Source organism: Legionella adelaidensis, assembly GCF_900637865.1.
GTDB lineage: Bacteria > Pseudomonadota > Gammaproteobacteria > Legionellales > Legionellaceae > Legionella_A > Legionella_A adelaidensis.
On sequence record NZ_LR134433.1, the window covers coordinates 57,672 to 288,357 of the forward strand.

Here is a 230,686-nt window from a genome sequence, read left to right on the forward strand (position 1 = left end):
AATGCTATCCAAATTTTGTAAAACCCGTGAACCCATTTGCAAGCCAGCACTAATTGTCGCAGTTTGGGATAAATCAATGAGAACCGAACGAATAATTCCATTTTGATCATCTAAATCAGCTAAATTTACCCCGCCTAGTTCAGAATAGTTTTCCTTTTCTGCGAGCCAGCGGGCAGCTTCACTTGTCGCTCCTCGTTGAGATAGGGCGAAAACTGAAGCACCATGTGAGTTTTTATTTATAAATGCATCAGCATGAATAGATATAAAAACATCCGCATTATATTTCCTCGCAATATTTAACCGTTCACGTAGCTCTATGTAATAATCCCCATCCCGGGTTAATACCGCCTTCATGCCTGGCTGTCTATCAATAATTTGTTTTAATTTTTTGGCAATAGCTAAAACTACTTCTTTTTCTGCTTTTTTTGTAGGTCCAATAGCTCCTGGGTCTTTTCCACCATGACCGGGGTCAAGAACAATAATAACGTCACGTAAATTACTTTTCGGTGTATGGGTGGCAACAAGTGGCTTGGTATTTTTTCTATTTTTATTAATATTGCGTTTTGTAACCTGGACTGGATTTATGGTTGGGACATTGGGTGGATATTTTGCTTTGGTAACTGTCAATTTTGAATTAAATACAATGCGTAACCCCTGCGGTATTTCATAGGTATTATAACGTGTTGCATTTTGTAATTCGAAAACCAATCTTATTGTCTGGGCATTGGGTTGTCCCCTTCGGATAGAGCGGATACTTTGCTGGCTATGGTTTACTTTCGTAATATTAAAAGCACTATTTGTTTTCCCCAAGTCAATCACAACTCTTTCAGGATTAGGTAAAAAAAAGGTCTTGTGGGTGTATTCTCCTTTTATATACAGTAGAACTTCTGTCTGCCCTCTTTTCTCTATAACTTTTAAAGATTCAAGCGTTGCGCTGAAACTTTTAGTTGTAAATAAAAGAACACAGAGTAACTTTAGTATACTAATTGCCATTCTCATATGAATTCCTGAAGACCGCTATATGTTCCACTTTTCCTTAAAGCAACTTAAAATTTTCTCTCCATTAGAAGTATATGAAGTTGCTATTAACTCTCTACCATTTCCTTTGAGTGCCAAAGTAAACCCAAGATCTACATTTTCTAAATAAATCCCGGCTTTTTCAGGCCATTCTATACAGCAAATAGCATTTTCTTCGAAATAGTCTCTAAAGCCAATATAATTTAGTTCGTCTATACTGGATATTCGATATAAGTCGAAGTGATTAATCTGTGCATTAGTAGTACTGTAATTTTCCACTATAGAAAATGTGGGGCTTTTAATAGCCGAATCGACTCCCAATTCCCGCAACATCGCACGGATAAACGTTGTTTTTCCTGCACCAATTTGACCGCTGAAGGTTACTATTAAAGGTGCATGCAAGCAAGACGCAAATACTACCGCAATTGCTTTGGTTGCCTCTTCATCCGCTAAGTAGCATTGAAATTGAGAATTCATAGTAAATTAATTCTTTTTCTTAAAAATGGGATTAAATCACTAGCAAGCATACCCCGTTCACCACAATCTTGCGCCGCATCGTCACCGGCCTGGGCATGCAAAAGCACTCCTAATTTAGCAGCTTCCACTAAAGAAAGACCTTGGGCAATCAACCCACCAATGATTCCGCTTAAAGTATCCCCCATACCCGCTGTGGCCATTCCTGGATTTCCCGCCGCACACACAAAAGTTCCCTTTCCGGTATTTATTACCGTCCCCATGCCTTTTAAAACAATGCATCCACCGTATTCTTGTTGCAGGGCGCTTGCTGCAGCGAAGCGATCTTCTTGTATAGCCTTTGTATTGCTATCTAATAAAACCGCAGCCTCACCAGGATGTGGGGTTAAAATCCAATTATCATCTTTTTGTTTATACCTGGCTAGTAAGTGTAATGCAGAAGCATCAATAACAAGTGGTAATTGTGAAGTAATAGTAGTTTTGAAGAGAGTCTCAGCCCACTCTCCCATTCCTAAGCCAGGTCCTAATATACAAACCGTTGCCTTCTCTAAAAGCGGTAGCAATTCATTTTCAGTTTTTATTCCATACACCATTGCTTCAAACAGCTGTGGCAACACACCATTTGTATGTTCCGGGTTGGTAGCAATAGTAACCACTCCGGCCCCTATTCTTAATGCGGCCTGTGCCGCTAGACATACAGAACCAGGCATACCTATACCACCCCCGACAATAAGCACGTGACCATACATACCTTTATGGGAGTTTTTTACCCTGGGCTTTAAGGAATCTTTTACTTCAGAATAATTCAATAAATTTGCAGCAGGAGGAATGAAGTTATTCTGATTGAGTGAATTAACAATAACTTCACCGCAAAAATCAGGACCATCTAAGGTATAAAATCCTAATTTATCTCCCAAAAAAGTTACCGTCATGGTAGCTTTAATACAAGTCCCTAAAACCTGACCCGTATCCACATCCAAACCTGAAGGAACATCTAAAGAAAGAATGGGCAATGAAGTATCATTGATATTATTAATTACATGAGACAATGATTCTTTTACTTTTCCCTTAATACCAATTCCTAAAATAGCGTCAATAATTAATTCCGTGTCACTTTCCAACGGTTCGTCAAAAGCATGAATGGGCACACCAGCGCTTATTGCTTCCAGTGCGGCATGGCATGCAGCAGAAGGTAATTCTGCAACTGCTTTATATTGATAAATAGTAACCATGTATCCTTGCTGAAAAGCAAGACGTGCTACTACATAACCATCACCGCCATTGTTTCCTCCCCCGCAATAGACAGCGATATTGCGAACTGTAGGAAAATATTTTTGCACAACTTTGAAAGCAGCTTGACCAGCGCTTAGCATTAATTCGTCTTCGCTAAAATCACGGGCAAAAGCCTGCTGCTCCAAAAGTTTAATCTGCTCGACACTATAAAGAGGGAATTTGCTCTCCATTCAATCTCCTTATCTGATTAGGATTCCATTCTTCAATCATTCTGTTAATCGCAACAAGGTTAGCTCAAGAACGCTATAATAGAGAGGTTTTTTCACTCTCCCTGCTTTGAGAAATACCAGTTATTTTACAAGCTTCAGTGAAGGTTTGCCGCGGTTTATTTTATCCGGATCAGTAGAAGGGGGAGGTGGTGGCGGAGGTGCTTCTTCCTCATATGGAAATTCCATGCCGCGACCGTTTTCTTTGGCGTAAATTGCTATAACCGAATAGGGGGTTAAAAATATTTGTGTAGCTATACCTGAAAAACGCGCTGTAAAAAGAATCCGATCATTTTCCAAATGAAGACCACGACAAGCTTGAGGGGAAATATTAAGCACAATTTTCCCCCCATTTACATATTCCTGCGGAACTTGGACCCCAGGAGCCTCAGCATTAACTAAGAGATAGGGAGTCAATGCATTATCAACTATCCAATCATAGATTGCTCTTATTAGATACGGCTTATTCGAGGTCATCGTACTCATTAGGCAGCCCTTAGTTGTCTTTCAACATCCGATAAGCTAGCTTGGAAAGAATCACGCTTAAATACACGTTGCATGTAGGCATGGATGCCTTTGTTATTTGCGGGTATTTCAATTCCCAAACAAGGTAAACGCCATAATAACGGGGCTAAAGCGCAATCTAATAATGAAAACTCATCACTTAAGAAATAAGGTTTGTCGGCAAATACTGGCTCCAAGCTTAATAAGCTATCGAGTAATAATTGTCTTGCATTCTCTACATCATGGCCAACTTGAATATGTTGCATTAATGAATACCAATCTTGCTCAATGCGGAACATCATTTTTCTTGTTTCGGCGCGTGCCACGGGGTAAACAGGTAATAAGGGAGGATGAGGAAAACGCTCATCTAAATACTCCATGATGATACGCGCTTCATATAAGACTAAATCGCGATCAATCAAAGTAGGCACAGTTCCGTATGGGTTAACATTTAATAAGTCTTTGGAGGCTTCACCTTGTTTTGCATGAATTATTTCAACATTTACCCCTTTTTCTGCTAAAACGATACGTACTTGATGACTGTAAGCATTATCATTATCTGAAAATAAAGACATAATTGTACGTTTAGCAATAATAGCCATTCACAGCTCCTCTTTATAATATTTTGTGCAAAGGCCAGTATTTTACCATATTTTAATCCATCTTGCTGAAATTTAGATAAAAATGTTATAAAGCAAGGCGCGCATCGTAAAATATTAATTAACCCCCTTCTCCAGCTTGTTAGCAGCAAGCGACTAAAATACGAAAGATAACCGGCAGAAAGAAACTAATGAATTTTCCGCCAATATATTTTTTTAAGTCGATAAGCTAAAAAAGATAATATCAACAAAAAAACTATCACCCCTACACCAATTCGGTAACGAACCATTTGCGCAGGCTCACTAACGTAGACTAAAAAAGTCACTAAATCTTGAATTGTGCTATCAAATTGTTGCTGGGTCATGGAACCTTTTTGAATTAACAACAACCGCGTATTCTCTAGCAGAGCTAACTGGTTTTCAGGATGTACCGCAATAACCTCCCCTTGCAAAGGAGATAATACATTAGGCATAGCCACATCAGGTATTAAAAGGTTATTGGTGCCAAATGGACGTTTTGGATCCAGGTAAAAACTTTTTAAATAAGTATAAAGCCAAGATGCTCCTCTCGCTCTTGCTTCCAAAGATAAATCTGGAGGTAACTTACCAAACCATTCTCTTGCATCTACTTCAGGCATACTAATCCGAATAGGGTCATGCACTTTGGCTCGGGTAAAAATTAAATTATTTATTAATAAATCATTGTCTACGCTTCCATCAAAAGTCGTAAGTCCTAAATCCCTTGCCATCGCGTTATAGCGCATATATTTAAGTGAATGGCATCCTGAGCAGTAATTCATGTAAATTTTAGCGCCTCTTTGCAAACGCGCCTGATTATTTACATCAATATCAACATGGGCCAATGGGGGGTTATTCTCATCCGCAAAAAGCGGCAGGCTACAAAGAAAAGCGAAAATAAAAAATATATTTAAAATCTTTTTTTTCACACTGGTATCCTTTCCGGAACAGGCCTGGTTTGTTCAAAACGCGTATACAACGGCATCAATATAAAAAATGCAAAATATATTACTGTACAAATACGGGCCAAATTTTGTTTCATTGGCGTAATAATGACTGTTCCCAAATATCCTAAAAGAATAAAACATATTACAAAAATAATAAGAGCTGTTTTCGATAAATAACCCTTATAACGAATAGAACGAACGGGGCTGCGATCGAGCCAAGGTACAAAAAATAAAATAATTATTCCACTTAGCATGACAATAACCCCAAATAATTTATCAGGTATTGCTCGCAACATGGCATAGTAGGGCGTCATATACCAAACAGGCGCGATATGTTCAGGTGTGGTTAAAGGGTCGGCAGGAACAAAATTTGCATGTTCCAAGAAATACCCCCCTACTTCAGGAAAGAAAAATACCACACTAAAAAACAGTATTAAAAATACTGTTACTCCAAAAAAATCTTTCACTGTGTAATAAGGATGAAACGGTATTCCATCCATGGGATGTCCTTGTTCGTTCACCACCTTTTTGATGTCTATTCCTTCGGGATTATTCGATCCCACTTTATGTAAGGCAACAATGTGTAAAAACACTAATAATAAAAATAAAAGAGGTACACCAATAACGTGTAAAGCAAAAAATCGTTGTAAGGTAGCGTTAGCAATAGTGAAATCACCTCGTAACCATGTCATCAGGCTTTTCCCTACAAATGGTATAGCGCCAAAGAGGGAAGTTATCACTTGCGCACCCCAATACGACATTTGTCCCCATGGGAGTAAATACCCAAAAAAAGCTTCTGCTAACAGTAGCACAAATAAAAAGACGCCTATTATCCAAACGAGCTCTCGCGGCTTCTGATAAGAGCCATATAAGAGCCCGCGGAACATGTGTATATATACGACAATAAAAAAGGCGGAAGCGCCAGTAGAATGCAGATAGCGTAATAGCCAGCCATAATTTACATCTCGCATAATATATTCAACAGAGTTAAATGCCTCTGCAGAGGAGGGGGTATAAAACATAGTGAGCCAGAGGCCAGTAATAATTTGATTAAACAAAACTAAAATCGCTAGCGAACCAAAAAAATAATAAATATTAAAGTTTTTTGGCGCATAATATTCGCTAATATGGCTTTTCCAAGTACTAACTAAGGGAAAGCGATCATCTATCCATTTAACAAATGTATTCATCAGGCTTCCTTTTCATCTTCTCCAATAATGATTTCATGATCACTAATGAATCGATAAGGCGGTACTTCTAAATTTATAGGAGCAGGCACACTTTTATAAACCCTCCCGGCTAGGTCAAACATGGAGCCATGACACGGGCAATAAAATCCACCTGGCCAATCAGGGCCAAGCTCTTTTTCAAAAGGTTTATATTTGGGAGAACATCCTAAATGCGTACATATTCCGATAAGGACTAAATATTCTGGCTTTAAAGAGCGGTATTTATTTTTAGCGTACTCCGGTTGCTGTTCGACCAGCGAATCAGGGTCACGAAGCTGGTCATTATGACCTGCTAAATTTTTAAGCATTTCTTCCGTGCGTCGTACAATCCAAACCGGTCTGCCACGCCACTCCACAGTGATTTGTTGGCCAGGTTCAAGTTTACTAAGATCTACTTGTACCGGAGCTCCCGCCGCTTGCGCTTTCGCGCTGGGGGACCAAGAAGAAACAAAAGGCGTCAATGCGCAGAGTGCGCCTACACCACCCACAACAGAAGTAGTTTTCAACAAGAACCGCCGGCGTTCCTCGTCAATAATTTCTTCGGTATTTTCGGGTGGGGAGTTTAGCGGTTCCTTCACTATCCAATCTTCCTGACACAAAATGAAATTTATTTATATCAGAGATTTAGAGGTTTGGGAATGGGAATATGGGTTGGCGCCAAAGGCCACTATTCGTTATTTTTTTAAGATCGTTCATTGAGCCTGCGGCGCCAATCTACATAATTTGTCGATTACAAAAGAAAAAACCACCCGAAGGTGGTTTTTTATAGTGATTAATTTTAACGTTTTGAGTATTGGGTTGCCCGGCGTGCTTTGTGTAAACCCACTTTCTTTCTTTCTACTCGACGAGAATCACGAGTAAGTAAGTTACGAGCGCGTAATTTTCTTCGGTAAGAAGTAGGGCTTGGCTCTTCACCTTCCGGAAGGTCGCACTCATCGTATGAAACTAACGCTCTTGCAATACCTAGACGAATCGCACCAGCTTGACCGGAAATACCGCCACCAGTTACTGTTGCATAAATATCAAATTTATTTAAAACGTCTACAGTTTCAAGAGGCTGTCTAATAATCATACCAGCAGTTTCACGACCAAAATAATCTTCTAATGCACGATTATTAATTTTGATTTCACCCTTACCAGGACGTAAAAATACTCTTGCGGTTGAACTTTTTCTTCGGCCAGTGCCATAGTATTGCTGCATTTCAGCCATTTAGTTAATCCTCAATCTCAAGTTGCTTAGGTTGTTGCGCAGCATGTGGATGTTCTGTACCAGTGTAAATTTTAAGCTTACGGTACATTTCACGGCCTAAAGGATTCTTAGGAAGCATACCTTTCACTGCACGTTCAATAATTTGGGCAGGATTCTTCTTTTGTAATTTATCAAAAGAAATTTCCTTAATACCACCAGGGAAGCCGGTATGATGATAATACATTTTTTCTTTAAACTTGCGGCCGGTAACGGTTACTTTCTCCGCATTCGTTATAATAATGTAATCACCTGTATCAACATGTGGTGTATATTCTGCTTTATGTTTGCCACGCAAACGACGGGCAACTTCTGTAGCAAGGCGACCTAATGTTTTGTCGCTGGCATCTATCAAATACCAGTCTCTTTTGACTTCATGTGCCTTGGCGCTAAATGTTTTCATTAAACTAACTCCGTACCGCCTTTAATTGGTAATCTTTTCTTGGACGGGCGATTTTAAACTAAAAGTGGGTATATCTACAAGTGTTAATGGTAAAAAATGTTGGTTAAAAATCTTTTAACCAGAAATTACTAAATGCTCCACCATTTTGCCATTTAATAAATAGTTTTCAATAATTTCGTCAATATCAGAAAAGAACTATAAGTATACCAAAGGCCTTCAGGGTAAATAACAATACAGGGTCCTTCTGCGCAACGACCTAAACAACCAGACTTACTCACCCTTATTTTACCTGGACCATGTAAGCCGAGCTCTACCAATCTGCTTTTTATGTAACTAAAAAATGGTTCTCCGCCACTATTTGCACAGCATTTCTTACCAGGCGCTTTTTGGTTGGTACAAATAAACAGATGTTTTTCGTAGTGTGTAATAACTTATTTACTCCTACTCTCTATTTTGGTTTTTAATTTTAAACCTGGCTTAAAGGTTACAACCCTTCTTGCGGCAACAGGAATTTCCTGACCTGTTTTCGGATTTCTCCCCGGCCTGGTAGGCTTATCACGTAAAGTAAAATTCCCAAAGCCAGAGAGCTTTACATGCTTTCCATTTTCAAGCGCGTTTCTAATTTCTTCGAAAAATTCTTCAACTAATATTTTTGCATCGGGTTTACTTAGCGCGACATTAGAACATAAGGTATCAGCTATTAGTGCTTTACTCAGAGCATTCACGATTAATCCCTCAATATTATGCCAAACTCATCTTCCAGTTTTTTTATTATAGCACTGATTATGGGATTGATCTCAGTGTCCACTAAAGTTCGATTCTCGCTTTGTAATATTAATGCAAGTGCGATACTTTTTTTATCTTCAGGAATAGATGCGCCTTTATAAACATCAAAAACATGAATATCCTTTAACCAATCATTGCTCACTACGGAATAAATAGCTTTTTCAATAGCAGCCACACTCACTGTATTATCCAAAATAAAGGACAAATCTCTTCTTATGAGTGGATATTTAGAAATAGTTTTATAACGCCCTCGCTTCTTGCTCAATAACGATTCGACTTTTAATTCAAATAAGATGACTTCACCGCTAATATCCAAAGCATCTGCCAGTCGGGGATGGATAACGCCCAACAGACCAACGCTCTCCCCATTGATTATAACTTTTGCCGTTTGTCCTGGGTGAAGAGCAGGATGAGTGCCTTCCTCGAAACCTACATCTTCAAGATGGATGCTTTTAAATAAAGCTTCCATATCCCCTTTTAAATCATAAAAATCAAATTTACGACTGATTTCATTCCAACTAAATTGGCCATATTCACCCATAATAAGTCCAGCAACACTCGCTTCTTCAATCAGATTTTTGTCTTTTATGGTAAATGTAACACCTGACTCAAATAGCTTAATTGAAGTTTGTTGCCTATGGATATTGTGCATCAATGACGCAATGAGTCCCGGCCATAAACCCAAACGCATTTGGGATAGCTCTTGCGATATTGGATTTAATAAGGGTAAAGCGTGTTGCTCAGGGTAAATTTCTTCTTGCAATTGCGGGTCAACAAAACTGTAGCTAATCGTTTCCAAGTAGCCACGATTTTTAAAAAACTGACCTATTTTAAGAAGTACATTTTCTAATGGATTAATTTTACCAACTTTTGCTGCAGTAATCATAGGCTGCGGCATAATTTGATCATAACCGTACAAACGAATTATTTCCTCTACCAAATCAACTTCTTGCGCAACATCAAAACGATGAGTCGGCACAGAAACTAGCCAAACAGAGTCACGTTGAGCTATTTCAAAACCCAGTTTCTCTAAATAATTCCTCATTAAGGTTTCAGTAACTTCTACGCCAGTTAATTGTTGAACTCTTTGTGGATTAAAATGGATCGATTTATTTCCTGGTAAATACTGGCTTTCAAAAGTATGGGTAACGGGTCCCACATCTCCTCCCACAATTTCTACTAACAACTGCGTGGCTCTTTCTAAAGCTATCATTTGAATTGCAGGGTCCACACCTCTTTCAAAACGCTGGGAAGAATCAGTTGATAATCCATATTTTCTGGCAACGCCAGCAATCGCGGTGGGGATGAAAAAAGCACTTTCTAAAAATATATCCTTGGTATTTTCACTTACGGCACTCTGCAACCCACCCATTACTCCCGCTATAGCCAATGGTTTAATTTCATCAGCGATGATCGCTGTATTCTCTATTAAGTCAACTTGTTGCCCATCTAATAACTCCAGAGATTCTTGTTGTTTGCAAAGCCGAACTTTTATATCTCCCTCAATAGCCGCCAAATCAAATGCGTGCATAGGCTGGCCCAGCTCTAACATTACGTAATTGGTGACGTCAACCACTGGATGTATGCTGCGAATCCCGCCTCTACGCAAACGCTCACGCAACCACAAAGGGGTCTCTGCCCCTGCATTAATTCCACTGATAATACGGCCACAATATTGGGGACATAGTTGGTAATCTAATTGCACATTTTTATAGTTGTCATGCGTCGGTTGATTTTTACTTTGTGGCAATTCTTTTAATAACGTATTATTTAAAGCGGCCACTTCTCTAGCAATTCCCCGGATGCTAAAACAATCCGCACGGTTTGGTGTTAAATCGATTTCAAATACATGATCATCTAAAGAGAGATAATCCCGTAAATCTTTTCCTATAGGAGCATCTTGCGCAAGCTCCATAATACCTTCAGAACTTTCTTCTAATCCAAGCTCAGTTACGGAACAAAGCATCCCTTGTGAAAGTTGGCCTCGCAGCATAGTTTCTTTTATATGCATATCGCCAGGTAAATGGGCTCCTGGTAGTGCCAAAGCCACGACTAAATTACTCCGTACATTCGAAGCCCCACAAACCACTTTATAAATTTGGCCATTACCGGCATCTACTTCACATAGGGTTAACTTATTAGCTTCAGGATGCGGAACCGTTTTTAACACTTTGGCCACAACTACATTGGTAAAAGGACCAGCAACAGGATTGAAACTATCAACTTCCAACCCCGCCATGGTTAGCTGCTCAGCAAGTTTTTGTCCTTTAACGGGTGAATCTACCCATTCGTATAACCATGATTCACTGACTTTCATTGAAATACCTCAAAAAGATCTTGTTTTTAAAATTGCTTCAAAAATGTAATATCATTTTCAAAAAGCATTCTTAAATCATCTATACCAAAATAAAGCATGGCTAAGCGATCAATCCCCATACCAAAAGCCCACCCTTGATATTCCTGAGGAGAAATATTTACCGCCGAAAGAACATTAGGATGAACCATGCCACAACCAAGAACCTCTAGCCAGCCAGTATATTTGCAAGACCGGCATCCCTTTCCAGAACATTGCGTACACTCAATATCTACTTCTGCAGACGGCTCGGTAAATGGAAAATAGGAAGGTCTAAAACGAATAGCTAATGAACGGCCAAAAAACTCAGCAAAAAAATCTTGCAACAATCCTTTTAACCCGGCAAGTGTGGCTTGCTTATCAATAAAGAGACCTTCCACTTGATGAAACATAGGAGTATGGGTTAAATCAGAATCGCAGCGATAAACCCGACCCGGTGCAATCAGTCGTAACGGCGGTTCGCAATCTTCCATTACTCTAATTTGTACAGGAGACGTATGCGTGCGGAGCAAACGCCCATCGCCGAAGTAAAAGGTATCATGCATAGCCCGGGCAGGATGGTGCGAGGGAATATTAAGCGCTTCAAAATTATAAAAATCCGTTTCCACTTCGGGCCCTTCTACAATATCAAAACCAAGGCGAGTGAAAAATGAATTAATTTGATTTTTTACTTGGGTAACAGGATGAAGAGCCCCTGCATAATTGTTACGTCCTGCCAAAGTGACATCAATTTTTTCTTCAGCCAATTTTTTCTGCAATTGAAGTTCTTTTAACTCCAACATTTTTTTATCAATACGTTCGCTGACTTCTCTTTTGGCTTGATTAACTAATTGACCCGCTTTCGGTTTCTCCGCAGCGGGAAGTGATGCTAAACCTTTTAAAATTTCAGTCAATTTTCCCTTTTTACCGAGAAAATCCACGCGTATATTTTCTAAGGTATTGATTTCTTGCGCTTTATCAATTTCGGCAAAAGCTAATTTTTGTAATTCGTTAATATCTTGCATGATAGAACCTGGGGCTAGCAAATAAATTTAATTAAAAAAGGAGGCATATAGCCTCCCTTATAATGCTTGTCTATAAATTATGATGCAAGTGCTGATTTAGCCAACTCAGCTACAGCAGCGAAACCAACCTTATCGTGTACGGCCATATCAGCTAATACTTTACGATCCAGTTCTATTTGTGCTTTTTTCAAACCATCTATTAAACGGCTATAGGAGAGACCACACTCACGCGCTTGCGCATTAATACGAGTGATCCATAAAGCACGGAATTGACGCTTTTTCTGTCTACGGTCACGGTAAGCATATTGGCCTGCTTTGATGACCGCTTGTTTGGCTACGCGATAAACACGACTGCGTGCACCGTAATAACCTTTGGCTTGTTTTAAAACTTTTTTATGACGTGCTTTTGCCGTCACACCACGTTTAACTCTTGGCATTTCTCATTCTCCCCTTAACTACCGTGCAACATACGTTCTGCTAAGCGCGCATCACATGCTTTTAATGTGTTGCACTCAACTCGCAAAGAACGTTTCTGCTTTGTGGATTTTTTGGTGAGAATATGATTTCTATAAGCACCACGACGCTTAATAGCACCACTCGCCGTTTTACGGAAGCGCTTGTGGGCACCCCGATGGGATTTTAATTTTGGCATAACAATATACTCCGCATTTGCTATATCATCTGATAATAAAAATCAGACTACAATTGGCTACTTCGTTTTCTTCGGCGATAAAACCATCATGAGTTGGCGTCCTTCGCGTTTCGCTTGTTGCTCTATTACTGCAAATTCTGCAGTATCTGCTTGCAAACGCTCCAGGATCTTCATCCCCAACTCTTGGTGAGCCACTTCACGACCGCGAAATCGCAATGTGATTTTAACTTTATCCCCATGATTTAGGAAACGTACCAGGTTGCGTAGCTTGACCTGATAATCCCCATCTTCCGTCGTTGGACGGAATTTTAACTCTTTGACTTGGATTTGCTTCTGCTTTTTTCGAGCTTCAGCTTGCTTCTTGCTAATTTCAAAGAGATACTTACCATAATCCATTATACGACATACTGGTGGTTTGGCAGTTGGAGAAATTTCCACTAGATCAAGACCACTTTCTTCGGCAGCACGTAATGCTTCTCGGGTTGACATTATCCCAGCCTGATTGCCATCTACATCAATTAAACGTACTTCTGGTACATTAATTTGTTCGTTAATTCGCGCTCGATCACTCTCACGCTTTGTTGATGCACTAATGGTAAATCCTCCAGCTAGTTATATACGTTTTTTTGCTGCCACTTCTTTTAATAGGAAGTCACAAACAGTATCAATTGTCATTACACCCAAGTCAGTACCTTCGCGAGAACGCACAGTTACCTGGTTATTCTCAACTTCTTTATCTCCAATAATTAGCAGATAAGGTACTTTTTGCAAAGTGTGCTCGCGGATTTTAAAGCCTATCTTCTCATTTCTCAAGTCAAAATTCGCTCTAATGCCATTATTTTGTAAAAAAGTGAGGATTTTTTGACCAAATTCGTTTTGCTTCTCACTAATAGTGAGCACAGAAACTTGCATAGGGGCTAGCCATAAAGGGAAATTACCCGCAAAATGCTCAATCAAAATCCCCATGAATCTTTCAAAAGTTCCAATAATTGCTCTGTGTAACATAACCGGAACTTGTCGGCTTCCATCTTCCGCCACATATTGGGCACCCAGTAAATCGGGCATAGAAAAATCCACCTGGATAGTACCGCATTGCCAGATTCTACCGATGCTATCTGACAAAGAGCATTCAATCTTGGGACCATAGAAAGCACCTTCGCCTGGCGCGTCAATCCAAGTAATATTTTTATCGCTCATTGCCTGTCTTAAAGCGTTTTCAGCCTTGTTCCAGACCTCTTCAGAGCCCACTCTTTTTTCTGGGCGCAGGGCTAAACGATATATAATATCGGTAAAGCCAAAGTCCGAATACACGGATTGAACTAACTGCAACAAACTGGCTACTTCACTTTGAATTTGGTCTTCTGTACAAAAAATGTGAGCATCGTCTTGTACGAAATTCCTAACCCGCATTAATCCGTGTAAGGAGCCAGAAGGTTCACAACGGTGGCAATTGCCAAACTCTGCAAAACGTAGGGGCAAATCTCTATAACTCTTTAATCCTTGATTAAAAATTTGCACATGACAGGGGCAGTTCATGGGCTTTACAGCATAAAAGCGATTCTCGGTTTCTGTAAAAAACATATTATCGCGGAAATTTTCCCAATGCCCTGACTTTTCCCACAAAACACGATCCACTAATTGAGGAGTTTTAATTTCCTGGTAACCAAAATCTTTTAAGCGATTACGTATATATTGTTCCAATATCTGATAAATGGTCCAGCCTTTAGGATGCCAAAAAACCATGCCCGGAGCGATTTCCTGGAAATGAAATAATTCCAAGGCTTTCCCAATTTTACGGTGATCCCGTTTCTCAGCCTCTTCTAGACGTTGCAAATAGTCAGTTAAAGATTTTTTATCCGCCCAGGCAGTTCCATATATACGTTGTAACATTTCATTTTTGGAATCCCCTTTCCAGTAAGCACCAGCTAACTTGGTTAATTTAAAGGCTTTTAAAAATCCGGTAGAAGGGACATGGGGCCCACGGCATAAATCTTCAAAATCACCTTGTTTATAAAGTGATAAGGTTTCATTAGCAGGAATTTCTTCAATAATCCTGGCTTTATAATTTTCGCCCAAGCTTTTAAAATATGCTATCGCTTCATCACGAGGCAACGTGCGTCTTGACACAGGTAAATCCGCTTTTGCCAATTCTTTCATTTTTTCTTCAATCCGTTCCAAATCTTCTGGAGTGAATGATCGTTCAAATGAAAAATCGTAGTAAAAGCCATCTTCAATAACAGGGCCGATAGTAACTTGCGCGCTAGGGAACAATAGCTTGACAGCTTGCGCTAACAAATGCGCAGTAGAATGGCGAATCACCTCTAAACTTTCATTGTTTTTCTCAGTGAGAATGATCAATGAGCTATCTTTGGTAATTTCATAACCCACATCCACTAATTTGTCATCAACGCGAGCAGCAATGGCTGCTTTAGCTAAACTGGGGCTGATAGAGTAAGCAACTTCCCTCACTGTTAAGGGATTTTCAAAATGTTTACTGCTTCCATCAGGCAATTTAATATTTGGCATCTTGTTCTCTCTTCAATTCCCAAGTGAGATGAATTTAAAACCTGTCTTCCGAGTAAAAAAAAACCCTGATAGCAGGGTTAACTGGTAGGCACGAGTGGGATCGAACCACCGACCACCACCATGTCAAGGTGGTGCTCTACCACTGAGCTACGTGCCTATTATTCGTTCTAAAATAATAGCCGGTTATTATATACTCAAGATACTTCAAAATGCTAGGTTTTAAAGTATCTTGAGTATACAAGTCTTAATTAAAATTCAAAGGGGTTGCATAAGCGGTTCTTTACAAGCCATCTTTACGTCAAGTTAATTACACTTTGTATAGATGCTTTAGCTTTATTTATTTCTGTTAAGAAATTTTGCAAATGGCTTTTTTGACTGTTAGCTGATAAATCGGTGGCTTCAGCCAGTTTTTGGAGTTTACCTTGAATTTCTATATGTAAGCCTTCTAATTTCTGATTTAAAGCATGAATACTAGTAAAAAAATCTTCCTCTTCAATTTCAAGAAAAGAAGATAAGTCATTAGAATACATAACCCACCTTGATTATTGAAAAAATTTCATTTTACGCAGGATATAGTAAAAAAACCATTCATTTATTATAAAGCACATACACAGGGAACGACTAAAAGATTTTAATGAATGGTTGCCACGACAAAGCTGCTCTACCATTTAATTACTTTATCTTTATAATAACTGCCTTATAATTAGTGTACACTAATTATAATTAAAACAAGATGGCTATTAAAACAAATAATGTCGGCAGACCGAAGGGGTTAAATGCATATGGAGAGTCAACTAAACCAATGCGTATCCCTCTATCAAAAATACCTCAAGTTCTCGCACTAATTAAAAATAGCGCTGGTTATAAGCTTCCACTTTATTCAAGTAAAGTCAGCGCGGGTTTTCCCTCCCCTGCCGACGATTACATTGAAACGAAGTTAGATTTAAATGAGTTTCTCATACAACATCCTTCTTCTACTTTTATAGTAAAAGCCTCCGGCGATTCTATGATTGGAGCCTCCATACAATCAGGAGATCTGCTAATAGTAGATAAAAGCATCGAACCAACCCATGGGAAAATTGTTATTGCCTCCTTAAATGGTGAACTCACGGTTAAAAGATTGCAAAAACAAGGCGGCAAAACACAGTTAGTAGCTGAAAACACAAGTTACTCTCCTATTGATATAACGGAAAATATGGACATGGTTATTTGGGGTGTCGTCACACATATTATTCACGAGGCCAGATAATGTTCGCACTTATTGATTGCAATAACTTCTATGCTAACTGCGAACGTCTTTTTCGACCGGACTTGCGTGAGTCTCCTATTATTGTTTTATCCAATAATGACGGGTGCGTAGTTGCCCGCTCAAATGAAGCTAAAGCTTTAGGTATTAAAATGGGAGTCCCTTATTTTGAGGTAAAAGGGGTATGTAAAGAAAATAATGTGCATGTCTTTTCGTCTAATTACACACTATATGGAGATTTATCTGAACGAGTAATGTCTGTTATTCAAGATAATTGGAACGAAACAGAAATTTATTCTATCGACGAAGCTTTTTTAAATCTAAGTACCCTACCCTCTTTGGACCGTGAGTCCTTTTGTTGGGATCTTCAGAAAACGATTTTAAGATATACCGGAATTCCGACATCAATTGGGATTGGAAGCACAAAAACACTGGCAAAAGTCGCCAACCATCTGGCTAAGAAAAAATTTAAAATTCCTGTATTTCATTTACAAGAAAGCGTCCAATCAAAATGGTTATCACAGGTAAAAGTGGGTGACATTTGGGGCGTTGGTAGGAAATGGGAAAATAAACTTAATAATTTAGGTTTCTATACAGCCGAAGACTTACGAAACGCAAACCCTCATTTAATAAGAAAAATTTTTAATGTCCAGCTACTGCGAACCCTAATAGAATTAAAAGGTATCGTATGTTTTGAACGGGAGGAGCCTGATCCCAAAAAATCCATTATGTCATCTTGCTCCTTTGGTACTTTGCCCTCTGAATATAAAGAAATAAAAGAAGCAATTAGCCATCATTGCGCTACGGCTTGGAATAAAATGAGAAAGCAACACCTTGTTGCCCAACACTTATCAATTTTCATTCGCTCCAACCCTTTTCGTAAAGATTTAAGACAATATTCCAATGGAATAGGTTTTAGATTGGTGAATGCAACAGACGATATCAGAGCACTCACTAAAGCAGCTCTCTTTTGTTTAGATAAAATCTATAGAGCAGGTATTCGCTATTATAAGTCCGGCGTTCTTCTGTCTGATTTGATTGACAAACGCTTCGAGCAAAAAGATTTATTTCAGCAACCCTCAAATTCCCATTTACAACATGGTGATAAGCTTATGGCCTTGATAGATGGGATAAATAAAAAATATGGCCCACGTACTCTCCGCCTTGCTGCGGAAGGGCTTAATAAAGAATGGAGTATGAAGAGACAATTAAAGTCGCCTAATTACACTACCCAGTGGACTGAATTACCTATTGTCTATGCTCATTAATTTATGATCAAAACGTGGGGTTACCTGCTTTTTAAACTTTAACTTAGAATTCTAACTTCAGCAGATGGGCTACAACTCCGGCTTAACTCTTGGGAAGATTTTTGTCCCTTTGACATACCGAAGCCCCCATCTCACCATCTCCGTTAGTATCGATTCAAGAGACTTACCTTTTTCTGTTAGAAAATACTCAAATCGCACCGGGTTATTCTGATAAGGATTTTTTTTCAGCAAACCTAATTTTTCCATTCGTTTTAACCGTGCAGCAAGAATGTTTGTAGGTATTTTCTCCTCGGACTCTGCAAATTCAGCGAAACGTTTCTTACCAAGAAATAAGTCTCTAATAATTAGCAGCGTCCACTTGTCTCCAACGACATCCAAAAGGTTTGCTATAGGACAAACCGAGCGATTTTCTTTATCAGTGTTCATTTATACTCCAATTAACCTTGCATAACTCAAACCACTTTGATATAAGTTTAGTTACTTGCAAAATAAAAGTCACTTACATAAAGAGGTTTCCTATGAAGAAAAATGGCAATAATTTCTCATTTGTTGATTTTGGCCCGTTTGAACAGTTGGACCAATATTTCTTTAAACACCCGATGCTGACAGATAATGTAGCTGGAAAACAGTTCCTTAAAGAAGAACTCGGTTTAACTAGTATGGAAGTATCATTGAATAAGTTTCCCGCGGGAACTGCCATGCCATTTAGTCATAAACACCGCGAAAATGAGGAGCTTTATATTTTTCTGAAAGGGAAAGGTGAGTTCTGTGTCGATGGCGAGTGGTTTGAAGTTAAAGAAGGAACTACAATCAGGGTAGCCCCTAATGGAATACGTACTTGGCGCAGTTCTTCTTCTGAAGAGCTTTTATTTATTGTAATCCAAGCAAAAGCGGGAACTCTCGAGGGGTACTCTATTCAGGATGGAGTTCCAGTAAATACATAGTTGAAAAGAGAATATCCCTCCTCGATACCATGGAATTCCTGGAAAATACCGGCTATTATTAAATTAACTTCTTAATAAATAAGGAAATTGTCATGCCTAGAAAGAAAGTGGAAGCTTTACCTATTGTTAGTAGAAATTGGGCCTGGTTGCTTACTTTGGGAATTTTATTTGTCGTCCTGGGTGCTATTGGACTAGGCATGGTAATTGGTTTAACGTTGGCCAGCATGATGTTCTTAGGGGTTTTATTATTGATTGCCGGGATAATACAAATTGTAGACGTGTTTAAAAGTCGGGGTTGGGAAGGGGTATTATGGCATGCTTTTGTCGCCGTTCTTTATCTTATTGCCGGCGGCTTGGTAATTTATGAGCCCTTCCTTGCCTCCAGTATTATTACTGCCATGCTTGCGGGGGTCCTCATAATAATTGGTATTACTCGCTTTTTTATGGCCATTGCATTACGCCACACGCGAGGATGGGTTTGGCTATTACTTGCGGGTCTTATTGCCTTTATTTTAGGTATTTTAATTTTAAGTCAATGGCCTTGGAGCGGGTTATGGTTTATTGGATTATTTATAGCAATTGAATTAATGATGGCGGGGTGGACCTATATTTTCTTAGCCCTGTCGTTACGTTAATATTCTCCCCATTTAAACCAGTTTTCTTTATTGCGCGCGGAGATAACCTCCGCGCCTTATAGCTCCGCTAAAAATATAAGCATATTAGTCATTAATGCACAATCTGGTCTTTATACAAATTATCCCCCTTATCGTCTGGGAAAAATTTTGTCAAAATTTTGGCAATATCTTGTATAGTTTCAGTACAAGCTAAAGCCAGTTTTTTATTTTTTAGCTTGTCAGCTAAATCATTAACAATTTTATCCCATAAAGAGTCATTAATTTTTGCTTTAATAATGGGATTTGGAAATAGATGGATGTAATGCTCAGCTTGGGAAACAAATAATAACAGCACAGGTGTTTCAGGAGGTACTTGTTGCATAACAGACAATAGTTCCTCTGCTCCTAAATGGGCTGCCCGGTGAAATAATAATTTTTTTGGTAAAAAATAAACAAATAAACGAGTCACTCCTATATAGGGAAAAACCAGACAAAAGAATAACTGGATTAAAAATAATTGGGGGAAATAAACAATCCAGCTCAATTTCCAAAGGATAAAAGCAATAATACTTCCCATCAGAAAACCAAAAAACATCATCTCAGGAACATACCTATCACTAATGGGGAGTACAACAGTAACTAGCTCAGCGCAGGTCTCTTTTTCTGCGGAGATAACGGCTGATTCAATTTGTTTTGCCTCAAACTCTGTAAATACTTTTACCATGATCCTGATGAACCTCCTCCACCAAAGCTTCCACCACCGCCGCTAAACCCTCCTCGGCTAGAACCGCCGAATCGCTGCCCGGAACCTGAAAATATTAGAAATGCAAGCCCGGGATTACGTACAAATAACAGGATGATCACTAAAATAAACAACCACTCCAACCAATTAATCGATTTATTTTTTGATTTAAATGCCTGTGGATTTTTTATTTTTCCACCTAAAACATCGAGAATTGCCTTAGTACCTTCGACAATCCCTTTCTGATAATCACCTTTTTTAAAAGGTGGTATAATAACGTCTTGAATAATAGTGCTGGATAATGCATCCGTTAGAATAGGTTCTAAACCATACCCTACCTCAATACGAACTTTTTTCTCTTTTGGGGCCACAATAAGCAGCACCCCGTTATTTTTATCCTTTTGTCCGATTTGCCAATACCTACCTAGCTGATAGCCGTATTCTTCTATGGGATAACCATCGAGACCAGGCAGGGTTACCACAACGACTTGATTCGTAGTAGAGGCCTCATAGTCCTGTAATTCTTTTTCCAAATTTGCAATGGTTTGCGGCGTTAAAAGATGGGCATCATCAACCACTCGGCCGGTTAATAAGGGGAAAGAAGGGGCGGCTGCCATTAAATGGCAGCAAAATAATGATAGTAAGATCCCTAGAGTAAAACGAGTATAAAAACGCATTAATTAAAAACTCACCTGAGGTGCTTGTTGAGCAGCCTCAGGAGCTGTAAAGGAGGGTTTAATTTGAGCGCCATAAATTTTTGCCCATATAATTCCTGGGAAAGTTCGAATATTCGTATTGTACTCTTGAACAGTATCAATATAGTCTTTTCTAGCTATTGCAATGCGATTTTCTGTTCCCTCCAGCTGCGATTGTAACGCTAAAAAGTTTTGATTAGCTTTCAAATCGGGATACCTTTCTACGACTACCATCAGGCGAGCAAGGCTTGAAGAAAGTTCTGATTGTGCTTGTTCGTATTTTTGTAAGGCTGCAGGGTCACTAAGCATGTCTGGAGTTATATTCACCTGTGTTGCTTTTGCCCTTGCATTAATCACATCCGTTAAAGTCGATTTTTCAAAATTAGCATATCCTTTCACGGTATTTACTAAGTTTGGTACTAAATCCATCCGGCGCTGATATTGGTTTTGAACTTGCATCCAGGAAGCTTTTACTTTCTCATCCATGCGCGGGATTTTATTAATGCCGGTTATAGCGAAAGCTGCAATTAAAATAAGAATTACAATAATTATTAAGCCAAGACGTCTCATAAAAATCCATTTAAGAATGAAAGAAATTTTTATTGTAATAGAGGCAGATTTGCAATGCTAGTGGATTGAGGCCAACCAGGATATTGGTGAATGGTAGCCTTTACGCTTCGCTGCATAAAAGGCTACAAATTACTATAGTTCCATCGCCCGAATCAATTACGCACTTTGATACCGTTCGACGCTGCTAAGGATTTCTTGCTGTGCAGCTTCTGGCCCTTCCCAGCCATCTACTTTTACCCATTTACCTTCTTCAAGATCTTTGTAATGTCTGAAAAAGTGTTCAATAGATAATAACAACGGTTGAGGGAGGTCCTTATAGGTTTCTATGGAGGCATACATCTTGCTTGTTTTATTAATAGGAACCGCTAATAGTTTTGCGTCTATACCCGATTCGTCTGTCATTTTTAAAAGTCCAACAACACGACAACGAATTACTGCGCCACTAATTAATGGCATAGGGGTAACTACCAGAACATCCACCGGGTCGCCATCTTCCGATAAGGTGTGAGGAATGTATCCATAGTTGGTGGGATAATACATCGCTGTGGTCATAAAGCGATCAACAAACAATGCTCCGGTCTCCTTATCAACCTCATACTTTACTGGCTCACCATGCATTGGGATTTCAATAATGACGTTAATTTCATTAGGCACATCGCGCCCACTGTTTATTTCCATTAGACCCATATGAATTACCTGCTACTAATTTATAAGACCGCGTATTATCCTCAATTTAAAGTTAAAACGCAAAGTGAGTAAGTAGAACAGTAATGAATACATGCTATACTTCTTTCCTGGAATATTTTAGGAAAAATAGTATGGATTGCTTATTTTGCAAAATTGGTAATGGGGGTATCCCAGCCACTATTGTGTTTGAAGATTCAGAAATTGTGGCTTTTAGGGATATAAAACCCCAAGCACCTAAGCATATTCTTGTGGTTCCTAAAAAACATATTACAACAATAAATGAGACGGACACTACAGATGAATTGCTACTGGGAAGAATGATCTTAGTAGCAAAGAAGATAGCTTTACAAGAAGGCTTAGAAAAAGGTTATCGTTTAGTATTTAATGTTGAATCGCAGGGGGGGCAAGAAGTCCCTCATATTCATCTCCATATTCTCGGTGGACGCCAAATGACCTGGCCCCCCGGTTAAGGGAAAAAAATGCAACAGCTATATAGAGAACTACTTATACAATTAGGTGAAGATATTAATAGGGAAGGCCTTAAAGGTACTCCCGAGAGAGCAGCGACCGCCATGCAGTATTTAACTAAGGGGTATAATGAAAACATAGAAGATATTATTAACAATGCCCTCTTTGAATCTGACATGAGTGAAATGGTTATCGTTAAAGATATTGAAATGTACTCTTTATGCGAGCACCATCTTCTCCCTTTCTTAGGTAAGTGCCATGTGGGCTATTTGCCTAATGGTAAAGTTTTAGGTTTGTCTAAAATTGCACGAATTGTCGATTTTTATGCAAGGCGTCTACAAATTCAAGAACGCTTAACCACCGAAATCGCTAACTGCATTGCAGAAATTACAAACGCTCGCGGAGTTGGGGTTATTATAGAAGCGCAACATTTATGTATGATGATGCGAGGCGTAGAAAAACAGAACTCTGTTTTAACTACCTCAGTAATGCTTGGGGACATGCGTACCAACCCAAGTAGCCGCTCTGAGCTTTTGAATTTGGTTAAAAAATAGAGAAAATAAAAAATACTTTTATTAGAGGCCTTTAATCTCCCCTTTTGTCATTCCCGCGCCTTCGCGGGGGATGACAGTTTTGCATATTTTTAAAAATTGTCTTGTTTTTATAATTTTTAAAGCATTTTGTAGAAGTTTTTCTAGTACATTGACATAAATTGGGGTGTCATTCCCGCGAAAGTGTTTAGACCGAGGACATAGGTAACACCTGTCCGAGAACATAGGTAACACTTATTATCTTTAAATATTTTAAGGTAATAAGGTTAATTTTATGTCTTGGCAGGAGAAAAATACGTTGGATTTAAGAAAAGAGTTTGTGCTTCTTGCCTCTCAAGAAGGAGCTAATATTGCTGAGTTATGTCGTCGTTACGAAGTAAGCCGTAAAACTGGTTATAAGTGGCTTAAACGCTACAATGAGCAAGGATTTTCGGCATTAAACGACCATTCTAAAAGGCCAAAGAGAAGTCCTTTACGTACTGGTAACCAATTTGTAAACGAGATAATAAAAGTCCGAAATGAACACCCATATTGGGGGGCTAGAAAGATAAAAGTAATATTAGAACGAGAAAAAAATATATCGATAGCATCTAGCACAATTCATAGTGTGCTTGAGAAATATGGTTTTATCCATAAAGAGAAATCTGCTAATAACCATTTTCATCGTTTTGAACATGAAGCACCTAATCATTTATGGCAAATGGATTTTAAAGGCCATTTCGCCTACGAACGAGGACGTTGTTTTCCGTTAACTGTTTTAGATGACCATTCTCGTTATTCTATTGTATTAGAAGCGTGTACGAATGAACGCGGAGAAACGGTCAAGCCTATATTAATTGAAGCCTTTAGACGATATGGCTTACCGGAACGCATTAATGTTGATAATGGTAATCCTTGGGGCTCATTATATGATTCCGCACGTTATACTACATTTAGCTTATGGTTAATTCGTATTGGCGTTAAGGTAAGTTATTCTCGTCCAGCTCATCCACAAACCAACGGAAAAGATGAACGTTTTCATAGAACATTAAAAGTAGAATTACTTAATTCGAAATATTTTAAAAATTTAACGCATATTCAAGACGAGTTTAGACAATGGCGAGAAGTATATAATTTAAAGCGACCCCATGAAGGGATTGGGATGAAAGTACCTGCTCAACGTTATCATCCAAGCTATAGGAAATATCCGGAAATACTTCCTCAAATTGAATACTCCCCAGATTACGATATTAAAAAAACTGATTGCAGAGGACGATTACATTTTCAAGGAAGACAAGTTTTTATTGGCATGCCCTTCAGTAACCAGCCTATAGGAATTAGACAAAACGCACACTCAGACATTTTAGAGGTTTATTTCTCCCATCAAAAGCTTGGAGAGGTAAATTTAAATCAATTAAGAAAAAACTCAATTGTTAATTTATATAGTGGACGGGTAACATATTTTAGTTAAAATGTGTTACCCATGTGTTCGGACATGTGTAACCTATCTGTCCGGGCTAAACACGAAAGCGGGAATGACAGAGCTTATTCTTCTTCTGCAGAAGTATCTCGATCTTCCGATATTTCTAATGCTTCTTCACTTTCTTGTGCTTGCTCATTCTTTTCAGGCACAGGCTTATCTTTCCACTCCAGCTTTACTCTTCCTTGTTTATCCACACCGGCAACAAATACCTCAATTTCTTGTCCTTCCTGCAAAACATCCTCTACTTTTTGCGAGCGATCGGCGGTGATTTGAGAAATATGTAGTAAACCATCTTTTCCGGGTAATAAATTAATAAAGGCACCAAAGTCAACGATCTTACTTACTTTTCCACGGTAAGTCTGTCCCACTTCAACTTCCGCAACGAGCGCTTTAATTTGTTTTTGTGCTTCTTCCAGGGCATCAGAATTGGGTGAAAAGAGTTGCACAACACCCGTGTCGTCAATGTCAATTGACACACCTGTACTTTCAATAAGACCTTTGATAGTAGCTCCACCCTTACCAATAACCGTGCGAATTTTATCTTCGGCCACTTTCATAGTAACAATACGTGGTGCATGTTTAGATAACTCATCTCTATGTTCAGAAAGCGCATTATTCATAACACCCAGGATATGACGCCGACCCTCTAAAGCTTGCTCTAAAGCCTGCTCCATAATTTCTTTAGTGATACCGGTAATTTTGATATCCATTTGTAATGCAGTTACTCCTTTTTCAGTTCCTGCCACTTTAAAATCCATATCACCGAGATGATCTTCATCGCCTAAAATATCAGTTAAAACCGCAAAACGATCGCCTTCTTTAATGAGTCCCATAGCAACCCCGGCAACTGGAGCTTTTAAGGGCACGCCTGCATCCATTAATGCCAAGCTTGTGCCACACACAGTAGCCATGGAGCTTGAACCATTGGATTCGGTAATTTCGGATACAACGCGTAAAACATAAGGAAATTCATTTGATTTCGGTAACACAGCCATTAAACTGCGTCTTGCCAAACGGCCATGCCCAATTTCGCGTCTTTTAGGACTACCTACCATTCCAGTCTCCCCAACAGAATAAGGAGGGAAATTGTAATGCAGCATGAAGCGATCTCTCACTTCACCTTCTAATTTATCAAGAATTTGAGCATCTCTATCATTACCCAATGTAGCAGCAACAATCGCTTGAGTTTCCCCTCGAGTAAAGAGGGCAGAACCATGCGCTCTATCTAAAAGACCAGTACGAATAACAATTGGACGTACAGTTCTTAAATCACGTCCATCAATTCGAGGTTCACCATCTAAGATTTTGTTTCTTACAATATCCTTTTCTAATGAGCCTAACATCGCAGTTATCAGCTCTGGCTTGATAGTGTCGTCTTCCATCACTAAAGCGTCAGTTATTTTTTGTCTAATTTCCGCCAACAAGGCTCTTCTTTGTTGCTTATCTTTCAGTAAATAAGCCTGGGTAATTTCTTGTCTTCCCAATGAATCAATTTTCGCTTCCAATTCAGCGTCAACTTCTGCTCGCTTCCATTCAAACTTGGATTTACCTGCTTCCTGAGCTAATTCATTTATACCCTTAATAACTCCTTTCATCATTTCATGACCGTAGAGTACAGCACCCAACATAATTTCTTCGTTGAGCTCATTTGCTTCTGACTCTACCATTAAGATGGCGTCTTGTGTTCCAGCAACAATTAAATCCAAGTCCGATTCACCCAAGGCTTTATACCCAGGATTGAGTAAATAAACTCCGTCTTTATATCCAACACGTGCAGCACCTATTGGTCCATTAAATGGCAGCCCGGAAATCGCCAATGCAGCAGAAGCTCCTATCATGGAAATGATATCGGCAGATACTTCTGGGTTTAATGACATTACTGTGGCAATAATTTGCACTTCATAGGTAAATTCATCAGGGAATAAAGGTCGTAGAGGCCGATCAATTAATCGTGAGGTAAGTGTCTCATGTTCGCTAGGACGGCCTTCACGTTTATTAAATCCGCCTGGAATTTTCCCAGCAGCATAGCTTTTTTCTTGATAGTTCACGGTTAAGGGAAAGAAATTATTTTTTTCAGCACCTTCCCGGTTAAAAACGACAGTTACCAACACTTGCGTACCGTTCATGCTTGCAAATACCGCACCATCTGCTTGCCTTGCTATCTCCCCTGTTTCTAATACCAGAGTATGTTCACCGAATTGTATTTCTTTAGTTATTTTAGCCACGTGAGCCACCTCATTATAAATGTAATTTTTGCGGTTTTTATTAACCGCTTAATATATGCTTTAATTTCAATGCATAAGAATAAACTATCTTTCACTTGAATAAAAATGCTGATTAAATTTTTGTAAAACAAAAATATGAAAAAAAAGCGCATGATAGCGCTTTTTTCATTATATTTCTTTTTTCTGAGACACTTAGTAAGAATCTCTTAACCCAAGACTTTTAATTAAAGAAGAATAACGCTCTGCATTCGTTTTCTTTAAATATCTTAAGAGTTTACGACGCTTGTTAACTAATTCTTGTAGACCACGACGAGAATGGAAATCTTTATTGTGTTTTTTAAAGTGATCTGTAAGATAATTAATACGGCTGGTCATTAAAGAAACTTGTACTTCTGGGGAACCAGTATCTTTGTCAGCACGTCTAAATTCACTAATAATTTCTGTTTTTTGTGCGCTAGTAAGCGACATTCTAAACTCCCAAATAACTGAGTAAACTTTTTTAAAGGGGTGAATTCTAACAAGAGTACGCTTTTGACACAAGGGATATTTCAATTTTTTATTAATGTTCTCTTAAGAATCAATTTATATACTTTGGCTTCATCTTGATTTTTGAGGTTCACTCATGACTCTTAGGATAATTTCAGGTAATTATATTCAAGTAGCAGATGCAATCGGTTTGCATCGAAATAATTATAAGGCGCAAACGAAACAAGAATATTTAGGTAGTATTATTGAATTACAAAACCTGCATTATTTTTCCGAACACACCACAGTTCCTACCATTCAATACCGCCTTACTGAGTTGTCTTCCTATCGAGATGATTATTATTTTTCTCATTCCGAGGGAGATTTTGATGGTTCTATTTTCCCTGCAGCATTTTTAGCTGCAATAAAAGATAAAGCCACTTTTAATAGTATCCAACTAACCTACGTTAACGATCAAGGTGAGTTATGCGGCTTTACCCTTATTTGTTCCGAGGGTAAATCGGGTTTACAAGTAGAAGCGGCGGCTTTAATAAGAAATATTGATAAATCTCCTGAAGAAAGAAAAGTAACCTTCATTGCCAATAATGCGCATTTTGATAAAACGTTTACAAAAGGGCGATTAAGCAGCAATAGATACTTACTTGATGAGTTAAGTATCGTTTTAAATTCAAAAACTTTAGAAGAGCAATTGGTAAAATTTATACAGCCAGAAGGAATTAACAAAGAAGCATTTACTGCCTTCCAAAAACGATTACAACCCAATCAAAATATTGATGATCGCGATGTAAAAATTGATCTCTTATTAAGAATTCAACTAACTACAGGCTTTATTCAATCCCGTAATAAAGACACGTTAGAAAAAATATGCTTATTTAAAGAATTCTTTCAGAGTGCAGCCACCGATTTCAATTTGTTGCAAGAGATATCGGTCTCTCAGTTAGCATCCCTACTTGATGAATTTAAGCAATTAGCTGGAAATGACCACGAAGCGCATTCTTATTTTAATACTCTGTTTTCTCAATTAAGAAATGCTTTCTTTACTAAACAAATAAAGCTAACTGAGGCGCAGCGCGAATTAACCGAAGAAAAAAGTAAGTTTCGTAATACTGAGCAGGAAGTGAGTTTAACACTTCTAAACCAAACCTTAAGAGGCTTTTTCTCCTGGGGTGGGGTTGCTGTAGGTGTTTTATTAGTTGGAGCCAGCATTACTAGCCCATTTTTAATTCCTGCGTTAGCCTATGTGGCGGCTATTACAGTGGGATCTTTTATATTAGGCTCCACACTGTTATTTGCCTCCTCCAAAGCAGTTAATAAACATTTTGAGCTAAGAGCTTATGTTGACAGGGTAGCCGCACTAGATGAAGGACAAGAAAGTGTTTTTGCTGAAAAAGTAAACGCAATAAATACACAATATGATAGCGTACTTAACGAAGTAATAAGAACGCTGACACCAATTTCATCTCCCTCTTATACTGTTACGCCTGAACAGAGTTTATCTGCTTATTATTCATTTCTAGCTGCTCCCCGAAGAGTTCAGCCATCAGCACCTCCCTATAATCCAGAGGCCATAAAACTGGGAGAAAATCGTAATACAATATTTGGGGCGGGCGATAAATATGAATTTGAGGTTGAACCAGCGAATAGATTGGGTTATCGCTAGGAGAGTTCTGGCGAGGTAGACAAGAGTCTTTTGGATACTAATTTACCAGTATCGCCTACTTCGCCAATACCAATAAACTCAAGGGAAGTAGCATTATACAACCTTACCAAGCCTTTCAATTGCACCTCTTTGAGTTGAACGGGGACTCCTTTTTGCAAGGTAATGACTTGCTCAGGAGATATCTTGATTTCAGGCAAATGGCGCACAGCTCTATCAATAGGTAATAGATAGGTGTTTAACTTTTCAAAAGCTTGGGTGGAGAGCTCTTCCACAGTATACATTTTTTCATCTTCGAACCCTGCCGTATACACCCGATGTAATTGCGAAACATGCGCACCGACCCCGAGATTATTTCCTATGTCTTCTATTAGGTTACGTACATATGTGCCTTTGCTGCAACGGATTAACACCCGAAATTCTTTTCCATGAAACTCTATTAATTCCAGCTTGTGGATAATAATTTTACGTGCTTCTCGCTCTATCTCTATTCCTTGTCGAGCATAGGTATACAAAGGTTTTCCTTTGTGTTTTAAGGCAGAAAACATCGAAGGAGTTTGCCTGGTTTCTCCTTTAAACTGATTAAGGGCGTTTAATAAATCTTCTTTAGTCACTTGAAAGTCCGTGACTTCGTTTACTAACTCACCCATCGCATCGCCAGTATTGGTTGTTTTACCTAGTACGCCTGTGGCTTCATAGCATTTATCAGCGTCTAACAAAAATTGGGAAAACTTAGTAGCTTCACCGAAGCAGATAGGCAACATTCCTGTAGCCATAGGGTCCAAGCTACCAGTATGGCCTGCTTTTTTAGCGTGGTAGAGCCACTTAACTTGTTGAAGAATTGCGTTGGAAGATTTTCCATAAGACTTATTAACAAGCAGGATGCCATTTATTGCTAACTTCTCATTCTTGCTCATCGTCTTTTTTTTCTGGATTGGCTTCTTCAATTAATTTACTTAATCGTTTTCCATATTCGATGGATTCATCGTAAATGAAGTGCAATTGGGGTACCGTGCGCAAAGTAATACTTTTTGCCAATTGCGAGCGTAGATAACTTGCCGCGGTATTTAAAATAGTAGCCGTTTGCTCAGGATCATCATTTAAAACCGTAAAATAAACTTTGGCATGGCTTAAGTCTTTAGCCACATTTACCGCCGAGAGTGTGACGAATTTGGATAATCGGGGGTCAGTTATTTCTTGCTGAATTAATAGTGCTAGTTTACGCAATATCGTTTCTGCAATTCTATCCGTGCGTTTGAAATTATTGCTCATGGTATTCTCAGAGTGAAATTTGTTGGGCCTTTCGGCCCAAATTACATGGCTTCCCGTTTTATTTCTACGGTTTCATAGACTTCGATTAAGTCGCCTGCTTTTACATCATTGTAGTTTTTAACGCCAATACCACACTCAAATCCTTGTCGAACCTCTACCACATCGTCTTTAAATCGACGCAATGACTCCAAAGTTCCTTCATAAATAACCACATTGTCGCGTAAAACACGAATGGGGTTATTACGCTTGATGGTTCCTTCCACCACCATACATCCTGCAATTGAGCCCAATTTGGGTGAGCGGAATACATCTCGTACTTCTGCAACTCCGACGATTTCTTCTTTAAATTTAGGCTCAAGCATACCCGTAAGAGCACCTTTTACTTGATCGACTATATCGTAAATAACGCTATAGTAATGAATAGGGATGTTTTCTACTTCTGCAAGACGCTTAGCACCGCCATCCGCACGCACGTTAAATCCAATTATCAGCGCATTTGAAGCAATACCTAAGTGAACATCTGACTCAGTTATACCTCCCACTCCACTAGCAATAACTTTTACAGCTACTTCTTCAGTAGATAACTTCTCTAAAGCATCGGCAATGGCTTCTACCGAACCTTGTACGTCCGCTTTGAGTACAATGTTTAATACTTTCACTTCCGCTGCGGTCATATTATCAAGAATACCTTCCAGCGAAGTTTTCTGCCGTCTTGCTAATTTAACATCGCGATACTTTCCTTGACGGAAAAGAGCAACTTCTCTTGCCCTTTTTTCGTCAGGTACAACGATAGCTTCGTCACCTGCGTGAGGAATGGCAGATAAGCCCAATATCTCCACGGGAATGGAAGGACCTGCGTGGTCTACTAAAGAACCATTATCACTTACAAGGGCACGGACCTTACCATATTGTAACCCGGCTAGTAGTACGTCTCCTTTGTGTAAGGTGCCGTTTTGGACGAGCACAGTAGCCACCGGGCCTCTGCCTTTATCAAGACGTGACTCAATAACGACCCCTTTTGCTGCACCATCAGTATGTGCTGTTAGCTCCAACACCTCAGACTGCAATAAAATAGCATCCAGTAATTCGTCTATACCCAATCCAGTTTTAGCGGAGATATTAACAAACATGGTATCCCCACCCCAAGGTTCAGGAATAACTTCATAGTTAGATAATTCATTCATAACTCTTTCAGGATCAACACCCGGTTTATCCATCTTATTAACCGCCACAATAATAGGCACTTTAGCGGCTTTCGCATGTTGTACGGCTTCTATTGTTTGCGGCTTTACACCATCATCCGCTGCCACTATCAATACCACAATATCGGTTACTTGAGCGCCGCGAGCACGCATTGCAGTAAATGCAGCGTGACCGGGAGTGTCTAAAAAGGTAATGCTCCCTTTCGGAGTATGTACGTGATACGCACCAATATGCTGCGTAATACCGCCTGCTTCACCTGCTGCTACCTTAGCTCGGCGTATATAATCAAGCAACGATGTTTTACCATGATCAACGTGGCCCATTATGGTAACCACCGGAGCGCGAGATTCCGTAAGGCTTCCTTTTGATACGACATTCTCTAAGATATCTTCAATAGCATCTTCACTAATGGGCTTGGGGGTATGTCCCATTTCTTCCACAACAATTATCGCGGTTTCTTGGTCAATTACCTGGTTAATAGTAGCCATAGCACCGAGACTAATCATAGTCTTAATTACTTCTGCAGCTTTCACCGACATTCTTTTGGCGAGATCCGCTACGGTAATAGTTTCCGGAATAGCAACTTCGTGCTTTACAGGAGCTGTAGGCATAGCAAAACCATGTGTTAACGCTTCCTCAGCTTCTTTATATTTTTCTGACTTTTCATTTTTACGCTTTTTCCCTTTCACGCGACGATGCATTGCCCCTTCATTTTCATCATTAATGCTGGGTTGATATTTCGTGCGTTGTGCCTTTTTACCACGTCTGAAATCTTCATCTGACTCGGAGCGGGTAGCGGGTTTTTTCTTGCTTTTTTCATGCTTGTGCTTATCAGCAGGCGTTTGTTCTGACACGGCTTTCTTAGCGACTGGCTCAGCAGTAACATTATCCGCTTGCTCGGGAGTTGCTTCGATAGGAAGCGCTTCTTGTGACTCTTTTATTTCTTCAGTAGCTTCAGAAACAGTTTGTGTTTCTTCTGTTGTTTTTGCTTCTTCTGTTTCCACCTCTTCTACGATAGATTCTTCATGTAATTCAGGCTCAGGAAGCGTTTCTACTTCTTGTTCAGGAGCTTCTACCAATGATCTTTTTACATAGGTGCGTTTTTTACGAACTTCGATATTTACAGTTTTTCCACTATGTACATCACTACCTAAAGTTACTTGTGAAACACTTTTACGGCGCAAAGTAATACGTTCAGGCGTATTACGGGTAAGGCCGCTACCACCTTTCAAATGATTTAGTAAAATTCGTTTCTGTTCTTCATTTACAGACTGTTGCTCGTCAGTAAATTCTAAACCAGCTTCCTGCAACTGGTTCAATAAACGCTCGACCGGAATACCGACAACTTGAGCTAATTGTTTAACCGTCACATCCGCCATAGTATTAATCCTCATTCAGCGTTAAACTGAAAATGCTTATTAAATATATAAAATATTTTGCAAATTATGCTTTATCTGACTGAAACCAAGGTTCACGTGCTTTCATAATAAGAGCACCCGCTTTATCCGCAGTCATTCCTTCAATCTCTAATAACTCGTCAATTGATTGTTCAGCCAAATCGTCTAATGTTACGATACCTTTTGCACCTAACTTTCTAGCCAGTTCTGGAGTCATGCCTTCCATGTTCATTAACTCTTCGGTAGGGGTTCCACCTTGTTCCGAAGTAAGTGCCTGTGTCAATAAAGTATCATTTGCTCGATTTCGTAATTCTTCGACTATATCTTCATCAAACTCTTCTATCGCCATTAACTCATCTTTAGGCACATAGGCAATTTCCTCCAGAGAAGAAAAACCGTTTGCTACTAATAATTGGGCAATCTCCTCATCAATTTCTAATGCAGAAGTAAATAACTTTATGGTTTTAGTTGATTCTTCCTGGCTTTTGCCCTCAAAATCTTCAATAGTCATTACATTGAGAGTCCATCCAGTAAGCTGGCTGGCTAAACGAACGTTTTGGCCGTTTCTTCCAATAGCTTGCGACAATTGCTCTTTTTGCACTGCCAAATCCATAGTATGTGAATCTTCATCAACCACGATAGATGAAATTTCTGCAGGAGCCATGGCATTAATTACTAATTGCGCTGGATTGTCATCCCAAAGAATAATGTCTACGCGTTCGCCGCCCAACTCGTTAGAGACTGCTTGTACGCGAGCACCACGCATTCCCACGCAAGCGCCAATAGGATCAATGCGGCCGTCATTCGTTTTAACAGCAATTTTTGCACGGTTTCCAGGTTCGCGCGCAGCTGCCTTTATTTCAATAACGTTTTCACCAATTTCAGGCACCTCTATGCGAAATAGCTCAATTAGCATTTCTTTTCGCACACGACTTACTAACATTTGTGGACCACGCGGTTGTTCAGAAATTTCATATAGATAAGCTTTAACTCTATCATTCGGTCGAAACATCTCTTGTGGGAGCATTTCCGTACGCGGTAAAAATGCTTCTGCCTTTCCACCCAAATCAATAATGATATTATCTTTCGTTACTTTCTTTACCGTACCATAAATAATTTGACCAAATTTATTCTTGTATTGATCAATAACTTGTCTGCGCTCCGCTTCACGGACTTTTTGCATTATCACCTGGCGTGCAGTTTGGGCAGCAATACGGCCAAATCCGATAGAAGGCATTGGCTCTTCAACGCGATCGCCGACTTCAACATCTGCCTTTTTAGTTTTTGCATCTTCTAATCGTATTTGCCGATCTGGAAACTCCAACTCTTCGTCATCGCCAATAACATCCCAATAGCGAAAAGTTTCATATTCTCCAGTACGGTGACTTAATTTAACTCGTACTCCTAAATCTATACCGGATAATTTACGTGTAGCTGACTCCAATGCTGCTTGAATTGCATCTAATACTACTTCTTTGCTTACACCTTTTTCGTTTGATAATGCCTCAGCAACTAATAACAATTCTTTGCTCATCGTTCGCCTCACTAGCCAGTCAAATTAGCTTTTACAATATTAGAAAATAAAAATTCTTGCTGCTCATTGTTTACTTTCAAGGTTAGTTTATCCTCATCAGCTGCAGCAATGAGCCCGGTTATCTTTCTTTTACCGCCTACAGGTTTATACAATTTAATATTAACTTCTTGCCCCAGGTACTCACGAAATTGCCAATTATAAAATAAAGGTTTAGGGATCCCTGGTGAAGATACTTCAAGACTATAATTCCCTGGAATAGGATCTTCTACATCCAATATCGCACTTACTTGTTTACTAACCTTTTCACAATCTTCTAACTGGATACCTTCAGGTTTATCAATATAAATTCTTAGCAGAGAATGCTTACCCTGAGCAAGATATTCACAACCCCAAAGGGTATATCCCATATTTTCAATGGTAGGTTCTATAAGTGCTTCAATTTCGTCTTGTATCATTGCCTACTCACCACAATCTAAAATTTTGGGAAAAAGTCAGACTTGAGTGCGCCAAATATGGCTCTTCCGCATATTTTACATAATAAAAAACCCCATAAATGGGGTTTTAAATAAATAATTGGTAGCGGGGGCAGGATTTGAACCTACGACCTTCGGGTTATGAGCCCGACGAGCTACCAGGCTGCTCCACCCCGCATCAACTGAGGGCAATTATACGCATGCGCTTTCTATATAGCAAGCTATTTACAAAATTTAGTATATGACAGCTTTTTATCTAAAAGCATTCATACAGGCAGCAATTAATGCCCCTGGAAATATCCCTAATAATAATAGTGAAAGCGAGTTAAGTGAGAAAATAACTTTAGCAGGACCTGTTAAATTAACAGCAGTATTATCCACGGGCTCCTCAAAATACATCACTTTGATTATACGAATATAATAAAAAGCCCCTATAACTGCAAAGAACAGGCCTAAAACAGCGACCCAAGTCATTTGTACATCCACGAGTGCTTTTAAAACTAATAATTTAGTGAAAAACCCTACTGTAGGAGGAACACCGGCCATTGAAAATAATACAATCATCATTAAAAATGCTAGCCAAGGACTACGCTTATTTAATCCTCTTAAATCTTCTATAAATTCAACTTCATATCCGGATTTTGACATCAATACGATGAGACCAAAAGCACAAGTAGTCATTACTGCATATACCAGCACATAATATAATGCAGCGCCGTACCCTGCGGCATTAGCAGCCAAAATACCAAAGAGTGCGTATCCCATGTGCGAGATGGCTGAGTATGCGAATAAGCGCTTGAGGTTAGTCTGTACTATAGCTAATAAATTACCAATAGCTGTGGACAATAGCGCCATAACTAATAGTAATTGCTGCCATTGCGCAGTAACATCGACCAAGCCCAAAGTCAGTAATCGAAACGCCATTCCTACAGCCGCAATTTTTGGTGCGGTACTTAACAAAAGCGTTACGGAAGTAGGCGCCCCTTCGTATACGTCGGGTGCCCACATATGAAAAGGTATAGTGGCCATTTTAAAACCGATTCCAGCCACAACAAAAACCAAGGCAAAAGACAGCATGCCTTTGTTAGAGTTTGTACTGTTTATCGCCGTTGCAACTGCTTGGAGATCTAACTTGCCCGTAGCACCATAAACTAATGAAAGACCATATAACAATAAACCAGATGCGATAGCTCCCATAACAAAGTATTTGAGTGCAGCTTCTGTAGAGTCACTGTTGGTCCGCCGAATTGCAGCCATTGCATATAGTGGTAAGGAAAGTAATTCCAAGCCTAAATAAATAGTTAACAAGGAGTGCGCAGAAACTAGAACCATCATCCCTAACGTAGAAAATAACCCTAAAACGTAATAATCCCCGGTGGCCATTTGTCTTTCTTCAATATAGTCTCGGGAATAATAAAAGCTGAGTAACACTGAGATATAAATAAAAATTTTCATTAAATGGCCCATATCATCACTAATAAATAAGCCATTAAAAAGTAAAACATTAAATTGGTTTAAATATAAAAAGCTGACTGAACCAGCTAGAATCAATCCTATTGCCGCACAATAAAAAGTAATCGAATTAATGCGATGTCGCAGAAATAGCTCCGCCAGGAGCGCAACGCAGGCAGTCACCAAAATAATTATTTCAGGCAGCGCGAGGTGTATATTTTCAATTAATCCAGTCATAGTAGTTAACCTAAAGAAGATGTTCTAATTTACAATTTGGACTTATCAGCCTGAGTTAATGTGTAACTCACTGTATGATGCACATAATCGAGCATGGGCTTAGGATAAACTCCCATTGCAATTACCATAATAGCCAGCAATGCATACGCGCTAATTTCAAAACCCGTAATATCTCTTAGTTTGGCAACTTTTTCATTTGCAACAGGCCCGAAGATAACCCTTTTATACATCCACAACGTATAAGCGGCGCCAATAATTAAAGTGGTTGCAGCCCAAAAGGCTATCCAAAAGCCAGCTTTTATACTTCCTAAAATTACCATAAACTCCCCAACAAATCCGGAAGTACCAGGAAGTCCAGCATTTGCCATAGCGAAAAGCATGAAGAATGAGGCAAATATAGGCATCGTATTTACCAAGCCCCCAAAGTCCTTAATTTGTCTGGTATGCATACGATCATAAATAAAACCCACCCCCGCAAACATAGCGCTTGAGACAAAGGCATGTGAAATCATTACTACAATAGCGCCTTCCAGTACCAATCCAGCACTGCGAAGATTGGAGTAATCAGCAATTGCAAAAATGGCAAAACAGCCCAGGGTGACAAAGCCCATGTGTGAAATAGAAGAATAGGCAATTAATTTTTTCATGTCCTGCTGAATGATTGCAATAAGACCTATATATACAACTGCAATTAATGAAAGAGCTATCATGAGGGGAGCATAGTGATTACAAGCATCGGGAACGATAGGCAAAGCAAACCGGATAAAACCATAAGCACCTAACTTTAACAAAATAGCAGCTAGTACAATAGACCCACCTGCTGGTGCTTCAGTATGCGCGTCGGGCAACCAGGTATGGACAGGAAACATAGGAATTTTAATTGCAAATCCCAGGAAGAATGCAACAAAAATCAAGGATTGTGCCGTCATGCCCAATTTTACCGCATATAAATTTTCAATATTAAATGAGCCTGCGTGATACCCAAGGTACAGAAAAGAGGCAAGCATTAATACGGATCCTAAAAAGGTATACAAGAAAAATTTAATTGCAGCATATATACGATTATCAGACCCCCAAATCCCTATGATTAAATACATAGGAATAAGTGTGGCCTCCCAGAATATATAAAAAACAATGGCATCTAATGAAGAGAAGACCCCAACCAGCAAGCCTTGCATGATTAAAAAAGCGGACATATATTGTCCCACTCTTTTAGTAATGCTATTCCAAGTCGCCAGAATCACAATTAAATTGGTAAATACAGATAGCACAATTAGCAATAATGCCAAGCCATCAACTCCCAACGTATAGTGAATGCCCAAACTTGGCAACCAGGAGGCGTCTTCGATAAACTGCATGCTCACCGTGTTAAGATCAAAGTTTGCCAACAGAGGAATACAAAGTAAAAGGGTTAATATAACCGTAAATAACGAAAGGTAGCGTGAGATATTTGGATTGCTATCATCGCCTGTTAGAAAAACAAATATGCCACTGATGATTGGCAACCAAATCAATATATTAAGTAAATGATACATACCTTCACCCTACCATCAATGGTCTACTAGGATTCATCATCCAATCAACCTAACAATAACCAGAAGAGAAACGCTAACAAGCCAAAAACCATAACTGTTATGTAATGGTACAAATATCCGCTTTGGAGATAGCGTCCTTTTTGCGCAAACCACCTAACGGTGTGCGCAGATCCATTAACAATTAGACCATCTATCAACTTGCGATCGCCTACATTATAGAAGAGTCGACCCAAGGCTTTAGAACCTCTAACGAAAACCCGATCATAAAAGCCGTCAAATCCGAATTTATCTCTTAAAATCCGATAAATGAGAGAAAAGCGGGCAGCCAGTTTTCCTGGAAGCGTGGGAACTGCTAAATAGGCTACCCATGCGAGCAAAATACCGCCTAAAGATATCCAAAAAACTGGTGAAACGAAAGCTTCAACGATGCTATGTAATGGCGAAGATATCTCTCTCCCTAATTCAGCCAAAACATTATGCTGTGGCAATACAAATACTGATTGGTTCAGCAAAGTAGGCTGATTAAATAACATAGGCATATAAAGAATATAACCAATGATTACTGATGGGATGGCCAATAGAACTAATGGTAACCAAACCACCCAGGGTGATTCATGCACATGGTCCCAGGTATGCTCGTCCATACGTGGAGTACCATGAAATGTCATAAAGAATGCCCGGAATGTATATAGTGCGGTAACGAATGCTCCAGCAGCCACACAAAAATACGCATATGCGCTACCAGGAATTTGTGACAAGCTCGCTGCCTCAATAATAGTGTCTTTTGAGAAGAATCCGGCAAAAGGAGGGATTGCACACAAAGCCAAGGAGCCAATTAAAAAAGTAATATAGGTAATTGGCATTTTTCTCCATAAACCGCCCATTTGACGCATGTCTTGTTCGTGATGCATACCGATTATTACTGAACCAGCAGCTAAAAATAACAATGCCTTAAAGCAAGCGTGAGTGAGTAGATGGAAAATTCCCGCATCATATGCGGAGGCTCCCATCGCAACCATCATATAACCTAATTGCGATAACGTGGAGTATGCAACTACCCGTTTAATGTCATTCATGACAATTGCTAATATTCCGGTAAACAAGGCACCTGTTGCCCCAATGACTAACACCACACTCAATGCAGTGGTAGAAAACTCAATGAGCGGAGAAATTCGGGCCACCATAAATACCCCTGCGGTCACCATGGTCGCCGCATGAATAAGTGCGGAAATGGGCGTTGGGCCTTCCATGGACTCTGGCAACCAAACGTGTAAAGGTACTTGTGCTGATTTACCCATTGCGCCAATGAATAGCAAAATGCAAGTGACAGTTACAACGGACCAACTGTGACCGCGAAATAATTCTATTGTGGAATTACTAAAGTTATCTACGTTATTAAATACTGTAGAGTAATCTAACGTGCCGGCGTATGCTAAAACTAAACCAATCCCTAAAACAAAGCCAAAGTCACCTACACGATTCACAAGAAATGCTTTAAGGCTCCCTTGCAAAGCCGATTCTTTTTGATACCAAAAACCGATAAGTAGATATGAAACCAGGCCAACTCCTTCCCAGCCAAAGAATAGTTGCAAAAAGTTGTTAGCTGTTACCAACATTAACATCATGAATGTGAATAAAGAAATATAGCTAAAGAACCTTTGGTAGCCATCATCATCAGCCATATAACCAATACTATAGATATGCACTAATAACGATACAAAAGTAACTATCACCATCATGACAACAGTTAACTGATCAATCATAAACCCAATATGAAAAGCAAAGGGAAAAATCTCATTACCGCTAGCCCAGGTATATAAATTGGTATTCAGTATGGGGGCTGATCCTGAGAGAATTTGATAGGCAACCAGAAGCGCTAAAATGAATGAAATACCAACGCCAATAATAGTAACCGAGTGTGCTCCAACCCTACCAATTTGTTTTCGGAAAAAACCAGCAATCACTGAACCTACGAGTGGTGCAAGGACTATTATTAAGCAACTAATTAAGACGCTCACCATGTTACCCTTTTAAATGATTCATTTTATTAACGTCAATGTTACCTCTATTTCGATAAAGCAACATAACGATAGCCAATCCAATAGCAGCTTCAGCCGCAGCTACCGTGAGGATGAAAAATACAAAAACTTGACCGGCATTGTCTCCATAGTAATGAGAGAATGCTACAAAATTGGTATTTACTGCCAGAAGCATTAATTCAACGCAGATTAATAATAAAATAACATTTCTGCGGTTAATAATAATGCCGACAAGGCTTAAGCCAAATAATATGGCACTTAATACCATATAATGTGTTACTGGTACCATTTGTAACCTCAAAAGAGTAAGAGTTATTTATCCGATTCCATTTTTACTAATGTAATTCTTTCATCGCGCCTGGTCATTATTTGCTGCACAATATTCTGACGTTTAGAGCGTATTGGTGCTCTATGCACGAGTGTAATCGCTGCAATAATAGCAACTAATAACACCACTGCTGCAATTTCAAAAGCAAAAACATAATTCGTATAAAGAACCAAACCTAAGTTTTCTGTATTGGAGACAGGTCTATATAATTTGCCAGAAATATCCGCTTCCACTGTAGTCCCAGCAATCTGGTTAGCTTCAACAATAGTTTCCACATCCGTTTGGAAAGATTCTTTCGGAATAACATATACCAGTAAACCTACTAATAGTGCGACTATAACCAAGCCCAAAGGCAAATGTCGAATAAAATGTTTTTTCATGGATTCAATGTCAATATTGAGCATCATAACTACGAATAAGAACAATGTCATAACCGCGCCGACATATACTAAAACGAGTATTAACGCTAAAAATTCTGCTCCCACCAAGATCCACAGTACGGAACTTGCGAAAAATGTGACTACTAAAAATAAAACGCAACGTACCGGATTATTTTGAGTAATAACCAAGATAGCGGATAATGTTGCTAACGCTGCGAAAACATAAAAAATTATTTGTGGTATCGACTCACTCATCTTAAACCCCGTTAGCGATATTTAGCATCTTTGGTACGATCAGCAGCCAAGCGTTTTTCCATTAGATCGCCCACAGCTAATAGTTTTTGCTTGGTCATAATATTCTGGCCACGCTCACTGATATGATAGTGATGAATAGGTGTTACAACGATTGAGTCAACCGGGCAAGATTCTTCACATAATCCACAATTGATGCATTTAAACATATCAATATCATAACGCGTCGTGCGTCTTGTTCCATCTGCGCGCTCATCCGATTCAATCGTTATTGCCAATGCCGGGCAAACGGCTTCACAAAGTTTACAAGCAATACAACGCTCTTCACCATTTGGATAACGACGTAGAGCGAGTAACCCTCTGAAACGGGGAGAGAGCGGTGTTTTTTCTTCAGGAAATTGCACAGTAAATTTCTTTTTGAAAAAGTACTTTAAAGTAACACTTAAACCCTGAAACAATTCTATTAGCAAGAAGCTACGAAGGTAATGTCTAAAATAACTATATGCTTTCTTCATTAATGGCTCTTTAATTAATTAAACCATGGTTTCACATGACCTAGCACCATTATTCCGGTAACTATAATCCACACTATGGTTACAGGGATAAGGACCTTCCAACCTAATCGCATCAATTGATCATAACGGTATCTTGGAAACGTAGCGCGAATCCACAAATAAACAAATAGAAAGAAGGAAACTTTTATAAATAACCACACAAATCCTGGGACGAAAAAGAAAATATCATTTAAAAAGGGAATCCCTTCAAAAGGTGATAGCCAGCCGCCTAAAAATAGTAAGGTAATAATCGTAGAAATTAATACCATACTTGCGTATTCAGCAAGGAAAAATAAGGCAAAACCTATGGCAGAGTACTCCACATGAAAACCAGCGACAATTTCTGATTCTCCTTCAGCCAAGTCAAAAGGAGCACGATTAGTCTCGGCAATACCTGCAATCCAAAATACAAAAAACAAAGGTAGTAATGGAAGGAACCACCAGTGTGTTACTCCACCATGTTGTGAATTAACAATTTCAGTTAAATTCATGGTTCCGGCTGCCAGAAGCACGCCTACTAAAGAAAAACCCATGGCAATTTCATAGGAAACTGTTTGGGCGGCACTTCGTAAAGCGCCCAACATTGCGTATTTTGAGTTGGAAGCCCAACCAGCAATAAGAACCCCATATACTGCCAGCGAACTCATCGCAAATAAAAATAATACCCCAGCATTAATATTGGAAAGCACTATCCATTGGTCAAAAGGAATTACTGCCCAACTGGCTAAAGCAGGGGCTAATGCAAACAGTGGCGCAATAATAAATAAATATCGGTTAGAACGAGTAGGGATAATAATTTCTTTATGAATTAATTTAATTAAGTCGGCAAAAGGTTGCAACAAACCCTTAAAGCCCACGCGATTGGGACCAATTCGAACCTGAATATATCCAATCACTTTACGCTCTGCATAAGTAAGGTATGCCACCACCAAAAGTAGTGGAATTACAATGACAACAATTTTTATTACAATCCATAACAAAATAGCAATATCTTGCAGCATGGTTTTTACCTTAACGCTTTATAGTGATTGCAGCAAACGAATGACCCAAGTCGGCTGTTTCAGGCATAGCATTAGCTACCCATACCACATCGGGGGCGATACGCTCATCTCTTTTAAGGGGCAATGTTATCTCAATATCTCCTTGAGATACAGTAGCATTCTCTCCTAATTGCAAACGATCTGCAGTGCTTGGGTGTATACGAATACAAGCTGACTCCGCAGCAGCACTTTCCTGTAGGGGAATTGCATGCCGTACAATAGAATCAATACGATATAAAGGCCATTCACCTACACGAACTAACTGTTGGTTGGACACAGGCAATGCTTCGGGATAAAAAGGTGAATATTTTCTTGAAGCAGCTACTTCCGCTTGGGTCTGAATTTCCCTAACGATTTCTTCTGTAGAAGTATATTCAAAACCAGGCCGTTGTAAAAGATTGGCTAATACACGCAAAATTTTCCATGCGGGTCTAGCCTCACCAAAAGGTTGCAAAGCCCCTTTTGCCATCTGCCAAGTTCCATCCACATTAATATAAGTACCTGATGTTTCTCCAAAAGGCCCAATAGGCAAAATGACATCCGCATAGTCTTGGATCGATTCATTTTGAAAAGCAGAGAGTACAACTACAAATTCTGCAGCTAACATGGATTGTCTAGCTAAATACGGGTTGGCAAAATCATATCCAGGTTCAGCCGCTAATAATAAATACCCTTTCAGTTTAGCTTCAATAGCCTCTTGTACGTTTAACCCTTTTGCTTCTATAGATTTTCCGGCAACTGTTCGGTGAGGGATCATGCCGGCCATCCAGGCCCCTGCACTATTTGCACCCACAGTTAAATGTAACCACTTAGCTCCGCTATTCTTTGTGACCAGATGAAGCAAAGTACGAATCAGTGACGCATCCGGGTGATTTTCGCAAATCGCACCGGTAACAATCACGGCATTGGTTTTTTGTAACTCACGAGCCATCGTCTTTAAGTGCTTATCAACTTTTAGCCCTACTAATAATTTCTGCACTTCTTGGGGTAGGTTCGTTATATCTTTTGTAAGTGCTAACACCAAACTTGCTAATTGATGAGTCAATTCCTGGGGGTTAACAATTAATTTTTCGGTAACATCAAAATGATAGTTATAATCAACAGGATTAATAGCAAAAATTTTCGCACCATTACGGAAAGCTTTACGTACACGAATTCCTGCTAAAGGCACTTCTCTGTGAATATTACATCCTAGCAATAAAATAGTTTCTTTACCTTCGATTTGCGCAAAAGGAAGAGAGTTCTCGGGAGTAGTTGGCAAGCCTTCCTGATCCCTAAAATCAACTTGCTGCAACCGGTGATCGAGGCTGTGAACACCTAATTCCCTCATTAGCTTTTGTAACAAATAAAACTCTTCAAGTGTAGAAGAAGGTGAAGCAAAAGCTGCGAATTGTTCGGGCCCATGGTGTTTCAGGATGCGGCTTAAACCTTCGGCAGTAAATTTTAAGGCCGTTTCCCAATCTACCACTTCCCACTGACCATCACGCTTAATCATTGGTTGACTGGCACGTTCGGGGCTATTTAAGCCTAAATAGCTAAACCGATCGCGGTCGGATAGCCAAGTTTCATTAATCGCTTCATTCTCTTTGGGCACTGCACGCATTAACATATTGCGACGCACGTGCAAATGAACATTCGAACCTAAACAGTCATGAGGTGCGACACTATCGTGTTGAGAGAGCTCCCAGGGTCTTGCAGTAAAGCGATAGGGTTTAGAGGTCAATGCACCCACAGGGCAAAGATCAATAATATTACCTGATACTTCCGAACTTAGGCTTTTTTCTACGTAAGTCTCAATTTCCATATTTTCGCCGCGGTAAGTAGCACCTAACTCACGAACTCCCGCTACTTCCTCGCCAAACCGCACACAACGTGTACAGTGAATACATCGCGTCATTTCCGTAGAGATCAACGAGCCCAAATTTTCATTACGAACTGAACGTTTATCATCCTCATAAATTGAGGCGTCATCGCCAAATCCCATAGAAATATCTTGCAACTCACACTCGCCGCCCTGATCGCATACCGGACAATCCAGCGGATGATTTATTAGCAAAAATTCCATAACGGCTTTTTGTGAGCGTATGGCTTCTTCTGATTTGGTAAAAACTTTCATACCACCTGTGATAGGTGTTGCACAGGCCGGAACGGGTTTTCTTCCATTCTCAATTTGCACTAAACACATGCGGCAGTTAGCCGCTACTGATAATTTTTTATGGTAACAAAAGCGCGGAATATAGATGCCGGCTTCATCGGCCACCTCAATAATCATTTTGCCATTTTCGGCGCTTCCAAGGTTTTTCCATCGATTTCAATCGTAGCCATAAATTAAACCTTCTCAACTATTTTGGATGGGTTAGCAATACTAGACTTTTTGTGCTTAATAAAGTAATCAAATTCGTGATAAAAATGTTTAACAAAGCTTTGTACTGGCCACGCAGCGGCCTCCCCAAGCGCACAAATAGTTCTACCCTCAATTTTATTTGCCACATTTACTAACTTTTCAATATCTCCCGGCTCACCATGGCCGTCTTTAATACGGTGTAGGAGACGAACCATCCAACCCGTACCTTCGCGACAAGGCGTACATTGCCCACAAGACTCATCCATATAAAACTCAGAGATCCGATATAAGGCATCAACCATGCAAGTATTTTCATCCATAATAATAACGGCGCCTGACCCTAACCCGGAGCCCGCTTTTTGAACGCTGTCAAAATCCATATCCAGGGTCATCATTATTTCACCCGGCAACACAGGCATAGAAGTTCCACCAGGAATAACGGCCTTTATTTTTCTTCCATGATGTACGCCACCGGCTAGCTCTAATAGAGTTTTAAACGGTGTACCTAAGGGAATTTCAAAATTTCCAGGCTTATTGACATGCCCACTTACGCTGAAACACTTAGTACCGCCATTGTTTGGTTTCCCTAACTCTAAAAACCATTGTCCGCCTTTTTCAAGAATGACGGGTACAGATGCGAAGGTTTCCGTATTATTAATCGTAGTGGGTTTACCAAATAATCCAAAGTTTGCAGGGAATGGAGGTTTAAAACGTGGCATTCCTCGCTTTCCTTCCAGAGAATTAAGCAGGGCTGTTTCTTCACCACAAATATACGCGCCAGCTCCCAGGTGATTATATAAGTCAAAATCCAACCCGGAATTTAAAATATTTTTACCCAATAGACCGGCTGCATAGGCTTCTTTTAAAGCATTTTCGGTACGCTCAAAAGGTTCCCAAAATTCTCCACGAATATAGTTATAACCTACGGTAGCACCCATTACATAACCAGCAATCGCCATGCCTTCAATTAATTGATGGGGATTGTAACGAAGAATATCGCGATCTTTACAGGTTCCTGGTTCCCCTTCGTCTGAGTTACAGACTACATATTTTTGACCGGGAGTGTTTCGATTCATGAAACTCCACTTAAGGCCAGTTGGGAAGCCTGCACCCCCACGACCTCTCAGTGCTGACGTTTTAATTTCTTCAATGATTTCTTGCGGTGGAGTTTGTTCTTTAAGAATGCGTCGCCATACACTATATCCACCTACGCTTTCATAGGCAGCCATTGACCAAGGCTCTGGCAAATGCAAAGTGCGGTAACATACTTGATTCATTTCAATCATTTTGGCATTTACCTCGGCTATCTATACTGTTCCAGAATAGCATCAACTTTTTCTGGGGTTAAATTTTCATGATAATCTTTATTTATTTGCATCATGGGTGCATTAACACAGGCACCCAGACACTCTACTGAACGTAAGGTAAAACGCCCGTCATCGGTAGTTTCACCCAATTTAACGCCTAATGTTTTCTCTAAATGATGCACAATTTCCGCAGAATCGCGCAGTTTACAAGAAATATTGGTACACACGTTTACTAAATTACGTCCTGCAGGCTTTAACTCATACATAGTATAAAAGGTAGCTACCTCATATACAGCAATAGGGGGCATGTTTAAATATTCAGCCACAGCATTCATATATTCAGTGGTTAAATTTCCATACACTTCTTGAACAATACGAAGTGCGGCCATTACCGCTGATTGTCTTTGTTCTACAGGGTATTTAGCAATCCAGTGATCCACTTCCTCTAGTTTTTCTGGAGGTAAAATGTTTGTTAGCAATTTAACCGTTTTTTCCGACATTTATTTACCTTACTGTATTAATCTTTATCTTTTAGCCTGCTACCGGTCGATTTCACCAAAAACAATATCTTGGCTGGCAAGTATAGCTACCCCATCTGCTAGCATATGACCTTTAACCATCGCGTCAAAACTAGATAAATGAGAGAAACCAGGTGCACGAATTTTTAAGCGATAGGGTTTGTTAGCTCCATCTGAAACCAAGTAGACTCCAAACTCACCTTTAGGAGCTTCTACAGATGCATATACTTCACCTTCTGGTAAACAAAAACCTTCTGTAAATAGCTTGAAGTGGTGGATCATCGCTTCCATATCGTGCTTCATAACTACCCGACGGGGGGGTGTTATTTTATGATCATCAATCCTTACCGGGCCCGGGTTATTTTTTAACCATTCAATACATTGACGGACAATACGATTAGACTGTCGCATCTCTTCTACTCTCACGAGATATCGATCGTAACAGTCGCCGGTTTTGCCTACGGGTATATCGAAATCTACTTGATCATAAACACCATAAGGTTGCTTCTTACGCAAGTCCCAGGCAACCCCTGATCCTCGTAGCATAGGGCCGGTGAATCCCCACTGTATCGCTTCTTCGGGTGAAACAACGCCAATGTCTACTGTCCGTTGTTTCCAAATTCGATTTTCGGTCAGCAGAGCCTCGTATTCATCAACCCGTCCCGGAAAGCGGTCAGTGAAAGCCCAAAGAAAATCAAGAAGGGTGCCCTCACGATCAGCGTTCATCTTTTCCACTTCGCGATCGTTATGCCAACGAGAAGCCTTATACTTCGGCATAGAATCAGGTAAATCGCGGGCCACACCGCCTGGCCGATAATATGTAGCATGCATACGGGCACCCGATACTGCCTCATAAGCATCAAACAAATCTTCACGCTCGCGGAAACAATAGAGAAATACGGTCATGGCACCAATATCTAACGCACTCGCACCTAACCATAAAAGATGATTGAGTATTCGGGTAATTTCATCAAACATTGTGCGAATGTAACGCGCTCGAATAGGCGCCTCTATCCCTAATAGTTTTTCTATAGCTAAAATATAGCCATGTTCATTACACATCATAGAGACATAATCGAGTCTATCCATGTAACCAATATTTTGAATATAAGGCTTCGTTTCTACTAATTTTTCCGTAGCTCTATGCAAAAGACCGATATGCGGATCGGCGCGAACGATTGTTTCGCCTTCCAGTTCGAGAACAAGACGTAACACACCGTGCGCCGCAGGGTGTTGCGGACCAAAATTGAGGGTATAATTTTGCAGTTCAATCATTTTTCACCCTCTTGTAAATCACTATATCGATTATCATGGCGAATCACTTTGGGAACCAAGGTTCTGGGAACAATGTCCACCGGCTCATAAATAACTTGTTGTAAATGCGCATCATATCTCATTTCTACATGACCACTCAGTGGGAAGTCTTTTCTAAAAGGATGCCCAATAAAACCATAGTCAGTTAAAATGCGACGCAGATCAGGATGGCCATCAAATAAGACACCATACAAATCGTAGGCTTCTCTTTCAAACCAATTTGCCGCTTTCCAAATTTCACAGGCAGAAGGAATAATCAGGTTTTTCTCTTCCAAAAATACTTTTACGCGTAATCTTTGATTTTTCTTCAATGAGAGCAAATGATAAACAACAGCAAAACGAGGTTTATCAATGGTATAAGCCAGCGTCTCTTGCGGTTCCACTCCCCGAGAAAACCCGGTTTCCGTTGCGGACTCTGTTTGCCAATCATAATGTCCATAATACAAATAGTCGACCGCACAAATATCAATTAACTGATCAAAACCAAATTCAGCACGATCCCTTAGCTGTAAAAGAATATGTTTAATGTTCGAAACAGGAACTTCAATCGTTATTTCTTCTTGCGCGAGACTTATTGCACTAAGCGACCCAGCAAATGTTTCTTTTATCAATTCAGCTAGCTTATTTAATTTCTTCATAAATTTAGCCTTTAGGTAATTAGGTTGCTGGAAATTAAGCTTCTAAAATTGGCTTTCGCCGAATTTTATTTTGTAATTGGATTATCCCATATAGCAATGCTTCAGCAGTAGGCGGGCAACCGGGTACATATATATCAACAGGAACAATTCGATCACAACCTCGCACTACCGAATAGGAGTAGTGGTAATAACCACCACCATTCGCACAAGAACCCATAGAAATAACCCAACGGGGCTCGGGCATTTGATCATAAACTTTACGTAAAGCCGGGGCCATTTTATTACAGAGAGTACCAGCTACAATCATTACGTCAGATTGGCGAGGGCTGGGGCGAAAAATAATACCGAATCGATCCAAATCATAACGGGCCGCACCCACATGCATCATTTCTACAGCGCAACAAGCAAGGCCGAAAGTCATAGGCCACATAGACCCACTCTGTGCCCAGCCTACTAATTTTTCAATAGTAGTTGTGGTGTAACCATTTTTTTTCAATTCGTTACCAGCCATAACTTGCCTCAATCTTAACCTTTCAAATTGAATGTTGAGCCGAAAGACTCATCAACCCTACCTTAATTTTTCAAACTATTCCCACTCCAAAGCACCACGCTTCCACTCATAGATAAAACCGATTACCAAGAGTGTGAGGAAAATCATCATGGCGGTGAAACCAAACCATCCAATTTTGCGTAATACTACAGCCCATGGAAAGAAAAATGCGGTTTCCAAATCAAAAATAATAAATAGAATAGCGACCAAATAAAATCGTACGTCAAAAGGGATACGAGAACTTTCGAAAGCGGGGAAACCGCATTCATAAGGTGAGTTTTTTTCAGGATCAGGTCGGTGTTTAGAGAGCAGCGACCCAGCACCTAACATAGCCAAGCCTAAGGCTAAGCCAATTATAATAAAAACAAGTACAGGTAAATAGTCCGATAGAATCATTCTAATTGCTCATATGGTGCCGAAGGCCGGACTCGAACCGGCACGGCTTTCGCCACCGCCCCCTCAAGACGGCGTGTCTACCAATTCCACCACTTCGGCAAAACCTTGTTTTTTTAATTTCCAGCAAGTCTCTATGCATAGCGTTAATAGAAATTGCTAGAAATTAAAGCCTATATATTATTGCTTCCCACTATCCACTGGAACCGGAATCTTAGTAACGGGTGATTTAGTTTGTTGTGGAATAGCCTGACTAGAAGCCTTCTGATATTGTGTCGAAACCATATAAGAAAGCGACAGGCTTGTAATGAAAAACGCTAAAGCAAGACCACCGGTTAACTTAAATAAAAAGCTCCCAGTGCCCTGACTTCCAAAAACTGTGTTAGAGGCGCCGGAGCCAAATGCTGCCCCAATATCTGCACCTTTACCATGCTGAATTAATACTAACCCAATGATAGCAATCGCTACCAACACATGAATCATTAAAACTAATTGATACATTTTACTATTTCCACAAATTGGTGTGCATTTAACGATGCACCGCCTACTAAGCCCCCATCTACATCTGGCATGGCAAAAAGTGAAGAGGCATTTTTCTCATTAACACTGCCACCATATAAAATGGGTAAAGTAGTAGCTTCTACTTTATTTGATTCCCCAATAAGTGTTCTTATAAAGACGTGAACTTCTTGCACTTGCTCGGGAGAGGCGGTTTTACCTGTACCTATAGCCCAAACAGGCTCATAAGCAATAATACAATCTTTAAAATCTTCGTCTACTTCTTTAATAGCAAGCAATTGCTTGCTCAACACTTCTTCGGTTAATCCTTTTTCGCGCTGTTCCAGAGTTTCCCCCACGCAAAGAACGGGTATCATATCATGAAGTTTTACGTGGTGGAATTTTTCTGCTACAAATTTTTCATCTTCATGAAATAGATGCCTGCGTTCTGAATGGCCCACTAAAACATAACTACATCGGTAATCGTTTAACATTGGACCCGATAATTCCCCGGTAAATGCCCCCTTTTCCTGTGGGTATACATTTTGCGCACCCCAACAAATAGGAGTATTGGTTAGTTTTTCTGTAACTAGTGGTAAATAAATAGCAGGCGGAAAGATTACACAGTGAGAACCATTCCCGGGAAGTTGGGTAACCAGCTCCTCAAGCAAAGTATGGATACTTTGCAAGCTGCCGTTCATTTTCCAATTTCCCATTATAAAGTTTTTTCTCATTATCAATTCCATATAGGTTGGGCCGCAAGGCCTAACAATTTAAACCGGCTAATAATTCTACTATATTTCATCGCCTATTTTTTTGCGCCCGCAAACGGGGAACCTTGATGTAGCATAGCGCAATCAAGGCTATTTTTGCTTGTTTGGCCTTTTGGCCCACCTACATTCGTTCCTCTATATACTTAATTTCGTCGCTTAATTTTTGCGCCTGCATTTGCACTTTTTGCAAATCTGCGCCTTCGACCATAACACGTAGTACCGGTTCAGTACCTGAAGGCCGTAGTAACACTCTTCCTTCGCCATTCAACTCATTGTTTAAGTGATCAACGGCATTAATAACTGTGCTGTTTTTTGCCAACTCTCTCGCATTTTGCGTTTTTAAATTTACCAGGGCTTGCGGTAATAACTGAATACCCTCAATTAATTCATGCAGCGTTTTTTCTTGTTTTACCATTATCGCTAAAATTTGAAGAGCAGCGACAATGCCATCTCCTGTTGTTGTTTTATCCAGACAAACTACATGGCCGGAAGACTCCCCTCCAATGCGCCAGTCTCTTTCTTTTAAGGTTTCTAATACGTAGCGATCGCCTACATTGGCTCTAACGAAAGGAATACCCATGGACATTATGGCTTTTTCCAAGCCGTAATTGCTCATCAGCGTTCCAACCACTCCGCCGTGTAATAACCCTTTTTGTTGCCTATCTTTGGCAATCATATAAATAATTTGATCGCCATTTATCAAGTTCCCCTTTCCATCGATTAAGATAACGCGATCACCATCACCGTCAAGCGCGACCCCTATATCGGCCCCCGACTCTAATACACATCTTCTCAACAATTCAGGAGAAGTGGACCCACACTTGTCATTAATATTGAACCCATCTGGTTTATTACCAATAGCAATTACCTCAGCTCCCAATTCGAGAAAAACATTCGGCGCAATATGATAAGTGGCACCATTGGCGCAGTCTACTGCGATTTTGAGTCCTGACAAACGAGTAAGTGAAGGGATAGTCGATTTGCAAAACTCAATATAACGGCCCGCCGCATCATTTACTCGCAGTGCTTTCCCTAATTGTTTGGAAGGGACAATCGTTAATTTTTTTTCAATTTCTGCTTCAATTTCCAGCTCAACACTATCAGGCAATTTGCTACCATCAGCAGTAAAAAATTTTATTCCATTATCTTCAAATAGATTATGGGAGGCACTAATAACAATGCCGGCATTAGCACGTAATGTCTGTGTCAGGTACGCAATAGCCGGGGTAGGCATAGGGCCTACTAAACGCACGTCCACTCCTGCAGCCGAAAGGCCCGCCTCCAGGGCGGACTCAAGCATATAACCTGAAACCCGCGTATCTTTACCTATTAAGACTTTCTTACGCTCACCATTTGCCAAAACTTGCCCAACAGCCCAGCCTAGCTTTAACATAAACTCTGGGTTTATATTAGACAAACCAACCTGCCCACGAATTCCGTCAGTTCCAAAGTACTTTCGTTGATTCATCCACTAGTTCCTCGCGTTTTCATGCTTTTTTTACCGCCGTTATCATCTCTATCGTTTCTTTAGTTTCAGCGACATCATGCGTTCTAATTATATTTGCCCCATTCAAAATGGCATACGTAGTAAGCGCTAAACCGCCTACTAATCTATCTTTTACTTCTTTACCTAATACAGTTCCTATCGTACTTTTTCGAGATACACCAATGAGAATAGGTCTATTAAAGCCTGTAAAATCATTTAAATTCTTTATTAATCCTAAATTATGATTAACTGTTTTTCCAAATCCAAATCCTGGATCTAGTATTAGATTAGGCCCTTTTATACCGTTATTAATACAAATTTCAATTCTTTTTTTAAAAAAAGCAGATATTTCCACTTGAATGCTTTCCTCATAGTGAGGGGCATTTTGCATAAACTGTGGAATTCCCTGCATATGCATGAGCACCACAGGACTGTCCCATTGGGCAGCTAGTCTTATTGCTCCTGGACTTTGTAAAGCGTTAATATCATTAATAATAGAAGCCCCGGCTTCTAATGCCTCCTGCATTACTTCCGGTTTAATAGTATCAATGGAAATAGCTATATCACTGAATTTTCTTATGGATTTAATAACCGGAATCACCCGAGCTAGCTCTTCTTCTATTGAAACACTCAGAGCTCCCGGACGAGATGATTCGCCACCAATATCAATAAGATCCGCACCGGCTTCAATCATTTTTTTCGCTTGCTCAACCGCGTTACATGCATTTAAATATCTACCCCCGTCTGAAAAAGAATCCGGAGTGACATTTAAAATACCCATAATTAAGGGTTGAGTGAAAACCTTATTTTCAAATTGAAATAGCCATTGTTTAAATTGGGAAGTGTTCACGGATAATCTTTTTATTTTGCAGGTTAATGTAGCCTGTATTATGGGCTAATACAGGCTATGTCTTGAATTAATTTACTTAACAGGATCATCAGCCGATTTAATTGGTTTCGCCGTTTTTGATTTTTCTTGCTCTTCAACACGACTTCGAGCTACTGTTTTAACGGGTTCCCAATCATCCGGGGGAGAGGGCTCCTTTCCAGACATAATTTCGCTAATCTGTTTTACATCAATAGTTTCGTATTTAATAAGCCCCTCTGCCATAAGGTGGAGTTTGTCCAGATTATTAGTGAGAATCTCTTTTGCCTTTTTGTAGTTTACATCAATAATATTATGAACTTCTTCATCAATTTTTTGCGCCGTTTTGTCTGAAATTTCTTTATTTTGATTTACTGTCCTTCCTAAGAAAACTTCTCCCTCTTCTTGACCAAAGGTTAATGGTCCAAGGGTTGATAATCCCCAACTGGTAACCATTTTTCTTGCAATTTCAGTAGCGCGCATAATGTCATTGGATGCACCGGTAGTAACGCTATCGGTACCAAAAATTAATTCTTCTGCAACTCTACCGCCAAATAAGCTGGCTAATTGGCTTTCGAGCCGGCGTTTACTATGACTGTACCGGTCTTGTTCCGGCAAGAACATCGTTACGCCAAGCGCTCGCCCACGTGGGATAATTGTGACTTTATATACTGGATCGTGTTCAGGAACGGATAAGCCGACAATCGCATGACCCGCTTCATGATAGGCGGTCAATTTTTTCTCGTTTTCATCCATGACCATAGAGCGTCTTTCAGCCCCCATCATAATTTTATCTTTTGCTTTATCTAATTCGAGCATGGTGACTTTCTTTTTATTAGCCCGAGCAGCAAAAAGTGCGGCTTCATTGACCAAGTTGGCGAGGTCGGCTCCTGAAAAGCCTGGGGTTCCTCGCGCTATGGGCAATACTTCAACGCTGGAATCAAGTGGTACTTTACTGAGATGAACACGTAAAATTTGTTCCCTACCTCTAATGTCAGGAAGAGGAACAACGACTTGACGATCAAATCGGCCTGGTCGCAGCAGCGCTGGATCAAGAACATCAGGACGATTGGTTGCCGCTATTACTATTACCCCTTCATTTCCTTCAAACCCATCCATTTCAACCAATAATTGGTTTAAGGTTTGCTCACGTTCATCATGGCCACCGCCTAAACCTGCACCACGATGGCGGCCAACAGCATCAATTTCATCAATAAAAATGATACAAGGAGCCTGTTTTTTTGCTTGCTCAAACATGTCACGGACGCGTGAAGCACCCACCCCCACGAACATTTCTACGAAATCTGAACCAGAAATCGTAAAAAATGGTACTTTTGCTTCGCCAGCGACAGCTCTTGCCAAAAGAGTTTTGCCCGTCCCAGGAGAACCAACCAAAAGCACGCCTCTGGGTATGCGCCCTCCCAAGTTTTGAAATTTTGTGGGATCCCGTAAGAAATCTACTAATTCTTTAACTTCTTCTTTCGCTTCATCTACACCAGCAACATCAGCAAAAGTCACTTTAACTTGATCTTCCCCCAGAAGCCTGGCGCGTGAACGTCCAAATGACATGGCCCCGCGACCACCGCCCCCTTGCATTTGGCGCATAAAGAAAATCCACACACCAATAAGTAGCAACATAGGAAACCAATTAATAAAGAGATGAAGTAAAAAGCTTTCTTGTTGTTTTTCTTGCCCACTCACATCTACATTATTTTTCAGTAACTCGCCTAATAAGGCGTTATCTTGCATAGGCATATACGTAACAAAACGATGATTGTTTTTAGTTATTCCACGAATAACTTTATTATCCTCAACGATAACGGAGTTAATCATCCCTTGATCAATTTCTTTAAGAAACTGGCTATAAGAAACTTTTTCTGTGGCCGATCCTCGTGGACCGAAATTACTAAATACCGAGACCAAAACAATGGCTATTATTAGCCATAAAAAAAGATTTTTTACCATGTCGTTCAAAGCATTAACCTCATTTTTGCGTATTTCTACGTCTTAGAGTGATTACGTTACTATAAATTATAGCCCTTAGCTAGCAAATACGTTTCTCGAGACCGGGAACGTGATGCTTGGGGTTTTTTAATAGTAACATGGGAAAAATGATTACGAATATCCTTTACTAAAGCATCAAACCCTTCGCCATGAAAAATTTTCATCAGTAAAATTCCACCTGGTTTGAGCATTTGCTTACTAAAATCAACAGCTAACTCAGCTAAGTACATCGCTCTTGGTATATCAACCGCATAATTGCCACTCATATTGGGAGCCATATCTGATAATACGATATCCACTGTTTGTGGCGGAATCTTATCAACTAGCTGTTGAAATACGGACTCTTCCTGAAAATCACCTTGTATAAATTCAACGTCTGCTAAAGAGTCCATGGGCAAAATATCCAGCGCTACGATTCTTCCCTGATGTTTCAATTTTTGACTTAAATATTGTGTCCATCCCCCTGGTGCTGCCCCTAAATCAACAATCGTCATTCCAGGTTTTATCAGATTCTCTTTCTGATCAATTTCCTGCAACTTGTAAACTGCACGACTTCGATATCCTTCTTTTTGCGCTTTTTTAACGAAGGGATCGTCAAAATGTTCTTGTAGCCAACGCTTACTACTCTTTGATTGTGCCATTAGAATTAAATTTTTATAATAATCTACTAATAATAACTGAAACTTGCTACCTTTTCCTAGCAAAACGTGCAATAATTTACCATTTTTTATCATTTAGGTAATTCAATGGATAGTTCATTAAAACAAGCATTAAAAGCCAAAGCACATCATCTAAAACCCGTTATATTACTTGGTTCAAAAGGTCTCACTCCCGCAGTTTTAAATGAAACCGACATCGCCCTCAATGCCCACGAATTAATCAAGGTTAAATTAACCGGTGTGGAAAAAGAGGAGCAATTGCAGTTAGCACAAGAAATTTGTACTAATTTACACGCAGAACTGGTTCAGCTTATTGGAAATATTGCTGTTATTTATAGAGAAAATTTGGAAAAATAGTTAACGTTGTAGAAGGAATAACTTTGAAAACCAGGATTTCACTTGACCGGATTACCTTCTTCTTCTCGGAGTCCACAATTAACTGATAAAGCTAATGATGATTTACAACCTGTACTTTTTTTGTTAAGATTGCCCAGTTTGTTTAGACATCGAAAAACCATGCCGTCATTAGAACCCACTCAAGAAGAAGAACTCAAGTCCATAGTTTTTGCTTTCCTAACTGGAAGAGACATCGCAGAAATTAAAGTTCGTTTGACTATCCAGTGTCATGAATCACACATTAATTGCAAAGAGTTATATCAAGCAATTTCATTGCCAGGCCCATCGGATGATACGCTCTTAAAACTCATTATACGCTCTCTAAACTTATCCGCGGACTCCATTCAGACCCAACAAATTCTGAGTCAATCAAAAAATCTCTATGAGTTGTTAAAATATTTTGCATACGATGGTAACCACCAAGTCAAATATTTGTTAAATTTAATTGAAAATGCCAAGGTTGCTAAAGATTGGTCTGAAGTGTTTTTATTTGGGACATTATTTACTGCCCTTTCTGGTATTTTACTTTATTTTAATAAAGAAGCCGTTAAAGCTAATTTCGATAAATTTTGTCAATGGTTAAAAATAGCCTGTCCGACTATCCTTGATTGGCTAAGCAGAACCTTTGCTATCTTGCGCAATTTCCAGTTGCTAGGCATTATCAACACGAGCTTGCGTCTGCTTTGGAATTGGTATTCTACCTTCTCCAATCCAACCAACTCCACCTCGCATAAAGTTAGTTTACTTTTTTTTAAAACGATTACTGCCGGCTTAACTATTGCAGGATATTGTGTATCTTTTTTTGCTGGTGGAGTCATGACATTCCCCGCTGCATCATTATTTGTTCTGAGTGCTAGTATAGAACTCTTTAAAAGCTTATTTATCAAATTAAAAACGCAGCAAATGTTTAACTCTTTACCGGAACCTACTCGTGACGATCCCTGGGAAATTTGGTCACAATACATACGACTAAAAAATCTTTATAATCGCTCTTCTGAAACTTTTTGGATTTGGGGGGCATCAGCATTTTTAACCACTGTGGTGGTCGCGATTTCAAATTTCTTTCCTCCTAACTTAATTATCACCATAACCTCTCTGGTCATTATTCCGTTAATAGCTTGGACAAAAAATTCCTTGGTTAATTCCATTAATGAACGCTATGCACGAGAATTGCAAAGTGATTTACGTCGTATTCCCAAAGAGAAAAGACCGAGTGATTTCATTGAAGAAAAACAGAAACTATTACAACAACGCCGCGACTTAGAATCTGAATTTGGAAAACTTGAAGAAAGTCGTGTGGCTCTTGAAACGGAGCAAACACGTCTTGAGCAAGAAAAACTTTCTTTACAACAAGAACGTGAGCAATTTGAACAAGATAAAGAACGGCAACTACGAGAGATTAAAAGAAAAGAGGAGGATGCTAAAAGAGAAAATGACGATGCTCGTCTTGCTTTGCATATGGTTTCCCAAACTCTAACAGCGCTTACAACCGGAACGCCCCCCAGTAAAGCATTAGAAAACATACAGAAGACACCCCAATCAGCGCATAGACCGAGAAATGCACACTCCACTCCCCCTTCATTTGACTATACCCCTTTGCAACAGTTTTCCCTTTTTAATTCACCTACTCAAGTAGGGGACTCCCCAGACAGCGAAGAAATAATTAGATCTGGTGCAGTGCCTCCTCCTTCGGATAGCCCCATGGGTCTTCCGAACGAACCGGGTCAAACAACTTCAATAAGTCCCCAGTAAGGTGACAGAGGCTTTAGTATTGTATACACTTAATATCTCGCATCTTTCAAATGTAGTATTAGGACTTTAGTTGTTTACGTATGATTATACGCCACTTACCAAACATACTTACCTTTTCGCGCCTAGTGCTTATTGCACCTTTTCTCTATTTTCTTTATCAAAAAGAATATATTTTTTCTTTTTACATTTTTTTAAGTGCGGGGATTACCGATGGCCTTGATGGATGGCTTGCCAGACATTTTCATTGGCAGAGTTGGTTAGGATCTTTTCTTGACCCTCTGGCGGATAAGCTATTAATTGCCTCCAGTTTTATCTCTTTGGCGCTTATAGGGAAATTACCTTGGTGGCTGGTTCTTTTGGTTTTTTTACGCGATTTAACTATATCACTGGGCGTCCTGGCATGGTATTGGTTGGTACAACGTTCCCTGGATTTTGTACCCACGGCATTAAGCAAATTAAATACTTGTTTGCAATTAGTTCTTGTTACCCTCTGTTTATTCGAGTTAGCTTATACTCAATTTCCTAGTTTCATAATTAACACTTTAATACTATTGACTGCGTTTACGACCGCAGGAACATACATTGACTACGTCTGGACCTGGGGGCGGAAAGCATGTTCAAGGCCTCCTGTTAACAAATGAATAAACAATTAGCTTTAGCCATTCAACTTAATGAAGAAGCTCGCCTTGCTGATTTTTGCTGGGGAGATAACACTATTTTGCGTGAACACTTGCTCCAGTCACTAGCTAAACAAGGGGAACGGCTAATTTATATTTGGGGAAGTTCTGGGATGGGGAAGTCCTATTTATTACAATCCTATTGCCAGGCAGTTAGCGCCACCCACTCAGCAATTTATCTACCCCTGCGTATATTGAAAGAATTTGGACCAAGCATTATTGAGGGGATTAGTGACCAAGATTTTATCTGTATAGATGATATTGATTGCATTGTACAAGATAAAGCTTGGGAAGAAGCGCTGTTTCATTTTTTTAATCAAGCAAATGATCAAGAAAAAATCATTCTATTTTCTGCTACTTATTCGCCCAATTACCTTAATTTTTTCTTACCTGATTTGCAATCCCGTTTAAGTTGGGGTTTGGTCTTTCAGCTTTTAGAATTAAGTGATGAAGATAAAATGAAAACCATGAAAATCCAGGCTTTGAAAAGAGGATTTAACTTGCCCACCAGTGTCGCACACTATTTAATAACAAGGACAACACGCAATATGCATGATCTACAAAGTTTAATTAACCGCCTGGATGAAGCCTCGCTACGCGAGCAGCGCAAAATCACCATTCCATTCGCCAAAGAAACGCTCGGTCTATAAACCTAAAATTCTCTCCCTTCTATTTACTAGCAGCATTAAATCGTCAGCCGAACGAGAAGGTCTCAAAAAACAATGCGGGTTTCTTCCTATGGCAAGCGAAGGTGCGGGGTCTCTTTCTAATAAAGGACTGGGGAAATGTATAACATTTGCATTCTTGGTTGACGTTTCCCTTTGTTTTAAATGCTTTATTTCCCTACAGTCCTCTAATCTAGATTCTAATTTTTTTTGTAATAAATTAAGGTAATTTGTCTGCTTTTCTACAACCTCTTCACTCGCCAATTCATCAATCTTGTCTTTATCTAGCCCAAACCATCTGCCTAGTAAATTTTCCAAGCCTGGACGCTCAACAAACCAATACAGGCTAAAAGCACCTACTCCTGTGATTATACTAGTCAAAACAACTGGAAACATCGCAGCTGTGACGGAAGCAGAAAATAAGCCGGCAAAAACAAGGGCCAATGATTGGCCTGAAAAAAAACCGCCTGCGAAAAACAAGATACCCGCAATTAATGCAGTTACTAACTTAGCAATATTTAAATAGGGATTTTGCAATCTATTTTTATAATGCTCACGAGAACTTTCTAATGCATCAAAGCGAAATTTCAGCATAGAAACAATACTTAATAACTCTAGTAAGATTTTTTCATCCTTACAACTTAGCTTGCTATCAATTTCTTTGCGTAAATTTTTAATTTGTTTTGTTTGTTCCAACAGGACATCAATAAGCCTCGGAGATTGTGAAATTTGAATACCCAGGTTGTTAGAGAGCGCTATAAAATCAAAACCATAAAAAACAATAACTGAAAGTAGCGAGAATACGGCCCCTGCCGCCAATATCATACTTGCAGGAATCATCGCAACGGTTGTGAGAACGGACACCACTCCATCAAAACCATTGCAAATAGCTAGTATTGTTCCCGCAAGGGTTAAAAATCCAAATAATAATCGGGTAGTTAACGAGGGCGATTTTTTCTTTCTTGCTTCTTTTTCTTTCTCTGTTAAAAAAGAATAGAAGACATCCTCCAAGAGGGCAGCACGCAAACATTCAATAAGAAAGTAATGCTTTAATTCACTTTCCTCAAGAGCTATATCCTCTTTTAGCCAATCAATTAATGTTGTTCGACTCATAGAATCTTGACCCACCCAATTTCCCAATGGAAGATGAGGAAGTACGCTATATAACTTTTCAATTAATTTTTTTGAAGAAGCGCTTAATTTTACAGCCATAATAATATCGCTCATTGTTTTTGGACTGCACCAGATGATTTTTAGATTTACATATTGTATTTAAAATTTATTAACATAACCTTATGGCAAGTATTTTAAATTTAAAAGGCTTCCCTGAGTAGCAAACGAGTTAAGAAAGGAGATGTAATCCACATTAGCAATGCAATTAATAAAGTAACCCCGCCAATATAAGCAAATACCTGAGTATATACAAATAAGCCTTCAAATCCTCCCGTTAAATCCTTGGGTAATGCCGTAAAAGATGCCACTTGGGCGCCCAAAAACCCGGAAATAGCGGATGAAAGGAACCACATTCCCATTACAAATCCTGTAATTTGAAGAGGCACTAATTCAGCCACCATAGCTACTCCTAAAGCCGAAATGAGAATTTCACTTATACTTTGAAAAAAATAACTAGCTACAAGCCAACCACAGGAAATCATTCCGTGCGCATCATGAAAATAACGGGAAAAATATAAGACCAAAAAGCTTACCGCACAAAAAGTCATGCCTATTGAAAATTTATAAGGCAAAGAAATCACTTTACCCTTACGGTATAGCTTTTGATAAAAACTAGCGATAACCGGGCTCATAATAATAATCCAAATTGGATTTAAGGCCTGAAAGCTTTGGGGGTCTAAAGAAATACCAAAAAAAGAAGAACGCACATTATTTACGGCAAATAAATTTAGCGAAGTAGGCATCTGTTGATACAAAGTAAAAAAAGTTACGCCTTCTATCATTAAAATGATAGCAACCAACATCCGTAGTCGTGCCAATCTATTTTCTTTGCGCATATAAGCCAGATAAATCGTCACTACTACTAACACAATAAACCAGACTAAATTTTTAGCAATCATTACATGTTGTAAAAGATAAGCCGCCCCCATTACCGTGGCTATAATTCCAGCAATAACCATACTCCATTGCCAAAATGAAATAGGACGATTGTCTGCAGGAAGCTGAATATGCGCTATACTACTCCGCTGCCAAAAATAATTGACTATTCCCAACAAAATACCGATAAAGCTAGTAAAAAAAGCATAAGAATAGCCAAATTTACTTGAGAGTGCGGGACCTATAAATAATGCGAATATAGAGCCTAAGTTAATGGCCATATAGTACAGAGTAAACCCTCCATGCAATCGTGGATCCTTTTCTTCATAACACTTGGCAAGAAGACTGGAAGGATTGGCTTTAAATAATCCATTGCCCACACAAACTAAACCTAAAGCCAGAAAGATATATTCCTTACCGACTAAACTTAAAGATAAATAACCTGCGGCCAGGGTAACGAGCCCTAATAAAATAGTTCTTTTAGTTCCCAACACCTTGTCGCCAAGAAAACCACCTACAGAAATTAAGCCATAAACCAAGGCAGAAAAAGCGCCAAAAGTAAAATAAGCAGTTTCTTGATCAAAACCTAATGAACGTATAAAAAAAAGAGTTAAAATACCCTGAACGGTGTAATATCCAAACCGCTCCCATACTTCGAGCAAGAAAATCATGTAAAAAGGACGGGGTTGGTTATGAAAAAGGTTAAGCACTAATTTTCCTAAAGGATTTATTTAATAATACGAGCAAATTTTTAATAACTGCAAGCGTTTATTCAAAGCAAAATAATACGCTTTCATGGTGCTATCTCATTCTCGTCATTCTCGGCATCTGTTTCCGTTTCAGTTTCTACCAGGGAAGAAGCCAAAGTCTCACTGTTTGACAAGCGCGTGGAGGTAGAACTTGGAGAAGGCTCTGGTAAAGGTTCATGTAATTCTTCAACTAAAGTCTCCAACGGTAAATGACGCGGATTTAATTCCTTCAAAACATCAGCGGTTGATTCGTGGACTTCCACCTCAGCTAATTGGTCTTGTTGGCTTAGAGAATCTTTTTTAGTATCGTCTAACCCCTTTATTAAGGTTTCACCAGGCTTTGGCTCGTCTCCTGGTTCTTTCACTGCAGGAGTTTCCTTTGTGCCGCTAATTTTAGAGCCTACCCAATTAAAGAAATTTTTTATTTGTGGTATCACTAATCTACCACCAAGGTAAGCAAGCCCCCCTATAGTTGCGGCAGCGACAAGGGCTAATCCTACGGGTGGGAAAAAGAGACTTAAAGCAACCCCAGCCAAGCCCAAGGAGGATAAACCGACCCCCACTGCTCTATCTACAAGCCGCAGGGAGCCATATTTTTTAACTTTTTCTTCCAGCTTGTTTTTGCGTGCGGTAGTTTCCTGCAATTCTTTACAAATTGTTTGGTAACGTTGTTGTAGTGTCGGAATTTCTTGTTTTAATTGAGTAATAGCCTGTTGATTATTATCGGTTAACGCATTTTGTAGCAGCAACTGTTTGGCTTTAACTTCCTCTTGCAATATCTGTAAAGCATTCTCCTTTTCTATCAATGCTTCAGTTACCTGCTTTAATTCTTTATTATATTTTGCTTTTTGTACAAAATGGCGGCCCAAATGAAAGACACTGGCCGCAAAACCTAACGAAGCGGTTACTATGGCAATTGCAGGGGCTGTGACCGGAGCAGCTAAGGCAGTAATTGCCAGGCCTAACAAAACACTTGCATAGGCGAAGCGCGTATTTTTGGCATGAGAAACGGGTACTTTTTCTCCATTTATCCAGGTAGACAAATAAAGAGCGGGAATTCTAATAAAATCCAGCGCCGAGAAAGCAACCGCTGCAAAATGGAAACCTTGGGAAACAGAGTTTTTTCCAGAAGCCAATGTCCCTAGCGTATCACCCGTATCGCTTGCTCTTCCACCTAAAGCACTGGCCAAAGGCATTTTACCTTTTATAAATGAAGTCATTGCCGAGACTTTTACCTCTTCTTTTTTAAAAGCAAAAGGTTTAAGCAAGTCTTGTAAATCCTGTTCTAATTGCTCGGGCAAAATAACCGTGTCGGTTTTTTGTTGGTCTAGCGACTCGCTCGTTTGTTCCTCTAAAGTTTCTGTTTGTTGAACCAAGTCTTTATCGCCAGTCATCAAAGGATTATCTTTTATATCTTTTTGTTGCTCTTCTTGAGAAAGAGGTTTTATCGTCTCTTCAGTGGCATCCAGAACGAGATTACTATTTTTCATGTTGGAACCTATACATTTCAATTAATTCTTATTTTATCTATTATAGCTTAACGAAAGCTGAATTAAGTTAACAAATCTTGCCATGACCCATAAAGGTCAACTATATTCTCAACATATTGAACCAACTAAAGTAATACCAAAATGGTTAAAAAAGCGTTATATCTAGCAGGTGGGGGTGCCAGAGGTGCCTACCAGGCTGGTGTTTTAAAAGCTATATCACAAATTTTACAAACAAAAACCATTCCTTTTGCCATGATAAGCGGCGTCAGTGTCGGGAGCATTAACGCAGCCATTCTAGCCCAGCATGCCGATGATTTCCCAGCTGGTATTGATAAATTAGAAACATTGTGGCGTGAAATTAGCTGCCAACAAATTTTTAATTCCAGTAATTATGAATTAGGTAAGTCAGTTGTTCGTAACCTCACACACTTCATGATCAAACACCGTCAATCGGGACATTTGTTAGATACCGCTCCATTACACCAATTTATAACCGATCATATAAATTTCGAGCGGATAAAAGAAAATATTGCTAATCATTTTTTGGAGACGATGGAGGTAATTAGCAATTGTTATGAAACGCAACAAACTATTTCTTTTTATCAACACCATTTGCCTGATTTTGAAGATTGGCAGTACCCTCGCCATGTAAGTCAGCGTGTAGATATGGATATGAACCATATCCTGGCTTCTAGTGCGCTGCCTCTATTCTTTCCCACCGTGAAAATAAATGGTTTACACTATGGTGATGGGAGTATGGGATTGGTATCTCCTTTACGTGGTGCGGTACGTTTTGATGTGGAAAAAATTCTCATTGTTGGTACGCGCCAATTGCCAATATTTAGTGACCCAGAGGTCCTAAAAAACGGCGATATTGGCTTTGCGCACATTTTAGGAAATATGCTCAATGGCTTGTTTTTAGATAACTTGGACCGTGATATTGAAATGGTTAACCGCATGAATGATATAGCAGGACTCTTATCAATGTGGAAAAAAAGACGCTCCCCATGGCGACCTATTGAGACTTTACATTTGCGACCTAGCGTTGATATCTCTGAAATGGCGCAAGCAAAATATCAAACCATGCCCGCTTTACTACGCTATATGCTCAATGTCTTAGGGGCTCAAAAACACTCCGGCGACTTATTAAGCTTTTTATTATTTGAAAAAGAGTTCACTTGCGAGGTTTTTGAACTAGGCTATAAAGACACGCTAGCCGAAGAATCGGTTGTTACGACATTCTTTTCGTAGGTGAAACATAGATATAGTGCAGTGCTAGCGCAATCAAGGTTTTTTCTCTTATTCAAAATTACATCCGCATCCCTTGATACGCTTCGCTGCATCACGGCTACTTTCCCTCAGGCAAAAGGCCCGATTTTATTCAGTTCACGCAACACTTTATTTGTATCAGGCCTGATCCCATTCCAAATGAAAAACGATTCCGCAGCTTGCTCAACTAACATCCCTAAACCATCTCTAACCTCACAACCCGAACTTTTTGCTAACGCAACAAAAGGCGTAGGTCTTTCCAGGTTATAAGATAAGTCATAACACAAAGAGGAGTCTTTAAATAAATTTTTAGAAAACAGAGCATGAGAAAAATCAAAGCGCATGGAAATAGCATTTAAAATGAGGTCGTATTCACCCTCTAATTGCTCCATCGGGGAAATATGTATGAAGGGGAATTCCTTTTGTAATTCTTCTGCCTTTGCCCAGGTTCGGTTAGCTACCGTAATAGTTTTAGGTGATTTTAAAAATAAAGGAGTCAATATTCCGCGCGTGGCACCCCCTGCGCCTAGAATTAATATTTTTTTGTTTTCAATGGCAGTATAGCGTTCAAGATCCGTAATCAATCCAACCCCATCCGTGTTATCGGCATAGAGTTTGCTTTCTTTGATCCATAGAGTGTTTGCAGCACCAGCTGTATGGCATCTATCTGTTTTGACTGCACTCATTACAAAGGCGCGCTGTTTAAAAGGTAACGTGATATTCAATCCCTGCCCGCCCTGCAAGAAAAATTGATGAACTGCACTTTCAAACCTTTGCTCTTCAATTAAAAGTTTTTCATAAATAAGCGCAACATTTGTTTGCTTGGCAAATAGGCTATGTATGTGAGGCGACAAACTATGGGCAATTGGATTGCCCATAACTGCAAAGTATTTTTTTTTCATTTTATGCTTCTAAACTTTTAGAAACCAATTCTCGCAAATCTTTGGATAAATCACACCCATATAAATAATTAAGCTCTTTTTTTATTAAAGCTTGTCTTTCCTTATTTAATTTTTGCCACCGGGTAAAAGGTGTTGCTAAACGTGCTGCAATTTGTGGATTTAATGCGTCTATTTTTACTAACATTTGGGTTAAGAAAGCATAACCACTGCCATCTTCAGCATGAAAATTTCGTGGGTTTGCCTGACAAAAACTAGCAATAACAGCTCTTACTTTATTAGGGTTTTTAAACGTAAAATCTTTATGATTTAATAATTCTTTTACCCTTTCTAAAGTATGAGGCAATTCACTGGTTGCTTGAATACCAAACCATTTTTCAATTACCAAATCTTCGTTTTGCCATTGCTGATAAAATTGAGCTAAAGCACTTTTACGTGGTACTTCACTGTGCGAATTAGCTATTAAACCTACGCCTGCAATTTGATCTGTCATCGTTTTTGCTTGAGCAAATTGCGTTTGACAAAGGGAAATGGCTCTTTCTTCGTCTGCTTTCATCATAAACCATAAGCACATATTGCGTAGCTTACGTCGCCCGTATGCTTTATTATTCATCAAGTGATCTTCTGCTTGCCATAATTTTTCATAAAGCTGATGAGCACTCTCAAATAGGGCTGACCCCAATTGCGAACGGAAAAAATCACGCGCCTTTTCCACCTTAATTACATCTACTTCCTCAAGACAAGAAGCAACATCCTCATAGCTAGGTAAGGTAATCAACTCCGCACGTAAGGCGTAATCTAAACCTTCATCACGCAGGACATGGGCGTAAGTATTTATTAAACTTTCCGGCAACTCCCACTCTTCTTCATTAGTATTATAGAAATGCGTCAAACAATTAAGCGTTAGCCGTTGTGCGGCATCCCATTTGGCATAGCCATTGCTTTCGAAACGTAATAAGCGAATTAAATCTTCTTGTGATTGTTTGAAATGCAAGGTAATGGGAGCAGAGAAGTCTCTTAAAAGAGAAATAATTGGTTTTTCAGCAATGTTTTCAAAAGTAAAAATTTGTTTTTTCTCTTTTAATTCAATTAATTCTTGCTTTAGAGTGATAGACTCCCCTTGATTTGTATAAAGAGCTATACGCAGCGGGATATGAAACGGTAATTTTTCTTTAGAATCTGCAGTAGGTCGACAGTGTTGTTCTAGGGTAAGCGTCAATTTGTTATTAGCAAATTCTTCGATTACCGTAACTTCAGGTGTGCCTGCTTGGCTATACCAGCGTTTAAATTGAGTAAAATCCACGTTATTGGCATCTTCCATCGCCGCAACGAAATCATCAATAGTAACCGCCTGGCCATCATGGCGTTCAAAATAGAGATCCATCCCTTTACGAAAGCCCTCTTTTCCTAAAATCGTTTGTTGCATACGAATAACTTCCGCTCCTTTATTATAAATTGTCGCGGTATAGAAATTATTTATTTCTTGATAAGAATCAGGGCGAACGGGGTGTGCCATGGCCCCCGCGTCTTCAGGAAATTGCGAATTTCTTAACACTCTTACATCAGCGATTCGGAATACATCACGCGAATTCATGTCACGAGAAAACTCTTGGTCCCTAAAAACGGTCAGACCTTCCTTAAGGCTTAATTGAAACCAGTCACGGCAAGTAACACGATCGCCTGTCCAATTGTGAAAATATTCATGACCCACTACACCTTCAATATCTATATAGTCTTGATCGGTGGCTGTATCAGGTCTGGCTAAAATATATTTTGAATTAAATATATTTAACCCCTTATTCTCCATTGCCCCCATATTAAAGTTACTTACGGCTACAATCATGAAAATATCCAGGTCATACTCTCGACCAAAGGATTCTTCATCCCAACGCATTGCATTTTTTACAGAAGCCATGGCATGGTCACATTTATCCTCGTTCCCCGGCTCTACATAAATTCGAATATCAACTGTTCTACCTGACATAGTCGTATATTCGTCACGCACACAAGCCAAATCGCCCGCAACTAAAGCAAACAAATAAGAGGGTTTCTTGAAAGGATCTTGCCAGATTACCCAATGACGCCCCTCTTCCAGTTCTCCTGATTCAATTAAATTACCATTAGAGAGCAATACCGGATATTTTTTCTTATCAGCAGTAATACGCGTGGTAAAAGACGTTAACACATCCGGTCTGTCTGGGAAAAAAGTAATGCGGCGAAACCCTTCTGCTTCGCATTGTGTACAAAACATATCATCTGAACGATATAAACCAGAAAGCTTCGTATTTTCTTGCGGTCTTATACGTGTAGTTATTGTTAGGGAAAAATGCTCCGGACATTCTGTAAGTAGAAGGTTATCATTTTCAAGTCGATAAGCCCGTTCATCCAGCTTTTCATTATTCATTTCAATATTTACTAACTCAAGCTCATCACCATATAAACAAAGCGGGCCAGGATGTTGTCGGGTAAAAGAAAGTTCGCTTTTAACTAAAGCATGATCATCAAATAAATCGAAATTAAGATGAATATTATTTACTATAAAATTAGGGGGTTGATAATCATTTCGATATATAGTGACATTTGACATCTTTTAAGCTCCTCGTTATACATGGATACTGCAATCTTTTTGAAAATAATAATAATTTCAGTAAAAAAAATATTTGTAGCTTTAAATTTTAAACTATACTCAAAGTAGTAAAAGGAGTTTCTCGCGTTTATAAGCTAAATGCAAAGGGGATTATCATGAATACGCAAGAATTTTTAGCTGGGTACACTAGGAGGTTTGTAGACAATCAGGAAGAAGAATTATCCTTAGACGAATATCTAGAGCTTTGCCGCAATGATCCCTCAGCTTATGCAAACCCTGCACAACGCTTATTAATGGCTATCGGAGAGCCCGAATTAGTAGACACTCGCCATGATCCTGTTTTATCGCGTATTTTCTCCAATAAAGTTATCCCACGTTATAAAGTTTTTAATGATTTTTATGGGTTGGAAGAACCCATCGAACAAATTGTCGGATTTTTAAAACACGCCGCGCAGGGCTTGGAAGAAACTAAACAGGTGCTTTATTTACTAGGTCCTGTAGGGGGCGGAAAATCCTCCATCGCTGAAAAATTAAAAGAGCTCATGCAAAAAGTCCCTTTTTACGCTATTAAAGGGTCTCCTGTTTTTGATTCACCCTTATCTTTATTTGATCGTGAAGAGGACGGGCAGCTTTTATTCGAAAAATTTGGCATTCCCGATCGTCATCTTCGTTATGTGATGTCACCTTGGGCAATTAAACGGTTGCATGAATTTAATGGCGATATAAACCAATTCCGCGTAGTTAAATTAAAACCTTCCCGTATGCGCCAAATTGCTATAGCCAAAACAGAACCCGGTGATGAAAACAACCAGGATATTTCCTCTTTAGTAGGTAAAGTGGATATTCGAAAACTTGAGGAATTTTCTCAAAATGACCCGGATGCCTATAGTTACTCAGGAGGCTTGTGCCGTGCTAATCGAGGGTTATTAGAATTCGTTGAAATGTTTAAAGCACCGATTAAAGTACTTCATCCTTTATTAACCGCCACCCAGGAAGGCAACTACAATCCCACGGAAGGGCTTTCTGCTATTCCTTTTGAGGGAATTATTCTTGCGCACTCTAATGAAGCGGAATGGCAATCATTTCGAAATAATAAAAACAATGAAGCTTTTATCGATCGCATTAATATAGTTAAAGTACCTTACTGCTTAAGAGTTTCGGAAGAAATAAAAATTTATCGAAAATTGATAGAGCATAGTTCCTTGGTTAATGAACCTTGTGCTCCAGGCACGTTGGATATGTTAGCTCAATTTTCTGTTCTTACCCGCTTAAAAGAACCACAAAACTCCAGCATATATTCCAAATTACGCGTCTATAATGGTGAAAGCCTTAAAGATACAGATCCCAAAGCCAAGTCATACCAGGAATACCGTGATTTTGCAGGTGTTGATGAAGGAATGAGTGGTATCTCTACCCGGTTCGCTTTTAAAATTTTGTCAAAAGTATTTAACTTTGATCATTCGGAAATTGCGGCAAACCCTGTTCATTTATTATATGTTCTGGAGCGCCAAATTGATCAAGAGCAATTACCACAAGAGTTACATGAGAAATATTTAACCTTCATTAAAGAATATTTATCACCAAAATATGTAGAATTCATCGGTAAAGAAATTCAAACGGCCTATTTAGAGTCTTATTCTGAATATGGACAAAATATTTTTGACCGCTATGTGACCTACGCCGATTTTTGGATACAAGACCAAGACTACCGCGATCCCGATACGGGAGAAATTCTCGACCGAGCTGCCTTGAATGTAGACCTTGAAAAAATTGAAAAACCCGCAGGTATTTCTAATCCTAAAGACTTTCGTAACGAAGTAGTAAACTTTGTTTTACGTGCTCGCGCGAATAATGCCGGTAAAAATCCTCGATGGAATACCTATGAAAAATTAAAAACGGTTATTGAAAAGAAAATGTTTACTAACACAGAGGATCTGCTTCCTGTTATTTCTTTTAATGCGAAAGCTTCCGAAGAGGATAAAAAGAAACACGAGGAATTCATTTCTCGAATGGTGGAAAAAGGATATACACCAAAACAAGTGCGACTTTTATGTGAATGGTACTTGCGCGTTCGCAAATCACAATAATGCATTCCCTTTTGGGAGCCTATCAGGCAAAGTTTAGGGGGAATAATGACCCAACTTATTGACCGTCGTCAGAATGCGGGGAAAAAAAGCACTGTCAACCGACAACGATTTTTACGACGGTATAAAAACCAGATTAAAAAAGCAGTTTCTGACGCCGTTGGTAGACGCAGTATTACTGAAATTGATAAAGGCGAACAAGTAACAATTCCCGCTAAAGATATTTCTGAACCGCGTTTCCAACCTGGCCCTGGAGGCATTGTAGAGCGCATCCTACCTGGTAACGATGAGTTTATGGCAGGCGATCGTATAAAACGCCATTCTTCGGGTGGTTCAGGTAGTGGATCACAAGCGAGTAATAATGGCGAAGGCGAAGATGATTTTGTCTTTCAGTTAACGCGGGAAGAATTTCTCGAATTATATTTTGAAGATTTAGAACTCCCCGATCTGGTTAAAAAAGAATTGGCTAGAATTAACACGTATAAAACGGTACGTGCCGGTGTAACCACAAGCGGTACACCTACTAACATCAATATATTACGCTCTATGCGTCAAGCAACGGGCAGAAGGGTTGCGCTAGCTTCCCCTTATAAACGCCGTTTAAAGGAAGCAGAGGAAGAGCTAAAAGCGTTAGAAAACCAAAAAAAACCGGATGAAATAGAAATAGCTCGTCTCAAAAGAGACATTGAATTTTATGGCAAAAAAATTCAGTCTGTTCCTTTTGTTGATACGATTGACTTACGCTATAACAACCGTGTGCGTATACCTTCTCCCTCTACTCAAGCAGTTATGTTTTGTATTATGGACGTTTCAGGCTCCATGGACGAGCCCAAAAAAGATATAGCTAAACGTTTCTTTATTTTGCTGTATCTTTTTTTAACCAAAAACTATGAGAAAATAGAGTTAGTATTTATTCGCCACCATACTTCGGCACGCGAAGTAAGTGAAGAAGATTTCTTCTACTCCCGTGAAACGGGAGGTACTGTTGTTTCCAGTGCTTTAGAATTATTAAGTAATATTATTGAGGCCCGTTATAGCCCGCAGTCCTGGAATATATATGTTGCCCAAGCTTCTGATGGCGACAATTGGAATGCCGACTCACCCTATTGCCTGGAGTTACTGCAAGAAAAAATCATGCCCTTGCTACAATATTTTGCATACATAGAAATTATGCCTCGCCACCACCAAAGCTTATGGGAAGTTTACCAGCAGGTCAGAGAACACTATTCAAATTTTGCCATGGAAAATATTGATAACGTCGCTGATATTTATCCTGTATTTCGCGAATTATTTAAAAGGAAAACGGTATGAAAAAGAAAAAACCGTTATCAACCGGAGCAGAATGGACTTTTGAATTAATACAAGCGTATGAACGCGAGATAGGGCGTTTGGCAAAAGATTTTCGTTTGGATACTTATCCAAATCAAATTGAAGTGATTAATGCCGAACAAATGATGGATTCTTATGCCTCAGTAGGTATGCCTATTGGCTACCATCATTGGTCTTTCGGGAAACATTTCGTTGGCGTAGAAAAAAGTTATCAGCGCGGTGAAATGGGGTTAGCTTACGAATTAGTTATAAATTCCAACCCCTGTATTTCGTATTTAATGGAAGAAAACACAATGGCTATGCAGGCATTGGTAATAGCCCATGCTTGTTATGGTCATAACTCTTTTTTCAAAAGTAACTATTTATTCAAAATGTGGACCTCTGCTGATGCCATTATTGATTATTTAGTATTTGCAAAAAATTACGTGAGTGAATGCGAAGAGAAATATGGGATTGATGAAGTAGAAGCCATCTTGGATGCCTGCCATGCCTTGATGAGTTATGGTGTGGACCGGTATAAACATCCTATGCCTTTATCCATTCAAGAGGAAAAAATTCGTCAATTAAATAGAGAAGTATATTTGCAATCGCAAATAAATGAATTATGGCGGACTATCCCACAAAACAAAGAAAATCTTCATCGTCATGAAAAACAAAAATTTCCCGTAGAACCACAAGAAAACATTCTCTACTTTATTGAAAAAAATGCTCCCTTATTGAAACCTTGGCAACGTGAAATCGTGCGTATTGTTCGTAAAATAGCCCAGTATTTTTACCCGCAAGGGCAAACAAAAGTCATGAATGAAGGCTGGGCGTGTTTTTGGCATTATACGCTTATACATGCATTATATGACGAAGGACTTGTAACAGATGAATTTATGTTGGAGGTGTTACAAAACCACACGAATGTAATTTATCAGCCACCTTATAATAGTCCTTATTATACCGGTATAAATCCTTATACTTTGGGTTACCACATGATGCAGGATATTAAACGCATTTGTGAAAATCCCACAGAGGAAGACAAACATTGGTTTGGAGGTTTGGCGAACAGTGATTGGTTAACTAGCTTAGACAGTGCCATGCGTAACTTTAAAGATGAAAGTTTTATCTCACAATATTTATCTCCGCGTATTATTCGCGAGTTTAGGTTATTCCATGTAATTGATGATGACCGACAGCCTGAACTCTTTGTCAATGCCATCCATAATGATCAAGGTTATCAAGCAATCCGAGAGGCTTTATCCAAGCAATATAACTTAAGCTATCAAGAGCCGGATATACAAATTTATTCAGTAGATTTAGAAGGCGATCGCGCACTGACCTTGCATTATACTCAGCAAAACCGGGTGCCTTTAGACGCTTCAACACAAGACGTGTTAAAGCATTTATATACCTTGTGGAAATTCCCTGTGGCTATAAAAACCATTGATAATACAGGCCAAGTTATTGGCGAAACCCATTGTCCGCCCCTTGCTGCCAAAAATAAAGATGTAAGGAATTAACCCAAAGCTAATTCAAGCGCAAAAGCAATTCCAAGTTTTGAAAAATTGGTCATATGTTCCAAATCTAAAGGGTCTATTTTGTCTGAAGCGGAATGAATATAAGGGTTGTGATCCTCGAACGAGGTTTCACACGGGAAAGCAGCGGGAAATCCCGCTTCATGCCAAGAAAAATGATCACTGCAACCATAGCCGCATTTGGAATAACCTATGGGCACATTAATATAGTTTTTTATCAGTTTACTGACAAAATTACTGAGGCTTAAATCAGTATAATCTCTAAAAATCCAAATGGTTTTATCCATTGAATTTTCATCTTTTTTGTACCCTGTCATATCTAATTGCAAAACAGCATAAACGGGAAGATGATTTTGTTTAAAATGTTGCACGACTCGCTGCGATCCCACTAATCCCATTTCTTCCGCTGCATACCAAACAATATAAATAGGCCTTTTAAATTCTAACTGAGAAGACAGCAAAACCCGCGCCGCTTCCATGCTACTTGCGAGACCGCTGGCATCATCATCTGCCCCTGGCATGCGCACTGAATCTAAACTGCCTAAGGTATCCATATGCGCACCAATAATAACTGCCGGTGCTTTATTGTTTTTACCAATAACAGTAACTAAGGAGGGCTGTATATAGCGCCCAAGCGTTGGCACAAAAAAACTACTGACATCATTACGACCCGACTCTTTGACCATTTTTTCAATTTTTTCTTGTAACCAAAAAGCCGTGTTTTTGCCATTATTTTGCGTTGAAGAACGATTAGTAAACTGCGTCAACTCACTAACCGTTACCCAAATATTATCAGGAACTACGTGGGATAAAGCTTCCCGTACTTCTTTAGGGTGCAATAAAACATAGTTGTTTTCACTAAACTTGGGAGAAATATTATTTTTCAAAAATGCTTGAGCATGCGCTTTTTTTTCTGACAGGGAAACTTCAGGAATTTTTGTGCTTGCATTTACAAAAAGACCGCAATGCTCTTTTTCAGCTAACTCTTTAATTTTTGGAATATCTTCAACAGGTACATCAACAATAGAATAATCACTATCTTTGGCAAGAAGCATATAATTTGATAGTTTATCCGCCAAGCAATTTGGCATTTTTAAAGGCTCAGACAATACAGCAGATGTTGCAACAGAGGAAAATAATAAGAAAAATGCCCCCAAAAGCCTTCTTATTTTTATTCTATTCATTGATTTACCTTGTGATTTTATATTTTATAAAAGAAATCCATTTTTCAAGCGGGCTTCGGCATAATACCTCTTAACGCCAAAGAGAGCACTTTCTCGTCATGTTACTCACCTTATCCCAATCACCGAATAATACAATACCGTAATAAATTAAATTTTCGTCTTTGACCTGGGCTGTTCTTTCAATTTGTTCTTGATAAGTTCCTATAGTCATTGTGTCGGTAAAATCATTAAAAAGTATTCCTTGACTCAGGGCTTCTTGACGTAATTTCCTTATTTTATTTGAATTTTCCGAAAGAATTATAAAAGGTATCTCAGAAATACAAGGATGAGAGCCCCCATCGGCATCGCGATAATCAGTTAAACGTAAATCCTCTTTACCAATTTCCGCCCCCAGGCCAATGCACATATGGGCCAGTGCGTTCATCACTTTACCGGGCTCAATACTTTTATTTAAAACAGCGACTAATTTGTTTTTAAAAGGTATTATTTCTGCCATTATATATTCCTATTTCAAGACGTGCGTTATAACGCATAAAATATCATTATATCTACGTGCGCTAAAACGCACAAGTAGCTTTTAAAAATTATGCAAAGTATTAGTAAACGAATTTCGACTACATTAAAAAATTTAAGGCGTGAGCGCGGCTGGAGTTTAGATAAAGCCGCTCTGGAAACAGGAGTTTCCAAAGCCATGTTGGGGCAAATCGAGCGCGAGGAATCAAGCCCAACCATTGCTACTTTATGGAAGATAGCCACCGGCTTTCGCACCTCTTTTTCTTCTTTTATTGAAGACATTTCTGAAGAAACAAACAACCCTTTATACCGGGCAGGCGATACTAAAGTCCTGCATCCACAAGATAAAAAAATACGGGTACACCCCTTATTTCCCTTTGATAAAGAATTACGCTTCGAGCTATTTATTATTGAATTGTTACCAGGATGCGAGCATTTATCTCCACCGCATAAACATGGGGTTATAGAACATATAGTGGTGGTAGAGGGGAACATGGAGGTATTCATCCATGGCACATGGCAACCCCTAAAAAAAGGGGAAGGACTTCGCTTCAACGCGAATCAACCCCATGGATACCGTAACCTCACCGAAGAGCTAGCTCGGATTCATGACATTATTCATTATGAATAAATCTTTAGAATACCATTTTCAAAAAAACATTGAATCGAAGGTAATCTAAAGTGCAGCCGTAATAATTTTATCCAGATGGTTCGAGAAATTTTGCACTTCTTTTGCGCTTAAGACATCTAAACCGCTACGTATGAGGCGGTTTTCCCTGAGCGATTCATTCAAATTACGCATAGCTAAAATCTGCTTCATATTGTTAGAGGTATACAACATTCCTCGCGGACTTAGAGCAAGCGCTTTTTTAGTAATTATTTCATCGGCCAAAATAATATCAGCGGTAATCACTAAATCGGAAGGTTCAACTTGCGAAGCTATATATTTATCTGCTTTATCAAATCCAGACTCTACTTGTACTCGCTTAATGAAAGCTGACGGGGGGATCGCTGGTAAATGATTGGCAACAATGATTACCATTACCCGGCGCTTTACCGCTGCACGGAATAAAATTTGTTTAATCGCCTTAGGACAGGCGTCACCATCAATCCAAATCTTCATTATTTAATGTGAGAGACATAAAACCTGATTATACCGCTTTAATTACAGGATTATCATTTACCTGTGTAGATAAATGAGCTTTCGTTCAGCATCTAATTTTTCAATAGAATACCGCAACATTGTTCTTGGAATTTGATTGGCATATTTTTCAAGAAATTCAATGAGCAATTTCTCATCCCGTTTTCCCATTTCACGCAACATCCACCCTAAATTGTTAAATATTGATCGGATTAAATTAACTATGCATAAATAATCAGTAATCATTGTGCGCCAGTCAATCCCTATCTTTTCTTTATTGATGGAGGTAGTGAACATTTTTCCCTTTTCCGATTATTTTTAACAACCCAATGATCGGTGATTTTGCAAACAAAATGATCTTTTAATTGACAAAAAATTTGCTTGTTGAGAAAATGCGGCCTAACTATAAATTTTCATCTCGGAAGCAAATATGCCCCTTACAATTGTACTCGGTTATAAAAAGATAAATTTACTTGATATCCAAAATATTGCCCAATTAGATGATCTATCCAAACAAGATCGTGCACTGATTGCACAGAAGATGGTAGAAACCTTCACTTTAAAAGAAATGTTAAAGGTGATTGAGCACTTAGTAAAATTAAATTTTTCCAGTAATAAACAGAATCCTATTGAAAATTTTTTAGCTGACTTGCTTGTAGCATATATCGGCAAATACGATGGCACTAATCTCCTTATAAGATTTTCAAACTTTTTCTCTTATTCTAAATCTACTCTAGAGACAGAGTTTCCCAGCTTTATACCTGATCCTATGCAGAATTTGCAGTTTAGTCTTCAAACTACAGCAGTACTGCACACGCTTAAAGAACTTGCCAAAAAAAGGGCCCAGAATACAGACACTAGATTTGATTGCACATTGGCAGAAAGTATTGCTCAAAAAGTTTTAGTCCCAATCCTTCGAGCTAAGTGTTCGCTGCGTGTAACTGAAGAATCTTTTTCCCGATTTATTGATAACCAAGAATTACATCGTAAATTATTAGAGAATAACTTGAACATTGAACGTGCTGAATATGTATGGGAAATTAATAATGAGATAAGTACCTTGCAAGAATTATTAACAGCTCAAAATGATGAAAAGATTAAAATGAGAGTCCAAGCAGTAATGAATCAAATTATAAAGCTTAGAGAAGAAGGAAAAGAGCATTTAAGTGATTTATTATATGCTATTAAGGATACGACAGCACTTTTAAGCAATAGGATGACTCCAGAAAAATATAAAGAAAGAGCCTTATCATATCAAGGCAAAGGATCCGAAAACTTGCGTTGGGTAGGTAAGCTCATGATGGGATTAGGAGCATATATTATAGCTCTTTCCGCTGTAATTGTTTTTACTGGTGGTGTAGGCGTTACCATGGGCGTAGCGAGTGGTGCACTATTAGCAGCCGGTGGACTTGGTTTTTTTGCAGCCAGTGGCCATAAAGGGCTTGCAAAGGAGATGATTACAGTTGCTAATGCCAAAATAGCGTCTATTGCTCCTTAGACTTGCCAGCAAGTATAACCTGGTTGCCGCTAACCAGGTTTTCTTTCAAAAGAACTGTGCTTTTCTTTCCTGCGGCGGGATGGCAAATTGTTATAACTCTTCGCGTAGACGTTGTAACATTACCTCTCCTTGAGAATATTTCATATACAGCCGGTTTTCGTCCTGTCAAATCAATATCGAGTTGTTTTTAGCATGGCCTGATAAGTACCCGTTTACTCTCTTCCTTCAAATTTAGAATGAGAGTAAATCGCTCACCATAAAATAAAGTACTATGGCTCCCTTAATTTAAAAATAATGTAACACCCCGAGTACCACTTCAAAAAATATCAGCACAATAACTGCTATCTCCATCAACCCTGCACGAGCACTGGCAGCCTCGTCATAGAGAGCTGAGTAGGTATCCCTTATAATTGATAATTTGCGATCTACAGCATTACTTACCGCTTTAACCCGGAATAAATCTAGCGCTGCGGTATAAATACGCGCAAGATAAACATCTTCAGTAACTTGCAAAGCATTGTCGACCTTTTCAGTAAGTTCGGTTGTTTCGGCCACTAATGTATATAAACGACGAGCAAGGTTAGCAAAACGGCGCGATCCTAAGCTGCGATGACGGGTAGCCTCTTCCACCAAATCGTACATTTTTGGTAGTTCCGCATCTAGTAATTCATCGTAATAACGCATTTGTAAGAATTGAGCATTGGCAACTTCAAGCACCTCAGCAACATCTGTTCCGTGATGCGGTTCATAAATGAAAACGCGATCCCAGGTAAGGACAACTAAATCATCAGTAAAATAACTGAAGCGACGACTCAGCAAATCAGCTTTTGCCCCTTCACTCAAGGGACGTGTTTCACCACTAAGTAAAGGAACCAGATCAATTTCTCGACCCAAGGTTGCCGCAGGGACGGGTGTAGAAAAATGATGAACAGTCGCCACTAGATAATCTTCCACAAGCTCCGAGCGATGAGGGCGGGTAAACGCCTCACCAATCTGTTCACGCACCATTTCGAGTAAATTGGACCAGATAATAGCATCCGTTCTTGGACCAATAGCCTGTTCTATCGCATTAACCCGAGTAGTGTAATCATCCCAGGAAAGGTTATCTGCTTGGATTTGCAATGCCAATGTAACAACACCAAAAGCATAGAGCCGCGCGGTGACATTCGCTTCCATTTCAACATAGCCTTGAGGCTTTTCTAAACTGACATGGATCGTTGGTAATGCAAGACTAAGAGGGGCTTCGCCAAAATCAATCGCTTTTTTTGGCGTATTCGCCAATTTAATACGTCCACCCTGGCGAGCTTGGCTAGTCCACAAAGCTTCTGCCTTAACGAGATCGATTGCAAAAGCAAGATCAAATAAACGAAGAACAGTGATATGACCTGAGGTCACCGTAGGACAATTCGCCATATTCTCAGTCATTTTTTGTTAATCCATTAAACTATCAATAAATAGGCACCGTTATCTGTAAAAAACCTTGGGTTCTAGGGCTTATTGGCGCTGATCCTGATAATACACCATTTAAATTAAAATAGGACACTATTCATTTCTTAATCCTTCTCACCTATGCTAATTCTATCGCTAGTAGAATAAGGCGTTCCAATTAAGTCAATGTCCATGGCTCGACGAAACTTATTAAACTGTAAATTCAATAAAAAATTGTTTTCGAAATTGTTATTCAAATGAATATAAAAAGAATGGTTTACCTTCATACCATTTGAAACAATAAAACTATTTTTGTTTGAGGGATCTTGATTGATCTAATTTATGTGCAAAATATATCCAGGCGTTTATATGTCTTTTGGTTGTGGTTTTCCACAACCAAACTTTTAAAAAATCCCCACAGGGACTAGTCGATTGTTTCCTGAGGCCTTGCAAAACTACTAGATTTTTTTGTATCAACAGAAGGGATACCACTTACCTTGCCAATAATTCCTCTTTGAATCGCTTTATAAATAGCAATGGTCAAAGAATCACAACTAAAAATCTCCCGGATATTTTTAAAGTGTTTTTCCACGGTAAAAAAACTAATTTCTAAAGTTTTAGCAATTTCTTTAACGGACTTACCTTGCATGGCAAGCCAAAGACACTCCAATTGACGGGAGGTTAACTGAAGGTCTTCCTCGTACCCTCTTTTAATGACCGCATCGCGCAATGCTTTATCGTTTAATATAAAAGAGAACTGATAGTGCGGATTAAAATTCACAATAATATCCAGGCACCCATCAACAAATTCGGTGCAAAATGTTTCAAATTTGGAAAGGGTCTTTTGATAAAAAGAATGGGGGGTTTCACAAGGCGTATTGCGTATGGCACTAAAAACAAAAGTACATTCGGAATGATGTCTTACGATATTAAAGACAGGGTATAGGGAATAATTATTTTCAAGAATCTTTTTTAGCCGTTCAGAGCCTGAGAAATTCTCAGAACATAAATAATACCCCTGCTCACGAAAATTTAAGAAATGCGGGGTAACAGTATAGTCCTCTTTATAAAGCTCCTCTTGATAGTAGGATTTAAGAAAGGGGAAGACATTTGATAAAGCAAACGTACTTTTGTCATTAAAAATGATATACATCGCAAAATGGGTTAAGTCCATTTTACCCAGGGACTTACAAAGTTCTGTAATCTTTTCCCTGTAAATAAGACTTAAAATATACGGCGATTTTTGAGACATCTTTTTTGCTCCTTGCTGTTAGTAAATCCTTTAAAGTTTTCATAATATGTTAATTTAAAATTAAAGTAAACTTTGAGTTAACTTAATTATGGGATAATTGAAAACGTTGAACTTAAAAGGTATATTTATTGTTCTTGTTAAGGAGATTTAATGAAAAGAGAGTATTTCGTTAATAACTTTTCACATCGGTTGAAAAAATTGATGATCAATAAAGGATTATCTTCTACTAAATCTCTAGCAGGAGTGAAAATTAGCGCTATAGCTAAGGTCTGTGGTTGCTCAATTCAAATGGCTAGAAGATATGTGTTGGGAGAAGCATTACCAGAAATCGACACAATCTATAAAATTGCAAAGTGGCTTAACGTCCCCCCCGGGTGGTTGTTATTTGGGGAGGAGCCAGAAAGCCCAGTAAATTTAGACTACAGTCAACTTATACAGATTGATCCCGAAATCCTAGAATATATCTTATTAAAAAGTGCCCCACTATACAGTTTATCGGGAAATGAAAAAGAGTTAGTAAACTTTATAATGGACATAATCAGCGACGTAACCCACATCAAAGCTGATAATGAATCTATCCTAAAAATTATTAATATTTCGATAAATTCTGCTATTCGTTTTAATGGAATAAAAAATGAAAAAAAGGCAAATGCTTGAGAAAATAAATACTCTGTCTGTTAAGCCGATACTTCATTCAAAGCTATTGGAAATCTTATTTGAAAATAGAAGATTAGTTAAAAATATTTTTTTTGAAATACAGGGACTCTTCGATATAGACTATATAGGGCTTAAAATAATTAATTCAAATAAGGAAATAATCGCTTTTTCAACCATTCCAAGTATTGAATTTAATTTGATTCACCAAAATTTATGGGAGAATGATGTATGTTTCATACCTCCCAATGAAGTTAGAAATGAAATCATTTGGTGGGAATTTGAAAATGAATATAGTTATGAATTAAGAGAAAAAAAACAAATAAAGTTACTAAATAATAAACTCACAAGTGGTTTCACAATATGCAGAGATTTAAATAATTTTTGTTTATTATTTTCATATGCTACTAAATCTAAAAATAAATTATTAAAGGAATATTATACAGCCAACATTTATAAAATAATGGACTTAGGTGATTATTTTTTAAATTCTATAATCCCAATGTACAACTCTTATCACTTTAAAGATAAATTAATTACCTCAAGTAATTTTAAATCTAAAAAATCTACACATTCTAATCAGAGTTCTCTTAAACTGGTAATAAATAATAAATGAGTATATATGAGTAATTATGATATATTACAAATTGGTAATCCAATTTTAAGAAAAATATCTACCCCCATACAAACACATGAGTTTGGCACAGAAGAATTAAAAAAACTTTCTGATCTTTTATTTAAAATATTAATTGAACACAAAGGCGTAGGATTGGCCTCTCCTCAAATTGGCATAAATAAAAGAGCCATTGTATTCGGAATGAAACAGCATCCCATTCATAAGCATTTACCAAGCATACCCTACACAGTTTTATTTAACCCCTCTTATACTCCTATTTCGGACACTATAATTGAGAATTATGAAGGTTGTTTTAGTGTGGGTGAGCTAAGAGGGAAAGTTCCTCGCTTCAAATCAATTTGTTATAGGGGATATGACTTTGAAGGAAATTTTGTTGAAAGAGAAGTTTCCGATTTACATGCACGAGTAGTGCAGCATGAATACGACCACTTAGAAGGTATACTTTTTATAGATAAAATTCAGAATTTTGCTTCTCTAGGCTTCAAAGACGAGCTCCTTAAATCCGGAGAGCTTTTACAAAGGCCGAAGGAATAATGTTTAAAGTTTCCAAAAAAATTCTCGTTAGTGGAGCTATCGGCAATGCTCTAGAAATGTATGAGTTTGGGATTTGGGGCCTTTTTTCAATATACTTATCAAGCGAATTTTTACCCCCAGGCTCCAATCTTTCTGATATTTTTTTCCTCTTTTTTATTAGTTATATTTTAAGACCTATAGGCAGTTTAATTTTTGGAATTTTAGCAGATCAAATTGGAAGAAAAAAAGTTCTAATCGTTGGCATTCTATTAATGGGCTTGTGTACTTCCCTAGTAGGGATTTTGCCTTCCTATACTCACATTGGAGCATTCGCTATATTATTCTTAGTCCTTTTCAGATTAGTACAAATTGTGGCAATAGGAGGAGAATATATAAGTTCAATTTCACTATTAATTGAAAGCTGTGCACCTAATAAAAAAGGATTCTATGGGTCGTGGGCTGCTTTTGGAGTTAATAGTGGGATGCTTTTGGCATCGTTAGTTGGAACAAGCATCGTACATATGATTAATTCAGGTGCTATTCCAGATTACAGCTGGAGATTTGCCTTTTTAGTATCTCTTTTAACCATGTTTTTTGGTCTGTGGGTACGAAGAAGTATCCCCGAGAGTTTTGAATTTATCATGCAAAACTCCCGGTTCCCCAAAAGAAGTTTTCAAGCAATCTTTATAGAGATGAAAACAACCATCCGATCTAGACTATTTGATTCTTTTTTAATTTGTTCCTTAGTTGCATTTGGGGTATCGGTCACTATATTAGTGTTTATTTATGCACCCATTCACATTTTTAATTTTAGTAAAATCTCAACTGGTGATGCATTTTTGATAAACTCCATAGGTTTAGCAGTATTAATTTGCTTTTTGCCATTTTTTGGATATTTGTCAGATATCTATGGCCGCACTAGCATTCTTTTTTTGGGTACGCTCTCCATTATCTTTTTAATTATTCCTTACTTTATATTCTTGTGTACGGGGAGTTTTTATCTAACTTTATTTCTACATATACTTATCGGAATTCCCTGCTCGTGTGTTTTCGCTGTTACTCCGGTACTTATTACAGAAATTTTTCCTCCATCATTAAGATGCTCCGCAACAGGTATATTATATTCACTTGCGGGCAGCATAAGTGGCGGCATCACACCCCTACTTGCATTTAAGCTAGCCAATCTTTCTGGTTTTGGATTTCTACCCAGCATAATTTTAATCTTTTTTGGATCCATCAGCTTGATATCTTTATCATACTTTGTGAAAGGCAACTCGCAAGATCCAAAATTAATTTTAGTTAAGATTTAATAGATCATTTTACTTAATTCCTTAAAAGAAATTATTCCTTTTTAAAGGTATCGCACTCAAATAAATTTTGCTCTTTCATGTATATGGATTGCAAACTAACGTAGATTCTCCTACCTCATTTAATGTGAGCCACCCTATTATTATGAACTTTTTTCTATGTCCAAATTAATTTTTTGACAAATTTATATACAAAATGTATTATGCGAAACAAAAAATATTGTCCACGTAATTCATTATATTTATCAATACGGAGAGTGCATGTTTACTCCTGAAGGTTGTCCTGCAAATAAAATTGAAAAAAATATGCTTTTAGTAATGTGGGCTCAATATTTACGAGAAAACCATCTTGCAAGCTCTAAAAAAAAAATGATCTTTGCTGGTATTGGTAAACCAACTTTGTCCTTGCATAAGTATACGAAAGACTTTCTGGTAAATTATTGGTTAAATCATTCCGGTGAGGCGATTACTTATGATCACCCGCAAGGAAATCTTCAAGCCAGAAAAACTATGGCTGCCGCAATGCAAAGTTGGTATCAAACTGAAATTAATGAACAGAATGTTTTATTTAATATAGGTGGCGCTGGGGCGCTTAAAGCAATTTTTTCCGCAATTATGGACGGCTCCACTGGATGCCGAATAGTTACCCCTTTTCCCTACTATTCTTTGTATGCTGAATCTTCAGCGACTCTTCATCCTGTAGATGTCATGCAAAATCCTAAATGCCGATTAACAGCTGAAAGTTTGCAGGAAGCTATAACCTCGGCTTATGAGCTAGCAAAATTGGACGGCATTTACCCAAAAGCATTTTTATTATGTGACCCCAATAATCCTTTAGGTACTGTCTTAGATAAAATTGAACTTCTTGCGATAGCAGCTGTTTTAAGGAAGTTTCCCGAAATGGTTATTATTTTGGATGAAGCCTACGCAGAAATGGTATTTGTAGGAAAGCATACTTCTTTGCTGTCTGTTGCACCTGACTTAAAAAAAAGAATAATACTCATGCGCTCGGCAACAAAAGGTTTGTCCGCCGCAGGAGAAAGGATGGCTATAACACTGGCTTTTGATTCCTGTATTATGTCAAAACTTGTACAATTTAATATAATTAACTGCGGCCATTCACCTGTCTCACTACAACTTGCTTATGCTGAAACAATGGCCCATTTTAAGAAATCTGATATCCAAACGATTATTAATTTTTATCAACCCAAAGTAGAGTACGTACAAAAACGTCTTGCCAATATTGGCGCAAACGTACCTCACCAAAATAAAATTGAAGGCACTTTTTACAGTTTAGCGGATTTTAGTGATCTTATCGGCGAGCCCATTTCTGAAGCAACTTACCCTGCTATAAAAACTAATGGAATAATTTGCACTGATGAACAAATAGCTTACTCTTTATTATTTGAAGATTTTGTGATGATTTCACCACTTTCCTATTACGGTCTTAATGCAGAACTTGGGCTAATAAGGCTAACATGCAGCGAAAGTTTAAATGATCTAAAAGATTTATTAGATCGTCTCGAAAGTAGATTGCGAACAGCAAGAAAAAATAAAAATAATAAATTACGCCTTCAACTTGAAGAAACCTTAATAACTTTGGCAGAATTGGATGTTGAAAAACACCATACAATTAAAAATAAACTACCTTCGTTTAGTGATTCTTTCTCTTGTTTAGACCTCAAAACCCAGAATGAAATATTAAATAATTTATTAATAGAGGCACGGGCAATACTAATTACTATTCCTACGGAATTACAATCAAAATCAAATAAACTCAATCCCCCAATAACAGGATGCCATCCAAAAGAGTTTTCACTATACAGTGAATAGGATTTTACACATTTTCACAATTTATTATTAAAATAATAGAGAACCCCAAAGGAAAATAAATGGCAAAGGATGGTAAAAAAAAATTATCCCTGGAAGATATAGGAATCTTTTTAGAAAAACTCGCTGACAAGAGTGAAAATGTCTATTGGCTAAGTAGTCCTGATTTTAAAAAAATCGAATACATTAGTCCTGCTTATGAAAAAATATGGGGGCGTTCTCGAAAAGAACTTTATAAAAACCCTGAAACTTGGATAAATTTCCTCCACCCTGATGATGCCTTACAAAAAAATCCTATTCATGAAATGGCAGAAAAAATTGCCATTCAAGGGGAGGAAGCACGTTTTTCTGAAAAATACCGAATAATTAGGCCAGATGGGACTATTCGTTGGATTTTGGATAATGGATTTCCTATATACGACTCGAATGGAAATTGTTGTGGAGTCACTGGGGTGGCCGTAGATGTTACAAAAGAGAAGGAATATGAGACACAACTGAAAAAAGCTATAGAAAACGCAGAAGCGGCCAGTAAGGCCAAAACGGCATTTTTGGAAAATATGCGACATGATATCCGTACACCCTTGACTGGAATTGTGGGTTTCTCAGAAATACTTAAAAATGAATCCACAGAGAAGAAAATTAAAGAGTATGCAGATAATCTAATCGTCTCGAGCCATGCGTTGCTTGAGTTACTTGATGAAGTCCTAGAGTCTATTAGGGTCAGTTCTGGTGAGATACCCAAGTTAAAAAGAAAATTTAACCTAAAAAAGAGCTTAGAAAATATTATTAACCTTAATCTTTCTAAAGCGGCTGAAAAGAACCTTACCTTATCCCTTGATTTTGATTCAAAAATCCCACTTTACTTCCTCGGAGATAAAATCAGGCTACATCGTATATTTCTTGAATTAGTAGGAAATGCACTTAATTTCACCGATTACGGTTTTGTAAAATTAACTGCTAATTTCGTACAACCCAAGAATAACAAAGTAATTTTAAGATTCTGTGTGGAAGATTCAGGTGTAGGCATACCAAAAGAAAAACAACAAGATATTTATCTTCAATTTAGACGTCTCACCCCCTCCTACCAAGGCATATATAAAGGTGCTGGTCTAGGTCTTTCAGTTGTAAAACAGTTTGTTGATGAATTGGAAGGAGAAATTTACGTTGAAAGTGAGCAACGTAAGGGTACAAAATTTACTATTATTTTGCCATTGCAAGAATCTTTATTAGACGATGATTTTGGGATTGATGAAAATGCTGATCATCAATTAGAACAACAGTACCAAGCTACTTATGCTCAACAAATAAAAAAAGATGAACCGTCCAAGAACCAACATATACAATTTAATATTTTGGTAGTGGAAGACAATTTAATTGCCCAAAAAGTAGCGAAATCCATGCTAGAGTCCTTTGAATGCAAAGTTGACATAGCCGAAAGTGGAGAGAAGGCTCTTGAGCTTTGGAAAGAGAAATCCTATGACTTAATTTTTATGGACATCGGATTACCCGATATGGATGGTAACGAAGTAGCGCGAAAAATTCGACTGGAAGAAGCTTCTAAAAATACTCACATCCCCATCATCGCGCTAACTGCGCACGCAGGTGATGAGAATAAGAAAAGATGCATTGATGCTGGCATGAATGCTGTACTCACCAAGCCTTTAACTGCTAAAAACTGTTCGGATATTCTTAATACTTTTGCTGTTAAATCACTAAATGCCGATGTTTCGAATTCTGGCCAATATGCAAAAGATCTTCCTCAATTGGAGGAAGAGTTTTTTAATCTAGAGCCCTTTCCAATTTTAGATGTTGAAGAAGGAATAAAAACTACCGGTGATAAAGCAATGCTCGCTTCCATGCTCAGGTTATTGATTAATGAGTCGCTTACACAAGATGTAGAAAAAATGATAGCTTTTCACGAGCAAGGCGACTGGGAGAAAGTGCAACAAATTGCACATAAGATTAAAGGAGGAGCAGTCTACGTAGGTACCATGAAGATCAAAATGGCTTGTCAATATTTAGAACGCTATTGGAAAGTGGGGGGGCGGGATTTATTGGAGAGATTATATGAACAGGCTATTACTACTTTGAAAGAGAGTACGATAGAAATTCAAAAATGGGTAAACGAAAACTCGTAATAATCTTTATGATTAGAGTTATGCGTTAAACCCGGATGGGCGCAAAAGGAAGTTACAACATAATTTTTAGCAAATAAATTACAACATTATTATTTTATGAAGATCTAGGCAAAGTGCGGTTATTGAATTGAGCTGTTTAACAAATTCTTTTTGTGCATATTTTCTGAAGGAGCGATATTACTTAAGATAATAATAGCCGACTTATTGATACTTTATTAATTTCAGATAATCGTGATAGTTCGCTAATTTTTATTTGAGATGTTTCCATAGTCAACTCCGCAAATGAAACAAATTATGATTCGATAATAAATGTTTCACTCAATGCAAATTATTTCAGCAACAATTTTTATGGTTTAAATTACTATCATTTAAAGAAGTTTTTTATAAAAGGGGTTTATGAATAGGTTTATAGTAAGGACAAAGGGTAAATTTTAAATTACTTAAGCCTCTTTATTGCTGCCTCATAGGCTTTGCTTTTATCTCTTTGGCCAACTGCTACAACCATAACGGTTACGGAGTTTTCATTTACTTGATATACTAGGCGGTAGCCATCTTTTAATAATTTAATTTTATAGCAATGACTTAGATCGCCATGGAGTTTTGATTTTGGTACATGAGGATTATCTAGTCTTTCGGCCAGCTTTTTTTTAAAGCGCTTTTTAATGCGATTATCAAGATTGTTCCACTCCTCTAATGCTTTTGGATGAAATGATAACTTATAGGTCATCTAAGCTAACTTCAATTGGGGTAAATTTCTTAGATAATCTATTTTTAACAATTGATGCAAGCAATAAATCATCACCTTGCTCTTCTAGTAAAGCCATTATTTTCTTGAATGTTTCAGCAGGAACCAAATAGGCTGCGGGTGAGTTATGATTTAAAATAGCAACAGGATGCCCATGAGCACCATTTATAAGCTTTGTTGGATTCTTTTTTAATTCGCTTATGCTCGCTACAGAAGAAACCAGTACGCGTTCCATAGTATTTACACCTCTCTCTTTAATTTGACCTAAATATAGGTCTCATTATTGGTCTTATTATAGGTCGTGACAATATTTTAATCAATACTGTCATATGTCTTTTCCCTCTAATATGTCAAAAGAGGATATAAAGCGCCTAAGTAATTGCCCTAGCCTAAAACAGGAACAAATACTCAAGACTTAAGACATTCCATACCGACATGTTACTATTCATTTCATTACTGCAAATAAAGAGGACATTAAAATGACAAAACGTATCTTCATCGTTGGTCATATGGGCGCGGGTAAATTTATATTTACTGAAGCATTGGCTAAAAAATTGGGGTGGCAAATCGTCGATGCCAATCCAAGTATTGAGCGTTATATTGGTCGACTAACACATGAAATTTTAGGTGTAGAAGGTGAAGCGGCGTTTAATCGGTGTCAAGCTGAGATCATTTCTCATTCTATTGAAAAAGAAAATGTGGTGGTTTTACTGGAAGAATGTGTTGTGTTAAGTGAAGCGTGCCGGAAGTTATTGTCTTCCGAATTTGTTGTTTATTTGAAAGTATCTATCCCTACGCAACTTGATCGTATGAAAAACGCACAGGCTCCCTCGCTTCCGGTAGCTGATATGAAAATTTTTTTGGAAAAACAACATGCCGAACGCGATGGTTTTTATGAAGAAGTAGCTACTTTGATTGTTGAATCCACCGGCTATTCTGACGAAATTGCGGAAATCAACAAGATTGTTGAGCAAGATGTTAACAAAGTTATGCAAGCTTTGGAAAAGCAAAGGTAGTATTCTCTTAAGTTGATAGCAGCTCTTGTATTCCTGAGCGGCTATCTGCCCCACCTACTTTCAAGGCGCATTATTTTGTGCGAGGCAATCCATGATAATTTTCACTGACTCGTTGATAGAACATTTTGATGTATCAATCGTCAATGACTTGGTTTCCCAAGGCTCATAGTCTCGATGTAAAACATCTTGCCATGTAGGTAAGTTATGGCCCTCTATATCCGCAACTCTCTCTTCTACCCGACGTTGGTGCTCTTTTTGGTTTGAACAAATTAGTTCAATCTCAAAAAATGGAGTATTTGTATATTTCGCCACCTCAATCCAATCCTGTCTTGTAATGGTAATGGGATTCACAGAGTCAGCTACGACATCCAAACCCAAAGCTAAGTTTTCTTTCGCAATAGCATAACTGATTTCATAACCCTCAGGCCCTATCATTGAGAAAGCAGGGTACTTATTCAAATTCTTTAGCGTTTGCTCGATAGTATCCACTCTTAAGTATACAGCCTTTAACTGCTTGGCGACTTCTTTTGCAATCGTTGTTTTACCTGTTCCCGGTAATCCACCAAAAATAATCAACATAATAACCGACCCTACTTTATTTTTTGCTTAAACTATATTTGAAAATACGAGCGACACCCCTAATTCGCTAAAATTTTTCGCTGAATTCCTGGTATTTAAAATGCCTGCCAGCTTGTAAAAGATTTGCCAAAAATTCATATTAATGAAATATTCAACCAATAGAAATTAAAAAATTCAAACATGACTATTTCCTATGACGATTTTGAAAAAGTTGATTTACGGTCGGGGATTATTGTGAGGGCGGAGCCCTTTGAGCGAGCTAAAAAACCAGCTTATAAGGTTTGGGTTGATTTTGGCCCCGCGATCGGAATTTTACAAACTTCTGCCCAGATTACTATCCATTACACACCAGAATCTTTGATTGGCCGACGAGTTATCGGTTGCGTTAATTTGGGAGAAAAAAATATTGCAGGTTTTACTTCGCAATTTTTATTAGTAGGTTTTTCTGATAATTCCGGGGCTATTTGTTTAGCATCGGTAGATGCGCGTGTGCCCAATGGACAGAAATTGCATTAACTTTTGAATTTATTATTTCTTAAGAGGGGCACTAAAGTCTGTTCATTTGAATCTGATAGATTTTTAACAAAAGAAAATCTTTCTTAATAATGAGAGAAGACTGTGGCATCTTTTCGTTGGGCCTTTGGACCTAGCATTTAATATCTAACTATCTCGCTTATATTGAGAGTTAAGACAAGGACTATTTAAATGCATCATTCGCTTCCCTTAATTACTACTATTGCTATGGGCTTTGCTTTGGCATTAACCCTTGGCTTAATTGCTACTCGTTTTAAGATTCCAGCATTGGTCGGTTATTTATTAGCGGGTGTGGCTATTGGGCCATTTACCCCTGGGTTGATGGCGAATGTAGAAATTGCCCAAGAACTTGCTGAAATCGGGGTTATGCTGCTGATATTTGGCGTTGGGTTACATTTTTCATTATCCGATTTGATGCGGGTCCGCAAGATTGCTATTCCTGGTGCGATTGTTCAAATTGTTGTAGCAACCCTGCTTGGAGGATGTACTGCAATCATGTGGGGTTGGAATTATGGGAGCGCACTAATTTTCGGACTTTCGCTGTCTGTAGCAAGCACGGTTGTTCTATTGCGAGCCTTGGAGGAGCGAGGCGCCCTCGATTCGATTAATGGCCATATTGCCGTGGGTTGGCTTCTAGTCGAAGACTTGGTTATGATTGTTGTGCTTGTTTTACTCCCTCCACTATCACACCGCCTTGGTAGTTCATCTGTCGGTATGGTCCAACCTTTATGGCTTGTCCTGAGCCTAACCCTTGTTAAAGTATCCGCTTTCATTGCATTCATGCTTTTGGTCGGTCGACGGTTTTTTCCGAAGTTGCTCTGGCATGTTGCCCGAACTGGTTCACGTGAATTATTTACTTTATGTGTTATTACTGCTGCAATTAGTGTTGCCTATGTAGCTTCTAAGTTATTTGGAGTTTCATTTGCCTTAGGCGCTTTTTTTGCGGGGATGATTATGCGTGAGTCTTCACTAAGCCATCGTGCTGCCGAAGAATCCTTACCCCTTAGAGAAGCATTTGCAGTATTATTCTTTGTCGCAGTGGGTATGCTGTTTGATCCTGCGGTTTTGGTTCAACAACCCTTACAAGTGTTAGCTGTAATAGGTATTATCGTTATTGGAAAATCCATTGCAGCTTTTGCACTCGTTCTTGCTTTTCGCTATCCATTGCGAGCAGCACTAACCGTATCAGCAAGCCTGGCACAAATTGGTGAATTCTCATTTATCCTGGCAGAACTCGGGATACGCTTAGGCATGTTACCCAAGGAAGGACAAAACTTTATTCTTGCCGGTGCACTGATATCCATAGCCATTAACCCTCTTATATTTAAAGCTATAAACCCCATTCAAGCATGGATAAAATCCTACCCCAAAATGCTCAGTTTTTTTGAGCGTTCAAGCGATCCATTGGCTGAATTGCCAATGACTACTAAAGAAGAATATCTAGCAGGGCAAGTAGTATTAGTGGGTTATGGTCGTGTGGGGAAGCGTGTGGCTCATTTACTTTCTGAAAAGGCGATACCTTTTGTTGTTGTTGATGAGAACCGCGAAATAATTGAAAACCTCCGCGCCACTAATTTTCCTGCAGTGTATGGAGATGCCTCTGATCCTTCCGTGTTAATTCAAGGCCATATTGCCCGAGCCAGTATGCTCATCATTGTCATCTCAGATACTATTAACGTAAGGAAAATGATTCGATATGCTTGCCAAATAAACCCAGACATTGAGGTTATCGTTCGTACGCACAATGAGGAAGAAGCAGGGTTACTACAAAAAGAAATTACCGGGAAAGTATTTTTTGCCGAGGGGGAAATAGCCAAGAATATGGGAGAGTACGCCTTAAATCGCTATGGAAAATTATGAGCCATTTCCGAGCTATTAAACCCCAAATTGAACTAAAAATCTTCCCGCTTGGACTGGTAATTCCAAAAGCGAGGGAGGGAAAGACAGCATAGTCCTACACCGAGAACACATAAAATGCCGCCTGATAATAAAGCAAAGGGGATTCCTAAGCTCGCGGCTATCAAGCCCGCTCTGGTATCTCCTAATTTGGGGCCGCTTAAATAACTCATCATTTCAATCCCTGCTAACCTGCCTCGTAGTTTTTGTGGAATGGTTTCATTCCATAAACTCGATCGAAAGATCCCGCTAATTGCATCAAATGCACCAGCTAAAGCCAGGAAAAATAAGGCCCACCATAATGAACTTGCCAAGCCGAATCCAACAATAGCCAATCCCCAAAGAGCAGCAGACAATGCTATGGCTCTCCCATCATGGGTAATCTTATTGGTCCAACCACTGATAAATGAAATGACTAACGATCCCACCGCCGGCGCAGCATAGAGAAAACCTAACGTTTTAACACCACCAAATTGTTGTGCCAATGCAGGGAAAAGCGCATTAGGCATAGCAAAAATCATTGCAAAAAAATCTACCAAATAGCTGCCAATTAATTCTTGACGACTCATAGCAAAAGAAAACCCTTCTTTCAAAGAAGTTAAAATGGAGGGATGCTCGGCATCTTCTGGTGAAGGGATATGATGCATTAATACAATACTCAATAATGAAAACGCAAAGGTAAAAAAATCCACTAAGTAAGTAATTACTATGCCATAATGCGCAAGGATTAACCCCGCAATTGCAGGCCCTACAATCATACAAAAACTAAACTTGAAACCTCCCAATGCACCTACTTTTTTATAATCCTCAGGTTTCACTATTTGTTGAATAATGCTATCAAAAGCAGGCCTGTGTAGACCCACAATCGCTGACATACAGGAAGAAATTATGAATAACGGGAGTACTTGAGGTTGGGCTGTATTAGCATTGATAATTAAACCGAGTGTACCCAAAGCAAGGAATAGTTCGCTACCAATTAATAGTCCACGTCGATTATAACGATCGGCAAAAACACCGCCAATAAGCGCTGTAAAAAGCAGCGGGAGCAATTGGGCAAGACTCAGCAAACCTACCATTAGTGTGGAATCGGTAAGATCATAAATTTGATAGGGGAGCGCTACTCCAGTAATCATCGTCCCAATAAAAGAGATAAATTGACCGGAATAAATTAAACGAAAGTTACGGTTTTCTTTTAAAATTGATAAATCGAGGAAATAACTCATAAGCTGCAAACAAAATAAAGATGATTATATCGCGATTAGAGTTCCATACAGAGAAAAATTTTAAGTTTTAATTTACGCTTTTCCTTTAGGGGCCGATAAAAAAGTTTTTGGGAACAAATTTATTATTTTGCCTTCAGCACCACACCCAGTCTGTCCTCATTTTGCACTAATAGTTATTGATAATCATTATCATTTAGTATAGAGTTAGCTCTCCTTCATCTCTGTCCATTGATATTATGCAAATAAAAAAATTACCTAAAAAATTTTTAATCTACTCCTTAACTTTTGGCGCCAGTCTTATTTTGGGTTTATTAAGTTTCGGCGGGATGTTTTCTTTGTTACCCATAGTGTCTTTAGCACTTGCTTCTCTTGTTTTATCAGTAGCCTATGAAGGTGAAATTTATTTACAAAATATGAAGGGCGCTTTAAATAAATTATTTAAAGCAAATTTTGTGGAGCGCCAATTGGGGAATGAATTTCTTCTTACTCATGCTTTATCTGATAAAAGGAACGTTCCACAATTTGTAATTGACTATAAACATCAATTACAAATAGTTCATGCCTTTGGTCATGAGCGTTTAAGCCCTGCAAGTGCGTGGGAAAAGAAACGAGCGGAAAAAACATTAAAAGATATGGAAAAATATTTTTCGCATTTACTTTTTTCCAGCATGAGAAATAGTAAAGATCCCTATGTCAATGAGTTATTAGCGTGGATGGACAAACATCAGCGCAAATCATGGAAAGAAGCCACACGTCATCGCCGCTCGCTCTTCAATAAAGTCAAAGTGTTTACCCTTTTCTCTGGATTATTTATGGGGCTTGGGAGCACTTATTTATTAATGGAAACCTTTGCCGCGATTCCTCTTCTCGCAGCGATACCAGTAGCCACTCTACCCTGGCTAATTATTCCTATGGCGATTATAGCGGGATCTGCCTATGGTTTACTGAGCTTTAATGCTATTACCGATCTAATTACTAACAATACCATTTCCAATTGGTATACGAGAGTAAGAAATGAATTAAAAAAAGGAATTAGTCTTTATAGTGTTTTTTTAGCGAGTACTGCACTGCTATTGACTACCTTAGCCATTGCCTTGACCGTTTGTACAGCGGGTACCTGGTGGACCGTAGTAAAAGAGACAAAACCTCTTTTCCATTGGATGACCAGAATGCCTGGTTTTATTATGGGTGTTATCAACCCTCTAATTACGGGTTTATCTTCGGTGTTTTTTAATCTCCAAAACTCGGCCGAATCTTTAGATTTAATTGATAACGAATTAAAAAATCCCGAGGGAATATTTACACGCCTTCGTAAGTGGATTTCAGAAAGCTATCAAACACTGCGTGAAAATGAAAATTGGATACAAATTTTTAATCCTTTCCGCATTGTCTTAAAGCTTACTATTACCCCGTTACGGATTATTTTATTTTTAGGGCATTTAATAAGTATTGGAGTAACTGCCGATCGCGTGCCTGGAATTTCACAAATTCTCTCGGCATTATTAGGAATTATTAGTGAAGGCTTTGAAGATGCCCATTACTTTTATAATTCTTCACATCATCATAAAAGTCATTCAGATAACGAAGCGCATGCGCATTGTCATCACCATGATCATGAAGGACATGACCATGATCATACGCATGAATCTGAAGAAGCCCATATGGCGGATATGCTCAAAGAACGCTTGGCGCCTGGCCATAGTCATAATCATGACTTGGATTTGCCCACTAAATTACTAAAGTTTGTCTTTGCACCGATTTATTATTTAGCCGCTGGTTGGGATTATTGGGCTAGTGGTAGAAAAATGAGCTTTACCCACGCAGTACAAAAACAGAAAGGTGAAATTGAAGAAGATATAGCTCCACCTGATCATTTAGAAAAGCCTTCGATTGATTGGCAAAAACAACATATTAGTTTCCGCATTGATCGGTTTAAAGAGAAGCATCACCCCTCTTTCATAGGCAGCGATGCCACTGAGGAAAAACGTAACAGCTTAGCGCTTTTGAAAAGCGCTATCATGAGCGCGGAAGATCCAATTACACGGTTGCAAAATGAAAAATTATCCCGGTATGCTAAACATCGGATGTTTTTCTCCAGCGGCGAAACGCGGACTCAGCAGTTTGTGCGGGAGTTGCGGGAACAGGTTGGACCAAAGATCTGACCTATTGTTACCTTTTTTGAAATAATAGGTAAATGAGTAGATAGATTACTAATTCAAAGATATTACCCCACGTTTTTTTTAACCTGGTTCCCTTTCTGGCGGGTTCCTGTCACGGCAGGTATCCGCATGCGAGTAAACTGTGCGTGTGGGAGCCCTCCTTTCGTGTATTTAATTTTTTAGGCATTCATGACATTACCCTTATCAGGGCTGAGGGTGTTAACCGAGGAGAAAAAAAGAAACAAGATGCGCTTGCTAGTGCATTCCAGCAAATAGATAAAATAATGAAAGTTGAAAGTACGGCAAATGAATAAACTTTATAATATAAAAATTTCAATCCGTTCCTTTCCTTTACCTGGATTTTGACGTTTTAAACGAATTTGGCCTATTTCACCGGTACGTTTTACATGCGTACCGCCACAGGGAACCTGGGCAAATTCATTGATTTTCCAATACCTTCTTTCATTCTTTTCGTCACTAAATGCACTGATAATTTCCTCATCTATATCAATAATGTGCTGAGCTTCCTCCTGAAGTGAGTTAATAAAAGGAGAAATCTTCTCATACCACTGAAAGTCTATCCGAGCTTTGTCTTCTGCAATATGAGCACCCACTTTCACTACATCTGAAAAACGTCGACAAACAAGCTCCAATACCAGTTCCGCTGCAAAATGCAGTCTCATTAATTGATAGCGCCTCCTCCAATCAATCAGTACTAGTACATGATCTCCTGCTTTTAATTTATGATCAGAAGGAAGCTTATAGTAAATTTGCTTTCCTTCTTTCCTTGCCTCTAATACTGGGTAATCCTCTATCGTTCCACAATCACTCTCTTGTCCTCCAGAAAATGCATAAAAAATAGTTTCTCGCAATGTGATTTCATCATTCTCGAGCGTATCGACTACCGTATTTAACTCTGTCAAATACGGATTATCCCAAAAAACTTTCTTTGTCATATCAGCTTCCCAATTGAGTGGCGCCTGATGTGCGTTTACGACGCATGGAAAGCAAATTATACTATTGTGCGCTATAACGCACAATAGGCGCTATCCTCATCATTTATAATCTATAACCTCAAAGAAATCCCATTAGCATTCTAAAGCTCAAAAAGTTGAAAAAATGGATTTAAGATTTGTTTTTTTTATCTCAGGACCCGGGGTATCTTTAATAGAACTCACGTAGGTCAATAAGAAAATATCCTCCGAAAGCTGATTTACTTTGAATGAAGTTCCAATATGGACGGATTTATCTTCACTTGCAAGCCAGCGTACAACCTCGGCTTTATCGTATACAGTTGAACTACTTCCAATTTCTATAAACTCATCATCGATTAAATCAACCAATATATCTAAAGAATCGGTTCTATCTAATAATTGTTGCTCTTGTTTAATCAATTGACTAGCAATCGTATTTTTCATTATTCCTCCTAATTGCGCTCAAGTGAGTACTCCAAGATCTATTTAACGTGTTAGCTTTTGGCAAACTGCAATACGTGGTTTCTCAAGGAGAAAGAAGTCTTCTAACAAATTCAGAGCCTTCAATTTGATACTCCCAGACGTCAGACAATTCATCCAAGCGGTAATCATAAAATACAAATCTCAAAGGTTTTACTGATATTCCGCAATAATCTTTTGATAACGGCAATGATTGTTCTTGTTGATTATGCTCTGCTATTTGTAATCTTTTATCTTCTAGCAACTGCTTATTTTCAATTGGCAAGCCCGATGTTGGCGCATAGCTACAAAAACGAATTTGCGCAAGTTTTGGATAAGTCTTCCAGTAATCCCTATTCTGCGTTTCTGATAAAAACATGGCTTCCCCTTCCACAATAACCTCTCGTCCCGACAGTTCAAACCAGAAGGTCAACGTCACAGCTGGGTTCTTTTTTATTTCCTCAACTTTGCGCGTTCGTTTTTGGGTAAAAAAAAGGAGTTTATCTTCCTTAATTTCACGAATAGCAACCACGCGGCCGTGTGCCTGTCCATTTATTCCTTGCGAGGATAATACAGCATGTTGTGCATAAGGAATGTTTGCGGATTTTTCCTCTTCCAGCCATGTTTTTAATAACTCAATGGGATGCATCTGCGTTCCTGCCTTTAAAACCCTTTTACATTACTCTAATAAGCTCTTTAACCCTGCCAAGTGCGATTTTGCTAACACTTTTGATTGGTGCTCATTTTTCTCCCCTGTTTTCCCATACCACTCTAAACTTTCTTGTGGTAATTCGTCTAAAAATCGGCTGGGGAGGCAGTCTTGTAGTTCGCTTCCTTTGCGTCTTTTTTTGGCTAAAGTAAAGCATATGTTTTTTTGCGCCCTGGTTATGCCCACGTAGGCTAAACGCCGCTCTTCATCAATTTGCTCATCTTCGATACTAACCTTATGCGGCAGTAACTCTTCTTCCATCCCGACTAAATATACATGAGGGAATTCCAATCCTTTGGAAGCATGTAGAGTCATTAGCTGTACCGTTTCATGTTCTTTTTCGTCAGATTGCTCTAAGATGTCTATTAGAATTAGCTTATTAACAACATCCATTAAATCTGTGTCTTCTTCTTTATTTAATAATCGTTGTACCCATTCTAATAGCTCCCACACATTTTCCATTTTTTTTTGTGCTTTAGCGGGTGCGTCTGTTTGTTCATAGACATAGGCCTCGTAGCCAATGGCTTCTACCATTTCTCGCAAGGTTTCTAATACTTTCTCTTTTTGTTCACAACGCTCTTTAACATCTAGTATCCATTCTTTAAATTGAGTTAACGCTTTTCTTGGCTTTTCTCCCACCAGCTCCGACAAAGCCAAGTGATCGCATGTGTTAAATAAACTGGATTCTTTTGATTGAGCGTATTGCGCCAGATACGTTAAAGTCGTTTCGCCAATGCCTCTTTTGGGAATATTAATAATACGTAAAAATGAAGCATCATCATTAAAGTTACAAAGTAATTTTAGGTAAGCAAAAATATCTTTAACTTCCGCTTTTGAAAACCAAGATTGTCCTCCGCTAATTTTATAAGGGATGCCTTGGTGCCTTAATTGTTTTTCAAACAACCGGGATTGATGGTTACCGCGGTATAAAATGGCATAGTCTCCGTAAGCGGTGCGATTTCTGAATTTATGGCTGATTAAATCGGCTATGACTTGCTCTGCCTCATCCTGCTCATCTTTGCAACAAATTACTTTTAATGCTTCACCATATCCCAGATTACTCCATAATTTTTTATCAAATAAATGCGAATTATTGGCAATAAGATGATTGGCAGCGTGTAAAATTCTACTGGTTGAACGATAATTTTGCTCTAACTTAATAACTTTTAATTGCGGATAATCCGTTTGTAATAAAGCCAGATTTTCTGGTTTGGCGCCTCGCCAGGCATAAATTGATTGGTCATCATCTCCAACTACTGTAAATCTTGCCCGCTCCCCTACCAAAAGCTTTACCATTATATATTGACAGGTATTGGAGTCTTGGTATTCATCAATTAATAAATGACGAACATTTTGTTGCCATTTTTCTAAAGTTTGCGGGTTTTTGCGCAATATCTCCACGGGTAGACGAATAAGATCATCGAAGTCTACCGCGTTATATGCTTGCAAAGCACGTTGGTAGAGAGGATATATTCGCATGGCCTCTTCGTATAAAGGATGTTCAGATTGCTGATAGGTAATGTTTTCCGGTAAAAGTAGTTCATTTTTCCAGCGTGATATTAGATGCTGAATAGAAAATAGCGTTTCTTTGTCATTGGCTCTGGAAGAGGGTAGAAAGCTTTTTAATAAATTCGCAGAGTCTTCACTATCAAAAATGGAAAATCCCTTTTTCAAATCCGTTAGTTGGACCTCTTTTTTAATAATGGTCAGTCCAAGAGTATGAAAAGTAGCAACATTTAAACCCCTGCGAGACGAGCTGGCGACGACTTTATTCACCCGCTCACGCATCTCATTGGCTGCTTTATTGGTAAAGGTAACCGCATAAACGTTCTTGGCTAAATAGCCGCACTCTTGAATAAGATAGGCAATTTTTTGCGTTATCACTCGCGTTTTGCCACTGCCCGCACCGGCTAACACAAGAAGGGGGCCGTCTATGTATTTAACAGCTGCCGTTTGTTGAGGATTTAACATATTTTTATAAACACCAAAAAGAGGGATTATGCCACGTAAGGGATAGGCGGGGTAGGATTCTAAATTCTTTATGTTAGAATCCATTTTTTATTAGCTTTGTTATTTCTATTTATGGTTGAAAACGATACGGTACAACGTTTTATATTTGAACATGGCAGTATTCGCGGCGAGATTGCCCATCTCTACGAGACTTATAAAGCCATTATGAAACAACACCCTTACCCTGAAGAAGTTCGTTCCTTATTGGGTGAGGCTCTTATTTCTTCTGTTCTTATTGCCAGCAGCCTAAAATTTGAGGGAGAAATTAGTATTCAATTTCATGGCGATAAACGCTTGCCGCTTTTACTCGTCCAATGTGACAATGATCTTCATGTTCGTGCTTTCGCCAAATTTGAAAAGAAAAAAGGTAGAAAGAAAATTGACTATAATAAAGCCTTCCTGGAAGGAAAAATGGTGTTAACTATTAGTCAATACGCTAGTACCCAGTCTTATCAAAGCGTAGTGCCTATCTATTCCACTTCAATGGCGGAGAATTTAACCAATTATTTTCAGCAGTCAGAGCAGATTGAAACGCGTGTGTGGCTGGCAACGAATAAAGATAGAGCCGCAGGGATGTTTTTACAACTAATGCCTGGATTAAATACATCAGAACGCGAAGAAATTTGGGAGTATGCGGTTCAGTTAGGGCAAACGATTACACCAGATGAATTATTAAACTTAGATAATCGCACTATTTTGCATCGCTTATATCATGAAGCGGAATTAAGACTTTTTGAAGAACGAGTCGTTAGTTTTCGTTGCCGTTGTAATCCTGAAAAGATGAAACAAGTGCTAACCGTGTTAGGCGAAGAAGATGCCAATGCTTTAATAGCAGAAAAAGGCGAAATTGAAGTGAACTGCGATTTCTGTAATCGGCATTATACTTTTGATGCGATTGATGTCGCTTTGTTGTTTAGAAAGTAGTCTCATTGCTCAGAGCAGAGCTTCGCCAACCCTGGATATACCGCTGTCTCCTGGTTGGCTAGCAACCAGGTTACTTGTTAAATTCATTTCCAGAGGGCCCTCTCTTGTAATTAATGTAATACTCCTTTCGATAAAATAATGTTGTTCACTTCGGTTAACTTGAAATATTCCCCTCTCATAGCCTGTAAAACCTGCTGCATTGTAAGAAATTGCTTACTCAATTGATAATAAAGTTTGGCCACTTCTTTGGCATGTAAATCCCCTACCGTTAAATAAGCGGCTTGCCCCATCTCGCTAAAGTAATCGAGACTTACATTGCGCCTACTGGCCATCCCAGGGAACAATCCACAGAATAAAAGGCTTTTATCTCCCACTTCTTGTAAAAGCTCTACCTGGCGTCTTCCTGTCCTGTGCATAGACTCAAGAAAATCCAGTGCAATGACTGATTCAAGCAGTTTCGTTTTTTGCGAAAAACGCATAAGTAGGAAAACGAGATAACTTTCCGTGTTTTCATTTAAAACCAGACTAGTGGCAGCTTGTGCTTCATTAACCAGTGCATGCCACTGGCAGGTATCGGTGGGATGTAAAATTAATTTATTCATGTAATCCACCTTTTTTTAACCCTTTCACTTTTAGTGTAGCAAAATCAGTATAAAATGTATTAACTTTCAATAATTTTTGAACATCTTTTAAAATTCGTCAAATGATGGATTTCAATGTATAATTGCGCAAAAACTGCATTATCTTAAAAAAGTAGCTAAAAGCAGTGGTAAGCCAGTGAGAGCATCAACCCGCTATTTGTAATCTGGCAGCTTAACTTTCATTTTTAAGATAACCTTCAGCTGTTTAAATCATTTCACAGGTAAAACTCGCAAAGGCTTTTATGATAGAAAAAATTCGCAATGTAGCCATTATTGCTCACGTAGATCATGGCAAAACAACCCTCGTAGATAAATTATTACAACAAACAGGCACCCTAAATGAACGTGGTCCGCAAGTAGAAAGGGTAATGGATTCAAATGCTTTAGAAAAAGAACGCGGCATTACTATTCTTGCCAAGAACACTTGCGTGTACTGGCAAGGCTATCAAATCAATATTGTAGACACCCCGGGACACGCTGATTTTGGCGGGGAAGTAGAACGCATTCTTTCTATGGTGGACAGTGTATTGTTACTGGTAGATGCTGTTGATGGACCTATGCCTCAAACACGTTTTGTCACCCAAAAGGCTTTTGCTCGTGGTTTAAATCCTATTGTCGTTATCAATAAAATAGATCGCCCCGGAGCAAGACCCCATTGGGTTATGGACCAAGTATTTGATCTATTTGATAATTTAGGCGCAACCGATAAACAGTTAGACTTTCCGGTCGTTTATACTTCTGCATTGAATGGTTATGCCAAGCTTGATTTGGAAGCAGATAGTAATGACATGGATCCTCTACTGCAAACAATTGTAGACTGTGTCAATCCACCTGAAGTGGATGAAACTGGCCCTTTTCAAATGCAAATTAGCTCGCTGGATTACTCTTCCTATGTAGGCACGATTGGTATTGGAAGAGTCACACGAGGCCAGATTAAAGCAAAATCTCCAGTTAAAATCATTGATAAAGATGGGGCCGTACGTAGTGGTCGACTTTTGCAGCTACTAGGGTTTAAAGGGCTTGAGCGCGTAGAGATTGAAGAAGCGAGTGCCGGAAACATCATTGCTATTACTGGAATTGATCAGCTCAATATTTCAGACACTATTTGCGATCCCAATAATGTGGAAGCGTTGCCCGCCCTTAGTGTAGATGAGCCGACTATTAGTATGACGTTCCAAGTTAATGATTCTCCTTTTGCAGGCATGGAAGGGAAATATGTTACTAGCCGCAAGATTCGCGAACGCTTACAAACTGAGTTACTCCATAACGTTGCCTTACGAGTCGAAGACACTGAAGACCCCGATAAATTTAGAGTCTCCGGACGTGGCGAGTTACATTTATCGATCCTTATTGAAAATATGCGTCGAGAAGGCTACGAACTCGCAATTTCCAAACCGGAAGTTATCCTTAAAGAAGAAGAAGGCGCTCTTCTAGAACCTTATGAGCGGGTAACTCTTGATGTGGAAGAGAATCATCAAGGCGCTATTATGGAAAAGCTCGGGGAAAGACGCGGCGAAATGCAGAATATGCAACCCGATGGGAAAGGCCGGGTTCGTTTAGATTATATTATTCCTACACGTGGTCTTATTGGTTTTCATACAGAATTTCTTTCCAGTACTTCTGGAACCGGATTGATTTACCACGTATTCGACCATTATGGCCCTGCAGTTAAAGGACGCATTGGTAAACGGGTAAATGGCGTGTTAATTGCTAATTGTGCGGGAACTGCCCGTGCATTTGCCTTATTTAACTTACAGGACAGGGGTAGAATGTTTATTGAGCCGCAAACACCTTCCTATGAGGGAATGATTGTCGGAATTCATTCACGTGATAATGATTTGGTAGTGAACGTCACTAAAGAAAAACAATTGACCAATATCCGCGCTTCCGGTTCGGATGAAAATATTATTCTGACACCACCCATTAAATTGAGTCTTGAGCAAGCTTTAGAATTTATTGATGATGATGAATTAGTTGAGGTGACTCCTCAGTCTATTCGTTTACGCAAAAAAGAACTGAAAGAGTCGGATCGTAAAAGAAGTGCACGGGTAACAGAGGATTGAAATGCCAAATACCACTTTCCAACGCATTATCTTATACGCGCGCCAGCATCGTGCTAATCAGGGGGTAAATGAAACATTACACCGTTTAATTGATTATTTAGCAGCCAATCATTTTGCTACTTATCAGGATGAAGAAACTGCTCATAGTTTTAATCTCCCTTTGCCCATCTTGCAAAGGGATCAAATGCATAATAAAAGTGATCTTATTGTAGTTGTTGGCGGGGATGGCAGCTTGCTATCCGCTGCCCGAATGGCCATTAAAGTGGATGTACCGGTAATCGGGATTAACCGCGGCAGACTTGGGTTTTTAACCGATATTTCCCCTCATAAAATGGAACAACAATTAGATGAAATTTTAAGCGGGAAATTTCAGGAAGAATCGCGTTTTCTGTTAAATACCTCCATTAGCGATGAAAAAACCCAACACTATCAATGCGACGCTTTGAATGATGTAGTTTTGAGCCGAGGAACAGAAACACATTTAATTGAATTCGATGTGTACATTAATAAACAATTTGTAAGTCACTACCGCGCAGACGGCCTGATTGTTTCTACCCCGACTGGTTCAACGGCCTATTCATTATCGGCAGGGGGGCCAATCATGCACCCACAAATTAATGCCATGATTATAGTCCCTATGTTTTCTCACAGTCTTAGCTCGCGCCCTCTTGTTTTTGATGGGCAATCAGAAGTAGAAATTCATATTAGTGAATCCAATGAGAGCGAGTTACAAATAAGCTGTGATGGTCATGAATCAGGTATTGTTAAACCCGGTCAAAATATTCTTATCCGCAAAAACAAACAACAGCTACGCTTATTGCATCCCAATGAGTATCATTATTATGATACCTTAAGAATAAAACTCGGTTGGGGTAGTAAACCCTAAGGCAATAACATGCTTGCTTCCTTACGTATTGAAAACTTTGCTATTGTTTCCTTTTTAGAATTGGATTTTAAAAATGGTATGACCGCTTTTACTGGCGAGACGGGCGCTGGTAAATCCATTATGATTGATGCCTTGTTACTCGCGCTAGGGGGTAGAGGAGAAGCTTCGGTAGTCCGGCCTAATGCAGAAAAATGTGATATTTGCGCTACATTTTTAATAGAAGCGAACTCACCGCTTTATCAATGGCTAATAGAACATGACATTCCTTGCGATGAAAAAGAAATAGTACTGCGTCGTACTATTAATAGTGAAGGCCGCTCGAAATCTTATATCAATGGTTTACCTTTCCCGCTACAAAAAGTGAAGGAACTAGCAGAAACAGTGGTAGATATACATGGGCAGCACCAGCACCAAACTTTGCTTAATCCAACTACTCATAGACTACAGCTCGATCAGTTTGCCAATCATACACAACTGCTGGAAAAAGTAGGTAACGCTTACCACGCCTATCAGAAAATTGCCAAACAAATAGACAGCTTAAAAGAACAAGGAAATACAACAGAAAGGCAAAGTTTGCTGCGTTTTCAACAAGAGGAGCTTCAAAAAGTAGATGTAAAAGAGGGAGAGATACAAGTATTACATGAAGAACATCAACTGTTACACCATGCTAAGGAATTCTTGCATACCTCTCAAACTATCGCAGGAATATTAAATAACGAAGAAAATCACAATATATTAAGTGGTTTACATCAAATTTTGCAGCTACTCGCCACATTACCAAAACTTCCCCCCATTCAAAGTACTTCCGAACTTATTAACACCGCTATCATCCAATGTGAGGAAGCTCTGGATGAAATAGAAAAATTCACTCAGGATATTGAATTGGATCCCGAGCGTTTACAAGCCGTAGAAGAACGTATGGGCCTATTGCATCAAATTGCACGCAAATACCATATTGATCCCTCGGCTATACCGCATCATCTAAAACACATTGAAGAGGAGCTCGAGCAACTCCAAAATAGCCAAGGGCTTATCCTGAAATTAGAAGAGGAATATATACAAAAACTTAACGAGTATGAGTCCTTAGCCGGGAAATTAAGAGAATCACGGCAGGAAGCAGCGAAGCATTTAACGCTTGAAATTACCAAAACGATACAAAAGCTGGGTATGCCAAAGGGATTCATTGCCATTGATATCACTCCTTTAGAAAAAAATACGGCATATGGTATGGATAAAGTTGAATACAAAGTCTGCACTAATCCTGGGATGCAGCCAGAGAGTCTTGGTAAGGTGGCCTCAGGGGGAGAACTTTCGCGAATTAGTTTAGCTATCCACTTGATTACTGCCCAAAAGGGTTCGACACCCACTTTATTATTTGATGAAGTAGATGTAGGTATTGGTGGAGCTACCGCGGCCCTCGTTGGTCAATATTTACGAAAGTTAGGCGAACGATTACAACTATTTTGTGTTACCCATCAACCTCAAGTCGCCGCATGTGCACATCATCACTTTTTTGTGGAAAAATTTACTAAAGAAGAAGAAACTTTTTCTAAAGTGAGCCTACTTTGTGAATCAGAAAAAATAAACGAAATTGCCAGAATGTTAGGTGGTTTGACTATTACTGAGCAAACTCTTTCCAATGCGCGGGAACTTTTCTTGCTAAGTCAAGGGCTTAAAGCAAACGAACCTGCATAGAATCTATTGACCATGTATAAATATTGGACTAAAATTCAGCCCGCTGTACTTCTTTTTACTTAAATAGAGGGTATTATGTCCTACAAAATGTTCCCCCACACTGCTACTCTTTACGCTGAAACTTCTCAGTTACTAGGTTTTATGAGTCGCGCGGAAAAATTTAGTATCAAAAACCAAATCCATGTAGAACTTATCAACAAATGCAGTTTACAAGTTGAGCAAAGACTTCTTAAATTACAATCTATCGACAAAAAAATCTTAATTGGTTTTGCATTAGGCACTGGCGCTTTTCTTCTGTCCTGGTTATTACCGCTAACTACCGTTGCAATGATCGGGTTCGCTTATGGAGCTTATCAATTAGGCTTACGTCAAAATGCATTCAGTGAATACTCTCTAGCCTTGGAAAATTTAGCTAATTGTTGTGTATGGTCTTTAGGAGATGTTGCTACTGGTGGGGGTACCGAGTTACTAAACCATACCACGATTAAAAATATGATTAAAACGCTTGGCCCATTAACTAATCCCAATGGCCAGGATTTAAAAGACTTTATTGACGATGATATTGAAACACAAATTATCGAAGACGTACAAAAAATACGTAGCGAGATGGAGGTTGAAGGCTATAGATTAACTCCTGAGCAACAAAACATTGTCTATAACGCTTATGGATATAAAAAAGGCGGACCTCTGAATATTTTAATGGCGGTTGTTTTTGCTATTAAAAATAGCTTCTTTAATCAAAGTCAGACTAATGACGCTCAAGCTCAATTGGCGAGTAGGTTATAAATAAAGAATGGCCTTTTAGCGTAAGGATCTTCACCTTTTTAACGGGCAAGTCCCGGTAGACCGGGGCTATTATTCGTAGGCCTGGTTGCTTCCCAACCAGGCCTACGCTTTTGAGCCGCGCGTGTTAATAAGCAGAAATTTGAGGTACGATAGCCTAAAAAAACTCCACTCCTAACGATCGTGGCTCGGTAGAAAACTCATATTGAAAAAAGTGATAATACTTTCCTGCCGTTGATTCCAATTACATTTTATTTAGATGTGTTTTTCTTTCTTGCATAGTTTCCACACTATTAATTACCGTTTGATAACAAATTTCTTCCATTATCGGGATTTCTTTCAGCGGTATCCCTGTAGAAATACAATAAGCAATGAAAAAGCTGTCTTCCCATAGTTTCTCGTTCTTTCGGCTTTTCACTTTTAACCATAATGCAATCCATAAAAAGTGAAAAGCCCATGATTCACGTTGGGGTTCCAGTTGTAGTTTGAAAACAGCATCCATTGCGTCCTCAAAGCGACATACTTTAACTCCGTCAACAAAGCTACAGCAACGATTTACTATCTTATCGACAGAGGCGTTTTCTAAAAACCAAGACTCCGTAAAACGTTTATTTTTAGGCCAGGATTTCGACCGTTTTAAAGATTGGTTAACAGTCTCTTGTGTAAACGGGCTGATTTGAATCGCTATATGTTCAATAAAATATTCCAAATCAATTTTTTGCGGTAAGAAATGTAAACCCAACTCTTCTTCAATTTCCAACAAATGCAAATCCGGCATCTCCCCGACTTCAATAGTAACTGCTAAAAAGTGATTTACCATCATTAGTAAGTAAGGCAAATCTACCGTTCGCAACATTACCGTATCATCAAAAGATTCATCGTAATAACGATTAATATCTTTTGCCGGAATAACCGGAGTTACCCACGCATCTTTGATTCCTACATCTTGCTTGAATAAAAGACCACACAATCTATTTTTTCTGTTTTTGCGATAATGAATAAATATACCTTGTGCACCCGTTCCATCGACCTCACTTGCTTTGATACGAATAGCGGGAACCTGTCTATCGGGATTAAAAACCACTCCTTTTTTTCGTTGGGTTTTTATCCATCTGCTTATTTGATCATGGTACTCCAAGGGATACCATTTCTTAATTGTTTGTAACCGAGTCAATGATTGCGAACTTAAAGTAATATCATTAATAATGTGTTCGAAAGTAAGAAGCACAACTTCTCGCACTTCTCTTTTGGGATGTAACAACGCTAACAAGGCAATTTCTTGTCCCTCTTCGATACTGTACAAATCAAGCACCAAATCTGCAAAGAAATCAGCGGGCATTGCATAGCTTTGGGCGAAAAAATTCTCAGCAATATCAAAAACAGAAAGATCCGAAAGCTCCTGGATTAAATCCCGTATGGAATTAATATGAGCAGACTCTTCTTCTTCGGTACCGTTGAACTCTTCTTCATTAGCCAACTCAAAATAAGCCTCTTTCAATTCTTCAGAAAGTTCTACATGCACTTCATAAAAAGCATTAAGGATGGGTAACCAGAAACTTAATGAATGTTTTTTAGAAGCAATGGCTTGTGAGAGATGGCTCATGAGCTGTTGTATAATTTTGTTAGCTAATTTATTGGCCGACTCTGATGCGGCTTGCAACTGCGCTACACAGATATCTAAAGCAAAAACACAGGCCGAATAATAAGCGCGCTCTTCTTTTTCGCTTTTGATTTCATCGAGACTATCTATTAAGTCCACTAAATTTAAAGCTAAAACGGGATCTTCTAAGAAATAGGTATAATGCTTAGGATCAGGATTTTCACTATGTTCTATGAGGACTGCCATATCAGCAATCCATTTTTTTAAACTATTAAAACTTTCTGTCATTCTTGCCTTTGGATCTTTCGTGACTTTCCATTTTCATCAATAGCAACAAATATAAATGTACCTTTTGTAACACAAGATTTATTACCAGTTGCCAGATTTTCAGTCCACACTTCCACGGCAATATCCATAGAAGTATTGCCTATTTTTAGCAGCTTCACATGACAACTAATTAAATCTCCAACGTGCACCGGTCTCAAAAATGACATGGAATTTATTGCCACTGTAACGGCCCGGCCTTTGGAAATTTTTTTTGCCAATATCCCAGCAGCCAAGTCCATTTGTGAAACTAACCAACCTCCAAAGATATCGCCATTGGCATTCGTATCCGCCGGCATAGCTAAGGCCTGGATGGTTATTTCACCACGAGGATCCTCATCCATTATGCACCACGCTTTAGTTTAGAAAGAGCATCTGCCATGGCGGTATTAAAAATAGTTTTCTTGGGTTGTGAGGCTTTTTTGACCTTATCTTGTTTTTTCGGCCCCGCCATTTTTTTATCAATTTGCTTCTTTGGTTTTAGTTGATGTGGTTTTTTTTCAGAAACTGCTTTGTCATCATGCAGTTTCATACTTAAACCAATACGTCTTCTTTCTTTATCAACTTCAATTACTTTTACCTTAATAATATCCCCGGCTTTAACCACCACTCTTGGATCAGTAATAAATTTATTAGTCATTGCTGAAATATGAACCAAGCCATCTTGATGCACGCCAATATCAACGAATGCACCAAAATTGGTAACATTGCTTACCACACCCTCCAAAATCATTCCTTCTTCCAAGTGAGAAATATCTTCCACTCCCTCTTTAAAGGAAGCCGTTTTAAATTCTGGGCGGGGATCTCTTCCGGGCTTTTCCAATTCTTTTAAAACATCCTGAATTGTTGGCAAACCAAATTGGTTATCAACGTATGTTCCCGGATTTATGCTTTGTAGTATGTCTTTATTACCAATTAATTCTTGCAATGAGACTTTTTTATCAGCCAAAATTTTCTCAACGAGAGGATATGCCTCCGGGTGAACCCCTGATGCATCAAGAGGATTCTCTCCTTGCATAATCCTTAAAAATCCGGCGCATTGCTGAAATGCTTTTTCCCCCATACGATTCACTTCTTTTAATTTTTCGCGGTGTAGAAAAGGGCCGTTTTCGTCACGGTGTTGTACCAAATTTTTTGCTAATGCTTCGTTTAATCCAGAAACATGGGTCAGCAAAGCAACTGATGCAGTATTAATATCCACTCCCACCGCGTTAACACAATCTTCAACTACCCCATCCAGGCTGCGGACAAGGCGGGTTTGGTTAACATCATGTTGATATTGCCCCACACCAATCGATTTGGGTTCTATTTTTACTAATTCCGCGAGCGGATCCTGAAGGCGTCGCGCGATAGAGACAGCCCCCCGTAAAGACACGTCTAAATCGGGGAATTCCATAGAAGCAAGCTCTGAAGCAGAATAAACCGATGCCCCGGCTTCACTTACCACAACTTTGGTTAAATTAAGATCCGGATACATTTTTATAAGATCCGCTACTAAACGTTCTGTTTCACGTGAAGCAGTGCCATTACCGATACTGATTAAATTAACATCATATTTAGCCGCTAATTTTGCTAAAGTGGCTATGGACTCGTGCCATTCATTTTGCGGAGCATGAGGAAAGACAGTTGCATAATCTAGTAATTTACCAGTGATATCGACTACCACCACTTTAACACCTGTACGGATTCCCGGATCCAGACCAATAGTAACTTTCTGGCCTGCCGGTGCCGCTAAGAGTAAATCGCGTAAATTTCTTGCGAACACTTTAATTGCCTCTTCATCGGCAAGCTCGCGTAAATGCGCTAATAACTCTAACTCCAGCTTTGTAAAAAGTTTTGTTTTCCAAGTCAAACGTACAGTTTCCAGTAACCAACTGTCGGCTGGTCTTTGTTGATTCTGTATATTGAAATAAGCTGCCACTGTTTTCTCACCATACTCAATATCGGGTAGCGTGAGGCCAAATTGTAAAGCATTTTCCCTACGTCCTCGGAACAAGGCTAAAGCACGGTGCGAAGGAATTTTTTTAATAGGCTCTTGGTAATTAAAATAATCCGCAAATTTATTCCCTTCTACTTTCACATCTTTGGTGGGATTCGCAACTAAAATTGCGTTTTGCCATAAATAATCACGTAAGGAACTTAACAACGTCGCATCTTCGGCAAATTGTTCCATGAGGATTTGCCTTGCACCTTCCAGCGCGGCTGCTACATCCGCGATTTGCGCCTCTTCATTAATAAATTGATTTGCATAGTCTTCAGGTATTAAGGTGGGGTCATTCCATAAAGCGAGGGCTAATGGCTCTAAGCCTGCTTCTTTTGCAATAAGCGCTTTAGTGCGACGTTTAGGTCTATAAGGTAAATATAAATCTTCCAAACGCGTTTTAGTGTCGGCCTCTATAATGGCTTTTTCTAACTCTGCTGTTAATTTCTCTTGTTCACGAATGCTATTTAGAATAACTTGACGACGTTCTTCCAATTCATTTAAATAGTGAAGCCTTTCCGCTAATAGACGTAATTGGATATCAGTAAGGCCTCCTGTGACTTCTTTACGGTACCTCGCGATAAACGGAACAGTCGCCCCTTCGTTTAATAACCCAATCGCGGCTTCTACTTGCGCTATATTAGCATTTAATTCTTGTGCAATAATGGCTGCTGTTCCCAACATCATTTGACTCATTAACATCCCCAACTTTTAACTAAATAAAATAAACACAAAACTTACCTTACTCAACCGTAACCGATTTAGCCAGATTCCTGGGTTGATCCACGTCGGTTCCTTTGGCAACAGCCACATGGTAGGCCAATAATTGCAAAGGTATAGTATAAATAATAGGCGAAATCCAATGACTGCAACTAGGCACCCGAACTAATAGTGCACTATTTGCTTGCCATTCTTCTGCATCGTCTACAAAAACAATCAACTGCCCCCCTCGCGCGCTCACCTCATGCAAGTTGGACTTTAATTTATCAAGCAATTCGTCATTAGGCGCTATCGCAACTACTGGCATATTACTATCTACTAAAGCTAACGGGCCATGTTTTAGCTCGCCAGCAGGATAAGCTTCGGCATGTATATAAGAAATCTCTTTAAGTTTCAGCGCTCCTTCTAAAGCAATAGGATATTGCATTCCTCTACCTAAGAATAATGCATGCGATTTATCAATAAAACGAACAGCGAGCTTTTCAATTGCTTCGTTCATTTGCAACGTGCGCTCACACGAAGACGGCAATTGCTGTAGTTGAGTTAGGACTTCCTCGGCACGGTTTTTATCCTTACAAAGGGCAATTGCTAACATAAGAAACGCGGCGAGTTGCGTAGTAAATGCTTTGGTAGAAGCGACGCCTATCTCCACCCCGGCACGCGTTAAAAAGCTGGATGCAGCTTCACGTACTAAAGAGCTAGTGGCTACATTACAAATAGCAAAAGTAGATAAATAATTAAGTGTCTTTGCTTTTTGCAGGGCAGCGAGGGTATCTGCAGTTTCCCCCGATTGAGAAACAGTGATAAATAAAGTGTTATTTTGAACCACTACTTCCCGATAGCGGTATTCACTGGCTATTTCTACCTGAGTAGGTATCTTGGACAACGACTCCAGCCAGTATTTAGCTACTAAACCCGCATGATAACTTGTTCCGCAGGCAACAATATGAATTTGTTGTATTTCAGGGAAAAAGTGGGTAGCAGTATCCCCAAAGCTACCCTTTAATACTTCCAGGCTAGCTACCCGACCTTCCAGGGTTTCAGCTAATACTTTGCATTGCTCAAAAATTTCTTTCAGCATGAAATGACGATAAGATCCTTTATTAACTGCATTACAGTCATCAGTAAGGGGACTAGAATCTCTTTCTACTGGCTGATTGCGGCTGTCAAATATTTGTACCTGAGAGGGGGTTAGTAACGCACTATCGCCTTCTTCCAAATAGATTACCGATTGAGCAAAAGAGCGTAAAGCCAATGCATCTGAAGCTATAAATTGCTCGTCTATGCCCAAGCCCACAACTAAAGGGCTCCCTTTACGCATGGCGACTAATTCCTGCGGATGTTGTTGGTGAATAACTCCCAAAGAAAAAGCCCCATCCATTTGCGCTGCGGTAGCTTGCACCGCGTGCAAAAGGGATTTGGTATTTTGGTAATGATGATGAATAAGGTGGGCGGCGACTTCGGTATCCGTTTCTGAGGTAAACTGATAGCCTAGTTCTTGTAAGTATTGTCTTAAATCATCGTGATTTTCAATGATCCCGTTGTGGACCACGGCGACTTGATTATGGGAAAGATGCGGATGGGCATTTTCTTCACAAGGCTTACCATGGGTCGCCCAACGGGTGTGGGCAATACCAGTATTCCCTGCAATCGCGGTTTCGCTAATAGCGTCCACTAATGCTTGAACCTTTCCTTGGATACGTAACCTTTTTAAACGCTGGTCCGTATCAATGACGGCAATACCGGCAGAATCATACCCACGGTATTCCAGTCTTCGTAGCCCTTCTAATAATACCCTGCTTATCTCGCGGTGAGATACAGCTCCCATTATCCCGCACATAGGCGACTCCTCAGGTTTTTCTTATTCGTCAAACGAGTAATTAAAAAGCATAGATTATGCCACAAGGAAGGGCCAACATTGAAACAAATAGGGAAGTTTACTTAAATTTTTTCATGATTCGAGCTTTATCTCGCTGCCAATCCCTTTCCTTAATGGTATCTCGCTTATCATGTTCTTTTTTTCCTTTCGCTAAAGCAATTTTGGCTTTAATCTTATTTTTTTTCCAATACAAGTTAAGGGGAATAACTGTATATCCCTGACGCTCAACGCTACCAATGAGCTTATTTATTTCTTTTCGATTTAATAAAAGCTTGCGCGTTCGGGTGGGATCAGGATGAATGTGAGTGGATGCCGTGGGTAAAGGCACAATCTGGGCTCCAAGTAACCATGCTTCCCCTTTTTTGATAAGCACGTGGGAATCGGATAAGTTAATTTTACCGGCCCGTAAACTTTTAACTTCCCATCCTTCCAACACTACACCGGCTTCAAATTCCTCTTCGATAAAGTATTCAAAGCGTGCTTTTTTGTTAGTAGCGATAGTACTGCTTTGATGATTTGACACGATATACATCCATAATGGGCTTTACCCATGATACGTAGGTAAATATAAAAAATAAGTGTAGGATATCATTAATTTGGTTATAAGGAGTACTCTATGCAGGCAGCGTCTTCACAAAAATTCCTTGCCACGAGCGGAATTGAAAAAAGCTTGGAAGATTATCGTGGTCACTGGGTGATTCTTTATTTTTATCCCAAAGATTCCACGCCTGGGTGTACATTGGAAGGACAGGGTTTTCGTGATAATTATGAGGCTTTTAAAAAACACAATGCCGTAATTTTAGGAGTATCCCGCGATAGCCTTAAATCGCATGAAAATTTCAAAAGCAAGCAACAATTCCCTTTTGAATTGATTAGCGACAAAGAAGAAACGTTATGTCAAAATTTTGATGTAATAAAAATGAAATCCATGTATGGAAAACAAGTGCGCGGGATTGAGCGCAGTACTTTTTTAATTGATCCCCAAGGGAGTATACAAAAGGAATGGCGAAAAGTGAGTGTAAAAGGCCACGCCGAAGAGGTTTTAAATACTTTGATCGATTTGCAAAATAGTGCGAAATAACTTGACGCATAGGAAGGCAAAAATCAGAATGACAAAGAACTGGATTTAAGGATTTCAACGAATGGACAATGCTAATAAACACAAAAAACTTTTTGTTCTTGATACCAACATTTTAATGCATGACCCCACCGCAATCTATCGTTTTGAAGAGCATGATATTTACCTTCCTATGGTGGTATTGGAGGAGTTGGATAATCACAAAACAGGTATTTCGGAAGTTGCACGCAACGTGCGCCAAACAAACCGCATGTTAGTCGAACTAATGAGTAATGCTTCCCACGAACAAATTGTAGCAGGCTTGCAGATCCCTAATTTCCTGGGTAATGAAGCGGTTAAAAGCAGCGGTTGTTTGTTTTTCCAAACCGATGACTTCGAGCCGCTTCGCGCATTGTCGTTACCGGGCCACAAAGTGGATAATACGCTTTTAGAAACGGCATTAGGTTTACAGAAAAAATATCCTGAAAAACAAGTTATTATCATTTCTAAAGATATTAACTTACGCATAAAAGCCGGCATTTTAGGGATTACTGCCCAAGATTATTATAATGATAAAGTGCTGGAAGATGTAAATTTACTCCATAGCGGTTTACATATTCTTGAAAATGATTTTTGGGAAACACACGGCAAAGATGTAGAAGCATGGCAAGATAGCGGGCATAACTTTTACCGTATAACGGGGCCCCTGACGCATCAATGGAATCCTAATGATTGTATCAGCACGCATGACAATCAATTCCAAGCTATTGTAAAACAAGTTGAATCGGGGCAAGCAGTCGTTCAAGTAGCGCGCGACTATTCACAAAATAAACATGCGGTTTGGGGCATTAATGCGCGCAATCGTGAACAAAATTTTGCTTTAAATATTTTGTTAGACCCTGAAATTGACTTTGTGACTTTGCAAGGCTCTGCTGGCACGGGAAAAACTTTGTTAACTATCGCAGCCGGACTCACGCAAGTGCTTGATTTAAAGCGATACACTGAAATTATTATGACGCGAGTAACCATTCCTGTGGGCGAAGATATAGGATTTTTACCCGGTACCGAAGAAGAAAAAATGACCCCCTGGATGGGTGCGTTGATGGATAACCTGGAAGTTTTACACAGTGCACAGGAGGGTGGAAACTTTGGTAAAGGGGCCACGCAAGATTTATTACAAAGTAAAATTAAAATTCGCTCTATGAATTATATGCGCGGCAGAACTTTCTTGAATCGTTTTATTATCATTGATGAAGCACAAAATCTAACTTCGAAACAAATAAAAACATTGGTTACGCGTGCAGGTCCCGGGAGTAAAATTGTTTGTTTAGGGGATATCAAGCAGATTGATACGCCTTATCTAACGGAAACCACCTCGGGTTTGACCTTCGCAGTGGACCGTTTTAAGCATTGGCAACATAGTGCGCATATGACTTTGACTCGTGGTGAGCGATCAAGACTTGCATATTATGCCGCTGAGCATTTATAGTACGCCCTTTTAGAGAGGTACAAATACAAAATGTCCACCATACAAGCAATCACCTTTGATGATGTGTTACTCGTCCCATCCTACAACCACCATGAGTCACGTCGCGTGGTAGATACTACCATGACGGATCGCTTAGGGAAGTTAACCCTGAAGCTTCCAGTAATTAGTTCTAACATGGACACTATTACTGAAAGCAAAATGGCTAATTTTATGAGTAGTAAGGGAGCGATGGGAGCTCTACATCGTTTTTTATCCATCGAAGACAACATTAAAGAATTTAAAGCTTGTCAAGGATCTGTTTTTGTTTCCATTGGATGTACGGCAGCGGAACTTGAAAGAGCAGAAGCATTACGGGATGCCGGAGCAACTTATTTTTGTGTGGACGTTGCCCATGCCCATGCTAAATATGTGGGGAAAACTCTCAAAAGCTTACGTCAACTCTTAGGCGATCGTTGCATCATGGCAGGAAACGTGGCCACCTATGCTGGTGCTGATTATTTAGCCTCTTGCGGTGCCGATATTATCAAAGCGGGAATTGGCGGTGGCTCAGTTTGTAGCACACGGATAAAAACAGGATTCGGTGTGCCTATGTTAACCTGTATACAAGATTGTGCGCGTACCGATCGCTCCATTGTAGCGGATGGAGGCATTCGTACCTCAGGAGACATCGTTAAAGCACTCGCTTTTGGCGCCGACTTTGTAATGATTGGCGGGATATTAGCAGGAACAGACCCTACCCCCGGCGAAATCAAGGTAAAAGAAGATGGAACCAAAGTAAAAAATTACCGGGGTATGGCATCGCGTGAAGCCCAAGAAGATTTCTTAGGTCAAATGCACGAGTGGAAAACCGCAGAAGGTGTTGCAACAGAAGTTGCTTATCGCAACAATCAAGACGAAATTATAGCGGACATTATTGGCGGCTTACGCTCTGGTCTTACTTATTCTGGTTCCGATTCTATTACCGAGTTACAAAGAAAGCTCAACTATGTAGTGGTTACTCAAGCAGGACGTATTGAAAGTTTACCGCATAAGTTGATGGGGTAAGCGTAGGTTGGGTCGCAAGGCCAACCTACTTAGCTGAGTTTGAGATCATGTAGATACTGTCTTTAAATGCAATGATAATTTTCATTATAAGGCAGTTTATTTTTAAGAACACCAAAAATTATATGTGTTAATTTTCGCATAACGGCACAGATAATGGTTTTTGGTGTTTTTCCCTTTAATTGTAAACGAGCTACAAACGAAGCAAGCCCTTTATTATATCGTTTGGCGACTAATGCAGCCATGTATAAAGATTTCCTCAATCTGGCATCCCCTAATTTTGAGATAGTAGTTTTACCGATAAAGGTTCCTGACTCACGCTGTTTTGGAGTAATACCCGTATAGGCTGCAAATTGCTTGGCAGTAGAAAAGGAATTGACATCTGGCATAAGGGCCAGAATATGATAGGCCGTTAAATTGCCAATGCCTTTTATACTGGTAATTAACTCCAATTTTTCTTTAAGTTGTGAATTACTAGCAATTAAGTCCGCAATTTGTTTTTCTACCTTCGCAATTTCTTTCTCAAGCTGCATAATAAGCTTGGTCAAAGCTTTCTTTGCAATACTTCCTTGAGTACTATGCCTTTGATTAGTGAGCTGAGTTAATTGACCTTTTAACATATCAAGAAGCTTGGTTAAGTCTTTAATTTCTTTCTGCTCAGGAGACGAAGCCTGATAGGGACGAGGCTCCATCCGTTTACAAAACTGTCGAATAACTTCCGAATCTACCCGGTCATTTTTATTCCGAATAAGTGACGCTTTGGCATAGTTTTTAATTTGAAATGGATTAACTACACTGACTCGGATGCCTTGCCCTATTAGAAAATCCGCGATTTTTGTGCTGTAATGCCCAGTTGCTTCCATACAAACCCAAGGGTTAATAGTGTATTCATGAAGCCATGTTAAAAACTCAATATATCCTTGCTCCTTATTAGCAAAAACTTTATGTTTGCTTTTCCCTTTATACTCAACGGATACGTCAAATTTATCTTTCGCAACATCAACACCTACACAATCGAACCCTGACATGCTAATCTCCTAATGCTTGTGAATACTTGGGGTTATTTATCATTGACCATGCTTGTGAATGCAGGCTTACTTGGTCGGTAGCCTAAGATACTGTACGGTCGATAGATAAGTGGGGAGAAGGTCCTACTCTACGCTCACAGGCTTTTTAAGCCTTGCCTGGTTTCAAGATCTCTCCTCCCATCCCAAGTGCCCTTGAGATTAAGCTTTTTTGCTTACTTTTTAAAGATACAAGCCTGGTTGCTAGTCAACCAGGTTTGAGTCGTCCTCTTTATCCGCTAAGATTGTAAACTACAGACTTTGTAGTCATCATGTAACAGATAATTCAGTAATGTAGTTGAGCACGTTGCCTCCAGGCGATCTTACTTCTATTTACCTTGCTAGCCCCGAAATTTCTTTCTGTTGTGGCTCTGTAGGGGTAACACTATCATTGTTAACAGCTTGTAGATGATTATCATAATCGGCTGTATCTAACATCATCCTTGTTGATAAATCCCCCACCGTAGACGGAGGTGAAGACATAGGCATGGGTGACTGCTCTGGGGTGGACGGTAATGCTACTGTAATATTATCTGCTACAGTATTAGCAGGTGTAGGTGTAGGTGTAGGTGTATTATCTAATGCTGCAAGCGCGACTGGCGCTACTTGCCCATCACCTGGTTGCGTATTATCCAGAGTCTGATCCAAAGGAGGACTCTGATCTTTGCCATCAGCTGGAGGTGACATAGCTCGAGAAGCAGTATCGGCATCTTGACTTACAGGAGCAGTTACCGCTGCTGTGTTATCATCACTTGGAGCAACATGGGGAAGAGTTTGGCCGACTGTAACTGTAGCCTGTTGATCTTGAGATGCAGTAACAGCAGCACTAGCAATCGGTTGTAAAGGCTCTCCCTCTTTTTTCTGAGCAAGTGCTTCTTCCTTTACTCTTTGCTCCGTTTGCTCTTTTTGTTCCTTTTTGTCATTTTTAAACAGATCGATTAATTTTTTTAAAACATACAGTTGCAAATCAATCATCATTTGTAATAGTTGATTTGAAAATGGCTGATCTTTATCCTCCGCTTCTTCCTTCTTCTTAGCTTGTGGCTTAGGACTTTTAGGCTGTGGTTTAGTTGCAGCTTTTGATTGTTCTTTTTGTTCCTGTACTTCCTTTACTTCTTTTTTATCACTTTTAATCGAATCGCGAATTTTTTTAAAAACAAAACTTTGTAGTTCAATCATCATTTGTAATAATTTATTCGCAAACGGCTGATCTTTATCTTCCGTTGCTTCTTTTTTCTTGACTTGAGGCTGAGGGGCTTGCTTAGGTTGAGATTGCGGTTTAGGATTTGTGCCCGCCTTTGGTTGTCCCATGGCGAGAGTCGCTTCGGCTTCTTTTTTTCTTTCGTTTAGATTTGATATACGACTAGCAATATCGTTTATTTCCGCATTTCGATTGGAAGATACTAATTGGCGGACTGAAGACATTTCTGCTAGCTGTGCCCCCTGTAGCTCTTTTTTTTCTCCTCCTGCATTGGTCAAAAAGTACTTGTCCCCTTCTTTAGATAAATTTTGGTCTTTGGGGACAATAAAAGCAGCATCTTTAAAAGAAGTTACTGGTTGTCCATCCTGGCCATACATTTTTTTCTCGCCTTTAGCCACGGACAACATGTCATTTAAAGCACCAACTTGAGCATATTTCTCTTGATTTTCTCTACCTCTCGCTATTGCTTCTTCGTCTTTTCCTTCCGCTATTAAATCGTCAATTGCTTTTTGATCAGCTTCTAAAGCCTCTGGGCTGGTTAATTTATCAATTTTGGCTTGTATTGCTGCCGTATCATTTTCCAATTTATCTGTTTCATCTAAAGCTTTATCCAATTTATCATAACGTTTTGTAACTGCTTCTTTCTTAGCCTCTGTTTCTTTTAGTTCTTCATTAATCGCATCTAAATTATCTTTTGCGGTTGGTTCGGGAGGTTGGACAGCTTCTGGGGGTTTATTGGCAAGATCATCTGCCCTGCGATCAGCAATTTGGGCAACGGCTTCTGCTTGAATAGCTGCTGCCTGTTCCTCTTTTTTCTCTTCTTCTTCTCTAATTGCTTGTGCGAGAGCTGCTTCTTCTTGACGTTGCTGCTCCACATAGAATGCTGCCGTCTGCTCTTCATGAATTTGTTCTTCTTCAATTTTTTCTTGAATATCCGCAACAACGGCTTGCCCCTCTTGAGAGTTAACAAATTGTTGTACTTGCTCTCCAGTTTGCAAACCTTGATCGGCGGATAATGCGGGTGGGTCAACTTTTAATTTATCTTTGTCTTCAGGAGTGGGCGAAAGTGGAGCTGGCATGTATGTATTCCTATCAACTATTTTGTTAAAGTATAGAACAAATATGAAGCTTTGATGCTGGAATAGACAAACTCACATAACTAGCAATTATTTTAATTGTGGAGCGCTGGGTGCTGCTTCTTCGGAGGCTGAAGCGTCCAGAGTAGGGGTTGCTGCAATACTTGCGTTATTTGAAGCCGCCTGGCTATCGTATTGATCCGTACTATCTAACATCATCTCCGCTGATGACTCTCCCGTAGAAGGAGTGGGTGTTAAAGGTATGGGGGACTGTTGTAGCGATTCACCCTCACTGGGTGTAGAAGGTAGTGTAACAGTAATATTATCCGTTGCAGTATTATCTTCTGAGCCAGACGGGGTTGAAATCCCCGAAGCATCCAGTGTTGCGGTTGGATCTACACCGCTTGAGGCGTTACTCTGACTGACATCAGGTACAATAGTGATGCTATCAGCAACAGCAGTAGAGTCACTTGCAGTAGGAGCACTTGCAGGTGAGGCACTTTGAGTTGGGGATACCGCCGTAGCGCTTTGGTCTTGAGATGGGGTAGTATCCGGTTTTTGAGCATCTGCACCTTTTTCTTGAGAGGGTTTATCCCCCATAATTTTATTGAAAGCCGCGCTTTGCAATGCAATTATCATTTGTAATAACTGATTTGCAAATGGCTCATCCTTATCTTCTTTTTCTTCTTTTTCTTCTTTTTTGTTGCTTACCTTATCTTTTTTACCCTCACTTCCTTTTTTCTCGGTAGATTTCTCATCTTTTTCTTGAGGTGCGTCCTTTGATTTTAAAAGAGATGATTGTAAGTCAACCATAAATTCCAGCATTTGATTTGCCAATGGTTGATTCTCTTCCGGCTTTTCTTCCTTTGCCGTTTGTGGTTTAGGGGCTGCATTTGCCTGAGGCGTAGGAGAAGCTGTGTCTTCCGGAGTAGGCGCTATTGGATCTGGCATTTGTATTCCTTGTGTCTATTTAAACTAATTATAGAACATAAGGAAGAGTTCAGCAGGTGCAAGGATTGTTGGCTCCAGGGACTTGCCTACAGCAATTCAAAACCTTAAAAGAACTTTACCCCCTTGCTGACATAGAAAAAGCAGTTTGTGCTTCATTTTCCAGATCGGGATCAGCTTCATTGTTACTCCTTGTGCCACTAACCTGCTTATCATAGCCGCTGGCATCGGTTAGCATTAATTGGCTAGAAGATATGGTTTCTACTTGCGGAGCTTCAAGCATTATAGGGGATTCTGGTAATGCTTGTGGTTGGGAATCACTACTGGGCAATTGCACAGTAATTGCATCATTGGTCGCTGTATCTTGTGGAGAACCAGATAGCATTTGTTGCAAAGGAGCAGGCTCGTCGTTCGTTGGTATCGCATTATTAGAATCAGCCAAGGTATTTTCTTTTTCCTCCGCTGGGTTATTTTCTTGTGGGGAAGTACTCGATGCATTTTTAATCAAACCGACAATTTTATCAAATGCCGCTTTTTGCATCTCCATCATCATTTCTAACAACATTAACATTAATTGCATTTCTGCTGATTGATGCTTACCCATTTCATCTTCGCCTGCCGAATTTTTTGCGGCAGCAGTTTTTGTTACTTGAGGGTTTTTTGCTTTTCCGCCTGTTTCAGGTTCAGGTGCTGGAGCCGTAGCCTCGGGTTCTGAGGGTGTATTAGAAGCAGCGGTAGGTGAGGTTGTAGCTCCGCTCGGAGCACTAGTATTAACAGGTGAGCCAAGATTCGCAGAGGAAATTGGATTGGGAGAAGAAACGACAGCTGTAGAGACTATTGCTGCACCAGCATCATTTTGAGATCGCTGTCCCATGGAGTCGGCCTGAGCTGTACTATTGAGATAGCTATCAACAGCAGCTCTTTTATTAGCATCAGAGAGCATATTGTATGCTGTTGAAACACTCTTGAAGTTTTCTTCAGCATCAGGATTATCACGGTTTCGATCAGGATGCGTTTCTTTCGCCTTTTGCCTGTAGGCTTTTTTTATTGCCTCCCCGTCCGCATTTTGATCGATACCCAGGGTTTCATAAGGATTATTACCACCACTTAAAAATTTATTCTCTTGAGCTTCTAGACCGGCAATAGGTTGTGCTGCCATTTCCATACTCCATTGATCATGTTTAAGCTCATTATAACGAAAGAGGCTGAATAAAACCTTAACGAATTATGGATTACTTGGCCGTTTAGATAATCTACGCAATGTCCCAAGCAATGCCCACGGCTTTGCTTGGGGCATCAAGAGCAACTTAATTAATGGGGCGCTACTGTATCTGTATGTTCAGAGGCAGCATTTACAGGTTCCGGAGCAGTATTCACAGGCGCAGTGAGGACACCATCTTGGGTGTTTACAGGTGAACCATCTTGTTGGTGTCTTTGCCCTTCGTGGTCTCTACCTTCTCGAAGCGCTTCTCTAAAACTTGCCGTCGGGTCAGCATGTTGTGCAGGTGTAGGTACTCCGTGATGTGGAGTGTCTCCACCACTATCTAAACTCATGGGGGCTGGTGGAGAAGTTTGTGCTACAGTAACCGTTGGGCTGGGAGCCGGCGTAGCGGTCACTTGCGGCGTAGGAGTCACTTGCGGCGTAGGAGTCATTTGCGGCGTAGCAGTCGCTTGAGGCATAGCAGTCACTTGTGGAGTGGCAGATACTTGAGGAGCTGGTTGCACTTGTTGTTGATTAGTGTTTGCTGCTTCTTCTTTTTTCTCTCCTTTTTCCAATTTTTCTGCCATTTTCCTATTTTTATAGGCTTGGTATTTTTCCTGGATACCAGTAACGCCACTTTTTAGAACGTTGCCAATAAGTTGGTTAACCCCCTTATTTCCAGGAGCTGTAAAAGTATTCATCATATCCGCCAACAGCTCCATCATGGCTTTTGCCCACGCATCACTTAACCCCGTCCCTTGTTTAATTACCTCGCCGATGCCTGCTTGCTCTTTTTCTTGTTTCTTGGCTTTTTCAGTCTTCTTCTCTCCCTTTTTATCTTTTGCCTCAGGCTCCCCTTTCTCTTTTTTCTTAGCAGCTTCTCTTTCCGCAGCAGCATTCGCTTCGTCTTCTGCTTTTTTATCTGCTGCTTTCTTCTGGTTTACCGCCTCTACCGTAAAGGTGGGTTGCGGAGTCTGTGTAAGGGGGGGTGCAGGAGGCAATACCTGAGGATCGGGTTTAGGGGGTAATACCTGAGGATCATGACGAAAGGGAGCTGTAGGCAATACTTGAGGATCAGGTCTAGGGGGCAATACCTGATGGTCTTCACTACGAACGGGTTCAGGAGGCAATACCTGGTGGTCCTCACTGCGAACGGGTTCAGGAGGCAATACCTGATGGTCCTCACTACGAACGGGTTCAGGAGGCAATACCTGATGATCTTCCACAGACCCCATTTCCTGGGCCACAGTCGCGGCGGGAGCTGGCGGCATATTACGCACAGAAGTCTCGAGTTCAGAGATTGAGCTGTTCAGCTTAGGCGCGGCTTCGGTCGGAGGTAAGGTTTCCAAAACGGGAGTAGCTAAGGTTGTCAGTTTTTGAAAAGCTTGAATGGCCTCTTCAAATTTCTGATCATTTCTGGCTGCATCAGCGGCTATAAAGGCAGCCTTGAAAGTTTTAATCATTTCCCCCAAAGCATAACTTTGAAACTCTCTGGCTTCTAAATCGTCTTGTAGCCCCGGCTTTATTTTTGATTGGAATTCAAGCGCCTTTTGTTGCTGTTCTATTTCGGCTTTTACTGCTTCCATATTCGCAACAACTGCTTTAGCCTTATATAAAGCATCTTTTCTATCATCTTCGTATGCCATTTCAAGTACCATTTTGATCGGTTATTCTATAAGTCAAGTATAGAACACAATGAAACAATACGTTATTGAAGATCTCATTCTATACAATAAATTAACAGAAGATAGTGGGTACTATCGCAAAGGAGTAAACGAATGTCTCCTATTTCTATTTCCGATTTTCGCTTCATGTGGAGAGGAAAACATGTAGAAGTGCTTAAAAATGAGCATGCTAATTTATTAGATAATATTGCAATCCATACCGGGAAAAAAGAACGCGCCTTGCTACTTCTACATGGATTTTCCTCTTCTCCTGCTGTTTTCCGTGCCTTAGTACCTTCTCTTCCGAATTATGACACCATTGTTTGTCCCTCTCTCCCAGGGCACGCGCAAAACTTGCTTGCATTTTCCCAAAGTACCTATCAAGACTGGATTAAGGCATCCGAGGAATTTTGTGAAAAATTAACGAAAGAATATAAAAAGGTCGATGTCCTCGGCTTATCTCTAGGAGGGGTATTAGCTTGCCATTTGAGTGAGCAATTTGCGCTTAACCATCTCTATCTTCTAGCCCCTGCTCTGGCGCTAAGAATAAATATAAACTTGGCATTAAAGCTAACCACCATGCTAAAAGGCCTGGGCCTTCGTTATGTAAGAAACCGGGCGGGGAATCTTAGAAGCAATACTTACAAAGAGCTTGCTTATCGGCAACTACCTTTAAACAGTATCATGCAAATATTAAAACTCATTAAATCCTTTAACTACGAACAGCCCAAGTGCCCCACCGATCTTTTTCTGGGGGCGCTCGATGAGGTAGTGGATTCACAGAAAGTGGCCTCTTTATTTAAAGACAATCCCCAGGTAAAAATCCATTGGTTATATGAATCAGCTCATGTGTTACCATTAGATGGTGAACTGGATGCAATTATAAAAACAGTCCAGGAAAACTTTAGCTAAGGTGGAGAAATATTATAGCGTGTATACTCTTCCAAGAAGGGATCATTCAAGTCGCGCATATCTAACACCGAGCCATTAAAGGCCATAAAGTCGGTACGCATATCAGGGATATTATAAAAATGAATATCGGATTGACCACTGGCCAAAGAATGCTGTTTCTCCAACGCAGTAATTTCAGCGTTAGAGCGATCAAAGGTTTTAACAAATACATTTCTAGCACGCAAATATCTTCCTTTGAAGCAAGAATCATCAAATAATTCAACATCGAGCTTTTCAGTAATTCCTGCTAACTGAATAAAAGACTTTCCCCGGCCTCTTACTACTATACAAGGACTTTTTACCCAATAAAGGCTTATATAGCCGCTGTTGGCATCTATGCGAGAGACATTGGCCATGCCTGCTAATTGCAATTTGGGATTTCCGCGAACGCGAATATGCATATTAGGACTTTTTATCCCACTAATTTGCACGAAACCATTTCCTGAAACGCGTAAATCCCTTATTCCCAAGTTTCCACCAAATATAGTTTTCCCTTCATTACCTATGCGAAGGTCTAATAAGCTGGTATTTAAATGCAGGCCCTTCACTTCCCCAATACCACGAAACGAAAATGCGTTTAAATGATTCAAGTGAACTTCTGCCAAGACTGCCCCATAGCGAGGAGATCCCTCAGGCATTTGTAATAATAAATTACCATTATTCACCACAGTTATTACTTCCATTACATCTTTCGGATCCCCTTTTAAAATAACCTGGGGAGGTAAAGAATCCATGATAATATTTATATTTATTGCACCCTCTGCCTTAATCCGGTTAAAAGGGGGAAGAATGCGTTGTTGTTGAAAACCATTACCTAGAAAAGAGGGCGGCATAAAGATATTCGTACAGGAGGTTAACAAAAGTAACAGAAACACTAAACCGAAATTTCTTAACATTATATTCTCACCAAGGTGCGTCATTTTAGTTTATAGCTCGTGGCTGAAATCAGAAATATGTATGTTCTCAGGACATTTATCAGGCGGGAATGTCCCCACAGACCTATTAACTAACTCGATTAAATTTTCTTCTTGATTAGCTATCGGAGGAAGCTCAATTAACACATCAACGAGCATACCATTCGTACATCCTAAAAATACTTTTTTATCCGTATCATAACCAAAAGTTTGTCGGATCATCTGTCTTAATTTTGTTTTTTGTACTGTTTCCCCCACGTGCGCTCGCAAATAGGCCGCGAGGGGAGTTTGATTTACCTCTTCGGTTAAATGGATAGCGATGGTGAAATATTCATCCATTGGTAAAAGTTGACAAGAACCGTGCTTACTCCACTCATGGCGTTCAAGGCAAGTTCCCGAATCAAAACCAGGCATCACATTTCTTAATTTTTCAGCCACACTTTCGGTTAAAGTAAGCGGTGAATACTTACAATAGTGATTTTTTATTTCTCCGCCACAATAAACATACTCATTCCCACAACGTTTTTGACTTGGCCAGAGCCCATGTAAAATAAGGTTGTTAGCTTGAAAGGTTTCACCCGAAAGGTTCAAACACTCGGGCTTCCCTGCTTCCAATCCATAATGCTCACAAAAAGCAGGTAACCAGTTTAATGCTAATATTTGTGAATCAGCAGCTCCCGGCGTGTTATCGCAGGTTTTGTTATTTTTAATCTCATATTGAGCCACCCCACAATCTGCTTTTAACCAACGAAAAGCGGGAGTATGAGCAGGGAACTCTACACGTACCCAATTAGGAGATAAACGATTAATCTCAATGATGCGATAACGTGTATTGGGTTGGGCGCTTAAATTATCAGGATTTGATTTTTTATTTTTAGAAACATATGCAGGGCAAAACTGCGAAGCTTCAAAAGTACCTTCAACCGGGATGGAAGCCAATGCTGTCAAGGGAAGAAGAAAGAAAGCAATGGCGATTTTTAGCATGTATTTATCCATCTGAGAAGTTACTCCATTATTCTTTTAAAAAGCTATTAAGGTCAAGTAGGTTGGTGCCTTGCCTAAACAAATCAATACTCATTAACATCGCAGGTTGATCTTGTAGGCATCAACCTACTTAAATAATGGACAAGTATTCACATGTTTTGCCCCTAAATGCTTCTCAAGCTTTTTAAGCGCATCATCGTTTTTCCTAAAAAAATTCTCCTCGCCAATTTTTTCATAAAGACCACTTCTTTTTAATTTAATTAAAATAGGAGGACGAACGCGAGTAAACCATAACTCAATTCCTGCATCTTGTAATTTAGCAAATACGCTACTTAAGCTTTCGATTCCACTGGCATCAATCTTATTCATACTGACACAATCTAAAATAATGTACCGTAAGCGATGCTTCACCGAAATTAAATTCAAAATTTTATCTTCAAAATAAGCGGCATTGGCAAAATACAAAGATCCATTAAAACGCACCAAACTAATTAAATAACACGTTTGTTGCTCTTCTGGGGTAATCTCTTCTACTAAATCACCTTCCTTCGTGCGGATTAATTCACTAAACCGCGGACGCATAGTGTCATATAAATAAATGCCTAAAGATAAAATAATACTAATCAATACCGCTTGTGCTAAACGAGGCGCTAAAATAAGTGTTAAAAGTAAAGTAAATAGCGTTACCACCCCTTCTTTTTTGCTTATTTTCCAAACACGGCCGATTTCTTTAATATTTAATAAGTTTAATGCCCCTATCATAATAATGGCCGCTAGCGTGGCATAAGGTAAGTAATAAAATAAAGGAGTGAACCATACCAAAGCGAGCATGACCACAATACTTGCTACTACGGAAGCAAATCCCGTTTGTGCGCCGGCATAAAAATTTACCGCTGTACGCGTAAAACCGCCAGATACTGGCATAGACTGAAAAAAACTTCCCACAATTTTTGCTAAGCCTTGCCCTAATAATTCTTGATTCACGTTTAATCTTTGTCGCGTTTCTGTTGCTATGCGTTTAGCAATAGTAATCGCTTCAGTAAAGCCTACTATGGCGATAACTAAAGCTGCTGCAAAAATTGTAGTAATTACATTCCAATCAAAAACAACCGGCTGGAATGTTGGAAGTCCCGGAGTAATACTTCCAATTACCTCACCACCTGAGCGTAAAATCACATTACCTTTGGATGTTACTCGGGCAATACTCCATTCGGTTGTATCTGAAATTCCGATTGGCGACATTTCATCAGCAACATAGTAGAAAATTTGATTTTTGTTAATTAATCGTGAGAAACGCAAACGGTTTAATTCATTGTTTTCAATGATATGGCGCTCTATAAATCTTTTTAGAGCCCACTTGGCTTGAGTCATTTCGTTAAGCGCATTTTCTGCGGTTTCGGAGGTTCCCCCTAAGTCCGTAGAAATTTTTTCTAAAGCCGCTTCATTGTCCGCTACTTTTTTTATTAATTTTTCTATATCTTTTGAATAAGTCTGCTGGTGCTTGATCATCTCTTGCACAGAAGGATTTATGATTTGTTTAGGACTTATTTCTTCCAGCTTCTCATAATGTAATAACCAGGCTAATAAGGTAGTAACGATAACCGCCATAATAGTATGCGGCCATTTAGGGGCAAACCGCCTTCCACCTAAAATAATTACAAAAGTAATAAAAGCCATTCCTACTGCCTGCCAATGGATATTTTCCACGGCATCCATAAGTACTTGCCATACTGTTTGATAATAGCTGGGGGCAGAGGTCGCATATACCCCAAAAAGATTCCCCAGCTGCATACTGGCAATAATAATTGCTACTGCATTAATAAATCCTAAAATAACAGGATATGAAATAAAATTAACTACTACCCCAAAGCGTAATAGGCCTAATAAAAATTGAATTATTCCTGCTAATAACGTTAATAAAACCACGTATTGTATATAGGTAGGAGTGCCAATCGCAGCAATAGGTTGTAAAGCAACGACTGTTAGTAATGTAGAAACGGGAACGGGGCCTGTGGAAAGAATGCGTGAAGAACCAAATAACGCTGCTATAAAAGGTGGGATGAAAGCGGCGTAAAGACCATAGTTAACAGGCAGCCCTGCTAAATGAGCATATGCCATGGACTGGGGAATCATAAGCATGGCAACCGTAATCCCGGCAAAGATATCTGCTTTTAAAATTCTCTTTTGCTTAAGCTCTGGTAACCAGGCCAAAAAAGGAAAGAGACATTTATAAGAATAAAAGTGCTGTAATATTTTGTCCTTAATCATCTCCATTTATCTAAAGTCCATTTAGCTCGCTCCTGCAAAATAAAATCTCCGTTTACTTGCGTGCCGCACCACCCCAAAACTTCCGCTTACTTACGGTCCGCGGCTCGGCTGTTAGCATCCGAATCGTGACCGTGAGGGGGGCGGAAATTTTGATCTTCCGCACAAAACACGAAAAAGCGGAAATTTTGTCTCCGTCATCAATCCGGGTTTATTGGCGGCAGACCTTTTTTCTTCATTTTCGGCTTTTTGCGACTGCGAAAATTTACTACACATTGCCACAAAGCTTTGCCTTGCCAAAAACGCTTCTTCTCTTGACTATAAATGGCTTCGGATAAAAATTGAATTTCTTTTTTAAATGTCGGCTCACTCAATTGTTTACTTATATCGTTTAAATTTAATATTTTCTGCTGCGGCCACTGTACTCTTGCCCAAGCTAATAAAGAAGTTTGCGCTTGCACCGCGTTATTTTTTAAACAAGCTTCCTGTAGGTTTTTTAATGCGTGTCGTTTATTTACATTGGCCTTTGGTTTGCGCCAAAAGAGCCATAATAGAACAGTAATAATCCAGGCTGCCGCAAAAACTATCGCAATTAACCAAGGTAAAGCCAGTGGTTCTTCTCTTGGCTTCACCTGTGGATTAAGGGATTGTTTTTTAGCCACCGGTGTTTCCGTATTCATTCCTGTGTTCCGGGGAGCCTGGGCTCCTTCTTTTGCATCAATATGAAAAGTTCGCGCTGGTAAGAGCGCAAACTCTTGTTTACCCGTATTAGTATTAAACCAGGGTACTCTTACTTCAGGTACCGTGATATCACCGGGTTTGTTGAATAAATAGGTAACTTTAATTTTTGCAGTGCCTAGTAATTCAGCGTTCTGGGTAGTAGTTTGAATTTCTGGTTTTTCTGAATAAATTTTGAAGTTATTACCCATACCTAAATCTAAGCCAGGAATTAATTCACCCGGCGCACCTTTCGCTTGAATAGTTATATTACGTATGAGGGTACTACCTTGTAAAAAGTTAGTAGCCGGAGAGCTTAACTCTTCTGATAAAACCACTTTTTTAGCTGGAAACCAATTCTTACCACTGAAAGAAGGAGGTATGGGTTTAACAGTGACTGTTAGAAGTTTACCCTGCAAGCTAACTTTACGCGGTACATAATCATAAACCAAAGCATTAAAACGCGGGGGAATTATTTCAAAAGAACCATTTTTCTGCGGGAAAATGGCATAGCGCTCTTCCTCCACAATATACGGCTCACCATTTTCAATGGTTTGATATCTCTTACCTTCCCCCAAGGGCAAGAGTAATGCATTTTCTACCGTGGGAGGTTGATATACTACGTCAATCAGGTTTTGTTTATTGTACAGTTTAACCGTAAAAGTAATTTCTTGATTAACAAAAACCTCAGAAGGATCTGCTTCTGTTTTTAATAAAACGTCATCGCCAGTAGCGTTGTTAGTAGTAGGCTCTACTTTTGCCTCGCCACTTATTTCTATGCTAGTCGCCTCACTGTGTTCATTACCAACTTGTATAGGTGGAATAGTTATTATTCCTGTTATTTTAGGCATTAATAAAATAGTCCAACGACTGACAGAGCTAGTTTGTCCATTTATTATGGAAAGGGATAAATTCCTCTCAGTACCTACTATATTAAAATCTTTTTGTAATGGAGTGAGATCTGGAGCAGCGGTATGTTGTTGAGCATTCTCAACCGAGAGAGTTAAGCTAAATGTCTCGCCCATGTGTCCTTTGGGGGGATTAACTTCGGTAATAATCGCTGCATCAGCAATACTATATGAAACGAATAACCATACTAGAAGATATTTTCTCATTGATTCCATCCATTTTGTCTTCTTAAATGATCACGTAATAATTTTTCTCGCATTAAACCACTAGGGTCGTCAGGTATTAAGCGTAACCATTGTTCTTTAGCTTCTTCTTGATTTTTTTTCTCCTTTGAAGCTTCACCTATTTCTTGCTTATCCTGATTTTGCTTATCCTGATTTTGCTTATCCTGATTTTGCTTATCCTGATTTTGCTTATCCTGGTTTTGCTTATCCTGATTTTGCTTATCCTGATTTTGCTTATCCTGATTTTGCTTATCCTGGTTTTGCTTATCCTGGTTTTGCTTATCCTGGTTTTGCTTATCCTGGTTTTGCTTATCCTGGTTTTGCTTATCCTGATTTTGCTTATCCTGGTTTTGCTTATCCTGATTTTGCTTATCCTGGTTTTGCTTATCCTGGTTTTGCTTATCCTGGTTTTGCTTATCCTGGTTTTGCTTATCCTGGTTTTGCTTATCCTGATTTTGCTTATCCTGGTTTTGCTTATCCTGGTTTTGCTTATCCTGGTTTTGCTTATCCTGCTGTTCTTTTTTTTCTTTTTTCAACAAATCTTCAATGATTTTGCGATTATGTAAAGCATCTTGATTGTTTGGATTAATTGCCAAAGCTTTGTTATAGGCGGCTATCGATTCTTCATATTTTCCCATATGAGCTAAGGCGTTCCCACGATTATAATGCGCTTCCTCTTCGTCTATAGTAGAAAGTTTTTTCGCAGATTCTTCATAATCGCCGGAACGGTAAGCTGCAGCTGCTTGCCAATCTTTACGTAGAAAAGTTTTCTTTGCTTCTTTATATTTATTTTGCTGCATAAGCTGCTGAGCTTGTTGATCTTTTGTTAGCCACAGATCTGTCCATGTCCAGGCAAGGCTTGTAGCTGGAGAAATAACCAGAAGCAATAAAATAGTTCTGTAGACACGACTCATTGTTGCACCTTTTGCAGCCATCCTTTTCTAAATACCGGTAATAAAAAGATGAGCGCAGGAATTAAAAACCATTTGCCTTCATCTTTCCAGACTGGGGCTTCATTTTGCAGATTAGAACTATATTGCTTATTGGTTGATGTATTTAACCATTCGTCCAAATCCGAAGAATCATCAGAAAAAGTTAACAACTTCCCTTTACCCTCTTGAGAAAACTCGCGAAAAGCCTCGGAATTTTGTTCTTTTAAAACTGGTAAGATAGAAACTTTAAAGCCAGCACCAGCTAAAGTAGAAGCAGCATTTATTGCCTCTTCAGAAGGAGCTGTGGCCGTTAAAACCAGAATATCTCCTTGATGAAAGCCTGCCTGTTCAAATAATTTTCCTGCTTCCTCCAGCGCGGTTTCTAATTTTTGTCCCTCTACGGGCATTACATCAGGGGCCAGGGAAGACAATAAAGAATCGATTGTCTGACTATCTTCTGTTAATGGTGAAACAACGAAAGGCTCACCACTATAAACGATTAAGCCATATTGAGCAGCATTTTTTGCTCCCAGTAAATCGTGTAATTTAAATTTAGCCCGGCTCAGGCGATCAGGGGACAAATCATTATTAAGCATGGAATCAGACATATCCAACAGCAAAATTTTAGGCTTTACTTCCTTGTAGGTAGGGACGGGTAAACGAGTCCACGAGGGGCCCGCTAAAGCAATCACCATACATAAGGCACTAATACCCAGAATAGTGAACGCACTGGATCTTTTTCTTTGATGCGTGTTGGCGAATAATTGTTTTAATAAATGCGAATCACAAACACTCTCCCATACCCGTAACATAGTAGGGCGAGAAAATAATAAATAAAAAATGATAGTTAAGGGTATAAAAGCCAAAAGCCATAATGGTCGAAGGAAATGAAATTCTGCCATTATTCTGTTGCCTCTTTCCGGTTAACAAATAACTTGGGGAAAGTGAGCCCCCCTATTTCAGCCATCCAATAAAAAAATAAAAATAAAGCGATAGCTAAAGGCCAAGGATAGTATTCCACTTGTGGTCTAACCGTTTCTTCCTCTTGGCTAATTTTTTCTAATTGATTAATTCTTTTATAAACTTCTTCTAAAGATTGCGCGTCAGTGGCACGAAAATATTTTCCACCCGTCAGGTCTGCGACTTTTTTCAAAGTTTCTTCATCTAACTCTGCAGCGGCATTTATTCCAAAAAATAAGCCATTTAATGGTACACTGCTACTGTCCGACCCTAAGCCGATTGTATAAACTTTAATGTTATCCCCTTTTGCTAATTCCGCCGCTTTTACAGGCTCTAAAACACCCGAATTATTTACACCGTCTGTCAGCAAAATAATAACCCGTCCTTTCTCTGGCGTATTTTGTAAACGTTTGATTGCCAATCCCAGAGCATCGCCAATAGAGGTCGTTTTACCAGCAAGACCTACAGTAGCATCTTCTATACGCATGAGGACGTTTTTGCGATCATAAGTGAGTGGTGTTTGCAGATACGCACGCATCCCAAATAATATCAAACCAATTTTGTCACCTATACGCTCTTGTACAAACTGTTCAGCAGCTCTTTTCACCACGGCCAATCGGGAGACTGGGCGTCCATGAAATAGCATATCAGGAAGTTCCATGCTCCCTGAAATATCAAGCACCAACATTATGTTATACCCTTCGCGCTTCAAAGGTTGCGGTTCTCCTACCCAACGAGGTCCTGAAAGCGCAAATAACAATAGAAACCAAATAATAAAAATTAAAAGAAACCGACTACGTTTAAAGCTCAGCTCTTGGTTTTTCTCTACTACTTGCACCATGGCATCAAAAAATGGCACCTTTAAAGCTGCAGCTAATTGAATAGGAATTCGTGGCAAAAAATACCAAATAAAAAAAGGTATAGGGAAAAAAAGAAGAACCCATGGGTAAGCTAATTCAAACATGGCCTCTCCTTTGCGCAATCCATGTTCGCGCCTGGCTAAACAATAAAATTATGTTACCGCTTGTTAGCTGGCGACGAAATGGGATTTCTAGTAACTCTACCTTAACCGCTAAAAAATTCGTATCTTTACCAGTTTTTGTTAGAAAAATTAACCAATCTTCTCCTTTAAGTGATGCGACCTGTTCACGAGGGAAATAAGCCAAAGCTACTCTTTTTAGTAACTCGGAAATCCTGGCACAAGCTCTTTGCGAATCGTTATCTTTTAAAAATTCGTCTTCGTATTTATTTAAAAGTCCTAAAGCCTCACGTTTGGGGCGGCCTTTCTTATGTTGGGTATAAATCAAAAGGGATATAAAAATGAGGGCAATCACAAGTATCGCCGCTAAGACATACCAGCCAGGAGCTAAAGGCCACCAGTGAATGCGCTCTGGCAAATGTATGTCTTTCAACTGCGCAAGCTCCGGTGGAGATGCCGCCATAATGGTAGTAGGCGTTAAAATTAAGCCTGTATAAAGAATGATTTTTCTCAAGAAAATTTTCATAGATTTATTAATTTCTTTATTCATCATGACAGTGTGGGCTAGCGAGCAGGCACAGCCTACAATTTAATTCCTTCTTGGGAAAGTCCCTCTCACTACCCACGCTACATCCATTTCAGCTGTTACCTGGGCATATTGAATATGTAAGCTTTTTAGCATAGCACGCAGATTCTCAATACGATTGTCACAGTATAAGCTGTAGGCTTGTGATACCTTATCATCAGCGGTATCTAGCAATAATTCTTGCGAACCATTGGAGATCGCATATTGTTGTGGCCTGGGCGGTGAAAGTTCTAAAGGATCGCAAATATGATAAGCTAAAATTTCGTTATTGACGCGTAATCGTGATAAATGATCTTTTACAATATTATCCACATTATAAAAATCACTTATCAATACCAAAATACTACCCGGTCGGATGACTCTGCGCGCTCTTAAAAGCGCTTGACTTAAAGGCTTGCCACTAATTTCATAATGAAAATTCTTTTCTTTAGAATATTGGCTTAATCCGCTTAGCAGAGTTAAAACACCCGCGTCTCTACCCATGGGCACATATTCACTATGACGGTCAGCTGAGAATAATAACCCGCCTATTCTGTCTCCTTGCTTCACAGTAGTCCAGGCAATTAAAGAAGCTAATCGCGCAGCAACCACCGACTTAAAAGCAACCCGCGTACCAAAGTACATTGAAGGATTAAAATCAACAATGACGACGACGGGCCGTTCGCGTTCCTCTTCATATAACTTTACATGAGGCTTACCTGTCCTCGCTGTAATACGCCATTCCATATGGCGTATTTCATCTCCGGGCTGGTAATTCCTTACTTCTGCAAAGTCCATGCCTCTTCCACGAATTTTAGAAACATGATTACCGGCACGTACTATCTTTTTTTGGGGATGAAATTTTACAGAACGTGCATAACGCTTGAGATCGATCAGCTCTGAAATATCTGCAACTATACCGTCTGTCATCATTTTCTTATGGCAACGCTACTTTGCGTAACAATTCATTAATAAAGTCATCACTATTTACCCCTTCGGCTTCCGCTTCAAACGTTAAAAGAATGCGATGACGTAAAACATCATGAGCAATAACATGGATATCTTCAGGGGTCACATAATCACGTCCACAAAGCCAGGCATGCGCTTTAGAGCAACGATCGAGGGCAATCGTGGCACGCGGACTTGCTCCATATCGCAACCATCTATGTAATTGATCACTATAACGATGAGGATTACGGGTAGCTACCACTAATTGCACTATGTAATGTTCTAAAGCATCGCTAGTGTGAACACTAAGTACTTGCTTTCTTGCTTGAAATAAAACTTTCTGCGGCAAGGGGGAAATAGTTACCTTTTCTTCCTCTGGTCTGGCTGTAGTCATGGCAAAAGCTTCGCGTCTTGCCAACTTTAATATGTCATGCTCAACAGGCGCCTCCGGGTAACTTATTTTTACATACATTAAAAACCGGTCTAATTGCGCTTCGGGCAAAGGGTATGTCCCTTCTTGTTCAATAGGGTTCTGTGTTGCCATTACCAGGAAGAGTTCAGGTAAAGGGTAAGTTTGCCCGCCAATGGTCACTTGCCTTTCTGCCATTGCTTCTAATAAAGCAGATTGTACTTTTGCTGGTGCACGGTTTATTTCATCGGCAAGAATTAAGTGGTGGAAAATAGGGCCAGGCTGAAAAACAAAAGACCCATCCTCAGGCCTATAAACATCTGTGCCAGTTAAATCCCCAGGTAATAAATCAGGTGTAAATTGGATACGGTGAAAATTTCCCTCTACTCCCAATGATAATTCTTTAACTGCACGTGTTTTTGCTAACCCGGGGGCTCCTTCTACTAAAAGGTGGCCATCAGCAAGCAAAGCAATTAATAAACGAGAGATTAGCTCTTTTTGTCCAAGGATTCGTGAATTTAAATACGCACTTAATTGTTGTATTTGTTGCTGTACGTTTTTCGTTGAAGAAACATCTATTTGTTCCATCTTCTCACCTTATATCTAGGTCCGGCCGCAAGGCCCGACAATCTTTCCACCTTCCTTTATTAAGCTTATCGCGCCCCAGCCTACAGAATTTCTATATTGGCAGCTTGTGGCCCTTTTTTACCCTGAATAACATTAAATTTCACCGCAACTCCATCTTGTAACGACCGAAAATCTTTGGGTCTTGTAGCCGCAGCATGGAAAAAATATTCGTCTTTACCAGCAATAATAAAACCAAAGCGTTTTTTGCGATCAAAAAATTTAATAGTTCCCGTCATTTTCTGTCTGTTTTTGCTTTTTTTATGTACTTTCTTACTAGAAAAGAGGGATTTTAGTTTTTGTATAATACTCATTAATGACATGGAAAATTCCTGTGAAATTGTGCAAATTAAGTTCTATACCACAATTGGGTTATTTTTCAAAATTTCAAGAAGCTTGTCTTGCGTGTTTTTCTCCAAATGGGTAAGGGGTAAGGTAGCGATAGCCAAGGCTTTATACAGATCTTCCACTGTATGTTTATTAAGTGTTTGTAAGTGTTTAGTAATCGTTTGAATATCTCCTCGTTGCAAAGGTCCGGTGAGTGCGGAGCTACAATCTGTATTATTAATAATATTTCTTAAGCTACTAGCCATTAAATTCTCAGTTATCTGCTTTGCTGCCTGCGTATCCATCCCGGCATCTTCATATAAATTTACCGCCCAATAAGCCAAGGTAACTAAATAATTGGACGCAATAACTGAAGCGGCATGATAACTCGCTTTTTTCTCTGGATTTACAGAGAAAATAATAGCACCCATCTGCGTAACAAGTCTTTTTAAATAATCTACCCCTTTGCTATCTCCCTCAACAGAGAAAAATACTCCATTAAACATAGCTTGGGTACAAGTAGTAGTAATTGCCTTTTGCGGATGCAAACTGGCAACTAAAGCTCCTTGCGTTTTTAAAGGGTTAAGAATTTGTGAACTTAACACGCCACTGCAATGAACTACCAGCGTATTAGTCAACTGAATAGTCGATGCTTGAATGTCTGCGACGATATTTTCTATTACATCATCAGGCGTTGTGATAAACAAAAGATCCGCAGGGGGCAAATCGTTCAATGAGGAACATGCGGTACCTGCCCCAATCATTTTCGCAGCGCACACGGCTGTATGTATGTGTTTATTATAAATACCTCCTATGCTTAAACCACAATTTACTAAAGCAAGTGCTAAGTTTTTTCCTAAACGGCCGCAACCAATTATATTAAATTTCATTTCTGATTCAGTTTAAAAAAATCTAAAGTGGAACGATTTAAATCATCGCTATAAATTGACTGATTATCTCTTTTTTTAGGACAAACAAAAATAATATTTGCCAACGCATGATCCCATTTTAAGGGTATAACAGCACAAAAACGAAATACACTGTGAATGGTATTAAAAAGTACTTGAGAAAATTCGTCCGTAAATAAAGGATTAGAAATAATATTAAAAATAGCTAAACCATTGTTATTTAAACGGGTAGATATTGATTGAAAATATTCCCGAGTGACTAATGCCGGCGGAATCATATTTTGATTGCTATACACATCAGAAACAATTACATCATACAAACTATTCTCTTTTAATAAAAAACTACGCGCATCTTCTCCTTTAAATTTTCCCTTAACAGGTTCATTTAAAAAATCTTTTTCTACAATGTCTTTTATGGCAGGGTCTATATCAATGTAAGTAATATCATTGTTATTTGTACCGGCTGCAGATAGAGTAAATCCGCCAGCCCCAATAATTAAAATTTTTTTATTCTGTAATTTAAGTTGTTCAAATAAAAGCGAACGAATAAAAGCAGCATAGGGGAATATTTTTTTATCAGGAGTAATCAAAGAGCTGTAGGAATCATTTATTAGCAATATTTTACTAAAATCATCTTGCTCCAATATGCGGTAATTGGCGTAATTATTTGTTTTTTTAAATTGTCCATGCTCTATGACTACATTTAGAAAAGCAATAAACAATAAGCACATAACCAAAATCATCAATCGCAAGAAGGAAACTTCACCATCTTTTTGTTGAATATATGCAATTAAAATAAATAATAAGCAGCAATTTATAAGAACGGTCCAAGCCACCCCCAACCATTGAAATAGTACTAAAGAAGTCAGTAGCGCACCTAAAAATGAACCTATGGTGCTTAGAAAAAGTGCTCGTCCACTGATACTCGAAATGCGCAATGATTGGCTAAATAAATTGGTAACTAACGGCACTGTTTGTCCTAGCCAGTAGACAATAGGGGAAAGTATTAGCATTAAAAATAGAAATAAACTCAGCAGGATAGGAAATTTTAAAAAATAAACAGAACCATAAAAAAAGAACGAGATGAAAAAATAACTCAAGCCAATCCCTATCCAGAGTAGACTTAAAATAAAGTTTTGGTTTAATTTCTTAAAAAAGTCTTTCTGAAACGTACCACCTCGCCAATAGCCTATAGCTAAAAACAGTAAAAATATGCCAATAATAATACTGGTAATGACTACACTACTCCCATAAAAAGGAATTAATTGGCGAATGGTAAGAATTTCCACCGAAATAGTGATAAAACCTTCAACAAGCAGGATAGTAAATATAAAATTTAGCATTTTTCTGTATTGTTTTTTTTCTATCTTTATAGCACGATGAAAGAGGGATAAACAGGAGCAATACTATGAAAAGGATGATTTCATTGGTGGCTTTTGGCGCTGTAATTAATGCGAATGCAGCAACTCAACAACTTTTATGGGGAGAAACCACAAAAGAAGGTTTAGCAAGTTTTACCGGATTTTCCAACCCGCAAAATGCTTTAATTACCAATCAATCACAACCCGACTATCAATTGAAACGTTTAAAACCCTCCGGTTCACCACACACTCGCTATCAGCAAATGTACAAAATGATACCCATATGGGGCCATGAAATAATTGTGCATTCTAATAAAAACAAATCATTAGTTACTGGCATGATGATTAAAGAAATAGAGCAAGATATACCAATACTTAATGCGCAATTTACCGCCGCGGCAATTGAAGAAAAACTTAGTAAAAAAATTACCGACCGCATAAAATTTAAAAAAACAGAAAAAATTATCTTTCTGGATCCTAAAAAGAAAGCACACTTGGCCTATCATGTTGTTTTTTACACAAATGGAACAGGCTTTCATATACATTCACCTAACTATATCGTCGATGCCCAATCGGGAGCCATTTTAAAAGAGTGGGACAATATGCATAGCGAGAATATAGGGCAAGGTATGGGGGGAAACTCTTTTCCTTTACCATACCGCTCTGGAGTCTTTCAACATGGCAATGCTTTTCCGGGGTTTCCATCCTTGGGAAAATTTGATGTACAAGTTGTTAACGGGTTTTGCCTGGTGGAAAATGAGACGTTTCGCACAATTAATTTAAAAAACACCCACCTGGGATATGATGCTTTCCCTGTCACCACTTTAGACGAGAGAGAAAAAAAACTCGATGTTTTTTCTTACCCTTGTGATGCCCTGAGCCAATATATTAATTTTAGCGATGGGTTGTCAGGCCCTATTAACTATTCCTATTCGCCAATTAATGACACCATGTATTTTGCGCAAAAAACCATAGAAATGTATCAAGCGGTTTACCACCAAGAAAAACCTTTGGGAGATGACTTGCCTTTGCGGGCATATACGCATTTGGGCGGGATGGATAATGCGTTCTCCATTCCGACAATATATGTCGGCAACCATATTTACTCGCACCAGCAAATTGTTATTGGTAATGGCGATCAATTTTTAACAGCACCTGCGCAAACGGTGGTCGGCCATGAGCTCTCTCATAATTTTACCGAGTTGAATTCTCGACTGATCTACGATGGTCAATCTGGCGGTATCAATGAAGCTTTTTCAGACATGGCGGCTATCGCATTGCAAGATTATCTTCGCCAAGAATATCCTTGGTATTGGGATGGGGAAGATTGGAGCCTTGGCAGGGAAGCCGTAATCGGAGGTTCTCCATTGCGATTTATGGATGAGCCTAGTAAAGATGGACACTCTATAAGCCATGCTGATGATTATCATGATGAGCTGAACGTACATTTTAGTAGCGGGGTATTTAATAAAGCTTTTTATTTATTAGCCCATAAACCCGACTGGTCTATTCAAAAAGCGTTTCAAGTCATGGTAGACGCAAACAAAAACTATTGGGCTCCTTTAGCCTACTATGACTTTGCGGCATGCGGGGTTATTCAAGCCACCTACGATAGAGAGTGGGATGCCGAAGCGGTTATAGCGGCATTTGATGAAGTGGGGGTGCACTGTCCTATTCATCATTTTCCGACATAGTGTATAATATCCAAAATTTAACTTAATTGACTAAAATGTAGATGGGTCTTTGTGGCCCATCTATGTTAGGCATGGTATTTCATTGAAACGTTCAGCTTTATTAATTGTCCTCTCTATGGTCTTCCTGGAGTGGTTAGATTTCACTCTCTATTTGTACTTAGCCAAATCTATTTTCGCTAAAGAATTCTTTCCCAACTCAGCGTATAGTCTCACTTTAACTTTTGCTCTATTTGCCGCCGCTTATTTAGCGCGACCTCTGGGAGGTTGGCTGTTTGGTAGCGAAGCTGACAAAAATGGCCGGCGTAAACCTTTGGTGTTTTCCTCGGCGCTAATGGGCTTGGCAACTATCGGGATTAGTTTATTACCAGGCTATAACGTTCTTGGAATTTACAGCACATGGATTTTACTCTTTTTACGGCTAATACAAGGACTTGCTTTAGGAGGCGAAATTAATACTTCGGGCATGTTTATGGTCGAACATCATACCCAAAAACCTTTGTGGGCTGGAAGTTTGGTAGCTGTAAGCGGCGCTTTGGGAATGTTCCTGGGCGGTACCATAGCGGCCTTATTACAATCTTCTTCTATATCTATTCTTTGGCGCTTGGTTTTTGCACTGGTTGGAATTATTTCTTTATACGTTTGTCGTTTGCGTAAAAAATTGAAAGAATCCCCCGAATTTTTACAAGCACAGTCTCACAAATCCACAATTCCCTGGACTAAATATTGGCCTGGTTTAATCAATATTGCTATCACCGGCGCTTTCGTTAGTGTTTCTGTTTATATTTGTAATATATTTTGGGTATCTTTTGCTATTGATCAAAAACTATGGAGCAGCGTGCAATGCTCTTGGGCCGGCTCACTGGCTCAATGTGGTTCAGCCATTTTAGCCTTGTTTTTTGCATTTTTTACTTCCCCCACAAAATGCAAAAAACTATTCCAAGGAGGAATGATCATTATTTCTCTTGCGGCCCCTGCTTTATTCTATTTCACTGCCATACAATCAACAATTGGAGTCATTTTTTCGTTGGGAGGCTATGTACTTTGCAATAGTTTAATTTGCTCTTCCTTGTTCTACTTCCTGTACTTACAATTACCTGCTCAATACCGCTGTCGAGGCGTTTCTACTATTTATGCTTTATCTGCTACTTTGGGCGCAATCCTATTACCCATATGCCAACAAATAGCCTCTACCAAATCATTTTTTTGGCTACCTGCTGGTTTTGTTTCGTTGGTTGCTATAATCTCCTGGGTGGTAGTGCAAATCAATAAACAGCAACCCGAGAAGTTTGAACATTCCGCGCTCGCGCAATTTAATTAATGGATTAACTTTCATGGTTTTGGATTATCTTAAAACATTCCCACAATTTATTCTGCCTAAGCATGGGTTAACTTCGTTAGCCGGAGTACTAGCTAATGTAAAAAACCCGGCGGTCAAGAATCATTTAATTAAAAATTTTATAAAAAAATACAAGGTCAACATGCACGAAGCCTTGCAAGAAGATCCGACACAATATGCATGCTTTAATGATTTTTTTATACGCCGTCTTAAACCAGAAGCAAGACCCATTGCAAAAGCAGACATTATTTCTCCCGTTGATGGTTTTGTAAGCGAAATTGGAAGAATTGATACGGGACGTGTCCTACAAGCCAAGAAAAAATTTTATTCCGTAAAACAACTTTTGGCTTTTGATCCGAAAAGCCAATTATTCGAACATGGTTTATTTGCCACCCTCTACTTATCACCAAAAGACTACCATCGTGTCCACATGCCTGTAGACGCAACCGTAGAGAAAATGATTTACGTACCAGGTAAGCTTTTTTCCGTACAACCAACCACTGCACGGGTTATTCCTCATTTATTCGCACGTAACGAGCGTCTGGTCGTTTTTTTTGATACGCAAGCAGGTCCTATGGTTATGGTATTAGTAGGCGCCACGATTGTAGGTGGTATTGGTACAAGCTGGCATGGAGACCTGGTGCGCGGCCCTCACATAGCGCATTTTGAGTATGCGGAGCCTATTCATTTGGAAAAAGGCGATGAAATGGGATATTTCAAATTGGGATCTACCGTAATATTACTCTTTGCCGATGGGGAAAACATAAAATGGGCCCCCCATTTTAAAGCCGGTGACCCTATTCATTTTGGAGAAAAGTTAGGAAATAAAGTTAAAAACTAACCTTGATAAAACCTGTTGCCACTAACTTAATTTAGCAAGATAATGAATAAAGCAAATCTAACAAGGAGTGGATAAGTGACTGAGTATATTTATAGGGGATTTAAAATTTCTTATCGTATACAAGAAATTACTGGCGAAAAAAATATCTACAAAGCAGACGGCTCCGTAATTTACCTCCTCAATAAACCCAAAACTTTCTCTCCCGTTAAATTTCACACCGAATACGAAACCCATACCGGGGCCGAACACGAAATTAAAAAACTACTGGAAAATTACGTGGATTTTGAGCTGAAAAGTTTTTATCAAATGCAAAGCGAGAAAGTTTAAATGTACCGAGAAGAGGACTCGAACCTCCACGGGGTTGCCCCCACTAGCACCTGAAGCTAGCGTGTCTACCAATTCCACCACCTCGGCATGGTCGCTAAAAGTACTGAAGAATAGGATTGATGTCAATCCCATTAGTTTGACTCATTGGTTTTACTTTGACAGTATAGAAGATTCGCCGCTGTTTATACCATTTAATGAAAACTGAAATTAAAAACCCCGATCAGAAATTTTTAAAAAAAATTGAAAAAATGATTGATAAGGTAATCGCTTATATTCCTCGTAAAGTACCGACTGTGCAAGTAATCAAAGAGGCGCGAATAATTGCTCATCGAGGAGCGCACGATAAACGTTTTGGCATTGAAGAAAATACGTATGCGGCATTTAAACGGGCGCTCGATTTGGGCTGCTGGGGAATTGAGTTAGATATTCATGCTTGCGCGGACAAGGTGTTGGTTGTAAATCATGATCCCGATTTAAAAAGAATTTGGAAAAAAAATTTAAGCATCCGCGATAGTCATTTTCAAACCCTACGCACGCATTGCCCTAATTTACCCACTCTGGAAGAAATTGTTCAGAATTTTGGTAAAAAAATACATTTATTCATTGAGTTAAAATCCCCTTTTTCAGCGTTTGAATCCCTTAAAAAAGTGTTGAGCTCCTTAAAACCTTGTGAGGATTATCATTTAATTACTTTAGACAATCATATTCTTCCTTACTTGAATGACTTCCCTAAAGAAAGTCTTTTATTAGTACCAGTGCATGACAACGTCAGCGAATATACGAAGATTTCTATTGAGAAAGGTTATGGTGGGGTGCTTGGGCATTACTTGCTTCTAAGAGATAAGCACGTGCAAGCATTAAGCGCAGCACATCAAATTGCAGGAGTAGGATTTGTTGATTCAAAGAATAACTTATTGCGAGAGTTAAATCGCGGGATAAAGTATTTATTTAGTAATAATGTTGAAGAGGTTACGGACTATGTTAAAAAATTTAAACAATAGCTGATATTAGCCGTGGGTAATACGAAAAATTCATATCCGATATTTACTAGCATTACCTCACTACATAGTTACAAACCAATTCAGAATTAGTTCTATTTCAAAATAGTTTAAAGTGTAGAAAAAAAATCTCTATTATAGAGAAATAAAAATTTTAATGACCATAATGTATACTTTATTTACAACAATATTAAAGGACTAATTAATGCGTACTCTATATTTTTTATTGTTTTCTTTCTGCCTTCCTTCAATTGCTTTTTCTGAATATGGGTTTGACAAACTTAGGTGCCAAGGCAAGCTTATAGAAAGAGGTATGAGCCTTTATGAAGTAAAAAAATTGTGTGGAGAGCCTCTTTTCGAAAAAGAAGATAAAAATGATTATAGAACCTTTGTTTATATGACGTACAAAAATGGACCTTCTTCTCATTATTATCTTCTGTTTAGGAATGATTCATTAGAGGCTTCTAGAGCTGAAATGAATCAACATGGTGAATATATATGGCAAAATCCTAATACTATTAGAAATAGATAACCGCGCAAAGCACTGAGAGATATAGGATTGAGAAGCTACAATACTTTAAAATAAACACAACAGATAGCGCATTATGGCTTTTAATTACTTTTAAAATACTCCAGGATGTGTTTATCTGGGGTTAGTAATTGAAAATTATTAGCCATAGCCTGTGCTACCAGCAAACGATCAAATGGATCATTATGATGAAGAGGGAGCTTCTCTAGTTTTTGTATGTGGTGTAATTCTAACTGCAGCCAACTAAAGCCCGATTTTTCAACTAATTCAATAAAATTATCAGGTATTGTTATTTTATTTAATGTTTTTTTTACAACAATTTCCCAATAGCTGACTATGCTAACAAATATCGAATTCTGAATATCTTGAATAGGAGAAATAAATTCCTTTAGCCGTTTTTCATCACCCGTTAGTGCCCATAGTAAAACGCAAGTATCTAAAAGATATTTCATGAAAAATAGTCCATAAACTCATCAGGCAAACTTTCAAAATCTTCCGCTATAGTGATCTGACCTTTTCCTAATCCTAATTGTCTCTTTTTGGGAGTTTCATATTTGACAAGTTTTGCGATGGGTTTGCCATGTTTGCAAATGATAATCTCTTCCTCATCTGAAGCTATTTTTTCCAAGTATTGAGAAAGGTGGGTTTTAGCATCATATATATTTATAAATTGCATATCTGATCCATATAAAAATTCATAAATATAGTCTAGTCTAACTTAACCAAATTTTCAAGACCAATTAAATACCGATGAGATAATCCAGAATTTGGTGAACCCATAAGGTACCATGCAAATCTTCTTCAAATGGTTACAAATAATGCCAAACCCCAGGATGTTAATCGTGGTCAAATTACACTCGGATTTATCTGAAAAACAGTTAGAGACTTGTTTAAATAATTGCAACCATATAATTACAATTAACAGGTGGAAACCGTTGACGTGGGGACTTATGAAATTCCTGCGGTTATTCAGCATTTCCATTCCTCTAACCCTTTTGATGCTTACTTACTATTGAGCTTGTTATTAAAAAGTAAAACAGACCATTATGCGTTTATATGGGAGCATGTTAAAGAATGCTTTATTAAATTTACTTTAGAGGGTGTGCTTTTTGGAAATGGGATTATTTCTGCTCCTAGTATGGATATTTTGCGAGAACGGGTTCAGAATGCGGAGAGAGTGCAAGAGGCAATTAATGCGGTTGATTATTAATTCGACTTAAAAGTAAAAAATAGTAACAAGCTACGTAGCCTTAATGAGGCGTTTTGCGCCGTAATCAAGGTTTAGTGCAGAGAGAGAAACCCTTGATTACGTTTCACTTCATCAAGGCTACTGTTCTGATAGGTTCATTTCCCACGATCTCGCGGTATTGCCCAAGGTTGGACAATACCCTTCCGGCGCCAGCAAAATTGAGCCAATCCAACCAGCTTTCCCTCAATTTCCACTATCCCGGATAAATCATCTTCTCCGGTTTAACATATTCATCAAATTGTTCGGCTGTTAAATAGCCTAGCTTTACTGCGGCCTCCTGCAAAGAACTATTCTCTTTGAAAGCCGTTTTGGCAATTTTTGCCGCTTTATCATAGCCAATATGCTGGTTTAACGCCGTTACTAACATTAACGAATTCTTCACATAGGAATCGATTTTTGCTTTATTCACCTCAAGACCTTCCACACAGAATTCTTGAAAAGAGCGACAAGTGTCCGCCAATATATTAAGTGAATGCAGGACATTAAAAATAATAACCGGTTTAAACACATTTAATTCAAAATTACCTTGGCTGTCGGCAATTGCCACTGTTGCGTCATTACCAATAACTTGAGCACATACCATCGTCATTGCTTCTGATTGCGTGGGGTTTACTTTACCTGGCATGATAGAAGAACCGGGCTCATTTTCTGGTAAGTGTAATTCCCCCAAACCACAGCGAGGGCCTGAACCTAACCAGCGCATATCATTTGCAATTTTCATGAGTGCACAAGCCAAAGTTTTTAAAACGCTATGGGCCATCACCAAAGGCTCGTGTGAGGCCAAGGCCGCAAACTTGTTAGGGGCGGAGACAAAAGGCAATTTGGTAATTTTTGCAATATGCGCGGCTGCTTTTTCGGCAAATTGGGGATGGGTATTAAGCCCTGTCCCTACAGCTGTGCCGCCTAGAGCTAATTCATATAACTCCGGCAATACCTTTTCAATACGGTCAATACAAGCGTCTAATTGCGCTACATAACCAGAAAATTCCTGCCCCAAAGTAAGCGGGACTGCGTCTTGGAGATGGGTGCGACCAATTTTAACAATATCTTTAAAATCATTCATTTTAGCGGCCAAACCGTCTCGTAACATTTTTACCGCTGGCAATAATTTTTCGGTAAAAGCGAGCGCTGCCGCAATATGCATAGCTGTAGGAAAAGTATCATTAGAGGATTGGGACATATTGACATGATCATTAGGGTGAATTGGTGTCTTACTACCTTTTTCGCCTCCTGCAATCTCGATTGCCCGATTAGAGATAACTTCATTGGCATTCATATTGGATTGTGTACCACTACCGGTTTGCCATACATGCAGTGGGAAATGGTCGTCCAATTTACCTGCACTTACTTCTTCTGCTGCCTGTATAATAAGTTTCGCTTTATCTTCAGGTAATTTCCCAAGTTCTAAATTAGTAAGAGCCGCTGCTTTCTTTAAAATCCCAAAAGCGTGGGTGACTTCTTTAGGCATAATGTCACTACCAATATTAAAGTGATGTAATGAACGCTCTGTTTGTGCTCCCCAATATTTATTAGCATCAACAGGAATTTCTCCCATGCTATCCGTTTCAATTCGTGTACTCATATCTTTACTCTCGCTTGAAATAAAGCAACAATTCTATACCCAACATACTTCAGATGCTATTTTTGCTCTATCGTTTTTTGCGCAAAAGAAGCAAACCTGTTTTGAATCTAACCACATGAGTATGGGGGTATACCTATAAATTTTTTGAGTGAGATCCGTGCGTAATATTCGAATTTATCAACCTGGAGCGTATGTCCCGGGCGATTTAGTACAACTTTCACCCGCAGCCCATCAACATGTAGGGGTAGTGCTAAGAATGAAGCCCGGGGACCCTCTTACTTTGTTTGCTGGCAACAATCAGGAGTTTTATGGGCTCATATCTCCTACCAGTACAAGAAAACAAACTCACGTAGAAATTCAGACAGCAAAAGAAGTGAATCGTGAATCGCCTCGAATCATTCACTTAGGCCAAGCAATTTCTAAAGGGGAGCGTATGGAAATCGTCATACAAAAAGCGGTGGAGCTAGGCGTGTCTAGCATTACCCCTATTGTAAGCAAGCACTGTGCAATTAAATTTGACGAAGAACGGAAAGTAAAAAAGCACGTGCAATGGCAAAATATTGCTATTTCCGCTTGTGAGCAATCGGGAAGAAATAGCATTCCGACGATACATCCTATTTGCTCTTTTTCCAGCTACCTACAAAAGACTACTGCTGCTTTGCGACTTACTCTTAATCCTTACAGTAAAAAATCCTGGCGGGATTGTGCGTTTACTGGAGACATTGAATTATTAATTGGACCTGAAGGGGGGCTGGCAGAAGAAGAAATTTTGCAGGCAGAAGAATATAATTTTCAATCTATTAGCTTAGGCCCACGGATATTACGAACCGAAACAGCCGCGATTGCTATACTAAGTGTATTGCAAGCAATGAGTGGTGATTTATAATGATCTATTCTTATATTAATTAAGGGGCCAATCCATGAGTGCGAATGTAAAAATAATTACCGATGCCAACTTCGAAGAAGAAGTTTTAAATTCCGGAAAGCCAGTTCTAATAGACTTTTGGGCTGAATGGTGTGGTCCATGCCGCGCTTTTGCACCTGTTTTTGAAGAAGTCGCCGGAAATACTGACAAAATTACTTTTGGAAAGATGAACGTAGACGAAAACCCTGAAGCCCCCTCTAAGTATGGGGTTCGTGGTATTCCAACTATGATTCTTTTTAAAAACGGACAAGTAGAAGCAGTTAAAATGGGAGCGCTGTCAAAGTCACAGTTGAGTGCTTTCGTAGACAGTAATGTTTAAGGAATTGGGCCTATATGGCCCAACCTTCATTCGAAATCATTAGCATTTATAAAAATCTTATGCTACTCTCATAAGCCTAGTAGCTTGACTTTAACCGTAATCGTTAGATAAAGTTACTATTAGACAGCAGCTGTATCAGCTGTCCTTCCTGTAAAACTATTCTGGATTTCATTTCAAATAACAACACATCAAGTGAGAAGTATGAATTTTAGTGAACTTAAGCAGTTGCCTATTGCTGACCTCGTTAATATTGCGCAAGAAATGGGAGTTGAGAACACTTCCCGTATGCGTAAACAAGACATTATTTTTGCAATTCTAAAAGCCCATGCCCTGAAAGGGGAGGATATTCATGGCGATGGAGTGGTAGAAGTATTAACCGATGGATTTGGATTTTTACGTTCTTCCGACGGCTCTTACCTTGCAGGCCCCGATGACATTTATGTGTCACCTAGCCAAATTCGTCGATTTGGTTTGCGCACAGGAGATACGGTTTCCGGTAAAATTAGGCCCCCAAAAGATAACGAACGCTATTTTGCCCTGCTTAAAGTGGATCAAATCAATTTCGAGCCGCCTGATAGCAGTAAACGCAAAATTTTATTCGAGAATTTAACTCCATTATTTGCTAGTGAGCGACTAGTGATGGAGCAAGGCAACGGCAGTACCGAAGACTTAACCGCAAGAGTCATTGATTTATGTGCCCCTTTCGGCCGAGGACAACGCGGCTTAATCGTTTCACCTCCTAAAGCTGGTAAAACCTTGATGTTGCAAAACATTGCACACTCAATTGCTAAAAACTATCCCGATTGTTACCTCATTGTGCTATTGATTGATGAGCGTCCAGAAGAGGTAACTGAAATGCAACGCTCTGTGAAAGGGGAGGTAGTAGCAAGCACCTTTGATGAGCCGGCTAACCGTCATGTTCAAGTTGCTGAAATGGTAATTGAAAAAGCCAAACGTTTGGTCGAGCATAAACGGGACGTAGTTATTTTATTAGATTCGATTACTCGTTTAGCACGCGCTTATAACACTGTGGTACCTGCTTCCGGTAAAGTACTCACCGGTGGTGTAGATGCCAATGCTTTGCAAAGACCCAAACGTTTATATGGTGCGGCGCGTAATATTGAAGAAGGTGGTAGCTTGACGATTATTGCTACAGCATTAGTGGATACGGGTTCGAAAATGGATGAAGTCATTTATGAAGAATTCAAAGGAACCGGTAACATGGAGATTCATTTAGCACGCAGCATTGCGGAGCGCCGTGTGTTTCCTGCCATCAATATTAATCGTTCCGGTACGCGTCGTGAAGATTTACTTCTATCGCCAGAAGAACTGCAGCGCACGTGGATTTTACGTAAAATTCTGCAGTCTATGGATGAGTGTGATGCGATCGAGTTTTTACTGGAGCGTATGAAAAATCATAAAACCAATGCAGAGTTTTTCGACGCAATGAAGCGACAAGAATAAGTTTATACAATTGTTGTAACCTGGTTGCTTGCAACCAGGTTATCGCATATTTAGATAGGCATCCTGGTTACAAAAACAACCAGGCTATATTTTGGTTCGCAATGGCGATAGTAGGGAACAATTAACGCATGAAGTACAGCGACCTACGCGACTTTATTATTCAATTAGAAGAACGCCAACTCCTGAAGCGTATTGATTACCCTGTTTCTCCATACCTTGAGATGACTGCGGTCAGCGATCGCGTACTACGAAGCAAAGGTCCTGCTCTCTTATTTACCAATCCTCAAAATTACAATATTCCCGTCCTCACCAATTTATTCGGTACACCCGAACGTGTGGCACTTGGGATGGGAGAGGAAAGCGTTCAAGCTTTGCGCGAGGTAGGCATTTTATTAGCGGCTTTAAAAGAACCGGAGCCCCCCAAAGGATTTAAAGACGCGTTTAGTAAACTCCCTCTATTAAAACAAGCTTTGAACATGGCCCCTAAATATATCAGTAATGCTCATTGCCAAAATTATGTTTTAGAGGGTGAAAAAGTAGATCTGACAGCCTTGCCCATACAAACCTGCTGGCCAGAAGATATTGCCCCCCTTATTACTTGGGGCCTGGTAACTACAAAAGGGCCTTATCAAACCCGAGAAAATATGGGTATTTATAGACAGCAACTCTTGGATAAAAACCATCTTATCATGCGCTGGCTTTCTCACCGTGGCGGTGCTCTGGACTACCAAGCGTGGCAAGAAGCCCATCCTGGTGAACGGTTTCCTATAGCAGTAACTCTAGGCGCGGACCCTGCTACTATTCTCGCTGCGGTAACCCCTATTCCCGACACTTTATCCGAATATGCATTCGCTGGTTTATTAAGAGGTCAACGCACACAATTAGTAAAATGTATTGGGAATGATTTACATGTTCCTGCAAGCGCAGAATTTATATTAGAAGGTTATTTAGAACCAGGGCATGATGCTCCTGAAGGTCCTTTTGGTGATCATACGGGGTATTACAATGAAGTGGAGCAATTTCCCGTTTTTACCGTTGAACGCATGACTTACCGTGATAATCCAATTTATCACAGTACTTATACGGGCAGACCACCCGATGAACCGGCCATTCTTGGGCTGGCATTAAATGAAGTATTCATTCCTCTCCTGCAAAAACAATTTCCTGAAATTGTAGATTTTTATTTACCGCCTGAAGGATGCTCTTACCGTTTAGCCGTCGTTACTATAAAAAAACAATACCCAGGCCATGCAAAAAGAATCATGATGGCGGTATGGTCTTTTTTAAGACAATTTATGTACACGAAATTTGTTATTGTTTGCGACAATGATATTGATGCCCGCAACTGGCAAGATGTAATTTGGGCGATGACAACCCGAATGGATCCCGCCCGCGATACAGTGATGATAGAAAATACCCCGATTGATTATCTTGATTTTGCTTCGCCTGTCGCTGGGTTAGGTTCCAAAATTGGTTTTGACGCAACATCAAAATGGAAAGGCGAAACGCAAAGAGAATGGGGCAAAGCCATTACTATGGATGAAGAAATTATTGAGAAAGTGAATGCCTATTGGTCGCAATTAGGATTAGCGCCATGATTAATCATATGGTCAATGCCACGATTGAAAGTATAACGCCGCTTACCGATAGCATTATTCAATTGCTACTAAAGCCAGAAAAATATATAGATTATAGCCCTGGCCAATATTTACAAATCGTGCAAGGGAAAGAAGAATACAGTTATTCTATCGCCAACGCCCCTTTAGGTTCGCATAAATATGAATTACATATTCGCCATTCCAAAGGCAACCCATATACCCAGACACTATTTGCTGAGATAAAAAAAACAGGGCTGGTAAAAATCAAAGTTCCTATGGGAGACTGTCACTTAGGAAGGCTAAACACAGAAATGCCTATCCTTTTTGTAGCTGGAGGGACGGGGTTTGCACCTATTAAAGCAATGATAGAACAACTTCTAGCCAACTCTGATCAAAGACAATTTGAATTATTTTGGGGAGCACGTTCTAAGAGTGATTTGTATATGGATAATAAAGTCAGTCATTGGCACCAACATGTCCCTACTTTTCGTTATTTTTCTTCTTTTTCTGATCCGGACAAAGAGAGCCTGGCATCACTTATTCTTTCACAACATAGTAAGGATCTAAAAAACTGGCAAATTGTAATTAGCGGACCTTTTGATATGGTATATCACACCCGGGATAAATTAATGGAAGCAGGCGTTCCCATTAATAACTTATTTTCTGACGCCTTTAGTTTTGAAAAAAAATAGGGATAATCATGGAAACCTTATATCAAGTGTTAGGTTTAATAGCGGCTATTTTTATTGTGTGGTTTTTATACCGTACAGTTAAAGGGCAGCCCGAGCAGTTTAGCAAAAACAACCTGAATAAAAGTTTTAGAAGCATGGGTATCTTAGCCGTAATCTTAATTATTTTTGTCGGCTTTTTAGTCATGCTTCTAAGAAATACCTAATACCCTCTGAACTTATCTTTTTCCGTTGCGATAAAATTTTACCGTATACTCAAAATAAGAAGGCACGTAGTTTTGCGTCCGATCGATTACCTTATAAGAGGTGTAATTATTTTTAGCCATAAACTCTTTGAATCTTGCCTGTGCTGTATTATCAGCTGACTGCCCACCGGAAAAACCACCTATATATACCTTCAGCTTATATTGATCAGGAATATTATCTTGTTGTAAACCTAAATAGGTTGCCGTGGTACAACCAATTAATAAAACGCCCAGGATCATTGATAAAGTACAACTAGCCCATCTTTTCATTTTTTCTCCTTAATTATTCTATATCAGACTATAAATCTATTCGATATTACTCTCAAGAGATGATCAAGTCAGGTAAGCGAGGCCAACAGATGAATTGACCCCCAAAAGTAAAAAAATAGAGAATCCTTCGGTGCCGATAAGTATTAGCCCTAGTGGCTATTTCAGAATGGGTTGCAATATACACCATTTAGTGGCTACGGAAATTACTCCTATAATGACCATCTTGATTGGTTAAATAACGTTCTACATTGGGATTGTTAATTACTTGTTCCGAAGAATCCTGTTTTAATAAGCATTCTTCAACATAAGTAATTTGACTACTTTCATCTACCAGTAGACGATACCATGGATTACGTTTTGCAAACTCACGTCTCATGGCTTGGGGATTATACCGTCCTGAAGCTTGAAAGATGGGATCTACATCAATAATTACGGCTCTATAGCCTTGTCGCGAATGAATAACTACATCACCTATATTAAATTTCGCCACTTTTCTCATCGATAGCTCCTTATGCTTACCGAAAGACTTTACTCTTTATATCGGAACACCTGTAAAAATCTTGAGAAAACTGCAAAACTATTGTACCCAAGCGGCCTCTATTTTGTTATAATCCTAGAAAAAGCAGTTGAGCCCGTAGCGAGCAAGCTAAGAGCGTTGGAGATGTTGGATTTTTTTGAAATTTTTCGCGAAAGCAGTAGTCACCTACGGTGAGTGAAAAAATTCAAAAAAATCTAACAGATTCAATGTCATTAGCTTGCGTAGTAGGGTCTCAACTGCTTTTTCTAGGATAACCGCACTCTATGAAATTTATTGCCTATTTTCTTCTTACTGTAGCTCCCCTGGTGCACGCATTTTCTTGTTACGATCAGCAAGAGATTATTTCTGCTCCCATACAATTTGATGCCGATAGAATGGCACTAACGAGAGAATATCAAGCAACCCATTATGGGATTCACTCAAATTCTATTGAAATAGAACCTAAAATCATCGTACTGCATTGGACTTGCGTAGCTTCTTTTAAAGCAACATTTAATACTTTTAACCCCCCTGCCTTTCCAATTAACTCGGGAAGAAGAAAAGATTTGCCTGGTGATTTAAATGTTTCGATTCATTTTGTGGTGGACAAAGATGGTAGTATCTATCAACTCATGCCAGATAACTGGATGGCACGCCATGTCATTGGACTTAATCACTATGCAATAGGTATTGAAAATATTGGCGGAGTTAATGATCAGGATGATTTAACAGAAGAACAAGTAAAAGCAAATGCCTTTCTGGTTTGTTATTTAAAGAATAAATACCCCGAAATCACACACATTATAGGGCATAACGAATATTTAAAATTTAAAACCTCTCCTCTTTGGCTAGAAAAAGACCCTCATTATCAAACGGATAAAACTGATCCGGGACCGCATTTTGTAAACAAAGTAATGCAAGCAGTAGCTAATTCTTAACCCCTCGTACTCTATTTCAATTTAAAGCGACAAAAATTTGGGCCCCAATAAATAAAACTGTTACAAGCATTGAAAGTATAGGAATAAACAAGGGCACTGAAAAAGCAGGCTTTTCACCTTTGTGTATTATTTTCACTCGAATTAAGGCTGCATGGATGAGTAGAAAAATAAGAAACATCACCGAACTAGTTATTTTAGCCAAGGTTGCAATGGGTAATGTGTAGGCGAATAGTAAAATAACGCCTATGACAAATAGTGTAGCCCAAAGAGGAGTTTGCGTCTTTGAATTAACTTGTGAAAAAAAGAGAGGGGCATTTTCTTGTTTTGCCATTCCATAAATCATACGCGAGGCCATGATAATTTGAGCAAGAATACCATTGGAAATAGCCACTAACGCTATAAAAATAAAAGCAACAGGATTTTGACCTTGTGATTTTATTATTTGCACCAACGGTACGTCAGAACCTGCCAATATAGACACGGAGAGTGTATCTACCACCACCCAAGCAACCAAAATATAGAGGACAGTAGCAACAGTAACCGCGAAAAAAATAGCTGCAGGTAGAGCACGCCCCGGATTAATGGTTTCCTCAGCAATATTCACCATATCTTCAAAGCCTATATATGCATAAAATGCAATAAAGGCTCCTATGAGAATCCCATTAAACGAAAAACCAGTGTTTAATTCCAATTCATTAACATGAAAAAAAGCTTTGTGACCATAAAATATTATTAATATTAGCCCCCCAACCTCAATTAAAGTCATTATAAAAATAAGTGTGGCAGATTCTTTGATCCCCCAAATGGCTAACCCACCTAAAAAAATAACTAATAAGGTAATAACAAAATAGGGAGAGAAAGTTGAAAACAATGCAATGTATTTTGCAAATCCATGCGCAATAGCCGCAGAAGAAACAATCCCGGTACAAACCACTAGCCAACCTACAACACCTGCAATCCATTTTATATTAAATGCTCTGCGAACATACAAAGCAGACCCAGCACTATAGGGAAAACGCGCGCACAACTCTGCATAAGAAGCGGCGGTAAAAAGAGCAAGGATGGAAGCAATCAAAAATGCCCAGGGAGTTGCCTTTTCCGCTTCTTTAGCCACTTCCCCTATTAATGCATAAATTCCAGCACCTAATATTGTTCCCAAGCCATAAAAAGCAACCAAAGTCCGAGAGAGGGTTCTTTTAAGAGCCATCCTTATATACCCTTAATGAATATTTTCAAAAGAATAGTGTATCTCGGATTGAGCCCAAAGGCGTAATCCGAGAATTTTAGATAAAACTTGCCTACTCTTACTATAAACCACGTGCTTTTTATTCTATACGGGCTCGTTGGGCTTAATGTATTCTAAACCCTTATCGTAATATTCTGAGCCTGTAACAATCAAACCGGCAGCCACCGTGGTAGTTATGAAGCGCGGGACCCCTGCCTTAAAGAAAGTGGCTACTCTTTTCATCACACTAGCGTTCGGCTCTTGATTGAATATATCTTTTATATGCTGTAAATAGCTTTTTGGAACAGAAGCTACGATTAAGTTATCCTGTTTTCTAAAACGCAACTGGTTTAATGGTGAACTAACAAAACCATAAGTACCTGCTACGAACAGCATAGCCATCATGTCAGCATATTTCTTTTCAGCACCTCGTTTCTGCAATATGGATGAAACCATAGGTATCGCAGTCATATAAACAGTAGACCACATCCCTTCCCTCAACATAGCACTGCCACCCCCTTGAAAAAAAGAACCATAGCCATTGAATTTGTGCATCTGTTGTACTGTCTGCGCAGTTGATAAAACCTTCGCCAATTGTTTATTTTGTGCCACTGCTTCAAAGGGTGTACATACTAATCCGGAAATCCCTCCCGCAACAAAGGAGGTGATTAATTCATAACTCCCCGAAGTGTCTTCTTGTTTTCTTTTCAACAAACCTTTAAATAAAAAGGTTGCAGCGTATCCTGGAACTGCTGAAACACCATAAGCTGCGGCGCCTGAAAAGTAATGCCCACGCGGCATTCTTTCACCTTTGTACACATAGTTTGTCCACTTCAGTAAGGGAGTCACCAACATTATGACACTACCGCCTAATAATGGACCTTTTACCCATTCAGCGGCTCTAACCCAAAAAGGGGTTATTTGTTTTGATTGTTCAGATTGATCGCGCATGATATATCCTCAAATAAATACAATAATTAGTTTTCATCTGACAAGGGATCGACGCCTGGAAAGGCGCAGATGTAGTCCTACCAGGCGAAAGACTCGTTGAGGATAAGCACAAGAATAATAGATAATAAAAGACCGATTACCTGGGAAGGTAAGCTAGCTATATTGTAAAAAAAAGCTAAGTTGGCCATTTATAATCGTTGATGTTTTAATATTGAACTTTCAGTCTACCATTACTAATTTTTTTGCGCAAGGATCGCTAATGGATTTTATTCTCTTTTCTAAATCATATTGCACTAATATAGTACTCATTTAGCGCTAGGGCTTTTGTTTATTGTTACACCTTTTTGACAAATTCTGACTTAAGCTTCATCGCTCCAATACCATCAATTTTGCAATCAATGTTGTGATCCTCTGCAGGCAACAATCGAATGTTTCTAACTTTTGTCCCTACTTTGACTACTTGCGATGAGCCTTTAATTTTTAAATCTTTAATTACTGTAATGGTATCTCCGTCATTTAGCACTGTCCCATGCGCATCTTTAACCACTTCCAGCGCATTGCTCTCTACATTTTCTTCTTGAGGAGTCCATTCATGCGCACACTGGGAGCAAATAAGGAGTGTGCCATCAGTATAAGTATAGGGTGAATTACATTTTGGGCATGCCGGTTGGTCAGTCATGGTATTATCCTATGTTCCAGTAGTGAATCCGATTGCAAGTTCTGAATGAGTTCTTCTAATGTTCCAGATATAGAACTTTTTTCAATCCAATGATGGATTTTTATTTTATCTAATTTTTTATGCACGTTCTTATTCGCTTCACACAAATAAACATGTATTCCACGATGATGAAAACTCTCAATAATTTCTCGAAATGTTTGCAGTCCCGTCATATCCATAAATGGGGTGTTTTTTAAACGAAAAATAATAACTTTGGGATCAGAGTGGGTTTCTGCTAAAGCTTTTTCTATTTTTTCTGCGGCACCAAAAAAGAAGGGACCTTGTATAGAATAAATAACCACGTCTGCTGGAAGGACAGACTGGTCGGCAAGCTCCTCACTGAATTTGGTATGCTGTTCTTTTTCAATTGTTACGGCTTGATTCATACGACGAATAAAAAGAAGCATCGCTACGATAACCCCTATATTGACAGCAATTACTAAATTAGTCAGAACGGTCAATAAAAATGTAGTTACCAATACCAATACATCATGTCGCGGTGCATGGGTCAGTATGTATTTAAAATGGGATACATCGCTCATATTGTACGCCACCACAAAAAGAATAGCAGCCAAAGCGGATAAAGGAATATATTTGGCCAGGGGTGCAAGTACCCAAATCACTAACAGTAAAAAGAGGGAGTGAACAATTGCCGCAATAGGACTATTGCCGCCATGCCGAACATTCGTTGCAGTGCGAGCAATGGCTCCCGTGGCAGCAAACCCGCCAAACAATGGGGTGACAATGTTAGCAATACCTTGTCCAATTAACTCTTGATTGGAATGATGTCTTGTTTTGGCCAAGCCATCGGCTGCTGTTGCCGATAGTAACGACTCAATCGCCCCTAATAAGGCAATTGATAATGCGGGACCCATTAAATCCAAGCTATGATGCCAATCAAACAAAGGTAATTGTAGTTTTGGAAGTTCTGAGGGAATACCACCAAAGGTGCTACCTATAGTAGCTACCGTTGGAAATTGAAAGTAATATTCCGCGACAGTAACCACCATCATTGCCACTAAGGGTCCAGGAATCTTCTTTAAAAACTTGGGGCTAAGCCACGTTAATAATAAACTAAGAACTGCTAATGCTGTTGTTGCCACATCCAGTTGAGGCAAAGCATTAATTAATGCGAATATTTTTGCATGAAAAGGTGTTTCCAGCGGCAAGTGCAGCGATAACCCAAAAAAATCATTCCATTCACTTACAAAAATAATGACTCCAATACCACTTGTAAAACCCACAATCACAGGGTCTGGAATAAATTTAATGACACTACCTAGCTTCATCATCCCCATAAAAAGCAGGATAAACCCCGCAAGCAAAGTCGCAACTTGCAATCCTTCCACACCGTAATGCGCAGTTACTCCGGCAAGAATAATAATAAAGGCACCTGTAGGGCCTGCAATTTGCACGCGACTTCCACCAAAAACACCCACGATTAACCCTGCAATAATTGCGGTATATAATCCTTGTGCTGGTGGCACCCCTGAAGCAATAGCAAAGGCCATTGCTAAAGGCAAAGCTACAATACCTACAATAATTCCGGCCCCAATGTTGGCGGCCCAATGTTGGGGTTTCAGTACCCCCGCGTGATAAGCTTGGCGTATGGCAATCATTGTACTACTCGTTTGTTGGTGTATGTATCGTTCAAGAGATGATGCGCTAAGATAGATGGTTCTTTTGAACTTAATACGAAGTGTACTGTTGGATTAAATATCGTTAACGTGTATTTAATCCGCGGATTATACCATATATCGATATTCGGTTTAATTATTTATTTCTCTTTTATTTTTGTGAGGAATGGCACACGTACATGAGTTTTTCGAGCATTCCATAAATCCCATTGCATTTGTAAATTGAGCCAATATTCAGGCTCCATTCCGAAAGCTTCACCAAAAGCAAGTGCAGAGTCTGCTGTAACACCGCGTCGCATGTTTATAATTTCATTCAGGCGTGGATAAGTCCAACCTAAATGTTCTGCGAATTGTTTTTGTGATAATCCTAGAGGCTCCAAATACTCCTGATATAATACTTTACCCGGGTGAGAAGGGGGTTTATTTTTGGTAAGCATTTACCTTCCTATTAATTGAATTCTGCTATGAGATTGAATGCTTTCAAACTGGTTAAGGCTAAAAATCATGTGGTTTAAAATACAAGATCAGTACGTTACATTTCAAATTATAGCGAAACCAAACGCGAAAAAAACTGCACTTGTAAAAATCACAGAACACGAATTGTACATTGCTATCCACGCCAAACCTCACAAAGGCGAAGCAAACAAAGAACTATTGTTATTCTTATCCAAATTATTCGCAACGCCTAAAAGCAGTATCACTCTTAAGGGAGAGCACAGTAAATACAAACATGTCGTGGTGCCTTTAACTGCAAGCCTGCAAAAAATTATTAACGATCCGTCTTTGTTATTGAATGAAACGAAAGACAGCTCGTAGCAAAGCATTAGCAACCCTGCAACAGAGGCAATTAAGCATTGGAAATGTAAACTATATTTATTTCAAACCAATGTATAAATCCAAGAGTTAGCTTATAGTTATAAAGGCTTTCACAAGCAGAATATTCTTAAACGGCAAAGAAGCAAAAGGAATGAGGTAATGAAAATATTAATTGTTGGAGCAGGGATTGCTGGTTTATGTTTAGGCGCATTACTAAAAAAAAGAGGCCTTGAGCCCATAATTATTGAAAAAGCTTCCTCCTTAGGAGATGTAGGCTATATGTTAGGGCTTTACCCGATTGGAGCGAATGTATTGCGGGCATTAAATTGCTATGATGAATACATAGCTCACTCCGTACCCGGCGAAACCTACGAAGCTTATACTACAAGCGGTACATTATTAAAGCAATTTTCTTTCGAAAAGATTGTTGAACAATATGGTCCTTACCAGCTTATATCCCGTGCGGATTTATTAAAAGTTATTGCAGAAAGCACCGATCTCGCTATCCGTTTTAATACAGAAGTATTGAGCCTGGAGCAATCCCTGGACCAAGTAAATGTGACATTTTCAGATAAGACCGACGATACCTTTGACTTGGTAGTCGGAGCTGATGGAATTCATTCCCACACAAGAAGTCTGGTATTAGCTGAGAGTGATTATAGTTATTTTAAAACAGGATGGGGCGGTTGGGTCTGGTGGGGAAATGAGAACATTGTTCCAAGCAATACCATTCGAGAATTTTGGGGCAATGGCACTTTTCTTGGAATTTACCCGGTCAAAGGCAAAGTTGGAGTGATTGCCGCAGTGGATTCCGGAAGTCCCGACCAGGCATTGAAAGGTGCCAGTCGCAAGGAATATATTTTACAAAAATTTTCTCCCATTAATCAGCAACACCCCGAATACTTTCAGGATTTACCTTCGGACACCGAACGGGTATTTTTTTGGTCATTAGCCGATCAAAAAGCTTCTGTTTGGTTTAAAGAACGTATTTTATTTATAGGCGACGCGGCTACAGCATTTTTGCCTACAGCAGGTGTGGGGGCATCGATGGCATTAGAATCTGCAGCCGTACTGGATGATATTCTTTCACGAACAGGAAAAGAATATATTCCCCTTGCTTTACGCATGTTTGAAAAAAGGAGAAGAAAAAGGGTAGAAGCCACGCAAAAAGATTCACGTAAACTTGCGAAATTAATGTTTGTTAATAAAAAATGGCAAGTAATGATGCGCGACTCTTTTACAAAATATATGTCCGTAGAGTCTTTAATTAAAAGTATTATCAAAGGTTTTGATGAGCCCATTTAAAGGAACTTTGGGATGTAACAAGGTTAAACAGGAGACTTACATTTTAGAGTCTCCTTTCATTCTGATTGGGCTCGTCTTGAATTTCATTCACGCGTAGCTCAAGCCATAAGGCGTTTAATATAGCAAAAGTACATGCCAAACCTGTACCCAATATCCAGGAAAAATACCACATACGTTTTTTCTCCTAATAAGCGACTTTATCATTTATCACGGTTTCAGCCGTAACCTTACCGCGTAAAACATGATAAACCCAAGAGGTGTAAAGCAAAATAATAGGCATAAAAATAACGGTTGCCGCTAACATGATACCTAACGTAAGTTGGCTTGAAGAACTGTCCCACACTAGCAAGCTTTGATTAGGGTTTAATGACGAGGGAAGTATAAAAGGAAACATGCTGATACCTACCGTGCCAATGATGCCTACAATTGATAATGCGCTAAATATAAAAGCAATACCTGCTCGCTTTATAGAGCACATAGCCAATAAGGGAGCAATTATTCCCAGCAATGGAAAAATTAATGTGAAAGGATAGGTCCTATAATTAGAAAGCCATATCCCCTGGCCCTTTGTCACTGCTTTCAAGAGCGGATTTGAAGGCCCGAAATGGGATATAGACTCCGAAAGGCTATACCCTTGAATAATTGTGTATATACATATTCCCCCTATAGAAAACAATACCACAGAGAGAATAGAAGTAATGCGGGCTGTAATTCTTGCGCGATGTTGCAAGTTCCCTTCTGTTCGAATATTAATAAAGTAAGCTCCGTGCATGGCTAACATGCATACCGAAAGTAAACCACATAACACAGCAAACGGATTCACTAAATCAAAGAAAGATCCAACATAAAAAGATCGCAAACTGTTATCGAAATAAAAAGGCACACCTTGCAATACATTCCCTATCGCCACTCCAAATAAAAGTGAAGGAGTAAAAGCACCAATAAATAAGGCTAAATCCCAGAATTTCCTCCACTGGGAATTATCAATTTTAGAGCGGTATTTAAATCCAACCGGTCTTAAAATCAATGCCAAAAGCACAAGCAACATAGCAAAATAAAAACCTGAAAATGACAGGGCATATAAAGTAGGCCAGGCGGCAAAGATCGCCCCCCCTCCTAAAATAAACCATACTTGATTACCTTCCCATGTAGCACTAATGCTATTAATTAAAACGCGTCTTTCCAGGTTCGTCTTGCCAATGATGGGTAATAACATCGCTGTACCCAGATCAAACCCATCCATTACAGCAAAACCAATAAGAAGAACTCCTAATAAAACCCACCAAACTACTCGTAAAGTTTCATAATCAAACATGTTCTCTCCTAGTGCGCAGTATTTTCGGGGCCGAGACGAATATATTTCACCATGAGATATACCTCTACAATCGCCAGAACACTATAAAAAATAACGAAGCAACTAATTGATGTAAGCAATTGCCCACTACTCACTGAAGAGGTGGATATGTGCGTGGGTAAAATACCTTGTACTGCCCAGGGTTGACGCCCATATTCGGCAACCACCCATCCCAGTTCTGCTGCAATCCATGGTAATGGTAAAGACCAAAATGCAAGATGGAGATACCATCGTTCGGTATGTAATCTGCGTTTCATTGATAGATAAAATCCCGTTACCATAATAAGGAGAATGGCGATTCCACAACCAACCATAATACGAAATGAAAAAAATAGTGGAATAACTTTAGGTTTTAGATCATGTGCAGCCTGGTCAATTTGAACTTCCGTAGCATCCACTACATTTTCAGTATATTTCTTTAGTAATAAACCATAGCCTAAATAATTGCCATATTTCTCAAAGTCAGATTGCGCAACCGCATCATCAGGTTTCTTTTGTAATCTGGTTAATGCATCATACGCTTTTATTCCTTCTCGTATTTGCATTTTTCCTTCCTGGATTAATTCGTATATCCCTTCCATAGGTTCGCTTATTGAGCGGGTTGCAATTAAACCTAAAACCCAAGGTACTTCTATACCGTAATCAGTATGCAATGTTTCATCATTCGGCCATCCGATAACCGTTAGTCCTGCGGGAGCTTTTTCGGTATGCCACATGGCTTCTATCGCGGCAAGCTTCATTTTTTGGTTACTATTAGCAAGGTACCCACTCTCGTCCCCAAGGACAATGACAGAGAGGGCAGAAGCTAAACCAAAAGAAACGGCCACCGTCATCGATCGTTTAGCAAAGGGAATATTTCGGCCTCTTAAAAGGAAATAAGCGCTCACAGCCAATACAAAAATGGCCCCTGTCACATATCCTGCGCTAATGGTATGCACAAATTTAGCTTGGGCAACGGGGTTAAAGAAAATTTCAGCAAAATCTTGAACTTCCATGCGCATAGTCTGGAAGTCGAACCTGGCCCCGACAGGATTTTGCATCCACCCATTTGCAACGAGAATCCACAAAGCAGAAAGATTGGTTCCAAGAGCAAGTAGCCAAGTACATACCATATGTTGGATTTTCGTTAATTTATCCCACCCAAAGAAAAACAATCCAACAAAGGTTGCTTCGAGGAAAAAAGCCATTAATCCCTCGATAGCAAGAGGCGCTCCGAAGACATCCCCTACATAATGAGAATAATAGGCCCAATTCGTTCCAAATTGGAACTCCATAGTAAGACCTGTTGCCACTCCCATGACAAAATTGATACCAAACAACAATCCCCAATATTTAACCATCTGCTGCCAGATTTTACGCCCTGTCATGACATACAACGTTTCCATAATCGCCAAGAGTACAGATAGACCGAGGGTAAGCGGCACAAATAGAAAATGATAAAGAGCTGTTAAAGCAAACTGGAGGCGGGAAAGGTCAACAACATCACTTCCGGGAATCATACATCACCTTATCTTGCGTTGGAGGGGTTACATACTGGTTTGTGCTTAATAACCATGCGGTCGGGCTAACATGACGTTTGGATTCACCTTTAAAGCATACCCACCACAAAATGAATAATAATATACATTTTATAATTAAAGTAACTGAGATTTCGACGCCAATAGTTCGCATAAATAATTAAAGCAACGCATTTTTTAATGAAGATTACCATGATTTTATTTAAAATAACTTGATCTAAATCAAGTTATTAAAACAAACTATATGTTTATTATTAATTCAAATTGAGGTAAAATAAGATTCATGATGTTTAATCTTGACAGCTCTCCCCCCATTGCCTCTTGTACTGCTTGTGCACTAGAAAATTTTTGCCAAAAAGAATCAGCATTTTTTAATTATTCGGCATTAAATACCTGTCAAAAATACTATAAGCCAGGGGATAAAATTGTAAAAGACGGCGACACGCTGGGAAACATATTTATTATCCAGGAGGGCTCTGCTAAAGCAGTTCATTTATTATCTTCCGGTAAAGAACAAATTGTCTGTTTTTATTTACCAGGTGAGCCCATTGGATTTAACGCCATTACGACTAAAAAACATCCTTATACCGTAATTACAATAACACCCACAGTAGTTTGTCAAATACCCTATCAACGTTTATTGGAACAAATTTACGTATCGCCTGAGCTTCAATCGGTACTATTAAACGTAGTTGAAAGTGCATCTCATTATGCTTTCAACCATACCTATTCTTCCTTAGTGCCAGTAGGGGAGCGCGTATCCATTTTTTTTATTGATCTCGTTAATCGCCTACAGAAGGTTTACGCTTCTTTCCCTTTACCTTTACCGATGCAAAAACAAGAGATTGCAAATTTCTTAGGGATTACTGCAGAGACCATTAGCCGTTGGATTTCTCTTTTTCAAAAAGAAAATCTGTTAAGACTATTAAATAAAGAAATCCTATTTATTGATAAGGAAAAATTACAAAACGTAAAGATAACTTCTTTACCATTCGATAAATAACTGGCTGTAACCAAATCCTTACAGCCAGTTATACGCCTATTAAAAATGTTCCCTTCAACTAATGCGCGACCACGGGTTCTATCCCCCATAATTTTTCTGAAGTGCCTGTTATGGTCGTTTTTCCATAAACAGGGATGGTATTTATCGCATCTTTAAAATCTCGACTGACATGGCCACTTCCTTGAGGCAGGGACGTAAAAGAATAATCTTGGGAAAAATTATGATTCCAACCAAGCTTAATCTTAATTTCCATTTGCCTCAGAGAAGGTACATTGTCAAAACCGGTAATAGTATTTTCCCCACCAGGAAAAGTAGGCTTTAAAGAAGTCACCGTGAAATAGTATATGCTCTTGTTGTTATCCCATAATTGCAAAGGTGAAACTTTGATATTAGTTTGATCCGTTGCTTTTTCATCTTTAACCGCTATTTGTACGGTAGTTGAATTAATGGGGGTACTTTTTGGTTTATCTGCCAGGTTAAGAAAGAAATAGGCTGTTTGTTCGTAGATAACCCGCGCAGGCCAAGCGGAGTGATTAAACATATTCACTTCTATTTCTATTTGGCTTTTCTTTGCTTCAGATGATTGAAAATTAATTGCCCCCGTTGTAAAAAACTCATCGCTACTTTTTGTCTCAACGGGAGGAAAATTGACTAAGGAAGTTCCGGGGTTAAGCTCATTTAAGCCGCCTAATACAGCTTGTAATAAGGAATTGGCAGTAATCATAGGCTCCGATTGTTCGTATTGCGCTCGATTGTTGGCAAAAATATCATTTTGGTCCGGCCCACCCACAAGAGCGCCATAATCCGTATGTCGATCAGGTGAAGGATTTTTTAAAGAATCTCCGCTTTGCCATCCGCCTTGGGCAGTATCATGGTGAATATAATGCGGCCAATTTTTGCCATACCCCACCATATAACTAAAGCATTGCCCATTATCCCCTAAAATATAATTCAGTTGATCAAAAGCAAATTTTTGGTAAATAGCTACATTCTTATCCTGTGGAAAAAATTTATTATACGTTAGTGCAAAAAGAGCCGTACTAATGGTTTCGGATAAATCTCCTCCTTTTTGTTGGTCAATATGCTTTAGTACGCCTTCTTTTCCAACTGGGACTTTTTGAACCCAATAGTTTAAAAATTTAGTAATGGTCTGTTGATATAAAGCAGCTTCTTTGGAAGGTAATAAATGAGCCAGCAATAAATAGCCACTATAGTGCTGATCTTGCCAAGTATAGGTCCAACCTTCCAACGTTGAAACATCTTTAACGGGTAGGAAAATCTTAGCATCTTCAAGGTAGCTTTTTTCACCCGCCATAGCCAACCAAGCAGCTCCAACACCCAATCCAAGCGTGGCATACTTGATTTCTTCATTTTCATAGGCATCCACTTCCCCGAATTGAGAAACAATGGCATTTCCATATAAACCTTGATATTGCTTACCAAATGCATAGATTTCCTTGGCAGCATTTAATAATTTTTGAGCATAGTCTATATCCCCGTTTTGCTGGAAAACGATAGAAGAGGCAGCCAGGGCTGCTGCAGTGGGACCAGCGATATCGGACCCTGGATAATTTGCATCGATATACGCCGCTTTGCAAATAGAGCTTTGGGATTCATGTGCAATATCTAAAATTTCATAAGGCATAAAATAATGATTATGGTCTTCCTCCATTACTCCAACTTGAACAAACAGCCTTTTATTCTCAGAATCCCAGGCTTTTAATAAATAGTCGGTTCCCCAGCGCAAATTAGAAAGCACGTGGTTCAATTGATCGCTTTGTTGAAAACCCTGTTTAAATTCAATAACTCCCCAAGCCAAGTTAGTAATTGCAAACGCCGCAGGGAGTCCAAATTTCACATTATCCCCAGAATCGTAGAACCCGCCGGCCAAATCAATTTTTTGCCCAGAATCAAAGGGATAATAAGTACATTGTGCATGGCTTAAACTAGAGTCAGCCCGCCAACTAACAGGGTAGTTCAGCGGTAATTTTCCCGAGCGCTGGGCATCGAAGAAAAAGAGGCTTTTTTGTAACGCTTCCGCATAGTTTGCCTGAAAATCGCTACATAAGTTAGCAGCATAGGTAAGGCAGGTGGTTAAAGAAAAAATAAATATCCAAATAGATCGTAACATACAAAGCTCTGATAATTTTAAAATCAGGGATTATACACGTAGATCAAAAAAGCTCTATTTCCATATAGAAATTAACCTTCTCCACTTGTGGAGGAGATAATTACTTTTAGCTCCTGATAAAGCGATTGCATCTACATCCATGGTATAGATGTGGGAAAAGAAAGTCTGGGCCCGGCTTGTAAAGTACTAATCAGGTTTCTGGCAATAAATATAAGGACAAGAAAGTTAATAATTGAAATCCACCTTGGACCATATGGTTTTGCTCAAGATCAAACTTCATGACCAATTGATCAGCTATAAAAAAAGCAAACCAATAACTGAGAGAAACAATAAACGCAATTTCTGCCCTGGACATCCAAATTTCTCGCTCAAACCTTAATCCAAAGCTTGCCCAGCAAAATAATCCTGCAGAAATGAATGACCATACTAAAATGAGAGTAAATAAAAGAGCAGGCACCCATGAAGGCACACCATACATTTTTAAAGACTCAACTAAGAACGGATAATTTACATCAGGAGCCCAACTGGCAGATAGGATTTTAAGATGCGCCAAAGCCCCTGCAATATCAGTCCATAACGCAATTACCCACCAACACATCCAGAAGAGGATAATGAGTTTTTTAAATAGTTCGTTATTAAGTGCACCCATAAGCCTGTCTCACAAGAAAACCTCCAACAGGGTAAAATACCATCCCCTGAGAAAGCAAGAGTGTAGGTTTTCATTTCGCGTGGCAATCTCTTATCTGTTGTACGCAATAATCCAATAAATTCTTATCCGAGAGTATAATTTATGCTACTATTGAGTTCTTTTATTTCAAAGAGCTTAGTTTATGCCTTCTCCTTCATCCACTGCTGCATTGCAGCAATTATTATCCACTGAATCAACCAGCCTAAATTTTAAGCAAACAGCAATGGATTTGGCTCGACAAGGGGCAGATATAACCGTCCAAGGTCACGATGATTCAGAACCCACCTTGCTGCATATCCTTACGCGCAATAATGATAATGGTGTAAATAATGCCGAAATTGCTGAGTTAGTGGATTTAAACCCAGCTGTTTTAACCGCTAAGGATGGTAGGAATCTCACTGCATGGCAAGCATTACTGGATGACTACACAAAACATCCATGCTTTGATAATTTTAAACCCTCAGCAATGACTTTAGCCAGGAAGGGCGCCGATATTACCGTCCGAGCTCAAGCAGGTTCAGGACCTACCGTATTACACGTTCTTCTAAAAGAGAATAATAATGGTGTAAATAATGATGAAATTGCTGAGTTGGTACAATTAAACCGAGCTATTTTAACTGCTGAAGATGGTAGAAATACGACTGCCTGGCAAGCATTACTCGATCATTATGTGGCTTGTTATGCTGTGAACAGACCGGGTTCTCTTTTTCGCCCTTTACCTGGCAACTTTGCTGACTTTAAACAATCATTAATGACCTTAGCGAGACTGGGGGCAGATCTTACAATACAATCTATTAATTTATCACGACCTACCTGGCTGCATATCCTTGCGGCCCAAAATAAGGATGGAGAAGATAATGATGAGGAAACCGCTGAATTAATACGTTTAAATCCTGCCATTTTAGAATGCAAGGATGATAATGGGGAACCCCTGTCCACGTATTATTGCTGCAATATCGCCATCCGACTGTAGAAGAAGTTCAGAAGTTACTCACACCTGCCAATTTGCACTCAGTCGACAAGCAAAACGCTACCCTTTTGCATGCGGCCTGTGGGGCTGGAAATTTACCCGCTGCTCAATATTTAAATGGCCAAGGATTATCTTTAACGGCATTAACCAGTAATAAAGAGACACTTCTTCATTTGGCCGTTTTATCTGGAAATAAGGAATTAATTCAATGGTTAATTGAGACTCAACAAATTGACATTAATGCCCGCAATACATGGGGTGAAACAGCATTGGATCGGGTAGCCAGACGGAATGAGGAAGTGGTCGAATTGCTGGTTCGTAATGGAGCAGAAACGTCTTTTAAAAATAGTGACACTCAACCCCCTGATTTTTGCCCGGACGATGAGGAGTCTGCTCCTGATGCCTTATTCATTGCCGGTAAATTGCCTCCTTCAAAATTAACAGGGAAACGTGCATTATTCTTTCCCCCGCAGAGCACTAGCGAAGAAAAAATTGCGAAAATCGAGCATCCAGCAGCTACTTTCAAATAAGATTATGGTTGACTAAAGCAGTGAGGTAGATACAAGCCTGGTTGCTAGCCAACCAGGTCTCCTTACTTCAAGATAGACATGAATGAACTATTACCCTAAAAAACAAAAGGCCCCGTATTACCGAGGCCTAAATTCCATTTTGATTTCCAAACCTATTTCCAAGCTTAAAAACCAATCTTCTCAAACCAACAGCAAGAATATTACTTTGGCCCTTCCATGGATTTGATTGATTCCTCTAGCTGGTCTATTTTATCCGCAGAGTCGGTCTTAAAGAATAAAAAATTCCCTGTCATCGCTTTGTGGACAAGCCCAGCAGCAACATACAGAACCCCCAATCCAACCACAGCAAGAGCTAAATTGCCTAATACTTGTTTCCAACCGCGATGCTTTTCTAATTCTAAGCGCGCAGTATCAATGGCTCTGGTACAATTGTCTTTAAATATTTTAATATCTAGCTTGTTTTCCATTAGCTCTGTATGCTGAATTTTTACATAGTCATATAGCTCTTGAGCCCGATCAGCTGCCAAGCTATGATTTCTTTCGCGTAGCTCTTGTTCTTTCGCTTTAATCGCTTCTAGTTGAGATAAGAAATAGCTGTGCAATACAGGCAGAGTAATAACTGTAGGTTCCCCTTCGATAATCTCAAATACTTCTGGGATGGGGTCTTTTTGTGCTTGAATCGCTGCTAATGGCGGAAGAGCGATAACCCTGGGTTCCTCTTCAGTTTCTTGGAGAACGTCAACTTCTCCTGCTATGGGATTATTTACAGGAGCCAATCCACTTCCTGGTGAATAAAGAACCGTATACTCTCCTTGATTTAGATATGCCATTTTCCCTAAGGCATTATCCAGATTGTAAATATTCTCTCTTGTTGGGTCGTGAGAATCATGTCCATGAACGAAATTTATCTTATAGCCAGAATAAGAGGCTGGTCTCTCAAGCGAGTGGTAAAACCTATTCCACATAATGAATTCAAGCGGGGCGTCACTTATCTCAGAGTAACCATAATAACCTACGTACATTTTTTCACGACTATACAAGGTGTTTACAGTATTACTTTTGACATGTTTTTGGAACTCGATATTAATGCTATCAATAGTTTGTGCAAGTTCGCTAGCGGTTTGATCTTTATATTCCACCTTTAGTTTTTCAGCAAGGCTTCTAATAGTGTTCAACCCTATACCAGCATGACTGTAAATAGTAATTTCTTTTTTATCTTCACTTAACGAATATGAGATTGCGCGTAAATTAGGTTTATAGCTTTTCTCAGCAATTGCCAATATTTCCTCTCTGCTGACCAGTCCTTTCTCTACAAGTGTTTGTAATTTTTCCATGGATGGCGCATGCCCGCCTTGAGATAACATAGGCGCATGAAAATTATCCTGTTTTTCATATGCTTCAATAAATTCAATACTGTGATTGGAAACAATAATTTCCACAGGAACTTTATGTTCATTTAATTTTTCAAGAATTTTAAGGGTGAAATAATCATTACTTCCTCTATCGGCAAGCTCATCCCCAATTAGCCTTACCAGACAATCATTGCTGAATTCAATTTTAGATAATATTTGATTAAACTCATCTAAATGGTTTTTGGTTAATTCGTGTATGGGAGTTTTATATATTGCAACAATAATCTTACCGCGATTTAATGGACACTGCTCTCTGAAAATTTACCCTGTACATTCAAACTCAAATGGAGCTTTATAGTCAAGTGCAGAATGTATTCTCTGCTGATTAAAGTACCCTTCAATATATTGAAATACACTAAGCTTAGCTTGTTCCCTGGTTTGATAACTATAGTTGTGAATCAATTCTACTTTTAGCGTATGAAAAAAGCTTTCAGCGATAGCATTATCCCAACAGTTAGCTCTTCTACTCATGCTCCCAATGAGTTGATATTGCTTGAGCATTTGTTGATATTGCAATGAGCAATATTGGCTGCCACGATCAGAATGAACAATAACTCCTATCGGAAATTTACGTCTAAATAAAGCCATCGACAGTGCGTCGCATACCAAATTCTTTTTCATTCGCTTATTCATGGACCAACCAATTACTGCGCGTGAATATAAATCAATTACTACAGCAAGGTACAACCAACCCTCTAGGGTGCGGATATAGGTAATATCACATGCCCATTTTTGGTTAATAGCCGTAGCTGAAAAATCGCGTCCTAAATGATTCTTATAGATAGGCAAACTATGCTCTGAATCAGTAGTGACTTTAAATTTCTTTTTAGCAAGCGCTGTTAAACCCATTGCCTGCATTCTTCTTGCAACTCGAGTGTGGCTACAGGGTTCATTTTGGTCTTGTAATACGCGCGTTATCCTAGGCACTCCATACCGCTTTTTATGCTGGTCATAAATACCCCTGATTTTTATATCCAGGTGATTATTAGCCAGCTGCCTCTTACTTATTGGTCTATTAATAAAGGAGTAATACCCACTGCGACTAACATTGAGTAATGCGCACATTATCGTTACAGAAAAATAATTGCTAAATTCTTTTATAAAACCGTACTTCACTCGAGTTCCCTTGCGAAGTACGTCGCCGCCTTTTTTAATATCAATTTCTCCTGCTCAAGGCGTGCTAAGCGTTTTTTTAACTCTTTATTTTCTTCCAGTACCTTAGCAACATTTACCGGTTGAAAAAGTCCAGAATCATTTTCATATCCACCTGTAGCTTTAACTTTGTTTACCCACTCGTGTAAAGTGGGGCGTGGTATTCCTAATTCATCTGCTGCTTTATTGATGTTTCCATAGCTAATCGCTAATTTAGCCGATTCTTCTTTGAATTCTTTACTGTATTTCCTTAATTGTCTTACCATGCTCACACCTCTTCGTTAAGTCATATATTTTAACAAATTAGTGTCCGTTTTTTCGCGGTAAGATTACAAGTCTATTATAGTCGGTCTCATCAATATTCGTTGCTATGCCATGCTTTACAAGCATGAACATTAATTTCATTGCATTTCCATGTAAATCACCAATAGTGACTTGCGCTCCCTCATTTGCCTTATGTGAAACATCCATTGAAGGAAGCTGATAAATATCTACAAACTCTCTAATAAATTCATGTGACATAGAAAAACCTCTTCATAATAATTCGATAAATTATAAGCTACTTTTATTAAGGGATTATTAAGGTAAAAAGAGGGCAACAAAAAAAATATATATCTTCATTAATTGGTTATGCGCAAGACGCTGTGGTTGTCCTGGAAATAAAGTAGAACTCTCAGACTGTATGCTTTGATATACAATTAAATCCAGTAATTAATTGCAAAAGCGATGCTATTAGAATGGAGAGTAGCCCGGGCATTTCCGTTAGGATCGAGCAACCCATAAACACTCGGTATTTTTAATTTAATTATATTTCCATAATCTACATAAGAATATTCTGCGCGAAACGACCAATTTTGTTTAAAAGGCCACTCTATACCTGCACCAACTAACCATCCCGATTGATTACTATTTTTGGAATAATAATCTCCGCCCTCATTTTTGTATGACAATCCTACATTAGCAAAGCTGGCTCCCGCGGTTACATAAGGAAAAAAAATGCTTTCATTCCAATTCAGGAGACGTCCTCCTCGACCCTTAATAGCGCTTTCTAGCTGATTTCTAAAGAAAAAGTCCTCGTAGACGCCAGGATTAAATGGGCAGTTACAACTTAATGTATCTTTTTTATTCGTATTCCAACGAATATTAGCTTCTATACCGGATACGAAGGAGCCACGCAATTGATGTAGATAACCCAATTGAAGTCCCGGGGAAAACGTTGAAATATCTGTATGAGTATTGCAAGTACCATTCGGGTTGGTGAATCCTAACTGTTGGGACCTTAATTGCACATTATTGAAAACAGCTCCTGCCTCGGCACCAACATAAAACCCTGTCCAACTATTTAATGAACGATGGGGAAAAGTGCTGTCCGCATAAGCTATCCCCACTGTGTTGAGAGCTATCAAAGCCCCTTTTGACATGATTGAAAGTTTATTCATGGTACGATTACCGTTAATGGGTTAGAAACAATACCATCTTTTCTGCCAATGATTGTACAGGAACCATTCCTACCATACATTTTCAGATAGGTTTGGGACTGGGTACGTCCAATATGACAGGTGATATTACCAGTTCGGTTAATTACGGTGTAGACGGTAGGCCCGGATCCAGCTACGGGCAAGGGCCCTAGTAGAACGGGTCTGCCACAACAAACAATAGCCGGATTTACAATAGGTGATCCATTGACCGTAGCGGGTATGTTAACGGACGAAGGAGAGGGGTAGCCTAAAAAGTTTAATTCTACGTACGTGGGCGCTCCGGCTGGTAAATAAGAAACCGTATAACTCGGGGTTCTTCCCGTAAATCGGATAGCGTCAAATCTACCTGTAATACCTGCTGAAGTTAGTAGGGTATAACGCCCAGGTTTAGCGGTTGAATCCAAGGTAATTTCCAAAGTCCCTGCTAATGAAGCAGCTCCTGTAACTGCGACTAGAGATGTGCCAGCAGAATTGATATTAATATGGACAAGACTTCCCAACGCACCTGTAGTTGGCGAATTTAAGGTCAAGCTTCCAAGAGTAAGAGTCGAGCCAATATCGGGAGAGATAGTTCCGGAATTGGCAAAAACATTCCCGGTCAAAGTCCCACTACCGCTAAGCTGACCCCTTTGCGCGCTGAAGCCGCTATTTCTACAAACGAAAACCGGTGCTTGATCTATTAATCCATTGACTTTGAAATTTGCATTGTTGATTGTGACAGTTCCTTGATAGTCGGTTGTGCCCTGATAAATCACCGATCCATTTCCTCTTACAAAGACACCGGTTCCTCCAGCGCCGAAAATTGTATCATCAGTAAACGCAACCTGCTCCCCAAGTGTTAAAACATCATCAGCATTTTGAGCCAGAAAGGTAAGCGAAGAACCGGTACGTAGGAAAATACTATTCCCCCATGCGGATCCATCTGTACCATCTGTTCCCCCCGGGCCTCCGGTACCATGCGTTCCTGCTTGCGTGGTATTGTTAGTGGTATTAAAAGTAGTCGGTATCCCGGAAAAAGCTTGTATGGTGAAACTCAAACTTGTATCCACAAAAATAGCACCACCGAGACCACTTCCTCCTCCGCCTCCGCCACCCCCCAAACCCATTCCATAGGAATTGGCGCCTAGTCCTCCGGAGCCTCCACCAAGATTGCCGGTATCATTTCCGCCTGAAGCAGTGGGCCCATTCGAAGGCCCACCACCGCCGCCTCCTCCCCCGCCAAGAGAATCGCCGCCGTTGGCAGAGGTCGTACCGGATTGGTTAACCCCACCGCCTCCACCACCACCGCCGAATCCACCGAATCCTGCTTGGACAGTATAGTCTGTATCATAAGCTCCCGTTCCAGCGCCACCGCCACCACCACCACCATAGCCACCAGAACCTGCATGCCCATCCACTTCATTTGAAGGAGCCGTTATAACGATTCCACCTCCGCCACCTCCTGCACCGTCTCCTCCATTACCTCCAGAAGGTGCGGCCATTAAAAACTGTGCTCGAAGAGGAGGGGTGTTACCTTGACCCGATGTTCCATTCAACCCTAAACTGCCGCCACCGCCTCCTCCAAATACAGGGGAACCTCCTACGGAACCACCACCACCGCCCCCGCCGGCATTGTTTCCTCCACTATTACCTCCTCCACCAGAACCCGCTGTAATAGTCAGCCCATATCCATTTCCATCTTGTCCACCATCTTGATCCGAGCCTCCATTTCCTAAATTTGTAAGAACTCCTATGGTAGCCCGTGATCCTAAACCACCCCCTCCGCCGCCACCACCGCCGAGTAAGTCATAGGCGAGTGTGACATTTCCTCCATCACCACCAAAACCACCTCCGCCGGCCCCACCAGTAATTCCAGCAGTGGTAACAGATCCCCCATTGCCACTAAAACCCCCGCCACCGCCGCCGCCCTCATTACCAGTAGCAGCGAGACTAAAATAATTCCCTCCATTCCCGCCTACGGCGGAACAGCTATTTATCGATACATTAATCAAAGTAATCGAAGGATTTGAGCCATTTAAAAAAGTTTGGGGGGCGTAAATGGCACCTCCGGCGCCCATTCCTCCACCGCCACCGGCTATCCCGTCACCACCATTACCCCCTTTCGCAGTAAGGTTTTGAAAAATAATATTTTGGATTGTCACATTCCCTATAGGGATAAAAAATCCGCTATAAGCACCGCTGTTTCCATCAATCGTAACGGTGGGAATAGAGCCTGGATTGCCAATAGTGATATTCACGGGGTTTGGGGAATTATTAATAATGGGCAGAATTCCATTGAGTTGGATAGTCATGGGAAAGGCAAAAACAATTGCATAGTCATCAGGGGTATTGTTTAAATCTTGATTCATCGAATTCAACCAATATCTTAAATCGCCCACCTCCCCCATACCACCCGGGTCATTATCTGTACTGAGAGTAACGGTGAGCGTGGTCAAGGCGTATAAAGAATGTGAGATGAAAAAAAAGACCAAATATATCCAATATTTGCACTTAAACATGAGAATCCCTATTATTATTTTTCAACATCATCATGTAAAAAAACAATCTGATGTTACCGCGAATTAATAAAAACCACGCTCTGAAATCTACCGCACATGCACACTCAAACCCTGCTTTAATCAAAAGCACAACGAGCCTCGCAACTTCAAACTCTTTTCGAGGCAAAAATTATCTTTTGACACCCGAGCTGGTTACGAAACTTAAACAGGTGCGAACCAAGCGTCTGACGCAGCATTAAAAAATAATTGTTCTCATACGTGAATTTGAAACAATATGTTGGCAAATACCCTATTACCAATGAGTGATAAAATTCTATGTTATCGTACAATATCATGGGCTTTTCTCAAAAGAGTATTTGTGCCTATTTCTATATGAAAATAAAGGAATTTTACGAAATAAAGCTATCTACCTTACCCTATAGAGTTCGTCTCACTCATTAGGGTGACAATTGTATATTTTTTGTGTCAAAATGATTCACTCGTGTTTTATCAGCAACGTTATGAAAGAAAAAGTTGATTGTCTTATTATTGGTGGTTCTATTGCAGGTTGTGTAACGGCGATCCTTCTCTCCCGTTTAGGGATAAAAGTCACCATTCTTGAACGCTCTTCCGCAGAATTAAAAGGGCAAGGAACAGGAATTACCTTACCTGTTCCACTCGTCAATAAATGCATTGAACTCGATCTTTTTGATAGCAATATCCCCCGTTTACCTATTGAAACGCGCGCATTTTTTCGTAAGTCTTCCCTAACAGCCCAGGCGGAAAAAATTTGGGAACAACCTATAAAAGCGTGTACTTTAAACTGGATGGATGTGTATCGTAATCTTCGTAAAAGACTCCAAGGTATCGATTTTTTCCCTTCCGTAAACGTCACCAAGATACAAAAAGAACCCGATGGCCATTATTATTTAGAAACGGCGTGTAGAAAGGTTTTCAATGCTGATATTGTCATTGCAGCAGATGGTGTTGAATCCACAATACGTAACCAATGTCTGCCTAAAAGCACGGAGGCATACGCTGGCTATATCGCTTGGAGAGGGGTACTTGAAGAAACCTCGTTTAAGTTAGACCATCCTTTGCCCTATTACGTTTTCCCCAACGGCCACCTTTTATTCTATCGCATTCCCGGGGAGGGCTATGAGCAAACAGGGAAAACGTTGCTGAATTGGTTAATGTATGAAGTCACACCGGTGGATATGTTAGCAGCGCGGTTAACCGACTGTAAAAATATACGCCACACTCGCTCTATACCTCCAAAAGCATTACATGAAGATCAACGGCAACATCTACACGATTTTGCTAATCAACAGCTACCGCCAATGATTGCAAAAATCATACGCAGCACGCCATATCCATTTATTCAAGCTATTTTTGATGCACAGATCCCACCTTATGAAGATAATCAGCTAATCTTTATGGGAGATGCAGCAACAACTTTGCGTCCCCATAGTGGCTCAGGTGCAATGAAAGCATTAAGTCAGGCTATTAATCTCTTTGAATTTATTAGCGCCCACCGCGATGCCGATATTTTTATGCTTTTATCCCAATGGAAAAATTTGCAACAAAAGAGTAATGCGGAGGAAATTGAAAAAGCAAAAATTATGGGTAAAGCCTTAGTAACAGCCCCTCCTTCTTGGCAAGATATGACACAAGAAAAGTTTGATGTGTGGTGGTCGCAAGTAATGAAAGCACAGAGCTGGTATGCAACCCCGCAATTGTCAAAAAGCAGCGCAAGAATTTTTGCGACTACTAAACCAGAAGACGGCAAAAGAGTAGCATCTATTTTAGAAGCAAAACTATAAAAAATCTAAAATTCTTTTATCTCTAAGAATTTTTTTGGGGAACTTTTTCGGATTATAGTTTGTTAGGCGTCCTCTATTTTTTACTGGCTAAAATTACTTGATTCCCAGGTTGATCAATTTTATCAATAAGAATATCGAATCCCGCTTGCTTAATCAAAGCAGAGTTCACCGGTGCAGGATGCCCACTATGACAAAATCGCTTAACAAACAGAACTCTGTGCGAGCATAGTAGGCTGAAAAATTATAAAAAATGGCTGGTTTCGGACTATTGTAGAGATGTAATTCGAGAGTAATTTGTATGGATGCCAAGCTATTGCCAGCAAGGTGACGTTAAGAAACTTAAGAAAACGTTATAATGCCCATATAAACCAGACAGTGAGGCCTAGGGACAAATGGAAAATCTATGCTATTTATATGACTTATTAAATAAATTTAATCATTGGTATTTTCTTAGAGAAACTGTTTGTAAGAACAACCTTCGAAAGGCTATGTTTCTTATAAGTTGGATTTTTATAATCTTATTGTGTTATTTATCTTTCACAGTTCATGAAGCGATTTTTCTATTATTAGCACTATCAATGTTTTTCCAGCTTTATACTGTTTTCCATACAATGGATAAAGACTATGCATCATTTATCCCACCCAAAACTCACAAATTATTAAACCACCATTATCGCAGCTTAAGGTTATATTCAATTAAAAAAATTTTACAGCAAGATAGAGTCTATGAAAAAAATTTTCTAAATAAATCCTTAGCAGAATGCGAGGCCTTTTTGCTTTTAGAAGCTAACAGTAATGCATCTTTTTATAAACACCCATTAGCGGGTGCTTTCATAGCTATTGCTACCTTTATACTTGGGAATACCATTTGGGAATCAATCAATAAAATACATATTTTATTTTTTTATTTTCTAATCTCAATGTATTTATTTATATGGGTTTTACCTATGTTTGAAAGTCGATATCAAAAGATACGGACAATTAAATTTTTTTTATGTACGTTTAAGAGTGAATTAGAATATACAGAGTTTGATTCAATCGAGAAAGAAGCATCTCTAATTGCAAGGAGCCGGTCCACAGGTCTAATTGGTCTGATTGACTAATTTTATTTACCTGATTGGCGAAAAGTAACACATGAAATTTTAATAAAATTATTGCACACAATGCCCTTCCTGTATATAATATAACCATGAATGCATTAAAGCGTGACAACCTATATTCCCATATGAAAGCCGGCTTCGTTTATCGGAGAGAGGATTTGTTGTCTTTTTCAAGCAATTTGGATAGAGATCTCAATACCTTAGTGGAAGCAAACAAACTCAAAAAGCCAGCAACAGGTTTATATTACAAACCAAAGCATTCTCGTTTTGGATTACTACCACCGACTGATGAAGCACTTGTTAAAGGTTTTCTTAATAAGCCCTTTCTCATGTATTCATGGAATGATTACAATAAATTGGGCTTAGGCCTGACGCAGCTTTATAATCAAGTAGTTGTTTATAACAGTGAACGCCACGAGGATAAAAGGCTTGGAAATCGAGTTTTCTCTTTTAAACGCCCAAGTAATGGTTTCCCAACCAAACTGACTAAAGAATTTTTATTGGTGGACTTATTAAATAATGCGAAATATTTAACGGAAGATGTAAGCCAATTGCAATTAAAAGTTGCTAAAAACCTTGAGCAGTTTGATAAAGTCCAATTGATGAAACTATCTGCTAAATATGGCAAAGTTGCCACCAGAAAATATTTATATACCCTCCTTGAAAACTAATATGTTTTTACACGAATTACCTGATGCAAAAGATTTATTCATGGTGATTTCCGAAGAAAAAGGCATAAGCCCCAGTATTGTTGAGAAGGATTATTGGGTTATGCATGCCTTGTGGGGATTGCAACAACAGCATGATTTTGAATTAAAAGGCGGAACGTCATTATCCAAGGGTTTTAATCTCATCAATCGATTTTCTGAGGATATTGATGTCCAAGTACATCCCAAGCCAGAACTGAACCTGAAGATTGGCAAGAACCATGACAAGGCAAGCCACATAGAAGCAAGAAGCATATTTTTCGATAATGTATCTGAACAATTGACAATACAAGACCTCTCTTTTAGCCGTGATTATGAATTTGATGATAAAAAAATGAGAAGTGCTGGAATCAGAGGCCAATATATCTCTCACTTTGAGCCGCTTAAAGCCTTGAAAGAAGGTGTTTTGTTTGAAATGGGATTTGATAAAACAACGCCATATGAAGAAAAAGATATTAGCTCGTGGGCTTATAACAAAGTAATAACGTCTGGCATTAAAGTATTTGATAACCGGGCATTAAAAGTAAAATGTTATTGCCCGGAATATACCTTTGTAGAAAAGCTACAAACCCTCTCTACAAAATATCGCAGAAATAAAGCTGAAAAAACCACGTCGCCGGTTAATTTTATTCGGCACTATTATGATGTCTATATGTTATTACAAAATGAAAGGATATTGGACTTTATCAGTACAGATGATTACAAACATACAAGGCTGAAAAATTTGGCCGGGATGATGAGTTAGATCTATGCAAAAACCCTGCTTTCTTATTATCTGAAGCTGGAGAGTTGGATACCTTTAGCAAACTTTACGATCAAAAATCCGAAATATATTTTGGAAATCATCCTCAATTCAGTGAGATTCTTGAACTTATCAAACAATTCAGTACAAAAATATAGGAAACCCACATATAAGGTAAATTTTCCTGCTCGTACCTTAAGGCATGGAAATTAAGGCATAGTTTCTTTTAATTTCATTATTTCGAGTATTACTAGAAATTTTAGATTAAAAATAAACCCTTAGATGAATTCGCCGCGCATTTCTCCGCTAAATTATATTATGCTAGAGCTCAGATAGAGTGCGGCCTCATCCCATTTTGATCAAAGCAATACCCATTTATAGAATAACATTTCCTAACATGCGGCAAAATTTCCTAGAAACTCTGAGGATCTCTGTTAGAAATATACAGCGGATGAAGCAATTTGGCACGCTTACTCTGGTTAACAATTACGGCATAAGCTGTGTCGCAATATATATCTTATCTAAATCAATTTCCACTGATTTGAAAGGTAGTTTACCGACAGTAGAAGAAATTGAAGCGGAGTTAAATGAATAAGTTAATTTGAAGAAGTCATTGGCATAATGTCTCTATCGAAAAAATAATAATGAAGAATTGGCTTCAATGAATTAAAAGCATTTTCAACAATATAATACTGTGAAACATTGGCTCCATCACCTGATGGAGATAGTGGGACACTAATACAAAGATATTTATTGTTATTAAATACTATTTTTAGCCAATCTGACGTAGGAGCAATATCTGCGCCTGGAGTATAAGAAGGATTAACTGAATGATTTTGAGCTTTGTTTAAATTGATACGAGAAGATTTGAGAATTAGATAGTTTTCATCCTTACAGATGATCGATCCGAAATTAAAAGTTCCTTTTGTCGATTCAAAATGATTTAAGCAACCAGGCTCATCGTCACCTAAGCCTGCTGGGGATATAAGTTCACTTACAGTTACCGATGAATTAACTGCTTTAGCATTTTTGCAAGATCCAATAACTTCTGCAGGCACTTCCGATATTGCAGTTTGGGCAATCAAAATACCTAAAAATAAAAAAATCACTCGTATCATCGACATTGTTTCACCCCCTTAGCATTCATAAATTCTTTTGTGTATTTCCAAAACACCGTTTCCCCATATCCAGCTGTTGATTCATAGGTAAAATCATATACACCGTTTGCGCCATGCTTGTTAGCGGGCTGACTATCGCCAACAGACAGTACATCATGTAGGGGATTTGTAAATTTATATCCTTCGAGATAATGTGGTTGTTTCGCCCCTAGAGTTACTAAGTCAAAACCATCCCAAAAACATCCACCATTTGCATAATCAATCCCATTCGGATCGAGAGCATTTGATACCGCTTTATATACTTCTGGATATTCAATTTCAACATCGGAGCACATGACTAGGCGGTATCTTATCACCCTATTTTTAACTGCAGAAGAATAACCGGGTTTTTTAGCAATTAATTGATTAACTGACTTATAGTGATAAGAGTCTCTGAATCGGATAACTGCATTAGCAATAGCAGCTTTTTCTTCAAAGGTACCATTAGGAGAAGCTTCCCCATAAACGATAGCAGCAAGTAATTTTATCTCAGATACTTCAGATGGTTTTGCAGAACAATTTGGTTCTGGACGAGTGCAATATAATTCATCTGAGCTGAGAGTCCAAGTATTGTTTAGGCATGCATGAAAAACATTGCAGCTCCACCAAGGAACATTGAAATAAGCGAGGCTCCCATTAGCACAGTACCAGGTATCTGCACCTAATAACATATTATTTGAGGGGGAATAACAAGCAGGATCAATCCTTTTTGAGGGTACGACTTTCCAAAGATAACCATAGGTAATTAATTGACTACAGGCATCTTCATAGTTAGTGCCAACTACAACCTTAGGACCAGCATTGATTATATAGGCCAATAATCTTACCGCGAAAAAACGGACACTAATTTGTTAAAATATATGACTTAACGAAGAGGTGTGAGCATGGTAAGACAATTAAGGAAATACAGTAAAGAATTCAAAGAAGAATCGGCTAAATTAGCGATTAGCTATGGAAACATCAATAAAGCAGCAGATGAATTAGGAATACCACGCCCCACTTTACACGAGTGGGTAAACAAAGTTAAAGCTACAGGTGGATATGAAAATGATTCTGGACTTTTTCAACCGGTAAATGTTGCTAAGGTACTGGAAGAAAATAAAGAGTTAAAAAAACGCTTAGCACGCCTTGAGCAGGAGAAATTGATATTAAAAAAGGCGGCGACGTACTTCGCAAGGGAACTCGAGTGAAGTACGGTTTTATAAAAGAATTTAGCAATTATTTTTCTGTAACGATAATGTGCGCATTACTCAATGTTAGTCGCAGTGGGTATTACTCCTTTATTAATAGACCAATAAGTAAGAGGCAGCTGGCTAATAATCACCTGGATATAAAAATCAGGGGTATTTATGACCAGCATAAAAAGCGGTATGGAGTGCCTAGGATAACGCGCGTATTACAAGACCAAAATGAACCCTGTAGCCACACTCGAGTTGCAAGAAGAATGCAGGCAATGGGTTTAACAGCGCTTGCTAAAAAGAAATTTAAAGTCACTACTGATTCAGAGCATAGTTTGCCTATCTATAAGAATCATTTAGGACGCGATTTTTCAGCTACGGCTATTAACCAAAAATGGGCATGTGATATTACCTATATCCGCACCCTAGAGGGTTGGTTGTACCTTGCTGTAGTAATTGATTTATATTCACGCGCAGTAATTGGTTGGTCCATGAATAAGCGAATGAAAAAGAATTTGGTATGCGACGCACTGTCGATGGCTTTATTTAGACGTAAATTTCCGATAGGAGTTATTGTTCATTCTGATCGTGGCAGCCAATATTGCTCATTGCAATATCAACAAATGCTCAAGCAATATCAACTCATTGGGAGCATGAGTAGAAGAGCTAACTGTTGGGATAATGCTATCGCTGAAAGCTTTTTTCATACGCTAAAAGTAGAATTGATTCACAACTATAGTTATCAAACCAGGGAACAAGCTAAGCTTAGTGTATTTCAATATATTGAAGGGTACTTTAATCAGCAGAGAATACATTCTGCACTTGACTATAAAGCTCCATTTGAGTTTGAATGTACAGGGTAAATTTTCAGAGAGCAGTGTCCATTAAATCGCGGTAAGATTAAAACAGAGCACCTTTAAAGCGTTAGCATCATTAGGAAAAACGCTTAGTGCTTGGAAAGATGAAGTCGCCAGAATGTGGCGGTTTAGTAAATCTAATGGAATAACTGAAGGCTTTCATCGCAAAATGAAACTCATTCAGCGAAGGGCTTATGGTTTTAGAAATTTTGAAAATTATAGAGTGCGTGTTAAGGTGCTCTGCGGGTGATTATAGCTGCCCCCTTAAATGGGAAAGAGCCATTTTATTCTCGAACTTGGAAATGAGCGCAGGAAAGCTAATGTTTACAACGAGGAAACCGTTTGATGTCTTCTTGAATATGCCACATCGACCTAAGTGGCTCCCCTTAGTAAGTATATTACGAACTCAGAGGCGGGAGGAAGTGGTAAATTTTGGTCGGTGTTATTCGTCAATTATTCCAGTTGATAACATAAAAAGGGCATGCTGAGGTATAGATTCTTACAGAAATATTCAATGGCTTTTTTATATTCACATTATCTTTAAGGAGCCTGCTTGTAAAAGCAACGATATAAGCGAATATTTTTAGATAATCTCAATGCATGGAGTTCCAAGTTGAGAGATTTTTCAAAATATATTCCTCTGGATTCAAAGAGGTTGTTTCTTGATCTCGAAACTCTCTAACGATCCTATTTAAGGGTGATTTTTGGATAAACCCTTTTTCGCAAAGTTCTGAAAAATCGGATTTTGATATACCCGTCATGATCTCAAAAAATTGCGGCGATTTTGTTTCTATAACATCCTCAATGCGCATTTCTCGCTCATAAGTCATATAAATAAAGTCTGCCATACAAATGGCTAATCGTTTAATTTGGGTTGCATACCACTGTTTGTATGTTTTACGTTCTTTGTCTTTATCCTTTTCATAAAAATTTTCCAGGTGTTTCTCCTTTTCTTCGATACACAGATTAGGATCGCTCCTAATATCCTTCAATTTTTCCGCATCTCTTCCAATTTGTACTAATTTATCCATGTTAAAGCCCGATACGTTCTGCGTTCTGTACCCTTTTATTTTGGCCAAAATATCACGCAATCGCTCATCAATAAACTTAAGATTCGCAAAATTAACAAGTAAGTCAGAGGTGATTCTTTTTGCTAAGGCAATTTTAGAACCTTCATGATTTAAGGCTTTAAAAATATCTTCTGCTGTCGTTGGAATACTAACTAGGCTTCCTTCATAAAAGCGTTGAATATCTAGAGTCTTACATAGTTCTTCTGTTACTAAATCCAAATTATTTTCTTGAATAGACCCTTGTCCCTCATAGCTGGTATGTTGATCAAGCTGATCAGCAATATTATTTGCAGCGGCATAAGTTAATTCAAGACATCGAGTAATAGCAAAATCGAATACCCACGCTACTGGTTTTAGAATTTGCCCTGATTTCTCATGAATCCACCGTGATTGCACCCTAAAAATAGCCTGAAAATAAGACTCAGCAGAAGACGTATCATTTAGAATTAAAATACTATCCCATTCCTTAATGGTAACCCCTGTTAAAAAACGGCCACAAGTCAGAGTAATCGTTCCTAACTTAGAGGGATCAGAATCTACTTTTTTAATGGCATCTTCAACCTTCGACTTTTCTCTCGCAATAAGTGCATCATCTTCTTCCTTTTTGGTATCCGATCCGGAAGCATTAATAATGGAAAATTTAGAAAAATAGGGGTGTGCTTGTAATTTTTTGATCAATACTTTTGCAGATTCCACTCGACTCAACCACCATACAGTGTGACGTCTAGGGGGGCAGCACAGATGTTGCCCCAACTTGCCAAACACACTGATAGATCTGGCCTGATGATCATCTCTCGTGAGGCCATCGATGAAATGACTAACAGCATCTTCGTATAAAAATTTTCCCTCTCTCACTTGGAATAATTTATTTAAGGAAAAATCAATATTATCAGTTTCAAATAGTTCCCTTTGCTCATTAATATCTTTTTCTGTGATTTCAATTGTAGAAATTTTCAGATCTGGCATCAGACGATAAATTTTTTCTGGAGGATTCTGGAGTACTTCATCACGTTTGTTTTTTTGTTCATCCAGGTAGCTGTATGTAAATACTTGTTGTGCGCAAAAATCGTCATGCTCAATAAGCTTAAAGGGTGTGCCCGACAAATCCAAACGATACCGAAATTGTAACTGTTCTAAAATGAAATTAGCTCTCTCTGTTCTACTACCATAATGCACCTCATCAAAAATAATCAAATCCCAATTAATTAGAGGGATTTTTTGAAGACGTTCTTTTGTATTCCCGTTTTCATCAATAGCCAAGTCTTGTAATGAAACACACAGTACAATAGGCTTTTCACAATTTTCAATATCAGCATAATCCTCCAAGGTCAAATCAGTCGAAGCCTTTTCTTTGGATTTCGCTCGAATGCCTTCCCAACCATTAAAATCTACATGATTATTGACCGCATCCATCCACTCACCAATTACATCTGGCTTATAGGTCACAACCAGAGTACGTTTTGCTTCCATAATTTTAGCTAAATGAATGCTTGTAAAACATTTGCCAAAACGCATTTTAGCGTTGATTAAAAAACGCTTGGGATGAGTAGCACCTCTAATAACCTCATCAGGATAATCTTTTAAAAACCAACGCCTTCCTTTTTCTACAGCCTCTTTTTGTTCCTCTCGAAGCTTATAGTTATCTCGTCTTTCACATCCATAGACCAAATTATTAAAGGCTTTTTTCACATCATCAAATGTTGCACAAAACCATTCCCTTCCTGGTGAGTCTTCAACTTTTTTAAAGCCATGCTTTTGTAACAAGGTATGTATATGATGATCTCTCTTATTTTCTGGTAATTCACCCACAACTATCCATTCTGGATACTCAGGATTGCTGGTTCCAATCTGTTGCTTTATTCTGAATTCAGATCCACCAATTTGAGAGTGACCGACCTTGACCCAACCTTTTTTATGATATGAGGGCATGGTATAGACATACAACTCTAGTCTTTCCATTATGACCACTCCAGGACTTTTTGTCTGATATGTACTTGTTCTTCAGGGGTGAGCTGAAACAACTCAAATAGATCCTTATCTGTCCATTTTTTAGTGATATCCACGCAAGGAACTAAACACCAGGTATCTTTTGTTATATCTTGGGTGATTTTTTTAACACTAACCAAAAAACGAACAAACCCTGTTTGTAAATAATTGAGCAACAATTCCGCATCCTGACGCTTTGAAAAGGAACCCAATACCATATACGTTTCTGTACAAATTTGGCCTTTTTCTAATATAAAAACTTGCTCTTTTCTGTAAGTATCTCCTCCTGTTCCAACGGCCTTCGGTACAACAACTTTGAACATATCGATTTCTAATTTATTGCTTTTGATTTTGGCTCTGTCAATTTTTCTTATTACTTTTTGTTTGGTAAAACAATCAATAACATCGGATCCATTATCATCTCCGTGTTTATCGAAATAATTACTTGCTAAATCAAAAATGTTCCAAGATCTGGCATATTTTGACATTGAAGCTAAACCTCTTGCCTTGACCTTATTAACAACCGTTCTAGCAAATTGCGATCGCATAATGATTTCATCAGAAGATAAATCAACATAAATAGGTGGTTCATCTTGACTGACAAATAGGGTATCTCCTGAGTAATCACGATCCCAATGCACAAAGCAAACGCCTCCCTTCACATCTACTTGAGGAAAGATCATTTTTGAGTTTTGAAAATCGCAAATCTGTTTTAGCTGTTTCGATAATCTTAATTTTGAAGCAAATATTCTCAGTGATTTTCCTCTGCCACCCGCAAACCACCGTGCCGGTATGACCATAATAAATTCATTTATTTTCGCATGATCCATTATGCTATTTAGTAAATGATGATAAATGAGATTTGCTCCCGAATTACTACCATTGCTTTTATATTTTTCTTGATATGGTGGATTTCCCACAGCAATTATCTTCTTTGGTTTAGAGGTATTTGAAATGTATTCAAGCATCTTATTAAACTCCTCTATAAATTTTTTTCTGTCTAAACAGCCATCTATTTCCGACAGATAATTCCCATTTTTAATCATTTGTTGAAGTCGTTCATCATGTGAATGCGTATTACCTAAAAAAGTCCTCAAACTTAATCTATGATGCCGTTCATCTGGAGACAGACCAAAATATCTTCCTGATTCATACAGTTCCTTTTGAACAGCCCGCACATCCATACAAGATTTGGCAAAACAACTTAAATGAGCACAAGCCAATAAAATTTCACCTGCTTTACAAAATGGGTCAAAAAATACAACCTGAGAATCTCTTAAGTCTGCTTCATCAATCAATGAAACCAAATCACAGGCCTTTTCCATGGTCATGATTTGTTGATCCCGACCAATTACATTTCCCAATGTATCAACCACATGAGCAACATTTAATTTTAAATTTGGCTCCATTGGACTCCCTCAAGTTCCTTATTGAGCGTATAAGCCGTTTTCTCATCAACCAAAACTGAACATGCAAAATCAAATAGCATACTTTTTTCTTGAGGTTGCTCAATAAATTTCATGGCTTGATTAAATAACCTTGGAGTAACATTTTTTTGTTGATTACATTTAAAATGATCGACCCAGGTTTTAGAAAAATTAATCGCTTGATGTTTATGCTCACTAAGCCATTGATCGCTTAGTTTTATTTTTTGGACATTATGCTGAGCTTCTTTGGCTGATCCAGATAGCGCGGACAACAATTCATTTTCAGCGACATGCCAATGAATGGCACAGAGCAAATGAGCCAGATATACCTTACTTTTTTTTCTTAATTCAGTAACTCCAATAGATAAATTCTGACAGAGGAAGTAAACCGCTCTCCGTGCAATTCTTGACCTACAATCAAAAATATTGTCAGTATCAATGTCAATTGCCCATAGTGTATTTATGGCATTTGCAAGCGCATAATAAGCCGCATGTTCTCCAAGATGAAAATCAATGGCTTTGTCAAAAAAAGCCGCTAATCGTTTTTCCAAAATAGCCAAAACAATATTTCCGTGACCACAACAGGGTTCAAAGAAAGCTATCTCTTCATCAGACCAAGAAAAATCAGAGTTATCTGATAGAAGACCTAGCATTTCTTCAACATAATGCTCAGGTGTAAAAACCTCGCCCAGATCTCTTATACGTTCCTTAGAGCGATGATGAATTTTATTTAGATGGATGACTCTGTCCATGTAGTCCCCTATACTGAAATTACTTAATAATTAACAGTATAGATTAGAAACAATGTGTCTGCTTTTTGTGGAGTGGCGAGTGAGTACATGGCCAGTTGCATATTGCTAAAAAGTCAAGCCGGCGTATGATACGTTTCAGAAAATTGAGCTAACAACAGAATACTTTCCATCTGATGGAACAACTAAGAATGTAATGAACTCTAAACAACCAATACACTTTTCAGAACATTTCAATGTAGATAAAGCAAGACTCAATGAATTAGGGGTTTTTGACCCTATATTGAATTTTGATACCAAGGTTTTTGTTGAGCCTCTTTTGTTAAAAGATAGTGCAAGCGAAATAATTAGAAACTCTTACCAAACCTATAAAACCTTCTTTGCAAATTTGCTCCTTTTATTACAAAAATCAACTTACGTGGGGGATAAGTGCTGGCGAACGGCCAAACGAATGGTGAATTTTCCTGAATATCAATATACCTGTATTGGTTATAGCTCAGGCAATACAGAGGGACGGGGTTCAGGTATCGAGTTTAATGACAAGATACTTCAAAGTGCGAAAGAGATTGTTGATTTGGCGGAGGGAAACCCCGAAATATTCTTGCTATTACCCTTGCTCGAAGACGGTATCGCTGGCGATAGAATCAGCGACATGACTCAAAATATTATTGATGATGATATTTGTCGATACACACAAGAGATAATGGCTCAACTTGATATAAAGGGTAATCGCCTCCATACCTCAAGAAGTCATAACCTTTACAAGCTTCTTTTTAATCCTTACGCAAAACAGGCGATTAAACTTGTTCCTTGCGATATTTTGGTGAATCTACCTGTTGCGGATAACGTAGACGCTATTGTTGAAGAATTAGCAGCTTATAACGAACGATTACGCGACGTAGTAAACAGAGACATAGGCGATATTTGGCTTGAAACCACGAAGGCATATCGAAAAGAAATCTTATTAAAAGAGTTAAAGACAAACAAAGCGTTTTTTGTTGAAACCTTAACGGCTTTAAAAGACTATAGCCCTCAACATTATGATTTTGAAAAAGACTATGAAGGGCTTTACAAGTGGCTAAAAGATAGCCAAGAATTTATCAGTGTTGAATTACCAAAGGAAGCCAAGGATTGCCCTGATAATCTTGAATCACTAATGCTTGCTGTAACCGGCATCATTCATCATTACAGGGATGCCATAGAAAATAAGGAAATGTGGCGTACATTCTGGACGCTGCACAATTCAGAGTATAAACATGTCAGAAGCCATTACTCCTATATGTTATTTTTTACGGTTTGCAGGGCTTGGTTAATCTCGCAGAATAGTAATATATCCATCAATTTTAAACAGCGTGACGGGCAGCCAACGCTTGAATTCACCATATCCGGTAAGAATCGCCTGATCCTTCACATTAAACATGCTAATAACACCAGTCTTGCTAAGGGTTATAAGAGCGTATTAGAAAAATATAGACACGTGAAGAATGAAAAACACTGCTATCTAATAATGAACTTCAAGGCTGCACCCGCTATCCAACTAAAGGAAATTAGAGTTATTCAAAATCCAATATGCGAGATATTTGAAATCGATGTGACTAAAAGGAACGATGAACAAACCGATGAAATCTTCAAGCTGCTTGAGCCTGAGTTCGAGTTCAATTTATTAGAATTTGAGGATATGCTGTTTGAAGACAGTCTTTACACAGAAGAAAAGCGCAAAGGAGGGAAAAACTCATATCAGGCATACAAACCACTCAGGCAAAAGGTAGAAGCCCTTTGTAAAGAAGAGTTATCAAGTAAAGAGTATTTTTCGGCAAACCAATTATGCAACACTATCGCCAGTAGACTGGTGGCGGAGCATTCTGAATTGTTAAGCTCATTTCACCCCTACAACAACTATGAACTCGCAGGTAATGATTGGAAAAGACCCACCTTATATGAGTGGTGTAACAATCATTTTAAAGCAATAAAATCTAAGTCCAGCTTATCAACATCCGAAAGCTAGGCGATGATAGAAAGACTTCATCAGAACAAAAATCTGTGTTAATTCTCCTCCAATATAACTAAATATGATATACTGTAAGAGTATAAACACAAAAAATAGCCTATGAAAGCGCTTACTTTTATCAATGAATTACGAAGCCAAGGACGTTTTTCCTTTACCACTGCGGATGCAGAAAAGGCGCTCGCCCTCGAAAAAATCCCCTGTCTAAACGCCTTACATCGTTTGAAGAAAAACAACTTGATAGTCAGTCCGGCAAAGGGATTTTACCTTATTCTACCCCCAGAGTATCAAGTGTATGGCTGTTTGCCAGCTGATATGTTTATCCCTGATTTGATGCGTTATTGGGATTTGTCCTATTATGTTGGCTTTTTGAGTGCCGCTCAATATTATGGAGCAGCGCATCAGAAACCACAGCGATTTCAGGTAGTCACACTAAAAAATCGCTCACCTACTCATTGTGGTCGCATACACATTGAATTTATTGCCAAAAAGCAGATAGACAAGCGATTGCTTAAAAAATTTAATACGCTGGCGGGGGTGATTGATGTTGCTACTCCTGAACTACTGGCTGCTGATTTGGTCAGTTCGCCACAACATGCGGCAGGGATCAACAATGTAGCAACTATTTTATCTGATTTAGCTGAAACATTAGATGCCAAAAAATTATTAGAACTAATGCAGATTAATACTGAATTATTCTGGGTACAGCGATTAGGCTGGTTTCTTGAGTTCTTAGGGGTTGAAGATCTTGCTAATACGTTATATACCGCTTTGGAGGGGAAAACATTGCATTGGGTGCGCCTCGCGTCCCGTGTACCGTATAACCCCATTGAACGCAATAAAAAATGGCATGTGATTGTCAATACTACGGTGGAACCTGACGAATGATCCCTCTCGCACAAATTATCCAATGGAGACAAACTGCACCATGGACAGATGATATGCAGGTAGAACAAGATTTAATTTTATCTCGTGCTATTGTTGAGATTTTTTCTAATCCGTTTTTAGCAGATCAATTAGCATTTCGTGGAGGCACTGCCTTACATAAGCTATTTTTTTCACCCGCTGCTCGATACAGTGAGGATATCGACTTGGTTAGGACTTCCAAAGGTGGTATTAAAGAAATTATTGATGCGCTAAGAGACTGTTTAGAGCCATGGCTTGGACAACCCAAAACGCGGCAAACAGGACAAAGCTTCAAACTTTTCTTTTACTTTAATCCAGAAATTTCAGCGTCAAGCAAACAAAAGATAAAAGTTGAAATCAATATCCATGAAAATTTTTCTATCCTCGATCGTTTAAGTAAGCCCTTTACCGTTAAGTCTGATTGGTTTAATCAGGATGCAGAGGTTAATACCTTCCAGCTTGAAGAATTGCTTGCTACAAAATTACGCGCGTTATATGAAAGAAAAAAAGGACGTGATGCATTTGATTTATGGTTGGCGATCAAAGAACAAGACTTTGATCCGGCAAAAACCATGGCTGTATTTTCTGAATATATGACTCGTGGTAACAAAACAATCACTAAAAAATTATTTGTTAATAACTTAGATTTAAAGTTACAAGACTCTGCTTTTCTCGATGATATTGAACCCTTGCTTGCACCTCGATTAAAAAATAATCATTCTCGCCCTTTAGGTTTTATCACAGAGGGTGGTCAAGGTATTGCAACGGAAGGATGGAGCTTGTTGGATGCAGTGGAAACGATTAAATATACCCTTATAGACCAGTTAAATTAAAGTTCTACAGTTTAAGGTCACAATCTGTGACCTCAAGTTTGAAGCAATACGTTATATTTGTTCGCAACTCGCCCTTATAAGCTTGCTCTGCTTTCGAAAAGTAAATCTAGTAAACCTCTTTATTTTAACGCCTTCTATTGAGGTCGAAAATTTCGACTTCAATTGTTCTCATTCCTCTTACAATACCGATACAAGAAGATACCATCATGTATGACCACTAGAGGTCATACATGATCTCTAGTGGTTGCTTATATTTTTATCAAAAAACCCATTATCTTGGACTTATACCGTTAAAAATTGTATGAGCCATGTCAAATTTGACCGATTCAATTAAAGAATATTACGAAGATATCTCAGCAGGGGAAGCACAGCTTGCCGCAGATAACTTGGTGAACCTCTTTAAGATTTTGGAACAAGTAGACGCAAGACTGGCTCAGTCTAAACAACATCATGAGCCTAAAAATGAAGATATCAGAAGTACACATTGAGTTCATCAAGCCTCGCGATGGGTTAATTGGTTTCGCAAGCCTTGTTATTGAAGACAGCTTTTATATTTCCAGTGTTGCTATTCATAAAAAACTAAATGGTGATGGTTATCGGCTGACTTACCCCAGTAAAGGCAATTTCACCATATGCCATCCAATCAATAAGACAGTCAGTCAAGAAATAGAAACAGCTATTTTCAGCAAATTAAAAAATGTAATGAATAAGGTGAATCAAAATGTTCAAATATTACAATTCCCACCTTGTTAAGCAATATCGCTCATATACCGTTGAGCAAATTTGCGACTTGTTCAAAGAGAAAAAGCTCCATCCTCAAACGGTTAGAGATTGGGTAAAGTCTGATGATCTGGAAACCATTACCAGAAAACCGATCTTGATATATGGTGCGACACTTAAAGATTTCCTAGAAAAAAGAAATGCCAGCCACAAGAAGCAGCTTGAGTTTAATCAATTCAAATGCCTGAAGTGCCAAGAAATAATTATCCCTCAAAATAACACCATATCCATGTACAAAAATAAAAATGGCAGCATTAAAGCGGCGGCTACTTGTCCTGCATGCAATAACAAAATAGCTCGCTTCTATAAACAAAATGAGCAAGTGAAATTAGAGGGGACCTTCGTTATCAACGAGGCTCAACTGGTGACAATATGTAATCTTTCACCCACCGCCGGCAAGACTCACTTAAATAGCACAGCAAATAATGGTTCAAGTGAGCCATCTCGAATAATGCAAGATACCTCTTAATGTTCTGCCTCAAAACTCATCGAGCACCATAATTATTATTAGCGGAGTACATATGAAAAAGACCAAGTACAACTCACAAAACGAGTTAATAAAAACCAAGTTTTTTGGAATGCTTGAAAACGCCAAAGGACGTGATCCAAAAACAGTGGATTGTTATGTTAAAGCCATCCATGAGTTTGAGGTTTATTCTAATTTTCTCGATTTCAAAAAATTTAATACCAAGCTAGCAGTGGGCTTCAAAGAATACTTGTCAGATAAGAAAAACATGCGAACTGGTCAAAATATTTCTAAATCTTATTTGCGGCATTGCACCTCTCAGCTAAGAGAGTTTTTCGAATGGCTAAGCAGACAAAAGGGTTATGACCGATATATCCAATATGATGATGTACAATATTTCACTCTTTCTCGAAATAACCGTAACAAAGCTAGAGCTACAAATTATCAGGAGAGTTATACCATTGAAGAAATTATCTCGACTATACGTAAGATGCCTTCTGGAACCCCCATTGAAATGAGGAATAAAGCCATTATAAGTCTGGCGCTTCTGACCACTCCAAGAATCAGCGCATTACAAACTGCACGTATAGGCTCTATTAAGTATTATAGAGATTTCGATGCATGGGCTTTTGTACAAAATCCAAATTTGGTCGATACAAAATTTGCGAAACATATTACAGCTTTCTTTATTGGAAACGTACAGGATTTATACAAGAATGTATTAGATTTTGTTGAATTTCTTAAACTCCAAGGCTTTACTGACACATGCCCTCTTTTTCCTAGGATAATATCTAGTTTTACCAAGGAAGGTTTACCATGCTTAGTATTAGAAAAGGATTTTGTTAAGTCCCAGTCCACAATTAGAGCGATTTTCAAACAGGCATTTCATAATAATGACCTTCCATATCATAAGCCTCATTCATTTAGGCATGCAATCACGCGAAGAATGATGCGAAGTGATCGCTCCCCCTTGTTAATATCCAATTTAGCTCAAAATTTAGGACATGAGAAAGACCAGGGCGTTATCATTTCATGTTATGGTACTAGCCCTGAACATGACAGGGCGGGGATTTTAAAGGCATTTGAGCTGGAGTAGTAGCAATTTTAAAGAGGTAATGAATTATGAAAGCCGTAATATTCGCCAGAGTATCATCAAGAGATCAAGAAGATGGTCATTCATTGGATGCACAAATTCAATGCTGCTATGAATATGCCATAAAAAAGAATTTTAAGGTCATAGAGCAATTCAAGATTGTCGAAAGCTCCACCGCGACTGGAAGGCCAGAATTTTCAAAAATGGTCAATTTTGTTAAAGGCCAAAAAGATAAGATTATTGTTCTTTGTTATGGAGTTGACCGGTTGCAGCGAGATTTTGACGAACAATACATCGAGTTGCAACGGTTAATTAAACAAGGCCGGATCGAGATTCATTATGCGAAAAGTGAATTTATTGAACATAAGGATATGGATAGCTCCGATAAATTTAGAAAAAATCTTGATGTGCTGCTTGCTAATGATTACCGAAATAAAATCTCAGACAATGTGAAGCGCAGTGCTAGAAAAAAGCTGGCTGATGGTACGATCCTTGGCGATTCACCTCTTGGTTACCTCAATAGCAAACGGATGGATAAGAAAAAAGAAAAAGTAAACGTTTATATTGATCCGTTGCGTGGAAGCCTTGTTAAAAAAATGTTTGAGGATTATGCCACAGGCATGTATTCAATGAACGAAATACGTTTGAGAATAACCGAGGAAGGACTGAGAAGTAAAAAAGGATGCCAAATAGGCAAAAGTCAGGTTGAGCAGATTCTACAAAACCCGTTTTACTATGGGTATATGAAATACAATGACATATTGTACAAACATGTACACCCAGCGTTAATTTCTAAAGAGCTATACGATGAATGCCAATTGGTCAGGCAGGGCAAAAGAAAAAGTAAGTCTAAACGAACACAAAAGCCCTTCGTGTTAAAAGGATTATTAAAATGTCATCACTGCGGCTGTGGTTATAGCCCTGAACTAAAGAAGGAAAAATATGTTTACATGCGTCCCACGAAAAGCAAAGGTGATTGCTCTTACTGCCATCACTTGAGTGAAGAAAAAATATTGATTCAAATAGAGGACGTTTTAAAAGGGATAAAAATACCAGACAATATTTTAGCCGAACTAAATACCGAGCTTAAGAAAAGCTCCGCTGCTGAGTATGAGCATCAGATTCAAGAAAGCAATAAATTACAAACCCAGTATCAAACCATTCAGACTCGAATAAAAAGGGCTAGAGAGCTGTTTTTGGATGCTCAAGTCTCAAAAGAAGAATACGATGAGATGATTACAGGCCTACAAGCTGAAAGGCATAATGTAGAAGTGAGGCTGCAAAGATTAACCGAAGCAGACGATGGGTTTAATAAATCTCTATCAACTATATTTGCATTAGCATCCAAAGCTCATGATTTGTTCAAAAGTTCGGAACTGGAGGAAAAAAGACGAATTATCACAATATTATTTCCGAACTTGGAAATGAACGCAGGAAAGCTAATGTTTACAACGAGGAAACCGTTTGATGTCTTCTTAAATATGCCACATCGACCTAAGTGGCTCCCCGGACAGGACTTGAACCTGTGACCTAATGATTAACAGTCATCCGCTCTACCGACTGAGCTACCGGGGAATAGATGGCGAATCTTAAATGGATTCGACCTGTGGGTCAAGAGAATATCAAGATATTATAGATCATTTTTCAATGAATTGTTGCAACCTGTTCATCGCATCCTCTAAAACTCCCATGCTTGTTGCAAAAGACAAACGGATGCATCCTTCAGTACCAAAAGCAGAGCCTGGAACGAGAGCTAAACCTTGTTCTTGCAATAACTTTTCCGAGAACTCCAAATCATTGGCGAAGCCTTTGTGTTCTATGATTTCCTGTACATTAGGAAAAATGTAAAAAGTACCGTCCGCCGGGATTACTTCTACTCCTTTCATGGCGTTTAACCTGGTAACTAAATAATTATGGCGCTCGTGAAAAGCATCAACCATGGTTTGAATAATTTCTTGATTGCCATTAAGCGCGGCCACTGCAGCTTTTTGGGCAATTGAACAGGGATTGGAAGTAGACTGCGATTGAATTGTTTTCATTCCTTCAATTAAATTGGCAGGGCCTCCTGCATAACCAATTCGCCATCCCGTCATTGCATACGCTTTAGAAACACCATTGAAAACCATCGTTCTATCGTATAAATCTGGACAAGCATCCAGAATATTTACAAAAGGTTGCGACCAGATAATATGTTCATACATATCATCTGTCGCAATTAAAATCTGCGGGTATTTCTTTAGAACCTCTCCTAAAGATTTCAGCTCATCATAACTATAAGCCACGCCCGATGGGTTAGAAGGACTATTAATAAAAAGCAATTTTGTTTTGGGAGTAATTGCGGCTTCCAATTGTTGCGCATTAATTTTGTAGCGTTGAGACGGCGTAGTTTCAATAATTACCGGAACGCCTTCTGCTAAAAGAACCATGTCGGGATAAGAAACCCAATAAGGGGCAGGGATAATTACTTCATCCCCTTCGTTTAAATAGGCTTGGCAAAGATTATAAATACTTTGTTTTCCCCCTACGGAAACAAGAATTTGATTCAATTCATAGTCTAAACCGTTATCTCTTTTAAATTTGGCCTGGATTGCTTTTTTTAGATCGGGAATACCATCTACGGGCGTGTATTTTGTAAATCCCGCATCAATAGCAGCAATGGCTGCTTTTTTAATGTGTTCAGGCGTATCAAAGTCGGGCTCACCTGTACCCAAACTAATAATGTCTCGCCCTTGCGCTTTCATAACTGCGGCTTTTGCTGCTACAGCCAAAGTAGGAGAAGGTTTAACTTTATTAATACGATTAGCAAGGTGAAACTTCATTTTTACTCCTGATTAATATTGTAGGCTTCCGGCTTCTAGATTTCCTTGATTACGCTTTGCTGCATCAAGGATACGTCCTACTGAGTAGGTTGGTGCCAAAGGCTCAACATTCGATGTTTATGCAAATTTGTAATGTTGGGCCTTTGGCACCTACATTTTACTTGATTATATCCTTTTAAATCCCCTTTTCCAGCCAAACGTGATATAGTTTATATTATGAAAAAAGTATTTAATATTTGTTCAGATTACCAACCCGCCGGCGATCAACCTACTGCAATAAAATCTCTTATAGAAGGAATTGAGTCAGGCCTTGCCAGACAAACTTTATTAGGGGTTACCGGTTCCGGTAAAACCTATACTGTTGCCAATGTTATTCAAGCGATTAAACGGCCAACGTTAATTATGGCGCCTAATAAAACGTTGGCTGCCCAATTATATGGTGAGTTTAAAACATTTTTTCCTGAAAATGCTGTTGAGTATTTTGTTTCCTATTATGACTACTACCAGCCGGAAGCATATGTTCCTTCATCGGATACTTTTATTGAAAAAGACGCTTCTATTAATGAACATATAGAACAAATGCGACTATCAGCAACGAAAGCGCTGATTGAACGGCGTGATGCCATTATTGTAGCGACCGTATCTGCTATTTATGGACTGGGGGATCCCAATTCCTATCTAAGCATGATTCTTCATTTATCGCGTAAAGAAGAATGCAATCAGCGTAAAATTTTACGACGTTTAGCCGAGATGCAATACGTTCGTACCCCTCATATTTTAGCGCGTGGACAATTTCGCGTGCATGGGGATGTAATAGATATTTTTCCCGCAGATGCAGAAAAAGAGGCCGTGCGCATAGAATTATTTGATGATGAGGTAGAAAACATTGCTTGCTTTGACCCTTTAACCGGGGAAATTCTCCATCGATTACCAAGAGTGACTATTTTCCCTAAAACGCACTATGTTACTCCCCGCGACCGCATTTTAGAAACTATAGATTTGGTAAAAATTGAACTACAAGAGCGCTTAACTGAGCTTAATTCGCAAAATAAGCTGGTAGAGGCACAGCGCTTAGAGCAACGTACCGCATTTGATATAGAAATGATGATGGAATTAGGTTATTGCTCGGGCATTGAAAATTATTCCCGTTATTTATCAGGAAGAAAACCAGGGGAAGCACCCCCTACTCTTTTTGATTATTTACCTCCCGACGCTTTATTAATTATCGATGAATCCCACGTAACCATCCCGCAAATTGGGGGCATGTATCGGGGAGATAGAGCGCGTAAAGAAACCTTGGTAGAGTATGGGTTCCGTTTGCCCTCTGCACTGGATAACCGCCCCATGCGTTTTGATGAGTTTATTGCCCGCTCACCTCAAACTATCTATGTTTCGGCAACCCCAGGACCCTATGAACAAGAACAGTCTGATAATGTTGCAGAGCAAGTGGTAAGGCCTACGGGATTAGTAGACCCGCAAATTGAAGTACGGCCCGTAACCAACCAAGTGGATGATTTGCTCTCCGAGATTAAAGTAGTAGTAAAAACTGGCTTTCGTATTTTAGTCACCACATTAACCAAAAGAATGGCGGAAGATTTGACGGAGTATCTACACGAACATGGTATTAAAGTGCGTTATTTGCATGCAGACATCGATACCGTGGAACGAGTAGAAATCATTCGTGACTTGCGCTTGGGCGAGTTTGATGTACTCGTCGGGATTAATCTGTTGCGTGAAGGGCTAGATATGCCTGAAGTTTCTCTGGTTGCCATTTTGGATGCTGACAAAGAGGGATTTTTACGCTCTGACCGCTCTCTAATTCAAACAATTGGCCGAGCGGCCCGCAATATTCAAGGACGGGTAATTATGTATGCCGATCGCATAACAGGATCCATGCAACGTGCTATTGATGAAACGGAACGCCGCAGGACTAAACAAATAAGCTTTAATAAAGAACACGGCATTATACCCAAAGGTATTTCTAAATCTATCGAAGATATCATGGAAGGGGCTTATGTAGGAACGCGCAAAAAAGTTGCCGAGAAAAAAGCCAGCTACACTCCCCTGCCTCCCGAGCAAATTGTTAAGAAAATTGCAAAACTGGAAAAGAAAATGTTTGCTCATGCACAAAATATGGAATTTGAACAAGCTGCAGAAATTCGTGATGAAATTCTTGCTTTAAAAGAATTTTTAGTTGCCTCATCATAACTCCTATCGAAAAATTTTTTATTCCAAATACTTAGCTAGTATTTTGTAGATATACTTAAGGCTTTAAGAAGAATTTCGGCTCGCATGAACAATAAAAAAGGTTTTACCCTATTGGAACTGATAGTTCTAATGGGAATTATTGCAATAGTAGCCTGTGTTGCATTATTAAGAGTTCCGCAAAAGGAAGCATTTTTAGCGGATGGTTTTTCTGATGTATTGGCTCAAGAAATCCGCTTTGCTCAAATCATGGCTATCGGATTAAATCAGTCCTATAGCATCGATGTAGGCAATAGCGCTTTAACTATTAAAAACCAAGCAGGCACAGCCGTATCTAATCCAGAAACAGGCAGCACTCTATTTTCCTACCCTTCCGGGGTGAGTGTTTCTGTTGCTTCACCCTATTCCATTCCATTAACTATTATATTTGATCCGCTCGGTAAGCCTTATAACTCAAGCGGTCTGGCACTAACTACCGCTCCCATATTTACAGTTACATCGGGGGCTAATACCAATACTGTAACAGTTTATCCTGAAACAGGTTTTATAGAATGAATAAGCAAAGAGGTATTAGTTTAATAGAGTTGGTTATCTTTATACTTATCATTGGTATAACTGGCACTGCTATTTTTTCAACTTTTAACACGATACTTAAAGGTGCTAATCAACCCGATAAAATACTTAAAGCATCCCAAATAGCAAATGCGCGTATGAAAATGATTTTAATAAAGGGATTGGCAGGGTCTTTTACCGATCCCTGTTTAGCGAATGATAACGCCCCCTTACCGGATGCCTGCCAGGATTTAAATACCTATGCAAATGGTGAAGGTTATACTATACACTCCTCTTCCTCTACCAGTGGTAAGGCAACGACGCTAATAATTACCGTGTCAGGAATGGGTTCAGCCAGCACCAGTATGAGGTTTGTGGAATGAAAATGCGCGGCTTTACTTTAATAGAGATGGTTATTGTAATTGTCGTTACTGGAATCCTCTCAGCTATCGTGGCTTTATTTTTACGTTCAGGATTTACTGGTTATCTCGCTGCCAAGCCCGTTTTACCCTTGGCAATTAATGCAAATTTAGCTTTAGACAAAATAATGTTCGAGCTAGAAAATGCTACTAGTCTGAATGCCATTGCAAGCGATAGTTTAACTTTTGTTAATAAACAAAATGAAACTATTACTATTTCATTGCATGGAACCACAGTGGAACGTACAGTTGATAGTAATAACGCACAACCTCTTTTAAAAAATGTAACAGCACTAACCTTTAAATATTATGAAAACAATCTGAATGTGTCCCTAAGTACAGACAGCACTCGATTAATAACTGCACAAATTACAATAACAGATGGCACGGCCACTTATTCAAAGATGCTCTCAAGCACCGTTTTAAGAAGGTTATTATGAAACGTCAAAAAGGCTTTTTAATGATTGCGGCCTTGGTAATTATAGTCATTTTTGGGGTTTTATCGGGATTAATTGTTTCATTGTCTATGGTTTCTAATGTAGGAACCGTTTATTTAGACCAACTAAATTCCGCTGCATTCCTGGCGGAAAGCGGTTTACAACAAGCAAAGAGCAATTTAACCCAGGCTATTATTGCTAATAGACAAAGTTGTGCAGGACTAAATAGCACACTTAGCTTATCCACTGGCAATTTTTCCATAGCAAGAGCTACTAACTTGCCGGCTAATAACATTAATCCGCGCTATGCCTATGCAACCTTAACCATGGGGTTTACAGCAGCATCCTCTATTACCACACTTTCAGTCAACGACACTTCCGTCTTTTCACCACTAGGTGGGCGAGTCCTCATTGGCGATGAAGTATTTTCTTACATGGCAATAACCAACTCAACAACACTCTCGGGTGTATCCAGGGCAATGGACGGAAGTAGGGCGGTAAATCATGTGGCTTCGGAGTTAGTTAGCCAATATCAGTGTGTGGCTGATTCTGTAGGCACTTCTCCCGTATCAACTGCTTTTGGCTCCCGTCAATATCAAATGGGAATACAACAGCCTGTTGCTTTTACAGTAGGACAAGATGGCGTTATCCTTCGATGGAATAGCGACGCCTCTGAACTACAGTGGGAAGCCATGTCCGCAGGTTCTTTTGTATACAATGCTATCTCCGCCTTGAATTATCATTCGGCATGGGCAGTAGGTAATAGCAATACTTCTAATATCAGGCTAGCCAGGCTCGAAGGGAACACATGGTCAACGGTTTCAATACCTATCTCACAACCGCGCAACCTTAACGGGGTTGATGCAGTTTCTTCAATAGAGGCATGGGCTGTTGGAGATCTAGGGCAAGGAAACAGTTTTACTATTTTCCGCTGGACGCGCGATGCCAGTAACAGTAGTACAAATTGGTGTAGATTGCCGTGCTCGGGTAAAACCATTACTACCAGCGGAACCACAGGGCAGCGGCGCGGACTGCAAGCCATAAAAATGTATAGCACTTCGGGAAGCGGGGTTGCGAGTGTGGGCTACGCCGTAGGCGGACAATCCGGAACTGGAGGCAACAGTAATCGCGGAGTAGTCATGTCCTATAATGGCACAACGTGGTCCAATTTGCCTTTGCCTGGCGCCTCGAATGAAATTGGCTTGTTATATGGTATCGATATAGTTCCTAATGGTTCTAATAATCCCAAGGATATCTTTATTGTAGGGCGATCTTCGCAAAATAATGATGGGAAGATTTTACGATATAAAGATGGAGTTTGGAGCCCCGTTATAACCACTTCTCATCAATTGCGCTCAGTCTCCGTATTAGATACAGATGGAGATGGCTATGCTAATTTTATAATTGCAGTAGGACATAACGGACAAGTAGTGACACTAACAGCTAACTCCTCAGCTATGAGTGTTACTTCTACAGCCACTTTAACTGGAGTAAATTTATTTGGAGTAAATGTGGCCAGTACCACAAGTGCGTGGGCAGTGGGGGAAAACGGCAAACGTTTTCATTATAATGGCTCGGGGTGGGTTCAGATTGAGGCGGGGGTGAATACAGAAGATAATTTAAATAGCGTAAAAATTATTTCTGCAAAAGAAAACCCTGTTAGTTTTTCCTGGTATGAATTAATTAACTAATACCATAGGATGGTATAGACTGTTTGCAATTAGATTAATTGCCAAGGAATCATGTTCGGCGTCTCTATTAAAGAATCCAAAACCCAAAGATTCTCTTGTTGTCTCGGCGAGTCTAGCTATTCACTGGCAGCTGTGAGTAACGGTAAATTGTTGTTTTGTGAACGCCAGGATTTTCTCAATAAACCTTTTGATGCCATGGCTAGTTCATTTGCGAGTGACATTGAACGCTTGGGCTTTATTGGCGAAGATTGCCATGTTGTATTGAGTCCCGGTCAATATGAGCTATTACAACTGGATGCTTTAGCAGTACCCGAATCTGAAATGGCAAAAGCATTTCGTTGGAAATTAAAAGGCCTAATAGAGCTTCCCCTAAATGATATTGCCGTGGATACCTTTAGTATTCCGCCGCACGGAGTTGTTGGACAACGAAAGAAAGTATTTGTAGCAGTAACGTTATTATCGGAACTCAAAAATAAACTGAATATGTTTGAGTCAGCTTATTTACATGTTCCTTCGGTTACTATTGCACAGATGGCCTTACGAAATTTACTACCCTTGATGCCTTTGAAGCAAAGCTCTCCTGTGATTGTAATTTCTTTAGAAGAAAACATTTGTAACCTTTATATTTTTTTACAAAATCAATTATATCTAGAACGCCAGCTGGCATTAACCAAAGCAATAGTAAATGAAAACGGGCCGAAAGCTCAGAATATACTCCTCGAAATACAGCGGAGTATTGATTATTGTTTAAGTGAATTAAAACTGCCGGAACCTGATCAAATCATTTTCACTCCTGGTTTTTTTCAAGCCTCGGCACTTTTGGATTTTTTAAAACAGGAACTTCCCAAGGAAATATTTCTTATGGATTTAAGACAATATCTTCAAATGGACTTCCCTATGGGATTCGAAGAACAAACCAGCTGCTTATATAGTATTGGAGGCGCCTTGCAGTTTTCTCCCTCTGTACAAGAAATAACGGAGACTGCATGATACAAGATATTAATTTTCTTAATTTTTTACCTCAGAAAAAAGATTTTTTGAATGCAAACCATATTTTAATTAGCTCTCTTGCTCTCATTATTCTTCTTATAATCGCCTCTATTTCGCTCGGGATTAATCAAGGACTGACGCATTCTGAACTCGAAAAGGCTCAAAAGCGAAGAGCACAAGCCGAAATTGCTTTTCAGCAGGTCACTAAAACCTACCCATTGCTCACTATAGACAAACCTCTCGTCAATCAAGTCAGTGAGCTGGAGTCGATGTTACAGAAAAAACAAGAGCAATTTGGCCATCTTACGCATGCAACACTAAGAAAACCTTTTTCACACTATTTACAAACACTAACAAGAGTAGTGCCCAATGGATTATGGCTAACCAACATTCGCATCGATCAGGACACGCAAAATGTTTCTATAACCGGTGTCAGTTTACAACCTCTTTTTGTGTCCGTGCTAATGCAATCTTTACAATCTGCCGCTTCTTTCGCAGATATTCAATTTGATCTTTTTTATGTGAAAAAATTAAAGCATACGTCTTATATCGAGTTTGAAATAGCTAATGATCAGTTAACTGGTGCTAGCAAAAAAGCAAAAGAAATAAACAGATAAATTATTAAAAAACTATGTAAGAGGTAGGCGTGAGAGAATCTTTCATAAAATTGCGTTTTAGAATCGACAGAATGGCATTTCGTGAACGCCTCGTTCTCATTTCTTCTCTTTTATTCTTTATTTTATGTATGTGGTTCTTGCTTTCATTTCTGCCCCAAAATGGAAATTTGAATACCCTGTCGCAAAAAATTGCTGAAGAAAATAAAAAAACAGCTGAGGTACTTCAAAAAAAAGAAAACATTGAAAAACTTGCGAAAGAAAATACGGTTATTAAGTTGGTACAAAAATATAAAGACTTAAAAAAAGAAGAGGCTATTTTAGACCAAAAGCTCATGCGCTACGACCAGCGGTTTATATCTAATCGTGAATTAGCTCGCTTATTATATTCAATGCTTTTGCAAACTCGAGGTGTCAGTATTGAGAGTTTTTCCAATATAGATCATATGGCAGAAAGAGAGGCTAAAATTATGAATACTGCAATACCGGCTGCCGCTTCTTCCTCGACCTCCCATAGAAACAATAATCTGTTACCAGGAACCACTTCAAATGACTTGGTTGGAAAGCTCCCACCCGAGAGAACCCAATATAAATTAACTTTAAAGGGAAATTATTTTTCAATATTAAATTATCTAGCACGCTTGGAGCGGCTTAAATGGCAACTTTATTGGGATAAGTTAGAATACAAAGTAGAGCAATACCCGACAGGTATAGCTACCATTGAATTTTATACATTAAAACCTACAAATGCAGGAAGTCTCCCTTCTTCGGCCACTAGCTCGGGAACACCAAATGATTAGAGCAAGGCTTTTTTGTTACTTGTTAATTTTACTATTATGTAGGTCCTTGTGGGCATATCCACTTTTACCTAAAGATCCTACCAAACCTTTTATACTTCCTGGCGTTGTGGAAAAAAATAAACAAGTGGTTCCTCTAGAAAGAAATTTGTTGAAACTGCAATCAATTATTATTGGCCATGGCAAACGTGTGGCGCTTATAAATAACAAATATGTTAAAACGAGAGATACAATTGAAGGATTAAAAGTCATAAGAATTGAAGAAAATTCCGTTTGGCTATCTAACAACGGACGAAAAATAAAATTATACTTGTTTGAGCCAGGAATACGGAATTATAAATGAAAAAAGGCCTTTCTCTCTTATTGTCACTACTTTTATTCGCCTGTACGACAAATCAGCCGATAGATGGCACGGCAGTTGATGATATGAATGTAGCACTTCACCAAGGTATCCATGAAAATGAAACCTTGGACGCCACCGATAAAGACCGCCGTTCACAAGCTATTTCTAAAGCGCTACTACCGGACGTTAAGCTACATTCGCCACAACGCAATGTTTTGTCGCGTCGATTTGATATTGCGGTAAAAAATGTACCCGCGCGTACCTTTTTTGCCGGACTTGTAGAGGGGACGCCAATAAATATGGTAGTTAGCCCTGAAATCGTCGGCAACATTACTCTTAATTTAAAACAAGTAACGGTAGAACAGGTACTGCAAACATTAGAAAGTGCTTATGGATATGCTTACAACCCAATTCCTGGAGGGTTTGAGATTCTACCCAACACCTTAAAAACGCAAATTTATACTGTAAATTATTTAGAACTTGAACGCAGAGGGCGTTCACGAATAATCTTGAGCTCTGGCGAAGTAACCCAAAGCACCAGTGGGGGAACAACCAGTACGACAAATTCTCCAATTGCCACCTCTACCTCAATCACTACTGGCAACAATGTCAATAACACAGAAAATGTAATTGGCCATGTGGAAACGGTTAGCAGCATTGACTTCTGGCGACAACTCACAGCCACCTTGGAAATTATGCTAGGTATTACTCCCGAAAGGCAAAATTCAAATAGAGTGGGGAACGGAATCAATCAAAATCCAGTTCCTCCCACAGGCGGCTCTAACTCGGCAACGGGGCGTTCGGTTAGCGTCAACCCGGTCGCCGGTGTCGTAGTAGTGCGAGCAACACCAAAAGAACATAAGCAAATAGAAGCGTATTTAGATTTAGTGCAAAATAGTATGAATAGGCAGGTTATTTTAGAAGCTAAAATTCTTGAAGTGACTCTGCGAGATCAATACCAAATGGGTATTGACTGGAAAATCTTTGGTGCCAACTTAAACGCTATACGCTCCTTCCCTGGCACAGATATTAAAAATGAAGATTTTCCTGATGCTTTTACAATAGGAATTAAATGGGCCACTGATTTTACTACTACCATCCGCGCTTTAGAGTTACAAGGCAATGTACAAGTACTCTCGAGTCCGCGAGTTGCGACGATGAACAATCAAGTTTCGGCAATAAAAGTAGGCAATGATCAGTTTTTTGTTTCGCAATTAAATCCAACTACCAATGTTACTACTGCAGGGGTGGTAACCAACTCGAACCCTACTCCAAGCCTCTCACCGTTTTTCTCCGGAATTACTTTGGATGTAACACCCCAAATTGACGCGCATGGGGATGTAACTTTGCATATTCACCCCTCTGTTAGCTTGGTGACGGAGCAGTCTAAAACTATTGAAGGAGCAGGTGTTAATGGCCGTTCTTTAACAGTCCCTCTTGCGCGTAGTGATATTCGGGAGTCGGATACTATTGTTCATGCAAGAAATGGCCAAGTAGTAGTTATTGGTGGTTTAATGGAAAACCAAACGCAAGAAGATGTGGCACAACTGCCCTTCTTTGGTAATGTTCCATTTTTGGGCACTTTGTTTCGAAATACTAAACAGCAGTCGCGAAAAAGTGAGCTCGTAATTTTAATAAAGCCCACCGTTATTACACCAAAAACAGCGACTAAAGACTTAATTGAATCTACCCAACAAATACAACGATTGAAACGTGGCTTCCATATTGGCAGCAGACCTGATATCTTTGGTACGGAAGGAGAAGAACCAGTAAGCTTTGGACCACCGGCCGGCTATTATAGTCAGCCTCGGCACTAGGTGCAGGGGAAATGAATGTATTTAGAACATTTCAAATTAAAAAAACCACCGTTTTCTCTCACCCCTAATACTGAATTCTATTGTGAATTGCCTACCCACAATGAAGCACTTAATGTTTTACTGTTGAGTCTTAACCAAGGGGAAGGCTTTATTAAAATCGTAGGGGAAGTGGGAACTGGTAAAACGCTTATCTGTCGACTGCTATTAAACGCACTTGATGATAGTTTTGTTACCGCCTATATCCCAAACCCTGATCAGAGTGGGGAAAGCTTACGCCTTTCCTTAGCTATTGAATTAGGCTTAAAACCAGAAAAAAATTTACCGCAACACGAGCTATTAGAGTTAATTAATTTACGTCTTTTGGAATTATTCAAAGCAGGCAAAAAGACAGTATTAATCATTGACGAAGCACAGGCTTTACCTGAATCGTGTTTAGAAGCTATTCGTTTATTAACCAACCTGGAAACAGAGGAAAAAAAATTATTACAAGTTGTTTTATTTGGTCAACATGAGCTGGATTATAAACTTGATCAAAATCATATGCGTCAACTGAAACAACGCATTACTTTCTCTTACTGTCTAAAACCTTTAGCAAAAGAGGAGTTAGAAATTTATATATGCCATCGTCTTGCTAAAGCTGGTTATACTTATGGTTCAATGTTCTCCCCCTCCGCAAAACGCTATTTATTTCGTGCCAGCGGAGGACTTCCCCGTCTACTCAATGTCCTTTGTCATAAAGCATTATTGGTAAGCTATGGTCGGGGCATTAGTACTGTTGATCTGAAATCAGCAAAAAGAGCAATCGAAGATACCGAATGCGCCTATAACTTAAAAACGCGTTTAAACTCTCCCATAGTACTTGGTGCAATTAGTTGTTTTGTACTAGCCGTGATTCTTACGCTCTATTGGAAATTGGGACTACTTTAAATGAGCTTATTAAATGAGATGCTAAAAGATCTCAATGAGAATAAGTCTCATCTGCCGACAACACCTACCTACATACCGAAGCAGAAAAAAAACTTTTGGCAAAGATTACCTTATTATATGCCCTGGATGGTGGGTACGTTTGGGTTAAGCTTATTAATTTTATTGTTGTCTCATGGATATCCTAATAAAAATCTGAAAAAACCAAATGCGCCAATTGCGAGCCCCAACGTACCTATTTTTATACAGGCAGCACAGCCTCCACAATTAAAAAATGATCCTATACCAGCCACCATAATTTCCGTTTTACCCTCTTTTCATTTGGTTAAAGAACAAGAAGAAAACCACCCCTCTGTAATTCAACCTATTCCTGTTTTACAAAATGTCTCCCATTCTGAAAACGAACTTAACCTGCCTTTTGAGGAATTTCCTACTGAAGAAGTGGGTACGCCGGCTGAAGTTAATAAAATCTATAGCCGGTTGACTCCGCAAGAATGGCGGGACGAGCAATTAAATAAAGCACTCGATGCCATAGAACAAGGTAATAATAGCTCCGCTATTCGTATTTTAGACTTTTTACTTTATAAGTTTCCCTATTCAGTTGAAGGCCGAGAAAGCTTAGCCGCTATTTATATTTCCCAAAATGCTTTGAACGAAGCAATGCGCGTTGTGGATGAAGGTCTATACTTAATTCCACACTCAGTTAGACTAAACACAATGAAAGCAAGATTACTATTCGAACAAGATCAGGTCGAAGAGGCGTTAGGAATATTAGATCAATTTAAACCGGATATTTATAAAGAACCTGATTTTTACGGATTGCGGGCAGCGATCTTGCAAACAGTCGGACGCATTGCTGAGGCTGGTAGCATATATAAAATATTGGTAGAAATTGAATCATCCAATGGGCAATATTGGTTGGGATATGGAATTACTTTAGAAAATAAGCATAAAATCAACCAAGCTGTAGATGCCTATAAAAGAGTAACAGAATGTTTTGATATTGAGCCCTCCGTGCGTGATTATGCGGAAAAACGATTAAAACACTTGCAAGGGTAGTTTATGCGTATAAGACTCGGGGAGTTATTACTTAAAGAAAATCTTGCAGATCAAGCTACGCTTGATAAAGCCAGTGAGATGCAAAAGCAAACTGGCAAAAAATTTGGCCGAATATTAATTGACCTGGGAGTTATTGAAGAGGAAGCCCTCCTTCATCTTTTAGCTCAACAATTAAATCTTGAATATATCGATCTGAATTATTTTGAAGTTGATAAAACTTTAATTGACTTACTGCCAGAAACCTACGCCCGTAGATATCGCGCCCTTGTTTTAAAAAGGGAAAATACGGATTTGATTGTAGGGGTGACCGACCCTTTGGATATTAATGCTTTTGACGCATTATCTCGTACATTAAAACAACCCATTAAAATGGCGGTGGTAAGTGAGTCTGCACTTCTTTCCGTTTTTGATAGAGTTTATAGGCGCACTCAAGAGATTAGCAGTTTTGCTGCCGAATTGTCAGGCGAAATGCTCGAAGACCTTCCTACCGCTGATGATGATCTTTTTGATGAAAATTCGGAAACAGAAGACCAAGCTCCCGTAGTCAAACTATTAAACTCGCTTTTTAGAGATGCTATACAAGCACGTGCTTCGGATATTCATATTGAACCATCCGATAATGCCGTTCGTCTGCGTTTTCGTGTTGATGGTGTGTTAAATGAGAGTATCTTGGAAAGTAAACATATTTTGAACGCATTAATCCAACGCCTTAAATTAAGAGCACAGTTGGATATATCTGAAAAAAGAATACCACAAGATGGACGTTTTAATTTTTCTTTAAATGGACACTCTTTTGACGTAAGGCTTTCGACAATGCCTACTGCCAATGGGGAGTCCGTAGTAATGCGGTTATTGGATCAATCAACTCCGGTATCTGATTTAGCGCAGTTAGGCCTTCCACCTCACATGGTAAAAAAACTAACTGAAATTTATAACCGACCTTATGGAATGTTATTAGTTACGGGACCCACCGGTAGTGGTAAAACTACCACCCTGTACAGTATTTTATCTCGACTAAATACCCCTGAGCGTAAAATTATAACCGTTGAGGATCCGGTAGAGTATCGTATTAATCGTGTTAACCAAGTACAAATAAACCCCAAAATTGATTTAACATTTGCAAGAGCACTTCGCTCCATCTTGCGTCAAGATCCCGACGTTATCATGGTGGGTGAAATTCGTGATTCCGAAACAGCTCGCATCGCAATGCGAGCAGCGGTAACCGGACATTTCGTCTTAGCTACTTTACACACGAATGACGCCTTAGGTTCTGCACTGCGCTTAATTGATATGGGTGCTGAAGGTTATATGGTAGCGGCTGCTGTAAAAGCAATCATTGGGCAGCGTTTGGTCCGTACGATTTGCAAAGCTTGCAGCCGTGATCATGAATTAAATGATGCCGAACGTATGTGGTTAGAATCCATGGGAATTGACCCCCATTATACCTTCAAACAAGGAGAGGGATGCTCCCATTGCAATTATCGCGGGTATTCAGGACGCGTAGGGGTTTATGAGTTGTTAGTATTAGATGCAAAGATGTTGGACGCTTTACGGTTGAATAATGCATCTGAATTTGTGAAAGCAGCATTAAGAAACAAAGATTATATTCCCTTGGCCAACGAGGTTATTGATTTGGTCTTAAATGGACTCACAACTGTTAGTGAGGCCATTCGGGTAATTGGGCAGCTTGACGAAGAATTCAAGTTTAGGGAAATTAATGAAGAAGATTCAGTAATCCCTGAAGCGGCCCAGTCAATAGGATTGTATGTTACAACCAATACACAAAAACGAATAAGAATAACCACACCACATCAACAAAATGCCAGTACCAGGCCACTGCTTCAAAGGCGAAATGACGCTCAGGAGTGAAATGGCCTCTTAAAGCTCTGGCCAATATAACAATAAGCATGATGGTTCCAATGGTCACATGCAGGCCGTGAAATCCTGTTAACATAAAGAAGGTTGTGCCGTAAATACCAGCGTCCAAGCTTAAATTCATTTCCGTGTATGCATCATAATACTCATGTGCTTGCAAAAATAGGAAAAGTACCCCTAGAGCAATAGTCAAGCCTAAGCCGATGTACAATTGCTTGCGATGGTTAAGCTTTAATGCCCAATGAGCCCAGGTTATAGTTGCACCGGAGGTTAAAAGAATAAGCGTGTTCAGGGCAGCAAGACCCCAGGCACCCATCGCTTCATTTGCACCCACAAAAATACGATTATTGGGATTAACTAGCAAAGGCCATTGCGCCTTAAAATCAGACCAAAGGGTGATATGAGTAATAGGGTGTGCTGTAATATCTCCCCCCAGTAAAGGGACACTCCAGAAACGAGAGAAAAATAGCGCACCGAAAAAAGCACCGAAGAAACAAACTTCAGAAAATATAAACCAGGTCATTCCCCATCGGAAAGAGCGGTCCACTTGAAGGTCGTAAACTCCCTTTTGGTTTTCATAAATAACTTGACCGAACCAGCCAAACATCATGCAAACTAAAATAAAAAGCCCTATCGTAAAAATATAAGGGCCATACCAATCAGCATGAAGCCATGAAGCTGCTCCCACTAGCATTGTAGTTAAGCCAATCGATCCGACCAAGGGCCAGTGGCTTGGTTTGGGGACATAATATGTACCATGGTCGCCCATGTTTAATTCTCCTTAAAATAACTCTACGCGTTTCCCATCCGCTTACTCACATCATAAAGAGTATAAGAAAGCGTAATAGTATTAATATTGTCTGGTAAATCAGTATCCAGATGAAATATTAACGGCATGTTCATTGCTTCATGCCCGTTCAATGTCTGTTGTGTGAAACAAAAACATTCTGTCTTCTTTAAATATTTTGCCGCAAGCCCTGGAGTTACACTAGGAATTGCTTGAATTGTCATGCGTTGATTACTTTTATTTTCCGCATAGAATGCTAACCTTGCAATTTCCCCCGGATGAATTTTATTTTTTCTACCTTTGGGTAAAATGCCCATGGAATACTGCTATTTTGAGTAGCAACAAATTGCACTAATACCTCACGCTGTTGATTCACTTTTGTGTGCGGATTATAGGCAATAGCCTCCGTGTTCGTTTTTCCATTAATATTTAATGCCTTGCACAAACTATTATATATAGGTACTAGTGCGAAACCAAAACCGAACATACCCAAGGCAATAAGTAGTAGGGTAACTAATAGTTTATTATGGTCTTTTACTGCCATACACCCTCTTAATGAATTTCAGGTGGTACTGTAAAACTGTGATAAGGGGGTGGTGATGATAAAGTCCACTCTAGCCCACGCGCACCTTCCCATACTTGCCCACTAACTTTAGGTCCATGGCCACGAGCTGTCCTAATAACATTATATAAAAAGATAAGTTGCGAAAAACCAAAAATAAAAGCACCAATAGTGACTATTTGGTTAAAGTTCGTAAATTGCAGTGCATAATCCGGAATCCTGCGAGGCATTCCAGCTAAGCCAAGGAAATGCATAGGGAAAAATAAAATGTTTACCGATATAACCGACAGCCAAAAATGCCATTTTCCAAGCTTTTCACTATACATATGACCAGTCCACTTAGGTAGCCAGTAATAGGCTGCAGCTAACAAGGAAAAGATTGCGCCCGGTACTAGTACATAGTGAAAGTGGCCTACCACGAAATAGGTGTCTTGATATTGGTAATCAGCTGGAACCAATGCAAGCATGAGTCCTGTAAATCCGCCTATAGTAAAGAGGAACACAAAGGCCACGGCAAATAACATAGGGGTTTCAAAAGTCATGGCCCCTTTAAACATAGTACTTACCCAGTTAAATACCTTGATTCCTGTAGGAACAGCAATAAGCATAGTGGCATACATGAAAAACAGCTCGCCACCTAATGGCATGCCCGTGGTAAACATATGATGGGCCCATACAATGAATGATAAAAGGGCAATGCTAACCGTTGCATATACCATAAAGTGGTAACCAAATAAGGGTTTACGACAAAAAGTAGGGATGACCTCGGAAATTACTCCAAAAGCGGGAAGAATCAATACGTACACTTCTGGATGTCCAAAAAACCAAAATACATGCTGAAATAGCACAGGATCTCCACCCCCGGCAGCCGAGAAAAAACTGGTGCCAAAATGACGATCAGCAAGCATCATAGTTACTGCGCCGGCTAACACAGGCATAATAGCAATCAGCAAGAAAGCAGTGATTAGCCAAGTCCATACGAACATAGGCATTTTCATCAATGTCATCCCCGGGGCGCGCATGTTAAGAATGGTAGCAATAATATTGATAGAGCCCATAATAGAGGACAGGCCCATCATATGGACAGCGAAAATCATAAAATCTGTACTTGGAGGCGCATACGTTGTAGATAAAGGTGCATACATCGTCCAACCAAAGTTTGGACCGCCACCGTTATGAAACATAGTCGATGCTAAAAGGGCAAACGCGAATGGTAGAATCCAGAAACTCCAGTTATTGAGACGCGGTAAAGCCATATCCGGAGCACCTATCATCATAGGTATTTGCCAGTTAGCCATCCCGGTAAATGCCGGCATAACCACACCAAAAAGCATGATCAATCCATGTAATGTAGTCATTTGGTTAAAGAAGTTAGGATCGACTAATGTATGACCAGGTTGAAATAGCTCAGCGCGAATAATTAAAGCCATGCCGCCACCAACAAAAAACATTAGCATGGCAGTCCACAAGTAGAGAGTTCCTATATCTTTATGGTTGGTAGTAAATAACCATCTTTTTGCAAAGCCAAAGAATCCCCTTCCTTGTTCAGGACCATGATCATGGTGCGTATCGTGATCGGTATCATGGATTACAACTTGGGTCATCTTAAACCTCCGGCTTGTGCTTTATTAACCATTTTAGGCGGTGGAACTTCACTGTTGCGTACTTTGGCAACGTCAGCAGGTTGAACTTCATCATTCGTATTGTTCTCCCAGGCATTTCTTTCATAAGTTGTGATAGCTGCAATTTCTTCATCGGTTAATTGATCTTTGAAGGCTTGCATTGCCGTTCCCGGAACTCCATTCAAAATTATGTCAATGTGGCGATCAATAGGATGGCCTACGGCAACCGAACTTCCTTTTAAAGCGGGGTAGACTGGAGGCATACCCTTACCGTCTGCTTTATGGCAAGCAGCACAAATTTGTTCATATTTGGTTTTACCCTGGGTCATCAAATCGGCTCTGCTGAGAACTTTAGGAGCCATCTGTTGCTGAGTGGCTGTAGCATATTTATCCACTACTTTTTCTTGTTCACCCACCCATTTATCATACTCTTCTTCAGTTACCGCATTCACAACGATAGGCATATATGCGTGATTAACACCACAAAGCTCAGCACATTGGCCACGATAAGTGCCCGGTTTTTCAATTCGGGCCCACGCTTCATGCATAAAGCCTGGAATAGCATCTCGTTTTACCCCTAATTCAGGTACCCACCAGGAATGGATTACATCATTTGAGGTTACTAAAAAGCGAATTTTTTTATGAACAGGTACTACCAGCGGCTTATCTACTTGAAGGAGATACCATTGTTCTTTTGTTCTTTTATTTTCTATTTCATCAAAAGGAGTAGAAAGATTACTAAAATAACTAATACCTTCATCCAGGTATTGATACTGCCATTTCCATTGATAGCCGGTAATTTTGATAGTGACATCTGAGTCGTCACTGTTTTCTAAATTAATAAGTACCTTGGTAGCAGGAATTGCAAGTCCAATTAATATTAGAAATGGAATAATAGTCCATACGATTTCAAGCCGTGTATTGTCATGAAAGGTTGCCGGTGTATAACCTCTCGATTTGCGATGATGGATTAAGGAATAAATCATCACTCCAAAAACCACGACCCCTATAATGGCACAAATAACAATTGCAATCATATGTAGGTCATACATATCTTTGCTAAGCGGAGTTACCCCTTTGTACATGTTCATTTGCCAATAGTCGGCAGCCGCCCAAGCTGATGAAGCTGTTAAAGCGCCCATTAGGCCTATTATTTTGCTTAACCTCTTTAGCATTCCGTCCCTCATTTGTTTCTATAGCAGGTAACCGTAAATTTAACCATTACCAAAGAGAATAATTCCCTTTGGTTTTTGATTGGCTAACCATATACTTGATGGCATCAATTATTTCAGCTGTCGTACATTCTTTACAGCCACCGTTTTTGGGATGATTGGCCCCATTGAGCGCATTTTCAATGAGTACATCCATATTCTTTTCAAGAATTGGAGCCCAGACTTCTTTATCTCCAACCTTTGGTGCGCCTAACTTTCCTTCCGCATGACAAACGGCACAATTTTCATTGTAGATAGCTATCCCGCTGGAAGGGTATTTTTTAGCACCGTTAGAGCTAAGATCTTCAATTTGGGAACGAGATAAGGATTTACTTAAGATATAATCCACCGCTGCTTTTAAGTCATTATCAGAGCAAGTTACACAAGCGCCCTTAACCGGCATGCTATTAAATCCATGAATGGCATGACGATACAAACCTGTTAAACCACTGCTTTTAAGGCGCATATACCAATTATCACCATTACCAATGCGGGGTGCGCCCATCTCTCCGTTTTGATGACAGATAATACAAGAGTTTACATACACTTGTTTACCTCTTTTCAAAGTAGGTTGACCTTCACTGGGCGAAACGCCTAAGGGCTCCTCACTTACTACAGTTTTCAAATACGTAGCAATCGCCAAGCGATCTTCTTGGGTGAGATAATTAAGCGAGTTGTGATTTACTTCCGCCATGGGCCCTGCAACCACTCCAGCGCGATTAATTAATAAATTCTTCTCAAATACGTCCGCTACATCATAACGATCAGCGGAAGATAAGCCATATTTAGTAATATTGGGGGCCCAATAGCCATCAACAAAGCCGCCAGTCAGATAAAAGCGGTTCTTAGGTGATCCCAAAATATTTAAGGGGGTGTGGCACATGCTACAATGCCCTAGCCCATCAACAATGTATTTACCTCGGTTCCACTCTGGAGATTGATCCGGATTGTACTCCAGAGAAGCATTGGGATAAAAGAATAGAAGATTCCACCCTAATAAGGAAAAACGCGCGCCGGGGACACTAAAAGGAAAAGGTAATGATTTATTTTTTTGATCAACCGCGGGAATACTCATGAAATAAGCATACAGGGCACGCGCATCATCATCTGAAATATTGGCAAAATATACATAGGGGAACACAGGGAAGTAGTTTCTTCCTTGGGGATCTTTCCCATGCTTCATTGCGCGAATGAAATCTTCTTCAGTCCAATTACCGATGCCTGTTTTTTTATCGGGTGTAATGTTGGGGCTATAAAAAGTTCCAAAAGGTGTACTAATAGCTAGACCGCCGGCAAAAGCAGGTGTATTACCCTTCACGTCAGTATGACAAGCGATACAGTCACCCATTTTTGCCAAATATTCTCCACGCGCGATAAGCTTTTGTTCTTGCTCATTCGCACCGGGACGCATTGGAGGATATTCAGGATAGAATCCATCAATCAAGGGTTCAACTAAAGTTGCCGTCGTATCCTTGGCATAAATAGGACAATAAAAAGAAAATAGTGTTAATAAAACACTTATATAAACGGTGTTTTTTTTAAAAAAAGAGCCCACGCTCCCTCCTTTAACTTACGGATCACCATGGCGGGATAAAATTAACATGGCATTTTATACTGTTGCTAAACTAACTTGCAATCGTGTTATTCATTTTTTAAAGGATTAAAAAAAACGGAAAAACTAACTTTTTATAAAAATATATTCCAATTTCCAACAAATTGTGTGATAATTGCGCAATTTTTAATTATAGTGAACTGCGTATTATGCCTATTTATTTGAATGGTCTTATGTTGGGTTTGTCTCTTATTATGGCTCTCGGGCCGCAAAATGTCTTTTTAATAAGACAAGGAGCCTTACGGAAACATGCTGTTTTATCAGCTCTTACTTGTTTCTTTTGCGACAGTCTACTTATTACAGGAAGTGTGGCGGGCTTACATCATTTATTAGAAACGCATGATAGCATCCGTCTCATCATGATTTGTTTCGGCTCCTTATTTCTTGCTTATTATGGCTTTATTACCTTAAAGCAGTGTTTCACTAAAAAATCGGCTCCAGTCCAAGCAGAGCAAAACCTCACCACGCGCTGGCAAATAATTTTATTAGCCTTAAGTTTTAGCCTTTTGAATCCCCATGCGATTATTGATTCATTGGTAATTATTGGCGGGGGCAGCATTCAATTCCCCGGACACCAAAAGGAATTCTTATTCGGCGTCCTAACTTCAAGTCTTGTTTGGTTTAGCGCTTTAACTTTTAGTACTTATTATTTTTCCAAAGCATTAACCAAAGCCACTATATGGCGAAGGGTAGAATTTTGCAGCGGGATATTAATGTTGTTTTTAAGTGTAAAATTACTTTGTAGCTTCTAGGGGGTATTAAGAAAGGGCCAATCAGTGTGTCGCCAATTGACCCAGTGGAATGACACATAGCAAGTCCAACCTCGCGTGCAAAGTTTTCCATAAAAAGGCTTCTAGTGTCAATAAGTAATGTTTTTGTTACACTATCAGTTCGAACCGCTTCGGATTAATAGCATAATTTATTCAGACTACTATTATGTTTTATGGCAATACTATTCAAGATACCCGTGAAATATTTTTCACCAGTTGGGAAAAATATTTAAATAAAAAAGAGCTGCTTCCTTTAGAACAGCAAGTAGTGCAAGTAATCTTGGCCCACCCGGAATACCACGCTTTCATAAGCTCAAAAAAATGCGATCAGCAATTTTTCCCGGAGCTCGGTCAAACTAATCCTTTTCTCCATTTGGGTTTGCATTTAGTAATCCGTGACCAGGTCACTATGAATAAGCCCGAAGGAATATCTTCCGTTTTCAAAGGGTTACTAAAAAAATATAAAGATGAACTTGAAGTAGAACATGTTATGATGGAAGCACTTGCTGAATGTTTATGGCAAGCGCAGCGTGCGCAGCAATTACCTGATGAATTAAGTTACTTAAAGCACTGCCAACACATACTAGAGTCTATTTAAATGGTTAAAAATACCAAAACACATTTTGGATTCCAATCTGTAGAATGGGATGAAAAAGAGTACAAAGTACGCGAAGTTTTTCATTCTGTAGCCCAAAAATATGACTTGATGAATGATTTAATGTCATTCGGCATTCACCGAATATGGAAATATTTTACTACGGAAATTAGTAGAGTTCGTTCAGGACAATCAGTTCTTGACTTGGCGGGTGGCAGTGGCGATTTAACGCGTTTATTTAGTAAAAAGGTAGGGCCAACCGGACAAGTGGTTTTAGCCGATATTAATTCCGCTATGTTATCTGTGGGACGCGACCGTTTACTTGATCAAGGCTTGTTTAATAATTTACGCTTTGTGCAAGCCAATGCGGAGGCCCTACCTTTCACCGCAAATAGTTTTGATTGTATTGTAATTGGCTTCGGTTTAAGAAATGTGACTGATAAGGAAAAAGCCTTACGTTCAATGTATGAGGTGTGTAAACCGGGCGGTAAAGTTTTAGTCCTTGAATTTTCCACTCCGCAATTAGCAGGCATTAAAACATTATACGACTGGTATTCTTTCACAATATTACCCAAATTAGGCAGTTTTTTTGCGAATGATGAGGACAGTTACCGTTATTTAGCAGAGTCTATCCGCATGCACCCCAATCAAGAAGAGTTGAAAGGATTAATCGAACGTGCGGGATTTGAAGATTGTCATTATCATAACTTAACCGGTGGTATTGTTGCCCTGCATATAGCTTATAAGTATTGAGAACACAATGATAAAAGATTACACATTGGCTGCATTACAAAAAGCAATTAATAAAGCTATTGGTCTGGATGAAAAAATGCCGGCCAAACTGGCCTCATTGGCAGGTAAAACGATAGAAATTATTATTACGCCTTTGAACGTCAGCTTTTATCTTACTTTCACTTCTACGGGTATTGAGTTACTACCTGAATCCATTAATCCCGCTGACACTGTCATTCGCAGTAGCCCTCTAGGGCTTATCCGCCTAAGCTTTTTACCCGCCTCGAAAGTACGCTCTTTATTTAATGATCAAATTACCATTAGTGGAGATGTGGAGTTAGGCCAGCGTATAAAAAAAATATTCGATGAAATAGATATTGATTGGGAAGGGCATTTAGCCCATTTTACCGGAGATGTCGTTGCTTACCAAATTGGCTCCCTTATTCGGGGGGGCAATGCAATAAAAGAGCGTCTGAGCAACTCTTTAAAACATAGTATGACTGAATACTTACAAGAAGAGTTACAACTCTTCCCTCCACGGGAAGAAATTGAAGATTTTTTTAAAGAGATTGATGAGCTCTCATTACGCGTTGAGCGCTTAAAAGCGCAATTTGAAAAAATGGAATGGCGTAAAGATAATGAAATCCACTAAACAATTATTTCGCTTATTACGAATAAACTATGTTTTAACTAAAAATGGATTAGACCAGGTTATTCTTTCTATTCGTCTTTTTGCCCCTTTTCGTTTCATTGCATATTTCAACCCTTGGAATTGGTTTAGAAAAGAAAAACTCACACGGGGTCAAGCCATTCGAAAAACATTAGAAGAGTTAGGCCCTATTTTTATAAAATTTGGCCAAGCCCTTTCCACCCGACCTGATATTTTACCTCCAGATATTGCTTTAGAACTCAGTAAGCTGCAGGATCAAGTGCCTCCCTTCCCTAGCGAACAAGCATTAGCCATTCTAGAATCTGCTTTTGGCCATAGCGCCCATGAAGTATTTGCACAATTTGACGAGGAAGTTCTGGCATCTGCTTCTATGGCGCAGGTACATGCAGCCACGCTTAAAACGGGTGAAGACGTTGTTGTAAAAATTCTGCGGCCCAATATGCGTAAAGTTATCGAGCAAGATCTCAGCATCCTTTACACCATTGCACATTTAGCTGAACGTTACTGGGCAGAAAGCAAGCGTTTAAAGCCTAAAGAAATCGTAAAAGAATTTGAAAAAACACTCTTTGATGAACTGAACTTACAGCGCGAAGCAGCGAATGCCAGTCAATTAAGAAGAAATTTTAATAATTCTCCTTTGTTATATGTTCCAGAAATTTATTGGGACTATGTTCGCGAAAATGTGATAGTAATGGAACGTATTTATGGAATTCCGGTCACGGATATTACAGCACTTAAAGAAAATGGTGTAAATATAAAGAAACTGGCTGAAAGAGGCTTACAAATCTTTTTTACCCAAGTATTTCGGGATTGTTTTTTCCATGCAGACATGCATCCTGGTAATATTTTTGTCTCTTTCGAAAACCCGGAAGATCCACAATATATCTGTGTAGATTTTGGGATCATCGGCACCTTAAGTGAAAATGACAAGCGTTACATTGCGGAAAATTTACTCGCTTTTTTTAATCGCGATTATCGAAGAGTCGCACAATTACATGTTGAATCAGGGTGGGTAGCCAGAGACACACATGTTGAGGAATTTGAAAGCGCTATTCGTACTGTTAGCGAGCCTATTTTTGAAAGACCATTAAAAGATATTTCTTTCGCTTTACTTGTTATGCAACTTTTCCAAGTAGCGCGCCGTTTTAATATGCAAGTGCAACCACAATTGGTGTTACTACAAAAAACGTTGCTGGCAATTGAAGGGCTGGGACGACAACTCTATCCCGATTTAGATTTATGGACAACAGGTAAGCCTTTTCTGGAAAAATGGGTTAAAGAACAAATGGGCCCCCAAGCTTTTTTCCAGCATCTGCGCGCGAATTTACCCTTTTTTATTGAACAATTACCTCACATGCCTAAATTATTTAACGATGTCCTTCTTTTAACCAAAGAACAAAAAATTCAAGAAATTGAAAAAAATCTCCTGCGTGGACCTTTAAAATTGAGTAAGTTTGCTTGGTATAAAGGCCTCGGGGCGGGGGTTTTTGTGGTAATGATGCTATTTAGTGGATTAAGCTATTTTAATGTTTTAGAACCTGATAAATTAGCTACAGCCGCATTAATAACCGCCTTCGCTGGCGGACTGCTTTCTTTCTGGAGCCGACGAAAAAGGAGATAAGCCATGGGCCTTAGCGGAATAAGTCCTTTATCCTTGCTTTTAATTTTTCTCATTATTCTCGCATTATTTGGGACCAATAAAGTTAAATCAATTGGCAGCGATTTAGCCTCAGCGATTAAAAGTTTTCGCAAAGCCATGAATGAAGATGATGAGAAGAAATGAGTATCGGTGAGTTACTCATTATTTTCATCGTAGCGCTCTTTGTATTTGGCCCCACTAAATTACCGATGCTCGCTGAGCACTTAGCCAAATTAATAAAGACGGTTACAAAAATAAAAAATGACGCCAGTCTTTTTCTGCAAAATCAGTTAAACGAACAACAGCTTAAAGAGAACGAAAAAAAAGCCAAAACCGCGGATGAGCAATATAAAAATCGCGATACAGACTAGACTGTCATTGCAAACAATAGCCTACACCTGCCTATATTCTATCTCCTCTTTTTTTCCAAATAATACAGCCAAAATAATTCCAATTTCATACAAAAACCATAGAGGAATAGCTAACATAATTTGCGAGATTACATCAGGCGGCGTTAGAAGCATTCCAATGATAAAAGCGGCTACTACTATATAAGGCCTGATTTTCTTTAGTGTTTGTAACTCCGCTAAATGCAGGCGCACCATAAAAAAACACACTAACGGCACTTGGAAACATAACCCAAAAATGATGAGCATACGCGTGATAAAATCCAGGGTATTTGTCATATCCGGTAAGTAGCGCACATGAAAAGGAAGCGCGTGGGAAAAAAAATTAAGCATATAAGGCAATACCCAATAAAAACAGAATAAAACACCACATATAAATAATAACAAACTCAAGCTAATTAAGATTTGTAAATTATAACGCTCATTTCTATAGAGGGCCGGCGCAACAAAAAGCCAAGTATGGTATAACGCAAAGGGAATAGTGCCTAATAAAGATAAATTGGCTGCCAACTTTAAAGGTGTAATGAGGGGAGCAGTAATATCCGTCGCTACCATGAAATTTTTATCGGGCAATACTTTTAATAAGGGTTGCACCAAGAAAAGAAAAATATCATTTGAAAAATAAAAACATAAAGAAAAAAGAACGATAAAAAATGCAAAAACAGATAGTCCTCTTCTTCTTAATTCCAGGAGATAGGACATGATCATTTAAACATCCATATTTTTAGGTGATGATTTACTAAAATATAAAAATGTATAATTGAGTGCAATTACTAAATGAGAATTTTATGCATCAACCTCGTAAACGTTTCGGGCAAAATTTTTTACAAGATAAAAATATTATTAATAAAATTTTGCGCTCCTTTAATCCAAAACCAGACGAATTCATTGTTGAGATCGGCCCTGGATTAGGTGCCTTAACACTTCCGTTACTACAAGAAGTAAATTCATTAGTCGCGATAGAAATTGATAAGGATTTGCAAAAATATTTACAAGCACAACCTGAGGCCAAAAATAAATTAAAAATTATCGATGCAGATGCTTTGACCATTAACTATAGTGACTTTGGTCATGAGATAAGAGTTATTGGCAACCTCCCCTATAATATTTCTACGCCTCTTTTATTTTCGCTGTTACAAAGCTCCCAGCATATAAAAGACATGTTATTCATGCTGCAAAAGGAAGTAGTTGAAAGGCTGGCGGCAGAACCAGGAACAAAAGATTACGGCCGCCTAAGTATTATGGTGCAATACCTTTGCCAAGTAGATTACCTCTTTACTGTACCGGCTGAGGCTTTTTTCCCCCCACCAAAAGTCGAGTCAGCGATTGTTTCCTTAACACCTTATAAAAAAAATCCCTTTACTGCAGTACCCGTTCAACAATTGGAAAAACTAGTAGCTAAAGCCTTTTCTATGCGGCGTAAAACATTAGCCAATAACTTAAAAGGATTTATTAATTTAGATATTTTAGAAAAATTAAATATAAACCCAGGCTTGCGTCCAGAACAGGTGACAGTAGAGCAGTATGCTCAAATAGCGAAATTACTCGCCAATTAGTGTATACTATGTGCGACCTTTTTTTTGCGTTATTATCTTAGGTAGGAGACTGTTTTGTTTCATAAACCTCATAAAACACCAAATGCGAAGCCGCTTAAAGATTTAACCGCCATCGTCTCACCGGCGCAATTGCTTGCAGACGCCAAAAGACAGCAATTATTGGAAAAAATAGAAGATTTCAGCGGTTTTGAGCAGACGCGATTTAACACTTTGTGTACCCCGCTTATCCATAACCTAATCAATCATTGTCAATCCTTGCCTGAAACTTACAACAGCTACTACGCGCAATCTGGAGGTTTGTTAGATCACGCATTAAATCGTACCGAAGCTGCCTTAGATTTATTTCGCCATTTTATTATTCAAGAAAGTACTGAACTCTCTGAAGAACAAAAACTCTGGATGTATGCACTTTTTTCAGCGGGAATTTTACAAGGTATTGGGAAATTACAAGTCGAATTTAAAATTGGACTCTATGATGTTAATGGCCAATTGATAAAAACCTGGAATCCCGTGCTAGAAAGTCTGGCAGCAGTTGGCAGTTACTATCAATATAGCTTTTTAGGCCCTACCGATGAAGATTTTCGTAAACGTCTCAATTTGTTATTAGCCCGCATGCTAATGCCTGCTGCCGGCTTTAATTTAATTGCCTCGAATGCTGATGTCTTGGCAGTTTGGCTCTCTCTCTTAAACGAAGATTGGCAGTCCGCGGGAACACTTGGAGCAATACTTGTTAGAGCAGATGCTATTGCTATTCAGCGTTATTTTAATGAGTTTTTACATACTATCGCTACCCGTCGAGGGAGAATAAATCGTATTAGCACCTTTGTTGATACAAATCCTGAGAATTTGATTGATAAAGAAAAAGCAATTGGAATAGAGTTTATTCAATGGCTAACCAAGTCTTTGGAAGACGGACAAATTATGATTAACAAAGCACCCTTATTAATGGTGCCGGGCGGATTACTTATTTCCCCTGAAATATATAAATATTTTGTGCGTGAACATCCAGAATATAAAAATTGGCAAGCGATTCAAAACGGCTTCTTATCTTTGAAATTACATAGTGTGGCAACAGACGGCACGGTAGAGGCCCGATTCGAACAAACAGCCACTCAACAAATGCATACAGGGGTGGTATTTTCAAATTATGCAATTGCCCTCCCTGAAACGATGAAAATTCATAATGTAAATACAGGTAAAATTAGTACTATCTCAGCCACCGAGCTAATTCATAGTGCCCAACATAACAATAATTTCCGGCAACCAGCTAGTCCAACGAGCAGCCAATTGGCTCATTTAAATGCACACGGGAAATGGGAACAAGTTGAAGCGCAAGACGCCTTACGACCAGGAAGTCATCATAGTGGCTGATTATGCTATTGGAGATATTCAAGGATGCTATGACCCTTTGCAACGATTGCTTGAGAAAATCCACTATAATGAGCGGCAGGATAGGCTCTGGTTTGTAGGTGATTTGGTAAACAGAGGCCCTCAGTCGCTACAGGTAATACGTTTTGTCAAAAGTTTACCTTTAAAACCTATTGTTTGCTTAGGTAATCACGATTTGCACTTACTAGCCCGGATTTTTACCCACCCTGTACGAATAAATAAAGATGATACTTTACATGAACTTTTACAAGCCTCCGACAGTGAAGAAATCGGCCATTGGCTGCGTAAACAATTTATATTATTTTATGATGCTACGTTAAACATCGTCATGTGCCATGCAGGGATTGCCCCAATATGGGATTTACCTACCGCCATAAAATTATCACGGGAATTAGAAGCTGTTTTGCATGGAGAGGATTACTTATATTTTCTAAATAATATGTATGGCAATGAGCCAACACATTGGTCTAATTCACTCCCTCGTCTCGAGCGCTTACGTTTAATTTGTAATTATTTTACCCGCATGCGTTTTTGTAATGAAAACGGCGATTTAAACCTATCTTATAAAGGTACTATAGCCGATGCACCTGCCCATTTATTCCCCTGGTTTTTAGTGCCCAATCGTATTGAAATACCAGCTGATATTGTATTTGGTCATTGGGCGGCCCTGATGGCGAGGAGTCCTCACCCGCGAATTCACGCTTTAGACAGCGGCTGTTACTGGGGAAATTCTTTAACAGCAATATGCCTCCAAGATAAACAACGTTATACGGTTTCATGCGCATGAAGTTTTTAGTTGTATTATTATTTTTATGTATTTTTGAGAGTAGTGTTGCCGCGACTATTTTAGAAAATTGCACCCCTCCCTTTTCTTCAAATAATTTACTGTTGGAAACAAACAAGCAAATTGAAGAAGTTAGCGCCGAAGAACTGCAGCTAGAGGAGGCAATCAAAAATCCTGAATATTTATTAAAAAACTGGATTGAATTGCCCACATCCCCGAAAGCCAATCAAAAAACACGGTTTCTTTCCCTAAGAGAAGCCATTTTATTAGCGTTACGATATAACCCAAATATAAAAAATGCAGAGTTAGACCGAATTATTCAACGTTATCAATTGCGTTTAGCCCATAATGAATTTGAATTACAGTATGCTTTAAGTGGAACAGCCTTTGTTGAAAAATCTCATTATAGTGATGTCGGCAGTGTTACCACAAAAAATTATCTACTCACTCCTGAGTTAGACTTAAAAACTAAATTGGGTAGTCAGCTATCTCTAAAAATGGATAATAATGTAGCTGCTTATGGCAATTATAACCCTTTGCTGAATCTATCTTTTAGTCAACCGCTTCTGCGCGGCTTTGGAAAAGACGCCAATGAAGCAGGGCTTTTAAATGCAATCGATAATGAGTGGATGAATAAAGTTAATTTACGCCAGTCCATCATGGATCAAATCACCCAAGTGATTTTAATTTATCGCTCGCTTGTACTAAGCGGTAACAACCTGCAAAACCAACGTCAGCAATTACAAGAAGCAGAAACCAGTTTTCAAATAAATGAAAAACGTATTAATGCTGGCCAATTAGAGCCAACTGGGAATATTCAGCAGTCTTATCAAATTGAATCGCTGAAGCTCACGGTAGAGCAGGCTGAAAATGACTTTCGCAATACCTCGCAAGATTTATTACAAGCATTAGGACTCGATCCTGATATGAAAATAGCAGTTCCAAATGATGTAAGCTTAAATAAAATTATCATTCCGAAAATGGAGGACGCCTTAGCCGTAGGTCTTGCTCACAATAACCAATATTTAGCATTACAAAATACTTTAAAAGCGGATGAACGTGCTTATAAAATGGCCAAAAACCAACAATTATGGCAATTGGATTTTAATGCCAACATTCAAGCGGGCACGATGACTGGAGTAGATAGCACCAGCCCTGGTGTCCCGGGGCTCTATAAAGGTCATAATATTGATAAAGCTGCAGGAATAACCCTTACTATCCCTATTAATGATGTTAGCAGTAAAAATCAATTAATAACGGCAAAAGTACAATTAGAAAAAGATAGAATTAATTTAATCGCTGCTAAACGAGCCCTCATAACCTCTATAAAAAATACAATTAGTAATATTGAAAGCCAGGCGAAACGATATGAGTTGGCCAAACGGCAGGTTGAACTGGCTCTAAGAGCCTATACTTTGGAAAAGAAAAAACAGCAAGCAGGAATTTCTAGTGCATTAGATGTAAACAGTACACAAAATCAATTATTACTAGCCCAAAGAGGGCTAATTAGTGCAAAGGTAGATTATCTTAACCAATTAGCTCTCTTACAGCGATTATTAGGAACCACTTTAGATTATTGGAAAATAAAATTACGGTATTGTTAAGAGACAAATGCAGTAGAGCCGCAGGCCAACAGAGGATGGGGAGCCCGACGGCCAAACATTATTATGAGTTATTATTTATGAAATTTTTTATATTACTTTTTACCTTGCTTTTAGTGAGTTGCTCACCAGGCAAACACACAAATAAACCAGAAAAACATATTATCAAAGTACAAAGTACCACATTACATAAATCATTGTTTTTTACAGGAACCATGCAACCTTTAAGGGAAACCACGCTTACCGCCCCTTTGGACTCTGTTATTGATTCCATGCCTCATTCGTATGGGCAAAAAGTCCAAAAAGACGATAAAGTATTTATTCTTAATTCCGCTGAATTGCAAAAACAATACAATGAAACACTTACTGAATACCTCAAAGCAAAAGATGCGTATGTTATTGCTAAATCTAAATTTACAGGGACGCAAGACCTCTGGAATGCCGGCCTCATTGCTAAAAATAGCTATATAGGAGAAAAATCAGGTTTAAATACTGCCAAAATCGCTCTCATGCAAGCAACAGAACGGCTTAGCGATTTGCTTGAAAAAACAGGGGAAAACTCAGCTAATTTTGCTTCGCTTAGTTTTTCTGATTTCGAAAAAGTGAAAAAGATTTTAAGTATTAAACATAACCTCGTGAATATAAAAGCTACAAGCCCTGGTGTTTTATTGTACCCTCCGAAAAACTCTGAAGAAAAATCCAACCAGTTAACTGTAGGCTCTTCAGTTAAAGCAGGGCATGTATTAGGACTCATTGGAGATTTAAGTGGGGTTCGCATTGAAATTGAAATCCCGGAAGTGGATATTGATAAAGTGAAACCTGGAATGAGAGCGATGGTACGGAGTGTTAGCTTCCCAAATGAAGAATTAACAGGGGAAATAGTGGCAATTAATGCACAAGCAACCAGTGGCAACGGTGCTGCTTTGCCTTCTTTCCCCGCAGTCATAGAAGTTCGAAATCTCAGTTCGCAGCAACAAGAATGGGTTAAAGTGGGCATGAGTGCCAATATTGAATTATTTATTGATAACCATAATAAGCTCATGATTCCTATACAAGCCATTAGACACCACAACGGTAAGAGCATCGTTTCTTTGGTAAAAAATGGAAAAATCCAGCAACAAATTATTACCACCGGTGCAACGAATGGAGACCAAGTGGTGGTAACTTCCGGTTTGCACGAAAATGATGAAATTGTCCATGGCTAATCATTCATTGGGTTTAAGTCCCAAAAGTACTTGTCGGCCCCCCTTAATCCGGTTAAATCAATTAACTAAAGGGTATTGTGTAGGTTCTATTTTTACTACCGTTTTGAAAAATATCAATCTAACTATTAATTACGGTGAAATGATTGCGATAGTAGGACCATCTGGCTCGGGAAAATCCACTTTAATGAATCTTATGGGACTACTGGATAAAGCAGACTCTGGGGAATATTTTTTGCGAGATAAATTGGTCACGCATTATGATACAGATGAATTAGCGGAGCTAAGAAATCAACATATTGGCTTTGTTTTCCAACAATTTAATCTTCTCCCTCGCTTTAATACCTTACAAAACGTGAGTTTGCCTCTTACCTACCGAAAAGACTGCACTCCCATTTCAATTCAAAATAGAGCACGGCAAGTTTTGGCTAAAGTAGGTATGGAAAAATTCTTACATCATTTACCTACGCAGTTATCAGGCGGGCAACAACAGCGGGTAGCTATATCCAGAGCATTGGTTGGGAACCCGGAAATGATTTTAGCAGACGAACCGACCGGCGCATTGGATTCAGCGACCGGACAAGAAATAATGAATTTATTCCTTGCTTTAAACCAAGAAGGGAAAACGATTGTTATCGTTACGCATGATGAAAAAATTGCCGAGCAATGCCAGAGAAAAATCATTATGAAAGATGGTCGTATTATCACAGGTTTTGACTAATGTATTTATTCAATCAATGTCAACAAGCGTGGGTTAATTTATTGGCGGCAAAATTGCGATCTTTTTTAGCGGTATTAGGCATATTAGTGGGCACGGCCGCCGTAGTTGCTTTACTAAGTTGTGGTCAACTTGCCACAGAAAAAGCCTTACAGCAATTTAAAGCTTTGGGGACAGATTTATTAGCCATTTCCTTTTATCAAAAAGCTGAAGACAATCAGAATAGTGGGCAAAATTTCATCCCTTTATCAGCACTTTACCAATTTCCTCAAAAAATTCCTGCAATAAAAAAAATTGCCCCTTATGCAAGTACTTACCAAACTCTAAGTTATGAGGGAAATATTTTAAATGGCTCTATCATTGGAGCAGATGAAAAACTGGCAGATATTATTAAAATTAAACTGGCAATGGGGCGCTTCGTTTCTTTTTTACACTCCTATGAGAAGGTGTGTGTCATTGGAAATAATTTATGGGAACAAATTAAAGAAACCACCTCCGACAACCCCTTAGGAAAGCAATTACGCATAGGTGAAAACCTCTATACTATTATTGGTGTCGCTCAACCTTGGAAAGAAAACGGTTTTTTTAACGAGGATATCAATACGGCCGTCATTATTCCTGTTGGTGGCATGGCTCTGATTAGCCAAGACACGGCCGTAAATAACGCCATTATGCTGTTACGCAGTGACAGTAATATTGAAATAATTTCTGAGCAGCTCAAATCTATAGTCCACAAAGAAGCGCCCAAACTGACAGTCTTTATCCGTAGCGCCAAACAAATTATTGCCAGCATGGAAAGCCAGGGAAGAATTTTTACTTTGTTATTAGCCATCATTGGCAGCATATCTTTATTAGTAGGCGGGATCGGAGTAATGAATGTAATGTTGGTTTCTGTCAGTGAGCGAAAAAAAGAAATTGGTCTACGAAAAGCGGTAGGGGCTAAGAATAATGAAATTCAACGCTTGTTTTTGGTTGAATCGGTAATGCTTTCTTTAGTGGGAGGCTTTTTAGGAATCTGTGTAGGTTTAATTTTTACAGCAATTATTGCTTATTTTAATCAATGGCATTTTACTTTTTATTTATTACCTCCTTTAGCAGGGTTTGGTGTATCTGTTGTAACCGGTGTTTTCTTTGGTTTTTATCCAGCACGCCGGGCAGCGCTTCTTGAACCAATGGAAACGCTTAGGGCAACTATCTAAGTTTATCCCGGATCCTTCAAAATACTATTTTTGAGTATCCGGGGTTTATAGATAAAAACACGATCCTTACCTGCTTTTTTAGCAGCGTAGAGTGCTTCATCTGCTTTACCAAGTATTTCCTCAGCTTTACTTCCATGCTCTGGAGCGCTAGCGATACCTGCTGATAGCGTAATGGGAGGTAAATGAATACCTTGTGTTTGAATGACTAATTGTTTTATTTTTTCGCAAATATTCTCTATACGCGATTTAGCCTCTTCTTTTCCACTACCCAATAGAACAATTACAAACTCCTCTCCCCCGAAACGGCAAGATATGTCGCCTGCACGGA

220 protein-coding genes, 5 tRNA genes and 7 pseudogenes (2 of these 232 only partly in view) are annotated in these 230,686 nt (G+C 39.1%); 98 read left to right on the plus strand and 134 right to left on the minus strand.

Annotated features, from left to right (window positions below; translation table 11 throughout):
* The 20 genes and pseudogenes from EL206_RS07655 to EL206_RS07750 all read right to left on the minus strand — a co-directional run.
* Positions 1-999: the 5' portion of an N-acetylmuramoyl-L-alanine amidase gene (locus EL206_RS07655; protein WP_058462883.1), read on the minus strand. The gene continues 234 nt to the left of window position 1, outside the view; the window shows 999 of its 1,233 coding nt (coding positions 1-999); its start codon is at positions 997-999; its stop codon lies off the left edge, out of view.
* Between the two features lie 18 nt (positions 1,000-1,017).
* Complete coding sequence (tsaE, locus tag EL206_RS07660; protein ID WP_058462884.1) at positions 1,018-1,494, minus strand: tRNA (adenosine(37)-N6)-threonylcarbamoyltransferase complex ATPase subunit type 1 TsaE; 477 nt, start codon at positions 1,492-1,494, stop codon at positions 1,018-1,020.
* Positions 1,491-2,954, minus strand: coding sequence for a bifunctional ADP-dependent NAD(P)H-hydrate dehydratase/NAD(P)H-hydrate epimerase (locus EL206_RS07665; RefSeq protein WP_058462885.1), 1,464 nt, complete (start codon positions 2,952-2,954; stop codon positions 1,491-1,493). Before EL206_RS07665 ends, tsaE begins: the two co-directional genes overlap by 4 nt.
* A 120-nt stretch (positions 2,955-3,074) precedes the next feature.
* Positions 3,075-3,467 (minus strand): ClpXP protease specificity-enhancing factor, encoded by a 393-nt coding sequence (locus EL206_RS07670; protein ID WP_084758888.1) that lies wholly within the window; start codon positions 3,465-3,467, stop codon positions 3,075-3,077.
* Between the two features lie 8 nt (positions 3,468-3,475).
* Positions 3,476-4,096 carry a stringent starvation protein SspA gene (gene sspA, locus EL206_RS07675; RefSeq protein WP_058462887.1) on the minus strand — a complete coding sequence of 207 codons (621 nt, stop codon included), beginning with the start codon at positions 4,094-4,096 and terminating at the stop codon, positions 3,476-3,478.
* 185 nt (positions 4,097-4,281) lie between these two features.
* Positions 4,282-5,040 (minus strand): cytochrome c1, encoded by a 759-nt coding sequence (locus EL206_RS07680; protein WP_058462888.1) that lies wholly within the window; start codon positions 5,038-5,040, stop codon positions 4,282-4,284.
* Positions 5,037-6,248 carry a cytochrome b gene (locus EL206_RS07685; RefSeq protein ID WP_058462889.1) on the minus strand — a complete coding sequence of 404 codons (1,212 nt, stop codon included), beginning with the start codon at positions 6,246-6,248 and terminating at the stop codon, positions 5,037-5,039. The genes EL206_RS07680 and EL206_RS07685 overlap by 4 nt, the downstream gene beginning before the upstream one ends.
* Positions 6,248-6,868 (minus strand): ubiquinol-cytochrome c reductase iron-sulfur subunit, encoded by a 621-nt coding sequence (gene petA / locus EL206_RS07690; RefSeq protein ID WP_058463234.1) that lies wholly within the window; start codon positions 6,866-6,868, stop codon positions 6,248-6,250. Before petA ends, EL206_RS07685 begins: the two co-directional genes overlap by 1 nt.
* A 197-nt stretch (positions 6,869-7,065) precedes the next feature.
* A complete protein-coding gene (gene rpsI / locus EL206_RS07695) occupies positions 7,066-7,497 on the minus strand; it encodes a 30S ribosomal protein S9 (protein WP_058462890.1) in 432 nt (143 codons plus the stop codon).
* A 4-nt stretch (positions 7,498-7,501) separates the two neighbouring features.
* Entirely contained in the window at positions 7,502-7,936 is a 435-nt protein-coding gene (rplM, locus tag EL206_RS07700) for a 50S ribosomal protein L13 (RefSeq protein ID WP_058462891.1), read from the minus strand.
* Positions 7,937-8,050: 114 nt separating this feature from the next.
* A pseudogene (locus tag EL206_RS10105) lies at positions 8,051-8,364 on the minus strand ((2Fe-2S) ferredoxin domain-containing protein).
* A 3-nt stretch (positions 8,365-8,367) separates the two neighbouring features.
* Positions 8,368-8,661: an integration host factor subunit alpha gene (locus tag EL206_RS07710; RefSeq protein WP_058462892.1), complete on the minus strand. Its 294-nt coding sequence runs from the start codon at positions 8,659-8,661 to the stop codon at positions 8,368-8,370.
* A 2-nt stretch (positions 8,662-8,663) separates the two neighbouring features.
* Positions 8,664-11,039 carry a phenylalanine--tRNA ligase subunit beta gene (pheT, locus tag EL206_RS07715; protein WP_058462893.1) on the minus strand — a complete coding sequence of 792 codons (2,376 nt, stop codon included), beginning with the start codon at positions 11,037-11,039 and terminating at the stop codon, positions 8,664-8,666.
* A gap of 26 nt (positions 11,040-11,065) precedes the next feature.
* On the minus strand, positions 11,066-12,079 hold the full coding sequence (gene pheS, locus EL206_RS07720; RefSeq protein ID WP_058462894.1) for a phenylalanine--tRNA ligase subunit alpha: 1,014 nt from the start codon (positions 12,077-12,079) through the stop codon (positions 11,066-11,068).
* Between the two features lie 77 nt (positions 12,080-12,156).
* Positions 12,157-12,516 (minus strand): 50S ribosomal protein L20, encoded by a 360-nt coding sequence (gene rplT / locus EL206_RS07725; RefSeq protein WP_058462895.1) that lies wholly within the window; start codon positions 12,514-12,516, stop codon positions 12,157-12,159.
* Positions 12,517-12,530: 14 nt separating this feature from the next.
* Positions 12,531-12,731, minus strand: coding sequence for a 50S ribosomal protein L35 (gene rpmI / locus EL206_RS07730; protein WP_058462896.1), 201 nt, complete (start codon positions 12,729-12,731; stop codon positions 12,531-12,533).
* Positions 12,732-12,788: 57 nt separating this feature from the next.
* A complete protein-coding gene (gene infC, locus EL206_RS07735; protein ID WP_058462897.1) occupies positions 12,789-13,325 on the minus strand; it encodes a translation initiation factor IF-3 in 537 nt (178 codons plus the stop codon).
* 18 nt (positions 13,326-13,343) lie between these two features.
* Complete coding sequence (gene thrS, locus EL206_RS07740; protein ID WP_058462898.1) at positions 13,344-15,257, minus strand: threonine--tRNA ligase; 1,914 nt, start codon at positions 15,255-15,257, stop codon at positions 13,344-13,346.
* 82 nt (positions 15,258-15,339) lie between these two features.
* Positions 15,340-15,414, minus strand: a tRNA-Val gene (locus EL206_RS07745).
* 136 nt (positions 15,415-15,550) lie between these two features.
* On the minus strand, positions 15,551-15,787 hold the full coding sequence (locus EL206_RS07750; RefSeq protein ID WP_058462899.1) for a hypothetical protein: 237 nt from the start codon (positions 15,785-15,787) through the stop codon (positions 15,551-15,553).
* A 203-nt stretch (positions 15,788-15,990) separates the two neighbouring features.
* Between EL206_RS07750 and EL206_RS07755 the strand changes: the two genes are divergently transcribed.
* Together EL206_RS07755 and EL206_RS07760 are read left to right on the plus strand one after the other, a co-directional pair.
* On the plus strand, positions 15,991-16,506 hold the full coding sequence (locus EL206_RS07755) for a LexA family protein (RefSeq protein ID WP_058462900.1): 516 nt from the start codon (positions 15,991-15,993) through the stop codon (positions 16,504-16,506).
* Complete coding sequence (locus EL206_RS07760; RefSeq protein ID WP_058462901.1) at positions 16,506-17,771, plus strand: Y-family DNA polymerase; 1,266 nt, start codon at positions 16,506-16,508, stop codon at positions 17,769-17,771. The genes EL206_RS07755 and EL206_RS07760 overlap by 1 nt, the downstream gene beginning before the upstream one ends.
* A gap of 69 nt (positions 17,772-17,840) precedes the next feature.
* On the opposite strand, the gene EL206_RS07765 is transcribed toward EL206_RS07760, so the two are convergent.
* The gene (locus EL206_RS07765; protein WP_058462902.1) at positions 17,841-18,197 is read right to left on the minus strand and encodes a winged helix-turn-helix transcriptional regulator; all 357 of its coding nucleotides are present in this window, start codon (positions 18,195-18,197) and stop codon (positions 17,841-17,843) included.
* A 92-nt stretch (positions 18,198-18,289) separates the two neighbouring features.
* On the opposite strand from EL206_RS07765, the gene EL206_RS07770 reads away from it, so the two are divergent.
* Together EL206_RS07770 and EL206_RS07775 are read left to right on the plus strand one after the other, a co-directional pair.
* Positions 18,290-18,715: a cupin domain-containing protein gene (locus EL206_RS07770; protein WP_058462903.1), complete on the plus strand. Its 426-nt coding sequence runs from the start codon at positions 18,290-18,292 to the stop codon at positions 18,713-18,715.
* 92 nt (positions 18,716-18,807) lie between these two features.
* Positions 18,808-19,350 carry an HdeD family acid-resistance protein gene (locus tag EL206_RS07775; protein WP_058462904.1) on the plus strand — a complete coding sequence of 181 codons (543 nt, stop codon included), beginning with the start codon at positions 18,808-18,810 and terminating at the stop codon, positions 19,348-19,350.
* 91 nt (positions 19,351-19,441) lie between these two features.
* Here EL206_RS07775 and EL206_RS07780 read toward each other — a convergent pair whose 3' ends face one another.
* From EL206_RS07780 to ppa, 4 genes are all read right to left on the minus strand, one after another.
* A complete protein-coding gene (locus EL206_RS07780) occupies positions 19,442-20,053 on the minus strand; it encodes a hypothetical protein (protein ID WP_058462905.1) in 612 nt (203 codons plus the stop codon).
* A complete protein-coding gene (locus EL206_RS07785; RefSeq protein ID WP_058462906.1) occupies positions 20,047-20,748 on the minus strand; it encodes a TPM domain-containing protein in 702 nt (233 codons plus the stop codon). Before EL206_RS07785 ends, EL206_RS07780 begins: the two co-directional genes overlap by 7 nt.
* A gap of 3 nt (positions 20,749-20,751) precedes the next feature.
* Complete coding sequence (locus tag EL206_RS07790; RefSeq protein ID WP_058462907.1) at positions 20,752-21,336, minus strand: LemA family protein; 585 nt, start codon at positions 21,334-21,336, stop codon at positions 20,752-20,754.
* 156 nt (positions 21,337-21,492) lie between these two features.
* Entirely contained in the window at positions 21,493-22,023 is a 531-nt protein-coding gene (gene ppa, locus EL206_RS07795; protein ID WP_058462908.1) for an inorganic diphosphatase, read from the minus strand.
* A gap of 131 nt (positions 22,024-22,154) precedes the next feature.
* Here ppa and EL206_RS07800 point away from each other — a divergent pair, with 131 nt between their 5' ends.
* From EL206_RS07800 to EL206_RS07810, 3 genes are all read left to right on the plus strand, one after another.
* The gene (locus EL206_RS07800; protein WP_058462909.1) at positions 22,155-22,493 is read left to right on the plus strand and encodes a histidine triad nucleotide-binding protein; all 339 of its coding nucleotides are present in this window, start codon (positions 22,155-22,157) and stop codon (positions 22,491-22,493) included.
* Positions 22,494-22,502: 9 nt separating this feature from the next.
* Positions 22,503-23,045 (plus strand): GTP cyclohydrolase I FolE, encoded by a 543-nt coding sequence (gene folE / locus EL206_RS07805; protein ID WP_058462910.1) that lies wholly within the window; start codon positions 22,503-22,505, stop codon positions 23,043-23,045.
* A gap of 271 nt (positions 23,046-23,316) precedes the next feature.
* Positions 23,317-24,492: an IS481 family transposase gene (locus EL206_RS07810; protein WP_131739731.1), complete on the plus strand. Its 1,176-nt coding sequence runs from the start codon at positions 23,317-23,319 to the stop codon at positions 24,490-24,492.
* Between the two features lie 74 nt (positions 24,493-24,566).
* Here the strand turns inward: EL206_RS07810 and pnp are convergent, their stop codons facing one another.
* The gene (gene pnp / locus EL206_RS07815; RefSeq protein ID WP_058462912.1) at positions 24,567-26,729 is read right to left on the minus strand and encodes a polyribonucleotide nucleotidyltransferase; all 2,163 of its coding nucleotides are present in this window, start codon (positions 26,727-26,729) and stop codon (positions 24,567-24,569) included.
* 192 nt (positions 26,730-26,921) lie between these two features.
* Positions 26,922-27,197: a 30S ribosomal protein S15 gene (gene rpsO, locus EL206_RS07820; protein ID WP_058462913.1), complete on the minus strand. Its 276-nt coding sequence runs from the start codon at positions 27,195-27,197 to the stop codon at positions 26,922-26,924.
* Between the two features lie 154 nt (positions 27,198-27,351).
* Here rpsO and EL206_RS07825 point away from each other — a divergent pair, with 154 nt between their 5' ends.
* Positions 27,352-28,875, plus strand: coding sequence for a hypothetical protein (locus EL206_RS07825; RefSeq protein WP_058462914.1), 1,524 nt, complete (start codon positions 27,352-27,354; stop codon positions 28,873-28,875).
* Here the strand turns inward: EL206_RS07825 and truB are convergent.
* The 28 genes and pseudogenes from truB to rlmE form a co-directional block, all read right to left on the minus strand.
* A complete protein-coding gene (gene truB / locus EL206_RS07830) occupies positions 28,872-29,789 on the minus strand; it encodes a tRNA pseudouridine(55) synthase TruB (protein WP_058462915.1) in 918 nt (305 codons plus the stop codon). The genes EL206_RS07825 and truB overlap by 4 nt on opposite strands.
* Positions 29,776-30,144 (minus strand): 30S ribosome-binding factor RbfA, encoded by a 369-nt coding sequence (rbfA, locus tag EL206_RS07835; protein ID WP_058462916.1) that lies wholly within the window; start codon positions 30,142-30,144, stop codon positions 29,776-29,778. Before rbfA ends, truB begins: the two co-directional genes overlap by 14 nt.
* A gap of 41 nt (positions 30,145-30,185) precedes the next feature.
* A pseudogene (gene infB / locus EL206_RS07840) lies at positions 30,186-32,171 on the minus strand (translation initiation factor IF-2); the annotation flags it as partial.
* 147 nt (positions 32,172-32,318) lie between these two features.
* Positions 32,319-32,726: pseudogene (locus EL206_RS10230) on the minus strand (translation initiation factor IF-2 associated domain-containing protein); the annotation flags it as partial.
* Positions 32,727-32,790: 64 nt separating this feature from the next.
* Entirely contained in the window at positions 32,791-34,278 is a 1,488-nt protein-coding gene (nusA, locus tag EL206_RS07845; protein ID WP_058462918.1) for a transcription termination factor NusA, read from the minus strand.
* Positions 34,279-34,289: 11 nt separating this feature from the next.
* Positions 34,290-34,733 carry a ribosome maturation factor RimP gene (gene rimP, locus EL206_RS07850; RefSeq protein WP_058462919.1) on the minus strand — a complete coding sequence of 148 codons (444 nt, stop codon included), beginning with the start codon at positions 34,731-34,733 and terminating at the stop codon, positions 34,290-34,292.
* A 119-nt stretch (positions 34,734-34,852) separates the two neighbouring features.
* Positions 34,853-34,929: transfer RNA gene (locus tag EL206_RS07855), tRNA-Met, on the minus strand.
* Between the two features lie 74 nt (positions 34,930-35,003).
* Positions 35,004-36,440, minus strand: a complete 1,437-nt coding sequence (nuoN, locus tag EL206_RS07860; RefSeq protein WP_058462920.1) for an NADH-quinone oxidoreductase subunit NuoN — start codon at positions 36,438-36,440, stop codon at positions 35,004-35,006.
* A gap of 29 nt (positions 36,441-36,469) precedes the next feature.
* Positions 36,470-37,975, minus strand: a complete 1,506-nt coding sequence (locus EL206_RS07865; RefSeq protein WP_058462921.1) for an NADH-quinone oxidoreductase subunit M — start codon at positions 37,973-37,975, stop codon at positions 36,470-36,472.
* Positions 37,976-38,019: 44 nt separating this feature from the next.
* Complete coding sequence (gene nuoL, locus EL206_RS07870; protein ID WP_058462922.1) at positions 38,020-39,996, minus strand: NADH-quinone oxidoreductase subunit L; 1,977 nt, start codon at positions 39,994-39,996, stop codon at positions 38,020-38,022.
* A gap of 1 nt (position 39,997) precedes the next feature.
* Complete coding sequence (gene nuoK / locus EL206_RS07875; RefSeq protein WP_058462923.1) at positions 39,998-40,303, minus strand: NADH-quinone oxidoreductase subunit NuoK; 306 nt, start codon at positions 40,301-40,303, stop codon at positions 39,998-40,000.
* A 23-nt stretch (positions 40,304-40,326) separates the two neighbouring features.
* On the minus strand, positions 40,327-40,977 hold the full coding sequence (locus EL206_RS07880; protein WP_058462924.1) for an NADH-quinone oxidoreductase subunit J: 651 nt from the start codon (positions 40,975-40,977) through the stop codon (positions 40,327-40,329).
* An 11-nt stretch (positions 40,978-40,988) separates the two neighbouring features.
* Positions 40,989-41,489: an NADH-quinone oxidoreductase subunit NuoI gene (nuoI, locus tag EL206_RS07885; RefSeq protein ID WP_058462925.1), complete on the minus strand. Its 501-nt coding sequence runs from the start codon at positions 41,487-41,489 to the stop codon at positions 40,989-40,991.
* A 14-nt stretch (positions 41,490-41,503) separates the two neighbouring features.
* The gene (gene nuoH, locus EL206_RS07890) at positions 41,504-42,529 is read right to left on the minus strand and encodes an NADH-quinone oxidoreductase subunit NuoH (RefSeq protein WP_058462926.1); all 1,026 of its coding nucleotides are present in this window, start codon (positions 42,527-42,529) and stop codon (positions 41,504-41,506) included.
* A gap of 10 nt (positions 42,530-42,539) precedes the next feature.
* Positions 42,540-44,893 (minus strand): annotated as a pseudogene (gene nuoG, locus EL206_RS07895) (NADH-quinone oxidoreductase subunit NuoG).
* Positions 44,894-44,896: 3 nt separating this feature from the next.
* Positions 44,897-46,198, minus strand: a complete 1,302-nt coding sequence (nuoF, locus tag EL206_RS07900; RefSeq protein WP_058462928.1) for an NADH-quinone oxidoreductase subunit NuoF — start codon at positions 46,196-46,198, stop codon at positions 44,897-44,899.
* A gap of 17 nt (positions 46,199-46,215) precedes the next feature.
* Complete coding sequence (gene nuoE, locus EL206_RS07905; RefSeq protein WP_058462929.1) at positions 46,216-46,719, minus strand: NADH-quinone oxidoreductase subunit NuoE; 504 nt, start codon at positions 46,717-46,719, stop codon at positions 46,216-46,218.
* 39 nt (positions 46,720-46,758) lie between these two features.
* The gene (locus tag EL206_RS07910) at positions 46,759-48,012 is read right to left on the minus strand and encodes an NADH-quinone oxidoreductase subunit D (protein ID WP_058462930.1); all 1,254 of its coding nucleotides are present in this window, start codon (positions 48,010-48,012) and stop codon (positions 46,759-46,761) included.
* Positions 48,009-48,689: an NADH-quinone oxidoreductase subunit C gene (locus EL206_RS07915; protein WP_058462931.1), complete on the minus strand. Its 681-nt coding sequence runs from the start codon at positions 48,687-48,689 to the stop codon at positions 48,009-48,011. The genes EL206_RS07910 and EL206_RS07915 overlap by 4 nt, the downstream gene beginning before the upstream one ends.
* A gap of 34 nt (positions 48,690-48,723) precedes the next feature.
* On the minus strand, positions 48,724-49,200 hold the full coding sequence (locus EL206_RS07920) for a NuoB/complex I 20 kDa subunit family protein (protein ID WP_058462932.1): 477 nt from the start codon (positions 49,198-49,200) through the stop codon (positions 48,724-48,726).
* 75 nt (positions 49,201-49,275) lie between these two features.
* Positions 49,276-49,635, minus strand: coding sequence for an NADH-quinone oxidoreductase subunit A (locus EL206_RS07925; protein ID WP_232048547.1), 360 nt, complete (start codon positions 49,633-49,635; stop codon positions 49,276-49,278).
* Between the two features lie 14 nt (positions 49,636-49,649).
* A tRNA-Leu gene (locus EL206_RS07930) sits at positions 49,650-49,734 on the minus strand.
* A gap of 78 nt (positions 49,735-49,812) precedes the next feature.
* Complete coding sequence (gene secG, locus EL206_RS07935; protein ID WP_058462933.1) at positions 49,813-50,133, minus strand: preprotein translocase subunit SecG; 321 nt, start codon at positions 50,131-50,133, stop codon at positions 49,813-49,815.
* Complete coding sequence (tpiA, locus tag EL206_RS07940; RefSeq protein ID WP_058462934.1) at positions 50,121-50,864, minus strand: triose-phosphate isomerase; 744 nt, start codon at positions 50,862-50,864, stop codon at positions 50,121-50,123. Before tpiA ends, secG begins: the two co-directional genes overlap by 13 nt.
* 160 nt (positions 50,865-51,024) lie before the next feature.
* A complete protein-coding gene (gene glmM / locus EL206_RS07945; RefSeq protein ID WP_058462935.1) occupies positions 51,025-52,371 on the minus strand; it encodes a phosphoglucosamine mutase in 1,347 nt (448 codons plus the stop codon).
* A 19-nt stretch (positions 52,372-52,390) separates the two neighbouring features.
* On the minus strand, positions 52,391-53,239 hold the full coding sequence (folP, locus tag EL206_RS07950) for a dihydropteroate synthase (protein ID WP_058462936.1): 849 nt from the start codon (positions 53,237-53,239) through the stop codon (positions 52,391-52,393).
* Between the two features lie 72 nt (positions 53,240-53,311).
* Positions 53,312-55,219 carry an ATP-dependent zinc metalloprotease FtsH gene (gene ftsH / locus EL206_RS07955; protein WP_058462937.1) on the minus strand — a complete coding sequence of 636 codons (1,908 nt, stop codon included), beginning with the start codon at positions 55,217-55,219 and terminating at the stop codon, positions 53,312-53,314.
* 59 nt (positions 55,220-55,278) lie between these two features.
* A complete protein-coding gene (rlmE, locus tag EL206_RS07960; RefSeq protein ID WP_058463236.1) occupies positions 55,279-55,899 on the minus strand; it encodes a 23S rRNA (uridine(2552)-2'-O)-methyltransferase RlmE in 621 nt (206 codons plus the stop codon).
* A gap of 105 nt (positions 55,900-56,004) precedes the next feature.
* Between rlmE and yhbY the strand changes: the two genes are divergently transcribed.
* From yhbY to hda, 4 genes are all read left to right on the plus strand, one after another.
* Positions 56,005-56,274: a ribosome assembly RNA-binding protein YhbY gene (gene yhbY, locus EL206_RS07965; protein ID WP_058462938.1), complete on the plus strand. Its 270-nt coding sequence runs from the start codon at positions 56,005-56,007 to the stop codon at positions 56,272-56,274.
* 42 nt (positions 56,275-56,316) lie between these two features.
* Complete coding sequence (locus EL206_RS07970; RefSeq protein WP_058462939.1) at positions 56,317-58,065, plus strand: hypothetical protein; 1,749 nt, start codon at positions 56,317-56,319, stop codon at positions 58,063-58,065.
* A gap of 80 nt (positions 58,066-58,145) precedes the next feature.
* A complete protein-coding gene (locus tag EL206_RS07975) occupies positions 58,146-58,706 on the plus strand; it encodes a CDP-alcohol phosphatidyltransferase family protein (RefSeq protein ID WP_058462940.1) in 561 nt (186 codons plus the stop codon).
* The gene (hda, locus tag EL206_RS07980; protein WP_058462941.1) at positions 58,703-59,392 is read left to right on the plus strand and encodes a DnaA regulatory inactivator Hda; all 690 of its coding nucleotides are present in this window, start codon (positions 58,703-58,705) and stop codon (positions 59,390-59,392) included. Before EL206_RS07975 ends, hda begins: the two co-directional genes overlap by 4 nt.
* Here the strand turns inward: hda and EL206_RS07985 are convergent.
* The 3 genes from EL206_RS07985 to EL206_RS07995 form a co-directional block, all read right to left on the minus strand.
* A complete protein-coding gene (locus EL206_RS07985) occupies positions 59,387-60,634 on the minus strand; it encodes a hypothetical protein (RefSeq protein WP_058462942.1) in 1,248 nt (415 codons plus the stop codon). The genes hda and EL206_RS07985 overlap by 6 nt on opposite strands.
* 86 nt (positions 60,635-60,720) lie before the next feature.
* Positions 60,721-62,166, minus strand: a complete 1,446-nt coding sequence (locus EL206_RS07990; RefSeq protein ID WP_084758889.1) for an oligopeptide:H+ symporter — start codon at positions 62,164-62,166, stop codon at positions 60,721-60,723.
* 83 nt (positions 62,167-62,249) lie between these two features.
* Complete coding sequence (locus EL206_RS07995; RefSeq protein ID WP_058462943.1) at positions 62,250-63,695, minus strand: AAA family ATPase; 1,446 nt, start codon at positions 63,693-63,695, stop codon at positions 62,250-62,252.
* A gap of 141 nt (positions 63,696-63,836) precedes the next feature.
* Between EL206_RS07995 and EL206_RS08000 the strand changes: the two genes are divergently transcribed.
* Positions 63,837-64,946 carry a patatin-like phospholipase family protein gene (locus tag EL206_RS08000; RefSeq protein ID WP_058462944.1) on the plus strand — a complete coding sequence of 370 codons (1,110 nt, stop codon included), beginning with the start codon at positions 63,837-63,839 and terminating at the stop codon, positions 64,944-64,946.
* A gap of 107 nt (positions 64,947-65,053) precedes the next feature.
* On the opposite strand, the gene aroE is transcribed toward EL206_RS08000, so the two are convergent.
* Complete coding sequence (gene aroE, locus EL206_RS08005; RefSeq protein ID WP_058462945.1) at positions 65,054-65,866, minus strand: shikimate dehydrogenase; 813 nt, start codon at positions 65,864-65,866, stop codon at positions 65,054-65,056.
* 1 nt (position 65,867) lies between these two features.
* Positions 65,868-68,450: an aminopeptidase N gene (pepN, locus tag EL206_RS08010; RefSeq protein ID WP_058462946.1), complete on the minus strand. Its 2,583-nt coding sequence runs from the start codon at positions 68,448-68,450 to the stop codon at positions 65,868-65,870.
* A 155-nt stretch (positions 68,451-68,605) separates the two neighbouring features.
* Between pepN and EL206_RS08015 the strand changes: the two genes are divergently transcribed.
* Genes EL206_RS08015 through EL206_RS08025 form a run of 3 tightly spaced genes read left to right on the plus strand, consistent with a single transcriptional unit; the run spans position 68,606 to position 73,368 of the window.
* Positions 68,606-70,537: a PrkA family serine protein kinase gene (locus tag EL206_RS08015; RefSeq protein WP_058462947.1), complete on the plus strand. Its 1,932-nt coding sequence runs from the start codon at positions 68,606-68,608 to the stop codon at positions 70,535-70,537.
* 45 nt (positions 70,538-70,582) lie between these two features.
* Positions 70,583-71,845 (plus strand): YeaH/YhbH family protein, encoded by a 1,263-nt coding sequence (locus EL206_RS08020; RefSeq protein ID WP_058462948.1) that lies wholly within the window; start codon positions 70,583-70,585, stop codon positions 71,843-71,845.
* Positions 71,842-73,368: a SpoVR family protein gene (locus EL206_RS08025; protein WP_058462949.1), complete on the plus strand. Its 1,527-nt coding sequence runs from the start codon at positions 71,842-71,844 to the stop codon at positions 73,366-73,368. The genes EL206_RS08020 and EL206_RS08025 overlap by 4 nt, the downstream gene beginning before the upstream one ends.
* On the opposite strand, the gene EL206_RS08030 is transcribed toward EL206_RS08025, so the two are convergent.
* Both EL206_RS08030 and EL206_RS08035 read right to left on the minus strand, forming a co-directional pair.
* Complete coding sequence (locus EL206_RS08030) at positions 73,365-74,567, minus strand: M20/M25/M40 family metallo-hydrolase (RefSeq protein WP_058462950.1); 1,203 nt, start codon at positions 74,565-74,567, stop codon at positions 73,365-73,367. The genes EL206_RS08025 and EL206_RS08030 overlap by 4 nt on opposite strands.
* A 70-nt stretch (positions 74,568-74,637) precedes the next feature.
* Positions 74,638-75,063 (minus strand): DUF2000 domain-containing protein, encoded by a 426-nt coding sequence (locus EL206_RS08035; protein ID WP_058462951.1) that lies wholly within the window; start codon positions 75,061-75,063, stop codon positions 74,638-74,640.
* A 90-nt stretch (positions 75,064-75,153) separates the two neighbouring features.
* On the opposite strand from EL206_RS08035, the gene EL206_RS08040 reads away from it, so the two are divergent.
* Entirely contained in the window at positions 75,154-75,711 is a 558-nt protein-coding gene (locus tag EL206_RS08040; protein WP_058462952.1) for a helix-turn-helix domain-containing protein, read from the plus strand.
* A gap of 45 nt (positions 75,712-75,756) precedes the next feature.
* Here EL206_RS08040 and EL206_RS08045 read toward each other — a convergent pair whose 3' ends face one another.
* Entirely contained in the window at positions 75,757-76,203 is a 447-nt protein-coding gene (locus EL206_RS08045) for a YaiI/YqxD family protein (RefSeq protein WP_058462953.1), read from the minus strand.
* 57 nt (positions 76,204-76,260) lie between these two features.
* Positions 76,261-76,413: pseudogene (locus EL206_RS10110) on the minus strand (DNA alkylation repair protein); the annotation flags it as partial.
* A 238-nt stretch (positions 76,414-76,651) separates the two neighbouring features.
* On the opposite strand from EL206_RS10110, the gene EL206_RS08055 reads away from it, so the two are divergent.
* Positions 76,652-77,719, plus strand: a complete 1,068-nt coding sequence (locus EL206_RS08055; RefSeq protein WP_058462955.1) for a hypothetical protein — start codon at positions 76,652-76,654, stop codon at positions 77,717-77,719.
* 285 nt (positions 77,720-78,004) lie between these two features.
* Here EL206_RS08055 and EL206_RS08060 read toward each other — a convergent pair whose 3' ends face one another.
* Positions 78,005-79,144, minus strand: coding sequence for an RMD1 family protein (locus EL206_RS08060; protein WP_202971931.1), 1,140 nt, complete (start codon positions 79,142-79,144; stop codon positions 78,005-78,007).
* Positions 79,145-79,571: 427 nt separating this feature from the next.
* Positions 79,572-80,399 (minus strand): helix-turn-helix transcriptional regulator, encoded by an 828-nt coding sequence (locus tag EL206_RS08065; RefSeq protein WP_141117179.1) that lies wholly within the window; start codon positions 80,397-80,399, stop codon positions 79,572-79,574.
* A gap of 150 nt (positions 80,400-80,549) precedes the next feature.
* Between EL206_RS08065 and EL206_RS08070 the strand changes: the two genes are divergently transcribed.
* The 6 genes from EL206_RS08070 to EL206_RS08095 all read left to right on the plus strand — a co-directional run bounded on the left by EL206_RS08070 (position 80,550) and on the right by EL206_RS08095 (position 87,478).
* Positions 80,550-81,056 carry a helix-turn-helix domain-containing protein gene (locus EL206_RS08070; protein ID WP_058461420.1) on the plus strand — a complete coding sequence of 169 codons (507 nt, stop codon included), beginning with the start codon at positions 80,550-80,552 and terminating at the stop codon, positions 81,054-81,056.
* The gene (locus tag EL206_RS08075; protein WP_058461421.1) at positions 81,034-81,669 is read left to right on the plus strand and encodes a hypothetical protein; all 636 of its coding nucleotides are present in this window, start codon (positions 81,034-81,036) and stop codon (positions 81,667-81,669) included. The genes EL206_RS08070 and EL206_RS08075 overlap by 23 nt, the downstream gene beginning before the upstream one ends.
* Before the next feature lie 6 nt (positions 81,670-81,675).
* Positions 81,676-82,224: a peptide deformylase gene (def, locus tag EL206_RS08080; protein WP_058461422.1), complete on the plus strand. Its 549-nt coding sequence runs from the start codon at positions 81,676-81,678 to the stop codon at positions 82,222-82,224.
* Positions 82,224-83,513: an MFS transporter gene (locus EL206_RS08085; protein ID WP_058461423.1), complete on the plus strand. Its 1,290-nt coding sequence runs from the start codon at positions 82,224-82,226 to the stop codon at positions 83,511-83,513. The genes def and EL206_RS08085 overlap by 1 nt, the downstream gene beginning before the upstream one ends.
* Positions 83,514-83,771: 258 nt before the next feature.
* On the plus strand, positions 83,772-85,343 hold the full coding sequence (locus EL206_RS08090; protein WP_058461424.1) for an aminotransferase class I/II-fold pyridoxal phosphate-dependent enzyme: 1,572 nt from the start codon (positions 83,772-83,774) through the stop codon (positions 85,341-85,343).
* 59 nt (positions 85,344-85,402) lie between these two features.
* The gene (locus tag EL206_RS08095; protein WP_065310920.1) at positions 85,403-87,478 is read left to right on the plus strand and encodes a PAS domain-containing hybrid sensor histidine kinase/response regulator; all 2,076 of its coding nucleotides are present in this window, start codon (positions 85,403-85,405) and stop codon (positions 87,476-87,478) included.
* Between the two features lie 436 nt (positions 87,479-87,914).
* On the opposite strand, the gene EL206_RS08100 is transcribed toward EL206_RS08095, so the two are convergent.
* Together EL206_RS08100 and EL206_RS08105 are read right to left on the minus strand one after the other, a co-directional pair.
* The gene (locus EL206_RS08100) at positions 87,915-88,205 is read right to left on the minus strand and encodes a type II toxin-antitoxin system RelE family toxin (protein WP_058461425.1); all 291 of its coding nucleotides are present in this window, start codon (positions 88,203-88,205) and stop codon (positions 87,915-87,917) included.
* Complete coding sequence (locus EL206_RS08105) at positions 88,195-88,458, minus strand: type II toxin-antitoxin system prevent-host-death family antitoxin (RefSeq protein WP_058461426.1); 264 nt, start codon at positions 88,456-88,458, stop codon at positions 88,195-88,197. Before EL206_RS08105 ends, EL206_RS08100 begins: the two co-directional genes overlap by 11 nt.
* Positions 88,459-88,702: 244 nt before the next feature.
* On the opposite strand from EL206_RS08105, the gene EL206_RS08110 reads away from it, so the two are divergent.
* Positions 88,703-89,239 carry a shikimate kinase gene (locus EL206_RS08110; RefSeq protein ID WP_058461427.1) on the plus strand — a complete coding sequence of 179 codons (537 nt, stop codon included), beginning with the start codon at positions 88,703-88,705 and terminating at the stop codon, positions 89,237-89,239.
* Between the two features lie 60 nt (positions 89,240-89,299).
* On the opposite strand, the gene EL206_RS08115 is transcribed toward EL206_RS08110, so the two are convergent.
* On the minus strand, positions 89,300-89,818 hold the full coding sequence (locus EL206_RS08115) for a P-loop nucleotide/nucleoside kinase family protein (protein WP_058461428.1): 519 nt from the start codon (positions 89,816-89,818) through the stop codon (positions 89,300-89,302).
* Between the two features lie 180 nt (positions 89,819-89,998).
* Between EL206_RS08115 and EL206_RS08120 the strand changes: the two genes are divergently transcribed.
* Both EL206_RS08120 and EL206_RS08125 read left to right on the plus strand, forming a co-directional pair.
* Positions 89,999-90,334 (plus strand): tRNA-binding protein, encoded by a 336-nt coding sequence (locus EL206_RS08120; protein ID WP_058461429.1) that lies wholly within the window; start codon positions 89,999-90,001, stop codon positions 90,332-90,334.
* Between the two features lie 189 nt (positions 90,335-90,523).
* Positions 90,524-92,212 carry a cation:proton antiporter domain-containing protein gene (locus EL206_RS08125; RefSeq protein ID WP_058461430.1) on the plus strand — a complete coding sequence of 563 codons (1,689 nt, stop codon included), beginning with the start codon at positions 90,524-90,526 and terminating at the stop codon, positions 92,210-92,212.
* Between the two features lie 32 nt (positions 92,213-92,244).
* Here EL206_RS08125 and EL206_RS08130 read toward each other — a convergent pair whose 3' ends face one another.
* Positions 92,245-93,471 carry an MFS transporter gene (locus EL206_RS08130; RefSeq protein ID WP_058461431.1) on the minus strand — a complete coding sequence of 409 codons (1,227 nt, stop codon included), beginning with the start codon at positions 93,469-93,471 and terminating at the stop codon, positions 92,245-92,247.
* A 236-nt stretch (positions 93,472-93,707) separates the two neighbouring features.
* On the opposite strand from EL206_RS08130, the gene EL206_RS08135 reads away from it, so the two are divergent.
* Together EL206_RS08135 and EL206_RS09995 are read left to right on the plus strand one after the other, a co-directional pair.
* Positions 93,708-95,633, plus strand: a complete 1,926-nt coding sequence (locus EL206_RS08135; RefSeq protein WP_058461432.1) for a hypothetical protein — start codon at positions 93,708-93,710, stop codon at positions 95,631-95,633.
* A 143-nt stretch (positions 95,634-95,776) separates the two neighbouring features.
* Positions 95,777-95,944, plus strand: coding sequence for a hypothetical protein (locus tag EL206_RS09995; protein ID WP_157058186.1), 168 nt, complete (start codon positions 95,777-95,779; stop codon positions 95,942-95,944).
* Between the two features lie 3 nt (positions 95,945-95,947).
* Here EL206_RS09995 and EL206_RS08140 read toward each other — a convergent pair whose 3' ends face one another.
* From EL206_RS08140 to EL206_RS08155, 4 genes are all read right to left on the minus strand, one after another.
* Positions 95,948-96,586, minus strand: coding sequence for an alanyl-tRNA editing protein (locus tag EL206_RS08140; RefSeq protein ID WP_058461433.1), 639 nt, complete (start codon positions 96,584-96,586; stop codon positions 95,948-95,950).
* A 147-nt stretch (positions 96,587-96,733) separates the two neighbouring features.
* The gene (locus tag EL206_RS08145; protein WP_058461434.1) at positions 96,734-97,048 is read right to left on the minus strand and encodes a nuclear transport factor 2 family protein; all 315 of its coding nucleotides are present in this window, start codon (positions 97,046-97,048) and stop codon (positions 96,734-96,736) included.
* A gap of 82 nt (positions 97,049-97,130) precedes the next feature.
* Positions 97,131-97,712, minus strand: coding sequence for a pyridoxamine 5'-phosphate oxidase family protein (locus EL206_RS08150; protein WP_058461435.1), 582 nt, complete (start codon positions 97,710-97,712; stop codon positions 97,131-97,133).
* A gap of 30 nt (positions 97,713-97,742) precedes the next feature.
* On the minus strand, positions 97,743-99,743 hold the full coding sequence (locus tag EL206_RS08155; protein WP_058462347.1) for a UvrD-helicase domain-containing protein: 2,001 nt from the start codon (positions 99,741-99,743) through the stop codon (positions 97,743-97,745).
* A 111-nt stretch (positions 99,744-99,854) separates the two neighbouring features.
* Here EL206_RS08155 and hslO point away from each other — a divergent pair, with 111 nt between their 5' ends.
* On the plus strand, positions 99,855-100,706 hold the full coding sequence (gene hslO, locus EL206_RS08160) for an Hsp33 family molecular chaperone HslO (protein WP_058461436.1): 852 nt from the start codon (positions 99,855-99,857) through the stop codon (positions 100,704-100,706).
* A gap of 110 nt (positions 100,707-100,816) precedes the next feature.
* On the opposite strand, the gene EL206_RS08165 is transcribed toward hslO, so the two are convergent.
* Entirely contained in the window at positions 100,817-101,308 is a 492-nt protein-coding gene (locus EL206_RS08165) for a hypothetical protein (protein WP_058461437.1), read from the minus strand.
* Between the two features lie 281 nt (positions 101,309-101,589).
* Between EL206_RS08165 and typA the strand changes: the two genes are divergently transcribed.
* From typA to EL206_RS08185, 4 genes are all read left to right on the plus strand, one after another.
* Entirely contained in the window at positions 101,590-103,410 is a 1,821-nt protein-coding gene (gene typA, locus EL206_RS08170; protein WP_058461438.1) for a translational GTPase TypA, read from the plus strand.
* A gap of 1 nt (position 103,411) precedes the next feature.
* Entirely contained in the window at positions 103,412-104,296 is an 885-nt protein-coding gene (locus EL206_RS08175) for an NAD(+) kinase (protein WP_058461439.1), read from the plus strand.
* A gap of 9 nt (positions 104,297-104,305) precedes the next feature.
* The gene (recN, locus tag EL206_RS08180) at positions 104,306-105,991 is read left to right on the plus strand and encodes a DNA repair protein RecN (RefSeq protein ID WP_058461440.1); all 1,686 of its coding nucleotides are present in this window, start codon (positions 104,306-104,308) and stop codon (positions 105,989-105,991) included.
* 141 nt (positions 105,992-106,132) lie between these two features.
* The gene (locus tag EL206_RS08185) at positions 106,133-106,777 is read left to right on the plus strand and encodes a hypothetical protein (RefSeq protein WP_157058187.1); all 645 of its coding nucleotides are present in this window, start codon (positions 106,133-106,135) and stop codon (positions 106,775-106,777) included.
* A gap of 241 nt (positions 106,778-107,018) precedes the next feature.
* Here EL206_RS08185 and EL206_RS08190 read toward each other — a convergent pair whose 3' ends face one another.
* The 5 genes from EL206_RS08190 to smpB all read right to left on the minus strand — a co-directional run bounded on the left by EL206_RS08190 (position 107,019) and on the right by smpB (position 113,801).
* Positions 107,019-108,662, minus strand: coding sequence for a hypothetical protein (locus EL206_RS08190; RefSeq protein ID WP_058461442.1), 1,644 nt, complete (start codon positions 108,660-108,662; stop codon positions 107,019-107,021).
* A complete protein-coding gene (locus EL206_RS08195; protein ID WP_058461443.1) occupies positions 108,659-109,042 on the minus strand; it encodes an acyl-CoA thioesterase in 384 nt (127 codons plus the stop codon). The genes EL206_RS08190 and EL206_RS08195 overlap by 4 nt, the downstream gene beginning before the upstream one ends.
* A complete protein-coding gene (locus EL206_RS08200) occupies positions 109,042-111,375 on the minus strand; it encodes a Tex family protein (protein WP_058461444.1) in 2,334 nt (777 codons plus the stop codon). Before EL206_RS08200 ends, EL206_RS08195 begins: the two co-directional genes overlap by 1 nt.
* Positions 111,376-111,421: 46 nt before the next feature.
* Entirely contained in the window at positions 111,422-113,239 is a 1,818-nt protein-coding gene (gene glmS, locus EL206_RS08205; RefSeq protein WP_058461445.1) for a glutamine--fructose-6-phosphate transaminase (isomerizing), read from the minus strand.
* Between the two features lie 97 nt (positions 113,240-113,336).
* The gene (gene smpB, locus EL206_RS08210; RefSeq protein WP_407637790.1) at positions 113,337-113,801 is read right to left on the minus strand and encodes an SsrA-binding protein SmpB; all 465 of its coding nucleotides are present in this window, start codon (positions 113,799-113,801) and stop codon (positions 113,337-113,339) included.
* A gap of 93 nt (positions 113,802-113,894) precedes the next feature.
* Between smpB and EL206_RS08215 the strand changes: the two genes are divergently transcribed.
* The 3 genes from EL206_RS08215 to EL206_RS08225 all read left to right on the plus strand — a co-directional run bounded on the left by EL206_RS08215 (position 113,895) and on the right by EL206_RS08225 (position 116,868).
* Positions 113,895-114,359: a peroxiredoxin gene (locus tag EL206_RS08215; RefSeq protein WP_058461447.1), complete on the plus strand. Its 465-nt coding sequence runs from the start codon at positions 113,895-113,897 to the stop codon at positions 114,357-114,359.
* 61 nt (positions 114,360-114,420) lie between these two features.
* Entirely contained in the window at positions 114,421-115,824 is a 1,404-nt protein-coding gene (locus EL206_RS08220) for a PhoH family protein (protein WP_058461448.1), read from the plus strand.
* 30 nt (positions 115,825-115,854) lie between these two features.
* Complete coding sequence (locus tag EL206_RS08225) at positions 115,855-116,868, plus strand: guanosine monophosphate reductase (protein ID WP_058461449.1); 1,014 nt, start codon at positions 115,855-115,857, stop codon at positions 116,866-116,868.
* A gap of 62 nt (positions 116,869-116,930) precedes the next feature.
* Here EL206_RS08225 and EL206_RS08230 read toward each other — a convergent pair whose 3' ends face one another.
* The 5 genes from EL206_RS08230 to EL206_RS08250 all read right to left on the minus strand — a co-directional run bounded on the left by EL206_RS08230 (position 116,931) and on the right by EL206_RS08250 (position 124,013).
* Positions 116,931-117,893: an IS110 family RNA-guided transposase gene (locus tag EL206_RS08230; RefSeq protein WP_058461450.1), complete on the minus strand. Its 963-nt coding sequence runs from the start codon at positions 117,891-117,893 to the stop codon at positions 116,931-116,933.
* A gap of 369 nt (positions 117,894-118,262) precedes the next feature.
* Positions 118,263-120,209, minus strand: a complete 1,947-nt coding sequence (locus EL206_RS08235; protein ID WP_058462451.1) for a hypothetical protein — start codon at positions 120,207-120,209, stop codon at positions 118,263-118,265.
* Between the two features lie 87 nt (positions 120,210-120,296).
* On the minus strand, positions 120,297-121,157 hold the full coding sequence (locus tag EL206_RS08240) for a hypothetical protein (protein WP_058462452.1): 861 nt from the start codon (positions 121,155-121,157) through the stop codon (positions 120,297-120,299).
* A gap of 115 nt (positions 121,158-121,272) precedes the next feature.
* Positions 121,273-122,313 (minus strand): J domain-containing protein, encoded by a 1,041-nt coding sequence (locus EL206_RS10235; RefSeq protein WP_058462453.1) that lies wholly within the window; start codon positions 122,311-122,313, stop codon positions 121,273-121,275.
* 152 nt (positions 122,314-122,465) lie between these two features.
* Positions 122,466-124,013, minus strand: a complete 1,548-nt coding sequence (locus tag EL206_RS08250) for a hypothetical protein (protein ID WP_131739835.1) — start codon at positions 124,011-124,013, stop codon at positions 122,466-122,468.
* Positions 124,014-124,133: 120 nt separating this feature from the next.
* On the opposite strand from EL206_RS08250, the gene EL206_RS08255 reads away from it, so the two are divergent.
* Positions 124,134-124,931: an alpha/beta hydrolase gene (locus EL206_RS08255; RefSeq protein WP_058462455.1), complete on the plus strand. Its 798-nt coding sequence runs from the start codon at positions 124,134-124,136 to the stop codon at positions 124,929-124,931.
* Here EL206_RS08255 and EL206_RS08260 read toward each other — a convergent pair.
* The 13 genes from EL206_RS08260 to EL206_RS08320 all read right to left on the minus strand — a co-directional run bounded on the left by EL206_RS08260 (position 124,928) and on the right by EL206_RS08320 (position 138,978).
* A complete protein-coding gene (locus EL206_RS08260) occupies positions 124,928-125,866 on the minus strand; it encodes a GIN domain-containing protein (protein ID WP_058462456.1) in 939 nt (312 codons plus the stop codon). The two genes, EL206_RS08255 and EL206_RS08260, sit on opposite strands and share 4 nt — an antisense overlap.
* 30 nt (positions 125,867-125,896) lie before the next feature.
* Positions 125,897-126,880 carry a ribonuclease T2 family protein gene (locus tag EL206_RS08265; protein ID WP_084758860.1) on the minus strand — a complete coding sequence of 328 codons (984 nt, stop codon included), beginning with the start codon at positions 126,878-126,880 and terminating at the stop codon, positions 125,897-125,899.
* Between the two features lie 114 nt (positions 126,881-126,994).
* On the minus strand, positions 126,995-129,142 hold the full coding sequence (locus EL206_RS08270; protein ID WP_058462458.1) for a SulP family inorganic anion transporter: 2,148 nt from the start codon (positions 129,140-129,142) through the stop codon (positions 126,995-126,997).
* Between the two features lie 191 nt (positions 129,143-129,333).
* Positions 129,334-130,965, minus strand: a complete 1,632-nt coding sequence (locus EL206_RS08275; RefSeq protein ID WP_058462459.1) for a protein BatD — start codon at positions 130,963-130,965, stop codon at positions 129,334-129,336.
* Positions 130,962-131,897, minus strand: coding sequence for a tetratricopeptide repeat protein (locus tag EL206_RS08280; RefSeq protein ID WP_141117180.1), 936 nt, complete (start codon positions 131,895-131,897; stop codon positions 130,962-130,964). The genes EL206_RS08275 and EL206_RS08280 overlap by 4 nt, the downstream gene beginning before the upstream one ends.
* Entirely contained in the window at positions 131,894-132,820 is a 927-nt protein-coding gene (locus EL206_RS08285; RefSeq protein ID WP_058462448.1) for a VWA domain-containing protein, read from the minus strand. The genes EL206_RS08280 and EL206_RS08285 overlap by 4 nt, the downstream gene beginning before the upstream one ends.
* The gene (locus tag EL206_RS08290; RefSeq protein ID WP_058462447.1) at positions 132,817-133,839 is read right to left on the minus strand and encodes a vWA domain-containing protein; all 1,023 of its coding nucleotides are present in this window, start codon (positions 133,837-133,839) and stop codon (positions 132,817-132,819) included. The genes EL206_RS08285 and EL206_RS08290 overlap by 4 nt, the downstream gene beginning before the upstream one ends.
* Positions 133,832-134,380: a DUF4381 domain-containing protein gene (locus EL206_RS08295; protein WP_232048535.1), complete on the minus strand. Its 549-nt coding sequence runs from the start codon at positions 134,378-134,380 to the stop codon at positions 133,832-133,834. Before EL206_RS08295 ends, EL206_RS08290 begins: the two co-directional genes overlap by 8 nt.
* Positions 134,381-134,443: 63 nt before the next feature.
* Positions 134,444-135,349, minus strand: coding sequence for a DUF58 domain-containing protein (locus EL206_RS08300; protein ID WP_058462446.1), 906 nt, complete (start codon positions 135,347-135,349; stop codon positions 134,444-134,446).
* Positions 135,350-135,356: 7 nt separating this feature from the next.
* Entirely contained in the window at positions 135,357-136,364 is a 1,008-nt protein-coding gene (locus EL206_RS08305; RefSeq protein ID WP_058462445.1) for an AAA family ATPase, read from the minus strand.
* An 80-nt stretch (positions 136,365-136,444) separates the two neighbouring features.
* On the minus strand, positions 136,445-136,714 hold the full coding sequence (locus EL206_RS08310) for a cold-shock protein (RefSeq protein ID WP_084758859.1): 270 nt from the start codon (positions 136,712-136,714) through the stop codon (positions 136,445-136,447).
* 42 nt (positions 136,715-136,756) lie between these two features.
* Complete coding sequence (locus tag EL206_RS08315; protein ID WP_058462443.1) at positions 136,757-137,617, minus strand: Rossmann-like and DUF2520 domain-containing protein; 861 nt, start codon at positions 137,615-137,617, stop codon at positions 136,757-136,759.
* On the minus strand, positions 137,614-138,978 hold the full coding sequence (locus EL206_RS08320) for a fused MFS/spermidine synthase (protein ID WP_058462442.1): 1,365 nt from the start codon (positions 138,976-138,978) through the stop codon (positions 137,614-137,616). The genes EL206_RS08315 and EL206_RS08320 overlap by 4 nt, the downstream gene beginning before the upstream one ends.
* A gap of 65 nt (positions 138,979-139,043) precedes the next feature.
* Here EL206_RS08320 and EL206_RS08325 point away from each other — a divergent pair, with 65 nt between their 5' ends.
* The 4 genes from EL206_RS08325 (at position 139,044) to EL206_RS08340 (ending at position 143,194) form a co-directional block, all read left to right on the plus strand.
* Positions 139,044-140,690, plus strand: coding sequence for a M4 family metallopeptidase (locus tag EL206_RS08325; RefSeq protein WP_058462441.1), 1,647 nt, complete (start codon positions 139,044-139,046; stop codon positions 140,688-140,690).
* An 82-nt stretch (positions 140,691-140,772) separates the two neighbouring features.
* A complete protein-coding gene (locus EL206_RS08330; protein ID WP_058462440.1) occupies positions 140,773-142,008 on the plus strand; it encodes an MFS transporter in 1,236 nt (411 codons plus the stop codon).
* A 13-nt stretch (positions 142,009-142,021) separates the two neighbouring features.
* The gene (gene asd, locus EL206_RS08335; protein WP_058462439.1) at positions 142,022-142,867 is read left to right on the plus strand and encodes an archaetidylserine decarboxylase; all 846 of its coding nucleotides are present in this window, start codon (positions 142,022-142,024) and stop codon (positions 142,865-142,867) included.
* A gap of 75 nt (positions 142,868-142,942) precedes the next feature.
* A complete protein-coding gene (locus EL206_RS08340) occupies positions 142,943-143,194 on the plus strand; it encodes a hypothetical protein (RefSeq protein WP_058462438.1) in 252 nt (83 codons plus the stop codon).
* A gap of 3 nt (positions 143,195-143,197) precedes the next feature.
* On the opposite strand, the gene EL206_RS08345 is transcribed toward EL206_RS08340, so the two are convergent.
* Positions 143,198-143,281 (minus strand) — tRNA-Leu (locus tag EL206_RS08345).
* A 107-nt stretch (positions 143,282-143,388) separates the two neighbouring features.
* Between EL206_RS08345 and EL206_RS08350 the strand changes: the two genes are divergently transcribed.
* Together EL206_RS08350 and EL206_RS08355 are read left to right on the plus strand one after the other, a co-directional pair.
* A complete protein-coding gene (locus EL206_RS08350; protein WP_058462437.1) occupies positions 143,389-144,195 on the plus strand; it encodes a glycerophosphodiester phosphodiesterase in 807 nt (268 codons plus the stop codon).
* A gap of 202 nt (positions 144,196-144,397) precedes the next feature.
* Positions 144,398-144,724 carry a DUF2845 domain-containing protein gene (locus tag EL206_RS08355; protein ID WP_058462436.1) on the plus strand — a complete coding sequence of 109 codons (327 nt, stop codon included), beginning with the start codon at positions 144,398-144,400 and terminating at the stop codon, positions 144,722-144,724.
* Positions 144,725-144,804: 80 nt separating this feature from the next.
* Here EL206_RS08355 and EL206_RS08360 read toward each other — a convergent pair whose 3' ends face one another.
* Positions 144,805-145,173 carry a type II toxin-antitoxin system VapC family toxin gene (locus EL206_RS08360; protein ID WP_058462435.1) on the minus strand — a complete coding sequence of 123 codons (369 nt, stop codon included), beginning with the start codon at positions 145,171-145,173 and terminating at the stop codon, positions 144,805-144,807.
* Positions 145,170-145,397, minus strand: a complete 228-nt coding sequence (locus EL206_RS08365; protein WP_058462434.1) for a type II toxin-antitoxin system Phd/YefM family antitoxin — start codon at positions 145,395-145,397, stop codon at positions 145,170-145,172. The genes EL206_RS08360 and EL206_RS08365 overlap by 4 nt, the downstream gene beginning before the upstream one ends.
* A gap of 249 nt (positions 145,398-145,646) precedes the next feature.
* Between EL206_RS08365 and EL206_RS08370 the strand changes: the two genes are divergently transcribed.
* Entirely contained in the window at positions 145,647-145,931 is a 285-nt protein-coding gene (locus EL206_RS08370) for a 6,7-dimethyl-8-ribityllumazine synthase (RefSeq protein WP_232048536.1), read from the plus strand.
* Positions 145,932-146,163: 232 nt separating this feature from the next.
* Here the strand turns inward: EL206_RS08370 and fumC are convergent, their stop codons facing one another.
* Complete coding sequence (fumC, locus tag EL206_RS08375; RefSeq protein ID WP_058462433.1) at positions 146,164-147,552, minus strand: class II fumarate hydratase; 1,389 nt, start codon at positions 147,550-147,552, stop codon at positions 146,164-146,166.
* A 157-nt stretch (positions 147,553-147,709) separates the two neighbouring features.
* On the opposite strand from fumC, the gene EL206_RS08380 reads away from it, so the two are divergent.
* From EL206_RS08380 to EL206_RS08405, 6 genes are all read left to right on the plus strand, one after another.
* Entirely contained in the window at positions 147,710-148,438 is a 729-nt protein-coding gene (locus EL206_RS08380) for a 16S rRNA (uracil(1498)-N(3))-methyltransferase (protein WP_058462432.1), read from the plus strand.
* A gap of 34 nt (positions 148,439-148,472) precedes the next feature.
* Entirely contained in the window at positions 148,473-148,796 is a 324-nt protein-coding gene (gene trxA / locus EL206_RS08385) for a thioredoxin (protein WP_058462431.1), read from the plus strand.
* A 201-nt stretch (positions 148,797-148,997) separates the two neighbouring features.
* Positions 148,998-150,260, plus strand: coding sequence for a transcription termination factor Rho (gene rho / locus EL206_RS08390; protein ID WP_058462430.1), 1,263 nt, complete (start codon positions 148,998-149,000; stop codon positions 150,258-150,260).
* Between the two features lie 128 nt (positions 150,261-150,388).
* Positions 150,389-151,858 carry a 4-hydroxy-3-polyprenylbenzoate decarboxylase gene (ubiD, locus tag EL206_RS08395; protein WP_058462429.1) on the plus strand — a complete coding sequence of 490 codons (1,470 nt, stop codon included), beginning with the start codon at positions 150,389-150,391 and terminating at the stop codon, positions 151,856-151,858.
* Complete coding sequence (locus tag EL206_RS08400; RefSeq protein ID WP_058462428.1) at positions 151,855-152,550, plus strand: NAD(P)H-flavin reductase; 696 nt, start codon at positions 151,855-151,857, stop codon at positions 152,548-152,550. The genes ubiD and EL206_RS08400 overlap by 4 nt, the downstream gene beginning before the upstream one ends.
* An 8-nt stretch (positions 152,551-152,558) precedes the next feature.
* A complete protein-coding gene (locus EL206_RS08405) occupies positions 152,559-152,753 on the plus strand; it encodes a hypothetical protein (RefSeq protein WP_058462427.1) in 195 nt (64 codons plus the stop codon).
* Between the two features lie 12 nt (positions 152,754-152,765).
* Here EL206_RS08405 and EL206_RS08410 read toward each other — a convergent pair whose 3' ends face one another.
* Positions 152,766-153,062, minus strand: a complete 297-nt coding sequence (locus EL206_RS08410) for a hypothetical protein (protein WP_058462426.1) — start codon at positions 153,060-153,062, stop codon at positions 152,766-152,768.
* 187 nt (positions 153,063-153,249) lie between these two features.
* Positions 153,250-153,561 carry a heat shock protein HspQ gene (gene hspQ, locus EL206_RS08415; RefSeq protein ID WP_058462425.1) on the minus strand — a complete coding sequence of 104 codons (312 nt, stop codon included), beginning with the start codon at positions 153,559-153,561 and terminating at the stop codon, positions 153,250-153,252.
* A gap of 302 nt (positions 153,562-153,863) precedes the next feature.
* Between hspQ and EL206_RS08420 the strand changes: the two genes are divergently transcribed.
* Positions 153,864-154,517, plus strand: a complete 654-nt coding sequence (locus tag EL206_RS08420; protein ID WP_058462424.1) for an N-acetylmuramoyl-L-alanine amidase — start codon at positions 153,864-153,866, stop codon at positions 154,515-154,517.
* Positions 154,518-154,533: 16 nt separating this feature from the next.
* On the opposite strand, the gene EL206_RS08425 is transcribed toward EL206_RS08420, so the two are convergent.
* The 5 genes from EL206_RS08425 to EL206_RS08445 form a co-directional block, all read right to left on the minus strand.
* Positions 154,534-155,724: an APC family permease gene (locus EL206_RS08425; RefSeq protein WP_058462423.1), complete on the minus strand. Its 1,191-nt coding sequence runs from the start codon at positions 155,722-155,724 to the stop codon at positions 154,534-154,536.
* Positions 155,725-155,847: 123 nt separating this feature from the next.
* Positions 155,848-156,693, minus strand: a complete 846-nt coding sequence (locus EL206_RS08430; protein WP_058462422.1) for an MC/SLC25 family protein — start codon at positions 156,691-156,693, stop codon at positions 155,848-155,850.
* A gap of 334 nt (positions 156,694-157,027) precedes the next feature.
* Entirely contained in the window at positions 157,028-157,372 is a 345-nt protein-coding gene (locus tag EL206_RS08435) for a zinc ribbon domain-containing protein YjdM (RefSeq protein ID WP_058462421.1), read from the minus strand.
* Positions 157,369-159,030, minus strand: coding sequence for a SulP family inorganic anion transporter (locus tag EL206_RS08440; protein ID WP_058462420.1), 1,662 nt, complete (start codon positions 159,028-159,030; stop codon positions 157,369-157,371). Before EL206_RS08440 ends, EL206_RS08435 begins: the two co-directional genes overlap by 4 nt.
* 158 nt (positions 159,031-159,188) lie before the next feature.
* Complete coding sequence (locus EL206_RS08445; protein WP_058462419.1) at positions 159,189-159,485, minus strand: HigA family addiction module antitoxin; 297 nt, start codon at positions 159,483-159,485, stop codon at positions 159,189-159,191.
* Between the two features lie 67 nt (positions 159,486-159,552).
* On the opposite strand from EL206_RS08445, the gene EL206_RS08450 reads away from it, so the two are divergent.
* Together EL206_RS08450 and EL206_RS08455 are read left to right on the plus strand one after the other, a co-directional pair.
* A complete protein-coding gene (locus tag EL206_RS08450; RefSeq protein WP_065310953.1) occupies positions 159,553-159,864 on the plus strand; it encodes a DUF167 domain-containing protein in 312 nt (103 codons plus the stop codon).
* Positions 159,865-160,023: 159 nt separating this feature from the next.
* Positions 160,024-161,169, plus strand: coding sequence for an FAD-dependent oxidoreductase (locus tag EL206_RS08455; RefSeq protein ID WP_058462417.1), 1,146 nt, complete (start codon positions 160,024-160,026; stop codon positions 161,167-161,169).
* A gap of 43 nt (positions 161,170-161,212) precedes the next feature.
* Here the strand turns inward: EL206_RS08455 and cydX are convergent, their stop codons facing one another.
* Genes cydX through cydP form a run of 4 tightly spaced genes read right to left on the minus strand, consistent with a single transcriptional unit; the run spans position 161,213 to position 164,194 of the window.
* Positions 161,213-161,341 (minus strand): cytochrome bd-I oxidase subunit CydX, encoded by a 129-nt coding sequence (gene cydX / locus EL206_RS08460; protein ID WP_065310952.1) that lies wholly within the window; start codon positions 161,339-161,341, stop codon positions 161,213-161,215.
* A gap of 12 nt (positions 161,342-161,353) precedes the next feature.
* A complete protein-coding gene (gene cydB, locus EL206_RS08465) occupies positions 161,354-162,484 on the minus strand; it encodes a cytochrome d ubiquinol oxidase subunit II (RefSeq protein ID WP_058462416.1) in 1,131 nt (376 codons plus the stop codon).
* An 8-nt stretch (positions 162,485-162,492) separates the two neighbouring features.
* Positions 162,493-164,022: a cytochrome ubiquinol oxidase subunit I gene (locus tag EL206_RS08470; RefSeq protein ID WP_058462415.1), complete on the minus strand. Its 1,530-nt coding sequence runs from the start codon at positions 164,020-164,022 to the stop codon at positions 162,493-162,495.
* On the minus strand, positions 164,006-164,194 hold the full coding sequence (gene cydP / locus EL206_RS10185; protein ID WP_131739839.1) for a cytochrome oxidase putative small subunit CydP: 189 nt from the start codon (positions 164,192-164,194) through the stop codon (positions 164,006-164,008). The genes EL206_RS08470 and cydP overlap by 17 nt, the downstream gene beginning before the upstream one ends.
* A 129-nt stretch (positions 164,195-164,323) precedes the next feature.
* On the opposite strand from cydP, the gene EL206_RS08480 reads away from it, so the two are divergent.
* On the plus strand, positions 164,324-165,043 hold the full coding sequence (locus tag EL206_RS08480) for a Crp/Fnr family transcriptional regulator (protein WP_084758858.1): 720 nt from the start codon (positions 164,324-164,326) through the stop codon (positions 165,041-165,043).
* A 58-nt stretch (positions 165,044-165,101) separates the two neighbouring features.
* Here EL206_RS08480 and EL206_RS08485 read toward each other — a convergent pair whose 3' ends face one another.
* Positions 165,102-167,174, minus strand: a complete 2,073-nt coding sequence (locus EL206_RS08485) for a glycoside hydrolase family 9 protein (RefSeq protein ID WP_058462413.1) — start codon at positions 167,172-167,174, stop codon at positions 165,102-165,104.
* Between the two features lie 190 nt (positions 167,175-167,364).
* On the minus strand, positions 167,365-167,823 hold the full coding sequence (locus EL206_RS08490) for a hypothetical protein (RefSeq protein WP_058462412.1): 459 nt from the start codon (positions 167,821-167,823) through the stop codon (positions 167,365-167,367).
* Between the two features lie 181 nt (positions 167,824-168,004).
* On the opposite strand from EL206_RS08490, the gene EL206_RS08495 reads away from it, so the two are divergent.
* Complete coding sequence (locus EL206_RS08495; RefSeq protein WP_058462411.1) at positions 168,005-168,835, plus strand: hypothetical protein; 831 nt, start codon at positions 168,005-168,007, stop codon at positions 168,833-168,835.
* A 32-nt stretch (positions 168,836-168,867) separates the two neighbouring features.
* Positions 168,868-169,362 carry an ankyrin repeat domain-containing protein gene (locus tag EL206_RS08500; protein ID WP_188331953.1) on the plus strand — a complete coding sequence of 165 codons (495 nt, stop codon included), beginning with the start codon at positions 168,868-168,870 and terminating at the stop codon, positions 169,360-169,362.
* A gap of 200 nt (positions 169,363-169,562) precedes the next feature.
* On the opposite strand, the gene wip is transcribed toward EL206_RS08500, so the two are convergent.
* The 5 genes from wip to EL206_RS10165 all read right to left on the minus strand — a co-directional run bounded on the left by wip (position 169,563) and on the right by EL206_RS10165 (position 175,902).
* Positions 169,563-171,035, minus strand: a complete 1,473-nt coding sequence (gene wip, locus EL206_RS08505) for a Dot/Icm T4SS effector Wip (RefSeq protein WP_325051028.1) — start codon at positions 171,033-171,035, stop codon at positions 169,563-169,565.
* Positions 171,036-172,192, minus strand: a protein-coding gene (locus tag EL206_RS08510) for an IS3 family transposase (protein WP_141117149.1) whose coding sequence is annotated in 2 segments (ribosomal slippage) — positions 171,036-171,910 and positions 171,910-172,192 — 1,158 coding nt in all. Because the reading frame shifts where the segments join, the coding sequence is not laid out codon by codon here. It abuts the gene before it with no gap.
* 37 nt (positions 172,193-172,229) lie between these two features.
* Positions 172,230-172,448, minus strand: a complete 219-nt coding sequence (locus tag EL206_RS08515; RefSeq protein ID WP_058462563.1) for a hypothetical protein — start codon at positions 172,446-172,448, stop codon at positions 172,230-172,232.
* Between the two features lie 176 nt (positions 172,449-172,624).
* Positions 172,625-173,365 carry an outer membrane protein gene (locus tag EL206_RS08520; protein ID WP_058462562.1) on the minus strand — a complete coding sequence of 247 codons (741 nt, stop codon included), beginning with the start codon at positions 173,363-173,365 and terminating at the stop codon, positions 172,625-172,627.
* The gene (locus EL206_RS10165; RefSeq protein ID WP_058462561.1) at positions 173,362-175,902 is read right to left on the minus strand and encodes a hypothetical protein; all 2,541 of its coding nucleotides are present in this window, start codon (positions 175,900-175,902) and stop codon (positions 173,362-173,364) included. The genes EL206_RS08520 and EL206_RS10165 overlap by 4 nt, the downstream gene beginning before the upstream one ends.
* 500 nt (positions 175,903-176,402) lie before the next feature.
* On the opposite strand from EL206_RS10165, the gene EL206_RS08555 reads away from it, so the two are divergent.
* From EL206_RS08555 to EL206_RS08570, 4 genes are all read left to right on the plus strand, one after another.
* Complete coding sequence (locus tag EL206_RS08555; protein WP_058462560.1) at positions 176,403-177,704, plus strand: FAD binding domain-containing protein; 1,302 nt, start codon at positions 176,403-176,405, stop codon at positions 177,702-177,704.
* A 611-nt stretch (positions 177,705-178,315) separates the two neighbouring features.
* On the plus strand, positions 178,316-178,807 hold the full coding sequence (locus EL206_RS08560; protein WP_131739847.1) for a hypothetical protein: 492 nt from the start codon (positions 178,316-178,318) through the stop codon (positions 178,805-178,807).
* An 86-nt stretch (positions 178,808-178,893) separates the two neighbouring features.
* Positions 178,894-179,475 (plus strand): hypothetical protein, encoded by a 582-nt coding sequence (locus tag EL206_RS08565; protein ID WP_058462558.1) that lies wholly within the window; start codon positions 178,894-178,896, stop codon positions 179,473-179,475.
* Complete coding sequence (locus EL206_RS08570) at positions 179,465-180,256, plus strand: nucleotidyl transferase AbiEii/AbiGii toxin family protein (RefSeq protein ID WP_162261877.1); 792 nt, start codon at positions 179,465-179,467, stop codon at positions 180,254-180,256. Before EL206_RS08565 ends, EL206_RS08570 begins: the two co-directional genes overlap by 11 nt.
* Before the next feature lie 593 nt (positions 180,257-180,849).
* On the opposite strand, the gene EL206_RS08575 is transcribed toward EL206_RS08570, so the two are convergent.
* On the minus strand, positions 180,850-181,377 hold the full coding sequence (locus tag EL206_RS08575) for a hypothetical protein (protein WP_058462556.1): 528 nt from the start codon (positions 181,375-181,377) through the stop codon (positions 180,850-180,852).
* Positions 181,368-182,228, minus strand: coding sequence for a hypothetical protein (locus EL206_RS10135; RefSeq protein ID WP_232048537.1), 861 nt, complete (start codon positions 182,226-182,228; stop codon positions 181,368-181,370). The genes EL206_RS08575 and EL206_RS10135 overlap by 10 nt, the downstream gene beginning before the upstream one ends.
* A gap of 66 nt (positions 182,229-182,294) precedes the next feature.
* On the opposite strand from EL206_RS10135, the gene EL206_RS08585 reads away from it, so the two are divergent.
* A protein-coding gene (locus EL206_RS08585; RefSeq protein ID WP_141117149.1) for an IS3 family transposase occupies positions 182,295-183,451 on the plus strand; the annotation gives its coding sequence in 2 pieces (ribosomal slippage) (positions 182,295-182,577 and positions 182,577-183,451; 1,158 coding nt in all).
* Positions 183,452-183,488: 37 nt separating this feature from the next.
* A pseudogene (locus EL206_RS10240) lies at positions 183,489-183,695 on the plus strand (transposase); the annotation flags it as partial.
* 343 nt (positions 183,696-184,038) lie between these two features.
* On the opposite strand, the gene EL206_RS08595 reads toward EL206_RS10240, so the two are convergent.
* From EL206_RS08595 to EL206_RS08605, 3 genes are read right to left on the minus strand one after another with little or no spacing between them, the layout of a single operon-like run.
* Positions 184,039-186,474, minus strand: a complete 2,436-nt coding sequence (locus tag EL206_RS08595) for a DEAD/DEAH box helicase family protein (RefSeq protein ID WP_058462956.1) — start codon at positions 186,472-186,474, stop codon at positions 184,039-184,041.
* Entirely contained in the window at positions 186,474-187,910 is a 1,437-nt protein-coding gene (locus EL206_RS08600) for an Eco57I restriction-modification methylase domain-containing protein (RefSeq protein WP_058462957.1), read from the minus strand. The genes EL206_RS08595 and EL206_RS08600 overlap by 1 nt, the downstream gene beginning before the upstream one ends.
* Positions 187,895-188,680: a hypothetical protein gene (locus EL206_RS08605; protein WP_058462958.1), complete on the minus strand. Its 786-nt coding sequence runs from the start codon at positions 188,678-188,680 to the stop codon at positions 187,895-187,897. The genes EL206_RS08600 and EL206_RS08605 overlap by 16 nt, the downstream gene beginning before the upstream one ends.
* Before the next feature lie 193 nt (positions 188,681-188,873).
* Here EL206_RS08605 and EL206_RS08610 point away from each other — a divergent pair, with 193 nt between their 5' ends.
* The 8 genes from EL206_RS08610 (at position 188,874) to EL206_RS08645 (ending at position 196,289) form a co-directional block, all read left to right on the plus strand.
* The gene (locus tag EL206_RS08610) at positions 188,874-190,682 is read left to right on the plus strand and encodes a type 2 periplasmic-binding domain-containing protein (protein WP_058462959.1); all 1,809 of its coding nucleotides are present in this window, start codon (positions 188,874-188,876) and stop codon (positions 190,680-190,682) included.
* 102 nt (positions 190,683-190,784) lie between these two features.
* Complete coding sequence (locus EL206_RS08615) at positions 190,785-191,570, plus strand: type IV toxin-antitoxin system AbiEi family antitoxin domain-containing protein (RefSeq protein WP_058462960.1); 786 nt, start codon at positions 190,785-190,787, stop codon at positions 191,568-191,570.
* Positions 191,567-192,421: a nucleotidyl transferase AbiEii/AbiGii toxin family protein gene (locus EL206_RS08620; RefSeq protein WP_058462961.1), complete on the plus strand. Its 855-nt coding sequence runs from the start codon at positions 191,567-191,569 to the stop codon at positions 192,419-192,421. Before EL206_RS08615 ends, EL206_RS08620 begins: the two co-directional genes overlap by 4 nt.
* Positions 192,422-192,729: 308 nt before the next feature.
* Positions 192,730-192,909, plus strand: coding sequence for a hypothetical protein (locus EL206_RS08625; RefSeq protein ID WP_058462962.1), 180 nt, complete (start codon positions 192,730-192,732; stop codon positions 192,907-192,909).
* The gene (locus EL206_RS08630) at positions 192,884-193,174 is read left to right on the plus strand and encodes a septation protein SpoVG family protein (RefSeq protein WP_058462963.1); all 291 of its coding nucleotides are present in this window, start codon (positions 192,884-192,886) and stop codon (positions 193,172-193,174) included. The genes EL206_RS08625 and EL206_RS08630 overlap by 26 nt, the downstream gene beginning before the upstream one ends.
* Positions 193,143-193,670, plus strand: coding sequence for a helix-turn-helix domain-containing protein (locus EL206_RS08635; protein WP_058462964.1), 528 nt, complete (start codon positions 193,143-193,145; stop codon positions 193,668-193,670). The genes EL206_RS08630 and EL206_RS08635 overlap by 32 nt, the downstream gene beginning before the upstream one ends.
* A 52-nt stretch (positions 193,671-193,722) precedes the next feature.
* The gene (locus EL206_RS08640) at positions 193,723-194,763 is read left to right on the plus strand and encodes a tyrosine-type recombinase/integrase (protein WP_058462965.1); all 1,041 of its coding nucleotides are present in this window, start codon (positions 193,723-193,725) and stop codon (positions 194,761-194,763) included.
* Between the two features lie 26 nt (positions 194,764-194,789).
* Positions 194,790-196,289 carry a recombinase family protein gene (locus EL206_RS08645; protein WP_084758891.1) on the plus strand — a complete coding sequence of 500 codons (1,500 nt, stop codon included), beginning with the start codon at positions 194,790-194,792 and terminating at the stop codon, positions 196,287-196,289.
* Here EL206_RS08645 and EL206_RS08650 read toward each other — a convergent pair.
* Positions 196,260-196,335: transfer RNA gene (locus tag EL206_RS08650), tRNA-Asn, on the minus strand. The genes EL206_RS08645 and EL206_RS08650 overlap by 30 nt on opposite strands.
* 62 nt (positions 196,336-196,397) lie before the next feature.
* Positions 196,398-197,579, minus strand: a complete 1,182-nt coding sequence (locus EL206_RS08655) for a pyridoxal phosphate-dependent aminotransferase (RefSeq protein WP_058462966.1) — start codon at positions 197,577-197,579, stop codon at positions 196,398-196,400.
* 216 nt (positions 197,580-197,795) lie between these two features.
* Between EL206_RS08655 and uvrB the strand changes: the two genes are divergently transcribed.
* From uvrB to EL206_RS08720, 13 genes are all read left to right on the plus strand, one after another.
* Positions 197,796-199,787: an excinuclease ABC subunit UvrB gene (gene uvrB / locus EL206_RS08660; protein WP_058462967.1), complete on the plus strand. Its 1,992-nt coding sequence runs from the start codon at positions 197,796-197,798 to the stop codon at positions 199,785-199,787.
* A gap of 84 nt (positions 199,788-199,871) precedes the next feature.
* Entirely contained in the window at positions 199,872-200,339 is a 468-nt protein-coding gene (locus tag EL206_RS08665) for a type II secretion system protein (protein WP_058462968.1), read from the plus strand.
* Complete coding sequence (locus EL206_RS08670) at positions 200,336-200,719, plus strand: type II secretion system protein (RefSeq protein WP_058462969.1); 384 nt, start codon at positions 200,336-200,338, stop codon at positions 200,717-200,719. The genes EL206_RS08665 and EL206_RS08670 overlap by 4 nt, the downstream gene beginning before the upstream one ends.
* A complete protein-coding gene (locus EL206_RS08675) occupies positions 200,716-201,195 on the plus strand; it encodes a competence type IV pilus minor pilin ComGF (RefSeq protein WP_058462970.1) in 480 nt (159 codons plus the stop codon). Before EL206_RS08670 ends, EL206_RS08675 begins: the two co-directional genes overlap by 4 nt.
* Positions 201,192-202,883 carry a type IV pilus modification PilV family protein gene (locus EL206_RS08680; RefSeq protein WP_058462971.1) on the plus strand — a complete coding sequence of 564 codons (1,692 nt, stop codon included), beginning with the start codon at positions 201,192-201,194 and terminating at the stop codon, positions 202,881-202,883. Before EL206_RS08675 ends, EL206_RS08680 begins: the two co-directional genes overlap by 4 nt.
* A 51-nt stretch (positions 202,884-202,934) precedes the next feature.
* A complete protein-coding gene (locus EL206_RS08685; protein ID WP_058462972.1) occupies positions 202,935-203,873 on the plus strand; it encodes a hypothetical protein in 939 nt (312 codons plus the stop codon).
* The gene (locus tag EL206_RS08690) at positions 203,870-204,490 is read left to right on the plus strand and encodes a PilN domain-containing protein (protein ID WP_058462973.1); all 621 of its coding nucleotides are present in this window, start codon (positions 203,870-203,872) and stop codon (positions 204,488-204,490) included. The genes EL206_RS08685 and EL206_RS08690 overlap by 4 nt, the downstream gene beginning before the upstream one ends.
* A 71-nt stretch (positions 204,491-204,561) precedes the next feature.
* Positions 204,562-205,287, plus strand: a complete 726-nt coding sequence (locus tag EL206_RS08695) for a hypothetical protein (protein ID WP_058462974.1) — start codon at positions 204,562-204,564, stop codon at positions 205,285-205,287.
* Positions 205,280-205,627 (plus strand): hypothetical protein, encoded by a 348-nt coding sequence (locus EL206_RS08700; RefSeq protein WP_058462975.1) that lies wholly within the window; start codon positions 205,280-205,282, stop codon positions 205,625-205,627. The genes EL206_RS08695 and EL206_RS08700 overlap by 8 nt, the downstream gene beginning before the upstream one ends.
* The gene (gene mshL, locus EL206_RS08705; protein WP_058462976.1) at positions 205,624-207,444 is read left to right on the plus strand and encodes a pilus (MSHA type) biogenesis protein MshL; all 1,821 of its coding nucleotides are present in this window, start codon (positions 205,624-205,626) and stop codon (positions 207,442-207,444) included. The genes EL206_RS08700 and mshL overlap by 4 nt, the downstream gene beginning before the upstream one ends.
* A 15-nt stretch (positions 207,445-207,459) precedes the next feature.
* On the plus strand, positions 207,460-208,371 hold the full coding sequence (locus EL206_RS08710) for an ExeA family protein (RefSeq protein WP_058462977.1): 912 nt from the start codon (positions 207,460-207,462) through the stop codon (positions 208,369-208,371).
* Positions 208,372-209,427, plus strand: coding sequence for a tetratricopeptide repeat protein (locus EL206_RS08715; protein ID WP_058462978.1), 1,056 nt, complete (start codon positions 208,372-208,374; stop codon positions 209,425-209,427). It begins immediately after the preceding gene.
* A gap of 3 nt (positions 209,428-209,430) precedes the next feature.
* Positions 209,431-211,296, plus strand: a complete 1,866-nt coding sequence (locus tag EL206_RS08720) for a GspE/PulE family protein (protein WP_065310976.1) — start codon at positions 209,431-209,433, stop codon at positions 211,294-211,296.
* Here EL206_RS08720 and EL206_RS08725 read toward each other — a convergent pair.
* From EL206_RS08725 to EL206_RS08745, 5 genes and pseudogenes are all read right to left on the minus strand, one after another.
* Positions 211,196-212,071 (minus strand): cytochrome c oxidase subunit 3, encoded by an 876-nt coding sequence (locus tag EL206_RS08725; protein ID WP_084758892.1) that lies wholly within the window; start codon positions 212,069-212,071, stop codon positions 211,196-211,198. The two genes, EL206_RS08720 and EL206_RS08725, sit on opposite strands and share 101 nt — an antisense overlap.
* A 23-nt stretch (positions 212,072-212,094) precedes the next feature.
* A pseudogene (locus tag EL206_RS08730) lies at positions 212,095-212,633 on the minus strand (cytochrome c oxidase assembly protein).
* Between the two features lie 8 nt (positions 212,634-212,641).
* Positions 212,642-214,255, minus strand: coding sequence for a cytochrome c oxidase subunit I (gene ctaD, locus EL206_RS08735; protein ID WP_058462980.1), 1,614 nt, complete (start codon positions 214,253-214,255; stop codon positions 212,642-212,644).
* The gene (gene coxB, locus EL206_RS08740; RefSeq protein ID WP_058462981.1) at positions 214,252-215,448 is read right to left on the minus strand and encodes a cytochrome c oxidase subunit II; all 1,197 of its coding nucleotides are present in this window, start codon (positions 215,446-215,448) and stop codon (positions 214,252-214,254) included. The genes ctaD and coxB overlap by 4 nt, the downstream gene beginning before the upstream one ends.
* Positions 215,449-215,494: 46 nt before the next feature.
* Positions 215,495-216,967, minus strand: coding sequence for a c-type cytochrome (locus EL206_RS08745; RefSeq protein ID WP_232048550.1), 1,473 nt, complete (start codon positions 216,965-216,967; stop codon positions 215,495-215,497).
* Positions 216,968-217,245: 278 nt separating this feature from the next.
* On the opposite strand from EL206_RS08745, the gene EL206_RS08750 reads away from it, so the two are divergent.
* From EL206_RS08750 to EL206_RS08780, 7 genes are all read left to right on the plus strand, one after another.
* Complete coding sequence (locus EL206_RS08750) at positions 217,246-217,848, plus strand: LysE/ArgO family amino acid transporter (RefSeq protein WP_058462983.1); 603 nt, start codon at positions 217,246-217,248, stop codon at positions 217,846-217,848.
* A 184-nt stretch (positions 217,849-218,032) separates the two neighbouring features.
* A complete protein-coding gene (locus EL206_RS08755) occupies positions 218,033-218,464 on the plus strand; it encodes a DUF1841 family protein (RefSeq protein ID WP_058462984.1) in 432 nt (143 codons plus the stop codon).
* Positions 218,465-219,214, plus strand: a complete 750-nt coding sequence (ubiE, locus tag EL206_RS08760; protein WP_058462985.1) for a bifunctional demethylmenaquinone methyltransferase/2-methoxy-6-polyprenyl-1,4-benzoquinol methylase UbiE — start codon at positions 218,465-218,467, stop codon at positions 219,212-219,214.
* Between the two features lie 7 nt (positions 219,215-219,221).
* Positions 219,222-219,845 carry a ubiquinone biosynthesis accessory factor UbiJ gene (locus EL206_RS08765; protein WP_058462986.1) on the plus strand — a complete coding sequence of 208 codons (624 nt, stop codon included), beginning with the start codon at positions 219,222-219,224 and terminating at the stop codon, positions 219,843-219,845.
* Positions 219,832-221,484 (plus strand): ubiquinone biosynthesis regulatory protein kinase UbiB, encoded by a 1,653-nt coding sequence (gene ubiB, locus EL206_RS08770; RefSeq protein WP_058462987.1) that lies wholly within the window; start codon positions 219,832-219,834, stop codon positions 221,482-221,484. The genes EL206_RS08765 and ubiB overlap by 14 nt, the downstream gene beginning before the upstream one ends.
* Positions 221,485-221,487: 3 nt before the next feature.
* Positions 221,488-221,646, plus strand: a complete 159-nt coding sequence (tatA, locus tag EL206_RS08775) for a twin-arginine translocase TatA/TatE family subunit (protein WP_058462988.1) — start codon at positions 221,488-221,490, stop codon at positions 221,644-221,646.
* On the plus strand, positions 221,643-221,873 hold the full coding sequence (locus EL206_RS08780) for a Sec-independent protein translocase subunit TatA/TatB (protein WP_058462989.1): 231 nt from the start codon (positions 221,643-221,645) through the stop codon (positions 221,871-221,873). The genes tatA and EL206_RS08780 overlap by 4 nt, the downstream gene beginning before the upstream one ends.
* A 21-nt stretch (positions 221,874-221,894) precedes the next feature.
* Here EL206_RS08780 and tatC read toward each other — a convergent pair whose 3' ends face one another.
* Complete coding sequence (gene tatC / locus EL206_RS08785; RefSeq protein WP_131739619.1) at positions 221,895-222,614, minus strand: twin-arginine translocase subunit TatC; 720 nt, start codon at positions 222,612-222,614, stop codon at positions 221,895-221,897.
* Positions 222,615-222,697: 83 nt separating this feature from the next.
* Here tatC and rsmA point away from each other — a divergent pair, with 83 nt between their 5' ends.
* From rsmA to EL206_RS08820, 7 genes are all read left to right on the plus strand, one after another.
* Complete coding sequence (gene rsmA / locus EL206_RS08790; protein WP_058462991.1) at positions 222,698-223,465, plus strand: 16S rRNA (adenine(1518)-N(6)/adenine(1519)-N(6))-dimethyltransferase RsmA; 768 nt, start codon at positions 222,698-222,700, stop codon at positions 223,463-223,465.
* A 54-nt stretch (positions 223,466-223,519) separates the two neighbouring features.
* Complete coding sequence (locus EL206_RS08795; protein ID WP_058462992.1) at positions 223,520-224,836, plus strand: conjugal transfer nickase/helicase domain-containing protein; 1,317 nt, start codon at positions 223,520-223,522, stop codon at positions 224,834-224,836.
* Positions 224,829-225,641 carry a symmetrical bis(5'-nucleosyl)-tetraphosphatase gene (locus EL206_RS08800; protein WP_058462993.1) on the plus strand — a complete coding sequence of 271 codons (813 nt, stop codon included), beginning with the start codon at positions 224,829-224,831 and terminating at the stop codon, positions 225,639-225,641. The genes EL206_RS08795 and EL206_RS08800 overlap by 8 nt, the downstream gene beginning before the upstream one ends.
* Entirely contained in the window at positions 225,638-227,242 is a 1,605-nt protein-coding gene (locus EL206_RS08805) for a TolC family protein (protein ID WP_058462994.1), read from the plus strand. The genes EL206_RS08800 and EL206_RS08805 overlap by 4 nt, the downstream gene beginning before the upstream one ends.
* A gap of 77 nt (positions 227,243-227,319) precedes the next feature.
* Positions 227,320-228,444, plus strand: a complete 1,125-nt coding sequence (locus EL206_RS08810) for an efflux RND transporter periplasmic adaptor subunit (protein ID WP_131739613.1) — start codon at positions 227,320-227,322, stop codon at positions 228,442-228,444.
* The gene (locus EL206_RS08815) at positions 228,425-229,162 is read left to right on the plus strand and encodes an ABC transporter ATP-binding protein (RefSeq protein WP_232048551.1); all 738 of its coding nucleotides are present in this window, start codon (positions 228,425-228,427) and stop codon (positions 229,160-229,162) included. Before EL206_RS08810 ends, EL206_RS08815 begins: the two co-directional genes overlap by 20 nt.
* Entirely contained in the window at positions 229,162-230,358 is a 1,197-nt protein-coding gene (locus tag EL206_RS08820; protein ID WP_058462995.1) for an ABC transporter permease, read from the plus strand. The genes EL206_RS08815 and EL206_RS08820 overlap by 1 nt, the downstream gene beginning before the upstream one ends.
* Before the next feature lie 2 nt (positions 230,359-230,360).
* On the opposite strand, the gene EL206_RS08825 is transcribed toward EL206_RS08820, so the two are convergent.
* Positions 230,361-230,686: the 3' portion of a GGDEF domain-containing protein gene (locus EL206_RS08825; protein ID WP_162261885.1), read on the minus strand. Its footprint extends 1,486 nt past the window's final position; the window shows 326 of its 1,812 coding nt (coding positions 1,487-1,812); the start codon falls outside the window, past its right edge; its stop codon occupies positions 230,361-230,363.

Excerpts from the sequence above, each read along its gene's own strand:
- hspQ (WP_058462425.1), bottom strand. The coding sequence starts at position 153,561 with ATGAGAAAAGTGGCGAAATTTAATATAGGTGATGTAGTTATTCATTCG.
- EL206_RS08715 (WP_058462978.1), top strand. The coding sequence starts at position 208,372 with ATGAGCTTATTAAATGAGATGCTAAAAGATCTCAATGAGAATAAGTCT.
- tsaE (WP_058462884.1), bottom strand. The coding sequence starts at position 1,494 with ATGAATTCTCAATTTCAATGCTACTTAGCGGATGAAGAGGCAACCAAA.
- truB (WP_058462915.1), bottom strand. The coding sequence starts at position 29,789 with ATGAGCAAGAATGAGAAGTTAGCAATAAATGGCATCCTGCTTGTTAAT.
- EL206_RS08450 (WP_065310953.1), top strand. The coding sequence starts at position 159,553 with ATGTGGTTTAAAATACAAGATCAGTACGTTACATTTCAAATTATAGCG.
- EL206_RS07775 (WP_058462904.1), top strand. The coding sequence starts at position 18,808 with ATGCCTAGAAAGAAAGTGGAAGCTTTACCTATTGTTAGTAGAAATTGG.
- nuoE (WP_058462929.1), bottom strand. The coding sequence starts at position 46,719 with ATGTCGGAAAAAACGGTTAAATTGCTAACAAACATTTTACCTCCAGAA.
- EL206_RS08145 (WP_058461434.1), bottom strand. The coding sequence starts at position 97,048 with ATGAAAAATACGATTGCTAGTCAATTGATTAAACAAGAGCAACAATTA.
- ctaD (WP_058462980.1), bottom strand. The coding sequence starts at position 214,255 with ATGACCCAAGTTGTAATCCATGATACCGATCACGATACGCACCATGAT.
- EL206_RS07985 (WP_058462942.1), bottom strand. The coding sequence starts at position 60,634 with ATGAGCGATATTATTATGGCTGTAAAATTAAGCGCTTCTTCAAAAAAA.
- EL206_RS08310 (WP_084758859.1), bottom strand. The coding sequence starts at position 136,714 with ATGAGTATTATACAAAAACTAAAATCCCTCTTTTCTAGTAAGAAAGTA.
- EL206_RS08520 (WP_058462562.1), bottom strand. The coding sequence starts at position 173,365 with ATGAATAAACTTTCAATCATGTCAAAAGGGGCTTTGATAGCTCTCAAC.
- EL206_RS08025 (WP_058462949.1), top strand. The coding sequence starts at position 71,842 with ATGAAAAAGAAAAAACCGTTATCAACCGGAGCAGAATGGACTTTTGAA.
- EL206_RS08350 (WP_058462437.1), top strand. The coding sequence starts at position 143,389 with ATGAAAACTGAAATTAAAAACCCCGATCAGAAATTTTTAAAAAAAATT.
- EL206_RS08485 (WP_058462413.1), bottom strand. The coding sequence starts at position 167,174 with ATGTTACGATCTATTTGGATATTTATTTTTTCTTTAACCACCTGCCTT.
- ppa (WP_058462908.1), bottom strand. The coding sequence starts at position 22,023 with ATGGGTCTAATGGAAATAAACAGTGGGCGCGATGTGCCTAATGAAATT.
- EL206_RS07810 (WP_131739731.1), top strand. The coding sequence starts at position 23,317 with ATGTCTTGGCAGGAGAAAAATACGTTGGATTTAAGAAAAGAGTTTGTG.
- fumC (WP_058462433.1), bottom strand. The coding sequence starts at position 147,552 with ATGAGTACACGAATTGAAACGGATAGCATGGGAGAAATTCCTGTTGAT.
- sspA (WP_058462887.1), bottom strand. The coding sequence starts at position 4,096 with ATGGCTATTATTGCTAAACGTACAATTATGTCTTTATTTTCAGATAAT.
- EL206_RS07765 (WP_058462902.1), bottom strand. The coding sequence starts at position 18,197 with ATGAACACTGATAAAGAAAATCGCTCGGTTTGTCCTATAGCAAACCTT.
- EL206_RS08360 (WP_058462435.1), bottom strand. The coding sequence starts at position 145,173 with ATGAAATATCTTTTAGATACTTGCGTTTTACTATGGGCACTAACGGGT.
- EL206_RS08630 (WP_058462963.1), top strand. The coding sequence starts at position 192,884 with ATGAAGATATCAGAAGTACACATTGAGTTCATCAAGCCTCGCGATGGG.
- EL206_RS08220 (WP_058461448.1), top strand. The coding sequence starts at position 114,421 with ATGGACAATGCTAATAAACACAAAAAACTTTTTGTTCTTGATACCAAC.
- EL206_RS08765 (WP_058462986.1), top strand. The coding sequence starts at position 219,222 with ATGATAAAAGATTACACATTGGCTGCATTACAAAAAGCAATTAATAAA.
- EL206_RS08455 (WP_058462417.1), top strand. The coding sequence starts at position 160,024 with ATGAAAATATTAATTGTTGGAGCAGGGATTGCTGGTTTATGTTTAGGC.
- EL206_RS08215 (WP_058461447.1), top strand. The coding sequence starts at position 113,895 with ATGCAGGCAGCGTCTTCACAAAAATTCCTTGCCACGAGCGGAATTGAA.
- EL206_RS08780 (WP_058462989.1), top strand. The coding sequence starts at position 221,643 with ATGAGTATCGGTGAGTTACTCATTATTTTCATCGTAGCGCTCTTTGTA.
- ubiE (WP_058462985.1), top strand. The coding sequence starts at position 218,465 with ATGGTTAAAAATACCAAAACACATTTTGGATTCCAATCTGTAGAATGG.
- EL206_RS08670 (WP_058462969.1), top strand. The coding sequence starts at position 200,336 with ATGAATAAGCAAAGAGGTATTAGTTTAATAGAGTTGGTTATCTTTATA.
- cydX (WP_065310952.1), bottom strand. The coding sequence starts at position 161,341 with ATGTGGTATTTTTCCTGGATATTGGGTACAGGTTTGGCATGTACTTTT.
- EL206_RS07750 (WP_058462899.1), bottom strand. The coding sequence starts at position 15,787 with ATGTATTCTAATGACTTATCTTCTTTTCTTGAAATTGAAGAGGAAGAT.
- EL206_RS08085 (WP_058461423.1), top strand. The coding sequence starts at position 82,224 with ATGTTTAAAGTTTCCAAAAAAATTCTCGTTAGTGGAGCTATCGGCAAT.
- EL206_RS08410 (WP_058462426.1), bottom strand. The coding sequence starts at position 153,062 with ATGAAAAGATGGGCTAGTTGTACTTTATCAATGATCCTGGGCGTTTTA.
- EL206_RS08040 (WP_058462952.1), top strand. The coding sequence starts at position 75,154 with ATGCAAAGTATTAGTAAACGAATTTCGACTACATTAAAAAATTTAAGG.
- EL206_RS08635 (WP_058462964.1), top strand. The coding sequence starts at position 193,143 with ATGTTCAAATATTACAATTCCCACCTTGTTAAGCAATATCGCTCATAT.
- EL206_RS08130 (WP_058461431.1), bottom strand. The coding sequence starts at position 93,471 with ATGAGTTATTTCCTCGATTTATCAATTTTAAAAGAAAACCGTAACTTT.
- EL206_RS08280 (WP_141117180.1), bottom strand. The coding sequence starts at position 131,897 with ATGAGTCGTGTCTACAGAACTATTTTATTGCTTCTGGTTATTTCTCCA.
- EL206_RS08200 (WP_058461444.1), bottom strand. The coding sequence starts at position 111,375 with ATGAGTCAAATGATGTTGGGAACAGCAGCCATTATTGCACAAGAATTA.
- EL206_RS07685 (WP_058462889.1), bottom strand. The coding sequence starts at position 6,248 with ATGAATACATTTGTTAAATGGATAGATGATCGCTTTCCCTTAGTTAGT.
- EL206_RS08255 (WP_058462455.1), top strand. The coding sequence starts at position 124,134 with ATGTCTCCTATTTCTATTTCCGATTTTCGCTTCATGTGGAGAGGAAAA.
- EL206_RS08250 (WP_131739835.1), bottom strand. The coding sequence starts at position 124,013 with ATGGTACTTGAAATGGCATACGAAGATGATAGAAAAGATGCTTTATAT.
- EL206_RS08230 (WP_058461450.1), bottom strand. The coding sequence starts at position 117,893 with ATGTCAGGGTTCGATTGTGTAGGTGTTGATGTTGCGAAAGATAAATTT.
- thrS (WP_058462898.1), bottom strand. The coding sequence starts at position 15,257 with ATGCCAAATATTAAATTGCCTGATGGAAGCAGTAAACATTTTGAAAAT.
- EL206_RS08225 (WP_058461449.1), top strand. The coding sequence starts at position 115,855 with ATGTCCACCATACAAGCAATCACCTTTGATGATGTGTTACTCGTCCCA.
- EL206_RS08150 (WP_058461435.1), bottom strand. The coding sequence starts at position 97,712 with ATGCATCCCATTGAGTTATTAAAAACATGGCTGGAAGAGGAAAAATCC.
- glmS (WP_058461445.1), bottom strand. The coding sequence starts at position 113,239 with ATGTGCGGGATAATGGGAGCTGTATCTCACCGCGAGATAAGCAGGGTA.
- EL206_RS08425 (WP_058462423.1), bottom strand. The coding sequence starts at position 155,724 with ATGGCTCTTAAAAGAACCCTCTCTCGGACTTTGGTTGCTTTTTATGGC.
- EL206_RS08030 (WP_058462950.1), bottom strand. The coding sequence starts at position 74,567 with ATGAATAGAATAAAAATAAGAAGGCTTTTGGGGGCATTTTTCTTATTA.
- tpiA (WP_058462934.1), bottom strand. The coding sequence starts at position 50,864 with ATGAGAAAAAACTTTATAATGGGAAATTGGAAAATGAACGGCAGCTTG.
- rlmE (WP_058463236.1), bottom strand. The coding sequence starts at position 55,899 with ATGGCACAATCAAAGAGTAGTAAGCGTTGGCTACAAGAACATTTTGAC.
- nuoF (WP_058462928.1), bottom strand. The coding sequence starts at position 46,198 with ATGATTGAAATGAATCAAGTATGTTACCGCACTTTGCATTTGCCAGAG.
- nusA (WP_058462918.1), bottom strand. The coding sequence starts at position 34,278 with ATGAGCAAAGAATTGTTATTAGTTGCTGAGGCATTATCAAACGAAAAA.
- EL206_RS08325 (WP_058462441.1), top strand. The coding sequence starts at position 139,044 with ATGAAAAGGATGATTTCATTGGTGGCTTTTGGCGCTGTAATTAATGCG.
- nuoN (WP_058462920.1), bottom strand. The coding sequence starts at position 36,440 with ATGACTGGATTAATTGAAAATATACACCTCGCGCTGCCTGAAATAATT.
- secG (WP_058462933.1), bottom strand. The coding sequence starts at position 50,133 with ATGTATCAATTAGTTTTAATGATTCATGTGTTGGTAGCGATTGCTATC.
- rpsI (WP_058462890.1), bottom strand. The coding sequence starts at position 7,497 with ATGGCTGAAATGCAGCAATACTATGGCACTGGCCGAAGAAAAAGTTCA.
- EL206_RS08355 (WP_058462436.1), top strand. The coding sequence starts at position 144,398 with ATGCGTACTCTATATTTTTTATTGTTTTCTTTCTGCCTTCCTTCAATT.
- nuoK (WP_058462923.1), bottom strand. The coding sequence starts at position 40,303 with ATGGTACCAGTAACACATTATATGGTATTAAGTGCCATATTATTTGGC.
- EL206_RS08020 (WP_058462948.1), top strand. The coding sequence starts at position 70,583 with ATGACCCAACTTATTGACCGTCGTCAGAATGCGGGGAAAAAAAGCACT.
- cydB (WP_058462416.1), bottom strand. The coding sequence starts at position 162,484 with ATGTTTGATTATGAAACTTTACGAGTAGTTTGGTGGGTTTTATTAGGA.
- EL206_RS08725 (WP_084758892.1), bottom strand. The coding sequence starts at position 212,071 with ATGGGCGACCATGGTACATATTATGTCCCCAAACCAAGCCACTGGCCC.
- asd (WP_058462439.1), top strand. The coding sequence starts at position 142,022 with ATGGTTTTGGATTATCTTAAAACATTCCCACAATTTATTCTGCCTAAG.
- EL206_RS07865 (WP_058462921.1), bottom strand. The coding sequence starts at position 37,975 with ATGTATCATTTACTTAATATATTGATTTGGTTGCCAATCATCAGTGGC.
- EL206_RS08720 (WP_065310976.1), top strand. The coding sequence starts at position 209,431 with ATGCGTATAAGACTCGGGGAGTTATTACTTAAAGAAAATCTTGCAGAT.
- EL206_RS08430 (WP_058462422.1), bottom strand. The coding sequence starts at position 156,693 with ATGCGCGATCAATCTGAACAATCAAAACAAATAACCCCTTTTTGGGTT.
- mshL (WP_058462976.1), top strand. The coding sequence starts at position 205,624 with ATGAAAAAAGGCCTTTCTCTCTTATTGTCACTACTTTTATTCGCCTGT.
- EL206_RS08070 (WP_058461420.1), top strand. The coding sequence starts at position 80,550 with ATGAAAAGAGAGTATTTCGTTAATAACTTTTCACATCGGTTGAAAAAA.
- EL206_RS08695 (WP_058462974.1), top strand. The coding sequence starts at position 204,562 with ATGGCATTTCGTGAACGCCTCGTTCTCATTTCTTCTCTTTTATTCTTT.
- EL206_RS08190 (WP_058461442.1), bottom strand. The coding sequence starts at position 108,662 with ATGACAGAAAGTTTTAATAGTTTAAAAAAATGGATTGCTGATATGGCA.
- EL206_RS08000 (WP_058462944.1), top strand. The coding sequence starts at position 63,837 with ATGGTTAAAAAAGCGTTATATCTAGCAGGTGGGGGTGCCAGAGGTGCC.
- EL206_RS08575 (WP_058462556.1), bottom strand. The coding sequence starts at position 181,377 with ATGTCGATGATACGAGTGATTTTTTTATTTTTAGGTATTTTGATTGCC.
- EL206_RS08240 (WP_058462452.1), bottom strand. The coding sequence starts at position 121,157 with ATGCCAGATCCAATAGCGCCTACTCCGGAAGACACAGCTTCTCCTACG.
- EL206_RS08610 (WP_058462959.1), top strand. The coding sequence starts at position 188,874 with ATGAACTCTAAACAACCAATACACTTTTCAGAACATTTCAATGTAGAT.
- EL206_RS07785 (WP_058462906.1), bottom strand. The coding sequence starts at position 20,748 with ATGCGTTTTTATACTCGTTTTACTCTAGGGATCTTACTATCATTATTT.
- nuoL (WP_058462922.1), bottom strand. The coding sequence starts at position 39,996 with ATGGTGAGCGTCTTAATTAGTTGCTTAATAATAGTCCTTGCACCACTC.
- EL206_RS08155 (WP_058462347.1), bottom strand. The coding sequence starts at position 99,743 with ATGTTAAATCCTCAACAAACGGCAGCTGTTAAATACATAGACGGCCCC.
- EL206_RS08595 (WP_058462956.1), bottom strand. The coding sequence starts at position 186,474 with ATGGAAAGACTAGAGTTGTATGTCTATACCATGCCCTCATATCATAAA.
- EL206_RS07920 (WP_058462932.1), bottom strand. The coding sequence starts at position 49,200 with ATGGCTGGTAACGAATTGAAAAAAAATGGTTACACCACAACTACTATT.
- EL206_RS08810 (WP_131739613.1), top strand. The coding sequence starts at position 227,320 with ATGAAATTTTTTATATTACTTTTTACCTTGCTTTTAGTGAGTTGCTCA.
- EL206_RS07800 (WP_058462909.1), top strand. The coding sequence starts at position 22,155 with ATGGATTGCTTATTTTGCAAAATTGGTAATGGGGGTATCCCAGCCACT.
- rsmA (WP_058462991.1), top strand. The coding sequence starts at position 222,698 with ATGCATCAACCTCGTAAACGTTTCGGGCAAAATTTTTTACAAGATAAA.
- EL206_RS08260 (WP_058462456.1), bottom strand. The coding sequence starts at position 125,866 with ATGTTAAGAAATTTCGGTTTAGTGTTTCTGTTACTTTTGTTAACCTCC.
- EL206_RS08440 (WP_058462420.1), bottom strand. The coding sequence starts at position 159,030 with ATGATTGCCATACGCCAAGCTTATCACGCGGGGGTACTGAAACCCCAA.
- rho (WP_058462430.1), top strand. The coding sequence starts at position 148,998 with ATGAATTTTAGTGAACTTAAGCAGTTGCCTATTGCTGACCTCGTTAAT.
- cydP (WP_131739839.1), bottom strand. The coding sequence starts at position 164,194 with ATGCGAACTATTGGCGTCGAAATCTCAGTTACTTTAATTATAAAATGT.
- EL206_RS07760 (WP_058462901.1), top strand. The coding sequence starts at position 16,506 with ATGTTCGCACTTATTGATTGCAATAACTTCTATGCTAACTGCGAACGT.
- EL206_RS08290 (WP_058462447.1), bottom strand. The coding sequence starts at position 133,839 with ATGTTTGAATTAGCTTACCCATGGGTTCTTCTTTTTTTCCCTATACCT.
- EL206_RS08655 (WP_058462966.1), bottom strand. The coding sequence starts at position 197,579 with ATGAAGTTTCACCTTGCTAATCGTATTAATAAAGTTAAACCTTCTCCT.
- trxA (WP_058462431.1), top strand. The coding sequence starts at position 148,473 with ATGAGTGCGAATGTAAAAATAATTACCGATGCCAACTTCGAAGAAGAA.
- nuoI (WP_058462925.1), bottom strand. The coding sequence starts at position 41,489 with ATGAAGAAAGCATATAGTTATTTTAGACATTACCTTCGTAGCTTCTTG.
- pheS (WP_058462894.1), bottom strand. The coding sequence starts at position 12,079 with ATGCAAGATATTAACGAATTACAAAAATTAGCTTTTGCCGAAATTGAT.
- EL206_RS08195 (WP_058461443.1), bottom strand. The coding sequence starts at position 109,042 with ATGGATGAGGATCCTCGTGGTGAAATAACCATCCAGGCCTTAGCTATG.
- EL206_RS08045 (WP_058462953.1), bottom strand. The coding sequence starts at position 76,203 with ATGAAGATTTGGATTGATGGTGACGCCTGTCCTAAGGCGATTAAACAA.
- tatA (WP_058462988.1), top strand. The coding sequence starts at position 221,488 with ATGGGCCTTAGCGGAATAAGTCCTTTATCCTTGCTTTTAATTTTTCTC.
- EL206_RS08565 (WP_058462558.1), top strand. The coding sequence starts at position 178,894 with ATGAATGCATTAAAGCGTGACAACCTATATTCCCATATGAAAGCCGGC.
- EL206_RS08115 (WP_058461428.1), bottom strand. The coding sequence starts at position 89,818 with ATGTTGATTATTTTTGGTGGATTACCGGGAACAGGTAAAACAACGATT.
- EL206_RS08100 (WP_058461425.1), bottom strand. The coding sequence starts at position 88,205 with ATGACCTATAAGTTATCATTTCATCCAAAAGCATTAGAGGAGTGGAAC.
- EL206_RS08420 (WP_058462424.1), top strand. The coding sequence starts at position 153,864 with ATGAAATTTATTGCCTATTTTCTTCTTACTGTAGCTCCCCTGGTGCAC.
- recN (WP_058461440.1), top strand. The coding sequence starts at position 104,306 with ATGCTTGCTTCCTTACGTATTGAAAACTTTGCTATTGTTTCCTTTTTA.
- glmM (WP_058462935.1), bottom strand. The coding sequence starts at position 52,371 with ATGAATCAACGAAAGTACTTTGGAACTGACGGAATTCGTGGGCAGGTT.
- EL206_RS10235 (WP_058462453.1), bottom strand. The coding sequence starts at position 122,313 with ATGGCAGCACAACCTATTGCCGGTCTAGAAGCTCAAGAGAATAAATTT.
- EL206_RS07915 (WP_058462931.1), bottom strand. The coding sequence starts at position 48,689 with ATGAAGAAATTAAATAAGCTAGCTGAATTGATAAAAGAAACATTTGCT.
- EL206_RS08295 (WP_232048535.1), bottom strand. The coding sequence starts at position 134,380 with ATGAAAATTTTCTTGAGAAAAATCATTCTTTATACAGGCTTAATTTTA.
- EL206_RS07995 (WP_058462943.1), bottom strand. The coding sequence starts at position 63,695 with ATGAAAAATAGTAATCTCGTTCTGGATGCCACTGAAGAGACGATAAAA.
- uvrB (WP_058462967.1), top strand. The coding sequence starts at position 197,796 with ATGAAAAAAGTATTTAATATTTGTTCAGATTACCAACCCGCCGGCGAT.
- EL206_RS08515 (WP_058462563.1), bottom strand. The coding sequence starts at position 172,448 with ATGTCACATGAATTTATTAGAGAGTTTGTAGATATTTATCAGCTTCCT.
- EL206_RS08175 (WP_058461439.1), top strand. The coding sequence starts at position 103,412 with ATGCCAAATACCACTTTCCAACGCATTATCTTATACGCGCGCCAGCAT.
- yhbY (WP_058462938.1), top strand. The coding sequence starts at position 56,005 with ATGGATAGTTCATTAAAACAAGCATTAAAAGCCAAAGCACATCATCTA.
- EL206_RS08675 (WP_058462970.1), top strand. The coding sequence starts at position 200,716 with ATGAAAATGCGCGGCTTTACTTTAATAGAGATGGTTATTGTAATTGTC.
- EL206_RS08165 (WP_058461437.1), bottom strand. The coding sequence starts at position 101,308 with ATGAATAAATTAATTTTACATCCCACCGATACCTGCCAGTGGCATGCA.
- EL206_RS08120 (WP_058461429.1), top strand. The coding sequence starts at position 89,999 with ATGACTATTTCCTATGACGATTTTGAAAAAGTTGATTTACGGTCGGGG.
- EL206_RS08710 (WP_058462977.1), top strand. The coding sequence starts at position 207,460 with ATGTATTTAGAACATTTCAAATTAAAAAAACCACCGTTTTCTCTCACC.
- hda (WP_058462941.1), top strand. The coding sequence starts at position 58,703 with ATGAATAAACAATTAGCTTTAGCCATTCAACTTAATGAAGAAGCTCGC.
- EL206_RS08265 (WP_084758860.1), bottom strand. The coding sequence starts at position 126,880 with ATGGATAAATACATGCTAAAAATCGCCATTGCTTTCTTTCTTCTTCCC.
- EL206_RS08685 (WP_058462972.1), top strand. The coding sequence starts at position 202,935 with ATGTTCGGCGTCTCTATTAAAGAATCCAAAACCCAAAGATTCTCTTGT.
- rplM (WP_058462891.1), bottom strand. The coding sequence starts at position 7,936 with ATGAAAACATTTAGCGCCAAGGCACATGAAGTCAAAAGAGACTGGTAT.
- typA (WP_058461438.1), top strand. The coding sequence starts at position 101,590 with ATGATAGAAAAAATTCGCAATGTAGCCATTATTGCTCACGTAGATCAT.
- EL206_RS08470 (WP_058462415.1), bottom strand. The coding sequence starts at position 164,022 with ATGATTCCCGGAAGTGATGTTGTTGACCTTTCCCGCCTCCAGTTTGCT.
- EL206_RS08055 (WP_058462955.1), top strand. The coding sequence starts at position 76,652 with ATGCCCCTTACAATTGTACTCGGTTATAAAAAGATAAATTTACTTGAT.
- EL206_RS07910 (WP_058462930.1), bottom strand. The coding sequence starts at position 48,012 with ATGATTGAACTGCAAAATTATACCCTCAATTTTGGTCCGCAACACCCT.
- EL206_RS07755 (WP_058462900.1), top strand. The coding sequence starts at position 15,991 with ATGGCTATTAAAACAAATAATGTCGGCAGACCGAAGGGGTTAAATGCA.
- def (WP_058461422.1), top strand. The coding sequence starts at position 81,676 with ATGAGTAATTATGATATATTACAAATTGGTAATCCAATTTTAAGAAAA.
- EL206_RS08480 (WP_084758858.1), top strand. The coding sequence starts at position 164,324 with ATGATGTTTAATCTTGACAGCTCTCCCCCCATTGCCTCTTGTACTGCT.
- EL206_RS08125 (WP_058461430.1), top strand. The coding sequence starts at position 90,524 with ATGCATCATTCGCTTCCCTTAATTACTACTATTGCTATGGGCTTTGCT.
- EL206_RS08105 (WP_058461426.1), bottom strand. The coding sequence starts at position 88,458 with ATGGAACGCGTACTGGTTTCTTCTGTAGCGAGCATAAGCGAATTAAAA.
- rplT (WP_058462895.1), bottom strand. The coding sequence starts at position 12,516 with ATGCCAAGAGTTAAACGTGGTGTGACGGCAAAAGCACGTCATAAAAAA.
- EL206_RS08235 (WP_058462451.1), bottom strand. The coding sequence starts at position 120,209 with ATGCCAGCTCCACTTTCGCCCACTCCTGAAGACAAAGATAAATTAAAA.
- EL206_RS08405 (WP_058462427.1), top strand. The coding sequence starts at position 152,559 with ATGGAAACCTTATATCAAGTGTTAGGTTTAATAGCGGCTATTTTTATT.
- ubiB (WP_058462987.1), top strand. The coding sequence starts at position 219,832 with ATGAAATCCACTAAACAATTATTTCGCTTATTACGAATAAACTATGTT.
- EL206_RS07670 (WP_084758888.1), bottom strand. The coding sequence starts at position 3,467 with ATGACCTCGAATAAGCCGTATCTAATAAGAGCAATCTATGATTGGATA.
- EL206_RS08315 (WP_058462443.1), bottom strand. The coding sequence starts at position 137,617 with ATGAAATTTAATATAATTGGTTGCGGCCGTTTAGGAAAAAACTTAGCA.
- EL206_RS08600 (WP_058462957.1), bottom strand. The coding sequence starts at position 187,910 with ATGGAGCCAAATTTAAAATTAAATGTTGCTCATGTGGTTGATACATTG.
- EL206_RS08060 (WP_202971931.1), bottom strand. The coding sequence starts at position 79,144 with ATGACTGAGAATATGGCGAATTGTCCTACGGTGACCTCAGGTCATATC.
- ftsH (WP_058462937.1), bottom strand. The coding sequence starts at position 55,219 with ATGGTAAAAAATCTTTTTTTATGGCTAATAATAGCCATTGTTTTGGTC.
- pepN (WP_058462946.1), bottom strand. The coding sequence starts at position 68,450 with ATGTCAAATGTCACTATATATCGAAATGATTATCAACCCCCTAATTTT.
- EL206_RS08065 (WP_141117179.1), bottom strand. The coding sequence starts at position 80,399 with ATGTCTCAAAAATCGCCGTATATTTTAAGTCTTATTTACAGGGAAAAG.
- EL206_RS08560 (WP_131739847.1), top strand. The coding sequence starts at position 178,316 with ATGGATAAAGACTATGCATCATTTATCCCACCCAAAACTCACAAATTA.
- EL206_RS08820 (WP_058462995.1), top strand. The coding sequence starts at position 229,162 with ATGTATTTATTCAATCAATGTCAACAAGCGTGGGTTAATTTATTGGCG.
- EL206_RS08400 (WP_058462428.1), top strand. The coding sequence starts at position 151,855 with ATGATTAATCATATGGTCAATGCCACGATTGAAAGTATAACGCCGCTT.
- EL206_RS08185 (WP_157058187.1), top strand. The coding sequence starts at position 106,133 with ATGAGTCGCGCGGAAAAATTTAGTATCAAAAACCAAATCCATGTAGAA.
- EL206_RS08110 (WP_058461427.1), top strand. The coding sequence starts at position 88,703 with ATGACAAAACGTATCTTCATCGTTGGTCATATGGGCGCGGGTAAATTT.
- EL206_RS08495 (WP_058462411.1), top strand. The coding sequence starts at position 168,005 with ATGCCTTCTCCTTCATCCACTGCTGCATTGCAGCAATTATTATCCACT.
- EL206_RS08555 (WP_058462560.1), top strand. The coding sequence starts at position 176,403 with ATGAAAGAAAAAGTTGATTGTCTTATTATTGGTGGTTCTATTGCAGGT.
- rbfA (WP_058462916.1), bottom strand. The coding sequence starts at position 30,144 with ATGAGCAATAATTTCAAACGCACGGATAGAATTGCAGAAACGATATTG.
- EL206_RS08300 (WP_058462446.1), bottom strand. The coding sequence starts at position 135,349 with ATGACAGACGGTATAGTTGCAGATATTTCAGAGCTGATCGATCTCAAG.
- EL206_RS08365 (WP_058462434.1), bottom strand. The coding sequence starts at position 145,397 with ATGCAATTTATAAATATATATGATGCTAAAACCCACCTTTCTCAATAC.
- EL206_RS08270 (WP_058462458.1), bottom strand. The coding sequence starts at position 129,142 with ATGGAGATGATTAAGGACAAAATATTACAGCACTTTTATTCTTATAAA.
- EL206_RS08445 (WP_058462419.1), bottom strand. The coding sequence starts at position 159,485 with ATGCTTACCAAAAATAAACCCCCTTCTCACCCGGGTAAAGTATTATAT.
- EL206_RS07925 (WP_232048547.1), bottom strand. The coding sequence starts at position 49,635 with ATGATTCTATCGGACTATTTACCTGTACTTGTTTTTATTATAATTGGC.
- EL206_RS08750 (WP_058462983.1), top strand. The coding sequence starts at position 217,246 with ATGCCTATTTATTTGAATGGTCTTATGTTGGGTTTGTCTCTTATTATG.
- aroE (WP_058462945.1), bottom strand. The coding sequence starts at position 65,866 with ATGAAAAAAAAATACTTTGCAGTTATGGGCAATCCAATTGCCCATAGT.
- EL206_RS07880 (WP_058462924.1), bottom strand. The coding sequence starts at position 40,977 with ATGAGTGAGTCGATACCACAAATAATTTTTTATGTTTTCGCAGCGTTA.
- EL206_RS08015 (WP_058462947.1), top strand. The coding sequence starts at position 68,606 with ATGAATACGCAAGAATTTTTAGCTGGGTACACTAGGAGGTTTGTAGAC.
- EL206_RS08320 (WP_058462442.1), bottom strand. The coding sequence starts at position 138,978 with ATGCTAAATTTTATATTTACTATCCTGCTTGTTGAAGGTTTTATCACT.
- EL206_RS08075 (WP_058461421.1), top strand. The coding sequence starts at position 81,034 with ATGAAAAAAAGGCAAATGCTTGAGAAAATAAATACTCTGTCTGTTAAG.
- EL206_RS08305 (WP_058462445.1), bottom strand. The coding sequence starts at position 136,364 with ATGGAACAAATAGATGTTTCTTCAACGAAAAACGTACAGCAACAAATA.
- EL206_RS08490 (WP_058462412.1), bottom strand. The coding sequence starts at position 167,823 with ATGGGTGCACTTAATAACGAACTATTTAAAAAACTCATTATCCTCTTC.
- EL206_RS07790 (WP_058462907.1), bottom strand. The coding sequence starts at position 21,336 with ATGAGACGTCTTGGCTTAATAATTATTGTAATTCTTATTTTAATTGCA.
- EL206_RS08035 (WP_058462951.1), bottom strand. The coding sequence starts at position 75,063 with ATGGCAGAAATAATACCTTTTAAAAACAAATTAGTCGCTGTTTTAAAT.
- EL206_RS08680 (WP_058462971.1), top strand. The coding sequence starts at position 201,192 with ATGAAACGTCAAAAAGGCTTTTTAATGATTGCGGCCTTGGTAATTATA.
- EL206_RS08625 (WP_058462962.1), top strand. The coding sequence starts at position 192,730 with ATGTCAAATTTGACCGATTCAATTAAAGAATATTACGAAGATATCTCA.
- EL206_RS08090 (WP_058461424.1), top strand. The coding sequence starts at position 83,772 with ATGTTTACTCCTGAAGGTTGTCCTGCAAATAAAATTGAAAAAAATATG.
- rpmI (WP_058462896.1), bottom strand. The coding sequence starts at position 12,731 with ATGCCAAAATTAAAATCCCATCGGGGTGCCCACAAGCGCTTCCGTAAA.
- coxB (WP_058462981.1), bottom strand. The coding sequence starts at position 215,448 with ATGCTAAAGAGGTTAAGCAAAATAATAGGCCTAATGGGCGCTTTAACA.
- EL206_RS08700 (WP_058462975.1), top strand. The coding sequence starts at position 205,280 with ATGATTAGAGCAAGGCTTTTTTGTTACTTGTTAATTTTACTATTATGT.
- EL206_RS07665 (WP_058462885.1), bottom strand. The coding sequence starts at position 2,954 with ATGGAGAGCAAATTCCCTCTTTATAGTGTCGAGCAGATTAAACTTTTG.
- EL206_RS08095 (WP_065310920.1), top strand. The coding sequence starts at position 85,403 with ATGGCAAAGGATGGTAAAAAAAAATTATCCCTGGAAGATATAGGAATC.
- ubiD (WP_058462429.1), top strand. The coding sequence starts at position 150,389 with ATGAAGTACAGCGACCTACGCGACTTTATTATTCAATTAGAAGAACGC.
- rimP (WP_058462919.1), bottom strand. The coding sequence starts at position 34,733 with ATGATACAAGACGAAATTGAAGCACTTATAGAACCTACCATTGAAAAT.
- EL206_RS07825 (WP_058462914.1), top strand. The coding sequence starts at position 27,352 with ATGACTCTTAGGATAATTTCAGGTAATTATATTCAAGTAGCAGATGCA.
- EL206_RS08135 (WP_058461432.1), top strand. The coding sequence starts at position 93,708 with ATGCAAATAAAAAAATTACCTAAAAAATTTTTAATCTACTCCTTAACT.
- EL206_RS08275 (WP_058462459.1), bottom strand. The coding sequence starts at position 130,965 with ATGAGAAAATATCTTCTAGTATGGTTATTCGTTTCATATAGTATTGCT.
- EL206_RS08435 (WP_058462421.1), bottom strand. The coding sequence starts at position 157,372 with ATGACTGACCAACCGGCATGCCCAAAATGTAATTCACCCTATACTTAT.
- pheT (WP_058462893.1), bottom strand. The coding sequence starts at position 11,039 with ATGAAAGTCAGTGAATCATGGTTATACGAATGGGTAGATTCACCCGTT.
- EL206_RS08665 (WP_058462968.1), top strand. The coding sequence starts at position 199,872 with ATGAACAATAAAAAAGGTTTTACCCTATTGGAACTGATAGTTCTAATG.
- EL206_RS08690 (WP_058462973.1), top strand. The coding sequence starts at position 203,870 with ATGATACAAGATATTAATTTTCTTAATTTTTTACCTCAGAAAAAAGAT.
- EL206_RS08620 (WP_058462961.1), top strand. The coding sequence starts at position 191,567 with ATGATCCCTCTCGCACAAATTATCCAATGGAGACAAACTGCACCATGG.
- hslO (WP_058461436.1), top strand. The coding sequence starts at position 99,855 with ATGGTTGAAAACGATACGGTACAACGTTTTATATTTGAACATGGCAGT.
- EL206_RS08140 (WP_058461433.1), bottom strand. The coding sequence starts at position 96,586 with ATGACAAAGAAAGTTTTTTGGGATAATCCGTATTTGACAGAGTTAAAT.
- nuoH (WP_058462926.1), bottom strand. The coding sequence starts at position 42,529 with ATGCTGCAAGATATTGCTATTTTGTTATGGATTGTAATAAAAATTGTT.
- EL206_RS07975 (WP_058462940.1), top strand. The coding sequence starts at position 58,146 with ATGATTATACGCCACTTACCAAACATACTTACCTTTTCGCGCCTAGTG.
- EL206_RS08815 (WP_232048551.1), top strand. The coding sequence starts at position 228,425 with ATGAAATTGTCCATGGCTAATCATTCATTGGGTTTAAGTCCCAAAAGT.
- EL206_RS08640 (WP_058462965.1), top strand. The coding sequence starts at position 193,723 with ATGAAAAAGACCAAGTACAACTCACAAAACGAGTTAATAAAAACCAAG.
- rpsO (WP_058462913.1), bottom strand. The coding sequence starts at position 27,197 with ATGTCGCTTACTAGCGCACAAAAAACAGAAATTATTAGTGAATTTAGA.
- EL206_RS08805 (WP_058462994.1), top strand. The coding sequence starts at position 225,638 with ATGAAGTTTTTAGTTGTATTATTATTTTTATGTATTTTTGAGAGTAGT.
- EL206_RS07780 (WP_058462905.1), bottom strand. The coding sequence starts at position 20,053 with ATGGTAAAAGTATTTACAGAGTTTGAGGCAAAACAAATTGAATCAGCC.
- EL206_RS07770 (WP_058462903.1), top strand. The coding sequence starts at position 18,290 with ATGAAGAAAAATGGCAATAATTTCTCATTTGTTGATTTTGGCCCGTTT.
- EL206_RS08605 (WP_058462958.1), bottom strand. The coding sequence starts at position 188,680 with ATGGACAGAGTCATCCATCTAAATAAAATTCATCATCGCTCTAAGGAA.
- folE (WP_058462910.1), top strand. The coding sequence starts at position 22,503 with ATGCAACAGCTATATAGAGAACTACTTATACAATTAGGTGAAGATATT.
- EL206_RS08755 (WP_058462984.1), top strand. The coding sequence starts at position 218,033 with ATGTTTTATGGCAATACTATTCAAGATACCCGTGAAATATTTTTCACC.
- EL206_RS10165 (WP_058462561.1), bottom strand. The coding sequence starts at position 175,902 with ATGTTTAAGTGCAAATATTGGATATATTTGGTCTTTTTTTTCATCTCA.
- EL206_RS08615 (WP_058462960.1), top strand. The coding sequence starts at position 190,785 with ATGAAAGCGCTTACTTTTATCAATGAATTACGAAGCCAAGGACGTTTT.
- EL206_RS08645 (WP_084758891.1), top strand. The coding sequence starts at position 194,790 with ATGAAAGCCGTAATATTCGCCAGAGTATCATCAAGAGATCAAGAAGAT.